General features: G+C 54.9%; 181 protein-coding genes, 4 tRNA genes, 3 rRNA genes and 1 pseudogene (1 of these 189 only partly in view). 90 read left to right on the top strand and 99 right to left on the bottom strand.

Going from position 1 to position 230,686, the window contains the following annotated elements:
* From AMUC_RS06875 to purN, 3 genes are all read right to left on the bottom strand, one after another.
* Positions 1–6,376 carry the 5' portion of an autotransporter-associated beta strand repeat-containing protein gene (locus tag AMUC_RS06875; protein WP_012420323.1) on the bottom strand. 2,672 nt of this gene lie to the left of the window's left edge, so 6,376 of the gene's 9,048 nt are visible here — the first part of the coding sequence; it begins with the start codon at positions 6,374–6,376; its stop codon lies off the left edge, out of view.
* Between the two features lie 307 nt (positions 6,377–6,683).
* Positions 6,684–7,517, bottom strand: a complete 834-nt coding sequence (locus AMUC_RS06870) for an FKBP-type peptidyl-prolyl cis-trans isomerase N-terminal domain-containing protein (protein ID WP_012420322.1) — start codon at positions 7,515–7,517, stop codon at positions 6,684–6,686.
* Positions 7,518–7,655: 138 nt separating this feature from the next.
* A complete protein-coding gene (gene purN, locus AMUC_RS06865) occupies positions 7,656–8,243 on the bottom strand; it encodes a phosphoribosylglycinamide formyltransferase (RefSeq protein ID WP_012420321.1) in 588 nt (195 codons plus the stop codon).
* A gap of 81 nt (positions 8,244–8,324) precedes the next feature.
* Here purN and AMUC_RS06860 point away from each other — a divergent pair, with 81 nt between their 5' ends.
* The 9 genes from AMUC_RS06860 (at position 8,325) to AMUC_RS06820 (ending at position 18,531) form a co-directional block, all read left to right on the top strand.
* The gene (locus AMUC_RS06860; RefSeq protein WP_012420320.1) at positions 8,325–9,434 is read left to right on the top strand and encodes an aminopeptidase; all 1,110 of its coding nucleotides are present in this window, start codon (positions 8,325–8,327) and stop codon (positions 9,432–9,434) included.
* Positions 9,431–10,282: a phosphodiesterase YaeI gene (gene yaeI, locus AMUC_RS06855; protein ID WP_012420319.1), complete on the top strand. Its 852-nt coding sequence runs from the start codon at positions 9,431–9,433 to the stop codon at positions 10,280–10,282. Before AMUC_RS06860 ends, yaeI begins: the two co-directional genes overlap by 4 nt.
* Positions 10,283–10,300: 18 nt before the next feature.
* A complete protein-coding gene (locus AMUC_RS06850) occupies positions 10,301–12,028 on the top strand; it encodes a cation:proton antiporter (RefSeq protein ID WP_012420318.1) in 1,728 nt (575 codons plus the stop codon).
* Positions 12,029–12,034: 6 nt separating this feature from the next.
* On the top strand, positions 12,035–12,706 hold the full coding sequence (locus tag AMUC_RS06845) for a TatD family hydrolase (protein WP_012420317.1): 672 nt from the start codon (positions 12,035–12,037) through the stop codon (positions 12,704–12,706).
* Positions 12,707–12,887: 181 nt separating this feature from the next.
* Positions 12,888–14,573 carry a hypothetical protein gene (locus AMUC_RS06840; RefSeq protein ID WP_012420316.1) on the top strand — a complete coding sequence of 562 codons (1,686 nt, stop codon included), beginning with the start codon at positions 12,888–12,890 and terminating at the stop codon, positions 14,571–14,573.
* 20 nt (positions 14,574–14,593) lie between these two features.
* Positions 14,594–15,640 carry a hypothetical protein gene (locus AMUC_RS06835; protein ID WP_012420315.1) on the top strand — a complete coding sequence of 349 codons (1,047 nt, stop codon included), beginning with the start codon at positions 14,594–14,596 and terminating at the stop codon, positions 15,638–15,640.
* 236 nt (positions 15,641–15,876) lie between these two features.
* A complete protein-coding gene (locus AMUC_RS06830) occupies positions 15,877–16,566 on the top strand; it encodes a hypothetical protein (RefSeq protein WP_174254460.1) in 690 nt (229 codons plus the stop codon).
* Positions 16,567–16,719: 153 nt separating this feature from the next.
* A complete protein-coding gene (locus AMUC_RS06825) occupies positions 16,720–17,571 on the top strand; it encodes a hypothetical protein (RefSeq protein WP_012420313.1) in 852 nt (283 codons plus the stop codon).
* Between the two features lie 123 nt (positions 17,572–17,694).
* Positions 17,695–18,531 carry a hypothetical protein gene (locus tag AMUC_RS06820; protein ID WP_012420312.1) on the top strand — a complete coding sequence of 279 codons (837 nt, stop codon included), beginning with the start codon at positions 17,695–17,697 and terminating at the stop codon, positions 18,529–18,531.
* A 224-nt stretch (positions 18,532–18,755) separates the two neighbouring features.
* Here AMUC_RS06820 and AMUC_RS06815 read toward each other — a convergent pair whose 3' ends face one another.
* Positions 18,756–19,301, bottom strand: coding sequence for a GNAT family N-acetyltransferase (locus AMUC_RS06815; RefSeq protein ID WP_012420311.1), 546 nt, complete (start codon positions 19,299–19,301; stop codon positions 18,756–18,758).
* Positions 19,302–19,644: 343 nt separating this feature from the next.
* On the opposite strand from AMUC_RS06815, the gene AMUC_RS06810 reads away from it, so the two are divergent.
* The 11 genes from AMUC_RS06810 to AMUC_RS06760 all read left to right on the top strand — a co-directional run bounded on the left by AMUC_RS06810 (position 19,645) and on the right by AMUC_RS06760 (position 29,409).
* Complete coding sequence (locus AMUC_RS06810; RefSeq protein WP_012420310.1) at positions 19,645–20,568, top strand: SGNH/GDSL hydrolase family protein; 924 nt, start codon at positions 19,645–19,647, stop codon at positions 20,566–20,568.
* The gene (gene trxB / locus AMUC_RS06805) at positions 20,565–21,494 is read left to right on the top strand and encodes a thioredoxin-disulfide reductase (protein WP_012420309.1); all 930 of its coding nucleotides are present in this window, start codon (positions 20,565–20,567) and stop codon (positions 21,492–21,494) included. Before AMUC_RS06810 ends, trxB begins: the two co-directional genes overlap by 4 nt.
* Positions 21,495–21,564: 70 nt before the next feature.
* Positions 21,565–22,944, top strand: a complete 1,380-nt coding sequence (locus tag AMUC_RS06800; RefSeq protein ID WP_012420308.1) for an L-serine ammonia-lyase — start codon at positions 21,565–21,567, stop codon at positions 22,942–22,944.
* Positions 22,945–23,045: 101 nt separating this feature from the next.
* The gene (locus AMUC_RS06795; RefSeq protein WP_012420307.1) at positions 23,046–23,735 is read left to right on the top strand and encodes a hypothetical protein; all 690 of its coding nucleotides are present in this window, start codon (positions 23,046–23,048) and stop codon (positions 23,733–23,735) included.
* A gap of 118 nt (positions 23,736–23,853) precedes the next feature.
* Positions 23,854–24,042, top strand: coding sequence for a hypothetical protein (locus AMUC_RS12785; RefSeq protein WP_042447997.1), 189 nt, complete (start codon positions 23,854–23,856; stop codon positions 24,040–24,042).
* Between the two features lie 152 nt (positions 24,043–24,194).
* Positions 24,195–24,911, top strand: a complete 717-nt coding sequence (locus AMUC_RS06785) for a PEP-CTERM sorting domain-containing protein (RefSeq protein ID WP_081429154.1) — start codon at positions 24,195–24,197, stop codon at positions 24,909–24,911.
* 165 nt (positions 24,912–25,076) lie between these two features.
* Complete coding sequence (locus AMUC_RS06780) at positions 25,077–26,087, top strand: aspartate-semialdehyde dehydrogenase (protein ID WP_012420305.1); 1,011 nt, start codon at positions 25,077–25,079, stop codon at positions 26,085–26,087.
* Positions 26,088–26,125: 38 nt separating this feature from the next.
* On the top strand, positions 26,126–27,019 hold the full coding sequence (locus tag AMUC_RS06775) for a polyprenyl synthetase family protein (protein WP_012420304.1): 894 nt from the start codon (positions 26,126–26,128) through the stop codon (positions 27,017–27,019).
* Positions 27,020–27,034: 15 nt separating this feature from the next.
* On the top strand, positions 27,035–27,898 hold the full coding sequence (gene nadC, locus AMUC_RS06770; RefSeq protein ID WP_012420303.1) for a carboxylating nicotinate-nucleotide diphosphorylase: 864 nt from the start codon (positions 27,035–27,037) through the stop codon (positions 27,896–27,898).
* Positions 27,899–27,919: 21 nt separating this feature from the next.
* Complete coding sequence (gene pdxH, locus AMUC_RS06765) at positions 27,920–28,558, top strand: pyridoxamine 5'-phosphate oxidase (protein WP_012420302.1); 639 nt, start codon at positions 27,920–27,922, stop codon at positions 28,556–28,558.
* Entirely contained in the window at positions 28,555–29,409 is an 855-nt protein-coding gene (locus AMUC_RS06760; protein WP_012420301.1) for a D-hexose-6-phosphate mutarotase, read from the top strand. The genes pdxH and AMUC_RS06760 overlap by 4 nt, the downstream gene beginning before the upstream one ends.
* Before the next feature lie 211 nt (positions 29,410–29,620).
* Here AMUC_RS06760 and AMUC_RS06755 read toward each other — a convergent pair whose 3' ends face one another.
* Together AMUC_RS06755 and AMUC_RS12025 are read right to left on the bottom strand one after the other, a co-directional pair.
* On the bottom strand, positions 29,621–30,997 hold the full coding sequence (locus AMUC_RS06755) for an amylo-alpha-1,6-glucosidase (RefSeq protein ID WP_157738258.1): 1,377 nt from the start codon (positions 30,995–30,997) through the stop codon (positions 29,621–29,623).
* A gap of 174 nt (positions 30,998–31,171) precedes the next feature.
* Positions 31,172–33,349, bottom strand: a complete 2,178-nt coding sequence (locus tag AMUC_RS12025; protein WP_012420299.1) for a GDSL-type esterase/lipase family protein — start codon at positions 33,347–33,349, stop codon at positions 31,172–31,174.
* 409 nt (positions 33,350–33,758) lie between these two features.
* Here AMUC_RS12025 and AMUC_RS06745 point away from each other — a divergent pair, with 409 nt between their 5' ends.
* The 5 genes from AMUC_RS06745 to yidC all read left to right on the top strand — a co-directional run bounded on the left by AMUC_RS06745 (position 33,759) and on the right by yidC (position 38,890).
* Positions 33,759–35,870, top strand: a complete 2,112-nt coding sequence (locus AMUC_RS06745; RefSeq protein ID WP_012420298.1) for a glutamine synthetase III family protein — start codon at positions 33,759–33,761, stop codon at positions 35,868–35,870.
* Between the two features lie 210 nt (positions 35,871–36,080).
* On the top strand, positions 36,081–36,266 hold the full coding sequence (gene rpmH, locus AMUC_RS06740; protein ID WP_012420297.1) for a 50S ribosomal protein L34: 186 nt from the start codon (positions 36,081–36,083) through the stop codon (positions 36,264–36,266).
* A gap of 64 nt (positions 36,267–36,330) precedes the next feature.
* Entirely contained in the window at positions 36,331–36,702 is a 372-nt protein-coding gene (gene rnpA, locus AMUC_RS06735; protein ID WP_081429145.1) for a ribonuclease P protein component, read from the top strand.
* Positions 36,699–36,947, top strand: a complete 249-nt coding sequence (gene yidD / locus AMUC_RS06730; protein ID WP_012420295.1) for a membrane protein insertion efficiency factor YidD — start codon at positions 36,699–36,701, stop codon at positions 36,945–36,947. Before rnpA ends, yidD begins: the two co-directional genes overlap by 4 nt.
* Positions 36,948–37,003: 56 nt before the next feature.
* Positions 37,004–38,890 (top strand): membrane protein insertase YidC, encoded by a 1,887-nt coding sequence (yidC, locus tag AMUC_RS12020; protein WP_012420294.1) that lies wholly within the window; start codon positions 37,004–37,006, stop codon positions 38,888–38,890.
* A 332-nt stretch (positions 38,891–39,222) separates the two neighbouring features.
* On the opposite strand, the gene AMUC_RS12625 is transcribed toward yidC, so the two are convergent.
* The 3 genes from AMUC_RS12625 to AMUC_RS06710 form a co-directional block, all read right to left on the bottom strand.
* Positions 39,223–39,540: a hypothetical protein gene (locus AMUC_RS12625; RefSeq protein WP_143245837.1), complete on the bottom strand. Its 318-nt coding sequence runs from the start codon at positions 39,538–39,540 to the stop codon at positions 39,223–39,225.
* A gap of 143 nt (positions 39,541–39,683) precedes the next feature.
* On the bottom strand, positions 39,684–44,123 hold the full coding sequence (gene gltB / locus AMUC_RS06715) for a glutamate synthase large subunit (protein ID WP_012420293.1): 4,440 nt from the start codon (positions 44,121–44,123) through the stop codon (positions 39,684–39,686).
* A gap of 69 nt (positions 44,124–44,192) precedes the next feature.
* The gene (locus tag AMUC_RS06710) at positions 44,193–44,414 is read right to left on the bottom strand and encodes a hypothetical protein (protein ID WP_042447992.1); all 222 of its coding nucleotides are present in this window, start codon (positions 44,412–44,414) and stop codon (positions 44,193–44,195) included.
* 104 nt (positions 44,415–44,518) lie between these two features.
* Here AMUC_RS06710 and AMUC_RS06705 point away from each other — a divergent pair, with 104 nt between their 5' ends.
* The 9 genes from AMUC_RS06705 (at position 44,519) to AMUC_RS12015 (ending at position 58,169) form a co-directional block, all read left to right on the top strand.
* Positions 44,519–46,654: a glutamine synthetase III family protein gene (locus AMUC_RS06705; RefSeq protein WP_012420292.1), complete on the top strand. Its 2,136-nt coding sequence runs from the start codon at positions 44,519–44,521 to the stop codon at positions 46,652–46,654.
* Between the two features lie 242 nt (positions 46,655–46,896).
* Complete coding sequence (carB, locus tag AMUC_RS06700) at positions 46,897–50,100, top strand: carbamoyl-phosphate synthase large subunit (RefSeq protein ID WP_012420291.1); 3,204 nt, start codon at positions 46,897–46,899, stop codon at positions 50,098–50,100.
* Between the two features lie 31 nt (positions 50,101–50,131).
* A complete protein-coding gene (gene carA, locus AMUC_RS06695) occupies positions 50,132–51,250 on the top strand; it encodes a glutamine-hydrolyzing carbamoyl-phosphate synthase small subunit (protein ID WP_012420290.1) in 1,119 nt (372 codons plus the stop codon).
* A 152-nt stretch (positions 51,251–51,402) separates the two neighbouring features.
* The gene (gene gmd / locus AMUC_RS06690) at positions 51,403–52,470 is read left to right on the top strand and encodes a GDP-mannose 4,6-dehydratase (RefSeq protein WP_012420289.1); all 1,068 of its coding nucleotides are present in this window, start codon (positions 51,403–51,405) and stop codon (positions 52,468–52,470) included.
* Position 52,471: 1 nt separating this feature from the next.
* Positions 52,472–53,560, top strand: a complete 1,089-nt coding sequence (locus AMUC_RS06685; protein WP_012420288.1) for a GDP-L-fucose synthase family protein — start codon at positions 52,472–52,474, stop codon at positions 53,558–53,560.
* A gap of 26 nt (positions 53,561–53,586) precedes the next feature.
* The gene (locus AMUC_RS06680) at positions 53,587–54,912 is read left to right on the top strand and encodes a Na+/H+ antiporter NhaC family protein (protein ID WP_012420287.1); all 1,326 of its coding nucleotides are present in this window, start codon (positions 53,587–53,589) and stop codon (positions 54,910–54,912) included.
* A 110-nt stretch (positions 54,913–55,022) separates the two neighbouring features.
* Entirely contained in the window at positions 55,023–56,270 is a 1,248-nt protein-coding gene (locus AMUC_RS06675; RefSeq protein ID WP_012420286.1) for a hypothetical protein, read from the top strand.
* A gap of 99 nt (positions 56,271–56,369) precedes the next feature.
* Positions 56,370–57,290 carry a type I phosphomannose isomerase catalytic subunit gene (locus AMUC_RS06670; RefSeq protein ID WP_012420285.1) on the top strand — a complete coding sequence of 307 codons (921 nt, stop codon included), beginning with the start codon at positions 56,370–56,372 and terminating at the stop codon, positions 57,288–57,290.
* A 147-nt stretch (positions 57,291–57,437) separates the two neighbouring features.
* Positions 57,438–58,169 (top strand): peptidoglycan recognition protein family protein, encoded by a 732-nt coding sequence (locus AMUC_RS12015; protein WP_012420284.1) that lies wholly within the window; start codon positions 57,438–57,440, stop codon positions 58,167–58,169.
* Between the two features lie 249 nt (positions 58,170–58,418).
* Here AMUC_RS12015 and ispF read toward each other — a convergent pair whose 3' ends face one another.
* The 6 genes from ispF to AMUC_RS06635 are packed head-to-tail and all read right to left on the bottom strand — an operon-like array spanning position 58,419 to position 65,272.
* Positions 58,419–58,928 carry a 2-C-methyl-D-erythritol 2,4-cyclodiphosphate synthase gene (ispF, locus tag AMUC_RS06660; protein WP_012420283.1) on the bottom strand — a complete coding sequence of 170 codons (510 nt, stop codon included), beginning with the start codon at positions 58,926–58,928 and terminating at the stop codon, positions 58,419–58,421.
* A gap of 26 nt (positions 58,929–58,954) precedes the next feature.
* Positions 58,955–59,719, bottom strand: coding sequence for an inositol monophosphatase family protein (locus AMUC_RS06655; RefSeq protein WP_012420282.1), 765 nt, complete (start codon positions 59,717–59,719; stop codon positions 58,955–58,957).
* A 28-nt stretch (positions 59,720–59,747) separates the two neighbouring features.
* On the bottom strand, positions 59,748–61,541 hold the full coding sequence (locus tag AMUC_RS06650; protein ID WP_012420281.1) for a transglycosylase domain-containing protein: 1,794 nt from the start codon (positions 61,539–61,541) through the stop codon (positions 59,748–59,750).
* Positions 61,542–61,565: 24 nt separating this feature from the next.
* Positions 61,566–63,998, bottom strand: a complete 2,433-nt coding sequence (locus AMUC_RS06645) for a tetratricopeptide repeat protein (protein WP_031930870.1) — start codon at positions 63,996–63,998, stop codon at positions 61,566–61,568.
* Complete coding sequence (locus AMUC_RS06640) at positions 63,995–64,441, bottom strand: ExbD/TolR family protein (protein WP_012420279.1); 447 nt, start codon at positions 64,439–64,441, stop codon at positions 63,995–63,997. The genes AMUC_RS06645 and AMUC_RS06640 overlap by 4 nt, the downstream gene beginning before the upstream one ends.
* A 39-nt stretch (positions 64,442–64,480) precedes the next feature.
* Positions 64,481–65,272, bottom strand: a complete 792-nt coding sequence (locus AMUC_RS06635; RefSeq protein ID WP_012420278.1) for a MotA/TolQ/ExbB proton channel family protein — start codon at positions 65,270–65,272, stop codon at positions 64,481–64,483.
* Positions 65,273–65,383: 111 nt separating this feature from the next.
* Here AMUC_RS06635 and AMUC_RS06630 point away from each other — a divergent pair, with 111 nt between their 5' ends.
* Complete coding sequence (locus AMUC_RS06630; protein ID WP_233420543.1) at positions 65,384–66,952, top strand: excinuclease ABC subunit UvrC; 1,569 nt, start codon at positions 65,384–65,386, stop codon at positions 66,950–66,952.
* A 6-nt stretch (positions 66,953–66,958) separates the two neighbouring features.
* Positions 66,959–67,396, top strand: coding sequence for a 23S rRNA (pseudouridine(1915)-N(3))-methyltransferase RlmH (locus AMUC_RS06625; RefSeq protein ID WP_012420276.1), 438 nt, complete (start codon positions 66,959–66,961; stop codon positions 67,394–67,396).
* A gap of 229 nt (positions 67,397–67,625) precedes the next feature.
* Here AMUC_RS06625 and rpsI read toward each other — a convergent pair whose 3' ends face one another.
* Together rpsI and rplM are read right to left on the bottom strand one after the other, a co-directional pair.
* Positions 67,626–68,021, bottom strand: a complete 396-nt coding sequence (rpsI, locus tag AMUC_RS06620; RefSeq protein WP_012420275.1) for a 30S ribosomal protein S9 — start codon at positions 68,019–68,021, stop codon at positions 67,626–67,628.
* A gap of 14 nt (positions 68,022–68,035) precedes the next feature.
* On the bottom strand, positions 68,036–68,464 hold the full coding sequence (rplM, locus tag AMUC_RS06615) for a 50S ribosomal protein L13 (protein ID WP_012420274.1): 429 nt from the start codon (positions 68,462–68,464) through the stop codon (positions 68,036–68,038).
* A 550-nt stretch (positions 68,465–69,014) separates the two neighbouring features.
* On the opposite strand from rplM, the gene infA reads away from it, so the two are divergent.
* From infA to radC, 3 genes are all read left to right on the top strand, one after another.
* Positions 69,015–69,215, top strand: a complete 201-nt coding sequence (infA, locus tag AMUC_RS06610) for a translation initiation factor IF-1 (protein ID WP_031930865.1) — start codon at positions 69,015–69,017, stop codon at positions 69,213–69,215.
* A gap of 93 nt (positions 69,216–69,308) precedes the next feature.
* On the top strand, positions 69,309–70,799 hold the full coding sequence (locus AMUC_RS12010) for a bifunctional ADP-dependent NAD(P)H-hydrate dehydratase/NAD(P)H-hydrate epimerase (RefSeq protein WP_012420272.1): 1,491 nt from the start codon (positions 69,309–69,311) through the stop codon (positions 70,797–70,799).
* A 1-nt stretch (position 70,800) separates the two neighbouring features.
* Positions 70,801–71,541 carry a RadC family protein gene (radC, locus tag AMUC_RS06595; protein WP_012420271.1) on the top strand — a complete coding sequence of 247 codons (741 nt, stop codon included), beginning with the start codon at positions 70,801–70,803 and terminating at the stop codon, positions 71,539–71,541.
* 84 nt (positions 71,542–71,625) lie between these two features.
* On the opposite strand, the gene AMUC_RS06590 is transcribed toward radC, so the two are convergent.
* From AMUC_RS06590 to AMUC_RS12950, 4 genes are all read right to left on the bottom strand, one after another.
* Positions 71,626–71,718 (bottom strand) — tRNA-Ser (locus tag AMUC_RS06590).
* Between the two features lie 361 nt (positions 71,719–72,079).
* Complete coding sequence (locus tag AMUC_RS06585; RefSeq protein ID WP_012420270.1) at positions 72,080–72,895, bottom strand: hypothetical protein; 816 nt, start codon at positions 72,893–72,895, stop codon at positions 72,080–72,082.
* Positions 72,896–72,942: 47 nt separating this feature from the next.
* Positions 72,943–73,719 (bottom strand): hypothetical protein, encoded by a 777-nt coding sequence (locus AMUC_RS06580; RefSeq protein ID WP_012420269.1) that lies wholly within the window; start codon positions 73,717–73,719, stop codon positions 72,943–72,945.
* A gap of 108 nt (positions 73,720–73,827) precedes the next feature.
* On the bottom strand, positions 73,828–74,055 hold the full coding sequence (locus AMUC_RS12950) for a hypothetical protein (protein ID WP_233420586.1): 228 nt from the start codon (positions 74,053–74,055) through the stop codon (positions 73,828–73,830).
* On the opposite strand from AMUC_RS12950, the gene dnaX reads away from it, so the two are divergent.
* From dnaX to AMUC_RS06565, 3 genes are read left to right on the top strand one after another with little or no spacing between them, the layout of a single operon-like run.
* Positions 73,975–76,137, top strand: coding sequence for a DNA polymerase III subunit gamma/tau (gene dnaX / locus AMUC_RS12375; RefSeq protein ID WP_233420583.1), 2,163 nt, complete (start codon positions 73,975–73,977; stop codon positions 76,135–76,137). The two genes, AMUC_RS12950 and dnaX, sit on opposite strands and share 81 nt — an antisense overlap.
* Before the next feature lie 43 nt (positions 76,138–76,180).
* Complete coding sequence (locus tag AMUC_RS06570; protein WP_233420542.1) at positions 76,181–76,480, top strand: YbaB/EbfC family nucleoid-associated protein; 300 nt, start codon at positions 76,181–76,183, stop codon at positions 76,478–76,480.
* 12 nt (positions 76,481–76,492) lie between these two features.
* Positions 76,493–77,533: an endonuclease/exonuclease/phosphatase family protein gene (locus AMUC_RS06565; RefSeq protein ID WP_012420266.1), complete on the top strand. Its 1,041-nt coding sequence runs from the start codon at positions 76,493–76,495 to the stop codon at positions 77,531–77,533.
* Between the two features lie 78 nt (positions 77,534–77,611).
* Here AMUC_RS06565 and AMUC_RS06560 read toward each other — a convergent pair whose 3' ends face one another.
* The 3 genes from AMUC_RS06560 to pyrF all read right to left on the bottom strand — a co-directional run bounded on the left by AMUC_RS06560 (position 77,612) and on the right by pyrF (position 81,006).
* Positions 77,612–79,303: a putative manganese-dependent inorganic diphosphatase gene (locus AMUC_RS06560; RefSeq protein ID WP_012420265.1), complete on the bottom strand. Its 1,692-nt coding sequence runs from the start codon at positions 79,301–79,303 to the stop codon at positions 77,612–77,614.
* Between the two features lie 21 nt (positions 79,304–79,324).
* Entirely contained in the window at positions 79,325–79,963 is a 639-nt protein-coding gene (locus tag AMUC_RS06555; protein WP_157738257.1) for an energy transducer TonB, read from the bottom strand.
* Positions 79,964–80,220: 257 nt separating this feature from the next.
* Positions 80,221–81,006 carry an orotidine-5'-phosphate decarboxylase gene (gene pyrF / locus AMUC_RS06550; protein WP_031930856.1) on the bottom strand — a complete coding sequence of 262 codons (786 nt, stop codon included), beginning with the start codon at positions 81,004–81,006 and terminating at the stop codon, positions 80,221–80,223.
* A gap of 120 nt (positions 81,007–81,126) precedes the next feature.
* Between pyrF and AMUC_RS06545 the strand changes: the two genes are divergently transcribed.
* Together AMUC_RS06545 and AMUC_RS12780 are read left to right on the top strand one after the other, a co-directional pair.
* Positions 81,127–82,995: an OPT family oligopeptide transporter gene (locus AMUC_RS06545; RefSeq protein ID WP_012420262.1), complete on the top strand. Its 1,869-nt coding sequence runs from the start codon at positions 81,127–81,129 to the stop codon at positions 82,993–82,995.
* A 594-nt stretch (positions 82,996–83,589) separates the two neighbouring features.
* Positions 83,590–83,835 carry a PEP-CTERM sorting domain-containing protein gene (locus AMUC_RS12780; protein ID WP_128804801.1) on the top strand — a complete coding sequence of 82 codons (246 nt, stop codon included), beginning with the start codon at positions 83,590–83,592 and terminating at the stop codon, positions 83,833–83,835.
* A gap of 157 nt (positions 83,836–83,992) precedes the next feature.
* Here the strand turns inward: AMUC_RS12780 and AMUC_RS06540 are convergent, their stop codons facing one another.
* The 8 genes and pseudogenes from AMUC_RS06540 to AMUC_RS06510 form a co-directional block, all read right to left on the bottom strand.
* Positions 83,993–86,230, bottom strand: coding sequence for an alpha-N-acetylglucosaminidase (locus tag AMUC_RS06540; RefSeq protein WP_233420541.1), 2,238 nt, complete (start codon positions 86,228–86,230; stop codon positions 83,993–83,995).
* A gap of 6 nt (positions 86,231–86,236) precedes the next feature.
* Positions 86,237–86,551: pseudogene (locus AMUC_RS13175) on the bottom strand (alpha-N-acetylglucosaminidase N-terminal domain-containing protein); the annotation flags it as partial.
* A 142-nt stretch (positions 86,552–86,693) separates the two neighbouring features.
* Positions 86,694–86,809: ribosomal RNA gene (rrf, locus tag AMUC_RS06535) — 5S ribosomal RNA — on the bottom strand.
* A gap of 238 nt (positions 86,810–87,047) precedes the next feature.
* A 23S ribosomal RNA gene (locus AMUC_RS06530) occupies positions 87,048–89,883 on the bottom strand.
* Between the two features lie 208 nt (positions 89,884–90,091).
* Positions 90,092–90,168, bottom strand: a tRNA-Ile gene (locus AMUC_RS06525).
* Positions 90,169–90,192: 24 nt separating this feature from the next.
* Positions 90,193–90,268 (bottom strand) — tRNA-Ala (locus AMUC_RS06520).
* A gap of 168 nt (positions 90,269–90,436) precedes the next feature.
* Positions 90,437–91,948 (bottom strand): 16S ribosomal RNA (locus AMUC_RS06515).
* The 16S, 23S and 5S rRNA genes sit together here with 2 tRNA genes alongside, the layout of an rRNA operon.
* Before the next feature lie 42 nt (positions 91,949–91,990).
* Entirely contained in the window at positions 91,991–92,344 is a 354-nt protein-coding gene (locus AMUC_RS06510) for a hypothetical protein (protein WP_042447530.1), read from the bottom strand.
* Positions 92,345–92,803: 459 nt separating this feature from the next.
* On the opposite strand from AMUC_RS06510, the gene AMUC_RS06505 reads away from it, so the two are divergent.
* Both AMUC_RS06505 and aroB read left to right on the top strand, forming a co-directional pair.
* A complete protein-coding gene (locus tag AMUC_RS06505; RefSeq protein WP_128191278.1) occupies positions 92,804–93,274 on the top strand; it encodes a hypothetical protein in 471 nt (156 codons plus the stop codon).
* 75 nt (positions 93,275–93,349) lie between these two features.
* Positions 93,350–94,462, top strand: a complete 1,113-nt coding sequence (aroB, locus tag AMUC_RS06500) for a 3-dehydroquinate synthase (protein WP_012420258.1) — start codon at positions 93,350–93,352, stop codon at positions 94,460–94,462.
* 216 nt (positions 94,463–94,678) lie between these two features.
* On the opposite strand, the gene AMUC_RS06495 is transcribed toward aroB, so the two are convergent.
* Positions 94,679–95,095 (bottom strand): hypothetical protein, encoded by a 417-nt coding sequence (locus tag AMUC_RS06495; RefSeq protein WP_012420257.1) that lies wholly within the window; start codon positions 95,093–95,095, stop codon positions 94,679–94,681.
* Positions 95,096–95,392: 297 nt separating this feature from the next.
* On the opposite strand from AMUC_RS06495, the gene AMUC_RS06490 reads away from it, so the two are divergent.
* From AMUC_RS06490 to AMUC_RS06475, 3 genes are all read left to right on the top strand, one after another.
* Complete coding sequence (locus AMUC_RS06490) at positions 95,393–96,670, top strand: Gfo/Idh/MocA family protein (protein WP_012420256.1); 1,278 nt, start codon at positions 95,393–95,395, stop codon at positions 96,668–96,670.
* A gap of 31 nt (positions 96,671–96,701) precedes the next feature.
* On the top strand, positions 96,702–97,406 hold the full coding sequence (locus AMUC_RS06485; RefSeq protein ID WP_012420255.1) for a cytochrome c3 family protein: 705 nt from the start codon (positions 96,702–96,704) through the stop codon (positions 97,404–97,406).
* Between the two features lie 278 nt (positions 97,407–97,684).
* On the top strand, positions 97,685–100,654 hold the full coding sequence (locus AMUC_RS06475; RefSeq protein ID WP_052294460.1) for a 4Fe-4S dicluster domain-containing protein: 2,970 nt from the start codon (positions 97,685–97,687) through the stop codon (positions 100,652–100,654).
* 107 nt (positions 100,655–100,761) lie between these two features.
* On the opposite strand, the gene AMUC_RS06470 is transcribed toward AMUC_RS06475, so the two are convergent.
* From AMUC_RS06470 to AMUC_RS06460, 3 genes are all read right to left on the bottom strand, one after another.
* Complete coding sequence (locus AMUC_RS06470) at positions 100,762–101,205, bottom strand: hypothetical protein (protein ID WP_012420253.1); 444 nt, start codon at positions 101,203–101,205, stop codon at positions 100,762–100,764.
* Positions 101,206–101,342: 137 nt separating this feature from the next.
* Positions 101,343–103,409, bottom strand: coding sequence for an ATP-dependent DNA helicase RecG (gene recG, locus AMUC_RS06465; RefSeq protein ID WP_042447962.1), 2,067 nt, complete (start codon positions 103,407–103,409; stop codon positions 101,343–101,345).
* A gap of 46 nt (positions 103,410–103,455) precedes the next feature.
* Entirely contained in the window at positions 103,456–104,127 is a 672-nt protein-coding gene (locus AMUC_RS06460; RefSeq protein ID WP_012420251.1) for a peptidoglycan recognition protein family protein, read from the bottom strand.
* Positions 104,128–104,380: 253 nt separating this feature from the next.
* On the opposite strand from AMUC_RS06460, the gene AMUC_RS06455 reads away from it, so the two are divergent.
* Both AMUC_RS06455 and AMUC_RS06450 read left to right on the top strand, forming a co-directional pair.
* Entirely contained in the window at positions 104,381–106,207 is a 1,827-nt protein-coding gene (locus tag AMUC_RS06455) for a phosphoenolpyruvate carboxykinase (GTP) (protein ID WP_012420250.1), read from the top strand.
* A 282-nt stretch (positions 106,208–106,489) separates the two neighbouring features.
* Positions 106,490–107,239, top strand: a complete 750-nt coding sequence (locus AMUC_RS06450; protein WP_012420249.1) for a PEP-CTERM sorting domain-containing protein — start codon at positions 106,490–106,492, stop codon at positions 107,237–107,239.
* A 55-nt stretch (positions 107,240–107,294) separates the two neighbouring features.
* Here the strand turns inward: AMUC_RS06450 and acpS are convergent, their stop codons facing one another.
* The 3 genes from acpS to purH are packed head-to-tail and all read right to left on the bottom strand — an operon-like array spanning position 107,295 to position 110,043.
* Positions 107,295–107,681: a holo-ACP synthase gene (gene acpS / locus AMUC_RS06445; RefSeq protein WP_012420248.1), complete on the bottom strand. Its 387-nt coding sequence runs from the start codon at positions 107,679–107,681 to the stop codon at positions 107,295–107,297.
* Positions 107,682–107,715: 34 nt separating this feature from the next.
* Complete coding sequence (locus AMUC_RS06440) at positions 107,716–108,456, bottom strand: pyridoxine 5'-phosphate synthase (protein WP_012420247.1); 741 nt, start codon at positions 108,454–108,456, stop codon at positions 107,716–107,718.
* Between the two features lie 39 nt (positions 108,457–108,495).
* Entirely contained in the window at positions 108,496–110,043 is a 1,548-nt protein-coding gene (gene purH, locus AMUC_RS06435; RefSeq protein ID WP_012420246.1) for a bifunctional phosphoribosylaminoimidazolecarboxamide formyltransferase/IMP cyclohydrolase, read from the bottom strand.
* Between the two features lie 245 nt (positions 110,044–110,288).
* Between purH and rplI the strand changes: the two genes are divergently transcribed.
* The 4 genes from rplI to AMUC_RS06415 all read left to right on the top strand — a co-directional run bounded on the left by rplI (position 110,289) and on the right by AMUC_RS06415 (position 113,238).
* On the top strand, positions 110,289–110,744 hold the full coding sequence (gene rplI / locus AMUC_RS06430; RefSeq protein WP_012420245.1) for a 50S ribosomal protein L9: 456 nt from the start codon (positions 110,289–110,291) through the stop codon (positions 110,742–110,744).
* A 169-nt stretch (positions 110,745–110,913) separates the two neighbouring features.
* Positions 110,914–111,906, top strand: a complete 993-nt coding sequence (locus tag AMUC_RS06425; protein ID WP_012420244.1) for a magnesium transporter CorA family protein — start codon at positions 110,914–110,916, stop codon at positions 111,904–111,906.
* 62 nt (positions 111,907–111,968) lie between these two features.
* Positions 111,969–112,862: an acetylglutamate kinase gene (gene argB / locus AMUC_RS06420; RefSeq protein ID WP_012420243.1), complete on the top strand. Its 894-nt coding sequence runs from the start codon at positions 111,969–111,971 to the stop codon at positions 112,860–112,862.
* A gap of 10 nt (positions 112,863–112,872) precedes the next feature.
* Positions 112,873–113,238 carry a lipocalin-like domain-containing protein gene (locus AMUC_RS06415; RefSeq protein ID WP_012420242.1) on the top strand — a complete coding sequence of 122 codons (366 nt, stop codon included), beginning with the start codon at positions 112,873–112,875 and terminating at the stop codon, positions 113,236–113,238.
* Positions 113,239–113,253: 15 nt separating this feature from the next.
* Here AMUC_RS06415 and AMUC_RS06410 read toward each other — a convergent pair whose 3' ends face one another.
* The gene (locus AMUC_RS06410) at positions 113,254–113,538 is read right to left on the bottom strand and encodes a hypothetical protein (RefSeq protein ID WP_012420241.1); all 285 of its coding nucleotides are present in this window, start codon (positions 113,536–113,538) and stop codon (positions 113,254–113,256) included.
* Positions 113,539–113,870: 332 nt separating this feature from the next.
* On the opposite strand from AMUC_RS06410, the gene AMUC_RS06405 reads away from it, so the two are divergent.
* From AMUC_RS06405 to AMUC_RS06395, 3 genes are read left to right on the top strand one after another with little or no spacing between them, the layout of a single operon-like run.
* Positions 113,871–114,914: an energy-coupling factor ABC transporter permease gene (locus AMUC_RS06405; RefSeq protein ID WP_012420240.1), complete on the top strand. Its 1,044-nt coding sequence runs from the start codon at positions 113,871–113,873 to the stop codon at positions 114,912–114,914.
* Between the two features lie 8 nt (positions 114,915–114,922).
* Positions 114,923–115,735, top strand: a complete 813-nt coding sequence (gene cbiQ / locus AMUC_RS06400) for a cobalt ECF transporter T component CbiQ (RefSeq protein ID WP_012420239.1) — start codon at positions 114,923–114,925, stop codon at positions 115,733–115,735.
* Entirely contained in the window at positions 115,732–116,502 is a 771-nt protein-coding gene (locus AMUC_RS06395; protein ID WP_012420238.1) for an energy-coupling factor ABC transporter ATP-binding protein, read from the top strand. Before cbiQ ends, AMUC_RS06395 begins: the two co-directional genes overlap by 4 nt.
* 7 nt (positions 116,503–116,509) lie before the next feature.
* On the opposite strand, the gene AMUC_RS06390 is transcribed toward AMUC_RS06395, so the two are convergent.
* The 3 genes from AMUC_RS06390 to ispE all read right to left on the bottom strand — a co-directional run bounded on the left by AMUC_RS06390 (position 116,510) and on the right by ispE (position 119,994).
* On the bottom strand, positions 116,510–118,495 hold the full coding sequence (locus AMUC_RS06390; RefSeq protein WP_012420237.1) for an ATP-dependent DNA helicase: 1,986 nt from the start codon (positions 118,493–118,495) through the stop codon (positions 116,510–116,512).
* Between the two features lie 20 nt (positions 118,496–118,515).
* A complete protein-coding gene (locus AMUC_RS06385; RefSeq protein ID WP_012420236.1) occupies positions 118,516–119,082 on the bottom strand; it encodes a hypothetical protein in 567 nt (188 codons plus the stop codon).
* 63 nt (positions 119,083–119,145) lie between these two features.
* Positions 119,146–119,994 carry a 4-(cytidine 5'-diphospho)-2-C-methyl-D-erythritol kinase gene (ispE, locus tag AMUC_RS06380; protein WP_012420235.1) on the bottom strand — a complete coding sequence of 283 codons (849 nt, stop codon included), beginning with the start codon at positions 119,992–119,994 and terminating at the stop codon, positions 119,146–119,148.
* A 124-nt stretch (positions 119,995–120,118) separates the two neighbouring features.
* Here ispE and AMUC_RS06375 point away from each other — a divergent pair, with 124 nt between their 5' ends.
* Genes AMUC_RS06375 through ruvX form a run of 4 tightly spaced genes read left to right on the top strand, consistent with a single transcriptional unit; the run spans position 120,119 to position 124,212 of the window.
* The gene (locus AMUC_RS06375) at positions 120,119–121,960 is read left to right on the top strand and encodes a DNA topoisomerase IV subunit B (protein WP_012420234.1); all 1,842 of its coding nucleotides are present in this window, start codon (positions 120,119–120,121) and stop codon (positions 121,958–121,960) included.
* Between the two features lie 22 nt (positions 121,961–121,982).
* The gene (uppS, locus tag AMUC_RS06370) at positions 121,983–122,699 is read left to right on the top strand and encodes an undecaprenyl pyrophosphate synthase (RefSeq protein WP_012420233.1); all 717 of its coding nucleotides are present in this window, start codon (positions 121,983–121,985) and stop codon (positions 122,697–122,699) included.
* A gap of 32 nt (positions 122,700–122,731) precedes the next feature.
* Positions 122,732–123,790 carry a mannose-1-phosphate guanylyltransferase gene (locus AMUC_RS06365; RefSeq protein ID WP_012420232.1) on the top strand — a complete coding sequence of 353 codons (1,059 nt, stop codon included), beginning with the start codon at positions 122,732–122,734 and terminating at the stop codon, positions 123,788–123,790.
* On the top strand, positions 123,787–124,212 hold the full coding sequence (gene ruvX, locus AMUC_RS06360; protein ID WP_012420231.1) for a Holliday junction resolvase RuvX: 426 nt from the start codon (positions 123,787–123,789) through the stop codon (positions 124,210–124,212). Before AMUC_RS06365 ends, ruvX begins: the two co-directional genes overlap by 4 nt.
* Before the next feature lie 342 nt (positions 124,213–124,554).
* Here ruvX and AMUC_RS06355 read toward each other — a convergent pair whose 3' ends face one another.
* Positions 124,555–125,556: an MDR family NADPH-dependent oxidoreductase gene (locus AMUC_RS06355; protein WP_012420230.1), complete on the bottom strand. Its 1,002-nt coding sequence runs from the start codon at positions 125,554–125,556 to the stop codon at positions 124,555–124,557.
* Between the two features lie 455 nt (positions 125,557–126,011).
* Here AMUC_RS06355 and rpmB point away from each other — a divergent pair, with 455 nt between their 5' ends.
* Positions 126,012–126,275 (top strand): 50S ribosomal protein L28, encoded by a 264-nt coding sequence (gene rpmB / locus AMUC_RS06345; protein ID WP_012420229.1) that lies wholly within the window; start codon positions 126,012–126,014, stop codon positions 126,273–126,275.
* A 199-nt stretch (positions 126,276–126,474) separates the two neighbouring features.
* The gene (locus AMUC_RS06340; protein ID WP_012420228.1) at positions 126,475–126,699 is read left to right on the top strand and encodes a hypothetical protein; all 225 of its coding nucleotides are present in this window, start codon (positions 126,475–126,477) and stop codon (positions 126,697–126,699) included.
* A gap of 338 nt (positions 126,700–127,037) precedes the next feature.
* Here the strand turns inward: AMUC_RS06340 and AMUC_RS06335 are convergent, their stop codons facing one another.
* The 3 genes from AMUC_RS06335 to AMUC_RS06325 all read right to left on the bottom strand — a co-directional run bounded on the left by AMUC_RS06335 (position 127,038) and on the right by AMUC_RS06325 (position 131,293).
* Positions 127,038–128,639 carry a glycoside hydrolase family 27 protein gene (locus AMUC_RS06335; RefSeq protein WP_012420227.1) on the bottom strand — a complete coding sequence of 534 codons (1,602 nt, stop codon included), beginning with the start codon at positions 128,637–128,639 and terminating at the stop codon, positions 127,038–127,040.
* Between the two features lie 23 nt (positions 128,640–128,662).
* Entirely contained in the window at positions 128,663–129,607 is a 945-nt protein-coding gene (locus AMUC_RS06330) for an FAD:protein FMN transferase (protein WP_012420226.1), read from the bottom strand.
* A 444-nt stretch (positions 129,608–130,051) separates the two neighbouring features.
* Positions 130,052–131,293, bottom strand: a complete 1,242-nt coding sequence (locus AMUC_RS06325) for an LL-diaminopimelate aminotransferase (protein ID WP_031930826.1) — start codon at positions 131,291–131,293, stop codon at positions 130,052–130,054.
* A gap of 431 nt (positions 131,294–131,724) precedes the next feature.
* On the opposite strand from AMUC_RS06325, the gene eno reads away from it, so the two are divergent.
* The gene (gene eno / locus AMUC_RS06320) at positions 131,725–133,005 is read left to right on the top strand and encodes a phosphopyruvate hydratase (protein ID WP_012420224.1); all 1,281 of its coding nucleotides are present in this window, start codon (positions 131,725–131,727) and stop codon (positions 133,003–133,005) included.
* A gap of 28 nt (positions 133,006–133,033) precedes the next feature.
* On the top strand, positions 133,034–133,402 hold the full coding sequence (locus AMUC_RS06315) for an FtsB family cell division protein (RefSeq protein WP_012420223.1): 369 nt from the start codon (positions 133,034–133,036) through the stop codon (positions 133,400–133,402).
* A 118-nt stretch (positions 133,403–133,520) separates the two neighbouring features.
* Here the strand turns inward: AMUC_RS06315 and AMUC_RS06310 are convergent, their stop codons facing one another.
* The 7 genes from AMUC_RS06310 to AMUC_RS06275 form a co-directional block, all read right to left on the bottom strand.
* Entirely contained in the window at positions 133,521–134,828 is a 1,308-nt protein-coding gene (locus AMUC_RS06310; protein WP_157738256.1) for a sulfatase-like hydrolase/transferase, read from the bottom strand.
* Between the two features lie 344 nt (positions 134,829–135,172).
* A complete protein-coding gene (locus AMUC_RS06305; protein WP_042447951.1) occupies positions 135,173–136,039 on the bottom strand; it encodes a hypothetical protein in 867 nt (288 codons plus the stop codon).
* Positions 136,036–136,731: a FadR/GntR family transcriptional regulator gene (locus AMUC_RS06300; protein WP_012420220.1), complete on the bottom strand. Its 696-nt coding sequence runs from the start codon at positions 136,729–136,731 to the stop codon at positions 136,036–136,038. Before AMUC_RS06300 ends, AMUC_RS06305 begins: the two co-directional genes overlap by 4 nt.
* A gap of 6 nt (positions 136,732–136,737) precedes the next feature.
* Entirely contained in the window at positions 136,738–137,535 is a 798-nt protein-coding gene (locus AMUC_RS06295; RefSeq protein ID WP_012420219.1) for an ABC transporter ATP-binding protein, read from the bottom strand.
* 99 nt (positions 137,536–137,634) lie between these two features.
* Positions 137,635–138,615, bottom strand: a complete 981-nt coding sequence (ilvC, locus tag AMUC_RS06290; protein WP_012420218.1) for a ketol-acid reductoisomerase — start codon at positions 138,613–138,615, stop codon at positions 137,635–137,637.
* A 367-nt stretch (positions 138,616–138,982) separates the two neighbouring features.
* Positions 138,983–139,492, bottom strand: coding sequence for a lipocalin family protein (locus tag AMUC_RS06280; protein ID WP_012420217.1), 510 nt, complete (start codon positions 139,490–139,492; stop codon positions 138,983–138,985).
* Complete coding sequence (locus AMUC_RS06275; RefSeq protein WP_012420216.1) at positions 139,489–140,358, bottom strand: TIGR01777 family oxidoreductase; 870 nt, start codon at positions 140,356–140,358, stop codon at positions 139,489–139,491. Before AMUC_RS06275 ends, AMUC_RS06280 begins: the two co-directional genes overlap by 4 nt.
* A gap of 259 nt (positions 140,359–140,617) precedes the next feature.
* On the opposite strand from AMUC_RS06275, the gene AMUC_RS06270 reads away from it, so the two are divergent.
* A complete protein-coding gene (locus AMUC_RS06270) occupies positions 140,618–141,670 on the top strand; it encodes an SPFH domain-containing protein (RefSeq protein ID WP_012420215.1) in 1,053 nt (350 codons plus the stop codon).
* A 37-nt stretch (positions 141,671–141,707) separates the two neighbouring features.
* Here the strand turns inward: AMUC_RS06270 and AMUC_RS06265 are convergent, their stop codons facing one another.
* The 3 genes from AMUC_RS06265 to AMUC_RS06250 all read right to left on the bottom strand — a co-directional run bounded on the left by AMUC_RS06265 (position 141,708) and on the right by AMUC_RS06250 (position 145,026).
* A complete protein-coding gene (locus AMUC_RS06265; RefSeq protein WP_012420214.1) occupies positions 141,708–142,391 on the bottom strand; it encodes a hypothetical protein in 684 nt (227 codons plus the stop codon).
* Between the two features lie 78 nt (positions 142,392–142,469).
* Positions 142,470–143,468 carry a hypothetical protein gene (locus tag AMUC_RS06260; protein ID WP_012420213.1) on the bottom strand — a complete coding sequence of 333 codons (999 nt, stop codon included), beginning with the start codon at positions 143,466–143,468 and terminating at the stop codon, positions 142,470–142,472.
* Positions 143,469–143,841: 373 nt separating this feature from the next.
* Positions 143,842–145,026, bottom strand: coding sequence for a DUF418 domain-containing protein (locus AMUC_RS06250; protein ID WP_012420211.1), 1,185 nt, complete (start codon positions 145,024–145,026; stop codon positions 143,842–143,844).
* A 233-nt stretch (positions 145,027–145,259) separates the two neighbouring features.
* Between AMUC_RS06250 and AMUC_RS06245 the strand changes: the two genes are divergently transcribed.
* Genes AMUC_RS06245 through AMUC_RS06215 form a run of 7 tightly spaced genes read left to right on the top strand, consistent with a single transcriptional unit; the run spans position 145,260 to position 155,584 of the window.
* Positions 145,260–146,285, top strand: a complete 1,026-nt coding sequence (locus AMUC_RS06245; RefSeq protein WP_012420210.1) for an AAA family ATPase — start codon at positions 145,260–145,262, stop codon at positions 146,283–146,285.
* A 24-nt stretch (positions 146,286–146,309) separates the two neighbouring features.
* Positions 146,310–147,893 (top strand): hypothetical protein, encoded by a 1,584-nt coding sequence (locus AMUC_RS06240; protein ID WP_012420209.1) that lies wholly within the window; start codon positions 146,310–146,312, stop codon positions 147,891–147,893.
* 2 nt (positions 147,894–147,895) lie between these two features.
* Complete coding sequence (locus AMUC_RS06235) at positions 147,896–148,903, top strand: ABC transporter ATP-binding protein (RefSeq protein WP_012420208.1); 1,008 nt, start codon at positions 147,896–147,898, stop codon at positions 148,901–148,903.
* Positions 148,900–150,348, top strand: coding sequence for a hypothetical protein (locus AMUC_RS06230; RefSeq protein WP_012420207.1), 1,449 nt, complete (start codon positions 148,900–148,902; stop codon positions 150,346–150,348). Before AMUC_RS06235 ends, AMUC_RS06230 begins: the two co-directional genes overlap by 4 nt.
* 34 nt (positions 150,349–150,382) lie before the next feature.
* The gene (locus AMUC_RS06225) at positions 150,383–151,252 is read left to right on the top strand and encodes a DUF58 domain-containing protein (protein WP_012420206.1); all 870 of its coding nucleotides are present in this window, start codon (positions 150,383–150,385) and stop codon (positions 151,250–151,252) included.
* A gap of 28 nt (positions 151,253–151,280) precedes the next feature.
* Positions 151,281–153,008 carry a vWA domain-containing protein gene (locus AMUC_RS06220; protein ID WP_012420205.1) on the top strand — a complete coding sequence of 576 codons (1,728 nt, stop codon included), beginning with the start codon at positions 151,281–151,283 and terminating at the stop codon, positions 153,006–153,008.
* Positions 153,005–155,584: a VWA domain-containing protein gene (locus tag AMUC_RS06215; protein ID WP_012420204.1), complete on the top strand. Its 2,580-nt coding sequence runs from the start codon at positions 153,005–153,007 to the stop codon at positions 155,582–155,584. The genes AMUC_RS06220 and AMUC_RS06215 overlap by 4 nt, the downstream gene beginning before the upstream one ends.
* Here the strand turns inward: AMUC_RS06215 and AMUC_RS06210 are convergent.
* Together AMUC_RS06210 and AMUC_RS06205 are read right to left on the bottom strand one after the other, a co-directional pair.
* The gene (locus tag AMUC_RS06210) at positions 155,577–156,893 is read right to left on the bottom strand and encodes a hypothetical protein (protein ID WP_143245863.1); all 1,317 of its coding nucleotides are present in this window, start codon (positions 156,891–156,893) and stop codon (positions 155,577–155,579) included. The genes AMUC_RS06215 and AMUC_RS06210 overlap by 8 nt on opposite strands.
* A 108-nt stretch (positions 156,894–157,001) precedes the next feature.
* Entirely contained in the window at positions 157,002–158,039 is a 1,038-nt protein-coding gene (locus AMUC_RS06205; RefSeq protein ID WP_012420202.1) for a threonine aldolase family protein, read from the bottom strand.
* Between the two features lie 234 nt (positions 158,040–158,273).
* Here AMUC_RS06205 and AMUC_RS06195 point away from each other — a divergent pair, with 234 nt between their 5' ends.
* A complete protein-coding gene (locus AMUC_RS06195) occupies positions 158,274–158,738 on the top strand; it encodes a MerR family transcriptional regulator (RefSeq protein WP_052294456.1) in 465 nt (154 codons plus the stop codon).
* Between the two features lie 228 nt (positions 158,739–158,966).
* On the opposite strand, the gene AMUC_RS06190 is transcribed toward AMUC_RS06195, so the two are convergent.
* The 27 genes from AMUC_RS06190 to AMUC_RS06075 form a co-directional block, all read right to left on the bottom strand.
* Entirely contained in the window at positions 158,967–160,109 is a 1,143-nt protein-coding gene (locus AMUC_RS06190) for an aldo/keto reductase (protein ID WP_099421499.1), read from the bottom strand.
* Between the two features lie 275 nt (positions 160,110–160,384).
* Positions 160,385–162,688: a serine/threonine protein kinase gene (locus AMUC_RS06185; RefSeq protein ID WP_012420199.1), complete on the bottom strand. Its 2,304-nt coding sequence runs from the start codon at positions 162,686–162,688 to the stop codon at positions 160,385–160,387.
* Positions 162,685–163,281 (bottom strand): RNA polymerase sigma factor, encoded by a 597-nt coding sequence (locus AMUC_RS06180; protein WP_012420198.1) that lies wholly within the window; start codon positions 163,279–163,281, stop codon positions 162,685–162,687. Before AMUC_RS06180 ends, AMUC_RS06185 begins: the two co-directional genes overlap by 4 nt.
* Before the next feature lie 25 nt (positions 163,282–163,306).
* On the bottom strand, positions 163,307–163,942 hold the full coding sequence (locus AMUC_RS06175) for an MBL fold metallo-hydrolase (RefSeq protein ID WP_157738254.1): 636 nt from the start codon (positions 163,940–163,942) through the stop codon (positions 163,307–163,309).
* A gap of 369 nt (positions 163,943–164,311) precedes the next feature.
* The gene (locus AMUC_RS06170) at positions 164,312–164,578 is read right to left on the bottom strand and encodes a hypothetical protein (protein WP_143245862.1); all 267 of its coding nucleotides are present in this window, start codon (positions 164,576–164,578) and stop codon (positions 164,312–164,314) included.
* A 105-nt stretch (positions 164,579–164,683) separates the two neighbouring features.
* The gene (locus AMUC_RS06165; protein WP_012420195.1) at positions 164,684–165,670 is read right to left on the bottom strand and encodes a formylglycine-generating enzyme family protein; all 987 of its coding nucleotides are present in this window, start codon (positions 165,668–165,670) and stop codon (positions 164,684–164,686) included.
* Between the two features lie 352 nt (positions 165,671–166,022).
* A complete protein-coding gene (locus tag AMUC_RS06155) occupies positions 166,023–167,150 on the bottom strand; it encodes an osmosensitive K channel His kinase sensor (RefSeq protein WP_012420194.1) in 1,128 nt (375 codons plus the stop codon).
* Between the two features lie 180 nt (positions 167,151–167,330).
* Positions 167,331–167,915 (bottom strand): K(+)-transporting ATPase subunit C, encoded by a 585-nt coding sequence (locus AMUC_RS06150; RefSeq protein WP_012420193.1) that lies wholly within the window; start codon positions 167,913–167,915, stop codon positions 167,331–167,333.
* Positions 167,916–167,934: 19 nt separating this feature from the next.
* Positions 167,935–169,968: a potassium-transporting ATPase subunit KdpB gene (gene kdpB, locus AMUC_RS06145; RefSeq protein WP_012420192.1), complete on the bottom strand. Its 2,034-nt coding sequence runs from the start codon at positions 169,966–169,968 to the stop codon at positions 167,935–167,937.
* A gap of 84 nt (positions 169,969–170,052) precedes the next feature.
* A complete protein-coding gene (gene kdpA, locus AMUC_RS06140) occupies positions 170,053–171,759 on the bottom strand; it encodes a potassium-transporting ATPase subunit KdpA (RefSeq protein WP_022196803.1) in 1,707 nt (568 codons plus the stop codon).
* Positions 171,760–171,770: 11 nt separating this feature from the next.
* Positions 171,771–171,851, bottom strand: coding sequence for a K(+)-transporting ATPase subunit F (gene kdpF / locus AMUC_RS13125; protein ID WP_081429137.1), 81 nt, complete (start codon positions 171,849–171,851; stop codon positions 171,771–171,773).
* 1,403 nt (positions 171,852–173,254) lie between these two features.
* Positions 173,255–173,575, bottom strand: a complete 321-nt coding sequence (locus AMUC_RS12610; RefSeq protein ID WP_143245861.1) for a hypothetical protein — start codon at positions 173,573–173,575, stop codon at positions 173,255–173,257.
* Between the two features lie 295 nt (positions 173,576–173,870).
* A complete protein-coding gene (locus AMUC_RS06135) occupies positions 173,871–174,539 on the bottom strand; it encodes a hypothetical protein (RefSeq protein WP_143245860.1) in 669 nt (222 codons plus the stop codon).
* A 905-nt stretch (positions 174,540–175,444) separates the two neighbouring features.
* A complete protein-coding gene (locus tag AMUC_RS12605) occupies positions 175,445–176,323 on the bottom strand; it encodes a hypothetical protein (RefSeq protein ID WP_012420188.1) in 879 nt (292 codons plus the stop codon).
* Positions 176,324–176,464: 141 nt separating this feature from the next.
* Complete coding sequence (locus AMUC_RS12600; protein WP_143245859.1) at positions 176,465–176,662, bottom strand: hypothetical protein; 198 nt, start codon at positions 176,660–176,662, stop codon at positions 176,465–176,467.
* Positions 176,663–176,671: 9 nt separating this feature from the next.
* Positions 176,672–177,001 (bottom strand): hypothetical protein, encoded by a 330-nt coding sequence (locus tag AMUC_RS06125; RefSeq protein WP_012420187.1) that lies wholly within the window; start codon positions 176,999–177,001, stop codon positions 176,672–176,674.
* 347 nt (positions 177,002–177,348) lie between these two features.
* Positions 177,349–177,510: a hypothetical protein gene (locus AMUC_RS12595; protein ID WP_161994181.1), complete on the bottom strand. Its 162-nt coding sequence runs from the start codon at positions 177,508–177,510 to the stop codon at positions 177,349–177,351.
* A gap of 75 nt (positions 177,511–177,585) precedes the next feature.
* The gene (locus tag AMUC_RS06115; protein WP_012420186.1) at positions 177,586–179,193 is read right to left on the bottom strand and encodes an RHS repeat domain-containing protein; all 1,608 of its coding nucleotides are present in this window, start codon (positions 179,191–179,193) and stop codon (positions 177,586–177,588) included.
* Between the two features lie 144 nt (positions 179,194–179,337).
* Entirely contained in the window at positions 179,338–179,916 is a 579-nt protein-coding gene (locus AMUC_RS12590) for a hypothetical protein (protein WP_012420185.1), read from the bottom strand.
* Between the two features lie 12 nt (positions 179,917–179,928).
* Positions 179,929–185,847, bottom strand: coding sequence for an RHS repeat domain-containing protein (locus tag AMUC_RS06110; RefSeq protein WP_157738253.1), 5,919 nt, complete (start codon positions 185,845–185,847; stop codon positions 179,929–179,931).
* Positions 185,848–186,024: 177 nt separating this feature from the next.
* Complete coding sequence (locus AMUC_RS12005) at positions 186,025–187,713, bottom strand: glycosyl transferase family protein (protein ID WP_012420183.1); 1,689 nt, start codon at positions 187,711–187,713, stop codon at positions 186,025–186,027.
* 29 nt (positions 187,714–187,742) lie between these two features.
* Positions 187,743–188,501, bottom strand: a complete 759-nt coding sequence (locus AMUC_RS06100) for an alpha-1,2-fucosyltransferase (RefSeq protein ID WP_157738252.1) — start codon at positions 188,499–188,501, stop codon at positions 187,743–187,745.
* Positions 188,502–188,524: 23 nt separating this feature from the next.
* Positions 188,525–189,568 carry a glycosyltransferase gene (locus tag AMUC_RS06095; RefSeq protein WP_012420181.1) on the bottom strand — a complete coding sequence of 348 codons (1,044 nt, stop codon included), beginning with the start codon at positions 189,566–189,568 and terminating at the stop codon, positions 188,525–188,527.
* A gap of 33 nt (positions 189,569–189,601) precedes the next feature.
* The gene (locus AMUC_RS06090) at positions 189,602–190,330 is read right to left on the bottom strand and encodes a hypothetical protein (protein ID WP_143245858.1); all 729 of its coding nucleotides are present in this window, start codon (positions 190,328–190,330) and stop codon (positions 189,602–189,604) included.
* A 96-nt stretch (positions 190,331–190,426) separates the two neighbouring features.
* A complete protein-coding gene (locus AMUC_RS06085) occupies positions 190,427–190,825 on the bottom strand; it encodes a hypothetical protein (RefSeq protein ID WP_131072215.1) in 399 nt (132 codons plus the stop codon).
* 360 nt (positions 190,826–191,185) lie between these two features.
* On the bottom strand, positions 191,186–192,376 hold the full coding sequence (locus tag AMUC_RS06080) for a hypothetical protein (RefSeq protein ID WP_012420178.1): 1,191 nt from the start codon (positions 192,374–192,376) through the stop codon (positions 191,186–191,188).
* Entirely contained in the window at positions 192,366–193,412 is a 1,047-nt protein-coding gene (locus AMUC_RS06075; protein ID WP_128191284.1) for a hypothetical protein, read from the bottom strand. Before AMUC_RS06075 ends, AMUC_RS06080 begins: the two co-directional genes overlap by 11 nt.
* A gap of 488 nt (positions 193,413–193,900) precedes the next feature.
* Between AMUC_RS06075 and AMUC_RS06070 the strand changes: the two genes are divergently transcribed.
* The 3 genes from AMUC_RS06070 to AMUC_RS06060 are packed head-to-tail and all read left to right on the top strand — an operon-like array spanning position 193,901 to position 195,030.
* Positions 193,901–194,098: a hypothetical protein gene (locus AMUC_RS06070; protein WP_012420176.1), complete on the top strand. Its 198-nt coding sequence runs from the start codon at positions 193,901–193,903 to the stop codon at positions 194,096–194,098.
* The gene (locus tag AMUC_RS06065) at positions 194,091–194,678 is read left to right on the top strand and encodes a M15 family metallopeptidase (RefSeq protein ID WP_012420175.1); all 588 of its coding nucleotides are present in this window, start codon (positions 194,091–194,093) and stop codon (positions 194,676–194,678) included. Before AMUC_RS06070 ends, AMUC_RS06065 begins: the two co-directional genes overlap by 8 nt.
* A gap of 13 nt (positions 194,679–194,691) precedes the next feature.
* Positions 194,692–195,030: a hypothetical protein gene (locus AMUC_RS06060; RefSeq protein WP_012420174.1), complete on the top strand. Its 339-nt coding sequence runs from the start codon at positions 194,692–194,694 to the stop codon at positions 195,028–195,030.
* 109 nt (positions 195,031–195,139) lie between these two features.
* Here the strand turns inward: AMUC_RS06060 and AMUC_RS06055 are convergent.
* Positions 195,140–195,226 (bottom strand) — tRNA-Leu (locus AMUC_RS06055).
* A gap of 200 nt (positions 195,227–195,426) precedes the next feature.
* On the opposite strand from AMUC_RS06055, the gene AMUC_RS06050 reads away from it, so the two are divergent.
* Positions 195,427–197,226, top strand: coding sequence for a TrkH family potassium uptake protein (locus tag AMUC_RS06050; protein WP_143245857.1), 1,800 nt, complete (start codon positions 195,427–195,429; stop codon positions 197,224–197,226).
* 137 nt (positions 197,227–197,363) lie between these two features.
* Positions 197,364–198,701 (top strand): MATE family efflux transporter, encoded by a 1,338-nt coding sequence (locus AMUC_RS06045; protein WP_012420172.1) that lies wholly within the window; start codon positions 197,364–197,366, stop codon positions 198,699–198,701.
* A gap of 255 nt (positions 198,702–198,956) precedes the next feature.
* Here AMUC_RS06045 and AMUC_RS12810 read toward each other — a convergent pair whose 3' ends face one another.
* From AMUC_RS12810 to rsmA, 4 genes are all read right to left on the bottom strand, one after another.
* Positions 198,957–199,778, bottom strand: a complete 822-nt coding sequence (locus AMUC_RS12810) for a hypothetical protein (RefSeq protein ID WP_012420170.1) — start codon at positions 199,776–199,778, stop codon at positions 198,957–198,959.
* Between the two features lie 56 nt (positions 199,779–199,834).
* Positions 199,835–200,098, bottom strand: a complete 264-nt coding sequence (locus tag AMUC_RS06035) for a hypothetical protein (protein WP_012420169.1) — start codon at positions 200,096–200,098, stop codon at positions 199,835–199,837.
* Positions 200,099–200,289: 191 nt separating this feature from the next.
* Positions 200,290–200,751, bottom strand: a complete 462-nt coding sequence (locus AMUC_RS06030; protein WP_012420168.1) for a hypothetical protein — start codon at positions 200,749–200,751, stop codon at positions 200,290–200,292.
* Positions 200,738–202,117, bottom strand: coding sequence for a 16S rRNA (adenine(1518)-N(6)/adenine(1519)-N(6))-dimethyltransferase RsmA (rsmA, locus tag AMUC_RS06025; protein ID WP_012420167.1), 1,380 nt, complete (start codon positions 202,115–202,117; stop codon positions 200,738–200,740). The genes AMUC_RS06030 and rsmA overlap by 14 nt, the downstream gene beginning before the upstream one ends.
* A gap of 282 nt (positions 202,118–202,399) precedes the next feature.
* Here rsmA and galE point away from each other — a divergent pair, with 282 nt between their 5' ends.
* The 5 genes from galE (at position 202,400) to AMUC_RS06000 (ending at position 209,057) form a co-directional block, all read left to right on the top strand.
* A complete protein-coding gene (galE, locus tag AMUC_RS06020) occupies positions 202,400–203,389 on the top strand; it encodes a UDP-glucose 4-epimerase GalE (RefSeq protein ID WP_012420166.1) in 990 nt (329 codons plus the stop codon).
* A gap of 425 nt (positions 203,390–203,814) precedes the next feature.
* Positions 203,815–205,338: a prenyltransferase/squalene oxidase repeat-containing protein gene (locus AMUC_RS06015; protein WP_012420165.1), complete on the top strand. Its 1,524-nt coding sequence runs from the start codon at positions 203,815–203,817 to the stop codon at positions 205,336–205,338.
* A gap of 149 nt (positions 205,339–205,487) precedes the next feature.
* A complete protein-coding gene (locus tag AMUC_RS06010) occupies positions 205,488–206,990 on the top strand; it encodes a prenyltransferase/squalene oxidase repeat-containing protein (RefSeq protein WP_012420164.1) in 1,503 nt (500 codons plus the stop codon).
* A 148-nt stretch (positions 206,991–207,138) separates the two neighbouring features.
* Positions 207,139–207,666, top strand: coding sequence for an STAS domain-containing protein (locus tag AMUC_RS11995; RefSeq protein ID WP_012420163.1), 528 nt, complete (start codon positions 207,139–207,141; stop codon positions 207,664–207,666).
* Positions 207,667–207,683: 17 nt separating this feature from the next.
* Complete coding sequence (locus AMUC_RS06000; protein ID WP_012420162.1) at positions 207,684–209,057, top strand: DUF2851 family protein; 1,374 nt, start codon at positions 207,684–207,686, stop codon at positions 209,055–209,057.
* Positions 209,058–209,304: 247 nt separating this feature from the next.
* Here the strand turns inward: AMUC_RS06000 and AMUC_RS05995 are convergent, their stop codons facing one another.
* On the bottom strand, positions 209,305–211,695 hold the full coding sequence (locus AMUC_RS05995) for a glycoside hydrolase family 95 protein (RefSeq protein ID WP_012420161.1): 2,391 nt from the start codon (positions 211,693–211,695) through the stop codon (positions 209,305–209,307).
* Between the two features lie 192 nt (positions 211,696–211,887).
* Here AMUC_RS05995 and AMUC_RS11990 point away from each other — a divergent pair, with 192 nt between their 5' ends.
* Positions 211,888–213,045 (top strand): metallopeptidase domain-containing protein, encoded by a 1,158-nt coding sequence (locus AMUC_RS11990; protein WP_012420160.1) that lies wholly within the window; start codon positions 211,888–211,890, stop codon positions 213,043–213,045.
* Positions 213,046–213,106: 61 nt separating this feature from the next.
* Here the strand turns inward: AMUC_RS11990 and AMUC_RS05985 are convergent, their stop codons facing one another.
* Positions 213,107–214,993 carry an LTA synthase family protein gene (locus AMUC_RS05985; protein ID WP_012420159.1) on the bottom strand — a complete coding sequence of 629 codons (1,887 nt, stop codon included), beginning with the start codon at positions 214,991–214,993 and terminating at the stop codon, positions 213,107–213,109.
* A 103-nt stretch (positions 214,994–215,096) separates the two neighbouring features.
* Positions 215,097–216,233: a 2-iminoacetate synthase ThiH gene (thiH, locus tag AMUC_RS05980; RefSeq protein WP_012420158.1), complete on the bottom strand. Its 1,137-nt coding sequence runs from the start codon at positions 216,231–216,233 to the stop codon at positions 215,097–215,099.
* Between the two features lie 200 nt (positions 216,234–216,433).
* Between thiH and AMUC_RS05975 the strand changes: the two genes are divergently transcribed.
* The gene (locus AMUC_RS05975) at positions 216,434–217,351 is read left to right on the top strand and encodes a uracil-DNA glycosylase (protein WP_012420157.1); all 918 of its coding nucleotides are present in this window, start codon (positions 216,434–216,436) and stop codon (positions 217,349–217,351) included.
* Positions 217,352–217,409: 58 nt separating this feature from the next.
* Here AMUC_RS05975 and AMUC_RS05970 read toward each other — a convergent pair whose 3' ends face one another.
* Complete coding sequence (locus AMUC_RS05970) at positions 217,410–218,495, bottom strand: tyrosine-type recombinase/integrase (protein ID WP_157738251.1); 1,086 nt, start codon at positions 218,493–218,495, stop codon at positions 217,410–217,412.
* 312 nt (positions 218,496–218,807) lie between these two features.
* On the opposite strand from AMUC_RS05970, the gene AMUC_RS05965 reads away from it, so the two are divergent.
* Positions 218,808–222,884 (top strand): autotransporter family protein, encoded by a 4,077-nt coding sequence (locus tag AMUC_RS05965; RefSeq protein WP_012420155.1) that lies wholly within the window; start codon positions 218,808–218,810, stop codon positions 222,882–222,884.
* A 677-nt stretch (positions 222,885–223,561) separates the two neighbouring features.
* Here AMUC_RS05965 and ilvD read toward each other — a convergent pair.
* A complete protein-coding gene (gene ilvD / locus AMUC_RS05960) occupies positions 223,562–225,238 on the bottom strand; it encodes a dihydroxy-acid dehydratase (protein ID WP_012420152.1) in 1,677 nt (558 codons plus the stop codon).
* A 216-nt stretch (positions 225,239–225,454) separates the two neighbouring features.
* Here ilvD and AMUC_RS05955 point away from each other — a divergent pair, with 216 nt between their 5' ends.
* Both AMUC_RS05955 and AMUC_RS11985 read left to right on the top strand, forming a co-directional pair.
* Positions 225,455–226,159 (top strand): response regulator transcription factor, encoded by a 705-nt coding sequence (locus tag AMUC_RS05955; RefSeq protein ID WP_012420151.1) that lies wholly within the window; start codon positions 225,455–225,457, stop codon positions 226,157–226,159.
* Positions 226,160–226,171: 12 nt separating this feature from the next.
* Entirely contained in the window at positions 226,172–227,401 is a 1,230-nt protein-coding gene (locus AMUC_RS11985) for a sensor histidine kinase (RefSeq protein ID WP_012420150.1), read from the top strand.
* A gap of 582 nt (positions 227,402–227,983) precedes the next feature.
* On the opposite strand, the gene AMUC_RS13120 is transcribed toward AMUC_RS11985, so the two are convergent.
* The 3 genes from AMUC_RS13120 to AMUC_RS05930 all read right to left on the bottom strand — a co-directional run bounded on the left by AMUC_RS13120 (position 227,984) and on the right by AMUC_RS05930 (position 230,355).
* On the bottom strand, positions 227,984–228,088 hold the full coding sequence (locus AMUC_RS13120; RefSeq protein ID WP_012420149.1) for a hypothetical protein: 105 nt from the start codon (positions 228,086–228,088) through the stop codon (positions 227,984–227,986).
* A gap of 42 nt (positions 228,089–228,130) precedes the next feature.
* Positions 228,131–229,006: an ATP phosphoribosyltransferase gene (gene hisG, locus AMUC_RS05935; protein ID WP_012420148.1), complete on the bottom strand. Its 876-nt coding sequence runs from the start codon at positions 229,004–229,006 to the stop codon at positions 228,131–228,133.
* 65 nt (positions 229,007–229,071) lie between these two features.
* On the bottom strand, positions 229,072–230,355 hold the full coding sequence (locus tag AMUC_RS05930; protein WP_012420147.1) for an aminopeptidase P N-terminal domain-containing protein: 1,284 nt from the start codon (positions 230,353–230,355) through the stop codon (positions 229,072–229,074).
* Positions 230,356–230,686: the final 331 nt, after the last annotated feature.

Here is a 230,686-nt window from a genome sequence, read left to right as displayed (position 1 = left end):
TGGCGTCAATGTCCAGATTGACTGTGGCGGGATTGTTGATGACAAGCCTGCCGTCTCCCTGGTCAATGATGGCCGCCCCGGCCGCATCCTGGTTGATGTTATCCGCTCTCAAGGTAAGATTCAATGTTTCCGTGGCTCCCGCCCCCACCGTAATATCTCCGGAAACGTTGGTAAGCCAGCCTCCGGCAGCCAGCGTAATGCCCTTGAGCATGCTGCCGTCAGTCCCCCCCAAATTGACAGAAGCTGCTGAGTCCACGACAATGGCTGCCGTGGCGCCTTCCGCCCGCGTCATGGCGGAGGTCAGCGCGCCATTGACGATTTTCAGCGTTCCCGCTCCATTCAGCACGGTTCCGGCCCACTGGCCGGCCTTGTCTTCCGTACCAAGCTGGACTACGGCTCCGGCATTTGTAATGCCGAGCGCTCCCGTAGCGGTATTGGCCTGATCCAGAATCAGAGTGCCCGTGCCTGCGTGCGTCAGGCTGGAGTTGCCCTGCACCAGAGCGTTCAACACCAGTTCCGTATTGTTGTAGTTGACGTTGTATTGTGCGGCCAGCCCGGTATCCGAGGAACCCGTGTTACCTCCCAGAATAGCGCCGTCTCCAAAAACGGAATTCCCTTCACCCGTGGCGCAAACCCCGCCGGAACCGAAGTTCCAGGCCTGGCGATTGTTGTTGGCGGAAGTCTCATTGGTGGACAGGGTCCCCGAGAAGTCCTTGAGGGATCCCGTGAGGACATTGTTCATCCGAACGTTCGCAGCCATGGCCCACGTACCCGAACCGGAAAGGTTTCCGGAGAAAGTGTATGTGGCGCCGGAGGAGCCGTTCTGCATCGCACCGTGGGTTGCGCCGATTTCAAAATTGGCCGCCGTCGTACCCGCGGAAAAATGGAAGCCCTTGCCGTCGATGAAAACGGTACCGCCTCCCAGCGTATTTCCTGCCCCAAAGGCTACCCAGTTGGCATTGGTATTCATATTCACCCCGTTGCCGACCAGTTCCAGGCGGCCAGTAAAGTTGGTATTGCCCGTATTGGAGATATTGACCAGTCCCGCAGTATCCGCAGTCCCGATAGTGACGGTGCCCGCCCCATTGAGCTGGGCATGCAGGTTGACGGTTCCGCCGGAAAGAGCAAGGGAAGCGCCTTCACTGACGCGAACAATAGTAGCATTGTTCGGATTTACGCCGATAGTCGCACCGCCCGTGAAAGCGAGCGTGCCCTCTTCCACAGTAAGGTGGGCCAGGGTATTCCCTGCGTATCCAAGGGCCAGCGTGCCCGCTCCCGTTTTGGTCAGGGTAGTGCCGGCCCCCATGACATCGGCTGACAAGCCGGCCCAGGAAACGGTATCCCCGGCGCCAAGCACGGAAACGTTCAGGAAACCTCCGTCTCCGACGTTGACACGGCTGGAAATGTCATACCCTGTCGCATCCTCACCGGCAACGGAATCCGCATAGGCCAGCGTCCCCCCGTTGAATATAATATCCCCTTCCGTTCCCAGCGCTCCGTCAGCGCCAATGGTAAGGGTACCGCCATTGAGTATCGTCCCTCCGGTATAGGTATTGGCCAGGTTTAAGGCAACTTCAGCCGTACCGTTCACGGTAAGCGTGGTGGGAGCTGTGGAATCCGCAATAGCCCCCTCGCTGTCAGGATCGCTGACCAACGTGTAAGCGCCGCTGTTGAAAACAACGCTCTTGGGAGTTACAATGCCGGAAACCTTGACTTCACCCGCTTCCGCGGAGGAGAAGTAAATTTCCTGATTATCCAGCGTATCCGCCCCCGTCAGCCTCGTCGTCCAGCCGTCAACACTGGTGTTGATCCACTTCCGGTCCGTTCCTCCGTTCCAGACAAAACCATTGTCCCCGCTGACGTCAGCAACCTTCAGCACAAGCTGGTTATTTTCCACCACCACGGAATATTCGAACCCTTCCCTGGTGATGTCGGGCGTCCATGTGAAGGAATCCGTCGTCAGGCTTCCATCCGCAGCCCACTGGGCCAGGACATAGTTAGATGCCTCCAATTCACCATAATTATTGATAGTCAGCACACAGAACGAATCCGTAAGAGCCAGGGACCCGGCCGTGATATTGATGACAGGCTCATTCGCCACCACGCCCGTCATGTCAAAAGTGAGGGTAGCGCCGCTATTCAGCGTCAGAGCAGAAGCCGTCGTCATTCTGGCGCCCGCACCCATGGAAATGCTGCCCAGGGCCATGGCATTCGTATTCGTAAACGCCAGCGTTCCGGCCTGGACATTAGTCAGGCCCGTATAGGTATTCTGCCCGGAAAGGGTCAAGGTGCCTAAGCCGGTTTTCGTCAGGCCGCCCGCTCCGGAAAAGACGCCTCCGAGGGTGATGCCGGTGGAAGCCTGGTCATGGTAGGACTTGGTTTCCGCATCATACTGGCGGGTATCAACCGTCACATTTCCAGTAAGGGACATATTGTAGGCGGAAGACCAGCCTTCCGCCGCCGTCGTCCCCAGCGTCCCGGAGTTCATGTTCAGGGCAATCGTATTGGTATTTCCGGATGCCGTCATGCCGCCTGAACCGAGAAGCAGGGAACCGCCATTCAGATTAATGGTGGCGCCCTTGGCGCTTACTCCATCCCAGTTCTGCCCCAAATCCAGCGTCTGGGCCAGCACCATGCCGCCCGAACCAATATTCATGACGCCTTTTCCGTCACGGGCAATCCGCAGCGTGCCGGTAATGTTCATCACGGCGTCCCGGCTGATGTTGAGCGTGGTTGTTCCATTGTACTCGTAGCGGCCGATGAAGCTTCCCGCCGTCACGGAAGCGCCGGCCCCCAGCGTCCAGGTACATGCCGTGCCGTTGGTTGCCAGCACCCTGTACTCTCCTGTAATATCAACATTTCCATTAAGGACATTCGTTCCTACCGCGGATATCAGCGTACCGGCCCCGGTAATCGTATTTCCATAGGTTCCGGCGGAAAGGGTCAGCGTGGTATTGGCTCCCAGCTCATACCTGACTCCAGTCAGGGCGGCCGTTGTCGTTCCGGAGGCGTTCCCGCTCAATTTCAGCGTGCCTGAGGAATTGACGTTCAAACGTGTTCCCAACCCGTTCCACGTCCCCGTGGTCAGTTCCAGAACGGAATCTCCCTGCAACAGGACCGTGCTGGTGCCCAGCGCTCCGGCATTGCCGACAACGAGTTTGCTGCCATCGCCAAGAACGGTATCCCCGGCATAGGAGTTGGCGTTGTTCATGGTCAGGGAAGCTCCATCCAGCAGGTTCAGCGTCGTATCCCCGGTAATGGAACCGTCACCCGTAAAAATGAAATCCGTACCGGAAACATTGATTCTGCCTGGAGCGACATTCCCCGCAATCGTCACATTTTTATCCACGCCATCGCCATTGGAGAAATATACGGTCTCCCCGTCGGCATAAGCTGACGGTGTCCCGTCAAGGCTCCAGGAAGTATTCGAGCTTTCCGTATTCCAAGTGCCGCTCTTCCACCTCAACAAACCTTCCTTGTCACTCAAATTGACGTAAAGAGTGCCGTTGCTGACGGAAAACGTTCCATTGTACAACTCCGCAGCAGCTCCGCCCAAAGTAAAGAAAGAACTTTCCGTCAACCCTGCTCCGGAAAGCAAGGCATAACTAATCCCCGTTTCCAGGGAAGACAGCCCCAGCCGTACTTCCGTAGCCTCACTGCCGCTGATGGAGTTGACGGTCAGGGCCGCCGTCTCCGAATCAAGAGAACTGAAGCTCAGGGTGCCGCCGTTTAACGTCAACCCGGCGGATAAAGTAGCCGTTCCTCCGGAAATTCCCGTGGAGCCCAGCGTGGAACCGGCATTCAGCACATACCCGTCCGCGGACGTAACGTTCACAGTAAGACCGCCTCCGATCAGCAAAGCCCCCTGCCCGATAACGCTGGAATCCTTCACCGTCAAACCGCCTTCCCTCAATTCCACTGTTCCGGTAAAGCCGGGGACGGCTGCCGTTTCTCCTTCGGCAGGAACCGGGGCCTGGGCTGTTCCGTTAAGAACCAGAACCCCGTCGCCAACCTTCACGAGCTTACCGTCTCCCTTCAGCCCGTTGGAGAAAGTCACAGTACGCCCCGTGGCATGGTCATTGGCATCCAGCGTGTCAAGGATAGTCCCATTCACCGTGCCCAGAAGTTCTATATAAGATGCCGTGAAATCCGGATTATAGCTTATACCCCAGTTGGACAAAGCCCCCAGAGTGCCTTCTCCCAGTTTGATAACGGCCGCTCCCGCCACATTGGCAATGCCCGAAGAACCTATGTTCACCCTGGCATCCCCGGACGTTGCGCCGCCCAACAGGAAACTGCCCCGGAATGAACCGCTTCCGGAAGCCCAAAAGTCCATTCCCTGCAAATTGGCCGTTCCGGACGCGGCATTGAAAATGCCAGTGCCATCCCAGGACAGATGCATCGAGGACTGCAATGCAGTCAAAGAACCGCCCCTCAAATTAAGTTCCCCTGAATAAGCCCAGTGAGCCAGCAGGAAACTGGCGCTTGTGCTATGGGTATTATTGCTGCCGGTGACAGTCAGAGAGGAACCCTGGTTCACATTAAGCACCCCATGCCCCAGCTCGGCAAGCCGGACCTGGCCTGCCGTAGTCACATTGCCGGAATCAAGATCAAGAGCACCATATAAGGAATTGTCATACCCACCGCCGGCCCCGACCCACAGTTTATTAACTTCCAATTCATTATCGGCCATATGAACCCTGCCGTAATAATGGGCTACCTTGAACGATTCCGCCTGGATATTTCCCGTAAACGTCACCGTGGAACCGGTCTGGGCGCCAGATACGATATTCCCGGCGTATGTGATATTCCCTGCTACGGTCGGATTGCTGGTCCCGTTAAAGGTCAGCGTATCTCCAGTCGAGACGCTCTCGCCGCCCACCAGGTTCCAGAGATACGTGTTGCTGTCGGAAACATTCTGCGCATAGACATTCAAGCTGCCCTCCGCGATTACCGTTTGCCCCGCTCCGATGGATGTCCCCGCATCGGAACCGAACACCATGGTAGAACCCGCCATCATATGCAGGCTGGCTCCGCCAAGCATCCATGATCCCGACTGGGAAGAAGCCCCCAGTCTCAAGGCTCCATAAACGTAAAGATTCTGAAGGGCCGAACCCTCCAGCAAATTGACGCTTCCTGCAGAAGAAGCCTCCGTTTTCATGTAAACCATGAGGGAAGAATTTTCCCCTCCCGTCACCAGGCTTTCAAAACCGGAAAAACGGTGATCCCCGTCACCCAACGTCAGGGACGAGCCGTTGCTTAAAACCGTTTCCTGGGCAAAAAGAGTGGCGCCTTCCCCGGGAAGGAGCGTATAATCCGTCTCAAATGTCATGGAGGAGACATTGAGCCCTCCGGAGAAATTGACTGTTTTGGAGCCTTCTGCCGCTGTGAAGATAACGGCATCCCCATTCAGGAAGGAAGTATCCGTCTTGGTTCCGTCACCCTGCTTGTACCAGCCCGTTCCCGTATTGCTCCATGTCCCGTTGGAATTCCACACCAGAGTTTCTGCATCATACCCTTCCCCCTTGTACTGCACGGACATGCCGGAACCGTTGGAAACAAGCAGGAAATTACCCGCCCCCAGCTGGCCGGCGGAATCAACCCTCGTCAATGCCTCATAAGCATCATCCCCGGTTTGCTTCCAAATACGCAGGGAATCCAGGGATGCCCCCAAATCAGCCCCTGTAGACATGAAATAGCGTGTGATCAGGGCGTCGTCAACCATCTCGCGATTGGTGACCGCAAGCCCTTCCATGGCGCTGGCAACCACTACCTCCACATTCCATGTTTTGGCGTTCTTGGTAATTGTGGTGGTGTTTGACAGGTTGATCATTCCGTCAAGCCCAATGTGCCAGTAATGATTATCGGCACCGGTACCATTGTCAAAATTGAGATTCCCTCCCGGAGTAGTCATGTTCAGAGTGCCGTCCACATAGATATTGGCATGCCCCTCTGGCTCCATATTTTTGAGCTGGGTACCGAAAGAAGTGGTAAGGGAGGAACCCTTTTCCACGTAAACATTGCCGCCCCATTGTCCAAGCCCCACAGACACACTTCCGTTCCCCGTAACGGAAATACCGCCTCCGTCCGAGGTATTGGGAGGCGTTCCCGTAACCGTCACATCCACGCCATTAAAAATCAAATGCGGACCCTTATTGTCCACGCGGGACGGCGCCGAGCCTCCCTCCCAGTTGCCTGCCGTCCCCACAGCGTCGCCTTCCCCAGCCCCCGTCCATGTAAAATCAGGACCGCCAAAATCGGGGATCTGCCAGAAATCCGCCGAGGTTGCAGCATGGGAATAAGAGTAAATGCCGGAGAAGGAAACCAGGGAAGCGAGAAGGGCGGAACGCAAGGACGGAGGGAGATGAAGTCTCATATTGATCAAAGATATTGTGACCAGTAATACCCGGATTTATAATCCGTTGGCAAGTCTATTTTCAGAAATGACTCACATTAAATAAATAATGGAAAATAATAAACTCCACCTGTCCAGCATATCCGCCTACATATCCAGAGAAGCAAAACCATCACTCTTTCATTACAAGTAAAATACATAGATTAAGAAAAGAAGCAGGATTATAAATTCCCAGTCTGCCCATTCGCTTTCCTGATGAAAGCGGTACGGATAGAAACAAAAAGGCCGCTCCCTCCCGGGAACGGCCCTGACTTGAATTATTTTTTCCTTACTGCTGCTGGGCGCCGCTCTGCTTAAGCATCTCCTGAAGTTGTTCCGGAGAAATGCTCATGGGGCCTCCCTGGGGAGCAGGGGCTTCCGAAATGCCGTCCAGTTCCAGATCAAAGATGAGCGGGGAATTGGGTTCAATCGGAGCGCCGGGAGTGTTTTCCCCGTAAGCCAGCTCGGAAGGAATGTAGACAATCCATTTGGAGCCGACGGGCATCGTGGTCAGCGCTTCGGCAAAACCGGGGATGACCTGGAGAGGAAGTTCCACGGACTTGCCCTTGGTGTCGTCAAACACGGTGCCGTCCAGCAGCGTGCCCTTGTACTTCACCTTGAACATGGGGTTCTTGAACTTCTTTTCATCAAATTTTTCTTCGCCGCCCTTGTTCACAACCTTGTACTGGAGGCCGGACTTCGTTGTGGTGACGCCTTCTTTTTTGCCGTTTTCCTCCATGAATTTCCTGCTGGCCTCCAAATTGGCCTTGGCCTTGGCGGAAATGCGTTCGTCAATTTGCTTCTGGAACGCATCCAGGGCGGGTTTCAGCTGTTCCTGGTCCTTGGCGGGCTTGCGGACCATGCCGTCCTTGATGCCCTGCAGGAAGGATTCCTGGTCCAGGTCGTCAAAGGTCAGGGTAGGAATGGAACCAAGTTGCTGACCGCTCTGGAAACCCAGAAAATAGCCCAGGTCCTTTTTCATCTGTTCGGGAGACACAGTAATTTCTTTCTCTTGTTTGGGTTGGTCGGCTGCCGGAGCTTCGGCGGCCTTTTCTTGCGCGCCTGCCACACCCGCCAGAAGAGCGGAAGCGGCAAACAGGGCGATGGAAGGTTTCATCTTCATGGTATTTTTATCCTTTCTTTGAAAAGAGGACTCCTTTTTAACGGATTCCGTTCATATCACAAGACAAGAGAATCGGTCATCCTGTCATCCTCTCCCGGCAGGAGGCCGGATTGCTTTCCGGTCAGAAGGAGAATCAGGTCATGCCAGCGTTTCCAGAACGCGGGCGATCATGGCGGGATAAAGGGTATGCTCCTGCTCCTGAATGCGGGCGTGAAGGCTTTCCGGCGTATCCCCCGGCAGCACGGGCACGCGAGCCTGGCCCAGGATGGGGCCGGTATCCATTCCGTCATCCACATAATGGACGGTGCAGCCGCTCTCCGCAGCTCCGGCGTTCACAGCCTGCTCCCAGGCATGAAGCCCCGGGAAGGCTGGAAGAAGGGAAGGGTGGATATTCAGGATGCGGGAAGGAAATTCCTTCAGCAGCGGAAGTTTCACCAAGCGCATGAATCCCGCCAGGCACACGCAGTCCACGCCGTATTGCTTCAGGCGCGCGGCAACGGATGCCTGGGATTCCTCCGGAAATCTGGTTTTAAATCCCCCGCAGTCAATAACCTCCGCCGGAATGCCCCAGGAACGGGCGCGTTCCAGAATATAGGCGTCCGGATTGTCAGACATCACCACGGCGATTTCCGCCCGGAGAGAACCGGACTGGATGGCATCATAAATGGACTGGCAATTGGAACCGGAACCGGAACCGAGTATTCCTAACTTGGGCAATCTGGACATCCGGGGGATAAAACCACAGTTTTTTGCCCGTGGCAAGTCTCCGGCTTGACAAAAAGGCTGCCGTATTTGCCTAATAAAGGCATGAGAGACCCCCGTTTTCAGGCCCTTGCAGCCCAGCTTGCAGGGTATTCCACAGCCCTGCGCCCCGGAGACAGGGTTCTGCTGGAACTGACGGATATTCCGGAGGAAATGGGAATAGCCCTCATCCGGGAGGCGAGGAATGCGGGAGCAATACCCTTTCTGCGCCTGAACCAGTCCCGCCTGAACCGGGAAATGCTCTCAGGAGCAACGGAAGAACAATACGGCATCATCGGCCGCCACCGCCTGGCGGAAATGGAGGACATGGACGCCTACATTGAAATACGCGGCGGGGGGAACGCCTTTGAACTGTCCTCCGTTCCACAGGAAAATATGGCCGCCGCCATGAAAGCCCTGAACCCCGTCTCCCAGCGGCGCATCCGCCATACGCGCTGGTGCGGGCTTCGCTGGCCGTCCGGGGGAATGGCCCAGCAGGCGGCCATGAGCACGGAAGAGTTTGAGGATTTCTATTTCCGCACCTGCCTGATGGATTACGCCGCCCTGCGTCCCGCCATGCGAAAGCTGGCCGCCATGATGGAAAAGGCTGAATATGTGAAAATTACCGGGCCGGGAACGGACATTTCCTTTTCCATCAAAGGGCTGCCTGCCATCCCGTGCGCAGGGGAATGCAATCTGCCCGACGGAGAAGTATTCACCGCCCCCGTCATCGACAGCGCCAACGGCCACATTTCCTTCAATACGCCCAGCCTGTTCCAGGGAATCCCCTTTGACAACATCCGCCTGACGCTGAAAAACGGACTGGTCGTGCATGCGGAAGCGGGAGATAAAACAGGGGAGCTCAACGCCATTCTTGACACAGACCCCGGCGCGCGGAGGCTGGGAGAATTCGCCTTCGGCGTCAATCCGGCCATCACACGCCCCATGCGCAACATCCTGTTTGACGAAAAAATTTCCGGCTCCTTCCACTTGACGCCGGGGCAGGCCTACCACGTGGCGGACAACGGCAACCAGTCCCGCATCCACTGGGACATGGTATGCATCCAGACGGAAGCGGCCGGGGGCGGAGATATTTACCTGGACGGGAAGCTGGTGCGCCGCAACGGATTATTCACCCTGCCGGAACTGGCCATTCTCAACCCCTCCCTATCATGACCACCCACCCTTTCTCCAAAAAGCGTTCCCAGCTTCGCAAGCTCCTGTATGCGGCCGCGGCTGTCATTCTGCTGGGGTCCCTACTGGCCTCCTACATGCATTGGGAAGCCAATCATCTGGAATTTAATGAAAACACGGCCCCTGCCGGATGTGTACCCGACCTTTCCGGCCTTCGTATCCTGGTATTGTCGGATATCCACACCAATCTGCCTCTGCTGGAAAAAGCGGCAACAATAGCGGAACAGGCCAGACCGGACATGATCGTATTTCTGGGAGATCTGTACACGGATTTTCTGCGGGTCACTCATGCAGGCGACTACATCACCCAGATGAAACGCCTCTCCTCCGTCGCCCCGGCCTACGCATGTCTGGGCAACCATGACATGGCCCTTGCGGACAATGTGGAACGCGTCCTGAAGGAAGGGGGCTTCACACTGCTCAGGAATTCCGCCGCCTTCGTCTCCATCCCCAGGCTGGGAAATGTGGAATTCAAACTGGTGGGGCTGGGAGACCTGCGGGAGGGTGACTTTTTCCCGGACCGGTGCATGAGCCCGCGCGAATTGGAGGAAAACTCGCCCATGCCAACCATCGTCCTGAGCCACAACCCCAAAGGAAGGGAATTGCTGGGAAATTACCGCTGGGACCTGATGCTCTCCGGCCATACGCATGGAGGCCAAATCAAACTGCCTTTCTTTTCCACCCCGCTATTGGCGTCGGAAGGGGAAACCATGTACTCCGGGTTCCATCCTTATGAGGACAAGCAGGTATTCGTCACCCGCGGCATAGGCTATATAGGGCCGGGCCGCTTCAACTGCCCGCCGGAAATCAACCTCATAACCATTCCCTAACTTCCCGACCTGACCGCCATGGTTCTCTCTCTGCTGGCCTCCGGAGGTCCTAATGACGCGCCTCCATTCTTCATTCTGCTTACTGTCGTCTTCATGGGAATCATCGCGATTGCCCTCATTCTGGCCCACTTCCGGCAGTCCCTGCTGGCGGGCTACTTCATCTGCGGGGTAATTTTGGCCAACTGCGGCATTCTGGACCACATCCCCAATTCCGACGTCAGCATCCAGGCTCTTTCCGAGGTAGGAATTATCCTGCTCATGTTCACGCTGGGGCTTGAATTTTCCGTCGATGAACTCAAGCACCTGCGGAAAACCGCTCTGGTCGGCGGAGGTATTCAGATGTTCATCTGCACTGCGGCTTTCGGCCTGGGGCTTCATTACGCCACAGGCATGGACATGAGCCACTCCCTGACGGTCGGGGCCATTATGGGACTATCCTCCACGGCGGTGGCGCTGAAATCCTTCCAGGAATTCGGCCTGAGCGGAACCTCCGGGGCAAAAATGGCGGTGGGAATTGCCCTGTTCCAGGACATCGCCGCCATCATGCTGGTGGCAATCATGCCGCAGATCTTCACCGCCGCGCCCGACTCATGGGAAACAGCGCTCAACATCGGCATGGCCGTGCTGCGGGGGCTTGTCTTTCTGGGAGCCGCCTGGCTGATCGGCCGCTACCTGCTTCCGCGCATCATGCTGGCCGTCGCCCGGACCAAAAGCCGGGAACTCTTCACCCTGATGGTGTTCGCCATCTGTTCGGGAATTGCCATGCTCGCCAGTCTGCTGGGCCTGAGCATCGCCCTGGGCGCTTTCACCGCCGGCCTCTTCGTCAGCAGCTCTTATTACAGCCACCGGGTTCTTAGCGAAGTGCTCCCCTTCAAGGACCTTTTCCTGACCATCTTCTTCGTTTCCGCCGGGCTGTTGATTGACATTGATGGACTGTGGGAACACATCGGCCAGGTGGCAACCTTCGCCTCCTTTGTCCTCGCGATCAAATTCGTAGCCTGCCTTACAGCCGCAAGCTTCCTGAAAATTCCCGGGCGCATGGGCATCATGGCCTCCACCGCACTCACCAATGTGGGGGAATTTTCCCTGGTGCTCATCCCTTTCATGCAGGAAATATCCCCCATCCCGGCGCTGGTGACCACCAACGTTTACGCCATTGCCGCCGTCTCCATGGGCATGACTCCGCTGCTGATGAAGGCGGCACGGAAACTTACCCCGCTGCTGGTGCGCATTCCCGGGTTGAAAACAAAACGGGAACGCCTCAACGTGGAAACCCTGATCACACGCATGGAAGGCATCAGGAACCATGCCATCATTTGCGGCTACGGCCCCGTAGGCAGGAGGCTTCATGAAAGCCTGTCCCAGTACGGCATCCCCTGCATCATTATCGACCTGAATGCGGACACCGTCAAATCCCTGCTCAACGGCGGCCATCTGGCCTTTCTGGGAGACATCCAGCACCAAATCACCATGGACCTGGCGGGCGTCCGTACCGCGCGGCTGATTGCCTTCACATTCCCGGACCCTGCCCCGGCCCTGTCCACCTACATGCAGATCAAGGGAGCCAATGCGGACATCACGGTGATTGCCCGCGCCAAATTCCGTTCGGAAGTGGCTTCCCTGCATCACGCGGGCATCGCCAACGTCATCCATGATGAAATGGAAACGGGCGCCGCCGCCGTGCGCCTGGCGAAACAGAGTTTTGATATCATTGAACCGTCGGACGCGCCATCTCTGTCCCATTAAGCAACGATGAATCTGCCGGACGCCCACACCCATTCCTCTACAGCCGCTTCCGGCACGGCGCCGCAGTTCATCTGCGGCACCTCCCCGGCGGACTGGAAACAGGTGGCCCTTCTGGCGGAACGGGATGAACACGTTACGCCCTTTTTCGGCATTCATCCCTGGTTCCTGAACCCGGCTGAATGGAAAGAGGAAATGCCCAGGCTGGAATCCCTTCTGCAAAAAATCCCCCATGCGGGCGTTGGGGAAACGGGGCTGGACAAATGTCGGCGCGGCATCCCGGGGCTGCCTCTCCAGAAGGAAGCGCTGGAACGGCATCTGGAACTGGCCGCGCGTCTGGACCGCCCCGCTTCCCTGCACTGCTGCCGCGCATGGGGCACGCTGGCGGAAATGCTGACAAAATATCCCCGTTTGAACATTGTCCTGCACGGCTGGACGGGGGCACTGCATCCCGGCACGGAACTTCCTTCGGGAAACTGGCTTCTTTCCGTAGGGCTGCGGGAAATGGAACGTCCGGGACTCCTTGCCTCCATACCGCTCCATCGGCTGGCGTTGGAATCGGACGGGCATCCGGAAACCCTTCCGGAACTTTACCGACGCGCGGCGCAGGAACTGGGCATGACCGTCAACAACCTGGTTGACCTGGTCCAAAGCAATATGGAAAACCTGATCCGCCCTTGACGCCTCCATTCAACGGGCGGACATGGTTTCGCGGCGCCTCTTCATTCACTGGGTTTCTATTTCCATTGATTCTTCGTTCAATCATTTTCCCAGAAAACAAAAATATTTCCGTTGACAGTTCATCATCTTTTTGCCATATGATGGATTATATTAGGTATGGATACAATTCCGCCCACCTCCCATGAATAATATCTTCCGTATTCTCCTTTTAGGAGCGCTCCCCCTGGCAGCCTTTCCCGTTATCCAGGCGTCAGCGCAGGAACCGGATATCCAGACACTACTTTCAGCCGAACGTTCCTCGTTCATCTCCGGAAAAGCCCGGGATATTCTGTGCAGGAAACTGGGAACCGCAAACCTCGACACGGATAAAATCCGGGCCATGGCACACGCCCCGCAAGTCGCCCTGTTATGCCACCTGTACCAATTTTTCAGCACCGCGGAAAACGGAGAACCGTTCACGCAGCATGAACTCAAGGACGGGGCATTCAGGAAATGGCTCTCCACCCACCCGGAAGTCTTCAGAATGCTTGCCCTATCCGGGGCAGCCGGCAAACAAACCCTATCCATATTTTACCGCATCTGGAACGCGAACAATAAAACGCTCCGCCCCGTTGAAACCAGCATGGCTCTGGGGGCAGGGCTTGCCTCAAATGTCATCCCTCCTGAAGAATGCCTGTCCAAATTCAATTTTTACCGGGAATCCTACTTCCAATCCGCATGTCATCCCCAGGCGGACACGATGCAGCCGTGGGAATGGGCCATCGTTTTCCGTGGCAGAGAGAGCCTGGAAGACCTGTCCTGGGCCCAGCAGTTCATAGAGAAAAAACAGATCCCTCCCGAACAGGCTGGAAATAAATTCATGGGTTTCATCCCCTATCGCAGGAAAAACCTTCAGGGAGTCAGCGTTCATGCCGGAGCCGCTTTTTACGACCACAAACCGGTCACATTAAAGCTTTATACGGAATACGGAGGCGTGTGCGGCGCCGTCTCCAAAGGAGCGGCAGGCTTTCTGAGAGCCAAAGGCGTCCCCGCGTGGGCCATCGGGCAGCCGGGACACTGCGCCTTTATCTGGAAACACCCCGGCGGACACTGGAAAATCGGCAACAATATCAGCGGATGGAACTGGTCAACGGGAAAAAGCCAGATACCCTGGAACGGCCCCGTCCAGCTCATCCCGGCTTACAATGCCTTCATTCATCACGGTCTGGCGGAAGAATCCTTCCTGATGACGGTTTTATCTGACTGCTCTCCGCGTCCCGTCCAACGGGAATTGTTGCTGAAAGAAGCCTGCAAGATGAACCCATTTAATTATCCGGCATGGCGTCGTTACCTGAGCATGAAGGCCAAAGGAATCAATGACCGGCAAAAACTCACCCTGCTTAAAGAACTGGCGCAGGCCATGCCCCATGAACACAACCTCCTCCATCATGCAGCGGTAAACATACTCAAAATCCGGGAAAGCAAAGTCAATCCCTATGAACTGTACGCCTGTTTCCTGGACTCCGACTGCTCTCCCGCGGCAGAGGAACTCTTCACGAGGCTGTGCTGGAACAAACTCGTGGCGGATTGCCCTGAAATCGGCAAGATAATCAAATACAGGGAGGGATTCATCGGGAAGCATCTTTCCGTCTGGGCCAGGAAAGGGAACAATGCCTCATGGACGCCTAAAATGAAAAGATACTCCGCCGGCATGATGGAAGGCGCCATCACGGCATTGGAAAAAAGAGAACAGACCCGCACATACTATGTGGCAACCTACCGCCGTCTGCTGGAAATATGGAATGACAAAAAATTAAAGCATCAAGGGGAAATATTGATCAACAAAATCAGCGGCAATAAAGTCTCGCCCCTGCGGCAGAACCGGTAACCAGCACAGAGAATTTTAACATGAACGCGAACGCCATCATCCGGGCATCCGCCCCATTCTTCCAAAAATACGTCTTATCCCCGGGAATGCCGGCAAAATGCCCTCTCGCCATGATGCTGCTGGGCCTCTGCTTCACAGCGCCTTTACTGGCAAATGAGGTATTGCGCATCGAATCGCAGGCGGCAGAGTACTCTGCCCAAATTTATATTCAAGAAGAAGAAAAAGGCTCCGTACCTGAAAAAGAGAAAGAGAACGATCAAAAAAGAAAGAAATTGGGCATAGGTGAAACAGTAATATTAACCCTGGTTTCAGACAAGCCCCAGCTCATTGGGGATCCATCCCAGATCGAATGGACAATCGAAGAAGGAGAAAATCTGGCTTCTTTTCAAGAGGAAGACAACTCTGTCATTCAAACATTGGTTATTAGAAATGACCTCTCCCAAGGAGGCGACATTACTGTTAAAGCAGTCACGGAAGAAGGAAGAGAAGCGAAAATCACGTTATCAGCCATTGTTCCCGAAGGGATCAGCGCAAAACATTTACGGAAATCATATGACAGAAATCATCCGGATTTTAATAAAAGAGGAGTCATTTATTTTGATCTGCCAAAGGATGGTGATCAAGAAATGGCAGGGGCATCAGCTGTCCTGGAATTAACGTTCCTCCCTACAAGCGTGAATTTTCGAAATGTCCATATTATTGAACGGGATAAGGGCTGCGTTCCCTCCCCGGCTGAAGGCAGCCTGGCAGCCCCTCATGATCCCAATCCTGCACCAGTACCCCTTGACAACAAAAACAGGCTATCTGACAATATTGGAAGCAAAAAACTCATTTCGGAATTAAGATTTTACGACTTGCCGCAAACTTATAAATGGCTTTGCGACTGGAACATCAATGTCGACGGGAAAGATGTAAAAACCATTCAGACTGTTGAACAGCATTTTTTTTACGACTGGATTGACGTCGTCAACGAAATAGCTACGACGACGGTTTCCAAATTCAATTGTTCCGTCAGCAGATCCACAGAAAAAAATAACAAGCACGTATTTATCAACCAGTCAAAATAAATGAACCTAAAAAAATGATGAAATATTTTATTTATGCGATTGCCGCCATACATCTTGGCTGTTCAACTTCCCTTGGGGAAGAGACCGGATTTGATCGCCAACTCCCGGCTCCTGATTCCATCCATATTCGCGGACAAATGGGAGAAAAATCAAAAAAATTAAAAGAATTTTTTAAATCAGGAAATTTTAAACAATTCTATGGATATTCAAACACAGTTCTGTCAGAACTGAACGCCATGCGGCGCCATGGAACGATGACGCGGGAAGAGGCCTGCGACATGCTCTGGAGCCTTTATCTGATCAGCGGAGCCCCCATGTATGAAGCTCCGGATTACGACAGCGTTCAGCCATGGCCTTATAAAGACGAGCGGAACAACGACATTGCCGCCAAATCAAGAGTCATTTCCGCGCTCTCCATCATGGATACGAAACAGATGTCGCACAACCTGGGCATCCACGAACAACGGCTGAAACATCTCCATGCCGCTTACGCCGCCGCCATCATTAAAAGGCTGAAATCTCTGCACCTCCCTGATTTCGGGAAAAAAGAGACAGCGCTGAAAGATGAAATAATACGTTCCCATCCTGCCAATCCGGACGGGAATGTCATCGGAACGCACCCGAGTGACTATAGCAACCTTCTTCGCATAGGCAATTTAAATTATTTTTCCATGAGAAACAGCATGTACCATAGCTATGTCTCTAAAATCATGGAGAAAAGATTTATCCCCATGCTGGTGAAGTACTTCCCCGACCAGGCCGGAGAAGTCGTCAAATACATCAGGAAGGCGGGATACGGAGACGGCGAGGTTCTCGACCTCATCGACCGAACGGCAGGATACAACTCCAAAACCGCCTACCTCTACCAGGGGAAAAGCGGAGAGGAACACAGGAAAAAGCTTCAGCGGAAACAGAGCGGAGAGTGACGCCGAACGTTCATTCATTGCGCCATCTGCCTCCTCCCAACCAGGAAAAACAACCCGGACAAGACGGTGAACCACGTTCTCCATATAATCATCTTCATCTGCCTCGGATGGAGCCTTTCCTCCGCAGAGGGACATTCATTCGATCATGAACTCATGCCGCCCGATTCCATCCATATCCGGAGAAGTACAGAAGGGCATGCTCCGCTCCTGAAAAGCCTGCTGGAACAAAATAATCTGAAAGCATTTTATCACCACGCCAAAACGGCTCTGTCAGAACTGAACGCCATGCGGCGCCATGGAACGATGACGCGGGAAGGGGCCTGCGACATGCTCTGGAGCCTTTATCTGATCAGCGGAGCCCCCATGTATGAAGCTCCGGATTACGACAGCGTTCAGCCATGGCCTTATAAAGATGAGCGGGACAACGACATTGCCGCCAAATCAGGAGTCATTTCCGCGCTCTCCATCGTGGATACGAAACAGATGTCGCGCAACCTGGGCATCCACGAACAACGGCTGAAACATCTCCATGCCGCTTACGCCGCCGCCATCATTAAAAGGCTGAAATCTCTGCACCTCCCTGATTTCGGAAAAAAAGAGACAGCGCTGAAAGATGCAATAATACGTTTCCATCCTGCCAATCCGGACGGGAATGTCATCGGCTCTGACGTTAAAGATTACGAATGGACTCACCGATGGAACAATCTGGTCACATTTTCGTCAAGAAACAGCATGTATCATAGCTATGTCTCTAAAATCATGGAGAAAAGATTCATCCCAATGCTGGTGAAGTACTTCCCCGACCAGGCCGGGGAAGTCGTCAAATACATCAGGAAGGCGGGATACGGAGACGGCGAGGTTCTCGACCTCATCGACCGAACGGCAGGATACAACTCCAAAACCGCCTACCTCTACCAGGGGAAAAGCGGGGAAGAACACAGGAAAAAATTTCATCAAAAAATACGGAACTCCTGTCCGGACGTGAGCCGGAATGCCAATAAATAAAGGATAAAACGCCGGTCACACTCAACAACATGCCTCAACAGCGTTCACCGGAAAACTCCGGGTTCCTGTAAGCAGTCCACGGTTTTTCCTTGGCAGGTTTCCGCCTCCGGCTATCATGCGGGCATGGGCCTTTTTCAGGATCAAACCAGCTCTTTGTCGGAAATCAAGCGGCTTGCCGCCCTCGTCACGGATCCCTCCCGCAGGGAGGAAATCGGTTCGGATCAATGGCCTCTGGCCATGATTGCCTACGGGCTGGTCACCTGCAATGAAACGGGAAGAGAAGAAGAAGGCGTCACCATTTACAATATGTTCCAATCCCGCTGCGCTCCGGACGCCCGCCGCAAATGCGCTCTGCAACTGGCAGCTTTTATCCGGCAGCGCAAAGGGGACGGATGGAGGGCCCTGCTGCCTTTTGCCATGGCGGATGAGGCGCCGGATATTCGCAGGCAATCCGCTTTCCTTATTTATACGCTGGCCGCGCCCCAGCCGGAGGAGCGGTTTCCCGGAATTGCCGGATTGGCGAATGTCATCTGCGCCTCTCCCTGTCCCGGACAGGCGTCCATGACTCCGGCGCTGGACGCCCTGATGAGCCTGGGAGACATGCGGTTTGCCCCTTATTTGTCTTTCATTTCCAAAAATCTCCCTCCCGGGCGCCTCGCGGACCTGCTGGCCGAAACGGAGGCCATTCCCACGGACCTGGGCTGCGGATGGCTGCTGGATATTCTGGATGAACATCCGGAGCTTACCTCCACCATTGCGGCGGTACTGGCCGGGATGCCCTCCAGAGCCGGAGAAGTGCTGGACGTGGTCGTTCCCGTCCCCTCCTGGCAATTCACCAATTCCGCCGTCCAGCCGCTCCATTCCTGGAGTATTCCCGAATACAGGCTGCGCATGGGAGAACGGCTCTCCAGATATCTTGCCCCGGAAGAGAGGGAAGCCGTGGACCGGGCATGGAGCTGAGTCTTCCGGTGTATCCCAACCCGCTGCATTTTTCAAAAAGCCGTCTCCCCAAAATGCGGAACGGCTCTTCTGATTCGGAAAATACAGACTCAGGGGCGTTCCACAAACAGGCAAAACCGCAACATGAGCCTGATGTCCTACAGGCTCATATCGGCCCCCCCAAGGATAAATTGCTTCAAGAGGGGCAAATCCCCCCATGGCGCGGATTTTCCCCGGCCATTCATTCACCTCGCCACTACGTGGCGATGGTGGAAATCCACAAAGCTCCGGTATGTCTCCTCATCCAGCAAATCTCCATGCGTCATCAGCAGGAGCGGGAAAGGTTCACCCTCATCCGTATAAGGAGGATGGATATAATCAAACTGCGGATTGGGGACAAAGCCGTGCCTCTGATAAAACCCCAGCCGCCGACGTGAGATCCCGTCCTCCGGAGGATCAATTTCCAAAATAACCTTGTGCGGAAACGCATCCCTCAATTCTTCCAGAATCCTTTGCCCGGCACCCTGGCCGCGCAGGGAGGCATCCACGGCAAAATACTCCAGATACACGAATTTTTCCCGACGCCACGTCACCAGCATCGCAACCACCCGGCCTTCCCCATTTAAAAATACTTCATAACAAAAACCGGGGTCTTGAAACGCCAACGGGAAATCCTGTATCCGCCGCTGTTCATGCACCGGAAAGCTTGTCCGGTAAATATCCAGAGAATCCAGGAACAGCGGATCATCCACACCCGCCACACGGCGCTTGGTCAGCGGCTCAGACTTCATGAACCATATCCAACCACACCCGTCTCCTTTCGGCAAGTCCCCCGGAAAGTCTTCCCCAGTCATACAACCAGTCGTTCAGGCTTAAATTGATGCAGTGCTTCCCAATCAAGGAGAAGGAAGAAAAATACCTTCGCGCGGCGATACGGAGACAAGGAAATCCCCGTCTGCCTGCCGGGACTGACGGCAGCCCCGGCACCCGTACAAGGGATGCCGAAACAAAGGCATTCCATGTTCTCTTTTATCTCTATGAATTTACTTTTACCTGATGTATAGAAAGAGCCTGCTCACGTCATGAATTCCATTTGAAATTTTATTCCGGAAACATGGGAACCCGTCTAAAGCCATGATGCCGCCCGCCAAGATATTCCTGCTGCTGATTTTTTCCTGGGCAGTTTTCCCCCGCCCTCTCCAGGCCCGGGAAGAGCCGCCCGCATCCCCCTCCTGGCCGCGCTGTGTTCCTGCACGCCCCGGCAGCCGTATTCTCTTTCTGGGAAACAGCTATACGTTTTTCAACCGCATGCCCGCCATGGTTAAAGCCATGGCAGACACCAAAGGATTGCGGCCGGACGTGCACATGCACGCGGCTCCGGCAGCATCCCTCCAGTCCCATTGGAATGACAGGCGTGCCCGCAGCAACATGGAGGGAACGGCATGGGACTTCGTTATTCTCCAGGACCAAAGCGCCACACCTATCCGGGCTCCGGAACGAACCATGGAGTTCGGAGAAAAATGGTGCTCTCTGATACGAGCCGCCAAAGGAACGCCCATCCTGATGCTGACGTGGGGGAAAAGAGGAGCTTCCGGAACTCCGGACCCGCAGGAGCAAAAGGATCTTCTTGAAACGTATTTGAAACTTGCCCGGAGGGAAAAAGCAGCGCTCGCCCCCGTGGGCATTGCCTGGGAGAATTGCCTCAAACGCCATACTGACATCCAGCTGTACCAGACTGACGGCCGGCACCCGACGGAGGAAGGGAGCTACCTGACGGCATGCGTAATCTACTTCACGTTATTCGGAAAGTCTCCGCTGGGCCTGCCGGGCCGCTTGTCCTTGAAAGGGACGCGGCTGAGCAATCTTCCCGCAGACAGGGCCAGAATATTGCAGACCGTCGCCAGGGATACATGCAGGCAGCTCTTTTCCGCCACTGCCGGAACCCGTCCCGCAACCGCCGGATTGCAGGCCGCTGCATTGTCTCCGCATAGCGCAAAATCTACTCGCAAAACGGGCACGGGCCCTTTACCATGGCAACGGACATATATACTATTATGAGCGAACAAGTCATTATCATCGGTGCCGGCTGCGCTGGTTACACGGCGGCCATTTACACCGCCCGCGCCAATCTCTCTCCGCTTCTGATCACGGGTTCCCAAATCGGCGGACAACTGACCACCACGACGGAAGTGGAAAACTTCCCCGGCTTTCCGGACGGCGTGATGGGGCCGGACCTGATGTTCCTGATGCAGCAGCAGGCGGAAAAGTTCGGCACCCGGTTTGCATATGAGGACGTCAAGAGCGTCGTCAGGGATGAAGCCACCGGGCTGTTCACCGTGAAGACCAGCGGCCAGAATTACGAAACCCGGAGTATCATTGTGGCTACGGGAGCATCCGCCCGCTATCTGGGAATACCGGGAGAGGAAGGGCTGGTTGGCCACGGACTCACCGCCTGCGCCACCTGTGACGGAGCTTTTTACCGGGACGTGCCTGTGTGCGTGGTAGGCGGAGGAGACAGCGCCTGTGAAGAAGCCATGTTCCTGACGCGCTTCGCTTCCCGGGTGTACCTGATCCACCGCCGCGACACGCTCCGCGCTTCCAAAATCATGGCGGAACGAACGCTGTCCAATGAAAAGATTTTCCCCATGTGGAATTCCACCATCGTAAGCTATAAGACGGACGACAAGGGAGAACTGGAAGCCGTCATGCTGAAGGACGTAGTAGAAGGGGATGAAACGGAACTTCCCGTCAAATGCGTCTTTATGGCGATCGGGCACACGCCGAACACTTCTTTCCTGGGGGATCTGGTGGACCGGGACGATGCCGGCTACATTATCCGGGAAACAGGGATGATGGCGACCAGGACGCCGGGATTGTTCGCCGCCGGAGATGTGGCGGATCCTCACTACCGCCAGGCCATTTCTTCCGCCGGAATGGGCTGCAGCGCCGCGATTGAAGCGGAACGCTACCTGCTGGGGCTGTAAACCCATCTTTCGGAACGGGCCGGAATTCCCAGCGGGATTTCCGGCCCTTCCCCGCTACAGGAAAACGGACATGCACCATTACAGCATTTTTGAGCTTTTCAGCATCGGCATAGGTCCTTCATCATCCCATACCGTAGGGCCCATGCGGGCGGCGCACCGCTTTCTTGAACAGATGCGCCACTCCCCGCGCTTGGCGGAAATCTCAGGCATCCGCTGCGAATGCTACGGCTCCCTGGCCGCCACCGGACATGGGCACGGCACAGACACAGCCATCATGCTGGGGCTTCTGGGGGAAGAACCCCATACGGTGGAGCCGCGCAGCATTCCCGGAAAAATCGCCCGCCTGCACCAGCAGGAAACGTTGTCCGTCACGGAAGAAAAAAACGTCCGCTTCTCTCCTTCCCGCGACCTGGATCTTTCCCACTACCAGCCCCTGCGCCTGCATCCGAACGGGATGCAGTTTACTGCCGTCAACCAGGACGGAGACCCGGTGGAAGACGCGGTATTTTATTCCACGGGGGGCGGGTTCGTCTCTTCCGAACAGGAACTTCTGCATCCGGAAGAAAGGGATCGGGAAACCTTCCCTTTTCCTTATGAATCCGCGGAGGAACTGCTGCACATGGCTGATGAGCGTGGATGCCCTCTTTCCTCCATTGTCATGGCAAACGAATGCGCCATGCTCCCGGAACGGGAAGTCCGTGAAAAACTGGACCTGATCTGGGCGACGATGAAGCAGTCCATCTCCAACGGCATGAGCGCGCGCGGCAACCTGCCGGGCGTTCTGCAGGTTCCGCGCCGGGCCAAAACTTTGCGCAAGAATCTTCTGGTGCACGGAGAATCGGCCTTGAAAGACCCTCTCTCCATTATGGACTGGATCAATCTGTACGCCATTGCCGTAAGTGAGGAAAACGCGGCCGGCGGCCGCATCGTCACCGCTCCGACCAATGGAGCGGCGGGAATCGTTCCGGCCGTTCTTAACTACGCCACCAAATTCTGCGTTTCCCCGTATCCGGATGCCGTGCATCGCTTCCTGCTCACCGCCGGGGGAATCGCCATCCTGTACAAGAAAAACGCCTCCATTTCCGGCGCGGACGTAGGCTGCCAGGGAGAAGTGGGAGTAGCCTGCTCCATGGCCGCCGCCGCTCTTGCGGAGTACCTGGGGGGAACACCCCACCAGGTGGAAAACGCCGCGGAAATAGGCATGGAGCACAATCTGGGCCTCACCTGCGATCCTATTGCGGGCCTCGTCCAGATACCCTGCATTGAGCGCAACGCCATCGCCGCCATCAAGGCCATCAACGCCGCCCGCATGGCCCTGGGCGGCACGGGCGCTCATTTTGTCCCGCTGGACAAGGTCATCCGCACCATGCTGGACACCGGAAGGGACATGCAATCCAAATACAAGGAGACCGCCCAGGGCGGCTTGGCCGTCAACGTGGTGAATTGCTGAGGGGACATGAAAACCCTCCCTTGTCTTTTCACGCGCGTCTGTTCCCGCAAAAAACGCTCCGCCGGATTGACAGATACGGGGAGCAAAGGTAGGGTGCGGGCATGCTTTCACGCCTTTTTCTCGCTCTGGCCCTGTTGCTGGGCGGCACGGGACTGTCCCGGGCCGTTCACGTCGTCATGTGCGGCGGCCCCGCACTCAGGCAATGGGAAGGGCTGAGAATACAGCCTGACAGGCATGACAACTGGTGGGCCAACTTTGTAAGGGCCTCCACCATCCGCATCGCCCAGATCCAGCAGCAAGATCCTGCCGCCAGAATCACCTGGATTGTTTACCGCCCCGGTTACGCAACCCGGGGGAAGGAAGACGGCAAACCTTACACCCGCTGGATTGCGGACCTGGCTTCCAAGTATAAAATCAGGCTCGTCTGGGTAAACAGCGCCGACCAGGCCATCCGGGCGCTGAATTCCTCCCCGCGCTTCCACGGCGACAAGGTGGAATCCTTTTACTACTTCGGTCATTCCAACTGCTATGCGTGGATGCTGGACTACGGCAACAATATCATGGCCGTTTCCACGGAATGGATCCATGAGACGGACCTGAACAGGATACGGCGGGATATTTTCACGCCGCAGTCCGACTGCTGGAGCTTCGGCTGCTATACGGGAGCCAGCATGTCCCGCTGGTGGAAACGCATCGTAGGCGTCCCCCTCTGGGGCAACACGGAATCCACCCGCTACGGCCCCGTCTCTGACGGCAGGCTGCCGGAAGGCGCGGGAAAATGGGTTAAATAGCAGGCTTGCACCGCTCTTTCCTTTAAAGACAGGCTCCCTAAAATCGGGAGCCTGTTTTGTTGCCTTTCATGGAAAGTGAGGATATGCCGGATTTTCAATCCGATATGCCCTGAAAACAGTGCATGAGTTTCTCTTTCTGCAGGGTGCGGGACTGTTTCCTGCGGCTGTTGAAACGGACATTCGCGGCAGATGTACCAGCTTTCAGGGAAAAGAGTTCTCCGGTTTTCAGACTTATCTTGAGCAGTCTCAAAAGCTGGCGGCGGTTTCTGCATGGGTGGATATTTCGGCAGGCTTTCCGTATGCATAAAAAGGTTTTCAATGATGCAATAAAGTTCGGCACAAATTCTTGGTTATCAGAATTTACGCTTGACTTCCGGATTGAAAATCCGCTTTATTCATCATGAGCGGGTTCAAGACAGCCCGGCAAATTACAGCAATAAAAAAGAGCAACGAACAACCATGAAGAACACATTATTTCTTTCCGGTCTTATGGCTTTGTGTTGCGGCGCAGGGATGGCCGCCACCGTAGCAATCGACCTAAATGGGGAGGCAGCCGAAGGGACATCTCTGCCTGCAAACCTTAAATTGTCTGGATTCGGAGACGTCAACAGCGGAAGTGTCATCACTGCACAAAAAGTCGTCACATGGTTGCAAGGCACCACCGGCTGGCAAGGCACCACTGCAAACGGCAATTCCGGCTCCGGTATTTACGGCAGCGTCACCGCATCCGGGGATACTGATGTATCCGTGTCTTTCATCAACAGAAATGCTTACGGCGGCTCTATCGTAGGAACAGCGGTAACGCTTACCAGTGATTACGCCAGTTATACCGGATTGACTCTTTCCGTGGACTGCGCCGGGCTGCAATCCGGAGCAAACTTCACGACGCTCAATATCGTTTATCAGACGGCAGAAGGCTGGCAGATCAGCCAGTTGACCGGTCAGGCCTCTTCCCTGATTCAAACAGGCATGACCCTGTCCGTGGACTTGAGCGGTACTCCCCTTACCAGCGACACGGCTTACATTGTGATGTCCACCCGCAATGGCGGCGGAAACACGAACTCCAACCTGCTTTTTTCCATGTCAGCCACTGCTGAGGATGTCGTTCCGGAACCGGCTACGGCGTCCCTGAGCCTTTTGGGCCTGTCCCTGCTGATGCTGCGCCGCAAGCGCTGAAATAAAAAACGCGATCTTTCCCGTTTTTCAACAACTGTCCGGGGTGTAAAATCTCGGACAGTTTTTCATTTTTAAGCCTGAAGGCTTGCAATCGTATTGCCATATGACCGGGCTGCCGTATAATGGGGGCGAACGGAAAATATCCGTCATTTTCTGACAACAATCATGAACCAAGCACCCCATGTTGCCATCGTCGGCGCCACCGGAGCGGTGGGCGTTGAAATCCTGTCCTGCCTGGAAACACGCAATTTTCCCGTAGGTTCCCTGAAGCTTCTGGCCTCCGCCCGGTCCGCCGGAAAACAGGTCGCTTTCCGTGGGAAAATGCTGACTGTAGAAGAATTGACGGAAAAATCCTTTGATGGGGTGGATATCGCCCTGTTCAGCGCAGGCGGAGGAATTTCCCTGAAATTCGCTCCTATCGCAGCGGCTGCGGGCTGTGTGGTCATTGACAATTCCTCTGCCTTCCGGCAGGAGCCGGACGTGCCCCTGGTGGTGCCGGAAATCAATCCGGAAGCGGCCTTCAACCACCCCCGCAATATTATCGCCAACCCGAACTGCACCACCATCATTACGCTGATGGCCCTCTTCCCTCTGCATCAGCGTTTCGGGTTGAAAACCGTCATCGCCTCCAGTTATCAGGCGGTTTCCGGCAGCGGCCAGCACGGCATTGCGGAACTGGAAACCCAGGTGCGCGCCGTAGTGGACGGCCACCCCGTAGTGAAAAATGTTTATCCCCACCAGATAGCCTTCAATCTTCTTCCCCAGATCGATTCCTTTACGGAAAACGGCTATACCAAGGAAGAGCTTAAGATGCTTAATGAAGGCCGTAAAATTCTTTCCCTGCCCGAACTCAAGGTAACATGCACCTGCGTGCGCGTGCCCGTTTACCGTTCCCATTCCATCTCCGTTACCGCCCAGTTTGAAAAACCTGTGGACTTGGAAACTGCCCGCAGCGCCTATGAAGGCAAACCCGGAGTCGCCCTGATGGACAACCCAGCGGAGGGCGTGTGGCCCACCCCGCTGGACAGCACCAACGGAGATACCTGCTACGTAGGGCGCATGCGCATGGACATGGCGATTGACAATGCCCTGACTCTCTGGGTCGTGGGCGATCAGGTCCGAAAAGGGGCCGCACTCAACGCCGTACAAATCGCGGAATTGCTGGTCAACCGCTGACCTGTTTCCTCCACACCCCGCACCTATTCCATAACGCCATGTGTGAACAATCACTGAACGACTACATCACAGAACAATGCGCCCTGATTGACGCAGCGCTGGACAGACTGCTGCCAGCAGAGGACGAAAGCCCCGAAACCATCCACAAAGCCATGCGCTACAGCATATTTGCGGGTGGGAAAAGAATGCGCCCCGTCCTTTGCCTGGCGGCGGCGGAGGCCTGCGGAGGACTGGCAGTGGACGCCCTGGTTCCCGCCTGCGCCGTGGAAATGATGCATACGTATTCCCTCATCCATGACGACCTGCCAGCCATGGACAACGACGATCTGCGCCGTGGGAAACCCACCAGCCACAAGGCTTTCGGAGAAGGCGTCGCCATCCTGGCGGGAGACGCGCTGCTGACGGAGGCTTTTGCCGTAATCGCCCAGGTGGACGATACGGAACGCTATACCGTCAGGGATTACGTGAGGGAGCTGGCAGCCACCGGCGGCAGCACCATGCTCATCGGAGGCCAGATTCTGGATTTGGAGGGAGAACACAAGCAGCTCTCCGAACCGGAAGTCCGCACCGTGTACGAAGGGAAGACGGCCGCCCTGCTAACCACGGCCCTTCGCTTCGGCGGCATGTCCGCAAACGCCACAGAGTCCCAGCTGGAAGCTCTGACGGACTTCGGTTACAACCTGGGGCTGGCTTTCCAGGTGATTGACGACATTCTGGACCTGACGGCTTCCACGGAAAAACTCGGCAAGACCGCCGGCAAGGACGTCAATTCCCAGAAATCCACCTGTCCGGCCCTGATTGGCCTGGACGGCGCCCGTTCCGAAGCCAAATGCCGCACTCAGGCGGCTCTGGATGCCCTGATGATCTTCCCGGAAGAACGCCGCGCCCGCCTGGTGGAACTGGCCAACTATCTTCTTAACCGCGAATATTAAGCCGCTTTTTCTTTCATGCCCGCAGAAACCGTATCCGACAACGTGGAAACCCTGATCAATCTGGCGCTGGCCGAAGACTTCGGCTCCGGCGACGTGACTTCCACATACTTCGTCCCGGAACATCTGACCGCCAGAGCTATTTTGACCCCCCGGAAAAAAGGCGTTCTTTCCGGCGTCAATGTCGCGGCGGAAGTTTTCCGCAAGGTGGATCCCACCCTGAAGGTGGAAGTTTACCTGCATGACGGGGAAGCCGTGGCGCCCGGCGCCGTGGTGATGCTTATTGAAGGGTCCGCCCGCTCCATTCTTGGGGCGGAACGCACCGCCCTCAACTTCATCCAGCGTCTTTCCGGAGTAGCTACGCTCACCAGACAATATGTGAAAGCCATTTCCCACACCAGCGCCCGCATTCTGGATACCCGCAAAACCACTCCCGGCTACCGTCTGCTGGAAAAAGCGGCCGTGCTCCATGGCGGAGGCACCAACCACCGCATGGGCCTTTATGACCGCGCCATGGTGAAAGACAACCACCTGATGACGGATGGAAATACGGAACACCTTCAGGAATGCATCAACAGGCTGCGTCAGGAAAAGCCCGGCGTGGAAATCCAGCTGGAAGCGGACACCCTGGAACAGGTGGGCAACTTCCTTAAACTGGAAGGCGTGGACCATATCCTTCTGGACAACATGACGCCGGAAATGCTGAAACAAGCCGTCGCCATGCGCGGAGGATGCACCACCCCCCTGCTGGAAGCCAGCGGAGGCGTTCACCTGGACACGGTAGCCGCCATTGCGGAATCCGGCGTGGACTTCGTCTCCGTAGGCTACGTGACCCACTCGGCCCCCTCCCTGGACCTGGGGCTGGATTTCAGCGTAGAATAACCACTCATCGTTCAACACGCCATGGACTTGTCCAATTTCAGAGAAGAATACCTCAAAGGCCAGCTGCACAGAAAGGACCTGGCGGAAAATCCCTTTGAACAATTCCAAACCTGGTTTGAACAGGCCCTGAAAGCGGATATTCCGGAACCCAACGCTTTTTCCCTGGCCACGGCGGACGCCCAGGGCAGGCCCTCCCTGCGCACCGTGCTGCTCAAATATTTTGACCGGACGGGCTTTGTTTTCTTCACCAACTACGGCAGCCACAAGGCCCGCGATATTGAAGAAAATCCGCAGGTCTGCATGATGCTTCCGTGGGTAATGCTGGAACGCCAGATCATCATTTACGGAAAAGCCGTCAAAGTCTCCCGCGCGGAATCCCTGAAATATTTCCTCACCCGCCCCAAGGAATCCCAGCTTGGAGCTTGGGTTTCACACCAAAGCTCCGTCATTTCCGGAAGAAAACTGTTGGAAATGAAGTTGATGGAACTGAAAAACAAATTCTCCAAAGGAGAAATACCCCTTCCCTCCTTCTGGGGCGGCTACCGAATTATCCCGGATACCTTTGAATTCTGGCAGGGCGGCCCCGGCCGCGTGCATGACCGTTTCATGTACAAACTTCAGGAAAACGGCTCCTGGACAATTGAACGCCTTCAGCCATGACCGTCCGGCGCACAACAAACCAGGGGCTTTCTTTCCTGGACGTAACAACACCGCTCTGCACGGCATCCCTGTGCCTTCAGGGAGCGCACCTCACCTCATGGAAGCCGGCAGGGCATGAGGAATGCCTTTTTCTTTCTCCTAACGCAGCCTTTGTCCCCGGCAAAGCCATCCGCGGAGGCATCCCCGTCTGCTGGCCCTGGTTCGGCCCCCGGGAAGGAGCACCGTCCCACGGCATAGCGCGCACCTCGGAATGGCGCCTCCACCACCAGGAAATGGACAAGTGCGGCAACGTCCTGCTCTCCCTGGCTTTCTATCCGGAAGATGAATCCTATCCCGCCGCCATCCTGCGCCTTACCCTGGGCCGCACGCTGGCCATGAGGCTGGAAACCACGGCGCGCACGCAGCCCTGCAAGCTCACGGAAGCATTCCATAACTACTTTGCCGTCGGCAACCTGACCAAATGCCGCGTTCATGGGCTGGAGGACATCCCGTTCCGGGAAGAAGCCGCCCAGCCCATGAAGCACGGAGAACGCCCGCTGACGCCGCTGGGGTGCTTGGACCGCGTTTACAACTTCCCCTCCTGTTCGGGAAAAACAATGCTGGAAGACCTCATGCTGAACCGCGCCATCACGGTGGAGCGGAACCATGCCTCTTCCGTCATCGTCTGGAATCCTGGACAACAGGGCGCCAAAAACATGGCGGACCTGGGTGCGGAGTCCTGGAATAAATTCCTGTGCATTGAAACGGGAAACGCGGAGCCCCGTTCCATTTCCCTCGCTCCCGGACAAACCCATACCCTTTACCAAAAAATTTCCGTAAGGCATATGGAGGAAGCCTGCTCTCCCCGTTAAAACGGCAGACAGCATTACCTCTCAAGTAATGTTCCGGAACATTGCCTTGCCGCCCTTCCGGAATTTCCTTTGTCACCCTTGCCTCTCAGGCCGCCTCCAAAAGAAAAAAAATTGGCGCAGGCACGGGAAAAACCCGCATCTTGCCCCGGCAAAAGGAAAAACCCCGCGGAAGAACATCAATGACGCCCTTCCGTGGATAAACAGAAGGTCCTTACAGCTTAATTTCAGTATCCCCCTTCCTTACTGAATAAGTATTGCCATTAATGATTAAAGAGTAAGAAGCATTCGACGTGACCGACACCGTGCCTTTACCATCAAAAACAATATCGGTTACAATATCGCCAAACCTCAAATTCCTGATTCCATGGCGGCCCTTGTTTTTTTTCAACCTCCACCGGACTTCCTTTCCGGCGGCAGACACTTTCTTAAATCCCAGCACATTTTCAATAAACAACGCAATCGGCCCCAGGGCTGACCAGCCGCAAAATTCCGGTCTTACACGGCGTCCGTGTTCTGTGGAGGGGGCATCTCCGCTTGGGCTATAGCACTCCCAGACAGTATGCGGTTCCATATTCCTGTAAGCGGCAAGCTGCTGGTTGATAACCTTCTCGGCAATAGCATCGGCCTCCTCATGGTAGCCATACTTTTCAATGGCCTTAATCGCCATATATGTCGTCGGCAGCCAAATTCCTCCCCGCCAGTAATCCCCGGTTTGATGATGATAATCCTTATCCGAGCGGGCCAGGGAAGGAGTAGGATAACTGCCTCCGAATTCCCCGGGATTCATCAGATGATTTACCATGCTCCGCGCCTGTTCCCTGGACGCAATCCGGGCCAGAAGGGGCCAATAGGAAGCAATGGTTTTAACGCGGCAGGGCTGTTTGTCCGCAATGGTGACATCGTAATAAAATCCATCCCGCTCATCCCAGTAAAGATGGTTGATCTTTTTCTTAAGCGCTTCATATTCAGCGTTCCATTTTCTTGCTTCATTCTCATTTCCCAAAGCCTGTTCCATGGTAGCAATGCAGTGGGCGCTAAGAGCCTGCTGGGAAATGGCATCCACCCATAGCACCTTATGGTATCCTCCGGCATCACGCCCGCGGGGAGTATTGTCCATACCGCTCGCTCTCCCCGTCCAGGTAAAGCCATCATCCCCAATGGAATTCAAGTAAATACGCTGGGGGGAACATTCAAACCGTTCACCAGCCTTAGCCCGGGCAAACCATTTGAAATGCTTCTGCAAATACCGCTTTTCATTAAGAAGATGATTAAGCCGCCTCTTATCTCCTGTGAAATCAAAATATTCCTTTTCCACCCAAGCAAACAGCGGGGGATTATCCACTAAATGGATTCTAAGGGGCGTAGCGGCTTTTTCATGGATAGGTTTGTAAAGATTATCCAGACTTTCTATTCCGGGAAACGCCCTGGGCGCATACTTGGCAAAAAGCACCATGAAACAGGTGTCCCATATCCAGATTTGATCTTCGTAGCAATTTTCATCCATATAGGGAGACGCGGGGAGCCCTTCCGGCCCTTTCCTGACGCGCCCAGCCGCAATTTCCCATGTTTGATGATAAAGTTCCGTCATTTCCCGGTTTGGATATACTGGCAGGGGAATCTCTTTTTTCCAATCCCGGTTCATGCAGGAATCCGGATGAGTTGTTGCGGAAAATCCCTGCAGCGGGGACGACAGCAGGAGAATCGAACCTGTGATTGCCGATAGTCTGGCGTTCATTTATTCCGTATTGATTAAATTAAAAAACTACTTCTTCAGAAGTTCCTTGAGCGCAGCATCAGCCATAATCACCTGCCCATCGGCATTGGGATGAACGCCATCGGGAAAAAGTTCCGGTTTATCTTGAAAAGGGGTGAAAAAGTCGATGGTTTTACAATTATTGTCCTTCGCAACCTGCTTCACAAGAGGGACAATTTTATTTTTCACCGTTTCCTTGTCAATTTGGCTGGAAGACTGCCACGAGGGAAGCGGAATTGCGCAATAGATTTGAATACCGGGCATGTTTTCCCGCAGTTCGGCGATGATGGCGGCATAATTCTGCTTAAACTCGGACAGGAATTTCCTGTTCTGCGGTTTGGCGTCATTGGTGCCTAACGCGATAATGGCAATCTGTGCATGGGAATTGAGCGCATTCCGGTACTCGCCCGTTTTAATATAGGGAAGGTCTCCCTTGGCCAGAAGGGTACGCCCGTTAACGCCGCAGTTCAGCACTTCTATTTCTTTCCGTTTGAATTTTTCCCTCAATTCCTGACCAAGAAGATGGCTCCAGCGCAAAACATCCTTATTGGCTCCGGCTACTCCTGCTCCAAAAGTATTACTGTCTCCCAGGCACGCAACGCGCAAGGGGACGGGCTGTCCGGTAACGGAAAGAACAAAATCTACGATATGGGCAGGATTGTCAAAACCGTGCGGATGATGCCCTCCGGACCGGCGGATGACTCTTACAGGCCCCCCCATCCCGGCGTAACGCTTAGCGAAAACATCCGTATTCTCTTCAATAGGGACTACGTCATCTTCCGTCCGGGAAATAAACAACAAAGGAATTCCGGCTTTAGCCATGCCGCGCATATTGTCCACGGGGTTACCCTTATAGGACAAAGCCTGCTGTTCATTAAAGCCGTAGGCGCGCAGGCATTTGTTCCAGTCATCCGGCGAACCTTTGCCCTTGCCCCTGCCCGCCGGCCAGCTTTTGAAATCACAGACGGGGGCATCCACATAAACGCCAGCCACGCACAAAGGATTCTTCTCCGCCCAGTTAAGCGCATAAAGGCCTCCACGGCTCAGTCCAAACAACACCGTTTTTCTGGAAAAACCGCGTTCATCCACCAGATACCTGTAAAATTGATCCATCACATCCATGGCCTTGGGAGAACCGTAAAGGTCTTCCATGCTGATAAATACCGCCGCATAACCGCGCTTTACCAGTTCGAGATCTGCTATAGGCTTATAATCAAAAAATTGCGGCCGCCATATCCACAACTGTTCTTTTCCAGAAACAACAGCCTTGTCGGGAAAGACGATGAATGCCCTGCGGCCGCCCACGGCAAACTCCTCCCGTAAAAAACCATTCCAGACAGAAACCGTCCTAGGGAACTGACGCTTGGCCATTTCCGGATCATACCCCGGAATTTCCGGCCGTGCATGTCCTGTTTTTACCAGCCATTCATTGCGGACTTTCTCATGTTTTTTCATCGTATCCGGCGTCGGCCGATGGTCTTTTTCCGCAACCTCAGGAGCAAGGCCTATTTCCGGGACCAGCCCGGCAAGAACTTCCCGGGCTATCATATGGTGCCCTTCCGGGCCGGGGTGCACGCCGTCACCGGAATACCTGAAACCGGGATTCCCTGCCTTCTCTCTGGCAATGAGTTTCCGAAGCCCGGGACGGATATCTATGACTTTCCAGCCGTCTTTTCTTTTAGAAACCAGCCATTCCGCGTACTTGTCCAATACAGCGTCGTACTCAGCCTGTTCAGCGGAATCCCCCCGGAACAATGGAGGAGTAATGAAGACAATCTCCGCTTTTACCGCATCGGCAGCCTTTTTAAGGCGGATATTCCCTTCCTGGTACGCTTGAAAACGCGCTTTGTCAAACGCCTGCATGAGGCCGTCATTCATCCCGTAGCAGGCCAGAATCAATTGAGGCTGGTACATCTTGAGAATCCGGCTGAGGCGCTCATGCAGGCATGGACGGGGGAATCTGCCGCCCGCATGGCCATATTCGCTCAACCCGGCTACCGTCTCGCTGGGAACGGCAAAGTTGACAATCTCGCAGGCTGCAAATTTTTTATCATCCCTCAAGGTGTTTTCCACTTCATTGGCCCAATGGCCCGCGTAAGCAATACTATCACCCAGAATGGCAATCCGGCCCTTATTCAAAGGCTGGGCATGAAGCCGCATCCCCGCTCCCGCACAACACAGCATCATCAACAATAAACATCTTGCTATTAACAGAAAACGCATTTCACAATAATATGGTTGTACTTATTACTACTGAAAACGAAATAAATTTCTTGCAAGATACGGGAAAATACCGATCGGCAGGCACCCGCGCTGTTTCATGAAACAAAAAACCCGGCGCTTCACCAACTCCCGTCCGGCCCTCTTCCCGACAATCACGGTCCATCCCTTCCTTTAAAGCGTTTCCCTCCTTCCCCAATTTCGCCATTGCCGCCGGAGAACCATAGAAACCGGAAAACCGTTTACGCTTCTTCCCGAAAACGGATGGGGGCGGAAGAAGTCCTTTTCCTGAAGAAATAGGGCAGGATTCGGCTTGCCAAAAAGTCTCTTTTAAGGTTTGGTATGTTCCGAGCCTTTTGGCGCGTTCCCTATCAAGATGCATACAAACCCACCTTCCGATGTTGGCAACGCCGCAACCTTTATTGCGGAAATTTACGGTCAGGATGTCTTCAACATGGAGACCATGCGCAATTACCTGCCCCGCCCCGTTTACAAAAAACTGCTGGCTACCATCCGCAAGGACGAAAAACTGGACCCCGACATCGCCAATGAAGTGGCTCAGGCCATGATGACGTGGGCTCTGGAAAAGGGAGCCAGCCACTACACGCACTGGTTCCAGCCTCTCAATGGGAGCACGGCGGAAAAGCACGACTCCTTTGTGGACGTGGATCCGGAGGGAAATCTGGAACTCAAATTTTCCGGCAAGAGCCTGGTGCAGGGCGAGCCGGACGCCTCCAGCTTCCCTTCCGGCGGTCTCCGCGCCACCTTTGAAGCACGCGGCTACACCGCATGGGACCCCACCAGCCCCGCCTTCATCAAACGGACGGAAAACGGCGCCACGCTTTGCATCCCAACCGCTTTCTGCTCTTACAAGGGACAGGCGCTGGACAAAAAGACGCCTCTCCTGAGATCCATGACTGCCGTCACCCGGCAGGCCAAGCGGCTGTTGTCCTGCTTTGGCGGTCCGGACAACATTCATGTCAGCGCCGATCTGGGGGCGGAACAGGAATACTTCCTGGTGGACAAGCAGCTTTATGCCCTGCGCCCGGACCTGATGATGTGCGGACGCACCCTTTTCGGCAATGTGCCCCCCAAACACCAGCAGATGGAAGACCACTACTTCGGCTCCATCAAGGACCGCGTGCTGGAATTCATGGTGGACGTGGACGAAGCCCTCTGGAAACTCGGCATCCCGGCCAAAACGCGCCACAATGAAGTCGCTCCCGGCCAGTTTGAGATCGCGCCCATTTTTGAAAGCCAGAACCTGGCCGTGGACCATAATATGCTGGTCATGGAGGTGCTCCGGAAAACCGCCAACAAGCATGACATGGTCTGCCTGCTGCATGAAAAGCCCTTCTCCGGCATGAACGGCTCCGGCAAGCACAACAACTGGTCCCTCTCCGCCCCCGGTTACGGCAGCCTGCTCAATCCCGGTTCCAGCCCGCAGGAAAACGCCATCTTCCTCACTCTGCTCTGCGCCACCATCAAGGCCGTGGACGAACATGCGGATCTGCTGCGCGCCTCCGTCGCCAAATCCGGCAATGAACACCGCCTGGGTGCCCATGAAGCCCCCCCGGCCATCATTTCCATCTTCCTGGGAGATCTGCTGGATGAAATCATTGAGCAAATCGAGAAAGGAGGCACTAAAAAAGCGCGCACCCAAAAGACCATCAACATCGGCGTGGACACCCTGCCCATGTTCCCTCTGGACGCCTCCGACCGGAACCGCACCAGCCCCTTTGCCTTCACAGGCAATAAATTCGAATTCCGCGCCGTAGGTTCCTCCCAAACCTGTGCATGGCCCATGACGGTGCTCAATACCATTGTGGCGGAAAGCCTGGATGAAATCTGCACCATCCTGGAACCTGTCAAGGACAAGCCCGAGGAGTTCCACGCCACCCTCAACAAGCTCCTTCAAAACATCATCAAGAAGCATAAGCGCATTCTATTCAGCGGGGACGGTTACGGAGAAGCCTGGGTAGAGGAAGCGGAACGCCGCAATCTCCCCAACATCCCCGGCACCATTGAAGCCCTGGCCGCTCTGGAAACGCCCAAGGCCAAGGCGCTTTTTGAAAAGTACAAAGTGGTCAGCCCCGTAGAACTCCACGCCCGCCATGAAATCCAGACGGAAATATTCCACAAGGAAATCAACATTGAAGCGGAAACGGCCCTCCTGATGGTGGAAACCCTTTACATCCCCGCCGTAACGGAACAGCTCACGCAGCTTACCACCGCCATTGCCCAGATGAAGGCATCCGGAATCAAGGCGGGAATGAAAGCTACTACGGATCGCGCCAACCAAATCGGCACGCTGCTGGATATTCTCCCCGGACAGGTGCGGGAACTGCGCCGCGCCGTGGATGAAGCCGATACCAGGGCCATCCAGACGGGCATGGACAATTTGAGAAGCACCATTGATATGCTGGAAAGCCTGACGGACGCAGACCTGTGGCCCGTCCCCACATACGCGGAACTGCTCTTTCTGTAAAGCAGGCGGGCTTTTCTGAAATAGAAAAACACTGTCTATCAATCATAAAGACTACTTATCCCAGTGCTTTCCGCAAGAAAAACGGCAAATTAATCGCCTGACGGATTGACAAAACAATCAAAATAGTTATCCTTTCCGTCCGGTTGTGCATAGGCCGCTTAGACGGACGGCACTGAATCTAGTAATTCACAAGAAGCATCTTTCAACATCATGAGCAAGAGGACTTATCAACCATCCAAGCGTTGCCGCAAGCGTCAGTTCGGATTCCGTGCACGCATGGCCACCAAGAACGGAGCGGACATCATCCGCCGCCGCCGCGCTAAAGGCCGCAAGCGCCTGCTTCCCAAGGGAGCCGAAATCCAGTACAAGCGCCACACCATCCAGCACGGCCGTTAATCCAGCCGCCAGGATCCGGTTAACGCCTCCTTGGAACTTCTTTTCACGGGCCGACCCGCGGGAGATGCGTCTTACTCGTCAACAAAGCATGACCAGGGCATTCCAATTTGCCCGGGTACGCAACGAGGGGCCATCCGTAGCAGGTCGGCTTATTGTTTTAAGCGCAGCCCCTTTGGAACATCCGGAGGAACCCTCCAAATTCGGTATCATCTGTACGAAAAAAATCGGCTGTGCCGTTGTCCGCAACAAACTGCGGAGACGCGTGAGGGAAATACTGAGGGCGCACGGGGCTCCTTTTGAAAACGGCGTACACCTGGTGTGCGTCCTCCGCTGGAGGGCCGTGGAAGCCAGCTACGCCGACCTGGAACGGGACTGGCGGAAAGCCGCCCGAAAACTTAAATTGCAACTTCTTTCCCGGGAACAAGACAAGACATGATGAAATGGCTGCTCATCACCCTTGTGAAGGGATACCAAACCTTCATCAGCGCTCCCCTGCATGCCCTGGGAGGGCCCGGGAGCGGCTGCCGCTATACACCCACTTGTTCCCAGTACTTCATCCAGGCCGTTCACATCCACGGAGCCTGGCGCGGCTTTCTTCTTGGCACATGGCGTATTTTAAGATGCAACCCGTGGGGCGGATCAGGTTATGATCCCGTGCCCCCGGCGCGCCACCCACGCTGAACAATTACCTTTCTTTCCCTTTCCTTTCACCAACTCCAATCAAGCTATATCACATTATGGATCGCACAGCATGGATCATCATAGGCATCTGCGCCGCCCTTCTGGGCCTGAATATTTACATGGGCAACAATAAAAAGGCTGAAACCGCCCCCATTCCCGCACCGCAGGCGGCTGCCGCCGCAGCCAATGCCCCGGTTGCCGGCGTCCGCCCCGGAGCCGGAACCTCCGCCCCGGAACAGGCCTCCGTCAACAAAGCCCTTGAAGAAGACAAAACCGCCCCGATCACTCTGGTAGCCACGCAGGAAGTGAACGGGAGGCAGGAACCCTTCATCACTTACACGTTCAACCGCATAGGGGGTTCCATCGGTACGGTTACCCTGCACAACGATATTGTGGACTCCCAAAAAGTCGCGGACCATAATATCACGATTAACGAAGCCCAGCAACGGGGCATCGGAGAACTCGTTTTCAACATGGACGCCACCCAGGATCCTTCCTATGACAACACCGTGTATAAGGAAGCGAAACGCACGGCGGACTCCGTAACCCTGGAAGGCTATGACCCCGCACGGCAGCTTTTCATCTCAAAAACGTACACCCTGCACCCCGTCAAAAATCTGGAAGGGGAAGTATTGCCCGGCAGCAAATATCTCATTCGCCTGACCGTCTCCCTGCTCAATAAATCTCCCAATGTCCAGGATCTGCGCTACATGGGCATCTTCGGCGGGAGCGCCTATCCTATCGCCAAAAGCGAACCAAAAGATACCTACACCCATTTCTTTTACCATGCAGACGGCTCCCTGGAACAGGAAGTGCCTTCCTATTTCACAGGCGGCTTTTTCAGCAGTGCCAAGGCCCGCGTCCTGGAAGGCCCTCTCCAGGACCTGACTTATGCCGGCGTCATGAGCCAGTATTACGCCACCATCCTTCTTCCCCAGGACCAGTCCAGGGGGTCCACCGTGTACGCCACCCGCCAGGAATTTCCTTTGACGCATGAAGGCAACACCCTGGTGCCCGGCGTCACCGTGGCCATGGGAATCCCCAATCTGACCATGGCCCCCAATGAAATCAAGACGCTCACCTACGATATTTACACCGGCCCCAAATTCAACGCCTACCTGCGTGACCTGAATCTTTCCTATCCCGCCATCAGCGATATCATGGCATACGGCTGGCTCGTATTTCTGAGCGTTCCGATGAACTGGCTGCTCAACCTCTTCCACGGATGGTTCGGCAACTGGGGCGTGGCCATCATCTGCATGACCATCGTTGTCCGTGCTCTCATCTGGCCGCTGCACAAAAAATCCTATATGGCCATGAAACGCATGTCCCTGGTTCAGCCGGAGATGGTCAAACTCAAGGAGAAATATCCGGACGACCCTCAGAAGGTGAACATGGAAATGATGAAGCTGTACCAGAAATACGGCATCAACCCGGCCAGCGGCTGCGTCCCCATGCTTATCCAGATTCCCATTTTCTTTGCCTTTTACCGTGTGCTCCAGTATTCCGCAGAACTGAGGGGGCAGCCCTTCTGCCTGTGGATGACGGACCTTTCCCTGCCTGATACCGTGGGCCACCTGTTCGGCGTTCCAATCAATATTCTGCCTCTCATCATGGCCGTAACCATGATTATCCAGATGAGGATGACGCCTCAGGCGGGGGAACGCTCCCAGCGCATTATTATGAACCTGATGCCTGTGATGTTCTTCCTGTTCTGTTACAATTTCGCTTCCGCCCTGGCCCTGTACTGGACCACGCAGAATTTGATCTCCATAGGACAAACGGCCCTTATCCGCCGCTTGCCCATGCCCGTGCTTTCCCCCGCCAAAAAGAAAAAGTCGGGCTTTTTCCAAAAGATGATGGAGCAGCAGCGTGCGGCCCTGGAAGAACAGCAGCGCAAAGCTAAAGGCCGCAACATGCGCAATATAACGCCTAAAAAGTAGGAATCCCTGCTCTGCCTTCCGTCTCCGCAAGTGCGTCCGCCCCCGCGGCCGCACTTTTTCATGGAAAGGCGCAGGAAAAAATATTCTGCCGGCGCAAGCCTCAAAAAGGGAAAGGAACTCCCTTACAGAATTTCCTCAAAAAACCGGCCCTCTCCACCTGGAGAGGGCCGGTTTTCCTCGTCATATATTCATTGCGTAGTTAATTGGAGCAGCTTGGCAGAAAATGCCAAACACCCACTGGAGCAAACCTAACGGATTATGAATTCGCGGCAATTCCCTGAATAACTAAACAACAAGAATACCAATCAGTTACCTTTCAATTCACTTTTTTATCAATTGCCATCCAGCCGAATTTCCAAAACCCAAACTCCACTAACACATTTCCATTCAAACTTTCCTGTTGACTTCGAATTCATAATCCGCTCAGAACCGGGCATTGCCGGAACATTTGACCTTCCTCCTGACATCAACCGCAACCACCATCCCCATCCATGCAGCCGCATTTCTTTATCAACTGACAGCACGGTCATAAAAACCTCCTTATCTGGAACATTCTTCTCCAAATGCCCGGCAGCCGGAACGGCCGTTACCCGACAAACGAACGGAACAGCCTCCGAAATGCCGCCGGACAGGCAAATTGCCAGCTTCAAATGCGGAATGGCTCAAGGAGGAAAAGCGGCGCCAAAATGCCCGGCCATGAAACAGCAGGCAGGCCTCTGAAAAAATGGGGGCCTCCGCACCCGCGGAGGCCCCTGCCTTACCCCAAACAACAGAAAACTGCTGCATGCTTCTTTCAGGAATGCATGGCCAGGGCATGCCGGTATTCCACCGGGAATACCTTGATGAATTTGCCGCGTTCTTCCGGCCAGTTGTTTAACAGGTCGTAAGCCCTGCGGCTCCTGGTAGCCATATAATGCTCGTAAATGAGCTGAAGCAATTCCGCTTCATCGGCGGAATGCGGCATGACCGTTTCCAGGTCCACGCTGCCCAGGTTGCATTTCTGATCGAAGTTGTTGTCCGCATCATACACGTAGGCCAGGCCGCCGGTCATCCCCGCGGCGAAATTGACGCCCACCTTGCCGAGAACCGCCACACGGCCCCCGGTCATGTATTCACAGCCGTGGTCGCCAATGCCTTCCACCACCATTTTGGCGCCGCTGTTGCGGATGGCGAAACGTTCCCCGGCCTGCCCGTGAAGGAAGATGCTGCCGGAAGTGGCCCCATAGCCGATGACGTTTCCGGCGATGACGTTGTCCGACGGTACGTAGGAGATATGATCCGGGGGACGCACGATGATTTTGCCGCCGGACAGGCCCTTCCCAACAAAGTCATTCGCATCCCCGACAAGTTCAAAGGTAACGCCGGGAGCCAGAAAAGCCCCGAAGCTTTGCCCCGCACATCCGGTGAAGTGCACCGTAAGCGTATCTTCCGCCAGGCCGCGCGGCCCGAATTTCATCACCAGCTCACCGGAAAGTTCCGTCCCTACCGTCCGGTCCACATTGCGGACGTCGCGGCAGAGTTCCGTCTTTTCCCCCTTTTCCAGCAGGGGCTTTAATGCCGGCAGCAGATGGCGGCGGTCGTAGTTGTCCAGCGGTTCCTTTTCAAAAGAGGGGTCAAACCTGCGTTCGTCCCCCTCTGCCGCATGCAGGATGGAGGAAAAGTCCAAATGCCGGGCCTTGTAAAAATCTATGGCGCGGTTTACGGAAAGCAGATCCGCCCTGCCTACGGCTTCATCCAGGGAACGAAGCCCCAGGGAAGCCAGGATTTCCCGCGTTTCCTGGGCCACGAAGCGGAGGTAGTTGATGACGTATTCCGGCTTGCCGCTGAATTTGGCCCTCAGGGCCGGATCCTGCGTGGCGACGCCTACCGGGCACGTATTTTCGTGGCACCTGCGGAGCATGGCGCAGCCGATGGAGACCAGGATGGCGGTTCCGAAACCGAATTCCTCCGCCCCCAGCAGGGCGGCCATCACGACGTCCCTCCCGGTGCGCAGCTGGCCGTCCACCTGGAGCCGGACGCGGGAACGGAGTTTGTTGAGCACCAGCGTCTGCTGCGTTTCCGCCAGCCCCAGCTCCCACGGCAGCCCGGCGTGCTTCACGCTGGTGAGCGGAGAGGCGCCCGTGCCGCCGTCGTGGCCGCTGACCACAACCACATCCGCATGGGCCTTCACCACTCCCGCGGCAACCGCGCCGATGCCCACCTCGGAAACAAGCTTGACGGAAACACGGGCATCCGGATTGGAGTTGCGCAGATCATAAATTAACTGGGCCAGGTCTTCAATGGAGTAAATGTCATGATGCGGAGGAGGAGAGATGAGGCTGACGTTCGGCATGGAATGGCGCAGCCGGGCGATGTATGGATCCACCTTGTGCGCCGGGAGCTGGCCCCCCTCCCCGGGCTTGGCTCCCTGGGCCATCTTAATCTGGAGCTCGGAAGCATGGCGCAGATAATTAATGGTCACGCCAAAACGCCCGCTCGCCACCTGCTTGATGGCGCTGTAGCGGACTTCGCCCCGGGCGTTGGGTTCATAGCGGGCTTCATCTTCCCCCCCTTCCCCGGAATTGCTTTTGGCTCCGATTTTATTCATCGCAATGGCGATGGTTTCATGGGCTTCCGGGCTGAGGGAACCCAAAGACATGGCTCCGGAAACGAAACGGCGCAAGATGGAATCCACGCTTTCCACTTCTTCCAGAGGGATAGCGTCCGCCGGAGCAAATTCAAACAGGCCGCGCAAAGTGCAGAGATGCTGCGCCTGACGGTTGCTGTAATCCGCGAATTCCCGGTATTTCCGTTCGTCATTGTCACGCACGGCAACGCGGAAAGCCTGAAGTGTCTGCGGATTCCAGAGATGGTTCTCCCCTCCTTTCTTATACTTGTACTGCCCTCCCGCATCCAGCTTGTCCCCGTGTTCCGCGTTTTGCGCGGCGCGCTGGTTGCATTCCGCGGCTATTTCATCCAAACCTATGCCTCCTACGCGGCTGACGGTGCCGGGAAAGAATTCGTCAATCAGTTCCCGGTTCAGACCCACCGCCTCGAACAGTTGGGAGGAGCGGTAGCTGCGCAACGTGGAAATGCCCATCTTGGACATGATTTTAAGCAGTCCCTTGTCTATGGCATTGATGTAGTTTCCGGAGGCTTTCACTACATCCAGAGGGCAGTCCTGCGGTGCGGCCAGGGAAGTAACCGTCGCCAGAGCCAGGTACGGATTGACCGCCGTGGCCCCGAAGCCCAGAAGCAGCGCAAAGTGCATTGTTTCCCTCGCCTCCCCGGTTTCCAGAATCAACCCTACGTCGGAACGCAGCCCGGCGGCCGCCAGCGCGCGGTTCACCACGGAACAGGCCAAAAGACTGGGAACGGGAAGATAGCCGTGCCCTATGTTGCGGTCCGTCAGCACCAGAATGCGCACGCCGGACCTGACCAGGCCCACGGCGGATTCCGCCAGGCTTTCCAGCGTCTCCCGCAGGGCTTTCCCGTCCCCGCCTTCCGGGAACTGGATGGAAAGCCTGGCGGAAGGGAAGCCGGCCTCCCGAATATTGCAGAGGCGGTTGAGTTCTTCATCCGTAATGACGGGGCGCGCCATCTTGATCAGCCGGGCGTGCTCCGGCGTTTCTTCCAGAATGTTGGGATGGTTGCCTATGTATGTAGTCAGGCTCATGACCAGTTCCTCCCGGATGGGGTCGATGGGCGGATTGGTCACCTGGGCAAACAGCTGCTTGAAATAATTGAACAGGAGAGGCGCCTTTCCGGAGAGGACGGCCAGCGGCGCGTCATTTCCCATGGAGCCGAGAGGCTCCGCGCCTTTCAGCATCATGGGGCGGATAATCAGCTCCACATCCTCCTGAGTGAATCCGAACTGGCGCTGGCGGCCCACAAGGTCCGGCATTTCCGCAGAGGCGGAAATGGAATCAAACAGGGAACGGACGGAAATTTTGTTTTTCTCCACCCAGCGGCGGTAGGGCATGCGCCTGGCCATTTCATTCTTGGTTTCAGCATCGGATACCAGCCGGTGGTTCACCAGGTCGCAGTAAATCATTTCCCCGGGACGGAGGCGGCCTTTGCGGGCTACTTTTTCCGCGGGAATATCAGCTACGCCCGTTTCCGAAGCCAGAATGAAAATATCATCCGTGGTCAGCGTATAGCGCGCAGGGCGCAGGCCGTTGCGGTCCAGCATGGCGCCCGCATTGATACCATCGGAAAAAACGACGGCGGTCGGGCCGTCCCAGGGCTCCATCATGGCGGAGTGGTATTCAAAGAAGCCGCGTACATCCGGCCCTAAATGGTAGTTGACGCCCCAGGCCTGCGGCATGAGCATGAGCATGACATGGCGCAAGTCCCGCCCGGCGGCGGCCAGCAGCTCAACCATGTTGTCCAGGCAGGCGGAATCGCTCTGCCCGGGGGGAATAAGAGGCAGCAGCTTTTGCAGGTCATCCCCCAACAGGGTGGAAGACAAATGCGGCTCACGCACGCTCAGGTGGTTCAGGTTCCCGCGCAGGGTGTTGATTTCCCCGTTGTGGGCCAGATACCTGAAGGGATGGGCCAAGCTCCAGGTTGGGAAAGTATTCGTGCTGTAGCGCTGGTGGACGAGGGCCAGGGGAGATTTGAAATGCTCGCTGGCCAGGTCTCCATAAAATCCTTCAATCTGCGTGCCGAGAAACAGCCCCTTGTACACAATGCTTCGGCTGGAACAGCTGCACACATAACAGCCTTCCACGCGCCGTTCCATTTCCCGGCGCATCACGAACAGTTTGCGTTCAAATTCCGCCTGGTCCGCAAAACCGCTGCCGTCAATGAACAGCTGACGGATCAGGGGGCACGTGCGCTGGGCATTTTTGCCGATGCTGTCCCGGTCCACGGGAACCTGCCTCCACGCAATCACGCTGCCGCCGTTTTCCGTAACGGCGGCTTCCAATTCCTCTTCATGGCCGCATCCGCCAAACATCATGGCCACTCCGTATTTGCCTCTGGCGGGAAGCTTGTTGGGAAGAACCAGGCGGAAGAATTCATCCGGAAGGGCCAGCAGAATGCCTGCGCCGTCCCCGGTATCCGGATCGCTACCCACGGCGCCGCGGTGCATGAGCCTCTTGAGGACAGTAATCCCCATTTCAATGATTTTGTGGCTTGGTTCATTCTTCAGGTCAGCCACCAGGCCCACGCCGCAGGCGTCCCTCTCCTGTTCAAAGTCATACAATCCCTGCGGCGCAGGAATGCCTGTCTCGAATTGATCGCTATTCATCAGTTTGCTGTTTTGTTTGGGTTAAGCTGACTTATTTGCAGCAAAAACCGTGCCAATATTGTCCACACTTCATATTTTCCCGCTTTCAAACTGCTTTGTCCCTGTTTTACAGAGCCTGACGCGGCGTCCGGCACAACAGGACATTTTGCAGGAATAAAAAATATTTTTCTTCCAAGAAGAATTTTTTACATTTTCGTAATCATCCTTTTGTTGCGGTTTTACATTTTTGTAATCCACTCTTGTTCGCCGTTTTGTTTTCCTTTTTTGCAACTCTTCCGTCAAAATATTCATATTTAACTAATAATCAATATATTAAAATGAACAACACATTCATGCGAAAGTTTACCTGAAAAGTTGGCACGCTTCTTGCTGGAGAAAAGGCACAACAGTTAACCATGATGAGTGACTCGACACGAACACAAGCCATCAGCGCCATCGCTTCCCTGCCCGTGGGCGGAGCAAGCGAGAGCGCTCCGGTCAGCATTGATTATTACGGAGCGGATGTCTTCAGCACGGAAGTGATGAAGAAGTACCTGCCAAAAGACACGGCAAAAACCCTCCTGGCCACTATCCAGGACGGGCTTCCGCTGAACGCGGATATTGCCGCGGATGTAGCCCACGCCATGAAGCAGTGGGCTCTGGAACGGGGAGCCACTCACTATACGCACTGGTTCCAGCCCATGACGGGCTCCACGGCGGAGAAGCACGATTCCTTCCTGGATCCCAAGGGAATGGAACCCATCATGAGCTTTTCCGGCAAAAACCTGATTGTGAGCGAACCGGACGCCTCCAGCTTCCCCTCCGGCGGCTTGCGCTGCACCTTTGAGGCCCGCGGCTACACCGCATGGGACCCCACCAGCCCCGCCTTTATCAAGAGGCACGGGAACGGAGCCACGCTCTGCATCCCTACCGCCTACTGTTCTTATACGGGAGACGCTCTGGATAAGAAGACTCCGCTGCTGCGCTCCCGCCAGGCATTGGGCAATGCCGTCAAGAAGCTGATGAAGAGTTTCGGCCTTCCGGATGAACACGTGACCATTACGCTGGGGCCTGAACAGGAATACTTCCTCATTGACAAGAACTTCTACCTGAACCGCCCGGACCTGGTCCAGACGGGTCGCACCCTTTTCGGCGCCCCTCCCGCCAAGCACCAGCAGCTGGAAGACCATTATTTCGGCTCCATCAAGCCCCGTATCCTTAATTTCATGAGCGACGTGGAACAGGAACTCTGGAGACTGGGAATCCCGGCCAAGACCCGCCACAACGAAGTGGCGCCCGCGCAGTTTGAACTGGCTCCTTTGTTTGAGGACGTGAACCTGGCGATTGACCACAACATGCTGGTGATGGAAGTTTTGCGCCAGCAGGCCAGCAAGCACGGCCTGGTATGCCTGCTTCATGAAAAGCCCTTCGCAGGCGTCAACGGTTCCGGCAAGCATAACAACTGGTCCATTTCCTACGGGAACAAAAACCTGCTGGACCCCGGTTCGGACCCGCAGCAGAACGCCATTTTCCTGACCGTCCTGACCGCCATCATCGAGGCCGTTGACAAGCACAGCGACCTGCTGCGCAATTCCGTGGCCAGCGCCGGGAACGACCACCGCCTGGGAGCAAACGAAGCGCCTCCCGCCATTATCTCCATCTTCCTGGGCGCCCAGCTCAATGAAGTGATTGAGAATATGATCAACGGCTCTTCCGGCTGCGGCAAGCGCAACGATACGCTCAAGATCGGCGTAGACACGCTTCCCGTTCTTCCCCGGGATGCGACGGACCGCAACCGCACCAGCCCGTTTGCCTTCACCGGCAACAAGTTTGAATTCCGTGCTCCGGGCTCCTCCCAATCCTGCGCGGGCCCCATGATGACCCTGAACACCATTGTGGCGGAATCCCTTGATTCCCTGGCGGAAGAACTTTCCTCCTTCGCTCCGGAAACATTCCTGCCGCAGCTCCAGGAAACGCTCAAGCGCAGGATTTCCGAACACAAGAGAATCATCTTCAACGGGGACAATTATTCGGAAGAATGGGTGAAAGAAGCGGAACGCCGCGGCCTCCCCAATCTGAAAAATACGATGACGGCTCTTCACACCCTGGTGAATGAAAAGAATGTGGCCCTGTTTGAAAAGTACGGCGTCTTTTCCAGGCGGGAGCTGGAATCCAGGTTTGAGATTTTCCTGGAAGAATACCACAGACGCATCCGCATTGAAGGGCGCCTGTCCTGGGAAATGGCGGCCACCATCATCCTCCCCGCCCTGCGCAACGAATACGGGCAAACCGTTGCCGCGCTCTCCAGGGCGCTGGAAGCCAGGCGGACCAACGGTACCGCCGCCCTGCAGAAGCTGGCGGACAAGCTGGGCGACGCCCTGGATTCCATCGTATCCGACCTGGATACCCTGGAGACGGCGCTTACGAGCTGCCATGAGGACATCCTTGCCGCGATGTCCCGATTGAGAACCAGCGTCGATGCCGCAGAAACCCTGGTGAACGACCGGTCCTGGCCTCTCCCCAAGTACCGGGAAATGCTGTTCATCTATTAGTGGGTGCACCGACGAGCTCCGGAGTTGTGCCGCCCCCTCGCGGGTCAAGCCTCTGCCCGCAGGGAAGGCACGGCTCCGGAGCCTTGGCGCGCCTTGTTCCGGCCTCCTTCCTCCTCCGTTCCCCACGCTCCAAAAATCCGCGTCATTGACCGTAAAAAAACTTTCCTCCGGAGCCCGGCGGGCACTTAATTCCCCCGGCGGAAATCCGCGGTCCAGGACTACAGGATTCTTCCATCGCCATTATGCCTAAAGACACCTCCATCAAAAAGATTCTCGTGATCGGGTCCGGCCCGATCGTCATCGGCCAGGGCTGCGAATTCGACTACTCCGGCACCCAGGCCTGCAAAGCCCTCCGGGAAGAGGGTTATGAAGTAGTGCTGGTCAATTCCAATCCCGCCACCATCATGACGGATCCGGAGACAGCTCCACGCACTTATATTGAACCGATTACTCCGGAGTTCGTGGAGAAAATCATCATCCGGGAAAAACCGGATGCCCTCCTCCCGACCCTGGGCGGGCAGACAGCCCTGAACTGCGCCATGGAACTGCACCGCAGCGGCGTGCTGGAAAGGGAAAAGGTGCGTATGATCGGCGCCAACGCAAACGCCATTGACCGCGGGGAGGACCGCAACCTGTTCAAGGAAGCCATGCTCCGCATTGGCCTGGACGTGCCGCGTTCCGGCATTGCGCATACCATGGAGGAAGCGCGCCGGGTGGCCGGGGATATTGGCACCTTTCCCCTGATTGTCCGCCCCGCCTTTACGCTGGGCGGCATGGGAGGCGGCGTGGCGTACAACAAAACGGAATTTGAAGAGATATGCGCCCGGGGGCTGGATCTTTCCCCCGTTTCCGAAATCCTGATTGAAGAGTCCCTGATCGGCTGGAAAGAGTTTGAAATGGAGGTAATGAGGGACCGCGCGGACAATTGCGTCGTCATTTGCTCCATTGAGAACATCGACCCCATGGGCGTGCATACCGGGGATTCCATCACCGTAGCCCCCATCCAGACACTCACGGACCGAGAATACCAGGCCATGAGGGACGCTTCTTTTGCCGTCATCCGGGAGATCGGGGTGGAAACGGGCGGTTCCAACATCCAGTTCGCCATTAATCCGGCCAACGGCCGCATGATTGTCATTGAAATGAACCCCCGCGTTTCCCGCTCTTCCGCGCTGGCTTCCAAGGCCACAGGGTTCCCCATTGCCAAACTGGCCGCCAAACTGGCCATAGGCTATACGCTGGACGAATTGCGGAATGACATCACGCGGGAAACGCCCGCCTGCTTTGAGCCCACCATCGACTATGTGGTTACCAAGGTTCCCCGCTTCACGTTTGAAAAGTTCAAGCAGGCGGACGAACACCTGACCACGTCCATGAAATCCGTAGGGGAGGCCATGGCCATCGGTCGTACTTTCAAGGAATCCCTGCAAAAGGCCTTGCGTTCCCTGGAAACGGGACGCTGGGGCTGGGGATTTGACGCGAAGGCCCCGCAGGCTCCTTCCGCAGAAGAAATCACGCGGAAACTGGCTGTTCCCACGGCAGAACGCATTTTCTGGATTCAAACGGCGTTCAGCAACGGATTTTCCCTGGATGAAGTGCAGCAGCTTACCCAGATTGATCCCTGGTTCCTGGCACAAATGCAGGACCTGGCCAAGGCGGGAGACAGCCTGGACAAGCTGGATCTGCGGGAAGCCAAGAAGCTGGGCTTTTCCGACAGGCAGATCGCCCTGGCCCGGGGAACCACGGAAGAAAACATCCGGAAGGAACGCCTGGAACAGGGCATTGTGCCCGGATACCGGCTGGTGGATACCTGCGCCGCGGAATTCGAAGCCTACACCCCCTACTTTTATTCCACCTATGGAGATGAAAATGAAGCCCGCGAAACAGGCAGAAAAAAAATCCTCATCCTGGGCGGCGGCCCAAACCGCATTGGCCAGGGGATTGAGTTCGACTACTGCTGCGTGCACGCCTCCATGGCTCTGCGGGAAATGGGCTACGAAACCATCATCGTGAACTCCAACCCGGAAACCGTCTCCACGGACTATGATTCCTCCGACAAGCTTTTCTTCGAACCCCTGACGCTGGAAGACGTGCTCCATATCTGTGAACAGGAGAAGCCGGACGGCGTCATCGTCCAGTTCGGAGGACAGACGCCGCTGAACCTGGCCAATGCGCTGGAAGCCCACGGCGTGCCTATTATCGGCACCAGCCCCAGGGCCATTGACCTGGCGGAAGACCGCGAACATTTTTCCGCCCTGTTGAAGGAACTGGGGCTGAAACAGGCGGAGGCAGGAACAGCCACCAATGTGGAGGACGCCGCCGCCATTGCCGCGCGCATCGGTTACCCGGTGCTGCTGCGCCCCTCCTTCGTGCTGGGCGGACGCGGCATGATCATCGTATATGAGGAAAAAGAACTGCGCCGGTACATGAATGAAGCCGTGGAAGCTTCCGAGGAACGCCCCGTTCTGATTGATCGCTTCCTGGAAAATGCCGTAGAGATTGACGTGGATGTCATCGCGGACAGGGAGCGCGCCGTCATCGGAGCCATCATGCAGCATGTGGAACCGGCAGGCATCCATTCAGGGGATTCCGCCAGCATGATTCCCGCCATGGGAATTTCCATGAAAATGCACAAGGAAATCACGCGGGCTTCCAAGGAACTGGCAAGCAAACTGAACGTCTGCGGGCTGATGAACATCCAGTTTGCCGTAAAAGACGAACAGCTTTACGTCATTGAGGTGAATCCCCGCGCCTCCCGCACCGTTCCGTTCGTCTCCAAATCCATCGGCAAGCCCCTCGCCAAGCTGGCCGCACAGGTCATGGCCGGCAAAACGCTGGCGGAACTGGGCTTTACCCGGGAAATCACTCCGGAATACTATTGCGTGAAGGAAGCCGTTTTCCCATGGGGCCGCTTCCCGGGCATCGACGTGGTGCTGGGGCCGGAAATGAAATCCACCGGAGAGGTGATGGGCATTGATCCGGACCCGGATATCGCTTTCGCAAAATCCCAGGTCAGTGCATTCAATCCCCTGCCGACGGAAGGCAAAGTCTTCATCTCCGTGAATGACCGGGACAAGGAACGGGTGCTTCACATGGCCCGGCAGCTGGCGGACATGGGATTCACGCTGTGCGCCACGCGCGGCACGATGATTCACCTGCTCCAGCACGACATTGAATGCGAACGCGCCTACAAAGTCAACGAGGCGCGCCGCCCCAACATCGTGGACCATATTAAAAACGGGGATATTGATTTCATCATCAACACCCCCGGCTCCCACGACGCGCGGGCGGACGACATCATCATCCGTTCCTCCGCCATTGCCGCCAAAACCTCCTATTGCACCAACCTGGCTTCCGCGCAGGCCTGCGTGAATGCCATTGAGGCGCTGAAGAACAAAAATCTTCAGGTGTGCACTATTCAGGAGTACCACGCCCAAAACCTTTAATCCCGCACCACCTAAGCATACTTACATCACCATGAGAGCCATTCTCGCACTGGAAGACGGAAGCGTCTTCATCGGTTCGCACTTCGGGGCCACGGGCACGGAAGTGGGGGAAGCCTGCTTCAACACGTCCATGACCGGCTATCAGGAAGTATTGACGGATCCGTCCTACAGCGGCCAGATCGTCACCATGACTTATCCTCTGATCGGCAATTACGGCGTCAACCCGGAAGACGGGGAATCAGGCAAAGCGCAGGTCAGCGGCTTTGTGGTGGCGGAACTGGCGAAAGTCCACTCCAACTGGCGTGCCACGGAATCCCTGGGCCCGTGGCTGGAAAAACAGGGCGTCATCGGCATTGAAGGGGTGGATACCCGCAAAATCGCCAAGCATCTGCGCTCCGCCGGAGCCATGCGCGCCTGCCTCACCACGGAGCTGACTCCGGAGGAAGCCGTGGAAGCAGCCAGAAACGCCCCCTCCATGGAAGGCTGCAATATCGTGGACAAAATCGGTTCCCACCCCATGACACCGGAGGAAGTGGACGCGCTGGTTACGGGAAAAACTCTGCCCCCTGCGGAATACGACATCGTCGCCTTTGACTTCGGCATTAAATACAACATCCTGCGCCAGTTGAGGGAAAACGGCTTCCGCGTAACCGTAGTTCCCGCCCACACGACGGCGGAGGAAGTGCTTGCCATGAACCCGGACGGCGTCTTTCTTTCCAATGGTCCGGGAGATCCCGCCACGCTGACGGACATTCACCGGGAAGTAGCTGCATTGATTGGGAAAGTGCCCATGTTCGGCATCTGCCTGGGCCACCAGATTATTTCCCACGCGCTGGGAGCGAAAACCTTCAAGCTGAAGTTCGGGCACCGTGGAGCGAACCATCCGGTCAAAGATTTGAAAACGGGTAAAATCAGCATTACGTCCCAGAACCACGGTTTTGCCGTGGATCCGGACACCGTGCCGGACGACGTGGAAATAACGCTGATCAATCTGAATGACAATACCGTGGAAGGCATCGCCCACAGGACGCTTCCCGTATTCAGCGTGCAATACCACCCGGAAGCGGCGCCCGGCCCCAGAGACCCCCAGTATCTGTTCCGAGATTTCAGGAAAATGATTGCGGCCAGCAAGCGGCAACATGCCCGCTGACGAATCCGCCCCCTTCCTACGGACCAGAGCATTTTCCTCGCCTCGCTGGGAAAAATGCGTTATTTATGCCCGGAGCCCATGAATTGCGGCTCCGGGAGAGGTTTCTTTTATTTCATCAACCTCTCCCGCCAGCAAACAACCTGACACACCATATGAGCAAAATCGCATTAATCTCCGGCATCACGGGACAGGACGGTTCCTTTCTCGCAGAGTTCCTGATTGACAAAGGGTATGAAGTACACGGCATCCTGCGCCGGTCCTCCTCCTTCAACACGGGCCGCATCGAACACCTTTACCTGGACGAATGGGTGCGGGACATGAAGAAAAACCGCCTGATTAACCTCCACTACGGGGACATGACGGATTCCAGTTCACTCATCCGCATCATCCAGACCGTGCAGCCGGATGAAATCTACAATCTGGCAGCCCAGAGCCATGTGAAAGTCAGCTTTGACGTACCGGAATACACGGCGGAAACGGATGCCGTGGGAACCCTCCGCATGCTGGAAGCCGTCCGCATTCTGGGCATGGAAAAGAAATGCCGCATCTACCAGGCTTCCACGTCCGAGCTTTTCGGGCTGGTGCAGGAAGTCCCCCAGAAGGAAACCACGCCGTTTTATCCCCGTTCACCCTACGGCGTAGCCAAGCAATACGGATTCTGGATTACCAAGAATTACCGGGAATCTTACAATATGTTTGCCGTTAACGGCATCCTGTTCAACCACGAAAGCGAACGCCGCGGAGAAAACTTCGTTACCCGCAAAATCACGCTGGCGGCGGCACGCATTGCCCAGGGCATGCAGGACAAGCTCTACCTGGGCAACCTGAACGCCCTGCGCGACTGGGGTTACGCCAAGGATTACGTGGAATGCATGTGGCTGATTCTCCAGCATGACACACCGGAGGATTTCGTCATCGCCACCGGGGAAATGCACACGGTCAGGGAATTCTGCACGCTGGCCTTCCGTGAGGCCGGAATAGAGCTGGAATGGGAGGGAGAAGGCGTGGAAGAACGCGGACGCGACAGGAAGACGGGCAATATTCTGGTGGAAGTGGACCCCAAATATTTCCGCCCTGCCGAAGTTGAACAACTGTTGGGAGACCCAACCAAGGCCAAAACCCTTCTTGGCTGGAACCCCACCTCCACTCCGTTTGAGGAACTCGTGCGCATCATGGTGCGCCACGACATGAAATACGTAAAAACTCCCGTTCATTTCTGAGATGAAAAAAAACAGCAGAATCTTTGTGGCCGGACACCACGGCCTCGTCGGTTCCGCCATCTGGAAATCCCTGGAAGACAAAGGCTATTCCCACCTGATTGGCCGGCCGCACAAAGAACTGGATCTGGAAGACCCTGCGGCCGTCCGGGAGTTTTTTGACCGGGAAAAGCCGGAATACGTCTTTCTGGCAGCGGCGTTTGTGGGCGGCATCATCGCCAACTCCCGCTACCGGGCGGACTTCATCTTCCGCAACCTTCAGATTCAGCAGAACGTCATCGGGGAAAGCTTCCGGCATGGCGTATCCAAGCTCCTCTTCCTGGGGAGCACCTGCATCTACCCGCGCGAAGCTCCCCAGCCCATGAAGGAAAACGCCCTGCTCACCTCCCCGCTGGAATACACCAACGAACCCTATGCCATTGCCAAAATAGCAGGGCTGAAAATGTGCGAAAGCTTCAACCTGCAATACGGCACCAACTACATCGCCGTCATGCCTACAAATCTGTACGGCCCCAATGACAATTTCCACCTGGAAAACAGCCACGTGCTGCCCGCCATGGTACGCAAGATACACCTGGCCAAGTGCCTGATGGAGGGAGACTGGAACGCCGTGCGGAAAGATCTGAACGCGCGCCCAGTGGAACAGGTGGACGGCACGGCTGAAGAAAAGGAAATCCTGGCCGTGCTGGCCAAATACGGCATTACCCCCGGTTCCGTGGAACTGTGGGGTACGGGAACTCCCCTGCGAGAGTTCCTGTGGAGCGAAGACATGGCGGACGCCTGCGTCCATGTGATGGAGCAAGTGGATTTCAGCCAGCTGCAAGAAGGAGGAAGGGAAGTGCGGAACTGCCACATCAATATCGGAACCGGGAAAGAAATCTCCATCGGCGGACTGGCCCGCCTGATTGCCGCTACGGCAGGGTACCGGGGAAATCTGGCGTTCAACGCAGACAAGCCGGACGGCACCATGCGCAAGCTGACGGACGTCTCCAAGCTGCACTCCCTGGGCTGGAAACACCGGGTGGAGCTGGAAGAGGGAGTGGAACGCATTTACCGGTGGTATCTGAGCCGGATGGAAGCCGACGGCAACTGACTTTTCGGCCAGCTCCCCTCACTCCAATGACCAGCCCCCCGGACAACCAGGATACGCCCCCCGCCAAAGCCAGCCTGTGGGCGCTGAGCCCCCTGCTGGTTTTCTTCCTGCTTTACCTGGTCATCTCCATAGCCGTACAGGATTTTTACGCCGTGCCGGTCACGGTAGCCTTTATGGCGGCAGCTGTCTGGGCCGTTTTCATCACCCGCGGAAAAAGCATGGCGGAACGGGTGGATCTGTTTTCCTCCGGAGTAGCCAACCGGAACATCCTGATGATGGTCTGGATTTTCGTGCTGGCAGGAGCCTTCGCCCAGTCTGCTAGGGATATGGGAGCCATTGACGCCACCGTGCAGCTTACGCTGCGGCTTCTTCCGGACAATCTGCTGCTTGCCAGCGTGTTCATCGCCTCCTGTTTCATCTCCCTCTCCGTAGGAACATCCGTAGGCACCATTGTCGCTCTGGCTCCCGTAGCCACAGGGCTGGCACAAGCCACGCAGGTCAGTGCCGGCATGATGACGGCCATTGTGGTGGGGGGAGCATTCTTCGGAGACAATCTTTCCTTCATTTCAGACACCACGATCGCCGCCACCCGTACGCAGGGCTGCGCCATGCGGGACAAATTCCGGGCCAACATAAAGGTGGCGCTCCCCGCCGCCCTGCTGGCCCTGGCCTGCTACATCCTGCTCGGATGGAACGTGCAGTCCCCCTCCACAGCGGATATCTCCATTGAATGGATGAAGGTATTCCCCTATCTGCTCGTACTGGTGACGGCCCTGGCCGGAATCCATGTCATGGCCGTTCTGACCATGGGGCTCCTTGCAACGGGACTGATTGGCATCGGCATGGGGTATTTCTCCTTCATGGCCTGGTTCCAAGCCATGGGCAGCGGCATGACCGGCATGGGAGAACTGATCATCGTCACTCTGCTGGCCGGCGGCGTGCTGTCCATCATCCGTTTCAACGGAGGCATCGCGTATATTATCGGAAAAATTACGGCCCATATCCACAGCAGGCGCGGCGCGGAATTCAGCATTGCCGGGCTGGTTTCCCTGGCCAACCTCTGCACGGCCAACAATACGATCGCCATCATCACGGCAGGCCCCATCGCCAAGGAAATAAGCGACAAATTCCATATCCCACCCAAACGCAGCGCCAGCATTCTGGACACCTTTTCCTGCCTGGTTCAGGGAGTCATCCCCTACGGCGCTCAAATGCTCATGGCCACCGGAATCTCCCAGGTTTCTCCCCTGCTGGTCATGAAATACCTGTATTATCCCCTGATTCTGGGCATCTGCTCCACCCTTGCCATTGCGCTGGCACCGGGAGGGACGGAAAGACGGAGGAAACGCTGAAAAGCCCATACGGAGAAAGGACGGCAAGGCCGCCTTTTTTGTTACCGACATGTTATCCCTGTTATCTTCATGTTACTCAACATATGGGATTCTTGTGCTATCATACATGCATGAGCCTTCATATAGAACCCACGGAAGACGCAGTGGAAACCCTGCGCAAGGAAAGGCGGAAAAATTATATTGCCGCATTAGCGACATCCATTCTCTCCGTCGTTTTGGCAGGAGCCATTCTCTACTCCCTGACCATCATCATCGCCCCTCCGGAAGAACCCAAAGTCGTCGGCTACATCACGCCGGACGATGCGCCGCCGTCGGATACGCCTCCGCCGCCGGAAGTACAGAGGGAAACTTCCTCTTCCTCCCATGCGGAGACGCCCGTCAAGGTCGTGGTGGCAGCGGCCGCCGCTCCGGTGAGCCTCCCCAAGATCGACATTGACCCGCCCGATGAACCTGTCATGCTGGAGGAGGGAACCGCCCTCGGCATGGGGGACGGCTTCGGCCCCGACCTGGGAGACGCTACCTCCGCCTTTGGTACGTCCAAACCCTCCGGAAGCACGCTGGTAGGTACCTTTTACGACACCAAGCAGACTCCTGGCGGACGTCCTACCAACATGAACATGAACCAGTACAGGGAGTTCCTTTCCCGCTTCGTGAACAAAGGCTGGAACGAATCGGAACTGAACCGTTTTTACAAGGCTCCGCAACAATTATACGCAGCCCAGTTCTACATACCTAGGACTCCCGCCAAAGACGCTCCCAAGGCCTACGGTTGCGATGACAAAGTAAAGCCTAGCCAGTGGCTCGCCATTTACCGGGGAAAAGTACGCGCCCCCAAGTCCGGCACGTTCCGATTCGTGGGGTTGGGAGACGACTACTTAGTAGTACGGTTCAATAAACAGAATGTCTTCGACTACGGCTGGGAATCCGCTTCTCTGGGGAAAATGACGGCAAACAACGCCAAATGGCTTGATGCCATGGAAGGCAAACCCGGCAATGACGACTTGAAAAAGGAACTCCGGGAAGTGGGCATCAATGTCCCCCCCGTTACGTTCTACAAATACAGTTCTTCCGGGCACTGGAACAACACTATGCGCGGTGTGGCAGCCGGCAAGCAGTTCACGGTGGAACAGGGCAAGGTTTACCCCATTGAAATCCTAGTTAGTGAAGGTCCTGGTGGCGAATTCGGCATGACTCTTCTGCTTGAAGAAGTTGGAATGGCCCCCATGAGCAAGGATCCTAAAACGGGAGCTCCCATCCTGCCCCTGTTCCGAACCAACTACGGCGTTCCGAAACCGGACAAGAACAAGGAACACGTGCCATTTGACGAAATCGGCATTGTCTGGGAATCCATCAAATAACAGGCAATTCTCCGTCTTCCTCTCTCCATGCCCACAGGAAACCCTGTGGGCATTTTGCTTGCCCGTCCATAAAAGATATCCTACGCTTCCGCTACAACCATGCAGCCTTTTCGATTCCATTCCATCTACCAGCCGCGCATCTGGGGCGGCCAGAGCATGAGAACCATGCTGGGACGGGAACTGCCCGACCGGGAAACAGCTTATGGGGAAGCGTGGGAAATCAGCGACCGTCCTGAAGCCATGAGTATCGTCAAGGACGGCGAATGGGAAGGAATGCCCCTGCACCGGCTGTGGGAAGAACATCGGCAGGAAATTTTCGGTCCCGGCTACGAGCGTTTCCCCCGCTTTCCCCTGCTCTGCAAAATTCTGGATGCCCGCGAAAATCTTTCCGTTCAGGTGCATCCCCCGGAACGCACGGCGGCAGCCCGGCAGGGAGAAGTAAAAAATGAAATCTGGTATGTGCTGCACGCATCCCCGGACGCCCTGATTTACGGGGGAATGGAGGAAAACGCCACACTCCCGGACATCCGTCATGCGGCGGAAACAGGACAGATGGAGCAGCTGATACGCTCCACCCATCTGGAACCGGGGGAACACCTTTACATTCCGGCGGGGCTGGTTCATGCCATTGGCGCCGGGCACCTCATTGCGGAAATCCAGCAGAATAGCGATACCACCTACCGCCTTTATGACTGGAACCGCACGGATGACTCCGGACGAGGACGGGAACTGCACCTGGAACAGGCATTGGATTCCATCGGGGAATTCCGGGAACTCAGCCAGCGCCCCGGATACCTGACGGAAATGCCGTATTTCACCACAAAGGAATACCGCCTGGATAAGGGAGAACGGTTTACCCAGCCGGACTCCTCCCGCTTTGCCGTCTTCACGGTCCTCTGCGGTTCCGTGCTCTGGGACGGGAAAACGGCCCGGAAGGGAGAATTCATTCTGTCCCCGGCAGGCGCGGATGCCGTCACCGCCGCAGAAGCAGAGACTGTTCTGCTCTCAACAACGGTTTAAGCAAACCAATATGACAAAAAGAGCGAAGAATTCGGCACAATGCTGAAGCTTTCACACTTTTTCGTTGCAAAGAAGAAGAGCGAATCTTAGCGTGAACTTAACTTTTCCCGCATCCGTGCTGAAAATTCCCCATCTCCCGGCCTCCGTATGAGCAATATTTCCACCATCGCCACTTATCTTGCCCGCTTTTCCGGTCAGCTCCAGCCCATGCTGGAGAAAGTCCAGGGCATGGACCGCAGAACTTTTCTGCTGGAAACCGCCGCCCTGCTTGCCCTGACCAGTTGTTCGGAACCTTCCGGAAAAGCAGGAATGGCTCCCATGATCTCCTTTAAGCCCTCCGGGGTCCCCGTGGTGAAACGTTCTCCGCGCCAATTGCTGGCGGAATGTAACGTCCGGCCGATGTTCATGCCTAAATCTTCTCCGCTCCGCCGCCGTTCTTCCCGAATGAAGCCGCGCTTCATCACCATGCACAACACGGAAAACCCGTCCGCAGACGCCATGCAGCATGCGCGCGCCCTGAATAACGGAGCTTTGCGCTGCAACTGGCATTATACGGTAGACCCATACGTGACCATGCAGCATATCCCCCTGAATGAAACGGGACGCCATGCAGACCGGGGCGGCCCCGGAGACATGTACTCCATCGGAATTGAAATGTGTGAGAAGCGAGGACAGAGCATCGTCAAAACCTTTGACCGCGCTGCCAAGCTGGCGGCCTACAACATGTATGCCCACGATATTCCCCTGAGGAATGTCGTGCCCCATTACTACTGGACCGGCAAGCGTTGCCCCCACCTTCTGCTGGACAATGGCAAACCCGGCTTCAAATGGTCTTGGTTCATCTCCCGCGTGGATTATTATTACCGCTGCATCAGCTGAGATATCAGGCAACACCTCTTCCCTGTGCAGGGAAACGGGTAATATTATTATGCAGCCAAAAACGGCTTTGCCGCCAGGGAACGGTTAACAATTTCCTGCCATTTCATTAAAACTGCCTGGGAAAGGGCCTCCCCCAAAAAACGCCATTTCCACCTGCCCGTTATTCCTGAAGCATATTCCTTGTTTAAAGCCCCATATCGGCTTCTTTTTTGAAAAAAGGCTTCCAGAAACGGAACCGGAGCGTTCTTCTTACGGCATGGTCAAATCCTCCGGCATCAGAATAGCCGCTACGGCAAAAGCGGCAATGCCTTCCCTGCGGCCCAGCGCGCCAAGCTGTTCATTAGTAGTGGCCTTGATGCCCACACGGACCGGAGAGATTCCCAGAGCGGCGCCCAAAGCTCCCTTCATCTGCTCCAAATAAGGGGAAATACGGGGAGATTCTGCAATAAGGGACGAGTCCACATTCACGATGCGGCCGCCGCGCTCCCGAATCAGAGAAACGGCTTTCGCCACAATATCCAGGGAAGGGATGTCCTTGCAGGAAGGATCGCCCGGCGGAAACCAGTAGCCGATGTCCGGCAACCCGGCAGCGCCCAGCAGGGCATCCGCAATGGCGTGGCATAAAACATCCGCGTCGGAATGGCCGTCCAGGCCGCGGGAGGAAGGAATATGAACACCGCCCAGCATCAAGGGGCGCGGAACTTCCGCAAAACGGTGGATATCATACCCGATCCCGGTCAAAGCGATCATGTTTTTCATACGGTACTGCGGCAATAATGTTCGGGTTACTCCCCCAGCGCCTCCATGATAGGGATGCGGCCGTTCCACGCGACAATGGCGAATTGTTCCGGATTATCTTCCTTCGGTTCCAAAACAACCTTGCCGCCGGCTGCTTCCACCAGCAAAACCCCAGCGGCGACATCCCAGATGGATATGACGCTTTCCACATAGGCGTCAAATCTGCCGCAGGCAATATAAGCCAGGGCCAGAGCCGCAGAACCGTTATTGCGCACCTTGCGTACCTGCCAGGCGATCCTGGCGAAACGTTCAATCCCCTTTTCCTTGGACCCGTCCGTCTTGCCGTGCCCCACGAATACCACGGCTTCCGCCATGCGTTCCCGCCGGCTGCAATGCATGGGATGATCATTCATGTACGGAATCCCGCCCTTTTCCACATGCCAGCATTCATCCATCATGGGATCGTAAATCACGCCCAGCACCACTTCCCCGCGGCGACGCAAAGCTATGGAGACGCAGAACCAGGGAATCGTGTAAAAATAATTCACCGTCCCGTCAATGGGGTCTACAATCCATTCATACTCGCTGTTCCTGTCCCCGGTGTATCCTTCTTCTCCCAAAACAGCGTGGTTGGGAAACACGGAAAGAATTTCCTCCGTAATCAGTTTCTGGGAAAGCTTGTCCAGCTCCAGCTTGATATCATTCTGGCTGGCTTCATCCACCTTCTTTTGCTCATAAAAATGCTTCTTCAGGAAAGCTCCGGCGGATTTGGCGGCCTGGATGGCCGTGGTCATTTCAAGTGAGTGTCTCATGATGCTTCTACTAATGGAAAATTGAACTTCATTGGGAGCCCTGTTCTGCAGCATTTTCCCGCTCCCGGCGTTCCCGGACAGCTTTTCTGCGACCTTCCTCCGCACGGTCATACACCTCCCCGGCCAGAGAGGAACAGGTTTTTGCCAACGCCGCGGAAACCCCTTTTTTTTCATAGACGGCGGCCTCCGGAGAATCAAAGCCCACCCAGGCAAAAACCGTGAAATAACGCCCCATGACGGCGGAAAAATGCCCCGTATTTCCAGGAAGCCTGACATTGACGAAGGTTTTCCTGGTCCGTTCGTCGTAGCGGAAGGGAGGAAGGGAAGCCACCAGGTGGGCGGATTCCCTAGGCAGGATTTCCCGGCGGCTTTCTTCCGGAGAGGGGGCATTCACCATCACCAGGTTCTTTTTGGTGGTACCCACCTGCCTGACGGAGGAAATACTCACATTGAGCCCGTCATTGCCGATGAGATACAGGGCATTGACGGCATGCGAAAGAGGCACGGAAAACCTGCCGGTATACAAGTCCGAAGAACGGGGAAGTTCCCCTTTGTAACCGGCCTTTTGTGCCGTTTCTATTACTGTATTGAAACCTACCCCGCGGCCAGTGACTTCCGGATTGCTGCGAATAACGGTTCTACGCTGGTCGACAGCGCATAAATTGACAATGGGAGTGAACAGATCGCCGGGCATTACCTTGGACTGCCATCGGTCCAGACCGTCCTGGGCGGAACGCCCCCCTGTTACGGCCAGCAGATCCCCTTTACGGGAATCCACACACAATATGGCCGCTTGCACACAACGATTCAACTGGTTGTCCACCCTTTTGGGCAACCCTGCCCACACGGAAGAAGATTCCAGAGCGACCAGCATAGGCTCGCTTACATCTTCAACCATCCGCTGAAATTCCAAATCCAGCGTGGTCATTACAAAAATGCTGGAGGTTCCCTCCTGCTCGTCACAGCAATCCAGGTCTCCCAACTCACGGGAAACGACCAGAACGGGATAAGAACCGGGCCGAGCTTCCCGTTTACCAGCCACCGCCATCGGTTCGCGGAGCGCCTGCCATAATTGTTCCTGGGTAATGAATTCACACTCAAACATCCTTTCCAGCGTCGCATTGCGGACCTTGGCAGCAGCCTCCGGGCTGTAAACGGGATTGTAGATGGAAGGTCCGCGCACCAGCCCGGCCAGGGTAGCGCACTCCGCCAGTGTCAGATCCGCCACTTTTTTGCCGAAATACAAATCCGCCGCCTGCGCAATCCCATAGCATTGCTGGCCAAAGTAAATGCGGTTCAGGTAAGCCGTCAGAATTTCATCCTTGGAATACTTGCCCTCAATGCGGCGGGCCACGGCCATTTCCAAAACCTTGCGATCCAGGGTCTTCCCTCCCAGCTCATAACAATTCCGCGCCAGCTGCATCGTAATCGTGGAAGCACCCTGGGCATAGGACAATGTAGTCAAATTCCGGCAAATGGAGCGGATAATGGAAGAGTACACAATGCCGCCATGTTCGAAAAAGTCTTCATCTTCCCGCGCAACGAAAGCATTCACCAGATTATCGGGCAGTTCATTGCGCGCTACATACACCCGGTCATGATCTGTCAAGGTGCCTATCCACTGGCCGTTGCGATCATATGCGGCGCAATTTTCCAACGGCGCCAAAACCTCGTCCAGCTCATACTGGTCCGCCCTCCATGCATAAACGAGAAGAACGATGATGAAAGCGATAGGAATGAGGCTGAACCACAGCAACAGACGGCCCAGATTGCGAGGCAGCAATCCAAACAGATCATACCATCTTTTACGCCTGTTCTCCATTTCCGGTTTCAATCTTTAAAACGCTTATCGTGCGTCCGGAGGCAAAGACTCTCCATCCTGTTTCCAATCCGGGAATTCCTTTTGCAGGCGGGCCCGGTATTGGGAAGCCTCCGATTTGCGCCCGGCCTTGTCCAAAGCTTCCGCCGCCTTGAAGAGAGCCTTGGGTTTCAGTTCGGCGTCATTGACAAACAGCTCGGCCGTAACACCGTAATGCTTGGCCGCTTCATCAAACTTTTTCTCCGCATAGGAAATATCCCCCAGAACAATTTTCAAGGAAGCCATCAGAGGACCTTCCACGCCCAGAGCCAGCGCATCTTCCGCCGTCTTCCTGGCATCCGCATACTTGCCCAGCCCCAGCAAAATGGAAGCCTTGTCCAGCATGCCGTCCGCACGGCGGTAAGGCTGGTCCTCATCCTTCAGAAAATTGTTGGAAGCCACCAAGGCGCGGTCATACTTTCTGAGCGCCAGGCGCACCTTCGCCAAATTACGCCAAATCACCTTCTTCACATTCTGAAGCTGGTCGTTCTGCGTAGCCCAGGTCATATACTTGTCCGCCGTTTCCAGATCCTTCATCCCATAGGCCTGAAGGCCCAGCCATGCGGGGATGACATCCGGCACACGAGCCACGGCGGAAGGATTTTCCTTTTGCAGGGTTTCCAGGGCCTCCTTCAGTTTATTCACGTCCTGGAGCTTGTGATAGGACAGAACGGAAAGCACATTAACCTGTTCTCCGTATTTCTGGGGATCCAGAGTCTTGGCCTCAGCCATATGGCTGATAGAAGACTTGAAATCTCCCTGGTCAAACGCCGCACGCCCCAGCAGGAAATGGGCTTCAGCCAAAGCGGCAGGAGACGCCTTCGGAAAATTCTGAATCAGGCCTTCATAATACTTCGCCATGTTCGCCATATCCTGGCGTCCCGCATAAATCTGAGCGGCTCTCTGCCATGCGGCGGCAGCTGATTCAGCTTTCGGCCAGCGGGCAATCACACGGTCAAAATCCATCAGCGCCTCAGCTTCCTTCTTGGTCTTGGCATACATGTCCCCACGCAACGTCAATGCCTCGCAAATGCGGGGATCTTTCGGAAAATCATTGATAAAATCAGTCAGCAGCTTGGCGGCCACACCTCTGTTCCCGGCCTGGGCAATCGCCCATGCGCTCTTATATAAAATATCCGCACGCATCTTCGGGGGCACTTTGTCAAAATCAATGCTGGCATAAAACCGGGCGGCATCCGCCGGATTGGAGCTGAACAGGTTCTCTGCAGCCATCAGGCGCACCATATCATGCAGCTCACTGGTAGGAAAAGCCTTGGCATAATGGTTCAGGAAGCTCTGGGCCCGCTGGGGGAGATCTTTCTGCTTAAGTTCATTATAACACAATAACCGGTAAAAGGAGGCTTGCATGGCCTCCTGCGTATAAGGAACGGACTTTTCCGCTTCCAGAAAGAAATCTGCCGCTTTCCGGTACTCCTTCAATTTATAGGCGGACTGCCCCAGCAGCATCAACAGACGCACCTGGCCGTCCTTTGTCGGCATCTTTATTCCCTTCTGCTGCTCATACTGGGAAAGTATCTCCCTGTACTTGCCCATATTGTACAGCCCCAGAAGAAGCCCCATTCGGGCCTCCGGCGCCATCTCCTTCAGGGACTCGTCCTTCAAAAGCCGTTCATAAAGGCCCTGGGCTTCCGCAGTCTTTTTCAGTTTGGTGGCCAGCATGGCGGCCTGAAGAGTGGCGATTCCCCTGTTCCTGTTATCCACACCGGGCGTTTCCAGCACCTTGCGATATTCGGAATAAGCTTCTCCCAAGCGTCCCGTATCCGCACACAGGGCGGCATATCCCATCCGGGACACCAGAACAAACTTGGCATCCGCTTCCGGATTGCCCATCACCGCACAAAACATGGTGGCGGCTGCCTCCGGATTACCGCTGGAAAGAAACAGGCGTCCCAGACGGTACTGGGCGTCCACCTTCAAATCATTCTGTTCCGCATTGCGAATCACGAGCTGGTAATACTGGATGGCCTTATCTATCTCCCCGGCAGAAGAAGCATCCGTCGCCAGACGGTAGGCGGAGGCGGCAACCAGGGCGGGGCTGCCCGTCTGAATCAATCTGAGGAACAGGCCATGTGCCTCATCTTTCCTGCCCAGCTCCTCCAAACACATGGCAGCACGATACTCCGCCAGAGGAGCCTGGGCGGACTGGGGAAAACGTTGGGTAAATTCCAGATATTTACGCAAGCTTAAATCAAGAAGGCGTCCATATTCCTGCCGGTTCTCCTTCGTAGCCGGAGCCTGGGCCTGCTTGTACAGCATGTCCGCCATATCCAGCGTATCCTGCTCCGGATTAGCGACCAGCGGACCATCCGCGATGGGAGCGGCATCCGGAATATTTTCCTGGGCGGCGGAAAACATCGCCAAAGTTATTAAACCTGCATTAATGGAAAAAAACGCTTTCATGAAGCCTGGGAATTGGAAACATTGATTGAAGATGGAACCGGAGGACGCGTGGAAAAAGAAACGTTATTCAGCCCGGCCTTCAGACATGCGTCCATCACATGCACCACCACGCCGGATTCCGCCTTCTCATCCACGCGGATACGGACGAGCATGGTTTTGTCCAACCGGGCGACGGAAAAAAGTTTGTCTTCCAGCTGCGGCATTGTGTACTGCTGGCGGTTGATTACCACGGTACCATCTTTACGGATATTCACGATAATTTCATTGGACACGTTTTCACCGGGCTTGGGAGTCTCTGCTGAAGGAAGATTGATGGAAAGATCCGGTTCATCATCCTCAAATGTCTGGGTTACGATGAAAAACACCAGCAGCAGAAATACGATGTCCAGCATGGGGGCCAATTGAAACCCGATGGGACTGGGCATTTTATAATGAAATTTCATACATTCTTCCGGTGAGGTGGAGAAGTGGATGCGTTCCGGCTAGAGCCCACGCACATCGCGCAGGGAAGTGGGATCTACGGGGACTTTGGGAAGTTCCTCTTCATGAAAAGCCCCAGCTGCACCGACTCGTGGCTTCTGAAGCTGGGTGGCAACTACGGAAACACTGTGCGTGACGGCTGCCTCCAGGTCTCCCACCCGTTTGTGTACACGGCTGCGGAAATATACATAGGCCAGGATGGCGGGAATGCCAAGCATCAGGCCGCCCGCCGTCGTAATCAAGGCTTCCGCCACGCCGCCCGCCATGTCGATGCGCTGCTTGCCCCCGGAAAAATCACCGTTGGCAATCTCAAAAAAGGTTTTCATCATCCCGACCACGGTTCCCAACAGACCCAGCATGGGGGCTACGGCGCCAATATCCGACAGCCAGGAAATCTGGCGGCTTAGGAACCCCGCCTGCCGTCCTCCTTCCGCAGAGGCTATCTCCCTTACCTCCTCAAACTGGGCGGAGGGATTGCGCAACATGAAGTTGGCTACAGTCAACATCACGCGAGCGTAGCAGGAATCTCCATTCTTGCAGAGGATGGAAAGTCCCGTGTAATCCCGTTTGCGAATGAAAGATTCCGCCTGTTCCACCAGTTTGGTAGGCAGGACGGCGGAAGCTCGGGTAGAAAAACAGCACATGACCAGCACCACTACTCCGGCGATGGATAACAAAAGCAGCGGCCACATGATGAAACCGCCTTTCATGAACAGTTCGGAAAGGGGATAATTTCTATCTCCCACTACAAAATCCATGGCGGCAGCCAGCGTGGTAAACGGTACAGGATTCATACAAAAGACATAGGGGATTATACAGAAGAAGTTTTCCTAGGCAAGCCAAGTAGCCGTAATACAGTACGTTTCCACAGTTCCATTTCTTGCCTCATATGGCATAATGCCTGCGTGGCAGACCGCGAGAAACCAACCCTGAAAGAACTCTGGAGGGAAACTCCGCACAAACCAGGCGTTTATATCATGAAAGACGCCCGGGGAAATACCATCTACGTGGGCAAAGCCAAGGACCTTCACCGCCGCCTGGGCAACTATTTTTCTCCCACGGGAGCCACACTCTCCAATCATAAGACAAGAGCGCTCATTAACGCTATTGCGTCATTTGATTATTTTGAAACCAGAAATGACCAGGAGGCTTTTCTGCTGGAAAGCAAACTGATTAAACAATATCGTCCGCATTACAATATCCAGATGAAGGACGACAAGCGCTACCCCCTGCTGAAAATTCCGAAGGGGGAAAAACTGCCTCGTTTCCAGCTGGCGCGAGTGCGCAAAGATGACGGAGCGCGCTACTTCGGCCCCTTTGTCCACTCCCAGGCTCTTTACGCCACGCAGGAATGGCTTAACCGGCATTTCCGGCTGCGAACCTGCAAGACAAAAAATCCGGGAATTCATGACTTCAGGCACTGCCATGCGGATGTGATTCGCAACTGCTCCGCTCCGTGCATTGGCCGCATTTCCATCAATGATTACAACCGGAACTTTGACCAGGCGGTGCGTCTGCTGGAAGGAACGGGAAGAAAAAGCACTCTGGACGAACTTACCGGGGAAATGATGGAAGCCGCCGATAAACTGGACTTTGAACGTGCGGCATACCTGCGGGACATCCGGGACAATCTGGTCAAGGTACTGGAACCCGCCCGGCGGTTCCGAAAAAGAACTCCCGATCTTCCCGGCACCGTTCATCCGGAAGAAGACATGAAGGAACTGGGGGTGGCCCTGGGATTAGAATCTCCCCCAACCATCATGGAATGCTTTGACATTTCCAATGTCTCTTCCAACCATATCGTAGCCTCCATGGTGCGCTTTACCAACGGCAGGCCGGATAACAAAGCCTACCGTCGGTACCGTATACGTACTGTGGACGGACAAAATGACTTCGCCTCCATGTCGGAAGTCATCCGGAGGCGTTACTCCCGCATTCTGGCGGAGAGCGACGCCGTAGCCTCACGGCAGGCGGACATGACCCTGTACCAGTGGCTTAAGAAACTCAGCGCGGAAGGAAAAGCCCCCATCAAAGTTCCAGATCTGGTAGTCGTGGACGGAGGTAAAGGACAGCTTTCCTCCGCTCTGGCCGATTTGGAAGCCATCGGCCTGGGAGACATGCCCATCGTAGGCCTGGCCAAGCAGAGGGAAGAAATATTTTTTCCCCACCAGTCCCAGCCCCTTTGCCTGCCTCACAGCACGGGAGCCCTCAAACTCATGCAGCGCATCCGCGACGAAGCCCACCGTTTCGCCAACGGCTATAACGAACTGCTCTACCGCAAACGCATGCGGGAAAGCGCCTTGGACGACGCCCCGGGCATGAGCGCCTCAAAAAAAAGACTGTTGCTGGAAAAATTCAAATCCGTAACTGCCATTAAAAAGGCGGACCCGGCTTCTATCGCCGCCATCCGCGGCATTTCGGAAACTTGGGCCCGCACCCTGCTGAACTACCTTAACTCATCTTCCAACTCCTGACTTCTCATGCAATTCCTGATTCTGGCCGCCGGAAAGCCTTCCCTAGGCTACGCCAAGGAAGGCGTGGAACTCTATCTCAACCGCCTCAGGCCCTTCGGCAAGACGGAACTCAAGCTTGTCAGGGACGGAAGCTCCCAAGACGTTTCTAAACGTCTGCTGGCCGCCAGCGAGGGTTGCCTGCGCATCGCCATGGACGAACGCGGAGAACTTTGGACCACAAGAAAGCTAGTCGACCTGGCAAAGGACTGGCAAATGCATTCCGTACGCCGCATCGCGTTTCTCATCGGAGCCTCAGACGGTCATACGGAAGAACTGCGGTCCCGGTGCAACCATATCCTGTCCTTGAGCAAATTCACCCTTCAACATGAACTGGCGCTTGTTGTCCTGCTGGAACAGCTTTACCGCTGCCACACTATCCTGGCAGGAACACCATACCATCGGTAACCCCCGTCAACCAACCATTCCTGCACTGGGAAACCTCCCCCCCTTCACAGCAAATGCAGGAAAATCATTGAAAGCTGCCGTAAGCAACCTAACCAGAAAAAGCTTTTTAAAGACGCGTGAAGCAGTAAAAAACAAAGTTCTTCCTGCAACAAAAAAGGAGTACTCCACAGGGAGTACTCCTTTTCCGAGAAAGAAATGGTAAAGCCAGTTCCTTCGCAACCAGCCAAGCTTAACGCTTGGAGAACTGATAACGCTTGCGGGCTCCAGGACGACCGGGCTTTTTACGTTCCTTCATGCGGGAATCACGGGTCAGAAGACCGAATTCACGAAGCTGGGAACGGGAAGCTTCATCAACCTGAACGAGAGCACGGGCGATCGCCATGCGAATGGCTCCCACCTGTCCGTGAATACCGCCGCCCTTGGTAACGACGTTCACATCAAACTTGTTCATGGTATTGGTAACCTGAAAGGGCTGAAGAACAGCATTCTGCAACTGAACGGTAGGAAGATATTCCTCAAAACCGCGGCGGTTGATCGTGATGCGGCCGGAACCTTCAGTAAGCCAAGCGTGTGCAATGGCGGTCTTACGACGGCCGGTGGCGTTGTATGGGGTTGTCTGACTCATGTCTGAAAAATCAATTAGAGAGTAATGGCAGTGGGCTGCTGGGCTTCATGCGGATGGCTGGCACCGGCATAAACCTTCAGCTTGGTCATTTGCTGACGGCCCAGGCGGGTGTGAGGAACCATGCCTTTAACAGCCAGTTCCAGAAGAAGTTCAGGGCGGCGAGCACGAATCTTACGGGGGGTGTCCACCTGCTTACCGCCAACGTAACCAGAGAAACGGGTATAAATTTTGGCATTTTCCTTGTTACCGGTCAACACCACCTTGTCCGCGTTCACGATAATGACAAAATCGCCACAATCAACGTGGGGGGTGAAAATTGTCTTGTTCTTGCCACGCAAAATGTTAGCCGCTTCAACGGCAACACGGCCGAGCACCTTGTCGGCAGCGTCTATAACATACCATTTGCGCTCTACTTCTTGCGGTTTGGCTGAGAAGGTCTTCATGGTTCAATTCTTCGTTCTCGTTTTTCGGCATCCTGCCGTTATCTTCCAATTCGGGGGCGCATTCCTAATGATTATTCACGTAAATGTCAAATACTTTTTCTCTTTTACAGCCTTTTTCCCGTCCCTCTCCATAGAATTGTGTTTTATTTGCACAACTTCCGCATTCAGGACTTGCCCTTGCAAAAATATGGTCTATCATTCGCCTGCGCGGGATTTGCACACGCGTTCATTTTAACTTTACAAGGAGAGTCCTATCAGCCCGAATCCAAGATCCAGCAGCCGCCCCAGCGGCGGACAAAATTCCCGCCCCGGTTCCAGACCGACCGGCACCAGTAACCGTCCCGGACAATCCAGGCCTTCCGGCAATGGCACAGGAGCGGCACGGTCGGCCGGACAGTCTGCAGGACCGGGAAATTCCAGAACAGGGGGAGGAAGCCGCCCCGGAGGTAACGCCAACAGGCAACGCCCGCAAGGAGGCGGAGGACGCCACACCAAGGGCAGAAAGAATTTCAATAAATCAGAGTCCAAGGAAGAAAACTCCGAAAGTGAAATTGAAGTGGAAGGCACCATCTGCGCCGTACTGGCAGGAACCATGTTCAAGGTGCGCCTTCCCAACGGGCACGAAGTGCTGGCCCATATTTCCGGCAAAATGCGCAAACGCTTTATCAAAATCGTGGTAGGGGACAAAGTGCGTATGGAAATGTCTCCTTATGACATGACCAAAGCGCGCATCACGTTCCGCATCGGTTAGCTGCTCCCTGATCCGCTTCTTTTTAAAAACCTTCTCCGGCTTGCAGGAGAAGGTTTTTTAGCTTACAGTAAAGGCTGCCTCTATCAGTATGCCATGAAAGTTTGCTCCACGGAAAATATGCAGATCGCGGAACGCGAGCTCATCGTTAGCGGAACACCAGCCAGAACCCTGATGAAACTGGCCTCTTCCGGTATTGCGGAATCTCTCATGCAGTTCTTCCCCGACCCGGGATTGTGCGTAGCCTATGTGGGCAAAGGGAATAACGGGGGAGATGCTCTCACCGTCCTTAACATACTGAAACAACATGGCTGGGAAATAGGCTTCCGAACCGCTTACCCGCGCAACGAATGGAGCGAACTTTCCGTGCGGCAGTTGGCGGAAATATCTCCTCCCCCTCAGGAATACCAGGCCCCTCCCCTTCCCCGTACGGGAAAACCTATGATCCTGCTGGACGGCCTGCTAGGAATAGGGGCAAAGGGAATGCTCCGCAGGGAAATCTCCGCTCTCTGTGCGGAAATGAACTATATAAGAAACCGTTGCGGGGCTATACGTACCGTGGCTATTGATATCCCCACCGGAGTGGATCCAGATACGGGAATGCCTCAGCAAAATGCAGTGGAAGCAGATTTCACCATGTGCATAGGAGCCGTTAAGCAGGGCCTGCTGGACGATGACGCCACCCTGTTTGCCGGACGCTTAGTCTGCATTGACCTTCCCGGTCTTCACGTACAGGCGCTCCCCGCCACGGAACTTATTACCTCCTCACGGCTTACCAAATTCCTCTCTGCAAGACCCTATACGGATTATAAGAACAAACGCGGGCACATTGGCGTCATAGCTGGCTCTGAAGGAATGCTGGGTGCGGCCCGGCTCTGCTGTGAAGCAGCTCTCCGGGCAGGAGCCGGTCTGGTTACACTGCACGTTCACAAAAACGTCTATCCCTTAATCGCTCCATCCATGCCTCCGGAAATCATGGTCAGACCCGTGGACAGTTACGCAGATATCTCCATTCGCACATTCAGTGCTTTCCTCATTGGCCCAGGTATCGGTTCCGTATCGGAGGAAGATGCGGAAGCCATCCGCCTCATTCTGGAAACAGGTACCCCCACTGTTCTGGATGCGGACGGGCTGAATCTGGCCGCGGCCATGCAGTGGAACTTGGGAGAACACGTTCTGGCTACTCCCCACCATGGAGAAATTCGCAGACTTCTGCCAGATGCAGACAACTATGCCATCCGGGCAGACATTGCCGACTGCTTTCTGGCAGAACATGAAGCCGCCCTGGTTTACAAGGGAGCACGCACCATCGTCACCCAACGGGGAAAACCTCTTTTTTATAACATCACTGGGGATCCCGGCATGGCAACTGCCGGTCAGGGAGACGTGCTGGCAGGTATTTGCGGAGGCTTTATAAGCCAGGGGGAATCCCTGCTGGTTTCCGCCGTTCTGGGCGTCTACCTGTGTGGCCGAGCTTCCGAAATGGCAATCTCCGCCGGAGAAGCCACCCAGCAAACATTGACGGCAGGGGATACGCTGCGACATCTGCCTTCCGCCATTCTTTCTACCGCACGCCTCTGTTATTGAAATGACCTACCGCAAACTTCAGGAACTGCCCTCTCAGTCTCTGCCCAGAGAAAAATTGCTCCGCCAAGGAAGGCACAGCCTCAGCAACGCGGAACTGCTTGCTATCTTTCTCCGAATGGGGATCAAGGGGAAAAATGTGTTGGACATGTCCTCGGATCTGATTCAGTCTGCTGGCTCTCTAGATGCCCTAGCTCATATGGAAGCTGCTGAAATAGCGAACATTTGCAAGGGAATAGGCATGGCTAAAGCCGCTACGCTGAGCGCTGCCTTTGAACTGGGAGCGAGGGCTCTCCGTGAAACTCTGTCACGTCAACCCATTCAAACACCGGAAGATGTCTATGATTATCTGACTACAGCCATGCGCTGGAAGGAAAAGGAGACGGTGCTCGTTCTGCTGCTGGATACCAAGTGCCGCCTCATCAAACCCGTGGAAATATCCAGCGGGACCTTGAACGAATCCATTGCTCATCCACGTGACATATTACGCCCCACTGTCATTCATAACGCCTATGGCTTCATCCTTGCCCACAATCATCCCAGTGGAAATCCAGCCCCCAGCCGTACGGACGACCTCCTGACCGAACGCGTGCGGGAATGCTCCAAATTATTAGGCGTTCGTTTTCTGGATCATGTAATCATTGGTAAACCGACCGAAACAACCAACAAAAATTATTATAGTTACAACCATCCTGGCGGAGACCGCCTTAAAGACCCCGGTCAAGAACGCACCCTCTATCACTGAACAGCCGCCTATCTGAATTCCCGCCTGTTCCCTTCCTATCGAAAATAAGAGCCTCGTCTTCCGACGGGGCTCTTACTGAAAAACTGGCGGAGAGAGTGGGATTCGAACCCACGGTGGGTTTTAAAGCCCACGTTCGATTTCGAGTCGAGTGCCTTAGACCAGCTCAGCCATCTCTCCACTTGGAAACCGGAGGCGGTTGTATCCGGTTTGTCGGATACTGTAAAGAACAGAATCACCGTCCAGCGTCATTCGGATGCCGTTAACGTCTCGGCGAGGCCAACGGGCCGAGCGTTGCTTCCGCCTCAAATCTTTGGGTCTTATTATGAGGAAGCGCACTCTTTTCCGGACCGGGAGGCGGCTGCGGTACACGCTCCCTCTCCTGCGGTTCCATCAACCAAGAACAGGAAGAGACCAGAAGAATAGAAAAAGACACAAACAAAAAGGAGATTGCAAATCGTTTCATCATTTCCTTTTAAAAAGTTGAACCCCATTATGCCGGACGACACAACGGGGTTCAAGGAAAATACGTGGCAAACCTTTATTTGGCGGACTGACGGGGACGCAGGAGTTGTACTCTATCGCCGGGTTGAATACTCATACCAGACGGTACGCTGTCTTTAATAATGTCAGCTACCGTCTGATTTTTCTCCAGGGAAGTTACCTTTAATTTACCAATGCTGCGACCTTCACGGGTAACAAGAAGAACCGTATTTGGATCAATACTACTGCCCTGTCCGGCCCCAATCACAACAAAACCCCACTGCGGATCCACGGATAGAACGGGATACTCTTCCCCATTTTTGGCAAGAGCAGCTCGGTATTCAGCTTGCTCCTTCTGGCGGCTAGCCAGCTCAGAAGCTTGTTCTGCCCGTCTCTTGGAAGCCACTTCCGTAGCACTTTTAATCTGGTCAATATCTTCCTGGAGCTTCTTATTGGAAGCTTCCAAAGATTCCATCTTCTCCTGGATTTCCTGTACGCTGGAAACACCGAAATCTTGCAACTTGCTCTTTAATTCCTCAATCTGTTTATTGATTTTGGACAAGTCCGCATTCAACTGCACTTCTTCTTCCTTCAACTCCGCTTCCTTGGAAAGCTGTTCATCACGCTGCTGCGTCACGGAAGCCTTGTTGGAAATCAGACTAAGATTTTCTTCCGCTGCCAAGCCACGATTCTTAATCATGTCGTTGCGCAAGCTTGTCCAAGTACGTATTTCCTTGTCCAAAGTCTTACGATACGAAATCATTTCTTTAAAATCCTGATACTGGCCATTAATACCGAAAAGGCCGCTAAGACCGGAGAACCAGGCGCCCGCCCCTGCTGCAAGAATCAATAAAACTACTAAGACAGTTTTCATTGTGTATGTATGTGAGAGTGTATGGAGTGTATTGAACCGGAAAAATGCTAGGGACGAACAGATACAACGACGTCTCCGGCTTCAACACGTTCGCCGGCGGTTACCGTACTTGGTAGAATAGTGGCCGTGGAAACACGGGATTCAACAGCGTTTACGTCAAGCTCGGCAATTTTGTTGCCGTCCCTCATGACGGCCAACTTGGAACCGGGCACCACGCCCAGATCGGCGGCTCCTCCGTCAATCACAACTACATTAAAATCATGAATCACCTGGGAAACCCTCGTTTTCAGGTTGGGCGGAGAAAGGCGGGCATCCTGGTCGGCCTTGAGCTGACGAAGAGCGGCATTATTCACAACAAGCTGTTCAGTTTCAGCGACGATGGCATCATGTTTTCCCTGTTCCGCCTGCTTAACCACTTCCAACTGCTTGGACTCTTCTTCCAGCCCCTTGATTCTGTCAGCAATGGCTTGGATACTTTCCATATCCTTACTCTTGGATTGCAATTCCGCCAAAGCGGTTTGCTGCGTTTGAAGGTCAGATTTCTTGGCCTCATTGGCTGAGGCCAATTCCTGATTCTTTACTTCCAGTTCATCCTTCTCCTTGGTTAAAGCATTGATGTCATTCGTCAGAGCCTCATTCTTCACCAGGAAATCGACATATTTCGTCTTTTCTTCCGTAAATTCGCCACGAAGGCCGTTCAGGTTCTTGTAGCGGGAAGCACATTCCCTACGCTCCTTGGTTAGAGCTTCCTCGTTATCAAGATAATACATGGCTCCTCCGAGAAGAGCAATGACCAAGGCTGCTATTGATACTTTGACCCACATAGGAAATTATAGAGATGAGAAGGTTCCTGTTACTTTTGTGAGATTGGCATGAACATTTTCAGATTTCAATATCAAAATGACATCCTCATTGTTTTCTTGATATTTTTTTCAGGCAAGCTCCGTAACGGGAGTGCGCAAGAACCGTTTTATCAACATTTTAAAACAATTACTCTCTATTTTCTTTTCAAACGGGAACTCATCTTCTAGTCTTTCTGAACCGTGAGTTACCAGGTCTTTGCCAGAAAATACCGTCCTCTGACATTCGATGACGTCCTTGGACAGGATCATGTTGTCCGGACGTTGAAAAACGCCATTGAGCACAACCGTCTCGCCCATGCCTATCTCTTTGTAGGTCCCCGTGGAACGGGAAAGACATCAACCGCAAGAATTTTTGCGAAAGCTCTAAACTGCAGCGGTGGGCCCAAAGTGGATTTTGACCCGCATGAAGATATATGTGAAGAAATTGCAGAAGGGCGGAGCCTGGATGTTCTTGAAATAGACGGAGCATCCAACCGCGGCATTGATCACATCCGGGATCTCAGGGACAACGTACGGTTCGCTCCGAGCAGAGGAAATTTCCGTATCGTCTATATAGATGAAGTGCACATGCTCACTAAGGAATCCTTCAACGCCCTGCTCAAAACGCTGGAAGAACCGCCACCTCATGTCAAATTTATTTTCGCAACCACGGAACCCCATAAAATACTGCCAACCATTCTATCGCGATGCCAGCGCTTCGACCTGCGCCCCATCCCTTCTGAAATCATTGCAGAACACCTGCTCCATATCGCTTCTGCAGAGGGAGTAAGTTTGAGCAGGGAAGCAGCCTTTGCTGTCGCCAAAGTGGCGGATGGAGGTATGCGGGATGCACAATCCATGCTGGACCAGCTTGTTTCCTTCTGTGGAGATCATATTGAAGAACAGCAGGTACTCCACATTTTCGGCATTACTTCCCGGGAGACCGTGGCCCATGCTCTGGCGCTTATTTTGAACAAGGAACTTCCCTCTCTCCTGCATCTTCTGCATGAACAGGCGGAAGCAGGAAGAGACATGAGCCAGTTCCTTTCCGAAATTATCTCCGCCGTGCGTGAAATCCTGGTCTCTAAAGTAGATCCAGAAGCCAGCTTTGATTCTCTCCCGGAATCCTCCAAGGAGGAACTCGCCGAATTGGTCAAACGCACCCATACGGACAAAATCCTGCGTTTGGTGGAAGTTCTGGCGGAAACGGAAGATAAAATGCGCTGGTCCACCAATAAAAGGCTTCATCTGGAAATGGGCCTGATTAAAGCCGTTCATACTCTGGCTGAGGCCAGCATCAGCGATATTATCATGGCGTTGGAAGGTGCTCCGCTAGCCACCGCGGCACCGGCCTCTTCTTCAGATCTTGCTTCACAGCAGGAACCAAGTACATTTATTTCCTCCGCCACGGCACCCACTCCGGCCCCCCGGCAAAACATCCAGTCTCCTGTTGCTGCAACAAACCCAACCCCAGCTACGGAAGAACATTTGATGGATCCGATTCCAGATTTTTCTTTGTCTTCCCCTGCTTCATCTCCCGCAGTACAGAAAATTCAGAGCACTGACGCTCAAGCTTCTCCCCATCCTACGCAGGAAGCCGAACCACAACAGGAAACTCTTACACCCGCTGCCCCCCCCACCTCTCTTGCCGTTGCAGAGGAAGAATTTCCCTACTCCGCCACTAAATTGCGGACAAAAACCGTACCTGCCTCCGAAGAAATCACCCGGCATCCAGACTCCGATGCCTCCGATGTGTCGAAATTTCCTACGGATTCTCCAGAGCCTACTTTTATGGATCCAGAGGAAAATCTTCCTCTGGAAAGACGAACTAACAGTTTCTTTGACAATCTATTCGATACTCCAAGCACATCATCCCAAACCCAGGCACCCGTAGAAAAAGAGGAACCGGCAGTTCTGTCCCAACAATCAGGAAGAACAATCACGGAAGAAGACTGGAAAACGGTGTTGGAACAAATGTCCGCCAAATTCCCTCTTCAAGCGGACTTTCTAGCCAACAGCGTTTTTTCCGGTTATGATGGTGTAGCAGTCGCCATTTCTTTTCATCCTTCTGACCGTCAGGGGATGGACAGTCTTGGAACCGGCCCTCTGCGAACAGCTTTGGAAGCTGCTCTTTCCCAATATATTGGAACCTCTGTTACTATTTCTATCCGTCAGGATTTCTCCATTCCCGAACCCGTGCAGGAAGAACTGGCTCCTCTGCCTGCACCACCTCCTTCCGCATCCACCATTCCTGCACCTAAACCTCATACCCCGCAGAAAAAAACCGCAGAGCCTGTCCAGGAAGCTTCCAAAGAGGAAAATGAAGATAACTCTTACTACACGGATCCGCTGATTGATGCTGCTATGGAGATTTTCCGGGCTCGTATCATTTCCCAATAGTCAACTCATCCACCCAGACACAACGACCATGAACATAATGAAAATGATGAAACAGGTCCAGCAAATGCAGGCAGGGCTTGCGGCCGCTCAAGAAAAACTCGCCTCCCAAACCGTTACAACGGAAGGAGCTGGAGGAAAATTGAAAGTTACCGCCACCTGTGACGGCAACCTCACGGAACTGGTCATTGATCCTTCCATCATTGACCCGTCCGATTCAGAATTTCTCCAGGAGCTTCTCCTTCAAACCATCAATGCAGCTATTGCCAAGGGTAAGGAAACAGCCGCGGCGGAAATGAAAAAGCTGACAGGAGGCCTGGATCTCCCTCCAGGCATGGGCTTCTAATCTGTCACCACAGTGCATCGGCTCAGAAGACGCAAACATCTGGCAGAACCTCTGCCAACGCTATCCGGAGTCAACCACTTGGGAATAGCGCTGGGTGGCGTCTCTCTGTGCCTGTGGGTCATCGTCGTCACTATTTTCTGGACCGGTTCAGACACGATGGCTTTTGCAACGTCACTGCCCATATGGGCTTGCTGTCTCATTTTCTCCTTTCCGGCGCTCATTGCATGGCTGGTCTTCGGTTCCCGGATCGGTCTGCTTGGCATTATCGTCTGGGTTGCGTACGGCATCGTCATTACAGACTTTCTCCCGCCCATTGCCAGAACTGGAATGGAATACTACAAAATGCCGCCATCTCCGGATGCCAGGCAAATAAGGGTTCTTACCTTGTACGAGGGCTGCGAGGCCCCCCCTCCCATTGAACAAATATCCAAACTCCGTGCAGATGTCATTTTCGTCCAAGGCTGCAGCAACTATAACCGAACACTCAAATTTGCCTACAGTATTTTCGGTAGAACCTCTTATATCAAGCAAATAGGAAGTTGCGCGATCATTGTAAGGCACGGTCAGATTGGTCCAGCCCAGAGCATCACGGACACAGCCGGTTTGATTGTAGACTGGATACCGGAAAATTCCTCCTTGGCGATTCGGCTCATCAACATCAGTCTGGAACCTTTTGAACATCGCTTCGACCTGTACTCCCCCGCCTGCTGGAAATATTTCCATACACTCCGCTTCATCCACCGTAAACAACTTCAATACCTGTTTGATACCCTGAGGGAAGTAGGAACCCAGCATGGAGAACTTCCCATTATCATGGCCGGGAACTTCAGCGCCGCCCCTCAATCCCCCATTTTCTCCAAACTCAGTTCCGACTTTCAGGATTGCTTCAAACTGAAAGGTGCCGGTTACGGAGCTACGCAACCTGTCAATTTCCCTCTATTACGCCTAGACCGAGTTTTTTGCACGCCGCCGCTCAAACCTGAAAGAGCCAGTACTGTGCTGATACCGGATACTATCCGCCGTTCTATCGTAGCAGACATTGCAATTCCCTGATCTATACCCCTTACAGCACGGCAACGCCGTTCCTCCTCAGGAAAAATCTTGCCTGTAAAAAGCAAAGATTTCCGGCATCTACAACGTCTTTAATGCACGGGAAATAGCAGGAAAAAGCTGTTTCTTTCGGCTTACCACATCAGTAGCGGAAAACAAATTAGGGCCAAGCCGCTCGTACTCGATATTTTCCAGAGCTTCTTCATCCCCGACGGCCAGCAACATGGAATCGTGAGTAACGATATCCGTAACCAAAAGGCAAGCAAGCTTCAGCCCCTCTTTCTCCACCAGCTTCCGAAGTTCCCTCACTAAACCTTCCTGGACATCTTCCAAGCCAAACATACCAATTTCCTCAATCTGGGAAATACTGATCTTATGCCCGTACTCAGTAAAAGTCTTCCTGTCCGCCTGAATAATAACGGAAGGTTCAGTTTTGGAACGCAACAGAGAACCGGTAGCAAAAAACTCCTCTGTAAACTTCTTGGCATCTATTTTGGCAATCCCTGTCAGCCATTCCAACATTTCCCTATCTGCCCGAGCCGCCGTAGGAGATGTCAAATTCAGGGTATCTGAAAGAATCCCCGCGCACAGGCAGACCGCTACAGCCTGGGAGGGTTCCACATTACGATGGTAAAATCTGCGTGCCACCAAGGTGGATGTGGATCCTACGGGTTCATTCAAAAAACGGATTGGATCCCGTGTAGAAAGCTGGGTACCCAAACGGTGGTGATCCATCACCTCCACAATCTCCGCCTCCTCCACCCCCTTGACGGCCTGAGAAAATTCATTGTGATCCACTAAAGCCACACGTGTACGGGGCGGATCCACCAAATCCGTCTTACTCAGTACACCAATTATTTTGTTCGTCTTGATACTCATCACAGGGAACAATGCCTGCTTGCGCTTTACGGCAGCCTGCCTCAACTCGGGCAGCGGCATATTCTCCGGAAAAACGGTGTAATCCTTCTGAACCTGCTCCCTCACCTTCCGGGAACAACGGATCAACTGGCCAACACTGGCCGTATCCCAGGGAGTACTCAAAATACATGTTCCCGTCGTCTGGGCCGTCTCAATAATGTCCAAGGAAGGGAAAGCACCGGACGTGGTCACCAAAGCGCGTACGCCATGTTCCACTGCATATAGCTGCACATTCGGACGGTCCCCACAAATAACAATCAGATCCCGGATAATCCCTTTTCTCCTGTAATTTGCGAGCCTTGTTCGAACGCTGGGTTCACTGGAAGCACCCACCAGCAGAATATTCTGCGTTTCTTCCTCACTTAAGGATTCCCCGGTCAGACATTTTCCGTCAATGGTGGTGGCGATATTGCTCAGGCTGGAAAAGACGGAGCGCACATTCATCTCCGTCATATTCAGAGGCATGAGCAGGCTCAACAAATCAAAATAACGCAATAGGCCATGAAGGTTGTAATCAGCGTCAATAACCGGTATGGTTTGAAGGGAATTTTCCGTCATCCTTCGATACGCCGTCAGGAATGTATCGTCCGGACTTACGCTAATCACATCACGACGACAGATTGTCCCGGCGGTGGGCGTCACGTCATGAATCAGTATCGGCTCCGGCACTCCTGCCTTTTCCAATACCCAGGATGTTCTCAGCGTCATTTCCCCACATCTGGCGGCAACCGCACCAGGTTCGCCATGAGTTCTTAAAAACTCCGCATTCCCTATGGCTGAACAAATAGCATCCGTATCCGGATTCTGGTGGCCGATCACATAAACGGGCCTATTCTCTGTCTTCTCCGGAAGCATCTTTATATTTCCTTGTACAGGTTAATCTATATTCAGCCTGACGGGCACCACCACCTTGGAAGCAATGGGCACACCGTCCTTTTCCGCCGGATAAAAAGTCCAATTCTCTCTCACCCAACGCATAAAAAGGCGGTCCAATTCCGCATTTCCCGTTGACTGAAGAAGATTGACGGATGAAGGTTCCCCATGGGAATTTACTCCAACCACTACTTTCACCACGGCATTCACCTTCCCGACTTTAGAAGAATTGACGGAATTGGGCAAGGACGGAGCATGTTTATAACGCACCTTTTTATCAGGAGAAATATTCTGATCCGGTTCCGGACGCCCCGGCAGGGATACCGCCGGGCGCTTCACAGGCTGCCTTCGCTTTACTTCATTCATGGAAATCCGCATGGCGGCGAGCTCCTCCGGCAAGAGTTCGGAAGGAGCTTCATCCAAAAGAAAATCCTTCATTTCGGAACAATCTTCATTTTCCGGCAGCTTCATCGCCAATAAGTCTTCATCTGACGCAATCTCCGGAACAGGGCTGACTGTGGAAGGAGCTGCAACCGGAACAACAGATGTAGGCTGAACTTCTTCCATCTCCTGAGAAACTTCTTCGGACGGGGACACAAACGTCATTTCCACTTCCCCACCCTGGACGGAGGGAAACCACATATCCTGCAAATGTATGGCTACAAGCACAGCACACAAAGCCACCTGAACACCCACTGTCACTGCCACCGCAATCAACATTGCGGATCTGGAAGTGGAATGGGGAGTGAATTTTACAATTCCAGGCTTTTCATCCATAAAAAACGGGCAGGGAATGGGGATGCACCTGTTCAATATATCAGCCCCTTCCCTTTGACAAGCTCATGCACAGCCATAAGCAGGCCGTTATCATTTTGTTATTTGCAAAAAATACATGAACATCAATAATTCAATGCCTCTCGAATGCGCTGAGCAAATCCGGCGGCCTTCTCAGCAAAACCCAATTCCGGATTCTGGTACATGATTCCTCGAGAGACATTAATCAGGGGAGGCGCCACGTGACCGGAACCACTCAGGCAGGAAAGATCACCGCCTTGAGCACCCAGGCCGGGAATGAGCAAAGGAGCATCCGGAATACGCTCCAGAATACTGGAATCTGCATTGGTCAAACCAACCACCATGCCTACGGAAGTTTTACAGCCTTCCCGGACAGAGCGGAGCACCATGTCTCCCACCAGTTCAAAAACCCTGCGGCCCCCTGCCAGTTCCTGCCGTTCCACATCCGCAGAACCGGGATTGGAAGTAACTGCCAGCAGATAAACACCTTTACCTTCATAATTCAGAAAAGGCTCCAGCGTATCATATCCCATAAAAGGACTCAACGTCACAGCGTCCACACCCAGGCGTTCAAAGTAAGCATGAGCGTAATACTTCTGAGTCTCTCCAATATCTCCACGCTTAGCATCCAGCACCACCGGAACATCCTTAGGCATATCCGGAAGCAAATCCTCAAGTATTTCCAGACCGCGCAACCCCATGGCTTCAAAATAGGCAATATTCGGCTTAAACGCTGCCGCATATGGAGCGGTTTCCTCCACAACCTTCCGCAACAGCGCAGGAATCGCCTCCAAATCATCCATGCCGGGGCGCGGATCCAACCCGACACACAAGGCGGAACCGGTCTCTTTAATGCGGGCGGCAAGTTTATCCGTAAAAGATTGGCTCATGCCGCCCATTAAACCACGGCCGTCACAAGCACGCAAGTCTCAAGCAGAAGGAACGCCGAAAGCAGAGAAAAACAGATACGACTTTTCCACCACTCCCGCAAATGCTATATTATGAACTGTATGGCATCTACGTCCCCCCAATCTTCCAGCCCTCTCCCCTCCTGCTTGGAAAAACCGCTGCCTCTGGATGGATTCCAAGGTACTCCGGATGAAGTAGAACAGCAATGGTACGATCAAGTTTATCTGGGTTCCGGAGACAGAATGAAGCAGCTTACCTGGAGAGCCGTCATCGTAGGCATGCTTCTAGGCTCCATCCTTTCCCTCACTAATCTGTACGCCAACCTCAAAATGGGATGGTCCTTTGGGGTGGCTCTGACGGCAGGAATTATCTCTTTTGCCCTCTGGAACGCCTTTGTGCGCCTGGGCATTTCCAAATCCCCCATGACTATTCTGGAAAATACATGCATGCAGTCCGCTGCCAGTTCTGCAGGCTATTCTACAGGGGGAACCCTCACCTCTGCCGTAGCCGCCCTGCTCCTGCTGACAGGACAGCACATGCCTCTTGGCACTACCTTCGCCTGGATATTTTTCATTGCCGTACTGGGTGTCACCATGGCCATTCCGATGAAACGCCAGATGATCAACATTGAACAAATAAGGTTCCCAGACAGTATTGCTACGGCGGAAACCCTCAAAGTTCTCTATTCTGAAGGCAAAAAGGCGGCGGGACAGGCCAAAGCCCTTCTTTATTCTGCCCTTTTCGCCGCCGCTAATGCCATCGCCATGGCTGCAGGAGGAGAACGATGGCTTGGAACGGTCCAGCAACATATCCTCGGCAACTGGTACCAGCGTACTATCTTCTTCAAATGGGATCTCATGTTCGTGGGTGCGGGAGCTCTGGTAGGCATGAAAACATCCCTCAGCCTCTTCATCGGAGGAACCGTTTGCTGGGCTCTTTACGTTCCGTGGCTGGAAAGCCAGAAATTGCTTCCCGCGGGAGCAGGTTATCGGGAGAGCGTAAGCTGGACCCTGTGGGGAGGAACCGCCTGCATGGTCGTCGCCAGCATTGTGGCTTTCCTATTCCAATGGAAAAGCATTGTTCGTTCCTTTTCTTCCCTGGGTGCCATGTTTTCCCTGAGTAAAAAACGAAAACTGACAGATGTGGAAAAAATAGAAACGCCCATGAGCTGGTTTCTAACAGGCCAGCTTATCTCTCTGGGAGCTCTCGGCTATCTGGCTCATACATCATTTAACGTTCCGTACTGGATGAGCTGCATCGCGGTAGTCATATCCTTTTTCCTGGCGCTGGTCGTCTGCCGAATCACCGGAGAAGCCAATATTACACCCACCGGAGCCATGGGAAAAGTTACACAGCTCATCTTCGGAGGGATTGCACCCGGGCACGTAACAGCCAACCTGATGGCGGCCAATATCACTTCAGGAGCGTCCAGTTCCTCGGCAGACCTGCTCGTAGACCTCAAAGTAGGCTACCTGCTGGGAGCTAACCCCCGCAAACAATTCATCGCCCAGTTTTCCGGAATTTTTCTGGGAACCCTCGTCTCCGTGCTGGCCTTCCGCTCCATGGTTCCGGATGCGAACGCTCTCCAGGCTTTCAATGCTCCGGGAGCCAGAACATGGGCGGCCACAGCGGAAGCACTGGGCATGGGGTTCAGCCATTTGCACAGCATCAAGGTGCTTTCCATCATTGCAGGCGGTATTCTCGGACTCATTCTGGTGCTTATTCCCCGCTATATTCCCCGGACAGGAAAATGGCTCCCCACCCCCATCGGCTTCGGCCTGGCCTGGGCCATCCAGTGGAACGACTCCTTCCTTTTCTTTACAGGAGCTGTGCTCGGCTGGGCTGCGGACCATCTTTTCAAGGCCAAATCACGAGAATATAAAGTCCCCACCGCCTCCGGCATCATTGCAGGCGCAGCCCTCACGGGAATGGCCATTCTGATGTTCAGCATTTACCAGGCAGCCCTCTGAACGAAAAGGCTATATTCAAAAAAAAATCCATCTCTACAAAAGATCCTGTACAGCTCATCTTTTGGAACCGGAGCATAAATCGGGGCAGTACAATAAGAATATCGACAAACGGATTGCGAATCCGAGGTCAATATTTACTTCTAAAAGAGAATAGCTTGTGTAGGCTGACCATTCCGCTTCGGGAAACAGGAGTTTTCTGAGGACGGAATTTTGGCTATGTGCCGGAGTAAAGAAAATCTAGAACCGGTATTTACCATTGGGTCATGATTTTTTTCTCGGATAATACCGATAATGAGATAAAAAAGACTATTACTAATCGTTTTCCATCTAAAATTTTAAATAAATTGAATATTTCTTTATAACATCAATATATTTCATGTTTTTCAAAAAACGATTCTAAATTCGATAGATTTTTTCCCAGTGCATATCAATTGTATCAAGTTATATTTCCAGCCCAAAGATGAAACCCATTATTTCTGTTATCTCCATTTTTTATCGTTGGGAACCGCCCAAGCAGCCACCATATTCTCCACCACGAACACTAACACCGCCAACAACTACTTTGGCTCTGCGACCCAATCGTCTTCTTCCGTTATGTCCGCCGCCACGAATAGAAAGGAAGCAACACTTCCCGAAACCGTCTATTTAAACAGCCTTTCTCTGGACATGCATAGCGGCTGCGGAACCGGCACCTATAAAAACAATATCCTGAACTCTTGGGAGGGCATGTATTTGTCGGCAGTAAACTTCTCCACAAGTAATGAAGTGGTTCCGGAACCGGCAACCGCTACGCTGGGTCTGTTCGGTCTTAGCGCTCTATTGTTACGCCACCGCCGATAAATTTTATCACCATGCCATCTTTCAAGGAAGAAAGGGGGGAAATCCCCCCCTTCTTCCTTTTTTCGGCGAGGGAAACAAACTGATTCCGGAACAAATGGAAAAGCCTGCACGTATAACCGCCTTTTCTCCCATCCCTGCACAACTTCCTGTCCACTTCTCAATCCACCAGTTTTTTCAACACCATTTCTCCTTTGGAAGCGCCCTGAGAAACACCGCTTACTTCTGCCTTCAGGATATAGGAATCAAGGTTGGTTCTGTACTTCTTCAATTCCAGTCTGTAAATATTATCCTTATTTTCCACGCCAGTTCTGCCCTCATGAACATCGGAAGCCACCTCCCTGTTACCCTCGTATAATCTGACAGAATGGATTTTCAAGGCGCTGGGGCCATTCTTCCACTGGAAAGTAGCAGTATATGTGCCAGAAGCAGTCACCTGATCCGTCACATCAAACTGCAACGGAGAACCTTGCTGGAGTTCCCATGGACTGCCCGAGGAATGCTTTTCTTCCGCACTCAGGGCGTCCAACATTTCCCGGTGGGTATTCATCACACGATTAGCAACGGCCAAAGTATCCCCCGCTGGTTTGACAGAATATATTTTCCCATTTCCGGCAAAGGCCAGTTCATCCCGAACCATCTTATCCATAAATGCGGCATGGGCGGCATCACGCGTCTTCTTTCCGGTCAGGACATCCATCTGAAATTCAAAAAAATTCTTCCACCGAGGCAAATAAAAATCGGAAACAAGCCCGGCCCACTGACGATTGGAATAATCATTCAGAGACCGGGGAACCTGATCAATCCACGTAGTGATAAGCATCTTCGCAGACTTGTCCATCAAGGCTTTTTCCTGCCGGGAATCACCCCAATCCAAAGCCCTTTTCTGCCAAGTTCCTAATAGGAACTGGCTATCCGTCGCCAAAAGGGCATCCATATCTGAAATCAGAGACAGGAAACGCTTTACCTGCTTCCTGTACGCAGCCAAATCTCCGGAATCAAAAGCACTCCTGACCTGTTGAAGCTGGTAAAAAGCAGCGTCCGCAAGAGCCTGACGCACAACATCCACCAAATCATAACGAAACGTCTCCTTTTTCACCAAATTCGGCTGATCATTCGCGGCCTTCAGATAACCGCGCGCCGCCTTTACAATATCGCCCAGGTGATAATATCGCTCCCCGCTGGACCATGTGGATGCCTTTCGAACATTCCAGGACGGGCGGGCGCAAATAATAGACTCCGTACACCCTTCCTGAGAACGAACGGGGTTATAGATGGAGAAAGACAGAACTTCCAACGCCTTCACGACAGCCTTTGGTGCGAAACCGTAACGCTGGCGCGCGTACTTTCCAAGCCACTCCCGGACAGAAATATCCTCCCTAGTCCACAAACGGTCGCTGAACAGGGCGTAATGCAGGGGGTTCGTCTCAAGCCCTTCGGACAAAGTTCCCATGCCCACCAGCCCCTTATCCTTATAGCCGGACAACTCACTTCCAAGCCGGGACAGAAGGGGAACCCCCCCGTACATTCCCGTATTGCCTCCAAAGTTCGCCAGTTCGCACCAGACCCACGGAATACCATTAAAAGTCCTTAAATTCTTTCCCCCGTTAGCCATATCCTTGGTAAGCTGCAATACAAGCGCACGCTCCGGATCCAACCCGGACAACAACTCTCGGGTAGGATTTCCACCCCAGGCCTGAATCACCCAGAAAGCCCCCGGAGAAGCCTTTTGCATGGCTTTCTGCACTTCCTGTGCCGCCTGCGTTACGTCAATATCCCCCTTCCGCCCCCCCTCATGAAACAAATCCCCGCCAAACATCTTTCCGGGAATGCCGTATACCTTGCGGAGAGCCTTGTACCAGTCTGCGGCCAGTTTGGGAAAAGCCTCACAAGTGGGATCCACCACCCACGGCCTCCTGAAATTAACCCATTCCCCCTGAGGAATAAGCTTCAATCCGTCTATCCGGACATTTTCCTGAAAGTCAGAAGGAACAAATCCCACATATCCCTGAAGTACAGGTGTCATCCCCAACTGTTCCATACGGGAGACAATGCGCCTTCCCATCTGGGCCATTTTATTTATCTGTTGCTGGCTCAGCGGACCACCGTGGCCTTCCAGATTTCCCATATTCCACCACGCGGCAAATGCCGGATTAGGGATAAAACGAAGAGCTTTTTCCCGGGGATACCCCAAGCCTGTCAGAAAATCTTCCCATGTCTTTTCCAAACCCGCCGTTACCAGCGCATGCGTAAACCCATTCAACGCCAGAAAATCAATCTCCCGCTGCCATCTGTTCCAATCCCAAAAAGCCGCCGTATAAGAAAGGGTGCAGTAATTATAGGCAAAAACGATATTCCACGGGCTTTCTACCGTAACCGGACTGGCGGGAACCGGCAAAGGGGAAGGAAGCGTTATCCGATTTCCGTTCCACGAAAAATGGACCTTGGCTATATTCTTTAAATACCATCCATAACCCGCCACCAAGCGGCGTACATCTGACGCCTCCACCCGGATACCTCCGGCAATACCGGAAATAGTGATCTTGTTGCCCTGATCCGGATTTAAGTGGAACAAGACAGAACCCTTTGCCGAGGGAGTTACACGCGCCACTACATCTTCAGCCGCCGCCACAGGCGATCTTTCTGCGGCAGATACACAAACAAGCGGAGAAATGGCAGTTCCAAGAAGCGCCCCGGCGGCAAAAGCATGAGAAAACATAGTAACACTAATACATACAAAAAATACGACATCTTACAAGAAGGAAACTAACTAAGAGAATGTAGGGGGAGAAGAACGGGACCGAGCAAGAAAAGAACAGGCCCCGCGAGTCAAGTGACTGGCGGGGCCTGATGGAAAAAAATCCCGGCGGCGACCTACTCTTGCGGGACCTGTCGTCCGACTACCATTGGCGCGGCAGCGTTTCACTTCCGGGTTCGGAACGGGACCGGGTGGGACCACTGCGCTCTGGCCACCGGGCTTCAGGGGGAAGAGGTGATTTTTTCTTCATCCTGCCTGCCCGGGAGCCCTGCTTTTTTGGGGGCTTCTGAGTGAGGGATTTTTTTCAGGGTATGTGTGTGGCGGCTAAGAAGATTTCCGTCCTTTGTGTGGGAAGGGATTCAGCGTAAACTGACATCTGCGTGGCTGGTGGTTGATGAACATGCACAGGTAAATGAGACAAGAGCAAGTTGTCATTCACGACGGGGAGTGATGTAATATGATGAAGTCAATTGGTAATTAGTATCGCTCGGCTCAATACATTGCTGCACTTACACCTGCGACCTATCAACGTGGTGGTCTTCCACGAACCTGTAGGGAAAACTCATCTTGGGAAGGGCTTGGCGCTTAGATGCTTTCAGCGCTTATCCCGTCCGCACTTAGCTACTCGGCCATGCACTTGACAGTACAACCGATGCACCAGTGGTGCGTCAGACCCGGTCCTCTCGTACTAAGGTCTGAACCCCTCAATTTTCCAACGCCCACAGAGGATAGAGGACCGAACTGTCTCGCGACGTTCTGAACCCAGCTCGCGTGCCGCTTTAACCGGCGAACAGCCGGACCCTTGGGACCTTCTCCAGCCCCAGGATGCGACGAGCCGACATCGAGGTGCCAAACCACGCCGTCGATATGAACTCTTGGGCGTGATCAGCCTGTTATCCCTAAGGTACCTTTTATCCGTTGAGCGACGGCAATTCCACTTTCTACCGCCGGATCACTTGGGCCTGCTTTCGCATCTGCTCGACTTGTTGGTCTCACAGTTAGGCGGGCTTATGCCCATGCACTCGACACCCGGTTGCCAACCGGGCTGAGCCCACCTTCGCGCTCCTCCGTTACTCTTTGGGAGGATACCGCCCCAGTAAAACTGACCGGCTGACACGGTCCTCTGGCCGGATTCACGGCTCAGGGTTAGATCCTCCAGTTTCAAAGGGTGGTGTCTCATTGATGACTCGGACGCCCCCTAAAGGGCGTCTTCAGCGTCTCCCACTTACTCTGAGCATTAAAACCGAAGAAACAATGACAGCTTACAGTTAAGGTCTATAGGGTCTTTCCGTCCTTCTGCGGGTAGGCGGCATCTTCACCGCCACTACAATTTCACTGAGCGCCTGGTTGAGACAGTGCCCAACTCGTTTCACGATTCGTGCAGGTCGGAACTTACCCGACAAGGAATTTCGCTACCTTAGGACCGTTATAGTTACGGCCGACATTCACCGGGACTTGGGTTTAGAGCTTCGCCTTGCGGCTAACCCCTTGCCTTAATCTTTCGGCATTGGTCACGTGTCACACCCTATACTTCGACTTGCGTCTTTGCAGAGTGCTGTGTTTTTGATAAACAGTCGGTTGGGCCATTTCTCTGCGGCCTGCATCGCTGCAGGCACCCCTTCTTCCGAAGTTACGGGGCTAATTTGCCGAGTTCCTTAACCAGGTTTCACTCTTACGCCTTGGTATATTCTACCCACCCACCTGTGTCGGTTTGCGGTACGGGTCGCTTAGCATACGCTGGGGCTTTTCTTGGCACTCGATCCAATGATGCGCTGAGTCCGTGGACTCAACTCGGAATTCAATAACCTAGTCATCTTTTCTCATGCGTCCCCCCAGTTTAAGGGTTGCGAGCTCAGGATTATTAACCTGATGTCCATCGCCTACGCCTCTCGGCCTCGGCTTAGGTCCCGGCTAACCCAGGGACGAAACACGTTGCCCTGGAAACCTCGGGTTTACGGCGGCCGGGGATTTCACCCGGCTTAACGTTACTCATGTCTGCATACTCACTTGCATGTGCTCCAGGGTCAGTCGCCATCGCCCTTCGACGCGCATGCAACGCTCTTCTACCACTCTGCCTTGCGGCAAAGTCCAGAGCTTCGGTATAACGCTTGATCGCCAATCATTTTCGGCGCAGGATCACTCGATGAGTAAGCTATTACGCATTTTTTAAATGGTGGCTGCTTCTAAGCCAACATCCTCACTGTCTGTGTAATCCCACATCCTTTCCACTGAGCGTTATTTAGGCACCTTAGCTGCTGATCTGGGTTGTTTCCCTCTCGACAATGAAGCTTATCCCCCACTGTCTCACTGCCACGTTCCATTGCACGGTATTCGGAGTTTGATAAGGTTTGGTAAGCGGGTGTGCCCCCTAGCCTTGTCAGTGCTCTACCCCCGCGCATCAGCACGTGACGCTGCACCTAAATGCATTTCGAAGAGAACCAGCTATCACGGGGTTTGATTAGCCTTTCACTCCTACCCTCAGCTCATCAGAGAACTTTTCAACGTTCACCTGTTCGGTCCTCCACATGGTTTTACCCATGCTTCAACCTGGCCAAGGGTAGGTCACCTCCGCTTCGGGTCCAGTACCTGCGACTTATTGCGCCCTGTTCGGACTTGCTTTCGCTGCGACTCCGGGCCGGAAGCCCTTAGTCTTGCCACAAACACTGACTCGCAGACTCATTAAACAAAAGGCACGCCATCGCAGATTGCTCTGCTCTGACACTTTGTAGACATACGGTTTCAGGTTCTATTTCACTCCGCTCACAGCGGTTCTTTTCACCTTTCCCTCGCGGTACTTGTTCACTATCGGTCGCCAACTAGTATTTAGCCTTGCGCGGTGGTCCGCGCGGGTTCATACATCGTTCCACGTGTGATGTATTACTCAGGATACCACTAATTCCCACTCTGGATTTCGTCTACAGGGCTTTCACCTTCTCCGGCCAGCCTTTCCAGGCTGTTCTACTATCCAGTATGGTCGAATATGACGTGGTCCTACAACCCCGAAGGAATACCTTCGGTTTGGGCTCCATCCGCTTTCGCTCGCCACTACTTACGGAATCGATTTCTCTTTCTTTTCCTCCGCTTACTGAGATGTTTCACTTCAGCGGGTTTCGCGTTTCATACCCTATGTATTCAGGTATGAACGATCGAGTATTGCCTCGATCAGGTTACCCCATTCGGATATCCCCGGATCATCGCTTGCTTGCAGCTTCCCGAGGCTTTTCGCAGCTTGCCGCGTCCTTCTTCGCCTGTTGGCACCAAGGCATTCACCGTACGCCCTTACTTACTTCATCATATTGCAAAAGCTGTTACCACTTCCACAATACCACAAAGCCCTTTCGTGACTTACTGTATTGTCTCATTGCTTGGTATGCATGTTTATCTTGTGTTTTGTAGTTGTTGTTCAACTACCCACTTTGTTGGAAAGCGATTGCTTCTCAGCAATCGTTTTCTTTGCCACGCAGATGTCAATTTTCGCTTTCCCTCAATAATCGATTTTGCTGGTGGGCCTGACAGGACTTGAACCTGTGACCCCGCGCTTATCAAGCGCGTGCTCTAACCAACTGAGCTACAGGCCCGGCTTTGGGTCTCTTTCCCGAAACTGGTGGAGGCACGGGGACTCGAACCCCGGACATCCAGCTTGCAAAGCTGGCGCTCTACCAACTGAGCTATACCCCCAGTTGCGGTTCTCGGTGAAAAAAGGTCGTCACGCACGTCGTGCCAGGTTTCGCTCCAGGCGTCTGGCTGTTTACACATCTTTGGTTCGTTGCGGGCCCTCGCGGGTTCCGCTTTCTCTCCCCTCGGGAAGAGATCCGACCTGTGCACTTCCGTGCACTTGCTCCATAGAAAGGAGGTGATCCAGCCGCAGGTTCCCCTACGGCTACCTTGTTACGACTTCATCCCAGTTACCAGTCTCACCTTAGGACCCTGCCTCCTTGCGGTTGGCTTCAGATACTTCGGGTGCGACCGGCTTCCATGATGTGACGGGCGGTGTGTACAAGACCCGGGAACGTATTCACGGCGCCGTAGCTGATGCGCCATTACTAGCGATTCCGGCTTCGTGTAGGCGGGTTGCAGCCTACAGTCCGAACTGGGCCCAGTTTTTAGGATTTCCTCCGCCTCGCGGCTTCGGCCCCCTCTGTACTGGGCATTGTAGTACGTGTGCAGCCCTGGGCATAAGGGCCATACTGACCTGACGTCGTCCCCACCTTCCTCCCAGTTGATCTGGGCAGTCTCGCCAGAGTCCCCACCTTCACGTGCTGGTAACTGGCAACAGGGGTTGCGCTCGTTGCTGGACTTAACCAAACATCTCACGACACGAGCTGACGACGGCCATGCAGCACCTGTGTAACGCCTCCGAAGAGTCGCATGCTTTCACATGTTGTTCATTACATGTCAAGCCCAGGTAAGGTTCTTCGCGTTGCATCGAATTAAGCCACATACTCCACCGCTTGTGCGGGTCCCCGTCAATTTCTTTGAGTTTTAATCTTGCGACCGTACTCCCCAGGCGGCACGCTTAACGCGTTAGCTCCGGCACGCAGGGGGTCGATTCCCCGCACACCAAGCGTGCACCGTTTACTGCCAGGACTACAGGGGTATCTAATCCCTTTCGCTCCCCTGGCCTTCGTGCCTCAGCGTCAGTTAATGTCCAGGAACCCGCCTTCGCCACGAGTGTTCCTCTCGATATCTACGCATTTCACTGCTACACCGAGAATTCCGGTTCCCCCTCCATTACTCTAGTCTCGCAGTATCATGTGCCGTCCGCGGGTTGAGCCCGCGCCTTTCACACACGACTTACGAAACAGCCTACGCACGCTTTACGCCCAGTGATTCCGAACAACGCTTGAGACCTCTGTATTACCGCGGCTGCTGGCACAGAGTTAGCCGTCTCTTCCTCTTGTGGTACTATCTTTTTAATTTGCTCCCACATGACAGGGGTTTACAATCCGAAGACCTTCATTCCCCCACGCGGCGTCGCACCATCAGGGTTTCCCCCATTGTGAATGATTCTCGACTGCTGCCACCCGTAGGTGTCTGGACCGTGTCTCAGTTCCAGTGTGGCCGGACATCCTCTCAGACCGGCTACCCGTCATCGCCTTGGTGAGCCGTTACCTCACCAACTAACTAATAGGCCGCGAGCCCATCCCCAAGCGCATTGCTGCTTTAATCTTTCGATACTATGCGGTATTAATCCCAGTTTCCCAGGGCTATCCCGCTCTCGGGGGCAGGTTACTCACGTGTTACTCACCCGTGCGCCACTAGAGAATTATTAGCAAGCTAGCAATTCTCTCGTTCGACTTGCATGTCTTATCCACGCCGCCAGCGTTCGTTCTGAGCCAGAATCAAACTCTCCATCAAATTAATTTTTGAAATTGCTGGACCAAATGGAATCTTGCGATTTCATTTGCGCCATGCTTCAGCCAGCTCTTCCTCCAAGTTGTGTCTCTTGAAGGCCTCTTCGCTCTGCCTCGCACGGCGCGCGTCACGACCTTTTTTCTTTCCCCTTGCTTCTACCAAACCACCCCTCTCAGAGCTAGGTCGCTCCTTCGGGCTTTTACCCCTCAGACACCTCTCGGCACCCTCGGAAAACCCTCGGCGGTTTCGGTAGTCATTCCCTTGAAATCTTCTTATCGCAACCCCTTCCGGGGTTTTCTCCGGGTGGCCGGCTCCAGCCGCTTCCAGCGCTCTTCCGAGCCCTTCAGCCGCCGGGCTTTTCATCCCGTCGCCGTGTTGGCGTGCCGAGAAATCTATCATACCACACCTTTTTGTCAATTTTTTTCGTGCTCTTTTTTGCGTCCGCTTATTCCCGCCACCCCCTCAATACCCACATAACCTACATATCATGAACAGTATATGCTTTTGTCATACTGCCTCTTTCCACCGCATCTTTTTTTGAACGTCCCTCTCTTCCCTGCTCTTGTACCCTACCTTTCTTCGAGAAAAACCTATAACAGGCCTATATATTCCCCTTTCCATGAATACCGATTTTCTAATCGGCCGGAATTTTCAGAGAAAGAGAGCCTTCCAACATAAAAAAGGCCCTTCCCCGCACCAATGAACATACCCTGTTCGGCAACCATCGACATGAACATTATTTCTTCGAATTTTGTCTAACAGAGCATGAAGAATCAGGAAATACACTTGCCAACGCCCAATCCCGAGCATCCTTATGGAGGAGGAAACGGACGTTACCGTTTTCCGGATATCAACGGCATGAATTTACTGGGAGACAATATTTCCCTGCCTCCTATCGTTCCAAAAAGTTTCCATATCATGCTGACTGTTTTTCACCCGGAAACTTTGTACGGAATGAAAAAGTGGCTTCCCTTCTGCGAGGACCTCCGCAAACAGTACAAACATACGCCAACCCCGGTGGAATATAGCATTTTGCTGGTTCTGCAGCCACCCCCCATTGAAGGTGATGTCCCCGCCTTTACACAGGCTCTGGGGGATTTTCCGGATTTTTACATGAAGACCAATTCCCTGATTTCCTATTATGACCAGTCTTTTGTACGCCGCAGACTTTCCCTTCACAAGAAGGCGGAAACAGCGATTGTCCTTCTGGACGGCAACGGCAATATCATCTGGAAGGATGACGGCGGGTTCACGGCCTCACGCGCGGAGCATTTGAAAGTTATCCTGGAAACTCTTTCTCCGCTGGCACCCAGGACAAGAACGCATTAAAAGGAGAATGCGTCTTCTTCGCCTCATCCGCACTTTCCGTTTGAGGTTCCCTCCGGAATATCCCATACTGGCCTCATGCCTACCATTTCTCTTGCTCTCGGTGAACGTTCCTACGACATCCACGTGGAAAACGGAGCACTGGACCGTACCGGAGAGTTTGCCTACCGCGCCGGTCTGGACGGCAAGATTGCGGTTATCACGGACAGCTGCGTCGCCCCACTTTATGCAGAGCGCGTAATGAAGTCCCTGGAGAGCGCGGGATTCATGCCCAGCCTGCACGTAGTGAATGCCGGGGAAGCTTCCAAAAATATGCTTCAGGCCCAGGAGCTGTGTTCCGAACTGGTCCGGGCCGGGCTTGACCGCACCGGATGCATCGCCGCTCTGGGCGGCGGCGTAGTAGGGGATCTGGCCGGCTTCATCGCTTCCATTTATTACCGGGGCATCCCCTTCATGCAAATTCCAACAACGGTGGTCGCCCAGGTGGACAGTTCCGTAGGAGGAAAGACTGCCGTCAATATTCCAGAAGGGAAAAATCTTGTAGGAGCCTTTCATCAGCCGTCCGTCGTGGTAATCGACCCTACCACGCTGGTGACTTTGGATCGACGTACGCTGGCGGAAGGTTTGGCGGAAGCCGTCAAGCACGCAGCTATCAAAGACGCTTCCATGCTTCATGAATTGAAAGGGCTGGGGCCGGAACTCTCCATCGGCTTCTCCCTGAATACTATTGCCAGGCTTCCTGACCTAATCTCCCGGAACGTGGCCATTAAGGCCCGCATTGTAGAAAATGATGAATTGGAAACTCTGGATATCCGGGCTCTGCTCAATTTCGGCCACACCATCGGCCACGGCATTGAAGCTGCCGTCCCTTACGGAACCATCCTTCACGGGGAAGCAGTGGCGCTCGGCATGCGCGCCGCCCTGTTTCTGAGTGAACGGAAAGCCGGTTTAAGTTCTTCCGATGCCAACAAGATCCTTCGCACGCTTCAGGCGCTGGAACTTCCCTTGGTTCTTCCGGACGGCATTGATACGGCAACTGTTCTTCAAAAAACGGCATCAGACAAAAAGTTCCGGGCCGGAACCATCCGCTTTGTTCTGCTTTCCAAAGCAGGGGAGGCAGGCATTTCTACGAAAATTACTCGGGAAGATATGGCGGAAGCCATTGAAGAATTGCGCCGCCCCCTGGATTGAGTTTACCACCCGTGGCCCTTTGTTCTCCAGCAAGAAAACTCCGGGAGTCGGGCTGTACAGATATTTTCCCCTTCTCTTCGCGCATTTTCCCATCAGGAAGAGGAAAGGATTTACCGGGGGACCTGATACCATATCAAACCACCCTTCATTCCGGCAAAACGGAATGGAGAGGAACATTGGAGTAATTACCCAATTCCCGGCACGGGGAATTTATTTTTACGGCTCTTCCGCGGTAGGTTCAAATCCATCCACATCCAGAGGCACACTGCCCGTGTATTCCCCGGTATCGAAATGAATTCCTTTCAAAGCATCTTCCAGAGACGAAGAACCATAACATTCCCGGCTGGCCAGACGCATCAATTCATTTGCAATATTTACGGCTTCTTCATTGGGAATATCCCCGGGCAGGGAGGCAGCCAGCTCTTTCACCTCCGCCGCGTGGGCGTTTGCCGTAGCCTGATCCTGAATAAGCAGCAGAACGGCCAGAATTTTTTCTCCCGGAGTTTTAGGAACGGCCTGTTCGCTGGGAACCGAAACATCCCGGGGATGATCCTGCTTCTTGCCGCCGTCACAGGCAACAAACACTAACGCCGCCAAAAAAGCCGTAGAAGGAATGAGATTTCGCTTCATCATGATGATTGGTTGAAAAGCCGGAGGCCTCATTGAATTCATCATGAACACTGAAGATTCCGGAGTCAAATCAGTTTTTATCCTTAAAAACTGTTTTTCAGGCAACATATCTCTTTAACCTCTGCCTCTCGTTCTGAACGCAGGAAACAGCCCTTCCCATTTAATAGGCAAAATATAGGGAGTTCATTGACTCCCTCCGCAAGGCACCATTTCCGAGAATGACGGTTGCGCCTATTTTTTGTGTCACCATTTCAATACGACGTTTGATTTCACAGGACGTCACCGTATAATTCCCCTGAGATGGGTTACCCTATTTGGAACAGACGCCGTTTTTTGAAAACCGCCGCAGGAACAGCCGGATTCCTGGCCTTCATGCCCTGCCTGAACGCAGAAGAGGCCCTGACGAACGCAAAACCGCTCAAGGTGGGCCTGGTAGGCTGCGGAGGCCGAGGCCTGGGCGCCATGAAAAACGCTCTGGACGCCGATCCCGGAACAATTGCCTGGGCATTGGCAGACGTGTTTCAGGAACGTATCGATTTCGGTGCCAAATTGCTGGCGGAACAGTACGGCAACCGAGCCCAGCTGGACAGGAGCCGCCTGTTCAGCGGCCTGGACAGTTACAAGAGACTGCTGCAAACGGATATTGACGTAGTTCTGCTCTGCACTCCCCCCGCTTTCCGTCCGGAACATTTAGCGGCGGCCGTTGACGCCAGCAAACATATTTATGCGGAAAAACCTGTGGCAGTGGACGTTCCCGGCGTGCTTTCCGTACTGGAATCCGCACGGCTGGCAAAACTCAAAAATCTGGTGATTCTGGACGGCTTCTGCTGGCGCTACGACAAGGCGAATGAGGAAGCCCACCGCAAGCTTTCCTCCGGGCAGCTGGGCCGTGTCCTCTCCTTTGACGGGTTATATTACACCACTCCTCCCAAGTCTCCGCTGGCCCTGGATTCCCGACCTTCCTCCGATACGGACGTGGCATGGGCGCTACGCAACTGGACCGCATGGAACTGGCTGAGCGGAGGCCAGTTTGTGGAACAAATCGTCCATACGATTGACGGCATGGTCTGGTCCATGAACGAGCAGCTTCCTCTGGCGGCTTTCGGCTCCGGAGGACGCGCCCAGCGCCGGGATGACGGCGACGTATGGGATCATTACGACGTTTATTTTGAGTACGGCCACAACGTAACGGCCCACATTTCATGCAGACAGTGGGTTGGCTGCCACGGGGAAATCGTGGACCGCACCATCTGCGAAAAAGGAATGCTGGTTACTCCCTACCGTCCCTACATTCAGGCGAATAACCGCTGGCGTTTCCGCGGGGAACGCGGCAATATGTACGCAGACACGCATGTGGCCTTTTACCGTTTCCTGCGCTCCGGCACCTGGACCCAGACACTGGAAAGCGCAGCCAATAAGACCCTGGCTGCCATCATGGGGCGTGAAGCGGCCCACACAGGCCAGCGCATTACCTGGGAACAGATTAAGAAAAGCACCGCACGGCTGGTGCCTGAAGACCTGACGATGGATACGCCCCTGCCGCCCGCCCGCATCCCGCGCCCGGGCAGAACGGCCTGACGGAGGCTCCATCCCTTTCTCTCTACGGTTCATGGCCAACATCTTTCCACCCAATACCAACAAGCGCTTTTACGGGATTGCCGCCCTGGTTGCGCTCGCTGCCGCGTTCGTACTGGGGGGAATATATTATGTTAATTTCAGCATTCCGGAGTATGAACCCGTGCAGCCCGTCCGCTTTTCCCACAAACTTCACGCCGGAGATCTGAAGATGAGCTGCACGGCTTGCCACAGCGCCGCACAGCGCTCATCCAGAGCCGGCATTCCGGATACGAAGTCCTGTCTGGGCTGCCACCAGCATATTCTTCCGGACAGCCCGCTCATCGCCCCCCTGAGGGAGGCGGCGGACCCGCAATACCCCGGTTACACAGGAGAACCGGTCCGCTGGGTGATGGTCAACCGCCTGTCCGGTCACGCCTATTTTAACCACATGGCCCACCTGAACCGGGGCATCGGCTGCACGTCCTGCCATGGAGACGTGGCGGGCATGGAACGCATCAGGGCTCCACGCGATGCCCGCATGCAATGGTGTCTGGACTGCCACCGCAATCCGGCTCCCCATCTGCGCCCGCTGGAGGAAACGGCCAGTTCCCGTTATTCCGCCGCAGACTACCTCCGCACGCATTCCATCCGGGATGGAGAAGGGAAAAGCATCCAAACCCCGCTTCAACTGGGAAATTTTCTGAAACGCCAATGGAAAATTCAACCGAAGACGGATTGCACCGCATGCCATCACTGACCTCCATGGCCTGTTTGACATCCGCGGCGCCAAAGTTATTCCTCCCTGCGTTCCCGGATACTGCGTAATAAAAAGACCAAAGGACTTTTCATTAAATGATTCCTTCCTTGAATCCGTAATCAATGACATTGAATTCCACAAGAAAGATTTCCTCCTGTTCCCTGTTTATCCGTTATTGGCCCGGAGATAAAGACCGCCGTCAATCACCACTTGATTTCATCCTTCGGATTTCCTAAAAAAAGCCATCCCTGTTTCATCAATCCCCATCATTACCCGGTTTGACTCCCCTCCCTCCATTTTCCCAGAATGAAGTTCCCCAGAACCACCCCGCTTTTCTTCCGGAAGAAGAACGGGGGATGACGCGGCGTTCCTTCATGAAATGGATGGGTGCAGGGGCAGCCCTGGCAGGGATAGGGCTGCCGGCCTGCCGCCGTGTGGAAAAATACCTGGTTCCCTATAACGAAGGGCCTGAATGGTCTGTTCCCGGCGTGGAAACGGCTTACGCTACCTGCCTGACCATGGGAGGAAACGCGCAACCTGTACTGGCCGCCTGTTATGAAGGACGCCCCGTCAAATTGATTCCCTCCCTGCAATACCCGGAAGGTCCGGGGTTGCCGGCTGCGGCTCAGGCCTCCATTCTGGACCTTTACGACCCCGGCCGCAGCAAGCATATCCTGTTCAACGGCAATCCGGCCTCCGAAGACGAATTCCGGGGAGCCTTTTCTTCCTGGTCCCGCAATCTTCGGGATGGTGGCGGCATCGGCCTTCTCCTTCCCCCTTCGGCTTCCCCTCTGCTCCATTCCATGCTGGAGGAAATCACCCGGAAAAATTCACTCGTGCGCATCTACCGGTATTCCCCCGTGCCTGAACCGGGTTCCGGCATGCAGGCGGGGCTGCCGGAAGAAGTACGGTTCCGCGTGCGTTTTGCGCGCGCCAGGCGCATCCTCTCCCTGGATTGCGATTTTCTTCATCAAAACCCCTATGGAAACACGCGCGACTTCATTGCGTCCCGCTCCCCGGAAGGGCTTTATTACAAAGAAGAAAACAGGAACCGAACACGCCTTTACGCCGTGGAGGGACGCGTTTCCCTGACCGGGGCCCATGCCGACCACAGGCTACCCGTTCCTCCCGCACGCCTGGCGTTTTTCCTGGAGGAATTGTTCCGCTATCTTTCCAGCAAAAAAAACTCCGGACAAACGCTTCCCCCTCCCCGGCGAACGGACCATCCCCTGACGGAAAGGGAACTCAACTGGCTTCGCCACTGTGCGGATGACTTATTCAGCCACTCCGGAGAAAGCGTGATCCTCCTGGGGGACAATCATCCGGAATTATCCGGCATCGTCTGGAAGCTCAACTGTCTTCTCGGCTCCATGGGGACATGCATCCAGTTGCTAAAGGCACCGCGCCCAACTCCCTATGGCACGCTGGACGATCTTGTTCGGGACATCCGGGGGAAAAAGGTGGAAATCGTTTTTTTACTGGATGCGGGAAATCCCGTGCTGGATTCCGGGCACAGTTCCGGACTGTCGGAAGCCCTGAACAGGGTGGAAAGCATCCACCTTGGAATGTATGAAGATGAAACCTCCCGCGTCTGCCGCTGGCACCTGCCGGCAGCCCACTTTCTGGAATCATGGGGGGTGGAGCGGGATTACCGGGGCAGATTTTGCTATCGCCAGCCCGTCATTCTTCCCCTGTACGGGGGCATTTCTCCGGAAGAAGTGCTGTCCGGCCTGCTTTCCTCCAAAGGCCATCTCTCCACGGCGGACAATTCCCCCACCCACCTCTCTCCCGTTTACCACAGAGCGCGCAAATGCTTTGAACGCGCCGTGAATCCGGAAAATAAAACTGCGGCCTGGGCTCAGGCGCTTCAGCGCGGCTATTCGGAAGAAACGGCCTATGCTCCCCTGTCCCCGCAGGAAGAAACGGCTCTTGGAACAGCCATGATGCAAACGCCCGCAGCGCCTTTTGGCGGCCACGGGAAAAAATTGGGAACCGGGATGCTGGAATTGCAATTCCGCGCGGACTATTCCATTGGGGACGGACGCTGGAAACGCAATGCATGGATGCAGGAATGCCCGGACCCAATAACAGGCGTCAGCTGGGCGGCGTCCGCACAGGTTTCCCCCGCCACCTTTCTGCGGCTGGGAGGTTCGGATTCCGGGCCCATGCACTGCACGCTTACCGCCCCCGCCACGCAAATGGAAGTCATCCTGTGCCCCATTCCGGGAGTGGCGGATAATCTCATTATTCTTCCTCTGGGTTATGGCGGGATCAACCACGTAGCGGAAAGGCAGGAAAATTCCGGCGGATATGAACTCCGCAGACAGGTGGAAAAAACGGAAGCATACGGCATTGCCCCGGAACAGATTGCCTTGGCTGCCCTCCGGGAGCGGACGGAAGCCATTCAAAGCCCCGTTGTGCAGCCTGCCCCGTTCTCCCTGCATCCCGGTCCGTCCCGCGTCCCGCCTCCCCCTCCCGGCGCGGATGCCGTTTACCAGTGGAAAATGGCCATTGACACGTCCCGTTGCATCGGCTGTAACGCCTGCATGATTGCTTGCCGCGCGGAAAATAACATTCCCGTAGTGGGGCGTGACCAGATGGCCAGGGGCCGCGCCCTGGACTGGATACGCATCGACAGGTACTTCACGGAGGAAGGGACGCTCACCTCCATCCCCGTGGCCTGCCAGCAGTGCGGCAAGGCCCCATGCGAATCCGTATGCCCCGTCAATGCCACCGTGCATACTGCGGAAGGCCTGAACGCCATGGTGTACGCCCGGTGCTGGGGTACCCGGTACTGCGCCACCAACTGCCCGTACAAGGCTCGGCGCTTCAATTTTTTTGATTACGCCAAAGCATCGGAACAGGCCACGCGCCTTCAGCGCAATCCCAATGTAACCGTTCGCTCCCGCGGCGTCATGGAAAAATGCACCTACTGCGTCCAAATGGTGGAACGTGCCAAAATCCGGCACAAATCCCGGTTGATGAAGGAGCATCCGGGCCAGCCATCCACCTCCATCCATGTGACGGCCCAGGACATGCTGCTTCCGGACGGGGCGGCTCAAACGGCCTGCCAGCTCGCATGCCCGATGGGAGCCATCACCTTCGGCAATGTGCTGGACCCCGCCGCAGCCGTTTTCCGCGCCAAGTCCCTGCCGCGCCACCAGGATCTCCTCTCCTGCCTGGGCACGTCTCCCGGAACGGGCTACCTGGTTCCGGCAAGAAACCCCAATCCGGCCATGGAGAAATAAAATGCCCTGCCCGGAAATTGATAAAAAACGGCCCTTCCTTAAAAAATAAGGCCGCCTTCTTCAGGAGGCGGCCTTACCAGTCAAAGGTCTTTTGATAAGCTGGTCACTCAATCTTCCACAATTTGCTCCACGGTCGTAATCGTTTCCACCACGTCGATGTTGGCGGCGTCGGCAAAATCATTCACCGCCTTGAGCAAAGCCGGAGTCATCAGCTTGTCCTTTTGAATGCGCTCGCAATTTTCCAGCATATCCACGATGGTGTCCTGGGCGTCTCCGTTCAATTTGGTGATGCGGATAGCCTGCTCGGAAGTAAGCCTCATCTTTTCCATGGACTTGTCCAGCTGCTTGGCCTGCTGGGTCAACGCATTGAGCTGCTTAATGGCGATTTCAACCGCAGCGTTGTCCTTCACGTCGTCCAAAACCTTGTTGGCGGAAGAAATCAGGTCGATATTCTGCTTGACCATCTGCACGGGATCGGCAGCGTTCTGGGCAAAGGCGGAAGCGGAGCATACGATGGCCACCACAGGGAGTACTTGATACGTTTGAATCATTGTTTTATCGGTGTTCGGGTTGAAGAAGAAACATCTTCTTTGCCTCTTTAGATTCATTCCGGCGGATAAATCGTTGCCCTCTTATCTGTCATGCGCCTCTTACAAGCTGACCGTCAGCAAACGGTAGAAAAACAATCTTACCCGGCCACACGCCTCCCCGCCCCGTCTTCCAGCAAAAAACGGAGAGGGCGGTATTTGGCGGATTCCAGATTGGGATCTTCCGCCAGAATAGCCTCCGCCAGCTGCCGCCCGCGGTGAATCAGGCGCGCATCCAGCAGCCATTCCTCAAAACGTACGCCCTTCAGGCCGCTCTGGGACGTACCCAGCACGTCTCCAGGGCCGCGTAACCTCAAATCCTGTTCCGCCAGGTCAAATCCATTCGCCGTAGTTTCCACGATGCGCAACTTCTCCCATTGCTCATCCTCCGGACGGGCGTCCGTCATCAAAATGCAGTAGGACTTGTGCGACCCGCGGCCGATGCGCCCCCGGAGCTGATGAAGCTGGGAAAGCCCGAAACTTTCCGCATTATTGATGATCATCACCGTGGCATTCGGAACATCCACCCCCACCTCCACCACCGTGGTGGACACCAGCACGCTGATGCGGTTGGAGCGGAAATCCTTCATCACCGCCTCTTTTTCCTCTGAAGACATCCTGCCGTGCAGCAGCCCCACATCCACATGAGGCAGCAGAGCCTTCCACTCGTCCCATTCCTTCGTCACGGCTTTCCCCTTCCGGGAATCCTCTCCGTCAATCAGGGGGGAAACCACGTAAATCTGCCTCCCTTCCTCCAGCTGGTTCCGAACGAAAGCCAGCACTTTTCCCTTATCCTTCTCCGTCCGGATGGCTGTTACGACCGCCCCGCGCCCCCTGGGCACGCCGTCCAGGATGGAAACGTCAAGCTCCCCGTAAAAAGTCAGCGTCAGCGTGCGGGGGATAGGGGTAGCGGTCATCACCAGCACGTCGGGGCGCTCTTCCCGGTCAATCAGCTTCTCCCGCTGATTCACGCCGAATTTGTGCTGTTCGTCAATCACGACCAGCCCCACACGCTCCGGCACATTTTTCCCGTACAGCAGGGCATGCGTGCCAACCACAATCCCGCCCTGCTTCCCGAACGACACATGGGATTCTTCCTTCCTGTCCGCCGTCACCAGGGAAACAGGCACATCCAGCTTGTCCAGCATCTGCCGGAACTTCAAATAATGCTGTTCCGCCAGAATCTGCGTGGGCGCCATCATCACGGCGGAATAACCGTGTTCCACAGCCAGCAGCATGGCGCACAGAGCCACCAGCGTCTTTCCGGACCCGACATCCCCCTGAAGCAGGCGGTTCATGGAACGGGGGGCTTTCATATCCCGGTAAATCTCCCTCACGCAGCGCTTCTGAGCCTCCGTCAGCTCAAACGGCAGGGAATCCGCCAGATCCTTCACCAAATGGCTGGAACCTGCGGTCCTCATGCCGGGCACTTCATCCGCCCGCCTTCTTCTGTAGGCCACGTTCAACTGCTGAGCAAGGCATTCCTCCAACGCAAAACGGCGCCGCGCCCGGTCCCGGGCCTCTGCGGTCTCAGGAAAATGAAGATCCCTCAATGCCGTTTTGCACGGAGTGTCCGGCACAAACTCATACACCTCCGGTTCCGGAGCCGGGGAAAGCCTGGACAGCGTCTCCCATACGATTTCTCGCAGCCTGCGGACCGCAATCCCCATGCGGCCGCCATACACGGGAACAATGCGGTTCAAATGAATGGACTGCTCATCTCCTTCCCGGATAATTTCAAAATCCGGATGCACCATGCTGAGCTTTTTCCCATACGGTTTCATGCGCCCGTATACAATCATCTCCTGCCCGGCGCACAACATCCTGGCTACGCCCGGCATGCTGAACCACAGGCAGGAAAAACGGGTCTGCCCCAAAGACTGCTCATCCGCCAGCACGGCTTCCACATACCGGCCGCGGCCCTTGCCGCCCCGTCCGCCCCAGCCTTTCCAGCCCACATCCACCACCCTTCCTCTCAGGCAGACGGGCACACCGGAAGACAGGGAATCATAGCGGTCAAACATGCGGCGGTCTTCATACCTGCGCGGAAGCATGAACAACAAATCCCGTACGGAGGCCATTCCCGCCGCCTGCATGGCCGCCAACTCTCTGGGGCGGATAAAAACGCATTCCTCCAGAGAAGACGTTAAAAGCAATTCTCCAGCCATGAACCCAAGAACGTATCCCTTATCATGCACCATGTGCGCGTACCCGTCAGAACGCTGCGGCGGGCCGTGTCTCCAGACAGCGCCTGTAATAATCCACGCGGGAAATGAACCAGCTCCATTTATGTCCCGGACGGCCGTTGGTCAGCAGCGGGGCCGGGCAATTCTTCCCCGTCCAATAATAATGGGGTACCACATTACGGAGCGGAATATGGTACTGCTTCATCAGCACTGCCGTCAGCTTGGCGGAGCGGTTCCAGGTAACAATGGGGTTATGGCTCCTTACCTCCCCCATCTCAATGCCGATGGAGTACATGTCTCCGGGGCCGCCCCGGTCTGCGTGGCGGCCCGTCTCATTCAGCGGAATATGCTGGACGGCACGGTACTGGTCCACCGTAAAATGCCAGTTCAGGGACCCCATGGCCCCCCTTTTCAATGCCCGGGCATGCGCCGCGGCGTCACCCTTGGGATTGGCTGTGCTGTGAATCGTGATAAACCGCGGATGCATGGAATGGGCGGCCCGGCGAGCACGGGAGCGCGGGGACATGAAATCACGGTTAATGTGCACCTCTCTGGACATCTGGGCCATCGTGCGCGGCACGGGAGGCACATTCTGAATCCTGAAGCTGACGGCGGGCGGGCGCGGGGCGTCCGAACACGCCGCCAGCAAAGCCGGCAGCATCAGAAACACCGCATTTGCCGACAACATTCTGACATTCATGATTCTTCCCTAGACTATCGCAGACGAGCTGGCAAGCAGATTTCCAGTCAAAACAGTCTTTTTCACCCTTTCCGAAACACGGCAGCAGGAAAAAGGGATATCCTGAAGAAAGCCCCCGCGCACAGCCATCCGGCAATCAGGGCAACGCCTTTCCCCGCATGCGGTTTCCATGCCCGGAGAAACAAAACCGCCCCATAAAAAGCCGCACGGGAAGCTTGCCAACGGCTATTTCCGTGCATACACTATCTTCACCATGAGTACCACTCACGAAGCAGCTAAGAAGTGGGTCGAAGAAATCGCCCAGCTTTGCCAACCCGACTCCATCTACTGGTGCAACGGCTCTCAGGAAGAAAATGACGAGCTTTGCAACATGATGGTAGAAAAGGGCACCTTTATCAAACTGAACCCCGAGAAGCGCCCCGGGTGCTTCCTCGCCCGTTCCACCCCCTCCGATGTAGCCCGTGTGGAAGACCGCACGTTCATCTGCAGCGAGAAGGAAGAAGACGCCGGCCCGACCAACCACTGGGCTGATCCCGTTGAAATGAAGGCCAAACTGAAGGGCCTCTTCAATGGCTGCATGAAGGGCCGTACCATGTACGTGATTCCCTTCTGCATGGGTCCCCTGGACTCCCCCCTGGCCAAAATCGGCATTGAAATCACGGACTCTCCCTATGTCGTGACCAACATGCGCATCATGACCAAGATGGGTGAACAGGTTCTCAAGCGCCTGGAAGACGAAGTCAAGGGCGGCGGCAACCCGAAGCGTGACGGTTACGGGACATTCGTTCCCTGCCTCCACACCGTGGGCGCTCCGCTTGCGGACGGCCAGGTTGACGTGCCGTGGCCCTGCAACGAAGAAAAGTACATCTGCCACTTCCCGGAAACGGAAGAAATCTGGTCCTTCGGTTCCGGTTACGGCGGCAACGCCCTGCTCGGCAAAAAGTGCCTGGCCCTGCGCATCGCCTCCGCCATCGCCCGCAAGAACAAGTGGATGGCTGAACACATGCTCCTTCTGGGCATTGAATCCCCGGACGGCACCAAGGCCTACGTCGGCGGCGCATTCCCGTCCGCCTGCGGCAAGACCAACCTGGCCATGCTCGTCCCCCCCGCCTCCTACCGGGAAGCCGGCTGGAAAACCTCCATCATCGGTGACGACATCGCCTGGATCTGGCCCCATGAAGACGGCACCTTCCATGCCATCAACCCGGAAAACGGCTACTTCGGCGTGGCTCCCGGCACGTCCTACAAGACGAACCCGATCGCCATGGACACCATCAAGGAAAACGTCATCTTCACCAACGTCGGTCTGACCGACGACGGCGACGTCTGGTGGGAAGGCATGGACGGCCCCGCTCCCGCCCACGCCATCGACTGGCAGGGCAATGACTGGACCCCGGATTGCGGACGCAAGTGCGCTCATCCGAACGCCCGTTTCACCGCCCCCGCCTCCCAGTGCCCGACGATTGATCCCGAATGGCAGAACCCGGAAGGCGTTTCCCTTTCCGCGATCCTGTTCGGCGGCCGCCGCGCCACCACCATGCCCCTCGTCTTCCAGTCCCGCGACTGGACGCACGGCGTTTACGTCGGTGCGACGATGGGTTCGGAAATGACCGCCGCCGCCTTCGGCAACATCGGTCAGGTCCGCCGCGACCCGATGGCCATGCTTCCCTTCATCGGCTACCATGTGGGCGACTACTGGCAGCACTGGCTGGACATGGGCAAAACCGTTGCCAATCCTCCGCTGATCTTCAACGTGAACTGGTTCCGCAAGGACAAGAACGGCAACTTCATCTGGCCGGGCTACGGCGACAACATGCGCGTTCTCGACTGGATTCTGCGCCGCGCCAAGGGCAAGGCTGAAGGCCAGAAGACCGTGCTGGGCGTCTCCCCGACCTATGCCGAACTGGATAAGACGGGCCTCGACTACAGCGAAGAACAGTTCAACGCCAACATGGCTCTCAACCCGAGCGAATGGCAGGCTGAACTGGAAAGCCAGACCGAGCTGTTCGACAAGGTGGGCAAAAAGCTCCCGGCCGAACTGGAAGAACAGCGCCAGCTTCTCATCAAGAGCTTTTCTTAAAAGTCCACCTGACTTAAGAAAAAACTCTTAAGGCAGAGGCCGCCCTTTAACAGGGCGGCCTCTTTTATTCCATAGCAACGAATTTCAAATCCGTTTTACAAGAAAAAAATCTATAATTTTCTCGTTTTCTGTATGGAACAGTGAAAATAAACAAACGAAAAAAGAAACCAATCTTGTAATAGGGATATTTTCAAAAACCTATTTATCAATGGGTTAATATAGAAAAACATTCAACGAATTTGAAAATCGTTGAATCTTTTTGCAATTACGTGCTATTGTCATATGGCTATCAATCTATCCATTAAAAAATATTTGCCGCTGGCAGCAGGGCTGCTTTTCTGTGGTGCGGCAAAGGCGGCGGAGACAGCTACCTATACATGGGATTTTTCCTCCGCGGCTGCCGTCATGGGGGGAACTGCTACAGGTAATTTCAATACTGCCCAAGATGCAGAGAAGGGGACGGTTCTTACCGGTTCCACCTTTGACGAACGCGGTACAAATGTATTCCGGGAAATGCTGAACGGAGCCCTTTCCGGGGAGGGGACCATGAGCATCACCATGGACATCTCATGGGGAGGCAACAATTCCCTTGAAAATATCATTCACGTTGCCCGCAGCGGATTCGGCTTCAGCCTGGGACTCAGCAATGGGGCTGTTGCCATCAACTCCGGCAATCTCTCCTCCGGAGGAGCAATCGCAGAAGCCGGACTGACGGCAAATACGTGGACAAACGTAACCGTTGATATCCTGGGACATGACGTAACCGTTACTCTTGATAATGGTACTGCCGCCAGCACCGCAACCGTTTCTATCAGCGATATCGACTGGTACACCGGAACCGCGGACGGAGGAGATACCCAAAACGAGATGTACAGCATTGGACATCGTGCTCCCGGTTGGAATAATGACGGCTTGAACGGCACGAAACTGAGTTCGCTCTCCGTCTCTTATGCCGCTGTTCCGGAACCCTCCACAGCGGCATTGTCTCTGCTTGCGTTCGCGGGATTTGCCGCACGCAGAAGGAGAAAATAACTTCCCTTTCCTCCTTTAATGCCAGCCGTTCCTTTCTTCCCAGGGAACGGCTTTTTTATTGCGCCAAGGCAATAACGGTGGCGGCGGCGCTCAACCTGGAATGGGTCATGGTCAGGAACCAGCCCGTAATGCCCAGCTCCCGGGCGGTCACTCCCGCAGCCCCGTGCAAAAGAATGGAAGGAACTCCCGCATCGCCGCGCACCACCTCCACATCCGTAAAAGCGCACTTCGCCCCGATTCCCGTTCCCAGGGCTTTCGCCACGGCCTCCTTGGCCGCAAAGCGCGCCGCCAGATGCGGCACGGGATCCGCGTGCTTCCGGCAATAAGCCCACTCATCAGGGGTGCAGATGCGCAACGCAAACGCCTCCCCGTTTTTCCGCAGGGCCTGGCGTACGCGTTCCATATCCGCCAAATCCATTCCCAATCCTGCAATGCGGCTCATACTCCGGCAACCGGGATCAATTGAAACGGCGCAATCAGCTCAGGCGGTCGATCGCCTGGCGCATTTCCCTCACGGCCTGCTCCATCCCCACAAAAAGAGCGCGGGATACAATCGTATGGCCGATGTTCAGCTCATGCAGGTAAGGGACGCCAGCCAGCAGCTGTTCCAGATTCTGGTAATTGATGCCATGGCCCGCATTCACCTGGATACCCAGGGAATGGGCCAGTTCCGCGGCGCGTTTCAAACGGGCCAGTTCCTCCGTGCGCTCCCTGCCGGAATGGTTGGCAAAACATCCGGTATGCAACTCAATCATGGGGGCGCCCAGGCGGGCGGCAGCCTCCACCTGGGGCACTTCCGGATCAATGAACAGGCTCACCTGAATGCCGTTGTCGGCCATTCTTGCCATGGTGGGAGCCAGATCCTTTTCATGAAAAACGGCGTCCAGGCCGCCTTCCGTAGTGATTTCCTCGCGCTTCTCCGGAACCATGCAGATATAGTCCGGTTTCAGCCGCAGGGCAAAATCCACCATCTCCGGGGTATTTCCCATTTCCAGGTTCAGGGGAAGGGCCACGCTCTCCCGGACGCTCAGGGCATCCGCATCCTGCATGTGGCGGCGGTCGCCCCGGACATGGAGGGTGATGGAATCCGCCCCGCCCCTTTGCGCCGCATAAGCGGCGTCCAAAACACTCGGCTCCACATTGAAGGAATCCAGCATGGTCGCGTAGCGGGCCTGCCTCAACGTGGCGATGTGGTCTATATTTACACCTAGCAGCATATCGGTTTTAAGACAAAGGGGCGGGGACGAACATTCAAATTAATGGAGGAAATGGCGGTGTCCCGTAAATACCATGGCAATTCCCGCGGCATCAGCGGCGGCAATCACTTCCTCGTCGCGGATGGAACCTCCGGGCTGGATGCAGGCGGTGGCTCCGGCGTCAATCGCCACCTGGAGGCCGTCTGCAAACGGGAACATGGCGTCGGACGCCACAACGCTGCCCTTCAGATCCAGGCCGGCCTGCCCGGCCTTCCAGACGGCAATGCGGGCGGAATCCACACGGCTCATCTGCCCGGCGCCGATGCCAAGCGTGCGGTCCGTACCGCCAAAAACGATGGCGTTGGAATGAACCTGCTTCACGACACGCCAGTTGAAACGCATGGCGGTCAATTCTTCCTCGGTCGGGGGGCGCTTGGTCACCACCTTGGCTTCCAGATTGTCCAGCCCCATCACGTCCGTATCCCGCTTCATGGTCATGAACCCGCCGGGCGCGGAACGGATGATGGGTTCGCGGCGCGCCTTCATCCAGGCTTCCGTGTTCATGCGGATGATGCGGCAATTTTTCTTCTTCTGGAGAATGGCGCGGGCTTCCGCATCATACTCCGGAGCGATGATGACATCCGTGAAAATGGCGCTCAGCACACGGGCCAGGCCTTCCGTCATCGGGCGGTTGACCACGATCACGCCGCCGAAGGGGGCCTGCGTATCCGTTTCAAAAGCCTTCTGCCATGCGTTGCGCAGGTCTTCGTCGTCCTGGCCCACGCCGCAGGGATTCGTGTGCTTCAAAATGCCCACCGTCGGGCGGCGGAACTGGGTAATCAGCTCGGCTGCCCCTTCAATGTCCAGCACGTTCGTATAGGAAAGCTCCTTGCCCTGAAGCTGGTGGAAAATATCCCCGAAGCTGCCGTACAGGCTGGCTTCCTGGTGGGGATTGTCCCCGTAACGCAATTCCTGATACAGGGGAGCGCAGATGCAGAAGCTGCCCTTGGTGCTTTCCGCGCTCTGGTGGCCAAGATAATTAGTGATGGCGTTATCGTAATTGGAGGTGCGCATAAACACCTTCACCGCCAGGTTTTCACGGGTCTTCAGGGTCGTATCCCCCTTGTGGGTCTGCATTTCATCCAGAATGCGCGCGTAATCCGCGGGATCCGAAACCACCGTGACGGAAGCGTAATTCTTGGCGGCGGAACGGAGCATGGACGGCCCGCCGATATCTATTTTTTCAATAGCTTCCTCCAGCGTGACTCCGGGCCTGGCGACGGTTTCTTCAAAAGGATACAGATTCACGCAGACCAGGTCGATGGGCTTGATGCCGTTTTCCTTAGCCTGGCGCACATGCTCCTCATTGTCGCGGCGGTGCAGCAGGCCCCCGTGCACCATGGGATGAAGCGTCTTCAGGCGCCCTTCAAATAACTCCGGTTCTCCGGTATAGTCGGAAATCTCAATCACCGGAAGGCCCAGGCCTTTCAGGAAAGCGGCGGTCCCGCCAGTGGAAATAAGCTCTACTCCAAACTCGTGCAGGCCCTTGGCAAACTCCTCCAGGCCGGTCTTGTCGGAAACGGATATCAATGCGCGCTGAATAGCCATAAGATCAAATATCTGTAATGTACCCGCGGGCGCCCCCCTCCCCTCCGGGAGAGAACGCGATAAATGCGGTTCCTTTCCCTACATACTACTGCCGCGTGAAGCAAGCGCAATGTCACCAATCATGACAACCGGGAGGATTTTTCCTCCCAAAACATAAAAAAACGCCCTTTTTATCGCTCTTGTCTTGACATTCGGGCGAATACTTACTACTTCAACCGCTCACAAATAACCATTTCTTTTTAGCCATGGCAACGATGGAAGTAATTCTCGCAACAAAAATTGAAGGGCTCGGCGCAGAAGCCGACCTGGTGACCGTTAAGGCTGGCTATGGCCGCAACTACCTCATCCCCAAGGGTCTGGCCCACGAAGCAACAGCCTCCAACCGCCGTTTCATCGCCAATCTTCAGGCCGCCCGCGCCAAGCGCGAAGCGGAAGAACTCAGCGCCGCTCAGGAAGTGGCCGCCAAGATCAGCGGACTGACCGTAGACCTCACCCTTGAAGTGGGCCAGGGCGGCAAGGCGTTCGGCGCCATCACCAACCAGAACATTCACGATGCCCTGACCGCTCAGGGCGTGGAAGTGGACCGCCGGGCGATTGAACTCGAAAAGCCGATCAAGAGTGAAGGCGAACACGAAGTCATCATCAAGGTGCATCCCCAGGTGGAAGCCACGCTCAAGGTGGTCGTCAAGGAAAACGCCTAAGAGGCGCGCATCCCTTTTCCGGCAGGCCCGGTTCCCACCTTGGGGACCGGGCCTCTTTTTGTCACCCTTTTTACTTCCCTTCCCTGAACAAACAAGGCATCATGCCTGCGTTGGGTGTCACTCAACCTCATGCACGGCATCGTTCCATCCCCCCACCGAAATCAACGGCATGATCCGGCTCTATCGTCAAACCCCGGAAGGCATTGAGCGCACCACCCAGGTGGATGCGGCGGAACAACACTTGGATTCCGTCTTCTGGATTGACCTCCTTACCCCGGAACCGGCGGAAATCAAGTTTGTGGAACGCCTCTGCGGGCTGGAAATGCCGACCTATGACGAAATGCGGGAGATTGAGGCCACCAGCCGTCTGTACACGGAGGACGGAGCGCGCTTCATGACCACCACGGTTCTCAGCCGCGTGGATACGGAATCCCCCTCCCTGTCGGAAATCACCTTCGTCCTCATGGGGGCGAAAATCATCACCATCCGCCATTCGGACTCCTATTCCTTCCGCGTTTTTTCCCACCAGCTCCTGCGCCAGAAGCAAATCAGCCGGGACCAGGTTTTCACCGGCCTGCTGGAAACCATCGTGGACCGCCAGGCGGACGTGCTGGAACGTTTCGGCGCGGAACTGGACCGCCTTTCCAAAAACATCTTCCGCAGGGACGAACCTGAAGGCAAGACCAGCAAGCGGGTGCCCGTCTCCAGCGCCCTGCGCCTGACGCTCCAGGACCTGGGCCGCGTGGGCGACCTGCTCACCCGCCAGCGGGACTGCCTGGTCAACCTTCTGCGCCTGCTCACGTACGCCAGCAACGAAGAGGCCCTGGACGACACCAACTCCACGCTGTACATCAAGCTGCGTCCTCTAAGCCGGGACGTCACTTCCCTTTCCGAATACGCCAACTTCCTTTCCAGCAACGTCAACTTCATGCTGGACGCCGTTCTGGGACTCATCAACATCGAACAGAACGAAATCGTTAAAATCTTCACCGTGGCGGCCGTGGTCTTCATGCCCCCCACGTTAATTGCCAGCATTTACGGGATGAACTTCGCCCACATGCCCGGCCTGGAAAACGAATACGGCTACTACATCTCCCTGGTAGTCATGCTCGTTTCCATCATCCTGCCCCTGGTTTACTTCAGAAGCAGGCGCCTGCTTTGAACGGGTCCTGCCTCAAAATCTCCCTCTCCTTCCGTTAAAACTCCTACCGTTTCATTACTGACATGGACTCCAAAATCACCCGCCTGATTGAACAGGCCTCCGTCATTGTCGGCGCCCTCCCCTACCTCCAGGCCTACCGGGACAAAACATTCCTCATCAAATTCGGCGGCAGCGCCATGGATGACGCCCGCCTGGTCAAAAAGCTCATGCGGGACATCGTTCTGCTGGAAGTCCTGGGCTTCAACCCCGTGATTGTCCACGGCGGGGGCAAAGCCATTTCCAAGGCGATGGCGGAGGCAGGGCTGGAAGCCCGTTTCGTCAACGGGCTTCGCGTCACGACTCCGGAAGCCATTTCCATTGTGGAACGCACCCTTTCCGGAACCATCAATCCTGGTCTGGTTCAAATGTTCCGCGACTACGGCGGCAAGGGCGTAGGCATTCCCGGCACGGAAATCTTCGTTGGGGAACGCATCCATGAAAAAGATGAACAGGGTAACCCCATAGATATCGGTGAAGTGGGCAACGTCATCGGTTGCCTGACGGAGCGCATCACGGAAGCGCTGGAACTCCAGATCACCCCCATCGTCTCTCCGCTGGCAAAAGAACTGGGCACCCATAAACCGCTCAATGTGAACGCAGACTTGGCAGCCGCCGCCCTTGCCAAGGAACTCAAGCCGGTGAAACTCATCTATATTTCCGATGTCCCCGGAATTATGAAAGACCCTTCGGATCCCTCCACCCTCATCAAATCCGTCACGCGTACGGAAGCCCTCGACCTTATCAAGGACGGCACCGTATCCGGCGGCATGATACCTAAAATCCACTCCGCCATTGACGCCCTGAACGCAGGTGTGCGCAAAGTGCACTTCATTGACGGACGCCTTCCCCACACCCTGCTGCTGGAAATTTTCACTCCGGACGGCATCGGCACGGAAATCATCCGGGAACAACGCTGACTCCCCCGCCGTGAAATTTTCCCTCTTTCTCCCGGCCCTGTTCCTGCTGGCGGCATCCTGCTCCATGCAGCCCACTCCCGCCCGCCTCTCCGGCTCCTGGATCCAGCCCGTCCCCGGGCAGCCCGGGCATGTGCAGGGAATGCAGCTCCTGCCGGACGGCAGGGCCGTTTCCATCAACATGCACACGCTTCTCTACCAAGGTTGGCAGCTGGACGGCAGCCGCCTGATCCTGACGGGGAAAAGCATGGGAAACGGCAACTCCTCCCTCTTCACCGCTACCTCCACCATTGACAGTCTCAGCAGAAACACGCTGATTCTGAACACGGACGGAACCCGGGAGATTTACACCCGCATGACGGACGCTGACGGGAGATAGTCTCCCCGCCTGCCGTCATTCATCATCCAGCAGGGACTTGTTGGCTGCTTTCGCCAGCTCGCAATTCGGGCATTTGTCAATCAGGCGGTCCATCAGGGCTTCAATGCGGGCATCCTTCGCCATCAACTGCTCATCCTTCTTTTTGAGCAGATTCAGCGTGTAATTCACGGCAATCGTCAGAACGCCCAGGCCTCCGATGGCTCCGGCGGAAGACACGGCCGTGTCTGCGGAAATATTGCCCAGGATTGTCGTGCATCCTCCTATGGAAAACAAACACCTGGCTATGGAAAAATTCATCATGGGTCCCGTCTAGCAGACAGTTTTCCCGCCTGCATCACGCCCAACCCGTCCACACCCTTTGTCGGAACGGGACGGCAGATGAATTGCCGCCGGATGCACCCGAAGAAACGCGCCCTCCCTTCCGTCCCCCCTCCGGAAAGGCTCTTTTGCCGGAAACAGGCCTTACCGGCTCCGCACGGGAACCAAAACCGCGAAGCGGAAGGAACATACTTTCCTCCGTTGCCGCATTTCCTTCTTCGGCTTTGCGGCGTTTATGCTAAAGTGGTGCCAATCTGCCCGGTACGGGGCTTTCAGCAATACTTCACACTATTCAATAGAAAGGCATCAACATCATGCATATGGCGGACGGCTTCATCTCACCGGCGGTAGGCTGCACCATGTGGGCGGCTTCCGCTGCAATTACAACGCTCTGCACACGTAAGGTCAGGCAGGAAAAAGAAATGCGGCTCGTCCCGCTCATGGGCGTGCTGGGAGCCTTCATCTTTGCCTGCCAGATGCTGAATTTCACCATTCCGGGCACCGGCTCCAGCGGCCATCTGGGCGGCGGCCTCATCCTGGCGGTCCTTCTGGGGCCGTATGCGGGGTTCCTGGTCATGGCGGCCATCCTGACGGTGCAGGCCCTTTTCTTTGCGGATGGGGGGCTGCTGGCCCTGGGCTGCAATATTTTCAATATGGGGTTTTTCTCCTGCCTGGTAGCTTACCCTTTCATTTACAGGCCCCTGGCCGGAACAAAAACCGGCACGGGCCGCATCACGCTGGCCAGCGTCATCGCCGCCGTCATCGGGCTCCAGATGGGGGCTTTCTCCGTCGTTCTGGAAACAACGGCCTCCGGCATCTCAGCCCTGCCCTTCGCCCAATTTGTTGAATTGATGCTGCCCATTCATCTGGCCATCGGCGCCGTAGAAGGCCTTGCTACGGCAGCCGTCGTCATCTTCATCAGCAAGGCACAGCCGTCCCTGCTGCGCCCGGCCGACTTGGAAACCGGAACCGTCAAAAAAGCATCCTGGACCGTTTTGGGCATCTTTGCGGTAGCGGCCCTGCTCTGCGGAGCCGCCCTCTCCTGGTTCGCCTCCGCCTATCCTGACGGACTGGAATGGTCTGTAGCCGGAGTCACCGGGTCGGAAGAAACCAGGCTGGCGGAACCGTCCCCCCTCCACCGGAACCTGGAAACCGTACAGGAGGCCACCGCCATTATGCCGGACTACGCCTTTCCCGCTGATGACGGGGCAAACACCGCAGAAACGGAAGCTTCCTCCTCCATTGTCAACCCTGAAACGAGCATGGCCGGCGTGCTGGGAAGCGCCATTATTGCAGCCCTTATTTTTGCGGCCGGTTTCCTGTTCGGCAGAAAACCGCACAGCCACTGCCCCCGCTGACCCTCCCCATGCCACTGTTTACGGACGCCTCGCAGCAATTCCGCCAGATGGATCGGTTTTCCTGCGGAAATACCGGCATCCACCGTCTGGACGCCCGCATTAAAATCGGAGCTTTCCTCGTCTATCAAATCTGCGTTCTTTCCTGGCCTCCGCAGGAAATTACGGGACTCCTGCCTTTCTTCCTGTTCCCGGTCTGTGTCATCCGCCTGGCGGGCCTTCCCCTGGGCTACCTTCTGAAACGTACCCTGTGGCTGCTGCCCGTCGCCGTCATGATAGGCCTCTTCAACCCTCTGGTGGACAGAACTCCCATGGGAGAATGGTTCGGCATTCCCGTCACGCAGGGCATGATCTCCTTCATCTCCATCATCCTGAGGTGCATGCTCACCATCCTGGGCGCCTTCACGCTGTTGGCCTCCACAGGCTTTGCGCCTCTCTGCCGCGGCCTGAGGCAGCTCGGCGCTCCGCGCATTCTAATCACGCTGATGACCTTCCTGTACCGGTACGCCTTTATCCTGGTGGATGAATGCCAACATATGCTGATGGCATTCCGCTCCCGGCGGGGAGGCTCCGGGCCCATCCCTCTTTCCACGTGGGGGGCCATGGCCGGACAACTTCTGCTGCGGGCATTCGGGCGGGCGGAACGCATTTACCAGGCCGTCCTGTGCAGAGGCGGGGAAGATCCTGAATTCGTCAATTCCCGCAGCGTCATCACTGGCCGTGGCGCAGCGGGAGGCCTTCTTTTCTGCATTCTCGTCATTCTGTTCCGCTGTTTCAACATCACCATGCTCGCGGGCCAGTACGCCCGCAGCCTCATCCCATGAGCCACCACCTTGTAGAAACTATTGACTTGTGTTTCAGCTACCCGGATTCCCCTCCGGCGCTGAACGGCGTTTCCCTGCGCATCACCCACGGGGAATCCGTCGCCGTCGTAGGCGGAAACGGCGCAGGGAAATCCACGCTGCTGCTCCACCTCAACGGCCTGCTGACCCCCTCTTCCGGCCAGGTACGGGTAGGGGACATTCCCGTGACCCCCAAAACCGTCGCCCGCGTCCGGGAAAGCGTGGGAATGGTCTTCCAGCAGGCGGAAGACCAGCTATTCATGCCTACTGTCCGGGAAGACGTGGCCTTCGGGCCGCTCAACATGGGGCTCCCCCCGGAGGAAATCCGCCGCCGCGTGGAACAGGCCCTGCGGAATGTCCATGCGGAAGCCCTGGCAGACAAAATGACCCACCATCTTTCCGGAGGGGAAAAACGGGCCGTCTCCATCGCCACGGTCCTCTCCATGAGTCCGGACATCCTGGTGCTGGACGAACCGAGCGCCAACCTGGACCCTGCCTCCCGCCGTACCCTCATCAGCCTGTTGCGCCAATTCACCCATACCAAAATCATTGCTACCCATGATCTGGACATGGTCATGGATCTGTGCACGCGCTGCATCGTAATGAAAGACGGTTCCATCCTGGCAGACGCTCCCGTTCCCGACATCTTTGCGGACCGCTCCCTTCTGGAAGAAGCGCGCCTGGAACAACCCCTCAGCTACCTCCTGATGCGGCAGGAGAGGCAACGGAACAATTCCGGGGCATCCTGAAAAAAACTCATACAAACTCCAGCCGGGCCTCCGGCAGGGACTTGAGAAAACGCATTCCATACCTCTTGGTAGCTACGCGCGGATCAAGAATCACCACCATGCCGGAATCGCTCCTGGTGCGGATCAGCCGCCCTACCCCCTGCCGCAGCTTCAGAATGGCTACAGGTACGGAATATTCGTAAAACGGATTCCCCCCGCGTTCCCTGATACTCTCAAAACGGGACTCCACAAGCGGATGATCCGGCACTTCAAACGGCAAGCGCGTGACAATAACGTTGGAAAGAGATTCTCCCGGCACATCCACCCCGGTCCAGAAACTGTCCGTTCCGAAAAGCACGCTGTCCACATCCTTCCGGAACGCCTCCAGCATGGCATGCCGCTGCATATCCTGCCCCTGCACATACAGCGTCCATCCCTGTTCCTCGCAAAAAGGACGCACTTTCTCCGCCGCCTGAACCATCAGACGATAGCTGGTAAACAGCACGAAAGCCCTGCCGCGGGACTCCGCCAGATACCTTTTAATCCATTCCGGCAAAACTTCCGCATACTCCGGCTGGTCCGGCTCCGGCATGGAGCGGGCTACAATCAGCCGCATCTGCTCCCGGTAATTGAACGGGCTTCCGATCTGAAGCTTCCGAATGCGTTCCGCCCCTACGCGCCCCGCAAAATAACTCATGTCCGCATCTCCGGTCCCCAGCGTGGCGGAAGTCAGAATGGCGGAACGTCCGGCGGAAAACAGGCGTTCCCTCAAAATATCTCCCACCTCCACGGGAGCGGAGCAAACGCTCATGTTCCTTCCATCCGGACCGGAACGCTCCGCCCAATATACGTGACCTTCCTCCGTCATGTCCATCAGCACCTTCAGGGAAGCCTGCGCCTCCTCCATCCGGGCGGCCATATCCGCCAGTTCATCCTTCACGGCTGCATTTTCCTCCTGTTTCTCCCTCTCCGTTTTCAATTCCCCGATCAGTTCCATCAAAGGCTGAGAAAGAATATCCTGCGACCACTCCGGCTGAAGAATGCGGACAATCTTTCCGGAACCAGCAAACCCCAGGTCATCCCGCGCATTCTGGAAAAACAGGCCGGAGGCGTCCATCACGTCCTGAACCCGCTGAAACAGGGACGGATTGTTCAGCGGTTTCAGCAACCCCTTGTGCGTGCGCGGATTGTACATCCGCAGCAATTCATAATTCAAATGCGGTTCCGAGAGCTGGACGCCTAGCTGGCGGGCGGCGATGTTCTCAATCATGTGAGCCTCGTCCAGAATCACAAAATCCCCGGGAAACACGAACCCCGCCTCCTCGGAATCCTCCGCCTGGGCCATCAGCCCGAAAAACAGGGTATGGTTAAGCACCACTACTTTGGCCTCCAGAACCCGCTTGCGGGCTGCCTGGTACGGACAGGAAGGGCCGCAATGGCGCATGCTGCACGCATGCGGTTCGCTGCAGACCATGGCCCATACCTTGGAAGACGGCCGGAATGCCATATCGCTCAGGGTGCCGTCCTGCGTTCTCAGGGCCCAGTCCTGGATCCTCTTCAACTCCGCGGCCTCACCCTGCGTAAAGAGGGAATCCATCTGCGCCAGCGCGCGCCGCAGGCGGGTATGGCACAGGTAATTCTGCCTGCCCTTCAGCAGGGCGGCGGAAAAATCAATCCCCAGGGCGGTGCGCAGCAGCGGAATATCCTTGTTGAACAACTGCTCCTGCAAATTGATGGTATGCGTGGAAATCACCGCCTTCCGGTCAAAATCCAAAGCAAACTTCACCGCCGGCAGCAAATACCCCAGGGACTTGCCCACGCCTGTGCCGGCCTCCACCAGCAGCGGCGCATCCACTTGGAGCGCCCTCGCCACAGCCAGGGCCATGCTCTGCTGCTCCGCCCGGTACTCAAAATCCCTGGCACGGGAAAACAATCCGTCCGGGGCAAATGCCCGGTGGACATAAGCCTCAAAAGCGCTGACGCCTTCCATGCCCTCTTCCCCGGCGGCCTTCATATGTGGGAACCTGCCCCCCCTTACTGGCCCACGGGAAGCTGGCGGGAAGAAACCGGCGGAAGATTCACCTTTTCAGGCAGGTCATAGAACATGGAGCGCAAGCCGTTCGCATTCATTCTGGAAGCGTCGATGAACGTCCAGGGCCCCTTATCCTTCAAATCCTTCACCAGCACCAGAACACCGGTATTCTCCACCTTCACGGGCACCCCGTCCGGACGCTTCATGGAAATGACCATCCGCGTGGGAAGCACCACCAGCACCTCCCCGCCGCCCTTCACCAGATGTTCCGCCGCAGGCTGGCCTATTTCATACGTCTCCACCACCATGCCGCGTTCCTTCATCACGGCGGCGGCGGCCTGCATCTTTTCCCTCATGGTCTCCATGAAGGAGGCCTCCCCGCCTGGAAAGGAAGCAACAAGCTGCTTCTTCATGGGCGGGTACATCTTCTCAATCATCCACATCATGTCGCCCGTCTTCACCGCCCCGGAAAGCTCCCGGGCGGCCCGGACGGCGCTGTCCCCATATTCACCGGCCTGGACGGCGCATACAGCCGCCACCATCATGCCTGCCAACAAACTCTTAATCATGGACGGAGTGTAACGGCATGCCTCCCCCTCCGTCAAGGCAAGGCCTCCTGCGGAATCACGTTTTTACCGCGCGTCATCCTGCATCACCAGGCCGGACCACATCCATAAAGTGGGGTCCAGCTCCCGGGCGGCATCCTCCATCAGCGCGCGTCCGGTTCCTTCATCCTCCACCACGGCGAACATGGTGGAACCGGAACCGGACATCATGGCGCCGCGCACCCCGGGCCGCCCCATCAGCCAGCGCTTCACTTCCGCCAGGAATAAATGCTTTTCAAACACAGGCCTTTCCAGATCATTGACTAGCACATGGCCGTCCACATCCTGCTCCCCATAGGGAATGCCGGGCAATTCCCTGGAACCGGACCAGCGGCGGTAAGCGTCCGGCGTGGAGACACCAAACGACGGCTTCAACAAGACAACCCGGGGACGCCACCCCTTCCACTCCGGCAAGGGCTCCACCTTCTCTCCGCGCCCGGTGCAGCGGCTCGCCGCGCCATAAATGAAAAACCCCACGTCGGAACCGATTTCCCCGCCCAGCTCCGCCAGGCGCTCCCGGGACAAACCTCCGCGTTCCAGCTCATTGAGGGTGCACAGCACGCATGCGGCGTCACTGCTGCCGCCGCCCAGCCCCGCGCCATGGGGCACCTTTTTCACCAGGCGGACATGCCACGGCATGGGCCTTCCCAGCTCCCGCTCCATCAGCCGGCCCGCTTTCATGACCAGGTTGCTCTCATCCAGAGGCACGCCCGGGGCGTCGCAGCTCATCTCCAGACAGGCCGCCGGCGAAAACTCCAGCACATCACACAAATCCAAGGGAACCATCACGGTATCCACCTCATGGAAGCCGTCCGGCCTCTTTCCCAGAACGCGGAGGGAAACGTTCACTTTGCACGGAGCCTTGCAACTGATCATACGCCGTGGATTCCACCAAGGGACGGCCTCCGGGTCAAGCTCCATCGAACGCAGACGGACAGCCCCTCATTTTTTCTTCGCAAATTCCGGGGGCGCCGCTATAATAAGCGCGACCCCGTTGCACATGGCCTACGACGAAAACAGCATCAAAACCCTGGATTGGAGGGAACACATCCGCATGCGCCCGGGGATGTACATCGGCAAACTGGGTGACGGAGCCTCCCCGGACGACGGCATTTACGTCCTTCTGAAAGAAGTCATCGACAACTCAATCGACGAATTCGTGATGGGGTTCGGCAAAAAAATCACCATTGACGTGACTCCGGACGGCCTGTGCGAAGTGCGCGACTTCGGCCGCGGCATCCCGCTGGGCAAACTGCTGGACTGCGCCGCAAAAATCAACACCGGGGCCAAATATGACAGCGACGCCTTCAAAAAATCCGTAGGCCTCAATGGAGTGGGCATCAAGGCGGTCAACGCCCTGTCCGACTTCTTTGAAATCCAGGCCTATCGCGACGGGGAAACGCGTTCCTACCAGTTCTGCCGCGGAAAGGAAATCCCCAAGGGACGGAAGGACGGAGCCACGGAGGAACCCAACGGCACCCGCACGGCTTTCCACGCGGACCCGGACATCTTTCCCGCGGCCACGCAATTCCGGCCGGAGTATATCGAAAAAATGTGCAGATACTACTCCTACCTCAACAAAGGGCTGGCCTTGCATTTCAACGGCCGCCGCTACATCTCCAAAAACGGGTTGCTGGACCTGCTTGCGGAAGCGATGAGCGAGGCCCCCCTGTACCCCATCATCCATCTGGAAGGGCATGACATTGAAGTGGCCTTCACCCACGGCGGCCAATACGGGGAGGAGCACTACTCCTTCGTCAACGGGCAGCACACCACCCAGGGAGGCACCCACCAGGCGGCCTTCCGGGAAGCCATCGTCAAAACCCTGAGGGACTTCTTCAAGAAAAACTATGAGGCGGGGGACATCCGTTCCTCCCTCGTAGCCGCCATCTCCATCAAGGTAAAGGAACCCGTCTTCGAATCCCAGACCAAAACCAAGCTGGGGTCCAACACCATCAGCCCGGAAGGGGAAACCATCCGCACCTTTGTGGGCAACTTCATTGCCAGGGAGCTGGACAACTACCTGCACAAAAACCCGGAAACGGCCAAAGCTCTGGAAGCAAAAATCAAGGATTCCGAACGGGACCGCAAGGAACTCTCCGGTATCCAGAAGCTGGCGCGCGAAAACGCCCGCAAGGCCAAAATTCACAACAAGAACCTCCGGGACTGCCGGGTGCATTACAACTCCAAACACTCCCGCGCCGGGGAAACCACCCTCTTCATTACGGAAGGCATCTCCGCCTCCGGCTCCATCACTACGGCGCGCGACGCGGAAACCCAGGCCGTTTTCTCCCTGCGGGGCAAGCCGCTGAACTCCTTCGGCATGAGCCGTAAAGTCGTCTATGAAAATGAGGAATTCAACTTCCTCCAGCATGCCCTGAATATTGAAAACGGACTGGAGGAACTGCGCTATGACAAGGTAGTCATCGCCACGGACGCCGATGACGACGGCATGCACATCCGCATCCTTTTGATGACATTCTTCATCCAGTTCTTTCCGGAATTGATCCGGGAGGGACACCTCTTCATCCTCCAGACCCCCCTCTTCCGCGTGCGCAACAAACAGCAAACCATTTACTGCTACTCGGACGCAGAGAGGGAGGAAGCCATCAGCCTGCTGGGGAAAAACCCGGAAATTACCCGGTTCAAAGGCCTGGGAGAAATCTCCCCCCAGGAATTCAAGGCTTTCATCGGGGAAGGGATGCGCCTGGACCGCGTCCGGCTGGAAGACTCCCACAAGGTAAAAGACCTGCTGTCCTTCTACATGGGCAAAAACACGCGGGAAAGACAGGAATACATCCTGAACAACTTGCGTGTTGAACTGGACCCGGTCATGGACTAGAGTAACGGAGCGACGCTTATCTATGCTTACCATTCCCAAGGAAAAACTGCCGACTCACATCGCCTGCATCATGGACGGCAACGGCCGCTGGGCGAACAGCCGCCATCTGCCGCGGCAGGCAGGCCACCGGGCGGGAGCGGATACGGTGGAACGCTGTGCGGACTTCTGCATGGCCCATGATATCCCCTGGCTCACCCTTTACGCCTTTTCCTCGGAAAACTGGAACCGTCCGAAGACGGAAGTGCGCGCGCTGATGCTCCTTCTGCACGAATTCCTGAAAAAACGCCTCAACCAAATGATGGAAAAAGGCGTGCGCCTCCACGCCATAGGAGATCTCTCCCGCATTCCCGCCCGCACCCGGAAACTGCTTCAGAACAGTCTGGAAGCCACTTCGGGAAACACCAGGCTCAACCTGGTTCTGGCCATTTCCTACGGCAGCCGGGGGGAAATCGCCGCCGCCGCCAGGAAAATAGCGGAAAAAGTCTCCCGCGGAGAACTCCCGCCGGACGCCGTGACGGAAGACCTGTTCGGCGAGTACCTGGACACCGCCGGCATGCCGGAACCGGATCTGCTTATCCGCACCTCTGGAGAAATGCGCGTCTCCAACTTTCTTCTCTGGCAAATCAGCTATGCGGAAATTCATGTGACGGACACGTTGTGGCCGGACTTTTGCGACCGGGACATGGAAGCTGCTCTGCTGGACTACTCCCGTAGAAAACGCCGTTTCGGCGCTCTCTGACCCTCTTGAACCCCCATTCCTGCGAAACAGCCATGAACCAATACGCTCTTATTCTGGCCGGCGGCAGCGGCACCCGTTTCTGGCCTCTTTCCCGCGACCACCGCCCCAAACAACTCCTGAACATGTTCGGAGAAGGAACCCTCCTTCGCCAGGCTATCGACAGGCTGGACGGGCTGGTGCCCAGGCAAAACATCTTTATCCTGACCAACCATCTGCAGGAAGCGGAAGTGCGCCGCCAGGCCCACGATATTCCCGTGGACAACATCATTTCCGAACCCGTGCGCCGGGACACGGCGCCTGCCATCGCCCTGGGCATTGGTCTCATCAAGGCGGCGGACCCGCACGGAGTCATGCTCGTTATCCCCTCCGACCAGCTCATTCAGGACCAGGACTCCTTCCGCACCCTGATGAAAGCCGCCATGGACACGGCTGCCAGGGAAAAAGCGCTTGTCACCGTGGGTATCAAGCCAACCTGGCCCTGCCCCTCCTACGGCTACATTGAACGCGGAAAAGAAATCCACTCCGCTCCGGGCTGTTCCTGCCGCGAAGTCATTCAATTCCGCGAAAAACCGGACACGGCCACGGCTGCAGCCTACCTGAGCCGGGGCAATTTCTGCTGGAACGCCGGCATGTTCGTATGGAGCATTCCTGCCGTGTGCGAACAGCTGGACAAGCACTGCCCGGAACTGGCCTCCTTCGTGGAACACGTTGCGGAATCTCCGGCCCCGCAGGAAACCATCCGGGAAGAATTCCCGGCGCTCACCCCCGTCTCCATAGACTTCGCGCTCATGGAGCATGCGGACAGAGTGCTGAACATGGAAGCAACCTTTGACTGGGACGACGTAGGTTCCTGGATATCCGTAGCCAACTATCTGGAAACCCACAATAAAAACACCACCAACACGGACATCACCGTGCAGGACGCCTCCGGCAACATTGTTTTCTCCCAAAAGGGGGACAAGCACGTGGCCCTGCTGGGAGTGGAAAACCTGATTGTGGTGGAAACGGCGGACGCCATCCTCATTGCGGATAAAAACAAGGCGGACGAAATCAAGAAAATCGTCAACCAGCTTCCGGACGAACTCAGATGACCAGTCCGCACCCCGCCCTGGGCATCGACTACGGAGAAGCCCGCATCGGCATTGCCGCCACGGACCCCGTGGGCATCATGGCCCATCCCGTAGAAACTATCCACAGGCATCAGACGGACGGAATTTCCCGCATTGTCCAGCTCGTCCAGGAACGGGGAATACGCACCCTGGTGCTGGGCCTTCCCGTCCGCATGGACGGCACGGAAGGGACCGCCGCAGCCAAGGTGCGTGCATTCGGCAGGGAACTGGCCGCAGCCCTTCCAGGCCTTCCCCTGATTTTCATGGATGAATGCCTCACCACCGTCATTGCCCAGGAAAAACTGCACGCCGCCGGCAAAAAGGCAAAAAACTTCCGCCCCATCATCGACCAGGTAGCCGCTGTGGAAATACTCAACACCTGGCTTGATTCCACGCTGGGCTGAAACCAAACGGCGCGCACGCGCCGTCCCTCCCGGGTCTGCGGATGGGAACGCACTTCCGGTGCCCAGACATCCAGAGAAAGCCCGGACGGGTTCATGATCCGCGAATGGCGCCACAACCGCACCGTATCCTTCGTGACGCTCCGCACCATTCCCTCCGTACACAGACCTTTCCGGGCAAAACGGCTTTTTTCCAGAACAAATCGCCTGCCTGCCAGATGGAATAAAAGTTCAGCCCCGCCATCATCCAGGCCAGCAGCCAATACTACCCAAACCACGGAACGCTGAAAAAATCCTTCCAGCATTCCGCAGCACGGGAAAGCGCAAAAACTCCCTTTCCACGCATCAGGCGCAATCCATGCTAAGCACCACCTTGCCGCTGCGGAACTCCTCCTGCGCCTTCTCCACAGCCTTCCGCACATCGCTTAGCGGATAAACGGTATCCACAGCCTGCTTCAACCTGCCGTCCGCCATCAGGCGCGCCAGTTTCTCATAGGCGGCCTCAATCTCTGAAACAGGGGCATTCTTAAGCCACTGCGTCACCCACAGGCCCTCCAGTTTAATACCCTTGAAAATCAGAAAACCGTTCGGCACCTTGATGCTCTTCCGGCTCATGGCTCCGTACGTCACCATGCTTCCACCGGGAGCCAGCATATCCATCAGGCGCAGGGCGCTTTCCCCGCCCACGGCATTGGAAGCCAGCACAGGCCTCTTTCCATCCAGGCGGGCCAGCGTATTCTTCACCACATCCCCGTCATCCTCTCCCACCACCAGATCGGCGCCCAGCGCAGTCAATTCATCCCTCAATTCATCCGGCCTTCTCACAAAATTCACTGTCTTCACGCCCATTTCACGGGCCAGTTGAATAATGCACCTTCCCACTCCGGAATTGGCGGCATTCTGCACCAGCCAATCCCCCGGTTCCAGGGAAACGAACCCTTCCAGCATGCGCAGAGCGGTCAGGGGATTCACCTTCAGCATGGCCGCCTGGACGGGATCTACCTTCACCGGGAGCTTCATGACATTCACGGAGGGAACCGCCACATACTCGCTCCAGGAACCCACGCCGCGCAGGAGAATCACTTCATCTCCCTCTCGAAATCCCGCTGCGCGAGATTCCTGTACCACGCCGCAGCCTTCCAGGCCGGCGCGGGAGTGCGGCAGCACGGGCTTCAGGCCATAAACTCCCTGTACAAAATTGATGTCCGCCGGGTTGATCGGAGCCGCCTTCATCCGGACCAGAACTTCTCCCTCCTCCGGAACGGGAATGGGGCCGGAAACATATTCCAGCACCTCCTGGGGCTTCATACTGCATTCGGAAAACTCTGCATAATGATTCTCACTCATGCTTTCAATTTCTCATGGAACGCCCCTCCGTGCAAGCGCCGGATACGTTTTACCCGGAAGCAGGCAGCCATATGCCGCTGCCGTGAAAAAACCAAAGGGGGCCATCTTTCCCGTGTTCTGCACTTTTCCTGCGGTGAAAGGCCTTCATCCGGCCCGGCTATCCGGCCAGCCCCTGCTCCCACGGCGGAAGTCCGGAAAAAATATGGAAGAACGCCTCATTCTCCTCTTTGTCTGCGGTACCGTTCATCTTCCCGGATCAGCCCCCTCCCGCTTTCAGCTCACCGTCTCTGCAACCCCTCTTCATCATGGGAGAAAAAACCGGAGTTCGCGCAAAAGAAAAGGCATGCTTCCGTACAGTCCAGGATAAATTCCAGGGCTTTCGTCCGGTTGTTCTTGACCTTAGGCAAAAATACGCTAGATTATCTCTCTCGCATTAACAAATAACTTCGATTGCCATGTCCCGAATTTGCATCATCAGAGGTACCATGCCTCACAAAGGTCGTCGTATCCATCGCTCCGGTCTTGCCAAGAAAAAGGGCGGTATTGGTCGTCACGTCACTAAGACTGTCAATCGTACCGTTTTCCCCAACCTTCAGGAGAAGCGCATCTGGGTTCCTGAACTCGGTCAATTCGTGAAAATGAAGATTTCCGCCAAGGCCCTGCGTACGATCAACAAGAACGGTGCTTACAACACTCTTAAAAAAGTAGGTCTCCTGTAAAAAAGATTCTTTTTTTGAACGTTGTTCCACCACTTGAACTCTAAGGCTTCAACGAGGTGAGCAACTGGCAGAAAAAGATGTCCAAAAAGACAAGGGATCATCTGCTTAAGTGAGGCACCTCCAAGTTGAAGGTTTTATTGAAACATTAATATGCCAACGGACGTAAACAATACGTCCTCTACTGGAAAAGATCACACAGATGAAAGCCCAAACCAAAATCGCTCTTAGAATTAATGATGACAACCCCAACCACCACCTGTGGAACAACAGGGGGGTTTGGTGGTGCCACGTTACGGTTCACAAGCCGGACTCCACGGCGGAACGCCTGAGATTCTCGCTGAAAACCCGTGACATTGAAAAAGCCCGCGCCCGTCGCGACAAGATTTTCGCCTCCATTCAGCAGCATTTCGGCATTGCCGCCTAGAAAAGCTGTCGGGAGAGATTAAGGCAAGTCACATCAATCTCTTTTATAAGAACCGCTCCGGATCTGCCGGAGCGGTTTTTTATTACACAATAACAAAGGCCTGCCGGAGAAAACTTTCCGGAATTGAAGCGCAAGCTCTGGTGCGGGGGAGGCATTCACTGCCCCTCCTGCCCCTCCTGGAATCCGGCAATCCGCCGACAGGTACTGTAAAAGTGGGATTTTGTGCAGAAGGCTTATTTCTATGGATGCCGGTTCAATGAAAAGCCTCCCCTGCCACAGGCTTCAGGGGCGGCATATCCCCGCCGCCCCTGAATGAATACAGAGCCGTCTCCTTCCCGTTACTTCTTTTTGCTGAACCGGAACATGGATGCTCCATGCCCGTTCAATTCTACCGCCATATCTCCCTGTACGGTCCCCTGGTCAGCGCGTTTCCAGAGGTCCCTTGCCTCATACGCTCCGGAAAGCCCCAGCTCCTTCAGATTCACCTTCAAAATTCCTTTCTCCTTCCCGGTATTGAAAAAGCCAGCCGCCACGGAACCGTCGGACAACTCCTTCATCCACACCTGGAAATTCCCCTGGTGCCACGCTTTGCGGGCGGGACGGGCAGCCGGATCCTGATCCACCGCTATCACCTCATCATTGGTAAGCAGTCCCATCGTAAACGAATCAATATGCTCCAAATCACAGGAGACGATGAGCGGAGCGGACAGCAGGCACCACAGGGTCACATGGGTGTACTGTTCATCCGGAGTCAGCCGCGTCTGGACAAACGTGGTGTTGGGCTGGTTGGGTTTGCCCAGCTTCCCGATCTGGAGGATGTCCGGATCATTCCAATGTCCCGGGCGCATATGCTTCTGCCAGCGTTCCTGGGAAAAACCGATGCCGCTGACGCTGCCCCAGTGATCCTGGATATCCCCCGTCGTCCGCCATAAATTCGCCAGCTTGCCCAGCTCTTCCACATGTTCGTACGGGGCGGCATTGGACAGGCTGAGCACGATATCCCTCCCGGACTCGTCCAGCGCCTTGCGGATGCGCTTTGTCGTAGACACATCGTTGGGATTCCAATCCACTTTCACATAATCGAACCCCCAATCCGCCCATTGTTTAGCGTCACGGTCAAACAGCCAGACGGCTCCCACATGATCCGCCTTTCTGCGATGAACTCCCGGATAACTTCCAAAGATTTGATCCTCCTGCTTGCGCTCCTTTTCCGGAATGGCCATTTCCCCGTAGTCCGGCTTAGCGTTGGGCGCGCTCCCTCCGATAAAACCGGCATACGTTCCCATCCAAGGCGTGGAATAAATGCCCGCTTTCATGCCCATGGCGTGAATAGCGTCGCACATGGCCTTCATGTCAGGAAAACGCTTATTGGGTTGAATGGCGCCATACTTCCCTCCGCGCCTGCCCTGCCAGCAGTCGTCAATGTTGATATAGGCCCAGCCATGATTGACCAGACCCCGTTCCACAAAAAGCCGTGCCGTCTTCAGCACATTATCCTCCCCTACGGCCTCACTGTAGGAATACCAGCTGCTCCAGCCCATGGGCGGAGTCAGGCACAATTCGTCCCCCACCTTCAGAATCAGCTCCTTCATGTCCTTTCCATGCCTGTTGGAAGCCTGGATATTTACCTTGTATTCCCTCTTCCCGGACGGAGCGGTACCCGAAATCAATCCGCGCGAATCCATCTTCAGGCCTGGGGGCAGCCCTGTTGCCTGAATTTTCATGGGCCGCTCCCCGGAGACGGGAACCTGGAACAGCATGCGGGAACCGGGGGTAGCCCCGACGATACGGGCGCCATTAATGGAGGGTGAAAGCGGAATCTCTGGAGTCAGGCGGACACCGGGAGCGGGCGCAGGATAGGGATTAGGGAACTCTGCCCCAAATGACGCAGATACGGCAGCGCTGACAACGGCAGGGAGTAAAAAATGGTACAATCTCATAAACAGGGTTATAAAGGTGTACCTTAAAAACGTAGTTGCTTTGTCATTCCTTTCATTGACCCCATTCCTCCCTCCTTCCGCAGTCCATCCTGTTTCTGCGTTTCCCCCGCAGAACATGGCGGACTTTGAAAAAAGGCCGGAACGGACACTCCCGGCAATCCGGCCGCCAGGGAACGGAACTCCTCCTCACGCATCACACACCCTGCCGTCGCCAGGGCATCCGCCAGCGCAGCGGAAGACGCCCGGACGCTCACCTGCCTCCCTTCCGTAACGCCCAGCCCCGACCGGGGATCAAGCACGTGGGAATACGCTTTCCCGCCAATTTTCACCATCTGACGGGCACTCCCGGAAGTGGAAACGGCCGCATGGCTCAACAGCAACACTTCCCCCTGCCCTCTTCCTGTATCCACCCGCAGCCGCCATCCCGGTTCCCCGGGAGGAGGAGCGCCGGCCAGAACATCGCTGGTACTGTCTATGAAGAAGGAACATATACCCCTTGTTTTCAACATCTCCGCCATTCGGTCCACGGCAAAGCCCTTGCCCATGCCTCCCAAATCCAGCCTCATTCCAGAAACCGCCTTGACCGCCATTCCCTTACGGACGGACAACTTTTCCCATCCGCATGCCCGGAGCGCGCATTCCCGCTCCTCATCGGACGGGAGGACGCCAAGGCGGCGGCTCTTTTTCCACAGGCGAATGCAGGGTCCCAGTGTGGGATCAAAAGCACCGTTTGTCAGCCGGGCATAATTCAGGGACAGAAGAAGCACCCTTTCCAATTCCGGAGAAACAGGCACGGAAATGCCGTATTCCGCAGCATTAAGCCGGGTCAGACCGCTTTCCGCATCCATGGCGGACATCACTTTTTCCCAGTGGACGGCACAGGCCAGAGCCTCCCCGCAAATCCTCTCCGCATCTTTCGCGTCCATGCCACTCCCGGGATAAGCGCGCACCGTGAACACCGTACCCATAACCGACCCCCGAACTGTTACCCTCCCATCTGGGGCATGCGCACAGGAAAGCGGCTCCACAGAAGGAAGCTCCGCTTCCCCTTCCTGCCCCCGGATGGTGCCAGCAACAGACAGCAGGCAGGCGCAACATGCAGGAAAAGCAGCCTGCCGGAAAAAGGAACTCATGCGCACCCACGGGGACATAAGCAACAACCTACTCCGTACAAATGAACGGGGGCAAGGGCCGAATATGCCATAGAAACGCCCCTTTACCGGAATCCCATCACTTGAAAACGGACTCTGCTCTTTCCCGGTCCAAATCCGTAAGAAAGGAAGATGACCTTTTTACAGGAACTCCCCTCCCGGCAGGAAATACAATGCCACGGTCATCAACCCACCCGGAAAGAAATACACAGGCCGCGGTGTTTTGCACCGCGGCCTGGACATCTGTCTGAAAACGCCCTTCTATCTGGCAAACAGGCTGTGGATGCGGCGGCAGACTTCATCCACGTTTTCCCGTGAATTAAACGCGGAAATGCGGAAGAACCCTTCCCCCCTGGAACCAAAACCGGAACCAGGCGTAATAACCACATTCGCCTCATGCAGCATCTTGTCAAACATTTGCCAGCTGTCCAGACCGTCCGGACACTGTACCCATACATAAGGGGCGTTTTCCCCGCCCCACACGCGCATGCCCGCCTGACGGCAGGCATTCAGCAGAAGCGAAGCATTCCCCAGGTAATGGCTGATGAGCGCGGCAGTCTGGGCCATGCCCTCCATGGTGAACAAAGCCGCGGCACCCCGCTGGACAATATAGGAAGCGCCGTTGAATTTCGTGCTGGTGCGGCGGCTCCAGAGTCGGCTGATAGAAACCTTGTTCCCTTCGGAATCATATCCGTGCAATTCCTTGGGAATCACCACATAACCGCAGCGCACCCCTGTAAAGCCTCCTTGCTTGGAGAAGGAACGGAACTCAATGGCGCAATCCCGCGCGCCGGGAATTTCAAAAATGGATCTGGGAATGGAAGAATCCTGTATGAAAGCCTCATAAGCGGAATCATAAAGGATAATGGCACGGTTCGCCCGGGCGTATTCCACCCATTTCAGCAGTTCATTCCGGGAAGCTACGGCCCCGGTAGGATTGTTCGGGAAGCACAGGTAAATCAAATCCACATGCTCATCAGGCAATTGCGGCACAAAATTATTTTCCGGAGTGCACGGCAGATACACCAGCCCTTCATAAGAACCATCCGGGCTGGAACTCCCGGTATTCCCGGCCATGACATTGGTATCCACATACACGGGATAAACCGGATCCGGCACGGCGATTCTGTTGCCGGGCCCGAAAATATCCAGAATGTTTCCCGTGTCGCATTTGGCTCCGTCAGACACGTAAATCTCATCCACTTCCACATGCACGCCGTGGGCCTGATAGGCTTTTTTGGCAATTGCCTCCCTCAGCCAGAAATACCCCTGCTCCGGCCCATAGCCGTGAAAACGTTCATGAGTGGACAAATCATCCACGGCCCGGTGCATGGCTTCAATAGCCGCCATGGGAAGCGGCTCCGTCACATCGCCGATGCCGCAGCGAATCAGCCTTTTGGCCGCCTCCGGATGGGATTCGGCAAACGCATTCACGCGGCGCCCTATTTCCGGGAACAAATATCCCGCCTGCAACTTGAGGAAGTTATCGTTAATGTTAGGCATGGTTTTAATAGTAAGCGCCTCATTCCATACCCGGAACGGGACGGAATCAAGGCCCCGTTCCGGCATGCCGTCCTTCCCTGCGTCACGAAACGGCGCAGCTTCCCCCCCTGCCGCAGTTTCCGCCGTGTAAAAGCGGCTGCTCCTGCCCTTTTGAGGGTCCACGCACCTCGCCGACATCCTGTCCTGCCAGATTCTCCTGAGCTTCTTCCCGGCAAAATTCCTAAGAACGGGCAGGCGGATGCCCAGCAAGGGAACCTCTTCATTCTGCGGGGCATCATGGCCCTGAAGAAGCCGGCAAGCTTCGTCCCCGTTCTGCGTCAGTCCTGCTTTTGAAACCGGAACTTCTAGGGACATGACATGCTTCTCCGGAACGGGAAAGCCTGTTTCCCTGTCTAAAAAGGACAAAAAGAAATCTTATGATCATGAATGAAATGGAAATCATTGACGTCCGCGGCCGTGAAATCATCGACTCACGGGGCAATCCCACCGTGGAAGTGGACGTGGCCCTCGCCGGGGGAGCTATCGGACGCGCATCCGTCCCCAGCGGAGCCTCCACCGGAGAACATGAAGCCTGGGAACTCCGGGATGGAGACGCCAAGCGCTACGGAGGCAAGGGCGTGCTTAAAGCCGTGGAAAACATCAATAAAATCATTGCCCCGGAAATATCAGGGCACGATGCCACCCTGCAGCCGGCCATTGACAAAATCATGATCGACCTGGACGGCACGCCCAATAAATCCCGCCTGGGGGCCAACGCCATCCTGGGCGTCTCCCTGGCCGTGGCAAAAGCCGCCGCCATTCAGCTCAACCTTCCCCTTTTCAAATACCTGGGTGGACCGAACGCCAAGGTTTTGCCCGTCCCCATGATGAACATAATCAATGGTGGAGCCCATTCGGACTCCCCCATCGACTTTCAGGAATTCATGATCATGCCCAAGGGGGCTCCCACTTTCCGGGAATCCCTGCGCTACGGGGCGGAAGTTTTCCATGCGCTCAAGGATGTGCTGCATGACCGCGGCCTTTCCACTGCTGTGGGGGATGAAGGGGGATTCGCCCCGGCCCTGAAATCAGCAGACGACGCCCTGGAATGCATTGCACAGGCCGTAAAACGGGCCGGGTACACCCTGGGCACGGATATCTTCATTGCCCTGGACGTGGCTTCCTCCGAATTCTACGATCCCTCCCGGAACCTGTACGTCTTCAAAAAATCAGACGGCCTGGGCAGAACAGCGGAGGAACTGACGGCTTACTATCAGGAACTCCAGAAAAAATACCCCATCATTTCCATTGAGGACGGCTGTGCGGAAAACGACTGGCTGGGCTGGGAACAGCTAACTAAAGCCATGGGCGGCAATACCCAGCTGGTAGGGGACGACCTGTTCGTGACGAATGTGGAATTCCTGAATCAGGGCATTTCCCGCCATGTAGCGAATGCCGTCCTGGTGAAAGTCAACCAGATAGGTTCCCTGACGGAAACGCTGGATACGGTGGAACTGGCCAAGGATAACAAATACTCCGCCATCATCTCCCACCGCTCCGGGGAAACGGAAGACGCCACGATCGCGGATATTGCCGTAGCGACGAACGCGGGGCAAATCAAAACCGGCTCTCTAAGCCGTTCCGACCGCATGGCCAAATACAATCAATTGCTTAGAATTGAAGAAGAACTGGGAAATGACGCAGTTTATGGTGGTAAAATTCATATTCTATGATCAAAAATATGTTGTTTGACTGCAAGGAATGCTCTGGAGACGCCGCTACTACCACCGTTTTACCCTGGCGGAGCTTGAAATCCGCCGGGAGAAACGTGCCCTGATCGTCCAGAGAGCCCTGCGCCTCTTTGCCATTGTCCTGGCCCTGTGCCTGACGATGCTGCTTTCCCTGGTGTGTTTCAAACCATGGAAGGATCTGCGCTCCCTGGAGCATGAACGTTCCTTCCTTCAGGCTCATCTGGAAAAATCCAGGGAGCAGATGGAACAGGCAAAAAACGAATTCATCTGGATCTCACAGGATCCCCACTACTTTGAAATGATTGCCCGGGACAAAGGCAACCTAGCCCTTCCCGGAGAGCACATTCTCCGCATTACGGAACCCAAGCGCCTGAAATAAAGCGTTTTTCAGCGGGAAAAGAAAACCATGCACGCGGTTTCTCCCCCTCTCCCGCCGTAGTAATAGGTTCCCAAACGCTGGCATGCAGGACGGAATACGGAACAAAGCCAACGCAGCCTTACTCAGGCTGCCTGTCCGGCGCAGTCTTGTCATACTCCCTCATCAATTTGGCGGACCAGCTGATACTGTCGGGAAAACGGCATGCAGGCGTCGTAGTCAGGTATGTTCCCAGCTTTTTAGCGAGGAGATCCGCATCCTGGTGCCTGGAAAAATACAAATCCCTCTGTTCCTGGGGATCGTCCGCCACATTATAAAACTGCGGAGCGCGATCCGGGACCAGCAGGTACTTCATATCACCGGTCAGCACAGCGGACGTGTAATCCGTGCACCAGAAAAAGGTGCGCGGAACGGGAGCTCCCTTGTTCCCCACCAGCTCCAGAATATCCATGCCGTCCAGCTTCCTGGGAATGTGACGGCCATTCGCCTTCAGCAAAGCGGGAAGCAAATCCACGGAGGAAACGGGCTGTCTGCAAACGCTTCCGGGAACCAAACGCTTGTCCGCCGGATATCTGATAATAAAAGGTACGCGAACACCTCCTTCAAAATGCTGCCTCTTGGCACCCCGGAAAGGGGCGTTGCAGGAAGAAGCTTCCGGAGCGCCTCCATTGTCCGACAGGAAGACGACGATGGTATCCTTTTCCAAACCGTCTGCTTTCAAGGCATCCAGAATGCGGCCTATTCCCCTGTCCATCGCATATACCATGGCGCAATAAACCCGTCGTTCCCCGTTCTGCACGTTCCTGAATTTGGCGATATCCTCCGGTTTGGCTTCATTGGGCCAATGGGGGGCGTTGTAGGAAACGAACATGAAAAACGGTTTCTTATCCTTTCCGGCTTCCTGCAGAAATTCAACCGCCCGGTCTGTAATATCGTCCGTCAAATAGGTGATGTCCGTCTTATCCGTAAAATTGGATACAATCATGGAGGGATTCAGGCCTTCAGCCTCTTTCTTCACGGGAAAATAATGCCGGGAACCGCCCAGGAACCCCCACCAATGCGTAAAACCGCGCTCCGGCGGCGTATATCCCTTCGTGTGGCCAAGATGCCACTTGCCGAATACCGCGCTCCGGTACCCACAGGGAGCCAAATACTCCGGAATCAATTTCTCCGTCTGCGGCAGCCCGTAGTGGGACTCCGGAAGATAATCCATCTGGATATTGGGATTCGTCGTGATGCCGTAACGCTTGGGGAAACGCCCCGTCAGCAGTCCCATGCGGGAGGGAGAACACATCGGCGCCGTCACATACGCCCGGGAGCAGAACACCCCCTCCCTTGCCAGCCGGTCAAGGGAAGGCGTTTTTATCTGCTTGGAACCTGTACAGCCCAAATCCCCATAACCCAGGTCATCCGCCAGAATGACAATCATGTTCGGCGGTGAGGAAAGGCGGGGCTGCGCAACTGCCGTTCCGCAAAACAAACCGCACAGAATTAACAAAAGGCGCACTTCCTTCATCATACGTTAATCTACGTACCTTATTCTCCATATCAATCAAAAAACCTCATTCCCGGAATTCCCGCTATCATGCCTCAAATGGAAACCCTGCCCGCTGTCCATGGATTTTGCCAACAAAAAAGGCTTGCGCCCATTCCTTCCCGGAAACGGAAATCCATATCCCCGCTCCCTTCCCTCCAGGACGGATTCCCCTGCCTGCTGAAAAACAGCGGAGCCAGGGCATTCCAAGACCTTCTCCGCATTCAGGCATCACAGCCCTATCCCCTCATTTTCCGCAGCAGAGCCGCTATATACTGCTGGGCCTCCACTTCCTCAATCCCTGTACCAAATTCAAACGTCTTGCCGTCCGGCAGCCCCACTACAACCTTGTCTAAAACTTCATCATTCCGTCGCATACTGCTTGCCTCAATGGAAATACGGGAACCTTTCTCCAGCAAAAAATGCTGTCGGCGGCCCAGGTTCCCTACTCCTCGGAACAATTCCCCCCTGCCTGGCGTCAGGATCAGCGTCATACGGCCAAACAACACATAAAAAGCTCCCGCAAATGTACCAGCCCCAACCAGAACAAAAGGGATTAAAAACAATAGTCCGAACAGATTTTCGCAAGACATTTCCCTCATCACCGCAAACAGGGCAACGCATGTCACAGAATTCCAAAAAACCGAAAACATCAGTAGAAAAAGTCCCGCTCCTTTTGGCTTCTTATACGTTATTTCCAGCCCCCTCGCCGTTTTCGTCACGCTCATGCGGCGGGGAATGGAATCAAGAATTTCCTCATCCCTTTCCTCCTGAACAATCTCTGAAAATTTGCTTATCTTATTGCAGGAGCGGCATAACACCATATCCGCAGCCATATTCACATCTTCCATAGCCAGAAGGGCACCGCATGCCGGGCACTTCCATTCAGTACGGGTAGCCATATTCGAATTGTAGTAAAATTCCATATCCGGAAAAGGATAAAAATCATGAGAATTGCCTCCGGCGCCTTTGTACGGAAAGACTAATTTGGCAGGCAATTCCAGAACGCAGTTATTTGCCGGAAAGCCCGCTGGCAAGAAAAGCACCGGGAAATAAAAAAGAATAACTCTGCCACCGCAACGGCATCTTCCCTGCCGGCAATTCAAGAAATGAATGCCCCGCCTATGCTGACGGTGTCAAATTCCACAATCTTTACAATAATGTTCTCCGCTTCATCCGCCTCCTGCTTCCTGATGGCTGCGAGAAGGTCGTCATGCAGCTTCATGGCGCCGGAGTCGTATTGCTTCTCCTGAAGCAGCTTTTCCAGATTCTCCTGCACATGGCGGATGACCACGTTATACAATTCCGAGAGCACCGGATTATGCGTGGCGCGGGCCACGGCGGCATGAAACAGCATGTCATCCTCAATGCCCTGCCTTACCCTGCCGTGGCAGTCCTTCAGGGCATTTTCCAGCTCCTTCAAATCTTCATCCGTCCTTTTAACGGCGGCCAGCCGCGCAATTTCCTTTTCCAAAGCCAGCCGCGCCTCCAGAATCTGAGGCAGCTCGGATTCCTTGAGGCGGTTGCTCACCGCGACGGCAAAGCGGTCTGACGCCATCACGTACGTGCCGTCTCCGGGGCGCGCTTCCAGCATCCCCATGTGAATCAGGGATTGAAGGGCTTCGCGGATGGTGTTGTGGCTGACGGAAAAGGCACGGGCCAGTTCCGCTTCCGCGGGAATGCGGTCTCCAACCTTCCATTTGCCGGACCGTATCATGGATTCCATGGCGGTAAGCACCTGGCGGGCCAGGGACACCCGCACCGGTTTCTTCAGCTCCATTGTCTTGGACTGCTTCATGAAAAATTATCGGATAACGGTCCAGAGACGCCCCTTCTCCGTCTTGATTAACTGGATATCCAGCCCAAAGGCGTCTTTCAGGTTTTCCTCCGTCAGCACCTCGTCCCGGCTTCCATGCGCCACGATTTCTCCGGACTTTAAAATCATGCCGCGGTTAAATACGGGAAGGATATCTTCAATGCGCTGGGTGATGAACATGATGGTCAGATCAGGCCTCGTTTCAGCCAGTTCTTCAATGGTTTTCAACAAAAATTCCCGCCCTGCCAAATCCAGGTAAACGCTGGGTTCGTCCAGAATCATCAGTTCCGGATTCGTCATCAGAGCCCGGGCAATCAGCACTTTCACCTGTTCCCCGGAAGACATGGCCACCACCGGCCTGTCCATCAAATGCTCCGCTTTCAGGGATTTCATGATTCCTGCGGCTTTTTCCTCCTCTTCCGGCGTCGGCTCCCTCAGGAGGCCGATAGTTCCGTCAGGGCCGGAAAGCACCATGTCGCGCCCGTTCCAGGAGCCATCCTCCAGCCACTTGTGCATGAACGGACTCACCCACGCAATGGACTTGCGCAATTCCAGCAGGTTCACGTGCCCGAAGGTCTTGCCCAGAACCTGCACCCTGGCTCCGAAAAGCGGCCATGCAAACCCCATCAGCACTTTGACCAGCGTTGTCTTTCCGGCGCCGTTGGCCCCCAGAATAAAACAACGTTCTCCGCGCTGCACCTGCCAGGAAATATTGTGCAGGATTTCGTGCCCGCCCAGGTATACCCTAGCGTTTTCTACATTGACGGCCGGTGAGGCATGCTCCATAAACTGAATCAATGGCGGATTTCCGGGAAAAGCCCGGGAATATACGTGCCGCTCCGCCGTATTCCGACGGAACGGCATGTGTTTCAAGTAAAAGAAACCTTAGTTCCTTTCAAACAGACTGCGGATCTTGGCGCCCACGATTTCCACCGGGTGCTGACCCAGGGCTTCGCGCTTGGCTTTGAGGTTGGGAGCGCCCTTGGCTGCCTCTTCCAGCCAGTCCTTGGCGAACTTGCCGGATTCAATGCGCTTGAGGGATTCCTTCATGCGTTCCTTCACCTCTGCGGGCAGGATCTGCGGGCCGTTGTAATATTCGCCGAATTCGGCCGTGTTGGAAATCACGGAGTTCATCTTCTGGATGCCGCCGTTATAAATCAGGTCCACGATGAGCTTGGCTTCATGCACGCACTCAAAGTAGGCCATTTCCGGCGGATAGCCGGCTTCCGTCAGGGTTTCAAAGCCGTACTTCATCAGGTCCACCAGACCACCGCACAGGACGTTCTGTTCACCGAACAGGTCTTCATACGTTTCCTGGGCCATGGTGCATTCCAGCACGCCGCCGCGGGTCAGGCCTTCCGCCTTGGCCATGGCAAGAGCCACGTCACGGGCCTTGCCGGAGGGGTTCTGATGAACGGCAATCAGGCCGGGGCAGCCGAACCCTTCTTCAAATACTCGGCGCACTTCCGTGCCCGGGCCCTTGGGGGCCACCATGATTACATCTACATCCGCAGGGGGGACGATGGTATTGAAAACATACGCGAAGCCATGGGAGCAGCAAAGCGTCTTGCCGGCCTTCAAGTGAGGCTTGATTTCAGCTTCATACACGGCGCCGTGGCTTTCATCCGGCAGCAGAATGTGAATGATGTCCGCTTTTTCGGCGGCTTCCGCGACGCTCATTACCTGGAATCCATCCTGGGCGGCGGCGTCAAAAGACTTGCCGGGGCGAACGCCGATAATCACGTTCACACCGGAATCACGCATGCAAAGTGCCTGAGCGCGCCCCTGGGCGCCATATCCGATCACGGCAACGGTCTTGCCGTTCAATGCGCTGAGATCAGCGGCGTTGTCATGAATAATATCCATTGTTACTCCTTCTTTAAGTAATTCATCCAAACATCCAATGTTTGGATGAATGCCAACATATCCATCCTTCTCATGATTGCAAGCCTATTTTAAGCAGGCGCCTGCGTTTTTCCCTGTTCTTTGCAAAAAAACGGAAAGAACGGGGCAGGAAAAAGCGGAAAAATACGGAACCGGAGCCATGCAGGAAGAAGAATCACACCGGATAACTCAAAAGCATGACATTCCCGCACGGCGGAACACTGGAAAGGAACGCCCGGCCCATGCCCAAAAATTTTTTCCTGGCAGGAGGAAAGCCACCTTTTCCACATTCCCCATTTCAGAAATATCCCATATTCACGGCACGCCGCTTCTTCAAGCCCGCCCCATGTTATTTGTCCGGAGAGGCCTGGACATTGGCGTAAATCAACCGGGAAGTATCATACCCCAGTTTTTCCGCGCAATGAAGCATCGGCTGAAGCTCGTCATCCTTCAACTGCGGCGAGCGGGCAAGCAGCCACAGATAATTCAGGGAACCGCCGGAAACTACGGAGCGGGTGTAATTCTCATCCAGGAAAGCCACTTCATACCGGCCGTATACCAGTGGTACAAAGTACACTTTCAAATGATTGGGGGCATCCCCCGCCACCGCCCGTGCACGCGCCTCCTTCCGTTCCCCGGTACGAACGTCATAACCGCTGTTAACCACGGAAATGGAACCGTCCTCCCTGCGGTCATACCGGGCAAGAACCCTGCTGAGCCCGCGCTCGAACCAGTTTTCCAGACGGGCTATTTCGTGCCATTCCCCCAGATAACGTTCCAGATTGAAATCCGGCATGGGATCGGTTTTGACGGAATGGCCGTGAAACAGGGAAGTAACGATGGTCTGTATCATGCTCATGATTTGACAGAAAATGCTTTGTTAAAAAAAGTGCGGATATCCGGATATTGGAATGTAAACCCTTCCCTCATCAGCGTCTCCGGAACGGCGCACTGGCCGCCGGTAATCACCTGGGAAGCTTCTCCCATCAGCAACCGCAGAACGGCGTCCGGAACACGGATGGACAGACGGGTGTGGAAATGTTCCGCGGCTGCCCTGTAGAATTCCCGGTTGGTGGTGAGCTCCGGCGCCGTTACATTGACCGGGCCGGAAATATCCTGCCGGCCCATAATGAAGACCAGGGCATCCGCCAGATCTTCCAAAGCCACCCAGGAAAAAAGATGATCCGGATTTCCTGCGGTTGCCGTAACGCCGAACCGGGCCGGCCGCATCATCTCGGGGAGCGCCCCTCCATCCGGAGAAAGAACTACGCCAAACCGGGTAAGGACCAGCCGCACGGAGCTGTTCACCAGCCCGGCCTCCTTTTCCCAGGCCACGCACAATTCCGCCAGAAAGGAATCCGCTTCCGGATCGTCCAGTTCCCCATGACAGCCGCCGGACGAGCCATAGTACCCGACAGCAGAGGCGGAAATCATCACTCCCGGCGGTTCATGCAACCTGTTGACCGCTTCCACCAGCTTGCGGGTGGTCATGATGCGGCTCTCCACCAGCTCCCTCTTGTAGGCATCCGTCCAGCGCCGGTCGATGGGCGCTCCGGCCAGATTGATGACGGCATGGCATCCCGCCAGGGCCTGCGCCAGACAATCCACGCCCTCCTGGGCAAACAGATAGCGCCGCAAGGGCGTCACCCGATGCCCGAACATCTCAAGACGCTTGGACAAATGACTCCCTATAAATCCTCCGGATCCCGTAATGGCTACATTCATCACCTTAACCCAAATGGAGGCCCGCCTCCGGGGCGGAGGTCCGGCACCTCGCCGGAATCCCCCCACGGAACAGGCAGCCTTTGCCGGATAAGACATTTCCGGCACTCCCCTGTGTTCAGAAGAGGACAGACTTTGCCGCATTCCCTCTTCCGGAAAGAGTTTCTTCAGTAGAATACTTTTCCCGGCCGCACAGGAAAAGATAACTTGATTTTCACCAGCCTCATCTTATGTTGGATACCGTCACAACCGCTGCCCTGTCATGAATAAATCTCCCAAAACCGCCTTCTCCCTGCTCATTCCCGCCGTCATCTTCGTCGCTGTGGGCGCCGCCATTTTTGCCTTCCAGAATTTCAGCAACAAGCGCGTATTGTCCGGCTTTGCCGGATATGTCTATTCCAAACCCATTTTCGGACAGAACAGGTTTGAAGGCATCCTGATCGGGCCGTCCTCCACGGGATGGGCGTGGAGAAAGGAAGTCAGCAAGGTTTCCATCACGCCGGATACCACGGTGGAAGAATTCGACGCCCGCAATGGAGGGGCTATTCTGGGCAAGGACAAGCTCCCCATCTCCTGCAAAGCTTCTCTGGTTTACCGGCTGGACCCGTCCCGGGTAAAGGAATTCATGGAAGATTACGGAGGCATCGCCCAAAGCTCCGGCCGCAATGATGACGAAGTGGCGGACGAAATCATGCTCTTTGCCTACAAAAATTTCATTCAGCAGCCTTTCCGTACAGCCGTGCGGGCGGAATTAAGCCAGTACAATGCCCTGGACGCCTCCGGCAGCCTGCAAAAAATTTCCGACAACGTTTACACGCAGTTAAGCAAGCGGCTGGACGGCACCCCCTTTATTGTGGATTCCGTAGCCGTGGGGGAAACAAATCCCCCGCAGGCCATCATTGAATCCGTCGTCAGAAAAGTTCAGACGACTCAGGAAAACGAACGCAAGGAAACGGAACTTCAAATCGCCCGGAAAGACATCGCCATCCAGCGTGCACGCGGGGAGGCGGAAGGCGCCATGAAAATGGAAATAGCGCGCCAGGAAGTAAACGCTAACCTGGCCCGGGGAGAAGCGGAGGCCAAAGTCATTGTCATGCGGGGCAAGGCCCAGGCGGAAGCAGCCCTGGAAGCAGCCCGGGCGGAAGCGGAAGGACTGGCATTGAAGGAAAAGGCCATGGGACCGAACATGCTCCGCGCCAAGGCCTTTGAAAACATGCTGAACAATGCGAAGGTCTATCTCCCCTCCGGAAAAGATGCGGAAGGCAACATGTCTGTACTGGGTATCCTGAACCTGGACAAGGAACCCGCCAAATAAACTCACCTGTTCCCGGCCCGCCGGAAAGGCGGCAGCATCACGAGGCCGCAGGCCCGGAAGGGGAAAAGCTGCCGACCTCTTCCTCCCCGGCAAATTCATGCTTGAGCATGAACAGTCCGCACATATTCATCAACACGCAAGCGACATACAGCTTCACGGGCACCATGGCGAAATCCATCAAAGGCCCTGAAGGAAGGTTCAGGATGATCCATCCCCCGGCGCATATGGCGCCAAGTAACCCGGCATAGGAAAAGGGAGCCCTTCTGACCAGCCCCCACCAGCCCACGGGAGAAAGACCGGAAAAACGTTCCCGAACGGAGGTTCTCATGAATACGCCGGGAAAGTAAATCACACCCGCCGCCAGGAACAGCCACGCCAGGGGAGTATCCGCCGCCCAGGCCGCAGTATGCGCATACACGGCGAAAGGAAGGAAGGAAACGATGATGCACACCACCAGCCGGACAAAAGGCAGCATGAGGGAGTCAAGCCATTCATCCAGTTCAGGAAAGGGGCAGATATCCTCTTCTCCCATGGCGGACTGCCTCACCATTTTCATGAAAAAGGCGCACATGAAAGGCAGCAGAAAACAAAAGGCGGCAATCCATCCGATGAGAACATCCCGGGCCGCCAGGAACATGCCCCATACCATCATGACGGAAAAGACAAAAACCATGGGCCTTCCACGGAAAGGATAGCCCAGAGAGGAAAGGCAGTCGGACATACCAAAAATGTTAGAACATTCATTCACGTATCGTCAACGTCTTATCCAACTGTCTAACAAAATAATCCTCCCTTCTCTTCAGGAATAGAATGCCTCCACAATCCGGGCGATGCGTTCCATGTCCTGCGGCCCGCAGCGCTGGTCCACAGGAAGCGGCAGAAGATGCAGCGCCAGTTTCCGTTCCAGGCTGCCGGCAGGGGCCTGTTCCAATACCTCCGGCCACAGGAGAGGCATCAGAACGCGCTTATCAATCAGCACGTTCCTCAGCTCGGGAAAAGCTGTCCAAAACGGATAATAACACGGAGCGGACAAGGAATCCGCCTCCACGGAAAGACGGTTCAAATGGCCCAGCCTTTCATGAAGAAAAAGGAAATGATTCATGCGGAGCAGCCGCGCCTGTTCATAATCAATGCCGCTCATCAGTCGCTCCGTCAGCCGGGAAACCCTTCGCAGCGGGGTATTCCGCAAGCGCCGTTCATTCCGTTCACAGGCGGCGGAAGCCCTTTCCTGCCCATGCTCCAGGCATTCCAGCAAAAAAGCGGCGGCAGGCAGGGATTCGTCCCGCTCCTCCGGTTCCGGCAAGGACCGCTCCGCATCCATCACGGCGATCCCCCCGTCAGGAAGACCGGAAAACTTTCGCGGGCTGTACAGGGAGGCCACTCCGGAACGGGCCGGAGAATACAGGGCCAGCGCATTGTCCACAATCAGGCTGCCGCCATACCGGGAAGCCAGACGGTCCACGCATTTCTCCTTGATTCCGAAGTAATTGGTGTACAAAAGGTATTCCCCCTTTTCCAATTCCGGCAGTTCCTCCGGTTCCAGGCGTTCGTCAATGCGGTAAGTAATCACGGGAATGCCAAGCCGTTCCATCGTTTCCACCACCGTCCGGCATGTATACAGGGGAACACGGACACAGCGCACATCCCCCAGGCGGCGCAGGATATATTCCAAAGCGCGTCTGCCGGAATTCACGGCTACACTCCTGCCGGGATGCCATTGCGGGAAATTGCCGTACTCCGGCAATTCCAGCCCGAAAAAACCGCCTATGCCCGTCCTCCTTTCCATACACCATGCCATACTACATCTCCCCTTTAAAGAAAAGCGCCATCTGGTACGGAATCCCCTCCTGCATCAGTCCGTCGGAAAAGCCGCCGGAACACGGACCGGAGAGGGCGCGGCACGCCATCCCCAGGAAAACAGACCGTTCCCTGTGGAAAAAATCTCCCGGAAAGCCATTCTTCAAAAAATACCGCGCTTTCATGTCTCCCGCCGCCATGAAACGTTCATCCCTTTTCCTCCTGCCTCTGCCCCCTGTTCCATGTCTCCTCTCCAAAATGCCCCTTGCGGAACCGGATGCATCCTCCGTCCGGATAAATCACCGGCTTTGGCAGAAGACGCTAAAAAGCGTCCCGCAAGTATCGGGAAACATCATTGCGCCGGCCCCCGTTTCTTACCGGTGTTCCGGAGCGGAAACCTTCCCGGCGGCCAGCCATGTCGCCCGGTGCCACAATCCTTCCAGCACCCCGTAGCGGTGCCGCTCCAGCCACCAGCGGCAGAACCATATCTGTCCGGTCATGGCGGCAAAGCCGACCACAAAACTGGCCAGATACCCGCAGTAGGGAGCTAGCCCCAGTGCATACGGGAAAAAAATCAGGGAGCCGATCACGGACTGGGAAACATAGTTGGTCAGGCTCATGCGCCCGTAGGTCAGCAACGGAGCCGTCGCTTTCCTGAAATATTCCAGCCGGTACAACAGAACGAACCCGGCCACCCATACGCCGGTAAAGCAAACATTGTGCCACATGCTAAACACGGTATGCACAGGCCCCGGCAGCCCCGGCAGGCACATCACCACGTAAAATGCACAGGCCCCGGCCAGGGAAAATAGCAGTCCGCGGGTCCAGAACACAGCCGTTCCGTCATTCTGCAAAAAGAAATCCTGGCGCCCCAGAACAAACCCCAGCAGGAACAGACCCGGAGCCTGCATCAAACGCCCGGCTTCAATACCCCATGCCAGGCTGGCCCATTGTCCTGTAGTCAGGTTCTCCCAGGCCATCACCCAGAAATTTCCCGTATCCACGGCGGATTTTAAGGAAGCGTACGATTCCGCAACAGACAGGGAGGGAGGAACCCAACCCGGATGCATCCACTGCACCGCCGCATAGGCCCACTCCAGCGGCTGGGCCAGGAAAAACAGGGACAAAGCCACCAGCGAGGATGTCTTCAACCGGCGGCACGGCACCAGCAACAAACCTGCAAGTGAAAAAGTCAGCAGAACATCACCGCCCGGGAAAAACGCTGCATTCATGCAGGCGAACACCGCCAGCAGGCACATGCGCCAGACAAACCTGCCCGCAAAATCCCTTCCCTTCCGGGCCTGGTTACGGTACTGGACCGCAAAAGTGAATCCGAACAGAAGGGCGAAAATGGTGTAGGACTTGCCGGCAAACAGGAAAAAAAAGACCTCCTTGAACTGCTGGTTGGCCGCTTCCATCATTGGGGAAGAAGCCACGGGATAGGAATTATAGATGAAATGTTCAAGAAAATGCAGCAGCATGATCGCCATTACGGCAAAGCCGCGCAGAGCGTCCACCACGTAAATGCGTTCGTTGCCGGGGGGATATACGGAAGGCATGACAATAATACATGCCAGGAAGCCTTCTTTTTTCAACAGATGGAACATATATTGCGGCAATTCCATTTACCACTCAAACCCCGCAGGGTATTTTCTCTTCATATTACTGAAAATTAACAGGTCCCTCTATCTTTCCGCTTGCAGCCCCTCTGGATGCATGGCATAAGTTCATGAAGAAATCTAACAAATGCCCGGTCTTTTTCCCAAAAGCCGCGGAAATCCGGCAGTTTCCCATGAATACCCCCCCTATCCTCTCTCAGGAAGAACTTGGCTGCGCCATGCAAAAGCTCCGTGCTCTGGCTGCCGCCATGAACCAGGTCCTGTTCGGTCAAAAGGATCTCATTGAACTGGTTCTCATTGGCGTACTGGCTCGCGGGCATATCCTGCTGGAGGGCCTGCCCGGCCTGGGCAAGACGGAACTGGTCAAAGGCCTCTCCAGGGCACTGGATATCACAGCGCGCCGCGTCCAATTCACACCCGATCTACTGCCGGGAGACATCACGGGAACCCCGGTTCTTCAGGAAAGGGACGGAACAAAAAACTTCATCTTCCAGGAAGGGCCCGTCTTCGCCAACATCATGCTGGCGGATGAAATCAACCGCGCCTCCCCCAAGACCCAGTCCGCCCTGCTGGAAGCCATGCAGGAACGCCGCGTCACCGTCATGGGAGAGACCCATGCCCTCCCCTCCCCCTTTTTCGTGCTTGCCACCCAGAACCCCATTGAACTGGAAGGAACCTTTCCCCTGCCGGAAGCCCAGCTGGACCGCTTCCTTTTCAAAATCAACGTCAACCGCACACCGGCGGATGTGCTGGCCCGCATTGTCCTCAACCGGGAAATGGGCGTGGAACCTGAAATATCCCCGGTTTTGAACGCGCAGGAATTGCAGGAACTCATGCAAATGGCCCGGAATGTAGCCATTCCCGAAGTGGTGGCGGACTATATAGGCAGGCTGGTCAACGCTACGCATCCCGGAGAATCGGAAGCCTCCGGAGGCGTTAAATACGGGGCCAGTCCCCGGGCGGCCCTGGGCCTGGCGGCTGCCGCTAAAGCCCGAGCTTTGCGCCACGGGCGCGCTTTCTGCTCCTTTGAGGATGTGCAGGCCGTTATTCATCCCGTGCTGGAGCACCGCATCCTGCTCAACCACACGGCCCGTCTGGACGGACAGACACCCGCCGCAGTCATCAACCGCCTGGTCAGGGAAATCCCTGCCCAGAACAAGCCCCTGCCGGATTCCCTGGCCGCCGCAAAAATTCATTGACCACACCTCCTCAGCCCTTCCCCCATGCGCCGCCCTCTCTCCCGTTCATGGCTGTTCTTCAGCCTCTTCCTTCTTTCGGCATTCAATATTCTCCCGCTCCACGCAAAACCGGCCGCCGCTCCCCCCATCGCCGTTTCCGTGGAGAAAGCATTTGACTACAGCGCGAACAACGCCCGCGTCCCTCTCCGGGTGAAGCTGGAAAACACCACCGGCTCGGACAGAAAAGCCACTCTTCAATTCCATGAAGGGTGGAACGGAAACAGGGGAACCAGCCATACTTATCCGTTCTTCATTCCGGCCCGGGAAAGCGTTCATGCAGTCGTTTACCCTCTCCTCTCCTACAATCTCGTCTACGAAGTGAAGGAAAACCATGAAGGAGCTTCCCCCATTCCCACGGATACGGAGCACAGGAAAATGGTCGCGGTTATCCAGGAAGGCGCTCCGGCGGACTGGCACCTGCTTTCCGAATCTTCCTATAACGCGGCCGTTTCCTCCTGCGACCTGATGAAATGGCCAGCCGACTACCGGATGTACGAGGGGCAGACCTGCCTCATCATCCCGGAAAAAACCTACCGTACCCATTTTGACGAAGCCCACCGCAAAGCCATCCGCCAATGGGTGACGGGAGGGGGAAACCTGTGGCTCATCGGTGACAGGGGGCTTTCCGTTTCCACCCGGTTGCTGGGAAACGGGCGCATTCTGCACGTTCCGTCCCTGGACGGCCTGCCGGAAGAAGAAAAAAAGTTGAAACTGAAGGAATTCATCAACCTCCACGAAAAGGGAAACTGTTACCCGGAGATTACCTCCGCCGCTCCCTATTATTTCTCAGCCCCATCCACCACGCTGGGGCTGGGGCTGATCATCTTTGCCGTGCTTGTCGGCCCGCTGAGCCTGTTCCTGTGGGCTCCCGCAGGCAAAAGGCAAAGGCTGTTCCTGCTGATCCCGGCCATTTCCGTGGGATTTTCCCTTCTTCTGCTGCTCCTGATTCTGGCCGGAGACGGCACGGGAGGGACGGGCAGCCGGGAAGTTCTTATCCAGGTTAATCCGCAGGACCACTCCGCCCTGATCTCCCAAAACCAGATTTGCAAGACCTCCGTCCTGCTGAACAATACATTTCAATTGCCGGAAAACGCCGGCATCACCGGAGCACGCATGAGCAAGGCGCGCGGCTCCATTAAGGAAAAACCCATAGAAGGCGCGGCGCGGCAAGGGGAAGAATGCGGGGGAAAATGGTTCACCAGCCGCTCCACGCTCCAGCACCGGATCATCATGCCGGTTTCCACACGGGCGGCGCTCACTCTGCTGGAGACGCGCCCCGGCGGGGCGCCCGTATTCCAAAGCACCTTTCCCGGAACCCTGAACGGACTCACCTACCGGGACGCCTCCGGAAAATACTGGATTCTTGAACAACTGCCTCCCGGCCGTAAAATGCAGGCATCCCCGTTCCTGCCGGAAGAAGAACCGGACGGCCCTCCCCCGCTGCACTTCCGGGCATCCATGGAACCGGCGGGCGGGGAACTGGGCCCCATCCCCACCCTGCCTTCCATTAACTGGGAAAAAACCTCCGTCACCGTCTCCGGCCCCGTCACTCCCCTGCCGCACGAATAACCATGAGTACGCCCCTACTGCTGGAAGTTTCCGGACTGTCCAAATCATTCGGTCCGCTGAAAGCCGTCAACAATGCCTCCTTCGTCATCCGCCAGGGCCAGGTCGTCGGCCTGATTGGCTCCAACGGAGCCGGCAAAACCACCCTCATGCGCATGCTGGCCACGCTGGAAATGCCTGACTCCGGCCACATCAGGCTCAACGGGGCCGATGTTGTGGATCATCCCGAACTGGCACGTTCCCGCATCGGATGGATGCCGGACTATTTCCACCCCTATAAAAACACCAGCGTCCGGGAATATCTGGATTTTTTCGCCAGGGCCTGCGGCATGGGCAGGGAACGTTTACTGGACGCTGTGGACGAAGTGATGGACTTCACGGAACTGGCCGGCCTCCAGAACCAGATGATCGATAAACTTTCAAAAGGGCAGACGCAGCGGCTCTGCCTGGCGCGTACGCTGATCAGCGACGCGCAATTCCTCATTCTGGACGAACCGGCGGCAGGATTGGACCCCAAAGCGCGCCTTGAATTCAAAAATCTGGTGCATCTGCTCAAAGCGCGTGGAAAAACGCTGCTCATCAGCTCCCATATTCTCTCGGAACTGGGGGAAATGTGCGACGCCCTCATCTTCATGAATGCAGGAACCGTCATCCATGACGGCAATATGGAAGACCTGCTGCACCGCCAGACGGAATCCGGATACGCCTTTGAAATCCGCACCGCCGGAGACGACACCGCCTCACTGGAGGAATGGCTGGCCCTCCGCCGGGGATGGAAAGTGCGCCATGTACAGCAACAGAAAGTAGTGGCCGCCTTCGTCTCCTGCGAACCGGAAGCTGTGGCTGCGGAACTCCGCCAGCTCTGCCTCGACCTCCCCGTAATTGATTTCCACCGTAGCGAACGCCGTCTGGAAGAAGCTTTTGTGGACATCCTTATCCACGGCAGCGGGGAACCGGCCCCGCGGCAGAATCCCGCCTCTTCCCAGGAAACCCCATCCATCCCCGCCTCATGAATACCACCCGCTCTCTTGATTTCCCCATATGGATGCCCTCCGCTCTGGTCAAGGAATTGCGCCAGGGTCTCAGAACGCCGTCATTCATCCTCCTGGTCAGCATAGTGCCCTCCCTGCTCTCCTTTTTCTTCCTGTTCAGCTTCATCATCAATCCTCTTGACGGGGAGCCCTTCGTCAGCCCCGACGGATGCCAGATCATCTTCTGGGTTACCATGGTCGTCGCCCTGCTCTTCATCATGCCGCTGAGGGCCTCCACCTCCATCAGGAACGAACTGCTCACCCGAAACAACGAACTGCTGCTGCTCACCAGGCAGAGCGCAGGCCGCATCGTGCTGGGAAAATGGATATCCTTCATGGCCCAATCCCTGCTGATTGCCTTTATCTCCCTGCCCTTCTTTCTCATCCGGTATTACTACGGAGAAATTGACCTGGTACAGGATGTAACCCTGTTTTTCCTCCTTTACCTGGGTTCCGGCATGCTGACTGCATATACCCTGTGGGCGTCCGCCATGCCCTCTCTGATGCGCATCATCGCTTTCTCCCTCATGGGAATCGGTATATTGACCCTGGGAGGCAACCATGCGGAGCTGGATTTTTTCCGGGATGGAGCGGGAGAAGGCGTTCTCCTGATATTCCTCGTCCTGGCGGACGCCTTCCTGGTCATCTCATCCCTGCTTCTGCTGGCAAGGGAATGGTTCTCCCCTGCCGCACAAAACACGGCCGCCCCCCTGCGGAAGCTTCTGCTGGCTTTTTTCGCAGCCTCCATCCTCCCCCTCCCCTTTCTGGAAAACGCAAGCGGCTCCATTCAAAACATCATGACCGGAAATTCCATTTTTGTCATGGTTTACGGAATTTTCCTGATGATTATCAACCTGAACACGCCTGCCCGCCTCCTTCCCATCCACATGGAGCAAATGAAAAACAAAAGATTCTCCAGGCTCCAGCAGCTGCTGTTCCTCCCCGGCATGCCGGGGAGCGTCCTGTTCACCCTGTTGCTCTGCGCCATGGCGGCTATCGCCGTGTATCTGATAGACCGCATGGCATCCGTCCCCGAATTCCAGTCCCCTCAACGGCTCTTTTGCCTCGCAGCAGGCGGCTGGTACGCCATCACCATGCCGGCCATGCTTCTGAAACCGTTCTGGGAAAAACTGAAAAACAATACCCTACTGACGTACACCATGATCTGCCTCATCCTATGCCTGGTGCAAAACGTGCTGTGGGGCGTGAATCTGTCCGTCCCCCTTCTCCCCGGAGGGTATTTATCTGAACTTTTGAGACAAGAAACATTGCCGGCTTTCAGCAAATTTTCCCTGTTCAGCCTGATGGACCTGGCTGCCGGAATAGCGGTGCTGGCTCTCACCAGCAAACACTGGTTTGACATATTCCGGAACGCATCCCCCGAACCTCTCCAGAAACCGGGAAATTCCCGCCGGGAACGGGAATAGTTCTTGCCCGCCGTTTTGCCTCCCCCCCATCCCCATGACCTCTTTCCCCTTCCCCAGCCAGGTGATCCAGCCGGACGCCGAACAGGCGGCGCGCCGTCTCCGGCTGCCCTTTTCCTGCTGCGCCTGGAAAGGAACACAGGGCCATTGGGAGGGAACGGGAGCAGGCAACTCCATCGATTTCCAGGGAAGCCGTTCCTACCAGTGGGGGGATGACCCGCGGGATATCCATTGGGCGGCGTACGCCAGAACCGGCCAGCTCACCATGAAAATCTTCCGGGCGGAACTGTCACCGCAGGTAGACGTGGCGGTAGATGTTTCCGAATCCATGTTTTTTCACGAAGAGCGCGCGGCACGCACGCGGGGCCTGCTTCAATTTTGCCTGCTCTCCGCCATCGGAACGGGAGCCCAGGTGAAGATTCATGCGGTGAAAGGGCGCCGTATCATCCCCCTGGACCAGGAAGATGTTCTCTCCGGCCAATGGGAAGCGCAGATCCAGAGCCTTCCCCCGGATGAATCCATGCCCTCCATTTCCATCTGGCGCCCCAATGGAATGAAAATCTTCATCTCCGACCTGCTCTACCCGGGGGAACCGGACAACCTTCTGGAAACCATGGCCTCCTTAAAAGGGATGTCCGTCATCCTGGCACCCACGCTGCAGGAAGAAGCGGAACTCCCCGCCGGCAACGCCAGACTCAAAAACTGTGAATCCGGCCACCTGCGCCGCCAGCTCATCACCCCTTCCCTGTCCCGGAGGTACGCCCGCGCCTACGCCGCCCATTTTGAACTCTGGATTTCTGCCTGCCTGCGCCGCCAGGCCGTTCTTGCCCGCATCCCCTGCAAGGGGACGCTGACGGAAGCCCTGTCCGGAGAAGCATTACGGCAGGGTGCCGTGGAACTCTCCTGAACCGCACCCTTTACTCTCCCCCCAAGCCATGCTCCCCCACTTCACCAACACGACCGCGTTCTGGGCGCTTCTGGCCATCCCCCTCATCACCGCCATCCATTTCCTCCAGCACAAAACAAAAACACAGGCCACGGCCACGCTCTTCCTGTTGGAAGCTCTGGCTCCGGAGGCCCATGAGGGTAATGCCTGGGACAGGTTACGCATATCACGCTCCTTCTGGATGCAAATTCTGGCCGTCCTCCTGCTTACCTGGGTTCTGGCCGCTCCTGTCTGGCCCGGCAAAGGCTCCGGCCAGACCGTAGTCTTCATTCTGGATGATTCCGCAAATATGGCCCCCTTTCGTCAAGAAGCCGTGAATGCCGTCTCCGAAGACATGGACACCATCCTCCGGTGCGGAATCCCGGTCACATGGGTTCTCATGGGCAGCAGGGCTTCCGGACAGCCGCTCTACCGGGGGCCGTCCGTCCGCCAGGCCCTGCGCGCCCTGGATCTCTGGCAGCCGCGCGAAGGAACACATGACCTGGCCCCTGCCCTGCGCACCGCCACAGCCGTTGCCGGGCCAACGGGAATCACGCGCCTGATTACATCCACTGCCCGGAGGGTTCCCGCCGGCCAATCCGCACGGGGTGTAGGGAAACCTCTGGAAAATGCGGGTTTTGCGGGAATAACCCCGGTGGAGGCCGCCGGCCCCGGCCATTGGAGGATTGCCGTTAAAAACAATAGCCCATCCCCTCTTCGGAGCGAAATCTCCATCCATACGGAAAGCGGGCGTCCTCCTGCCCGGCGTTCCCTGTTCCTGAATCCAGGAACTGTCACGGAATTTGAATACAGCCTCCCTCCTGAAAGCGGAAAGGCCGTGCTCCGGCTCCCGACGGACGCCTTCCCGGCGGACAATGAGCTCCTGCTGGTCCGCTCCGCTCCCGCCCCCGTCGCCGTCAGCATGGAAATTCCAGAAAAATCCGGAAAAATCTTCCGCAATATCATCAATAGCCTGCCGGGATTCTCCCCCGTCCCGGACGGCTCAGATCCCGACCTCCTCCTGCTGGAGGGAAAAACGGAAAATGCCAGTCCCCCCGGAAAAGCGGCCATCATATTTGCAGCCAGCGGCAAACCATCTTACGGCGCTGTCACGGCGGAACGGCATCCGCTGACTGACGGGCTGAACTGGAGCGGCCTGCTCATCCCCTCCATCGGTTCCATGAAGCCGGGGGAAAAAGCCGGAGTCCTGCTCTGGCAGGGGGAATCCCCCCTGGCCTGGGTGGACGGGAAACGCCTTTTCCTCAACTGGCCCTGGGAAAAATCCAATGCGGACCGCGTTCCGGCGCCCTTGCTCATGACCCGCAGATTCATGCAATCCGTACAGGAGAATCTGCCCGGAACACATTACGGCAACCTTCCCGGAGGAACTCTCTTATCCATGCCCGCAGGCGGAAAACTCATTCAAACCATGCCCGGGGGAGAACGCCGTGAAACTGTCTTTAACGGCAGGCTCCCGGAAGAAACCGGATATGTGGAAATCTTCCCCCCCGGAGAAGGGAAAACACCCCTGTTCCAAGGCTCCGTCTGGTTCTCCGACGCCCGGATGGGAGATTTTTCCCACTGCTCCACGTTTGACACAGGACTTCCCCAGCCCCATGAAGAGGCGCTCCGGCACATGAAACGTGACCCTCTGGCCCCCCTCTGGCTGGCGCTGGCGTTCCTGGCCCTGATTCTTTCCTGGCTTCCTCCCGTCCCAGACATCTCCCTGCGCCCATGATTCAATTCAACACCCCGGAATGGTTCTTCCTGATCCCCCTGCTTCTGGCGGCAGGCTGGAAATACAGGCGTCTGCGCCTGGCCTCCCCCCTGCGCCTCCTTCTGCAGGCCTGCCTGCTGCTGGCCCTGGCTCAGCCTGCCCTTGACAGGGGCGGCAAAGGCATGGACTTGTGGGTGCTGGTGGACCGATCAAATTCCACGGCGGGAATTCCGGCAGCCGGGGCAGAGGAAATCCAGGCTATTCTGGAACGGCACAAACATGCCGGGGACCGCGTCCGATTGGTGGATTTCGCGCAATCCGCCGTGCTCCGGGGACGCGGAGACCCCGTCTTTGCCGGGGGAACCGCCGGAACGGACATGGAACAGGCCCTGGCCTATACCATGGCCCTGATGTCCCCGAACCGGACGAACCGCATCCTGATGTTGACGGACGGCTGGCCCACCACGCCGCTGGACCAGGCGGCGGAACAGCTCATCCAGTCCCGGATTCCGGTGGACTACCGCCTGTCCGTCACCTTCCGGGAAGCGGACATCCGCATAGAACAAATCCGAACCCCGGCGCGTATCCGGCCCGGCGAAGCCTTTATTTTAGAAGCAACCCTGGCAGGCCCTCCCGGCCCGGCCATCACCGTTCCGTGGCAAATCAGCAAAAACGGAGGGGCTCCGCTGCGGGGGACGGCTACCCTGCTCAACGGCAAAGCCACGGTGCAGCTGGCGGACAGGCTCTCCACACCCGGCTGTTCCGCTTATGAAATGACCATAACGCCGCAAAACGATCCAATCCCTGAAAACAACCGTGCCGTCAGCTTCCTTGAAGTGACGGGAGGAAACGGCGTCCTGCTGCTCTCCGGCTACGACCGCGACCCCCTGGCGCCTTTCCTGGAAGCGCAGGGATTCCGCGTCCAACAACCGTCCGGCCTGAACCAGCTTGATGCCCGCCACCTCTCCGGCGTGGGGCTGGTCATCATCAACAACCTCTCCGCATCCTCCGTCCCGCCGGACTTTCTGCATGCCCTGGACTATTACGTGAGGGAACAGGGCGGCGGCCTGCTCATGTGCGGGGGCAGGCATAGTTTCGGCTCCGGCGGATACTTCTCCTCCCCCATTGACGAACTGCTCCCCGTTTCCATGGAAATGAAGAAGGACAAGATGAAGCTCATGACGGCCATGAGCATCGTTCTGGACCGTTCCGGATCCATGTCCTGTTCCGTTCCCGGAGGAAAGACGAAAATGGATCTGGCCAATGCCGGAACCTGCCAGACCATTTCCCTGTTGTCCGACCAGGATCTCATCTCCGTCCACGCCGTGGACAGCGAACCGCACCCTATTGTCACGCTAAGCAGTCTGGGCCCTAACCGGAAGAAAATGATATCCAGCGTCTCCAGGATTGCCTCCATGGGCGGAGGAATCTTCATCGGCGCCGGGCTGAAAGCGGGCTGGCAGGAACTGCAACGTTCCGTGGCCGGAACACGGCATCTGCTCCTCTTTGCAGATGCTGACGATTCCGAAGAACCTGCCGACTACCGGGAAACTCTGAAAGAAATGGTTAAGGAAGGGGTTACCGTAAGCGTCATCGCACTGGGAACGGAAAAAAGTGCCGATGCCGGACTGCTCAGGGAAATAGCGGAATTGGGACGGGGGCGCATCTTCTTCTGCGACCGTCCGGGGGATATCCCCAGCATCTTTGCACAGGAAACCGTCAGTGTGGCCCGGGCCGCCTTCATCAGGGAACGTACCCTCCTGCGCGGCACGGCTGGCTGGCTTCAAATTGCAGCCGGCCAGCCGGAATGGCCCCCTGCCGTAGACGGTTATAACCTGTGTTATTTAAGGAATGGAGCAACAGCAGCCTGCGTAACGGAAGACGGAAACGCGGCGCCCCTGGTCTCCTTCTGGAACAGGGGAACGGGACGGACGGCCGCCGTTACGTTCGCCATGGGAGGAGAACTCGGAAAAAACATCCAGCAATGGGATAGCTACGGAGACCTTATCCAAACCCTGGCCCGGTGGCTCAACAGGAAAAATCCCCCACAGGGATACTCCGTGCGGGCGGACACGGCAGGAGACCGGTTACGGATTCGCCTTTACTACAGTGAGGAAAACATCCCGCGCCTGGCGGAACGCATGCCGGAAATATCCCTGGAACTCTCCGGAAAAGAAAGCTCCCGTACACAAAACGGTATCTGGGAACACCTGCAGCCGGGAATATTCCAGTGCAGCTTTCCCCTCCCGCACGGAGTCATGGCGCGGGGCGCGGTCCGCATCGGCGGCAGCGTTATCCCCTTCGGCCCTGTCAGCCAGCAGGTGGACCCGGAATGGGCCATGCCGCCTGAATCCGGCAACGCTTTCCTGGACCTGGTGAACCGGACCGGAGGCAGGGAAAGGATGGACCTTCCCTCCATTTTCCGGGAACCGAGGCCCGGAACAAGCCTCCAACTCCGTCCCATCCTGCTGTGGAGCACCTGCGTCCTCCTTGTTCTGGACGCTCTGTTTACCAGGACCGGCCTGCTTCCCCGGGGACAACCGCGGCAGGGGGGTACGCGCTCCCGGCCTTCAGGAGAAAACAATCAATCTATCTGAAAATTTCCTTCAGGGCTGACTGTTCCTGAGGAGTAAGGCAATCAGACCACACGGCATCTCCACCGCGGGCCGGACGAGCCCCCCGGCCGCCGTGTTCCAGTCCATTTCCAGCCCCTTCCGGGGAGGGAGCCGCCGACTCCACCCCCGCAGCTTCCCCCAGAGCGGCGCGGCTCAAGTCCTCATGAACCGCCCGTCTGGAAACCGTGTCAAGCCGGGGGCGCTCTTCCATCTCAAAGGCAAGGGGAGCGTCCCCGCGTCCACGCCCCGTTCCTCCTCGTCCGGGTTCACTTCCCTCTCCCTGCCCGGCTTCCATCACGGTACGGTCATCCGGAGACGCCATCAGGGATATGCCGCACTGCCCGCACATGCTCCGCAGCTGCTGGGCGGCCCGTTCCAGCTGTTCCCGCAGACGGAGGGCCGTCTCCGGATCAATCTGCCGGGAAGGCAGGGAAGCCTCCAGCTCCTGGAGCTGGCGGCTCATGATGCCGCCCGGCTGCAGGGCGAGGGACTCCATTCCCGTCAACGCCTCCTGAAGGGACTGCATCGCCTCCGGGCTGGACGCTCCATTCAGACTGTCCAGCAGGGAAAGGGCGGAATCCGTCCGATACATCTGATTGGATAATCCGGCAACGGCCGCTGCCGTTTTCCCCTTCAGGGCATCCGCCGCTTCCAGTCCGGCATGGGAATACATCTCATTCCGGTGCATTCTTTTCAAATCCTCCAACTGCTCCCGGAAAGGCTCCAGGCTCTTATTATCCACGCTCTCCATCTCCGCCAGGCGGTCCAGGACTTCCCCCACCCGGGCCAGAACGGGCGGCAAATCCGGAAGCTGCCCTACGGCTTGCGGCGCGGGCAACGGCAAAAAAGCCCCGCAAGCCATAAGAACCGCGCCTCCCGCCAGCCAGGCCAGGCACCAGGCGGAACGTATCCGCAGCACGGAATTCCCCCGTACCGAGCTTTCCCCTGCCTCCACGGCATTGCCCCATTCCTCACCGGCGCTCAACGCCGCATGCAACCCCAGCTGTTCATCCAAAAAGGCCGCCGTATCACGCCTGCTGAAAAAACGGCCCCGGAGCCGCAGCCACCCCCACACCGCCAAAAATAAACCTGCGGCGGCAAGGGCGCCTCCCGCCAGCCAGCCCCAGTCAGCCCCCATCCTGCGTCCTCCGTACCAGACCATCCCAGCTACCGCCCCGGCGGCAAAAAAAGGCATGCTAAGGCACTCCACCGCCAGCACGGCATTCAGCAGCCACTGCATGCGGGAAATTCTCCTCCGCCATTCCTGTCCCACGATTAAGGGCATAACCATATCATGGCTCAACAGGTTCCTCCCGGAAAGACAAAAATGCTTTTCCGCAAACGAATGGGGGAACGTCCCTTTCCGCAGTTTCCCGGCATTGCCGGACGGAGGGAAATTTCAGCACAGGCGGGCGATATCCGCCATCAATTCCCGTACGTCTTCCTCTCGGGTGGCCCAGCTCGTGCAGAAGCGCACCGTGCTGTGGGTTTCATCCTCCCGGCGCAAATAGGCAAAACCGTATTTCCTCCCCAGCTCCTCCAGAACGGAATCGGGCATCGTGACAAACTGTTGGTTCGTTCCGCTGGAAAAGGGAAGCGCCAGCCCTCTGGAACGGCAAAAATCCCGCAGCATCACAGCCAGGCGGTCCGCATGGGCGCCCAGCCGGAAATAAAGGCCGTCGCGGAACAGCTCCAGGAACTGAATGCCCAGAAGCCGCCCTTTCGCAAGACGGCCGCCCTTCTGCTTGGCGATGTAACGGAAATCCTCCTTCAGGGCCTCATGCCGCAGAACCAGGGCTTCACCAAACAGAGCGCCGACCTTCGTGCCGCCGATGTAAAAAGCATCGCAAAGGGAGGCAATCGCCGGCAAATCCAGGTCATTGTCCTCATCGCACAAGCCGTAGCCGAGGCGTGCTCCGTCCATATACAAATACAGCCCCCGCCGGCGGCAGACTCCGGAAATTTCCTGAAGTTCCTTTCTGGAATAAATGGTGCCCAATTCGGTCGGCTGGGAAATATAAACCATCCGGGGCTGAGGCATATGCTCACGGGTCTCGTCATCCCAGTGGGCGTGCCACGCCTCCTCAATTTGCCGGGCCGTCAGCTTCCCATCCGGGGAAGGAATAGCGGAAACCTTGTGTCCGCAAGCCTCAACGGCTCCCGACTCGTGCACATTGATATGGCCCGTGTCCGCGCACAGCACGCATTGATGGGGACGCAGCGCCGCCGCAATTACCGTGAAATTGGTCTGGGTCCCGCCGATAAGGAAATGGATATCCAGATCCGTTCTGCCGCACAAGCCGGCAATCAGCTTCCGGGCCTGGTCGCAATAGGGGTCCTCCCCGTAACCGGCAGTCTGCTCCATATTCGTTTCCGCCATTCTGCGGAGAATATCCGCATGGGCGCCTTCACTGTAATCACAGTTGAAAAGAATCATTGCCTTGCTGAAAAACGCGGGGACCATATCCCCCGGAACCTTTGATGTAAAGGAATATGAAAAATACACCGGAACCGGAACAGCGCTGCTGGAAACTCCAGAAAAAACGGAAGGCCGCATGCAGTTGGAGAAAATGAATGCCATGTACCTTAAAAAGGCAATAATAACCGGCTTCCCCGCCCATACACGGAAATTGTCGTTTCCCGCAGCCTAAGAAAAAGCCATAGTGTCTTCATGCAAGACGCATCAGAACTTGGAGAACAGAAAGACATGTGCCTTTCCATTTCGGAAGTCTCGGAATTGACAGGCATCACGCCGTCCAATCTGCGTTTTTTTGAAGAAGAAGGAATCCTGGACATCCCGAGAAACGGGGCGGGATGCCGTGTCTTCCACCGCAAGGAAATGGAAGAACTTCTGGGGCTGGTTTGCCTTAAGCATTCTGGATTGGAACTCAAGGAGATCAAACGCTTTTTTCACCTGGTTCGCCAAGGTAATTCGACATTGCGCGAACGTTACCGCATGTTGCAGGAAGGGCATCAGGCCATGAAAACGCGCATTCGGGAACTGAAAAAATGCCTGAAATACTCCAAAATCAAAATGGAGTATATCGGCCAGTGCTGCGAGGCATATGACAAAGGCGAACCTCTGCCACAGGTGAACCCGGAATGGATGGATTCCTTCCTGAAACAAAAAATTTGAAGAAGGTGCTGACGCCTGGGCCTGCTGCCGGGAGGGGCAAATGGAGGCTACTCGCTTCACGCAACAACACATCCCCTTCTTCCGGCAGAATGCTTTCAGAAGGAAATGTTTTTCAGACAATCCGTAAAAACGGAATCAACAAGGAATTCCGGATAGTATGGAACGCCTGACGAACGTTCTGCGGAGGCCGCCGTTGCGATTGCCGTTTATCCCGGCAAACAAATCGGGTCAATGCCCTACTTGCCTTTGCTGTTCCGCGTTGTAGCGTGCTCCGGTCACGGGTGTGGCGGCTACGGCGTTCTCCAGTTCCGCCCACTCCTGCGGAGAGCAGGTAAAATCAAGCGTGTGCAGGTTTTCTTCCAGATGGGACAGTTTAGTGGTGCCGGGAATGGGTACGATATAAGGAGCCTTTTGCAGCAGCCATCCCAGGGCAACCTGGGAGGAAGTCATGCCGCGCGTCCTCCCAAACTGTTGCAGAATATTGACAATACGCATATTGGCTCTCATGGCCTCCGGCGTGAAACGCGGCAGGGTCTGGCGGTTGTCGTTGTTCGGGTCAAATTGCGTGTATTCATTGATGCAGCCCCCCAGGAATCCCCTGTTGAGCGGGCTGTAGGGGACAAAGCCTATACCCAGTTCACGGCAGACATCCAGAACGCCATTGTTTTCAACATCCCGGTGCATGAGATGGTACTCACTCTGAATGGCTGTCAGGGGATGGACGGCGTGGGCCCTGCGAATTGTACCGGGAGTGACTTCGCACATGCCCCAGCGCCGCACCTTGCCTTCCTTGACCAGTTCGGAGATGGTTCCCGCTACATCTTCAACGGGAATCCTGGGATCAAAGCGGTGCTGGTAGAATAATTCAATAGCGTCCACCTTCAAACGGCGCAGCGACTCGTCGCAGTAGCGCCGGATGGTTTCCGGGCGGCTGTCCTGGCGGCCCGTCCCCTTTCCGTTAATAACTTCGTGCCCGAACTTGGTAGTGACGCTGATCTTCCCCCTGAAGGGGGAAAGAGCTTCCCCGGCCAGAAGTTCATTGCTCAGGGGGCCGTAGATGATGGCCGTATCAAAAAGAGTCACTCCGCGCTCCACGGCCTCATGAAGAAGCCGGATGCACTGCTCACGCGAGGGAGACTGGCTGCGGTTGTAGGTCATTCCCATGACTCCGAAGCCAAGGGGAGAAGCTTCCAAGGCACAGGAGCCCTTGCCAAGCGTCCGGCTCCGGGAGGCGGCAAAGCCGCCGTTTTCCGGAGAATCGGCACCCCCGCCCTCTGCCCGGGCAATGGCCGGAGAAATCAGCGCAGACGTACCGAACAAGGCGGACATTTTGAGAAAGCGGCGGCGGCCGTCAGAATAGTGTTTATACATGCTCATTAAACGTTGATGGTTGAAATTTTGATATATCATCCGAGCATATGGGTTCCACCAACTGGAAGTCAACAAGGGAATACAACAATTTATCTCAGGAAGCGCCTTGGAACAAAAAGCTGGCTCGGAAAACAAAAATGCATCAGGAACGCATCTGACACTCCGCCTGCAACGGAGGCAAATACCCGCCTTCTTCTGCACCAGCGCCGCTCGGAACGGGACGCTTTCCTTTTCCCCTCACACAACAAATTGCTGAGTGCCGGTAAGCGGACAATTTACAAACCTTGCTTGGTGCGTTCAAAAATAATGGAATCTTCACTCTTCCCGACGGAGGATTCATCATCCGGCCCGGCTTTATCCAACTCCTCCCGGAACACCCGGAGCATCGGTCCGTGGTAAAAGCCCAGCTCCCGGCTGATTTTTTTCCGCAGATCCTCTCCTTCATAACTCCGGCCGTCATGCCGTAACAGTTTCAAACGTTGAAGCTGGAGGCGGATCAGGCTTTCTTTCACGGCATCGGAAATCTCGGGATTGTAAAAAAGAACTTCCAGGATGCCCTGCAGGCGGTCGCTTTCCCTTCGGGCCCAGGCATCTTTTCCTTCGCGTCGCAGGGCCCCAATATACCGTGCATGCAGCCGGACCATGCCGGAAATAATCTGCGGATCATTCGGCCAACGCCCGAGAAGCCTTTCGGAAAGATTCACCGTATCGGCAAGTTCCCTCTGGTTATGTTCCCGGAAATTCCTGGCATACCGGAGTTTCTTCAGCATCAGCTCTACCAGCGCCAGGCCGTATTCCGGCCGTTCCGGATAGGCGCCGGCAAGCTGGAGGAGCAGCACGGCTGCATTCGGTTCAATGCCGGGAATGCGCCTCTCCCGGAAAAGGCGGGGATTTCCGGCCAAAAGCTGTGCGTATTGAAAACGGTATTCAGGATGGTCAGGATCATCCTCCAACAATGTTTCCAACATTCCGAACGCCCGGGAACGCTCAACACTCTCCGGAGAACCGGACAAAGCCAGCAACGCGCGGACCGTTTCAAACCGATCCTCCGCCCGCTCCGACATCGCAAAGCGGTCGGCCACCTGCCGGAAAAGTTCCGTTGCCTCTTTATCTTTACCCTGTTTTTTCAAAGCCGTCGCCAACTGGTTGACGGGAAAAGCGTCTTTCCTGAATTTCATCATGTTGCGGAACGCTTCTTCCGCAAGAGCATAACTCCCGGTGCGCAGTGCGCATTCCCCGATGACGGCATTGGCCTCGCAAACCTTTGACTCCGGCAGATTTTTTCCTCTGGCGATCATCCTGTAATAGGGCAGCAAAGCTGAAAGCAGCTGCGTATTTTTCTGTGAAGGGGGCTGCTCCGCAATACGGGTGAACACTTGTGACAAAGCCGCATCGGCAACTGCGGCATTGTTTTCCGCCAGTTTCAGCGCAGACGCCGTCTGCAGATAACCGGCGCCCAACGCGACAACGAAAGCGGCCGCACACAGGGCCGCAGCCAAAGACAATACGGCAACAGCCGGTTTACGTTTCATCCACAGCTGCAACCGCCTGGCCGGAGACGGGGAGGAGGCCCCGACCGGTTCATGATTCAAAAAATGCAGCAAATCTTCAGAAAGTTCGTCCATGCTTCGATAGCGCGACTCCGGACGGAAACTGACGCACTTGTTAATAATCGCGGCCAAGTCGGGTTCGCTGCACTTCAACGGCGGAACCGGTTCCCTGCAAATCCGTTCCATCAATTCTTCAGGAGCTAGCCCCGGAAACGGCGGGGATTTTGCAACAAGCTCATAAAGCGTCACCCCAAACGCATACTGATCGCTGGAAAAGGTATTGACTCCATGCACCAGCCGCTCCGGGGACATATACCGCAGTGTTCCGCTCTGAGCTCCTTCCTTCTCAATAACTTCATTTCTCCCCTGAAGCAGAAAAGCAAGTCCAAAATCGCTGACGTGTACTTCCCCCGCTTCATCCAGCAACAGGTTCGCCGGTTTGATATCGCGGTGCAGAATGCCGCAGCGGTGGGCGTACGCAATCGCCCTGGCGGCCTGGAGGCCAATGCGGGCTATCTCATACGGATTACTGAATTCACATCCGTCCAGACTCTTGCCTTCTATCAACTCCATCGCATAATAACAACATCCCGGACGGCACGCGGCACTGAAAATTCTGACAATATTGGGATGATGAAGCCTGGCAATCACATGCGCCTCATGCTCAAACAGGCTGCGTTGGGCGGCATCCTGCAGCAGCAACGGAGACAACAGCTTGAGGGCCACTTTCCGGTTGAGGGACAATTGCAGCGCTTCAAATACCACCCCCATACCGCCGCTGCCTAGTCTCCGAATCAGCCGGTAATCGTCCCCCTCCAAATCGGGAAAATCGTGAACCGGAGGCATAATTCCCTGTTTTTTTTCAACGCTCCAATCTTCCATCTCCATCACAAGCGGAAGAAGAGCCAGCAACTCGGCAGCAAACTCCGGATGCGCCCCGGCAAAATCCTGAATATCGGGAACATTGCCGGAACGGCACTGATCCAGGAATTGTTCAACCAGATCTTCCAGAGAAATCTTCCCCTTCATGGCTGAAACTCGGTTAACTCCATCAGCTGCTTCCGAAGCCGCTGCAGCGCCCGCACATAGCGGATGCTTGCGGCTTTCGGCCCAATATGCAGGACTTCGGCACAATCCGCATTGGACATGTCGTCAAAATGGCGGAGTTCAAGAATCTGCCGATCGTTTTCGGGCAGCGCCTCGACCGCTTTCCGGAGCAATGTATAACGATCCGCCCTGACGGCACGGGTAAGAGGCCCGGTCACGGTATCTGCAAACCGGTTCCAATCCAACCGGGCAGCGGGCCCCACGCCGTCATCCGTCACATTCACTTCCCTGCAGGCGTCTCTCTTGAGGCATTGCAGATGCTTCCTTTCCATAGCCGTAAGGGTCTGGAACAGAATCGTCCGCAGTTTGAAATAGACAGGAATCTCCGGATTGTTTTCAAAAAAAGCCATTTTCCCGCAGGCTGCCAGCAGAGCCTCCTGAACCACATCTTCCGCCGAAACGCGCCGGGCAAGAACCGGATTCAAATTCCTCCGGGCCAGGGCAAGAAGCCTTCCCCGGTATTCAAGGAAATGGCTTCCCCAGGCATCCGGGCATGCTGTTTCTGCTTGCGTCATTGTACCGTGTCTTTTTTATCCTTTCTCATTTTCCGGGCAGATAGACATATCCCGCCGCACTCCTTCCTATCCGGCCGATTCCGGGATACGGCAGGTGCATTCCGGCGACCGGCTTCGAGGAAGAAGCCGCAAACTCATAAAAGCGCCGCCGGGCCTGAACCGCTCCGAACGGATTCATATCGTAAATCGTGCAAACCTCCGGACGCGGAATCTGGAGCGCGGCAGCATGAAGCAAATCTCCGACAATCAGCAGGGAATCAGTCTCAAAAACGGTATGCCCGGGTGTATGCCCGGAAGCGTCAAGAGCCTTGATGCCGGGCAGAACTTCTTCTCCAAACCGGAATGTTCTCACCCGGCTGCCGTAAGCATGCAACACCTTCCGAACCTGTTTTCCCTGTAGTCCGACCGTACCATTTTGCCAAAATTCCCATTCCGGCATGGAAACATAGACGAGGGCTCTGGAAAAAACGGCTTCGCCATGTTTCCCAAGCAATCCTCCGATGTGGTCGCCGTGCATATGGGTGAGTAAAATGAAATCGACGCTCTCCGGAAAAACGCCGCTCTGTTCAAGTTTACGAAGCATCCCGCCCCGTTTTCCTCCGTTCCCTGCGTCCACCAGAATGATTTTTCCGTCGCCGCGTTTCAACAGGAAAACATTCACGGAAGAAGGAACCCTCCCGCCTCCGGTTAAGCGGAGGAACTCCTCTTCCGACATACCCGGGAATAATTCGACCCACATCGCTGAAAGAGCATCCTGAACAGCAATCACCTCAAAATTTCCAAATTGGAATGAACGATTTTCCGACTCAGCCGCGATCACGATGCCGGAAATCATGGCGGCTCCGCACAACAACCATTTTACCATAAAACGCCTTTCTTCTCAATATGTTGACTTTTTAAGACATGATGGGCAATGTATCAAAGCTGTACGGAAGTCAGATATGTTTCCGCACTACAGGTGATAAAACGTCCTTATTGATGGGAAAACGCTGCCGGGCTGCAGGCCCGGCAGCAGATAAGATGACGGCGACTATTTTTTACCGCCGTTTATCCTGCCTTTTTTCAGACCGTGTTTCAAACCTTTCTTGAGGCCGTGTTTCAGGCCGTACTTCAACGCCTCCGGTTTCTTTTTCAGTATTTGAACAGAAAAGGAGGCTGTTGTTGATTCCGCCGCGTTGGCAGTAACCGTACCGGGAGCCAGACCGAATATTCCAATAATTGCAGGAATAATGAGCTTGTTCATGATAATCAATGAGGGTTGATATTTTTTCTGAAACGGTATCGTTTCACTTTTCAAGAATGCAGTTCCTTAGGGAAATCTACCAATTCGGCCGGAATTTCCATCAGGTCTGCCAGCCAGATTCTATTGCCTGTAAGAAACTGAAACGCATGGAATCCCCCCTCAACCTTCGCGGACGACCCGGAAACCGACATCACTGAAAGCGAAAGAAGATTCCCTTCCTTCTCCTTTCCGCTCAGTTCGGCAGCTCGTCCGCGGCGAACGCCAGGAACCTCCCTTCACCGCCATGACCGTTTTACCGTGTGCCACGGCCTTGGAAACTTCAACTGAAGAAGAAGTCCATTCCCAGCAATTGCCCCACATATCAATCGCTCCGCAGGCGCCGGATGTCGCGGCATGGGCGTCCACGGGAGATGTCCCGTTTCTCTCGCCGCAATTAAAATCCGCATCCTTGGGCATATGCCCGGCGGCAAACTCCCACTCCTCTTCAGTCGGCAGGCGATAAACGGCTTTCCTATCCTGGAGCGACAACCATTGGCAATAGGCAGAAGCGTCGTCATAGGAAACATTCACCACGGGATGCCTCCCTTTGCCGGCAGGCATGGCGCCATTATCCCAATCCTTAGGAGCCTTCCTTCCCGTTGCCTTCAGGAATTGGGCATAATCCTCATTGGTAACCGGAGTATATGCAATTGATACATTCCAGGAAGCTCCGAGCACCGGCAAATACCCGCCATCTGCATAGCGGGCACCTGGTCTGAATCGCGGATCACTGAAACGCCGCATGCTTTGGTCGATGCGCGCTTCCCTGTTTTGAACCATTTCATCCACGATCTCCTGCATTTCCTGTATCTTGGACGCATGCCGGGCCGTTCGTTTCAATTCTTCAAGCTTCGCCTTTTTTCGGTCAAGGACCTTGTCGTAATTAATCCCGACCTGTTTCCTCAAAGCCGACCGATTAGCCTCGGACGGGTCCCGGCGATAGGAAGCAATCAACCGTTTCGTTTCTTCATTCAACTGCGGCCTCTCTTTTTCGATAGTAGTGCTGAATCGGTGCAGTTTGGCCCCCTCGGTGCGGGCTGCGAATCCCGCACTGACCGTTGCGGCCGCACATACGGCTATAATGACTTTTTGCAAATTGATGCTCATAACTGTTCCTTCTGTTTATGATAACCGCCGCTCCTCTATGGAAGACGGAACGTTATCGTTTCACTTTTAAGAATGCTGCTCCTCCGGGAATTCTACATTCTTTTTCAACAAAGGTGCTGCCGGAGATGCGGCGGACCGGAACATTGGACTGTTTTTCAGACAACCAGACGGAAAAAAATAAAAGGGGCCGCCCCGCCCGGGAATGGTAACGGAAAACGCCCCCGGGGAGGCTATAATGGAAACTGCCGGCAACAATCCGTTCCGCTCAGGGAAGACAAGCATGATAATCTCATCGCCTGCTTCCTGTGAAAAGAACCGGCTCCGGCCTTATTTTCAAATTTACCTCTGTTTTTTATGCAATGATGATTAAATCTATCTTCATCTCCGACAAGACACGCAGAAATTGTTTATATCCCAGTATCTTGAACATGGCTCCGGGCATTTTGAATGCGGGATGCCCCATGCAAATAGCCGTAATATGATATTCCCTGCACGTTGCGATGATCGCCTGGGGTATGTCTTCCGCACTCACCTGCTTCACCGTCCCTCCCAGTTCGGCCACCAGCTTGAAATGATTAAGCAAATGGCGCTGGGACGCCAGATTGATGCGGTCGGGGGACTCCCTTGGCGTCTGGACGTAAAGGGCGATAAACGACGTACTGTAACGCGAGGAAATCCGGTATGCTTTTCGGATGATGTGCCGGGGCGTCTGTTCATTGCTGCTGATGCAGGCCAGAATCTTTTCCCTTCTGGCGGAAGAAACTGCCGGGAATACTTCCGTTTCCACTTTTTTCTCCACTCGGAAAGCAACTTCCTTCAATGCCAGTTCACGCAGCTGAAGAATATTTTCCGTTCTGAAAAAATTATCCAGGGCAATCTGGATTTTTTCAGGCCGGTAAATCTTGCCGGCCTTGAGGCGGCCGATCAATTCCTCGGACGTCAGGTCGATATTCACCACTTCGTCCGCCTCCTGCAAAATCCTGTCGGGAACCCGTTCCTTCATCTCAATCCCCGTAATCTCCTTCACTTCGCCGCTCAGGCTTTCGATATGCTGGATATTAATCGCGGAAATCACATTAATATTGGCGTCAAGCAGCTCCATCACGTCTTCCCATCTCTTGCGATGGCGGCTCCCTTCCACATTGGTATGAGCCAGTTCGTCAACAATAACCAACTCGGGCCGGGCTTGAAGAATCGCGTCCAGGTCCATTTCTTCAATCTCCCTGCCTTTGTAAAAAACCACTTTACGCGGGATGACGGGCACCCCCCGGAGCATGGCTTCAGTCCCGGGCCGCCCGTGGGTTTCAACGTAACCGATTCTGACATCAATGCCGTTATTCAGCAATTCATGGGCTTCCTGCAGCATGCGGTACGTCTTGCCTACTCCGGCCATCATACCAATGTAAATCTTGAACTTTCCCCTTCGAGAACGCCGTATCAGGTCAAGAAAGTGCTCTGCTCCGTTACTTCCGTCAATCATATTAAATTCACCCGGCTCCTGCGGTTAAAAACATCTTGTTGATTTTACAGAATCTTTTGAAAATGAAAATCAATTGCGGGCGTTACCATGACATGAAGCCCGCAATTGATTTCATTTTTTCAAGGCGGCAATTTATCACCAAATCCGGAATCGCCATTGCCGCCCTAAACAATCAGGAAATTAATGCTTCCCTGAAGGATCAGCCTTCTCAAGAGCAATATTCAACTTAAGCACATTGACCTTCTCCGTGCCAAACATGCCCAGCAGCGGTTTTTCCACGACCTGATCGACAAGAGACCTCACCGCCCCCTCCTCCATGCCGCGGGCCTTGGCAACGCGCTTCACCTGCACATAGGCGCTCTCCGGAGTGATATGCGGATCCAGGCCGGAAGCGCTGGCCGTAACCATTTCGGAAGGGACATCCTTCCGTTCCAAATAAGGATGTTTCTTCAAGAACGAATCTATCCGAATATTCACGTCGGCCAGGTATTCTTCGTTGGTCGGCCCCTTATTGCTGCCGGATGAACTGGACGCGTCATAACCGTCGCCCGCATGGGACGGACGGCCCCAGAAATAAATATCCTTCGTGAATTGCTGCCCGACATTGGCGGCGCCTACCACGCGCCCGTTCAAAACCAGGGTTTCCGCATTTCCTCCGCCAGGGCCGACAATCAATCCGAATATCCACAGCACCAGGATGTAGCATATGGAGAAAAAGACGCAAAAGACAAGTGTAAGACGCAATGATTTCACTAAATTTCTCATAACAATATATTTATTTCAGTTAAAAAAACAGGCCGACAGCCATATCAATCAGTTTGATTCCGATGAAGGGAGCAATCAGACCGCCCACTCCGTAAATCAGGATGTTGCGAAGCAGCAGAGCGCTGGCTCCAATGGGCTTGTACGCCACGCCCCTCAAGGCCAGAGGAATCAGGATGGGGATAATGATTGCATTGAAAATAATCGCAGACAGGATGGCACTTTCCGGACTATGCAGATGCATGATATTCAGCGCAGCAAGTTCTGGAATCGCAATCATGAACAGCGCAGGCACAATCGCGAAGTACTTGGCGACGTCATTGGCAATGGAAAACGTCGTCAACGTGCCGCGCGTCATCAGCAGCTGCTTGCCTATTTCTACAACCTCAATCAATTTGGTGGGGTCATTATCAAGGTCAACCATATTGCCGGCCTCCTTGGCGGCCTGGGTTCCGCTGTTCATGGCTACGCCGACATCGGCCTGCGCCAGAGCCGGAGCGTCATTCGTCCCGTCCCCCATCATGGCAACCAGTTTGCCGGAAGCCTGCTCCTTCCTGATATAACTCAACTTATCTTCGGGCTTGGCTTCCGCGATGAAATCATCAACGCCTGCTTTTTCAGCGATATACCTGGCCGTACTCGGATTATCCCCCGTCACCATTACCGTCTTTACTCCCATCTTGCGCAGGCGTTCGAAGCGCTCTTCTATGCCCGGCTTGATGATATCCTGCAATTCAATAACGCCGACAACCTTCCTGTTGATGCAGACGACAAGAGGAGTGCCGCCATTGCCCGCCACTCTTTCAATGATTTCCTCGGCTTCTTTGGGGAATGGATTTCCCGCTTCCTCGGCAATCTTGCGGATGGTGTCAAAAGCCCCTTTCCGGATTTCGGTTCCATCGCTCAGATTAATGCCCGAACACTTCGTCTCCGCCGTGAACTGAATCATGCGGGCCCCCTCCGTATGAAGGTTGCGCATATGGACGCCGTATTCATGTCCAAGCTCGATAATCGATTTCCCTTCCGGAGTATCGTCTGAAACGGAAGACATCAGACAGGCTTCAACAAAAGCCTGCTTGTCAAAACCCTGGACAGGGAAAAATCCCGTCGCTTTCCGATTGCCAATCGTAATCGTACCCGTTTTATCAAGCAGGAGGGTGCTGATGTCCCCGGCCGTCTCCACAGCCTTCCCTGACTTCGTAATAACATTGGCCCTCAAGGCACGATTCATTCCGGCAATGCCGATCGCAGAAAGCAATCCGCCGATAGTCGTAGGAATGAGACATACGAACAGGGAAATCAGGGCGGCAATGCTGATTTCCGTTCCGGAATAATCGGCTGCCGGCTTCAAGGTAATGCAGACGACAAGGAAAACCAGGGTAAAGACAGCCAACAAAATGGTTAACGCTATCTCGTTAGGGGTTTTCTGCCGGGAAGCGCCTTCAACCAGAGCAATCATCTTATCAAGGAAACTCTCTCCGGGACGCGCGGTGACAAGCACCTTGATACGGTCTGACAGAACTTTGGTGCCGCCCGTCACGGAACTCTTATCCCCGCCGGACTCACGGATAACCGGAGCGGATTCCCCCGTAATAGCGCTTTCGTCAATGGAAGCCAGCCCTTCGACAACCTCCCCGTCGGCGGGAATGATATCTCCCGCGACACATTCGAAATAATCCCCTTTTTTCAACTGGGAACTATTGATGACGGTAACCGTGCCATCGACAATCAACTTGGCCGGCGTTTCCTCACGCGTCCTGCGCAGGCTGTCGGCCTGCGCCTTTCCCCGGGCCTCCGCAATCGCTTCGGCAAAATTGGCGAACAGAAGGGTGAGGAACAAAATGACGAAAACGAGGAAATTATAAAGGAAATCCCCTTGTCCGTCGCTGAAGAGGGAATAAACGGTTACCAGAAGCATGATCATCGTGGCGATTTCCACGGTAAACATGATCGGGTTCCTCATCATCATTCCCGGATGAAGCTTGATCAATGACTGCTTCAAGCTTTCCCGTACCTGTTCCCTTTGGAACAGGGAAGTATTATTGGAATTTTTCATATCGTAGATTTCTTTTTCAATTCCAGAAACTGGAACGGAAATATGTAAATATGTTATTGGTGGTAAACGTATTCTACCCTAAATTTACAAACTCAGATGTTCGGCAATGGTGCTTAAGGCATGGACAGGGAAGAAGGACAAAGCCGCAACAATGAAAATCACGGCAAAAGTCATGGCGCTGAACGTTACGGAATCCGTCTTCAACGTTCCGGACGTCTCGGGAATATACTTCTTGCCCGCCAGAAGCCCGGCGATGGCAACCTGGCCGATGATCGGGATGAAACGGCTCAGAATGAGGACAATGCCGCATGAGTAATTCCAGAACCAGGTATTATCGGCCAGCCCTTCAAACCCGGAACCGTTATTGGCAGCGCTTGAAGTATACTCGTAAAGGAATTCACTCAATCCATGAAAGCCGGGATTATTGACCCACCCTCCTTCGCCTTCCACAAACGACGGCGCGTAAACAAACAGATAACAAGCCAGAGCCGTTCCGACGAGAATCACAAACGGGTGGAGCAACGCCACAATGGAAGCGATTTTCATTTCACGGGCTTCTACTTTCTTGCACAGGAATTCGGGGGTTCTTCCCACCATCAGACCGCTGATGAACACGGCTATAATCATGAAGGCGAAATAATTCATCCACCCTACCCCGACGCCGCCAAACCACGTATTAATCTGCATGTTCAACATCTGAATCATGCCTGAAAGAGGCATGGTGGAATCATGCATCCCGTTGACGGACCCATTTGACGTAACTGTCGTAACGACGCTCCACAAAGCTGTAGCCGCGGATCCGAGCCGGATTTCCTTACCTTCCATAGCCCCGCTTTCCTGGACGATGCCCATCTCTTCTATGCGGGGATTGCCGTTCATCTCCTGATACACGTTAATGCAAACGCCAATTAAAAAGGCAAGCAACATCACGCCGTAAATACTGTATCCCAGTTTCTTGCGCTTGAGATAAAAACCAAAGGCCAAAACCATCGCCATCGGAATAATCAGGATGGACCAGCATTCGACCATGTTGGAAAGGTAAGTCGGATTTTCCAGCGGATGGGATGAATTAACGCCGAAATAACCGCCGCCATTCGTTCCCAGCTGTTTAATGGGCACAACAGCCGCGGCAGGCCCTTGGGAAATGGTTTGTTCCACTCCCTCAAGGGTTGTCACTTCCATCTTACCGTCAAACCCCATCGGCGTACCCTGAGTAATCAGGATGAATCCGACCACCAGAGAAAGAGGCAGCAAAATGCGGGTAGAACTCAACACGAGGTAATCCCAGAAGTTTCCAATCGTTTTAGTTGTCTTCTTACTGAGAGCGTTCATGATCCCTGCCATTGCGGCCATGCCGGTAGCTGCCGTAATAAATTGGAACAGCATAATCACGAACAACTGCGTAAAATAGGTCAAACCGCTCTCTCCGCTGTAATGCTGGAGGTTGCAATTCACCATGAATGAAATGCATGTATTGAACGCCTGGTGGCACGTCTGTCCGACGTTGCCGTCCGGATTGAGGGGCAGGTACCCCTGGCTGACCAGAAGAACCATCCCCCATACGAACCAGAACAGATTTACGGTCAATAAAGCCCGCAGGAACTGCTTCCAGTTCATTTCTTCCTCCGGATTAATCCCGGACAGGCGGAACATCAGCCTTTCAACAGGCTTCATGAAATCAAGCCATGTTTTCTCCTTCTTGTAAACCTTGGCAATATATTTCCCCAGAGGATAGCTCAAAGCCACCATAAGAACGATTTGCGCAATAACACCTAGAATTTCTGTTTTCATCATCTTGCTGGTTAAAATTTTTCCGGTTTGATCAAGACATACATCAAATAACCGAACACAATTAAGCTAATCACAAATAATAATGTATACATAGACAGGCACAGTTTTAGATTTTTTCAAACCAGTCGACGCATTTGAAAAAGAGCCAAAAACAGAATATTCCGCTCAATAGACAAAAGATAAAACCCAACAATGATTCCATCATGATATTTTATGAAATTTAAATTCAAACCATTCCAACATATATGGAAACAAAAATATTATTCTATGCCGTTTTTCTTTTTTATCTGAAAAAATTTCACGGAAAAACCGCTATGGCAGATACGGAGTCCCGGAACGGACCGGCGATGTTTAATATAATGTAAAAACATTGCCTCAATATATCCGGAAATTCCATTCTGGGTAGTTAACTTCCTTCTTCTTCTTGTTAAGAAAAAATTAATTCTTCCGGCTGCGCTCCCGCTTTCCGTTCTTCCCGGAAGGCGGATAACGGCAAGTCTTTCTCAACCCGTTTACACAAAAACTGCACCCGGAACATACCGGATGCAGCTTGAATCCCATACAGAATTCCAAAAGACTTCCTCAACAAAATTTACAGAACTAACTCTGCATGAATACCTATCTCTTTCCAATCCCCGTTGACAGATTTCCAACAGGAATGAGGCCGCTCCAAAGATATCAAACGAATTGATACCGATGAACACTGTGATAGACCAGCCCCAGTTCGCCATCCATGTATTCGCTCGAGAAGTGGAACCCGTTTTCTTCCCCCATATTGCCTTCCGACGTGTCAGACCTCCATACGGCTGGTATTCGTACAGGGCACGGCGACCATATACTCTTCCCCGAAGAGGGAGGTAACGTTTTTCATCGTCTCGTGCACGCAGTAGAAACGCTCCTTCACTTAGCATCCCGTTCGCTTCCCGGCCCGTCACTGTCAGGATGCGCACAGCCGCCGGTTTCGAGGGGTCCCAGATGTAACTGCGCACGAATCCGGCATTTCCTCGGTCAATCCGCACTCTGCTATATGCAAATACCCTTGATGAAAAACTGTTAAAAACGATCCTTTTGGCTAATTGTTTTTTACTCTATTTAAATAATCCCTTCAACATTTTATATATAAATGAAAAAAACGTGTGGACAAAAAGAGGAATGCATCCATAATCCAATAATAAGGGAATAGATTCGTATTCTTCCATATCTATTCCAGGAAGATTCATAGCTAAAACAATTGCTCCACCGCCCAATAGAGGAATACAAGATGAATTTTTGGATTTTATTACACAGTTAAAAACTATTATCCAATTATATAAGCTGATAATAACTCCAAAAACAACTAATATCCAGAAAAAAATTATATTAATCACCATCTTTTATCCGTTTCAACTGAGATTTATAACTTTTTTGCTTGCCGGGAATGATCAATTTTATTGTTCAGCAGCTCCTTTTTTCTTTCCAGTCACTCGTCAGAATTTTTAGAAAACAAATAGTGAAATCAAAAATCAATGCTTAACAGAGGACCAAATAAAACACTCTCTAAAATTGCCAAAGCAATTAATACCGCCACGGTAGCACGAATATAATCTTTTGTCTTCCAATAGCGTATTGCTGAAATAATCATCCACACTGGACATACAAAAAAGAGAAATATGAACAATGCTCCAAGTAAAACTCTAATGATATTTTCCCAAGGTTCTCTAGGATAATTGTTAGGAAGCATCCACATCAAGGCACACATAGTCACTACTCCTACTATCCAATAGTAGAATGGGGACCAAGATCCTGTATCTTTTATTTTAGTATTCTCATTGTCCATAATTATTTCTGTTATTGAAAATTTAAACTATCTGGAGAACCTGCGGAGAAATAACAATTAATGATTTAATATATTTAGCTGTCTTGTATATTTCGTTGAAATGAAATTTCTTTTTGCTATCAAAGTATTTTATAATAAATTTCATTCATTATTCAGAATAAATTTTCTTCATCAACTCCTGATTTATCAATAAATTTGCGGTTCAGTTGAGAAAATTTGCAAACTCAGCCCATATCCTGAACTATTCTTCCCTGCTTCAGACCAAAGTTTGTTGTCTGTCAGCCCCTCTATAGAACTAAAGGCAACGTCCATCATTCTTTCTGATAGAGGAATCGCCTATCATATCCAATATTTTCTTCCCATAGGAGAATCGATCGAGATTCCTCTTTATAATCATTTCTTTAATTATACTGCAAAAAGGTATTTCGTCTACGTCCTCACCCATAAAAAACCATAAAAAATCCCATCCTTTCTTATCATCAGGATAATGTTCTATATAATTTTCCGCTACCAATTCAAAAAGATTCGCTCTGCTCAAAATAACTTCTCCGTCTTCATTGTTTTGAAGAAGGGATAAAATATCTTCATCCTTACTCGACGAACGGATATAGGGAACAGTCATCCTGTTAAAATAACTATCGGAACTCCAGTGATCCATAGACAAACCTTCCTGGCCCCGTCCGCTGCGGATCAGTTCAAATTCTTTCCTGGTCATTTGTTCCCAATTTGCAGAATGAACGATATAGCCCGCCAACTGCTGCCTCTGCTGTTGTGACAAGTCCCTTATCTTTTCTCTTGACTGGGGAGATTCCGGATTGAGAGGATCTGCTACGCGTACAAATACCGGTTTCAGAGGCTGCGCCACCGTAGTCATCCCCTGGCGACAGGATGGAAACAATACAGCCGGAAACAAGAAAAAGTATAATATTTTACTAAAAACCATATTCTTTATATCTGGAAACATGAACATCCAGTTCCTGCTTGAGCATTTCAATATTGCTGCTACTTCGTCAAGGATTTTCTCAAAACTATTAGCAGATTCATAGCATTTTTACAATGGTCAATATCTTTGACAGGAAACATAATTTTATAAAAATCAACAAAAAAATCACTATCAAAACAAAGTAATTATCATTTCTGTAAAAAAAGCTCCTTCCGATAAACAGAAAGAGCTTTTATAAAATTAAACAGTTTTCATGTATTAATTATATAAAATCAAAAATATTAAGTTTTATTTAATTTATTCCATATCCTGTTTATACCACAAGCTGTCTTGCCATTCACAAATTAGTTTCCACAGTTTTTCTCTATCTGCACAAGAAAAATCAGCATCATAATCATAAAGGATTATTACGGTCAGGGTACATTCTTTTCCACAGTATGAGGCATAGACATGATGATCGGGAAACTAATCAGCAAGTGTTTGATTAAATTTAGATAATTCCTGAATCTTTACATTTTCTATTATTAAAGGAGGATCATAGCTAAAGACATATGTATTGCCGATCTCTCCCAGAAGAGTAGATTTCTTATAATATTTATCAAAAAACAGAAAAGAAGCAAATACTGAAACAACAACAATAATACAGTATATAATATATTTTTTCATCATGTCATTTTAATAAAATCGATAATTATTAAAAAACAAAACTTCTGCTCTTCTGAGATTAGTCTCAATTATGATAATATCATAAAAATTCAAATTGTCATTCTAAATTTTTATAAGACATTTCACTTTTAGAGTACCCTGAAATAGCTGCTTTCCTCCGCTGCATAAGATTTCTATCTCTTTTTGGCATCAGGACAGCTTTCAGTATTTCGCATCATCTTCTGATGATTAAAAATAGTTTTCAAAATTAGACAAAATCATCATATAATTTCTTTATTTTCTATTAATCTGATACTGGGAAATTTTTCCAATACAAGGTCAACAAGTTGGATAACACAAGATTCTACTGATGGAGAGTAGCGTAACAAAAGTACATATGAATCTTGATAGGGATAATAAGAAGTTCCCCATATTAAATTAACAATTACCAATTCAGCTATACATATGTCATTCTTATAAAACGGATGAACACAGTTGTGTTCCAGAGGAATGGATTCCGATGTCATAGCCATCTCCCATGATTCATAGTCAAATGAGGAATCTGCCAGTTCACAGAAATACGAAGGAAGCTCTCTAAATGCACGACTTTCTTCCGGATATTTTGCCAGACTAAAAGCTCCTTGCACAAAATCGATACTGCGTGAATTTTCAATATGATTAAGTTCATAAGCTTTCATATCGCAAAGCTTTCCGCTGGAACAAAAACTTGGTGTGACAATAAATCCTCCTTCAAGAGGATAAAGACCACCTGTCCCTTCCCAATAAATAGGAATATTTTGATAAGAGGAATTATGTAGATAATTCTGAATGCGAATTCCATTTCTATCAGCCTGCTGACTTGTATAAAAACGAATTTCCTCTATCTCTTTTTTCCCTTTTTTCTTTGAGAAAAAGTGAATTACCGCCCCATTATTCATGAAATAAAGGGTATCCATACTGGACTGAAAACCAATATATAAATGAGAATAGTGCTCATACGAAGGAACGCAGTTATTATCTTCACAGAAAAAAACACGCCATAAAAAAGAAATCCATTTTTTACCACATTTATTCCATTTCTGCGAATTCCACTTGTTTGGATATTCACGGGCATTCGGTGGCAACTCCGGAATATATGAACATATTGAATTGGACAGCATATAATGCAAACCATTTTTGCATTCAAAAAAATATACTTTGCTTCACTATTAATATCAAAATAGTACTTATTTATTTTTCGATTCATTTTTATAAAATTTTACAAATAAATATAACTAATATACCACTACAAATAATAAAAACTAATTTTTTGCACATACAACTTCATACTCTTCTTTTTCTAATTCTGTGAATATCCAATCATATACACGTTCTGCAATTGACGTACCAAACCACCAACCAGTGACATCTCCTATTAACGCACCTATCCTTGCGCCAACTACAGATCCAAGAGCAGCACCAACACCGGCACCAGCACTACCAATTGCACCACTTGTCATAGCTCCAACTCAGGTGCCGTCTTTGCGGATGGCCAGCGGGCGTGTAGCCTCAGGCTGCGTCGGGTCCCAGAACAGGAACCATCGGACGCTCACTTTGCGGGTGTGCTGCCTGCCCATGTAGTCGTAGGTGCATTCCACCACGGTTTTGGCGCTTTCATTGACGAAGCGCACCGGGCGGTTTTCCGCGTTGTAGGCGACTTGCCAGATGCCGGTGGATGTCCTGATCAATGTCTGATTGCCGTCCGCGTCGTAAACCGGTTCAAAGGCGGCTTCTTCTCCGCGCTCGATGGCGGTGTATTGGTTGAGCGGGCCGGTTGTGTAGACGGTCGCTTCTAGCATCCTCAACCTGTGTCAATTGACTGAGATGGTTGTATGTAAAGCTCTGACAGGCGTGGCGTCAGAATAGCCGATTCCCACAGCAACCCACGGACTTGTTTTTATAAATGCATAAAAATGTTATTAAAAAAATAATTGTCCCATAAAAAATAAAACTATCATACATAAGGATACTATAGGATATCTCTCCATCAATAATTATTTCTGGATAAAAATTGTTCATAATCATCCTCATTATATGAACAGGAACACAAGCCTCCATGACATCTGCTCCTATAATTTTACATGCTAATGTAAAAATAAGAAATGTTATTATACTACAAAAAATAATACAAAAAACAATTCTTTTTCTATTCTTTTTTAACTTCCAAAATTCCATAATATATATATTCTGTTCCATCTGCTCCTTTTACTGTTCTAGATTCAGTTTCAAGGATAAATTCACGCGCTTTTTCAAATACTTCTTTATCTAAAAAAGTAATACACCTCAAAGATCTTGTTCCATAATGCATTCGAAAAGAAGACCTAAAAACTCCATTAATTTCTTTTTGATCGTCTAATGCATCATCTATTGCAATGAAAGCGAGCTATTGATTCTTATCATTATCATTCCATAATTTGTAGGTCCAATCTTTAATTTGGCTCCGAATTCCTCCAGATTGTCTTTTTATCACATAGTATTTCCCTGGTGGTATAGGACCGTTATCTTTATTTCCAACATTGTCCGGATTATTTTTCCCATCACCATTTCCAGAAAAAACTCTACTCGTCGTTAAACGAAGTATATTACTATCTTTATCTACCTTCCTTATTAATATTGTATGTAATTTTATACTATATTCTATTGTACATATCAACCCTAAAATATCAGATTGATTAAAAATTTTATTTCCTACAAACGCGAACAAATTCCAACCACCTTCTTCCTCGATGGGATCGCGGCTGATCCACCTTCCGTCGTGCGGATTGAGATGCCGGTAGTTGTAGTAGACCAACCCCAGTTCTTCGTCACTGTATTCGCTGCTCCACTGGATGGGCTGGGTGACATCCCCTTCGGCGGTGACTTCTCCGTAAGGCGTGTAGGTGTAGACCGTCCGCAGGTAACCGGCTTTCCCGAAGATTCCCGTGACGTTCCCGGTCAGATCCCACCCGTAGGCGTACCAGGCGCCGTCTTTGCGGATGGCCAGCGGACGCGCAGCCTCAGGCTGCGTCGGGTCCCAGAACAGGAACCATCGAAAGACTCCGCTGACGGCATCTATGGCGGCTATTTGCAGGTAGCCACGGTACATGTAGCGCAGGTAGCTGCTCACCGTCCCGTTGACGCTCACTTTGCGGGTGTGCCGCCTGCCCATGTAGTCGTAGGTGCATTCCACCACGGTTTTGGCGCTTTCATTGACGAAGCGCACCGGGCGGTTTTCCGCGTTGTAGGCGACTTGCCAGATGCCGGTGGATGTCCTGATCAATGTCTGATTGCCGTCCGCGTCGTGAACCGGCTCAAAGGCGGCTTCTTCTCCGCGCTCGATGGCGGTGTATTGGTTGAGCGGGCCGGTTGTGTAGGCGGTCGCTTCTTCCGCGTCTTCCCGCGCGGTTTTCCGGTTGCCTATGTTGTCGTAACTGTAGCCGTATGTCTTGCCGCTGACGGTGGCGGCGGTCAGTTCGCTCCGGCTGTTGCAGGCAAAGCTGTCGTTGACGGTATTCCCCTGGCGGGCCGTGCGCCGCGTAACGGGCCTTGCCAGGCTGTCGTAAACGTATTCCCTTTCCACAACTCTTGTGGCGCCGCGTTTGTAGACCATGGTAGAGACCAGATTCCGCTTTTCCTCATAGCCCCATTCCAGCGTCATGCCGTTGGGCATGGCCATCACGGAGGGCAGGCCGCTTCCTTCCATGTATTGCCAGGTGAAGGTCTGGGGCGCGCTGCCCTGCAGGAACCCGGCCGTGGCGATGCGGCCGTCTTCCCCGTAGCCGATGCTTACGGTGTGCTGCGCCGCGCCGCTCCGCGCGTAGATGTAGCCTGTGCTGCGCCCGAAGGCGTCTTTTTTCTCGGTGATGAGGTGGGTGTGGTTGCCCACTCGCAGGTTGTCGGTTTCCAGTTCTCCGTAGGGATTGTAGGCGAAGCTCTGGCCGGGCGTGGCGTCCGAATAGCTAATTCCCACCAGAAAATTCCGGTGGATAAGGCAGGATGAATATTTGCTCATCCTCATATAGCAAATGTTCCTTCCAGCTTATGCCGGAAGGAACATGGTATAAATAACAAGGAATTTTTACTCTATGATAATTAATAAAGTTTTTTATTAATTATCAACCCAGGAAATTCAAATTATTACCAAATATAGAAAGAGTTAATTTATAGGCCCTTCTATACTTTTCAATTCCAATATATTTTTTTTGAAATCAAAATCAAATATTCCTTTAAATTCTAAATAAATAATATCAGAAGGATCGGGAAATTCTTTAGAAGAACACTCTATCGAATAATCAGATACTAGTTGCCCATTTTTCAATTTAAGCAATGTTCCATTTACAAAACGAATAGGATAATATTTCATATTTCGACATTTATCCATGAACAATTCATAATTATTTTTTTCAGTTACAGGAATAAACTCCAATTGATTATTTTTTCTTGTAACAACAAAAACAACCGACTCTCTTTTAATAGAACATACTAGAATAAGTCTATTTTTGTATTCAATAATGTATGGAGAATCTATATATTCTCCTGGAATATCTTTTTCTAGGCCATGAATTTTAACATAATATTTTTTCCATATTGAACTACTAGATGATTTTTCCAATATTTGAACATCATCAACAATGGCACTATCATGATTTTTATTAGGTTCTACAACCGTTTTAAGATTATATTGACAGTTTGATGTACTAAAAAATAGTATTAAAGATACTATGTATAATTTCATATAATTATTGTATTATTTGTTATGCTGCTTATCCCAAATTTCTTTACCTTTTTTTTGAATAGTTTCATGAGAAACTTTATCGCTATCAAATTTTTCTGCAGTCCCAGGATACACGTAAATAGTAAAACCTTCCTTACATTTTACCCCTCCTCTTCTAGGATCCGGATTTCCTCCTAATTCCTTTACTAATTTTATAGAACCTTCCCCTTTAGAATAAGGGTTATAATCTGCAACAATAGCGTGAACAATTAAAAGATCACCATTTGGCATCTTTTTAGTAACTGTTGCATAATCACCGGCCTTAGCACCTTTTTTTCTATCCTCTTTATTAAAAACAAGATATGGAATTACTTCTGAATTTACATATCTACGAGGGTCTGTTTTCTTTTTCCGGGGATCGAATAATGCTGTAACTGATACATAATAACCTGGAGCAGGATCATTTTTCCCTTGAATAACATCAGGACTAACAATACCGTAATTATCTTTTCCTATTCCTCCATTTCTATTATCATCTAACCCTATGTTTTTTGGATGATACGCACGAGGAGAACCGTCTGCATCCACCGTAATTTCGTTACTTCTACGCACAACTACGCTTATCGTATTTTTATCTGGACATTTTTTTGTTTCTGTTGTAAAGGTTGGAGGATCTGGTTGTTTCTGGGACCATGGCCACAACCCTAAAATATCAGCTTGATTAAAAATTCTATTTCCTACAAACGCGAACAAATTCCAACCACCTTCTTCCTCAATGGGATCGCGGCTGATCCACCTGCCGTCAAGCGGATTGAGATGCCGGTAGTTGTAGTAGACCAGCCCAAGTTCGTCGTCCATGTATTCGCTGGAGAAGCGGAATTTGTTCTCTTCCGCCATGTTGCCTTCCGACGTGATCAGACCTCCGTACGGCCGGTATTCATACAGGGCGCGGCGTCCGCGCGCTTCCCCGAAGAGGGAGGTGACGTTTTTCATCGCGTCGTGCATGCAGTAGAGATGCTCTTTCTCCTGCGTCCCGTTCGCTTCCCAGCGCGTCATGGACAGGACGCGCGTGGCCTCAGGTTCCGAGGGGTCCCAGATGTAACTGCGCACAACCTCCGGCGTTTCCCCGGTCAAGTCGCACTCCGCCACCTGCAGGTAGTCACGGTAGAGGTAGCGCGCGTGGAAGCCCGTTGTCCCTCCAACCGTCACTTTTTTCTCGAATCTCCTGCCCATGGAGTCGTAGGCGCATTCCACGGTTGTCCCTCCGTCTTCGCTTTCGAATTTCACGGGCCGGTTTTCCGCGTTGTAGGTGACTTCCCAGATGCCCGTGGATGTTTTTACCAGCGTCTGGTTGCCGTCCGCGTCGTATTGGGGTGTAAAGGCTTCCCCTCTATTTCTGACGATGCCCGCATACCGGTTGAGTTCATCGGTTTCATAGTCCGTGGTGCTGCCGAATTCGAAGGCTTCTTTCCGGTTGCCGATGTTGTCGTACTGATAGCCAAAGCGGCCGCCGGGCCTGAGCTGATCTCCGACCAGTTCGCCACGGCTGTTGTAGGTGAACAAACGCGTCGTTTTGGGCGCCGCCGTGTTCCACGTGTCCCTGCGCCGTGCAGGACGGCCCAGCGCGTCGTAGTCGTATTCGTGCCTTGCCGGCGGGTTGGCGCTTCCGGGCCTCTGGTAGTCGATGACGGAGAGGAGGTCGCGGCTGTCTTCATAGGTGTTGACCCGGGTCATGCCGTTGGGGTAGGCGAGTTGTTCCACAAGCCCTCCATGTTCGGAGTAAGTCCAGGAGAAGGGCGTTTCCATGCCTTCCGCCGTGAGGGTGGAGAGGCGGCCTTTCCCGTCATAGGACAGGTGCGTCTGCTGGACGCGGCGGCCGTCCGCGCTTAATTCGTACCCCGCCTGACGGCCAAGCCCGTCATAGCGCTCGGAGACCTGCCAGGCGATGCCGTTTGCCGCAAGGCTGTCGGTTTCCGGTTCTCCGTAGAGATTGTAGGCGAAGGTTCGCGTTCCGGCAACATCAGTGATTTGCGTCAATTGACCGAGGTGATCGTAGGCGAAGCTCTGGCCGGGCGTGGCGTCTGAGTAGCTGATTCCCACCAGCAGCCCGCGTGGCTGTTCGTAAGTGCAGGTCTTGACGATGCCGCGGGCGTTTGTTTCCGTAGCAAGCCTGTTGAAGGCGTCCCAGGTTTTGTCCACGTGCGTTCCGTCGGCATAGGTTTTGCGCGTTTCCAGCCCCGTGGCTTCGTCATAGTTCCAGGTGGTGGTGTCGCCGTCCGCGCGCTCGGAGGGGTCCTCCGCGATGTCGCCTTCCTGCGCCGCGCGGAAGGTGGTCAGGCTCACCAGGCGGTCGGCCTCGTCATAGCCCATGAGCAGGGGCTGCGTCCCCGTCCCCCATTCGGCCGTTTTCCGGCCTCTGGCGTCGTATCTGGCGCATTTCGTATTGCCCAGCGCGTCCGTCACTACGGCAGCCAGGTCGTGGCAGGAGTCGTATTGCGTCACGGTTTCATTCCCCGCGGCGTCCGTCACGCTGACGGCCCGACCGGCCAGGTCGGTCCGGGTCGTGACCGTGTTGCCGCGGCCGTCCGTGCGGGTCAGAGTCATGCCCGAGGCCGTATAGGCGCGGGCGGCCGTCTCCGTGATGCCCGCGTGGTTCTGCTGCGAGAGCACCCAACCATCCATCGCCACCGTTTGAGCCGTGACGCTGGAAGAGGGGATAACGCTCTTTTGGATTCTTTTCGTATTTCCAGCATACTCCGTCCATTCCGCCGAAGTCAAGCCGCGTTCGTTAACGATGACCGTTTTTGTTTCCAGAACTCCGGAGAGTTCGGACAGGAGCTGCTTCCGTACGGAGACAAGCGGCTGTCCCTCAGCATTGTAGCGGATTTGCGCCGTCACCATATAGACGCCGTCCTCCGCGTTTTCCACGCTGAAGGCATATTCCCGGATGGGGCTGTTGTCCGGAGCGGGCTGCTCCGCCAGGGCGAGCGTTTCCCTGGTCATGTTGCCAAAGGCATCGTATTCATAGAGCGCAGGCGCCATGGCGACGGCCCCCTCCTGCGTTCCCGCATCCCTCCATGAGCGGATGAGACTCCCCTGTTCATCGTATTCGGAACGGTCATACAGGAACCCGGCAGTCGTGGGCGTCACTTGCACGACGCTTTGTCCGAAGCCGTTGACCAGGGTCCGGGAAAGGATGATGGTCTGGCCGGCCAGGGTAACGGTTTCCCTCAAACAGTTATTGTCAATGTCATAGACATGGCAGCGTTCGCGCTGTCCCGTGCCGTATTCATGAAGTACGGAGCCGTCGGCATGATATTCCGTGACGAGGGTAGCGCCGGAGGGCGTCGTGACGGTTTCCGTAAGGCCGTCTTCGCTGTAGGCTGTCGCCGTCACCCGACCCAGCACATCCGTTTGCCTGACGATACGGCCGAGCCTGTCGTATTCCACGCTTTCCGTCGTGGTCATGGCTCCCCTGTCCCGGCGCGTCTGCAGGGCGCGCCCGGAGGCGTCCCGGGTGTAGGTGGTGATGGTTTCCGGGGTAACGACCGTGTCTCCGTCGCTGATTTCCGAACGGATGGTTTCCACCAGCTGGTGGGCGCTGTTGTAACCGTACGACGTCAGGACACCATCTTCGTCCGTTTCCGAGAGCTTGCCGCAGCACATCCAGGACGTGACGCTGACGCGGCCGTTGCCCCGCGTGGTTTTCGTGCGGCGGCCTTCTTCATCGTATTCATGGGCGCCGCTTGAGAGCAGCAGCCAGTTTTCACCATCCCAGATGCTTTCCTGCTCAAAAAGCACCGTATCATTGGCGGCAATGAACGATTCCGTCTTGCGGCTCTGTCCGGCCACCAGTCCGCCGCCGGCTTTGGTGATGGCCGTCTTTTTATGCGCGGCGCCGTGTTCCGCGGCCGCCTCATAGTCATAGGAGGTTTCCACTCCGGCAATGTCCCGGGTGAATTTCATTTGCCCGGCGGCATAGGGATAGGCGGCGGCTTCTCCATACGTTTCTTCCACGCTTGTCTGTTCCTGGCTGGAACCGGCGGCAGTCACGGTTTTGACAACCCGTTCCATGAGGGGAGACTGCTCATAGGCGTAAGCGACGGCCGTCAGTTCGATTTCCGTGCCGTCGGACAGCACCCGGGATTCGGCGACACGCACCGGACGGTTGTCGTAGAAGCGCAGGCCGGCGTATTCGGTCCGGGTTACCTGTTCTCCGCCGCCGGCCCAGGGCGCCGCCTCAAGCGTGACCCGTCCTTCGCCGTCGTATTCATAGCGCGTGTAGCCTCCGTCCGGGCGGTTGATCCGGGAGACGCGGTACTGGCTGTTGTATTCGTAGGAGGTCGTCCGCGCCAGCGGCGTGTTGAAGGCTTCCGTTTCGCTTACCAGCAGCCAGCCGCCGTCCGTGTATTGCCTGACGCTGCGGCTGCAGGAAACAGGCTCGGCATCGTTGATGCCCCTGACGGTCTCAATGCGTTCCGAGAGGCCTCCGTAGAGGCGGTTGGTTTCAATGGTACGGATGATGGTGTCGTCCCCCTGGCCTTTGGCGATGCTGACTCTGCCGGGTTCTTCCGTACGGGTGATGGTGTGGGCCGGCAGTCCGCGCTGCTGGCGCGTGATGACGGTGGTCCGCACGCCGTTTTCTTCCGAGGACAGGAAGGAGGAGGTTTTATAAGGTTCCCCCGTTACCTCGTATGTTCCGTCGGCCAGGACCGTGACGGCGGCGGGAGCGTACCATTCCATGACGAGTTCTCCGTCCGCTCCGGTCCGGGTGCGCATCAGCCCCTCCGCGGCGCTGTAGCTGCTTACCAGGCTGCCCTCATGGTCATACGTATTGCTCACATTCCGGAAGTAGTCTTCCGCCAGAAGAACCCTGCCGGAGGCGGAGGTCATGCCGACCACAGCGCCGGTTTCCGCGGAGAAGCGGATTTTCTGCCCGTCCGCGTCCACCAGGGAAAGGTAGGCGGGGGCGCCGGAAGCGGCAGGAGCCAGAGTTTCATCCAGCAGCTGCACCCTGAAGTCGCGCTTGCGGGAGATGCCCGCAGGCAGGGCCGTATCGGAACCGGCCTGCACGTTGAAGTAAAGCGCGGCGCCCGCCGGCGGCACCATGGTGATGAGGCCGGACGTTTCGTCCAGATGGGCGCGCCAGGCCCACGGGCTCACGTATTTCAGGCCGCCGCAGGCTTCCGCCGTTTCACGGGCGTTTTCCGCGGAGCGGAGGCTGAAGGCCGCGGGAGACGGAGCCGAAGCCCCTCCCCTGGCCAGGAATTCGGCCTGGGACATGCAGATTTCCACGCCGGGGTCACCCGGCAGTTTTTCCGCCGCAATGGTGTATTCATTGCCTTCCGCGTCTGTACAACAACCGCAACGGCAGCAGATTTCCTTTTCCTCCGGCGGCACGTCCGAAGAGGAGCTGCTCGACAGGGAAGAAGGAGGGGTGTCCGAACTGCTTGAACTGCTGCTGGAGCCCCCATGCGCGGTCACCGTCACGGAGTACCTGCACACGGACTGGTTGTATTCGTTGTGCGGCATGTCGATGTTCTGGTGCGTGATGGAGAGAGTGTACGTGCCTTCGGATAACTCAAAGGAGCCTGATTTGGACCATTCCTGGTGGCCTCCCAGTTCTCCGGGTTCATCGGCGGCGGAGGTCAGGTCCAGCTCAAACGTGCCGCCCGGGCCGGAAATGGTCAGCTTGCCCCAGTCATCCACCGTCAGGCTGGCCACAGCCGTGGCCCCGCCTTCCGGGACGGTAAAGGTGTCGTTGACTGGAGACATGAAGACATCGGCTCCGGCAGACGTCTGAACGAAGTTGTCGGATTTCTCATAAATAACGGAATCCGCGCCGTATGGCTGAATGGGTGTGGACATGGCATTGAGGGGCGCTGCGGCGCTCGGCGCGCCGGGCTGGCTGGCCGCATCGGGAAGCCCGGCGGCGGGGTTGGAGTTAATCATGTTTGCGGAACCCCTGTTCAAAGAGGGGGCGTCATTTTGTTGATCGTTGGTAAACATTGTGTGATGATTGTTGTTTTATTGCGGCGCGAAAGGCGCCGATTGGATTGGTTCATCTTCCTTTCCCGTGCCGCACCACGGCGGACGGATGGGAAGAACAGGGAATGGAGGCCATGCCCGTCAGGACACGGACTCCGGAAAAGGAAGCTGCCGGCTGCCGGCGGCAGGGGTCAGGGAGAACGGACCGCGGGAAAATCCGCTGCCGTTTTTTTCCAGAGCTTCCGGCGCCCAGTCATCCCAGAACAGCGTGAGAAGCCCGTCCTGCAGGACGTAGCGCCCGGTGCAGCCGCCGGCGCCGCGCATGAAACGGCCCCGGGCAAAAAACAGGAGTTCGTCCCTCCAATGGGGATGCACGGCGTCATAAACGGCCACCGGTTCATCATGGAAAAGGGCCTCAATGCCGTGCATCCTGCCCGGAGAGCACCAATGGGCGCTCACCTGGTCATTCAGGCGGTGGGGCGCCGGAGCATGGCTGAGGAAGAGGCGCGGCGTGGCATGGACGCGCGCGCCCAGTTCCCGCGCCAGCCGGCCGAAGATGACGTCCTCCGCCCCGACGGCGGGAACCCGGCCGCCGTGCGCCACAATACCCTCCACAAGCGCCCGGCTCATCAGGTAGCCCGCTCCGCCGCTGGGGAACCCCCTGTCCGCCAGGGACATGTCGCCCACAAGGTCATAGCGGCCGTCGCAGAGGCTTTCCAGGCGGTCAAGCGCCAGCCAGGTATCGTCGTCGCACTTGAAAAGCCAGTCAAAGTCATAATGTTCCAGGGCATATTGATAAAAGGCAAGCCCCTTGGCGGGCAGGTGCCTGTAATCGTCCTCCACCCAAAGGGCCACTACATCGGGCTCATTGGGCAAAGGAGTGCGCCGCCCCAGGAAAAATCTGCATTCCACACCCTCCTGAGGATGGGAAAGCCAGGTCTCCCGGCACGCCTTGCGGCGGTTCGCCGCGCCTGTGCAGCTGCAGATGCCCACCAGGATATTCACTTTTTTACGCGGCCCGGGGGCAGGCTTCCAGGCGTGGCCCGGCAGATGCCTGTCCAGCAGCTCGCCTGCCATGCTGCTGCGGCTCATATTTTCCCAGGCGTCCGGCTCCCGCCTGGCCATCTCTCCCCAGAGGTGGACGCACCAGGCATTGGACAATTCCGGCCCGGCAAGGCGTATGCTGCCGTTGTAGCAGTCGCGCCATCTCGTCCAGGGGACCGGATACATGTGGGAAGACGGAGCGGCCCGGTCAAACAGGCCGCAGTGGCGCAACGCGCGCGTCATCCCGGTGGGGCCGCAAAATCCCCATGGAACCTGGCGCCGGCGATCGGCGATATCCGGCACACGGCGTAGCAGTTCCTCCTTGGCCCGGACTTCTTCCGGAGAGTCCCAGGGGACGCGGAGCGCCGGATCCTCAGCAAGGCGGCACAGGGTTGCGGGAACGGAATGACCGGGAGGAAAGGCCATGGCGCCTACGGCCACCACCTCCGCCCACTCCCTGCAGAACCAGAGAGGAGAGGCAGGAAGTTCATCACCCAGGCAGATGACGTCCATATCCACCCAGAAGCCGCCTTCCTGTGAAAGGAATTTCATGCGGAACCAATCGGAAAACGGCGCCAGGCTATTGTGGGAATCATGGAAAATCGCCTCCTCCGGGAGAATATCCCGCGCATCGCGCACAAGCGTTCCCGCGGGAATATTGTCGTAATTCCGGTAGGTGAAAAGCTGGAAAGCATGGCCATGGTCCAGGAACGATTTGATGCACAGAACGGACATCAGGGGAAGTTCCCCGCCCACCCAGAGGCTTGTAACGGTTCTCGTATTCATTGTTTTACGGGTATGGGTTCGTGGCGGAATTACAGTGTTACCCAATGGGGCAGGTAAATATCCCGGTAGTCTTCCACACCGCCGACAAACCAGTCGCGCGGAACGATGACCTTCCGGGTATTTCCCAGCCACGCGCCCCACCAGGAAAAGGAAGAACACGACATGACGAGTTCCTCCATCGCCGTCATGCGGCGGAGGGATTCGCACGGAGCGCCGCGGTCGATTTCCAGCGCAAAGCGTCCGAATGCCGGCACGCGCGCAAGCATCTCCGCCGCCTCGTCCGGCTCATCGCTGAACAGCACCAGACGGTTCTTCCCGGATGATAAATGCCCTGCGGCCCTCCGCAGGAAACCAGGGTCCAGAATGCGGTGCTTGTCACGGAGGCGCCTGTAGTCCCCAAGCCGGATGTGAATGCCAACGGCGCCGGGCTCCTTCTCCGCGGTGAGAGGCGCGAAAAGCGCCCGGATGAACGCTTCCTGCCCTTCAAAATACCGTGCGCTCTGGAAGTAGCCGCGAAGCCCGCCCGTCCGGATGCGGGAGGGAACCGGACAATAGGCAAAGGAAGGTTCCTGCCAGGATGGAGGTTCATTGGTGCCGCACGGCGTAGAAGGGAGCACCCAGCCGCCGAGCCGGGAGCGCAGCATCAGGGAAGCGTCATTGTAAGCCCAGGGCACCCGGCACTCCACCCCTACGGTACGGGCGTGGGCACAGGCGGCCGCCAGCGTGAACATGATGTTGCCCAGCCGCATGCCGGGCAGGAAACACGGGGAAACATATTTTTTATTCATAAGGCCGGTTTTCCGTTCCATGTTCATTCCGGGAGTCTTGCCATCGCCTCCAGCACTTCCTTCCAGCTCTCCAGGGAAACATCCAGCCCGCCCAGCTCCAGGCCGCGCGCCCGGGCCGCCTCCGCCATGTCATCGCGAAGATTCGGTTCACAGGCCATTTTGGAAGCGTAGTAGATGAAATCCCTTTCGTTGCTGCACAGCCATCCTGTTTTGCCGTGCTCCACCATCTGCCGCCACCCGCCCCGGTTGTCCACAATGAGCACGCTTCCGCTGGCCATCGCCTCAAAGCCGATGCGGGGCCAGTTCTCCGTCGTATCCGTCGGCTGGAGGATGATCCGGCTGTGCCTATAAAAATCCTGCTGGGAAACTTCCCTTTGATTGCGGGCAATCCGAATCCAGTCGAAGGGCCGGCCTATCTTGGCTTCGCTCCTCTTGTCAAAACCGAGGAAAAGGCCGCGCTTCTGCACGGGGGATACGAATGCGCCGTAGATATGCAGGGTGTTGGCCGCGAATTTGTCGGCATCCTGGCGGGAGATGCGCCCGCAACCGAAGAAATCCTCATCGCGTTCCCGGATAAAGGGAAAGGATTCCGCATGGAAATAGGGCCTGAAGGTCAGGAACTGCACTTGCGGGTCGCCGTTGAGCTTGCGCAGCACGGGCATGGCTTCCTGGCGGACGGCTTCATTCTGATAGAGGAACATGGCGATTTCCCCCTTTTGCATGGCCTCCTTTTCCCTGGGGAAAAGCCACGTCATGCAGTTGATGAAAACTGTGCGTTTCGTATGCCTTCGTATTTCCGGCAAGGCGTTGAGGAAGCCGGCATTGCAGAAACCGAGCACGGGGTCGCCGGGTTGGACAGCCGACCAGTCCGCTGGGGCGTGCATGATAACGCCCAGGGAAACCATCTCGTTGTAAAGAGGCTCCCCGTGGTAATCCCAGGACGGGATGAGATGGACTTCCACGCCCATCTTGCGCCAGACAATGATCTGGTGGTGAAGTTCCGTTCCCGCTCCTCCGTAGAGGCTCGGGAACCCGTTGACGAATAATCTCCTGATTGGACTGCTCATGAGCGCTGCTCTTCGTTGCGGAGGGTAAGAAATTTAACCAATGCTCCTGATGAAGGAGGAGAACTCCGGTGTACTGCGGCCCGCACTGCGCAGCGCGGGAATGAAAATGCCATTATGTTCCAGCCTCCTGAGCCTGGTCGTAAGCTTCCACTTGCCGGCGAATACTTCATTCCTCAGGGCAAATCTGGAAGCCGTGAGGATGTCGCGCCCCGCAAGGTAATAAGCCATGCCGCGCAGGGACCAGGCAGCCAGCCCGAAAGCCTCTCCTTCGTACTCCAGGGGAAAGGGATAATCCACGCCCTCCGGAGCCTTGAAAAGCGCCTGCACATGCAGAACGGGAGCGAAAGAAGGCCGGTTTCCCGGCTCTCTGCCGACCGTGCCTCCGGAGGCTATTACTTCTTCCAGAGAATTGAAGACGGCCGGCTTCTCCACGGAATCAAAGGGGAGTTTTTCAATAAACTGCTTGCGTGCGGAAAGCACGGAAAGCTCCAGAGGAACGCTTCCGTCGGAAAGAACAACCTCCCTGTTGAGGATGATACTGCCGGGGGGAAATATCCCGGAAAGGGCGCCTACGCTTTGAACAATGTTCAGGCGGGGAAGGACAATGTCGTTGTTCCTGATATCTCCGGTAACCGTGCCTACGGGAAGCAGGGGTTCATGAGAGGGGCCTGCCGCGGCATCCGCCACGGGACAGGAAAGGGAATTTTCCGAACGCTGAGGCCGGGAACTGGAATTCCCGCATGTTTTTGTTGTATTCATCATTTTGTTTTTCAAATACTTATGGTTCTTGATAAAGTGAATAAACGGCTCTTCACGAAGCTGTCCCGGACAGGGCATGCGCCAGAAAAGAAAGAACGTTCATCTGCCTTCACTATGATTGCTTGCCGCGTTTCCGGAAATTCGCCGCCCATTTCTTAAAAAAGTGAATTTTTCCTCCCGGAGGCGCTTCCTGATTCGGCGCGCTCTGCTTTCCTCCAGACGAATGCTTCTGGCAGCCCGTGACAAATTCCCTTCAGCGTCAATCAATGCCTCAACCAGCGCCCTTTCCAGCGGCTCCAGAGATTCCATTTCCCGCGCGAATTCTTCCCGGAACATCAGCCCGGAAAGGAATTCCGAATGCTCATCAGCATCAATTTCCCGGCCATTCTCATATTCAAGAGGACGGGCTTCCCGCAGCAGCAGCCTCTTCTTCCGGTTCCTCTCGCGCAAATAGCGTTCCGGCTCAAAAACGGTTGCATTGCCCAGGTATGTTTTCATGCCGGCGGCGCCGCCTTTCCGGTAACGGCGGCAAATTTCCCAACATCGGATTCTGAACCGTTGAAGGACATCCAGATACTCTTCCTCAGGTATCTGAAATCCGATGGATTTTGCTTTTGAACGGAGGCGCTGAGCGAGATATAAGGCGTGGTTTTCCACGGTTTCCAACAAGGATGGTGATTGCTTTTCGTGCATATTCACCAACCCTGTGCGGACTTATCCAGCTAGCGAAAAACACCCCACTTTCACATCATCATTATTATTTGAAATTCATATATTTACCAAAAGAAAGCGGCTAGCTGGACGAATAAGCTCATCCAGCTAGCCGCTCATGGGGAGGGTCTATAACCGCCTGCCCTCCTACCTGTGCCTTTCCGGCTTCCTTTCAAGCGAAAGCATCAGTTCCAAAGGACGGATATAAGATTTACAGGGCACTACCTGGAACCGGCGGTACATGCCCTGCCTTGACTTCTCCCTTTTCTTGGCAAACGGGTCTCTTTCCGCTAGCTGGGGCAGCCTTTCCACAAGAACTTTTCTCAAATCCGACCTGGCTTCCGCCTCATTCCCTATCCCGGCCCTTTTCAGAAGCTCCTTGTCCAAACAGGCTTTATCCGGATTCATTACGTACAAAAACAGCATCTTATAAGCCGGCTTCGTGGAATCCTGACCCGCCGCCGCCCGTTGCCTGCTGAAAAAACGTTTTTCCTCCCGATAGGAAAACCTCATGAATTCCTTCACTTCTCCACCGCCCCGTGAACAGGAAAAGACTATTTCCCGCTCATCGGTCACGGAAATCCACAGATCCTCCCACATGGTGCCGGTTGGAAGGCTTTCCCCCGTGCGCGCATGCACAGGCATGCCCTGCCTGAGCCACTCCCAGGAATAGCCGTATGCCCAGGCAAATCCATCTTTCGTCGTCACCATGACGTCGGGAATGGAAACAACGATGCCTTTGTACTTCTCAACAATTGCAGCCTCCATGGCGGCAGTCCGCCAACGCTTCCCCATCACCAAGAGAAGAAAGGGCTTTTCCGGCTGTGCCTGCCGGATGACGCGCAGGCATCTGGAAACCAGCCGCTCATCAAAAGCAAAAGCAAAATAGGCGGTTACAGGAAAATCAAAAAGCCTGATCAGGCACTCCGGAATCAGCTCCGTTCCGCTGATTTCCCTCTCCGTCTTTCCGCAGGAACGGGCAATATTCAAAGCAATTTTCCCGAACACCAGGGCATGCACGAAAAGCTCGCTCCTCTCAACAGGCTCCCGGCAGCAGGGTTCCTTCAATACATAAAAACGCCTGCGGTCTTCTTCCCCGGGGTTCCCTCCGTACTCGTAAAAAGGCTCTTCTTCCGGAGGCAGAGCCACCACTTTCAAAGGATTGCCGATATCGTCGGGGTTGTAATAGTCACCGGATATTCCGGCAAGTTTACAGCCGCATACCCAGTGCCCCGGATAAAAATCCCCGCCCACCCTGGCCTTCCATATCCAATCGGGAGACTCCAGGCTCTCACTTTCAATAATGATATTGAGGATATTGCCGTAATTAAGCTCCATGAATCCTATTGTACAACTGGTCAAAACCAGCCTGTTCAAAATACATATCAATGAGCCTGTATTGCTCGCTTTCCAATTCCAGGCCATTGGAATCGGGAGTCAAAGAAACGGTTTTCGGGTCTCCTTCTTCAAACTCAAAATAAAAAAACGCCTTGTCCACATGGAACCCGCTGGGGACGACAATCAGGGGGCCGTCTTCATCGCCAAGCTCGGAAAGGCTTTTGTAAGTGCCTGTAAATCCCCTCATCAACACCTCTTTCTCCGTCCTCTTCCTTGCATGGAGAGGCCTGGACATGACAAGCTTATAAACAGCAACCCTTCGCAGACCCGGAATATTATTGAACACCTCAATATCGGCGATGGGCTTCTTATTAAACACGCTCAGGGTGTAGCGGTTCCTTAATTCCCAAATATCCGAGCCGAACAGCATGCGGCCAGCAATGACGGCATAGGCCCGCATCATCCATTGGATTCTGGCGCTGACCTGTAAATTGATGTACAGGCATTTCGAACTCCCCCTGTAGATGACAATGTCCGTATTCCCGGGAGTACGTATGCTGCTGACTATCTCTTTGGCCGACGTGTCAACCTCATCAACGGTTTCCTGATAATGCCCCCGTTTGATGGTAAACCAGTAATCAGAGGAAATCCGGTCACAGCTGATAACGCATACGTCAGTCATCCCCTTCTGCGACAAAATTCGGGACAGATATTGACGGCAGCCTTCTTTTTCCTTCTCCCTTTCTTTCTCCGTAATCATGGGGAAAGGAAGCGCATCTTTCATGGGGGGAAGAATACGATACGATTTCCTCTTTTTAATGGAATGCAATTCCTCAATCTGCCTGAGCAAGCTGATATTGCCGTCCAGAAAATGCAGAACGGCGAGTTCAATTCCATTGGAAAAATCTCTGTTGACGGAAACGCCCAACGATTCGGCGTATTCCCGCAAATCCGCAGTAGCTTCACCGGAACTGCACGTTTGCAAAAGGTGGAAAATACGGTAAATCCTGTCCGTCTCCTTTTTAAGGCCGTACATCCGGTAACAAATGCCGGAAATAATAGTTTGCCCGAGAGCCCTGCGGTATGCCTCCAGCTGTTGGCGGTCGGAAAAAGGTTCAGGAGGAATTACAGTAGGAAAACCGGTTACCTCTTTTCTGAGGTACGCTTCCAATTCCCTGAGATATTCATATCGGAGAAATGGTAGAAATCTGCGGATAATAAACGATGTTAAACGGTTATTCATAATGGCGTTGGTTGGCGCATTATGGTATCTTCATGAATAAAAGACAAGTATCGTTTCCTGTGACGGATTTTGCCGATTAGGGCAAGCAATAAAAGTATCCGCGGAATCTTTGCAAATCGCGGCAGCAACCTCAGAGCAACTTGTGCGGAGAACCGATAGCACCCTTTCCTCATTGGCGGAGAGGATTCGGAAAAACCTTTTCCCCATCCTTTGGCATTCCCGGAAAGGCGGGTTTCCCCCTTCTCCCACAGAGGGACTTTTCAATACCAACCGACCATCACATGTTCAAATACATTCTCAATCGACTGACGGAACGTTCCACATGGCTGGGCCTCCTTGCCCTGGCCACAGCCTGCGGAGCCACTATCGAACAAGCTCTTGCCGACCAGATTATCGCCGCAGGCATGGCGGCGGCAGGCCTCATCGGCATTGTCACCAAAGACCGGAAAAAGGAACAGGAAAACCACGACAATGGCTGACAGCATTTCCGACCTGCAGAAAGATACCTTCTACTGGCAAAGGCTCTTGCGCCTGGCCGGGTACTATCACGGAGCCATTGACGGCATTCCCGGCAACGGCACGCGGAACGGAACGGAACGCTGGAGCACGGACGCCGACCGGTACAAAATGGAGACCGGATGCTTTGACGAACGCACCGAACGGAACATCTCCACCCTTCTTCCGGAAGCGCAAAAAGCCGCCCGGCAGTGGTTCAAACTGGCCCGGAATGAAGCCGCCAACCAGGGATATGAAGCAAAAATTATCTGCGGAACGCGCACGTATGCCGAACAGAATGACCTCTACAGGCAACGCCCTAAAGTAACGAATGCCCGCGGCGGCCAGAGCTGGCACAACTTCGGCCTGGCCTGGGATTTTGGAATTTTCCAGGACCGCAACTACCTGCCCAATCACCCTCTTTACACCACTCTTGGCAAACTTTACGCAAAAATTGACGGCCTGGAGTGGGGAGGAACATGGAAATCCTTTACAGATCCGCCGCATTTGCAGCTCCATCAATTCGGAAGCATTTCCGAAGCGCGCAGAAGTTTCGAAACATGACCTTTCCAGCCCCATGACCCAGACTGCCGTTACTACAAGTGTCGTTTTAGCCAACACCCTTGCGGTTGTTTGCATGGCGACTTCAGAACTCAATCCCCTGCTTGAATACGTTCAAAACGGCGCCTCCGTGGCAGCCGTGATGGGCATCTTCCTCTGGAGGGAAATGAAACGCGCCGAACGCTACGAGAAACTTTACGACCAGGAGCGCAGACAACGCATTACCGCTGAAAGGAAATGTTCCTCCTGTATGTTCATGAAGCTGGCGCATGAACAATTCGCAGGCATCCACTCCCAAAAAGGCAACGCCCCCTCCCCTGAAAACCACAGGCGTTCCTTAACAACGGAGCAATAATCCTTATCCAGCCCCTTCACCAATCTTCCGGCGTTGCGTCAAAGCCAATGCACGAATACATCATAAAACCAGTAAGGCCCTGCAAGCAGTTAACTTGCAGGGCCTTGTTTGGTGCGCCCGAAAGGACTCGAACCTTCACGGGGGAACCCCCACTAGAACCTGAATCTAGCGCGTCTACCAATTCCGCCACGAGCGCACATGGTTTGGTAAGAACGGGGCTTATTATGCACGGCGGCGGCGGATTGGCAACTATTTTCCTTCACATGAAAAAAATTTTTCCCAAAGGCGCCTTCCTGCCTCCAGCCGGGGCCGCCTGGAAACGATATAAGGGCTTCTCAAATCTTTCCGTATGCAGTAGTCTCCCCCCAGCATCAGAGGCATCACCATTGCAGGCTTGTGAATGAGACGAATGAAAAACCGCTATTGAACCGTTTTGAGGTCATGGAAATGGGGTTCGGCCTGTGCACACTGGCCGCATTGATGTGGCTGCTGTGGTGGAACGGCTTCGGGGAAATTCATGAAGACCAGCTTTCCCTGCGCTATTTCCGCGAAATTCTCTCCTTCCTGGTGCTGGGCCAGCTCACGGGCGTCATCGGCATTTTGCGGGAAAAATGGCTTGCCAGGGCCATCCGCAACCCCCGGTGGGTAGAACTGGGGCTGGGGCTGGTGATTCTGGTCATGCTGGCAGGCGACTTTTTCCATTCCACCTTTATCTCCAAAATAGAGCTTCAGAACATTTTCCGCGCGCTCTGCCTCTGCTACGGAGCCGCCCCTCTGCTGAACCTCAAGGAATATTTTTTCCGCATCGCCCGCCGGAACAGGGGCTTCCACCTCCCGCGCATTCGTCCCGCCCTTCTTTTCCTGCTTACCCTGATTGCCTTCATTGCGCTGGGAGGAACTCTTCTCATGTCGCCGGGAGCTACCAAGGACGGCATCGTCCTTTCCGCCACGGACGCCTATTTCATCAGCACCAGCGCCGTCTGCGTCACGGGGCTGGTCCCCCTGAATGTTCATGAACACTTCACCAATTACGGACAGACCATTTTGCTGGTGCTTTTCCAAGTGGGAGCTTTCGGCATCATGACGTTCACTTATTTCGTCTCCCTGATGGTTGGCCAGGGGTTGAGCCTGCGTTCCAAGGTAACCATCAGCAACCTGCTGGATGAAGAAGGCATTGCCCAGGTAGACCGGTTCATCAAGAATATTATTGCCGTCACGTTCGGAGTGGAAGCGCTGGGCGCCATAGGCCTCTATTTTTCCTGGAGACATGTTCCGGGGCTGGAGGGAGACACGCTCTGGTGGTACGCCGTCTTCCATTCCGTTTCCGGTTTCTGCAATGCGGGATTCAGCCTGTTTGCGGATAACCTGGCCACACCGGGCGTAGCCTACAATATGGGCGGCCAGATTACCATCATGGTCATGGTGCTTTGCGGCAGCCTGGGATTCGCCATGTATCTGGAAATCGTCCGCCGGGCCAGAGTCGCACTGGGCTGGGATGCCCGGAACACCGTCAGCCGCCACTGGTCCACATACAGCTGGCTGGTCGTACGCATGACCGCCGCTCTGGTGCTTGGCGGCGGGCTGATCCTGTTCCTGATTAAAATAATTGACGGCAGCCTGTTTACGTCTGCCGATCCGTGGTACTGGATTTTGTGGGAGAGCCTGTTCAATGCAACGGCCCGCACAGCAGGATTCAACATTTCGAACATGGCGCTCAACAGCGCTCCATACGCCCTGTTTCTGGGAGCTCTCATGTTCATCGGAGGCAATCCCGGTTCCACCACGGGAGGGGTCCATACCACCGCATTTGCCGTTTCCTGCGGGGAGGTGGCGCGCATTTTACAGGGCAAGAAAGACGTGGTCATGCACAAGCGCCGGATTGCCCGCAATGTGGTGGAACGGGCCGTCATCACCGTCATCCTGGCCGGAGCCTGGGTAGGCATGATGACTACGGTCATGTGTTTTGCAGAACCGCGGTTGAGTCTGGAACGCCTGTTTTTCGAGGTAGTCAGCTCTTTCGCCACGGTAGGCTTTTCATGGAACGTCACTCCGGAACTCAGTGATGCCGGCAAATGGATCATCGTGTTCAACATGATTGTGGGCCGTGTGGGCATGGTGGCTTTCGTGCTGGCCTTCATGAAACAACCAACCAAATCCCCCCTGCGGTATCCGGAAACCAGACTGCCGCTCAGCTGACCCGGGGCATTACCCCCATTTTCATGACATGTGCGGAAGCAAACGCATTTCTTTCTTGCAAGAAAACATTTTAATTCAAAAATATTTGGCCTTTAGCGCCTGCCCTTGGCGGACCATGCCCGCAGGCTGCCCCCGCTATGAATAATCCTTCTTTTACTTCCTATCAAAAGATATGGCTCATGTCATACCCCCTCATGATCAGCCTGATCATTGAGCATATGATCGGCCTGACGGATGCCGTCTTCCTGGGGCGCGTGGGGGACGTGGCGCTGGGAGCATGCGCTCTGGGCGGCGTGTATTACATGGCCATGTTCATGCTGGCATTCGGCTTCGGCTTTGGCGCACAAATCATCATTGCGCGCCGCAACGGGGAACGCCGTTACAACAGGATTGCCCCCACCATGGTTCAGGGCTGTTATTTCATGCTGGTCCTGGCGGTAGCCCTTTTCGCCGCATCCCAATATTTTTCCCCCATCATCCTGCGGGACATCATTGAATCTCCACAGGTGTACGGGGCCACGGCGGATTACCTGCACTGGCGCACCTACGGTATTTTTTTCTCTTTCCTCTGCGTCATGTTCCGAGCCTATTACGTGGGGATTACCCAGACGAAAATTCTGACGGTCAATTCCATTGTCATGCTCCTGAGCAATGTCGCGTTAAATTACTGCCTCATTTTCGGGAAAGGCGGCTTTCCCGCCGCAGGCATAGCAGGGGCGGCCATTGCCTCCAGCGTATCGGAAGCAGTCTCCCTTCTCTTTTTCATCATCTACACAAGCATGACGGCGGATAAACGGAAGTACGGCTTCCGCCGGGCATTCACACTCCGCCCCCATCTGCTGAAGGGAATGCTGTCCATTTCCGGATGGACCATGGTGCAATCTTTTATTTCCGTCTCCATCTGGTTTATTTTTTTCCTGGCGATTGAACATTTGGGGGAACGCCCGCTGGCCGTTACCAACATCGTCCGCAATATTTCCGCCCTGCTGATCATGGTGATCAGCGCTTTTGCCACCACGGCAGGAGCTCTCATCAGCAACCAGATTGGAGCGGGAGAACAGCGCTGCCTGTTCAAAACCTGCGGCATGACTCTCAAACTGACATACGCCATCCTGATCCCCCTGCTCATCATACTGTGCCTGTTTCCGGAGTCCGTCCTCCGTGCCTTCACGGATAGTCCGTCCCTGATTGCCGCCAGCGTCAATTCCGTGTATGTGATGGCTTCTTCCACACTGATCATGGCTCCGTCATTCATCCTGTTCAATGCCGTATCCGGCACAGGCAATACCAAGGCGGGATTCATCATGGAAATGATTTCCCTGGCCGTTTACACGGCCGTCATTTATTACGGCATCATCAGGCTCAAGCCGGATGTGGCTCTCTGCTGGTTTTCCGAACACGTTTACGGCGTTACCCTGATCTTCCTGGCATGGTGGTACCTCAAGAGCGGGAAATGGAGAGGCAAAAAGGTTTAGGAGGAACAAGAACGGGGAACGGCACGAAATAAAGTCCGCTTTCATCCAGGCGTCTCCAACGCTCTCCCATTCTCAAAAAATGCCCTGGTTGGAGAAAAGGCTGCTTTTTGCCCCCAGGTGGCAAAGGGCGGCGCATGCTGCTTCCCAATGCACCGGATAAAACACGGCCATTCAAACTGCGGAAAATAAGCCCGGAAGATACAAAAACGCCCTGCGGCATCCGCCGCAGGGCAAAAACATCAACACAGACAGGAATTATTCTTCGCCGGAATCCTCTTCGGAATCCCGTTCCTCTTCCGGAGAAGAAGTTTTCTCCTGCTGCTGGAGAGCTGCTTTTTGGGCATGCTTGCGGCGCGCTTCCTCCATCATGAAGAATTCCGCACAGCGGAAAGCGCGGCGGGCCGCCTCACGCGCCGTCTGGTCGTCCATCAGGGCAAGGCCTTCTTCAGACACCTCCGCCAGGAACATTTTCCAGGCACGGGAAGCCACCTTCTTACAATCCAACTGCTTGAGAGAAGCGGCATCCTGCATGGGCTGGCGGTCTTCGGAACCGCCGCCTTTCTTATTGCGGCGGCGGCGCTTGCGCTTGTTAAAGGGCCCTTCGGAGGCGCCGCCCACCGTTTCCGGCTGGGCAAAGACATCTCCGCCATGCTGTTCATGGCGCTCCTGCTGTTCCGCATTGCGATTGGGGCGGAACGATTCCCGCTTGACCTTGACCGGAGCGGCAGCCTGGGGCTTCTGGGGAGCTTCGGGCATCATCTCCTTTTCCACGGGAGCGGAAGGAGCCGGGGCCTCGGAAGGGGCAACAACCGTTTCAGAGACAGGGGCCTTTTCATCAGCCGCCTTTTTGGCTGTTTTCGCGGTTTTTGTCTTCACCGCGGTTTTCGGGGCGGACTTGACCGTTTTGATTTTGGTTTTGGGTGCTTCTACGGAAGCGGCGTCAGCAGCAGCTTTTTTTTCAGCTGCGGCGGCCTTTTTGGTAGTAGAGGCCGTCTTTTTGGCCGTCGTCTTGCGAGCAGCCGTTTTTTTAGCTGCGGACGCTTCCGGAGCACCTGTTTCTAATGGTTTTTTTGCCATAAAATTTCAAGTGAAAGAAAGGATTATGAATCAATTCCGGAGATTGTCGAGATTTATCACGGAGCCTCATCCGGAAGAGCCGGGAGATCTTTCAACAGCGCCTTGTACTTTCCCGAATCAAAAGAGCGGCCCCCCACCACCATCGCATTAATAGTAATGGCCAGAGCCTGCGCCATCAGTTCCAGAGCTTCCTGTTCTCCCAGTTTTTCCCGCCCCGTCAGGCGTTCCAGACAGTTTTTGACATAAGCGGTGTCCGGCGACTCCAGCTGCTCCCGAACGGCAGGCACCAGCGTTTCAATCATTTCCTCCGGTATTTCCATGATAGTCCTTTTGTTGCTTTTATTTTACTATGGAACCAAATGAACGCGCATTTTTTCCGGGCAGACATTCTCTCCCGAATGGCATGCGGACGCGGCATTTCCCATTCCAGCCAGGGCTTTTATTGGAAATAACCGCCACCCGGCAAGTTCCTGCTTCCAGTCCATTTCAAGCGGAATATTTTCCGTTTCCCTCACATGGCTCCCATGCGGCTGCGAATGACGGATTGCAGTTCCGTTTCAAATTCCCTCAGGTCGTCTGCCGTAGGTTCTCCAAGCGTAGCGTCCCAGTTGATACGGCCGGTACGGTCAATATCCCATGCGCCCTGGGCGCCGCTCTTGAATAAAACCTTGCCGGCCATCAGGGCGTGGGGAGGCGTTATTTCATCCACAGTTACCTGGGTTTTTCCCAGCAGGGAGGCAGGGGGAGGCATTGTTCCGGGAAGCTCTCCGGGCTGCTCGGCTTCGGGTTCCGGCTCCGGCTGGCTGATGCGGATATCCAGATCCTGAAGAAGGAATCTTGTATCCATGAACGTCAGCTTGATGTTCAAGTCCTCATGCAGCCTTTTCTGGATGGCGTTTAAATCCAGTCCTTCTTCCGCCCAGGTTCGGATGGACTGGATCTGTTCCGGAGATAATTGATCAGGGTTTATCATGATATGTATTTGAGTTAGAATGATTTTTTCTATTCGCGGCCAGCCATGCATTCCAGCAGGGAATGAACGCAGGCGAGAAATCCTGCGGACGGCGTTCCACCCACGCCTGGATTTGCTCCGGCGTAAACCACTGCACGCTGTCCACCTCCGCCGCCGGAAAACGAACTTTCCCGGAATACCGCCCTTCATAGAGGGAGATGAATTCCCAGCCGTTATTTTCTCCGGCGTCAAAATCCGCGATTTTCTGCAGCCCGCAGCCGGACACCCCCAGTTCTTCCTTCAGCTCCCGCACCGCAGCTTCCTCATAACTTTCCCCGGCATCCAGATGCCCGGCTGCGGAGGAATCCCATTTGCCCGGCTGCCTGTCTTTCCACAGGGACCTTTTCTGGAGAAGCACAGCTCCATGCTTATTGACCAGGAACATATGTACGGCGCGATGACGAAGGCTGCCTTCATGTATTTCCCGGCGCGTGCCCTGCCCCGTCACCTGATTGAGTTCGTCCACGATGTCAAACAATTCATCTCCGCTCTGCGCCACATCCTTGAGAGGATTGGTATCATAAACGCGCGCCAATTCCACCCACTGGGACAAATTCAATTCCTCAGCCCTGGCGGAAGGGGAAAGCCCCAGGGAAGCAGCCACGCCCTCCCACGGAGGAGAAGCGGGGAGCTGTTTTTTCAATTGTTTGCGCCGCTGGGAAAAAGCCTTGCGCATCAGTTCATCCATCAGGCGGTCGTCATATGGAGGCAACTCGCGGGCAGGACGGGGAGTGAGCAGCATCACGGTGGAATCAATACGCGGACGGGGATGAAACGCTTCCGGCGGAATGGTTTTGAGGGCACGGGGAATCCAGTTTTTCTGGATGCGCAGGGACAACAGCCCGAAGGCATCATCATCCGGCGTCGCCAGAATGCGGTCGATAAACTCCTTCTGAAGCATCACCACGGCACGTTCCACAGCACTGGGCCTGGACAGGAAATTCTGGAGGATGGCTCCCCCCGCGGAATAGGGAAGATTGCCAAGGAATTTGACAGGGGCCTCCGCAAACAGCCCCCGCGGATCCCAGGAAGCGCCGTCTGCATGGTGAACCTCCACATGGGGATCACCGGCCCAGCGCTCTTTCTGGTACTCCGCCAGACGGGAATCAAATTCCACCAGAACCAGTTTGCGGCAAAGGGGTGCGGCATGTTCCGTCAGGGAGCCGGTTCCAGGCCCTACCTCCACCACGCAATCCTGCGGCCGGATTTCGAGCTGCTCCACAATCCAGCGGGCCACATTTTCATCCGTCAGGAAATTCTGCCCCAGGGACTTGCTGGGGCGCACTTCATGGTCTTCCAGAACATTCCTGATCTCGGACGGTTTCATAATGAAGTGATGTTCGCAAAAATGCCTGTCAGGAGCCAGTAAAAAGCGGGGCAGTTTCCGGCATGAAAACGGAGAAGCTCCAACCGCCGCAGGCAAAGAACGGAGAGACGGCGGCAAGATATATCGCAAATTGACAAAAAGGGGAAAACATGTCACTTTTACAGGCGTCTGGAACAGGGATTCAGCCTGCAGTGAACCGGAAGGTTCCGCAGACTCCAAAATGTCCGGACGCCTTTGCCGGAGAAAAAGTTAAACCGGCTCAACAGCAAATTTGATAAAATCATGAAAGTACTTGTAACCGGCGGAGCCGGATATATTGGTTCCCACACGGTACGCCAGCTCGTCAAAACCGGCGCAGACGTGACCGTGCTGGACAACATGGTGTACGGCCACGCGGGAGCCCTCGTGGACCCGGAAGTGAAACTGGTCAAAGGGGATTTGGGAGATGCCTCCGTGGTATATCCTCTCCTGATGAAGGGCAACTTTGACGCCGTGATTCACTTTGCCGCCTTCATCAATGTGGGGGAATCCGTCCAGAACCCCCTCAAGTACTACATGAACAACATCGCCAGGCCCCTCGTCCTTCTGGGCGCCATGCAAGCCGCCGGCGTCAAGCGCTTTGTTTTCTCCTCCACCTGCGCCACGTATGGCGTTCCCACCCAGATCCCTATCCCGGAAACGGAAAAGCAGGATCCTATCAATCCTTACGGGAGTTCCAAGTACATGCTGGAAAAAGTTTGCAGGGACTGCGACCGCGCCTGGGGTCTCAAAAGCGTTTTTCTGCGCTATTTTAATGCCTCAGGCTGCAGCGAGGACGGCTTGATTGGTGAAGACCACGAACCAGAAACCCACCTTATCCCCAACATCCTGCTCACGCTGACTGGGGAAAAGGAATACATCGAAGTCTTCGGAACGGATTACGACACGCCGGACGGCACCTGCATCCGCGACTACATCCACGTCAACGACCTGGCGGACGCCCACTTAAAAGCGGTGGACTACCTGATGAAAGGCGGGGCCACAGAATGCTTCAACCTCGGAACCGGCCTGGGACTTTCCGTCCGGGAAATCCTGGAAACGGCTGAAAAAGTCACCGGCAAAAAAATTCCCGTCCGCTACGGCCCGCGCCGTGAAGGCGACCCGCCCCGCCTGATTGCCAACCCGAAGAAAGCCAAGGAAATCCTCGGCTGGGAAGCCAGGTGCAAGGATGCCGGGGCCATTGTGGAAACCGCATGGAAGTGGATGACCGGCCCGCGCCGCGGCCACTATTAATGCCTCTACCCGCAAAAGGCCACCCTCTTTTCCGCCCTGCCATGCCCTCCATGGCAGGGCTTGTTTTTTCAAATTTCTTCGTACACTCCTCTCCCGGAACCGCCCTCTCTTCCTCTGCCGGCCACAGCTAAAAAACACTCAAAGGCAAACTGTTCCCGGCGTGTTGTTTCTCCTTCCCGGCTTCAAAAAGCCTTTTTCATTCCCCTCCGACAAACCAGGAACACAGCCCGTGTCCCGGCAGGCGCTCCCGCTACGGAAATGTCTGGACTCCCATCGGATATATGACGCAATCAATATAAGCCGTTCATTATAAAATTCCATTTTGTTCATATCTGGTCATTTACCACCCTATAAACCATCAAAATTTTTGGACTCGCCTCAACCGGGAAAACATTCTACTATCCTCAGGAAGCTTCACATATTGTATGAGTCTGCATATTGAAAGTACTGAAAATGCCCTTGCGGAATTGAAGAAGCAGCGGACCAAGACACTAACCGCCGCCATTTCCGTCTCCTTCCTCGGCATCGCCCTCATGGGCCTCCTCCTCTACCTGGTGCACATCATCGTGGCCGTTCCGGAAGATCCCCCCATGGTCGCCTACGCCACCCAGGAAGGCGACAACCCGGACATCGACACGCCGGAAGTTACCCAGACCACCCAGCGCCCCAGCAGTTCCTCCACCTCCGCGCAGGTGAAGGTCATCGCCGCTGTCGCCACGGCGGACGTCGCGGTGGTCAACCCGGATATTGAGGTGGACGTCCCCTCGGAAGAACTCTCCATGGGCATCGATATCGGCGACGGCTTCGGCACCGGCACGGGCGACGGAGACGGGGGAGGCATTCCCGGCATCATCTCCAAGCGCTGCGATTTGAACGACCGCATGAAGCGCATTACGGAAAACGGGGGCACCCCGCAGTGTGAGGAAGCTGTAGTCAAATCCCTCCGCTGGCTGAAAAAACAGCAGAATAAAGACGGTTCCTGGGGCGGGGCTCCCCATAATTACAAATGCGCCATGACAGGGATGGCTCTCCTCTCCTACCTGGCCCACTGCGAAACGCCTCTTTCCGAAGAATTCGGGGAAACTGTCCTGAAGGGCATCTCTTTCCTGGTGGATCAGGGCATGAAAAATCCCGTTCTCTCCCTGGTTCCCCAGAGGAACGAAGTCAGCTATGACCACGCGGTAGCCACCTATGCCCTGTGCGAAGCCTACACCTTCTGCAAGCAGATGGACATCCCCTCTATCTCCAATCTGGAAAAAGTCGTCATAAAGGCCGTTGATAAGATTGTGGACAATCAAAATACCGACGGCGGCTGGGCCTACAATTACAACACGAAGGCGGGCGCTCATACGGACCTTTCCGTCACCGGATGGAACGTACAGGCCCTCAAGGCCGCCGAACATGGCGGCATCCGCCCCTCCAAAGGCGAAATACGCACGGCCCTGCGCAAAGCCGCGGCCTATTGCCGGAAATGCGGCAAGCCCGACGGCCTCTTCACCTACATGCAGGAAGGCAGGGAAGACGCCGCAGCACGTCCCTCCCTGGTGGGCGTAGGCGTTCTTTCCCTTCAAATGTGCGGCAACGGTTCGGACAGCGCCGCCCGCAAGGGTCTGGACTGGATGCTTAAGAACACCAACCAGCCGTTTAACTGGAAGGCGAACAATACTTCCTCCAACCTCTACCAGCACTATTACGGGGTACAGGCCGCCATGAACCGCGGAGGAGATGTATGGAAAGCGTACAACAAGGCCTTCCGTGATTCCACCCTCGGAGCCCAGGCCACCGATGGAAGCTTCACCCCGAACGGATTCCCGGGACCGGGGGGTCTCGTGAACAGCAATGGAGGTTCCATCAATGACAAAATTTACCGCCAGTGCCTCGCTACGCTGATGCTGGAGGTGTATTACCGCTTCCTTCCCGGCACGGGGGAAGGCACCAGGAATTCCTAATCTGATTGACAGACAGGCGTGTCTGGCTTTAGTATGCTGCCAGCCTTGTAAACAGGCAGGCCAGCAATACATACCTGTACAGGGCAATTCTCCCCATTTTTCAGAAATGCGGGAGTTTTTGCCTTGATGCTAACCAGACACCTCCCTCTATGAGTCTCCACATTGAAAGTACTGAAAATGCCCTTGCGGAATTGAAGAAGCAGCGGACCAAGACACTGACCGCCGCCATTTCCGTCTCCTTCCTCGGCATCGCCCTCATGGGCCTCCTCCTCTACCTGGTGCACATCATCGTGGCCGTTCCGGAAGATCCCCCCATGGTCGCCTATGCCACCCAGGAAGGCGACAACCCGGACATCGACACGCCGGAAGTTACCCAGACCACCCAGCGCCCCAGCAGTTCCTCCACCTCCGCGCAGGTGAAGGTCATCGCCGCCGTCGCCACGGCGGACGTCGCGGTGGTCAACCCGGATATTGAGGTGGACGTCCCCTCGGAAGAACTTTCCATGGGCATCGACATCGGCGACGGCTTCGGCACCGGCACGGGCGACGGAGACGGGGGAGGCATTCCCGGCATCATCTCCAAGCGCTGCGATTTGAACGACCGCATGAAGCGCATCACGGAAAACGGAGGCACTCCGCAGTGCGAGGAAGCCGTAGTCAAATCCCTCCGCTGGCTGAAAAAACAGCAGAACGGCAACGGCTCCTGGGGTGAAGGACAATTCCGCGCTTCCATGACCGGCATTTCCCTGCTGGCCTACCTGGCCCACTGTGAAACCCCTCTTTCCGAGGAATTCGGAGAAAACGTCCTGAAAGGCATTTCCTTCCTGGTGGACTTAGGCATGAAAAACCCCGTCCTTTCGGAACAGCCCGCCCTGAAGGAAATCTGTTATGACCACGCGGTAGCCACCTATGCCCTGTGCGAAGCCTACACCTTCTGCAAGCAGATGGACATCCCCTCCATCTCCAATCTGGAAAAGGTCGTCGTAAAAGCCGTGGACAGGATTATTGACGCCCAGTGCCCCAACGGGGGTTGGGGCTACAGCTACAACAACAAGATTAATCCGGACATCGACCTTTCCGTCACCGGATGGAACGTACAGGCCCTCAAGGCTGCCGAACACGGCGGCGTCAAGCCTACCAAAGGGGAAATCCGCTCCACGCTGCGCAAGGCCTCAAGCTACGTGCGCAAGAACGTCATGCCGGACGGTAAGTTTTCCTATAAGGAAAACGGCAATATGCCCCGTTCCTCCCTGGTAGGCGTGGGCGTGCTTTCTCTGCAAATGACGGGCAACGGCTCGGACAGCGCCGCCCGCAAGGGTCTGGACTGGATCAAAAACAATGTCAAAAACCTCCAGTGGGGCCAGGGAAGCGGCACGGAAAACGTCAAGAGCAATCTCTACATGCATTACTACTGCGTGCAGGCTGCCATGAACCGCGGAGGAGACGTATGGACCTCTTACAACAAAGCATTCCGGGACGCCGTGCTCAGCGGCCAGAATGCGGACGGCAGTTTCCGGAAAAATGACGTAGGATACGTTTCCGGCATGAGCAATAAATCTGAAAACATCTACCGCCAGTGCCTGGCAACGCTGATGCTGGAAACCTATTACCGTTTCCTGCCTGGTACGGGGGAAGGCACCAAGAACTCCTGAGGCATCCCTCCGAATAACGAAAAGAGCGCCGCGGGAAAAGGTTCTGCATGCGAGAAAACGAACCTTCTTCCGGCGGCGCGCAAATTAAATCCTGACTTGACCGCAGAGGTTTCTCTTGTTATTCATATGGTTTCCATTTTCTAACGACGTGAATAACAATTCTTCCATCCTTTTCGGCCTTTTTGATGAATTTCTTTGGATCCGGTGTTCCGGACGCGGAAGTTTTGCCAATAGTCCGACTGTCAAATCCCTGGGGGACGATTACATCGCTTCCGGAGGGCGTCTGATCGTCATTGATCTGGAAACTTGCTCCGGCATTGACTCCACCTTCATGGGCACTCTTGCGGGCCTGTCCCGACGGCTGCTTCCCATCGGGGGATCCGTCCAAATCGCTTCCCCGAGCGAACGCTGCCTGAGCGCCCTGGAAAGCCTGGGGCTGGACGCCCTGCTCAGCATTGAACCGCCCACAGCCCCCTGGAGGGGAAAAGTAGAGCAGATACGTGCCGCCCTGGGTACTGAAAATGCCCCTTCCGTTCACTTGGATGCCAAGGAGCAAACTCTCCACGTTCTCAACTCCCATTTGACCCTGAGCGAAATGAGCGAAGAGAACGAAGAAAAATTCCGCAACGTAACCGACTGCCTGAAAGAAGAATTGGAACGGCAGAAAGATCAATAAAAATACCTCCCCTCCACATGGACCTGCGCTCCATGGCCTCCCTGTATGAGGAAGCCCTTTCCGCAGCAAGGGAAGAAGGGCCGGCCGCCGTCAGGGAACATTCCGTTTCCAATCATTCCGCCCTTCCGGACGAGCGGACTCTTCAGCTTCTTCTTCTGGAAGGAGTATTCGGAACCTCTTTTACGGATGATTCAGGCAGGGACGTTCACATTCTGGATTTCGGGAACTGGAATAAATCCGCCGGACCGGACTTTCTAAACGCCAGGATATGCATTAATGGCGTCCCGCAATCGGGAGATATCGAACTGGATCCCGCGCCGGAAGACTGGGAACGCCACGGGCACGGTTCCAACCCGGGGTTTAACGGCGTTATCCTGCACCTCGCCTGTGCGCCCAGCCGCAGGAAATGGTTCACCCGCAATGCCAGGCATGAACGCGTTCCTCTGGCTGTCATTCCCCCCGCTACGCTGGCGCGGTCAGGAACATCCCCTTCCGGCAACGCCCCGGTACGCCACTGCCGCCACTCCGGACTGCTGGCATCCATGGCTCCGGAGTTTCTGGAAACACTCCTCCAATCAGCGGCAGCCTACAGGTTCCGGAACAAGCACCGCCGCCATGCGGAACGCGCCAAATACGCAGGAGAGGAACAGGCCCTTTTTGAAAACCTGGCGGAAACGCTGGGCTATCACGCCAACAAAACCGCCATGCGCCACCTGGCCCTGCGGGCGCCCCTGCGTTCCATCCGGAACTGTCCGGAAGCCCTGCTTTTCGGTACGGCGGGCTTCCTCCTTCCCGTTCTTCCGGCCTCCTGCACACCGGAAGCCGTAGAACTCCACAAAAAACTCTGGGCTCAATGGTGGCCCCTGCGGGCGCAATTTGAACTGGCACCGGACCGCTCCTTTCCCTGGACGTATTCCGGCAACAGGCCGGCCAACCATCCGCAGAGGCGCGTAGGGGCGCTGGCCGTCATCACAGCAGATTTTGATGCGTTTAAGCGTCTTTGCCTTGCCGGACATACGGAAGAGCTGACGAAGTACCTCTCCTCCCTTACACACCCCTACTGGAGTACCCATGTAACGCTTCCTTCCCCACCGTCTCCCCGCCCCATGGCCCTGATGGGCCGGGATAGAATTCTGGACTTCATCATCAATCACCTTCTCCCGATGAAAGATGACGAACATGCATGGAAGCATTATCTTTCCCTCCGGGCCGGACAGGCGGGAACAAAAGTCCTCTCCGTCCACCAATCCCTGCTGGGCGGCAGGCCGGATGCACACGCCTTTCTTGCGAAAGCCTGGCACCACCAAGCATTGCTTCAAATTCACGAAGACCTGTGTTCCCTCCATTCCTGCGCCATTTGCTCCCTGCTCAGGCAGATGGAAAAGAAATGAGAGCGCAGCCCTTCTTTCCTTAAGACGGGGTGAAGAACCGCCCCCTGCGAAAACCCTTCCCAATCTTTACATCCCGAGAGGAATTCCTTCTTTCGGAACGCGCCATTCAGCAAGCTCCTCCTTTGAAACAAATAACGTCCCTTCCGCAAAGGTCCGGGATAAAAAAGGCTCCCAGCCCTAACGAAAGGACTGGAAGCCATGACTATTTTTAGTTCCCGAACTAAAACTGGATTATGGATTTCCTTTTTTACCTGGCCGCGGGCTGCGAAGATCCCGCTCCCGATTTCAGCGGCAGGGTTTTCATGCGGGTCATCTTCCCGTTAACGCGCACGGGCAACACCTTGGGTTGGGCGGAATACAACTTCACGTTGCTTACCTTGCCGTCCTTCCAGGAAAAATCCACCGTGACGTTGCCCCGGGCTTTCAGCCCTTTCACGGAACCTTCAGGCCACGCTTCCACGGGAGAGGGCATGATGTCCAGGCCCCCGGCATGGGATTGCACCAACATTTCACAAATGCCGCCTACAATGCCGAAGTTGCCGTCCATCTGCATAGGGGGATGAGTAGTCAGCATATTCGGCAAAGTGTTGAATTTCAAGAGTCCCTGAACCATTTCATGAGCCTTGTTCCCCTCGCCCAGGCGGGCCCACAGAGCCGTGCGCCACGGCCACGTCCAGGAACGGCGGCTGTCTCCGGTCGTGCCGCGCCATTCCAAGGAAAGGCGGGCGGCTTCCGCCAGCTTGGGCGTCTTGAGCTTGCTGATCTGGTTGCCGGGGAAAACGGCAAAAAGGTGGGACGTATGGCGGTGGTCCGTCTTGGGAATGCGGTCAATCATCCATTCCTGAAGATTCCCTTCCTTGCCTATCTTGTTGCCGGCCAGCCTTTTCAGCTTGCCCTCCAGGCTCTTGGCCCAGGCGGCGTCCTTGCCCAGAATGCGGGCGGCTTTGATGGTATTGGAGAAAAGCTCCGCAATGAGCTGCTGGTCATGCATCACACCGTCTTCACGCGGCCCATGTTCGGGAGACCAGCCATTGGGAGCCACCAGAGTTCCGGCTTTCACATCGGCCAGATCCTTCTTCTCCTCTTCGCTCGGATCCTTGCCGTTTGTCTTGAACCCTTCGCCCCCGGCTCCCAGTTCCTTCAAATGGTCTTCCCAGAAATGACAGATTTCCTTCATCAGGGGATACGCCTGTTTTTCCAGATACTTTCTATCACCGGTAAATGCATAATGTTCCCATATATGCAGCGCATACCAGGCCGCACCGGGAATGTTCCACTGCCAGCCGTTGCCACCGAAGATATTCTGGGAGGTGCGCACCGTCCAGCCGCGCACGGGTTTACCGTCCTTGGTATTGAACCCCTTGTTCGCCTGGGAAGCGTCCCGGCAGCCGGGGGCCATTGCCTCCACATAATTGACCAGGGCCTCATGGCATTCGGAAAGATTGGCGGGTTCCGCCCCCCAATACGCCATCTGGACGTTGATGTTGTTATGGTAGTCGCAGGCCCACGGCGGTTTGACATAATCGTTCCACAACCCTTGCAGGTTGGCCGGTAGCGTGCCGGGCCGGGAACTGGACAACAGCAGATATCGGCCAAACTGGAACATGGTTTCCTCCAAATCGGGGTCTGCCGGATTTTTCTTATAGGCCTCCAGACGTTTTGGCGTAGGCAGCTTGGCTACATCCTCCTCCGTTTTTCCGAAGTTGACCTTCACCCGGTCAAACATGGACTTGTACTGGGAAATGTGGGCCTGTTTCAGGGCGGCATAATCCGCAGAAGCGGCTTTGGCCGCATAACGGTCCAGCTTCCTGGAGGGAGATTCACCCTTCCAGTCCTTTTTATAATCCATCAGGTAATCCGTCTCCATGGCGATGACGACCATGCAGGAATCCGCATTTTTCACGGAAATTTTATCTCCCGAGGCAGAAAGCGTACCGCCTTTGGGACGGATCAAAACGCGGCCTTCATAATTCATGCCGTTTTTCAACATCCCCTTCCAGGTGATGACGGATCCCTTGGCGGAAATATCTGCTCCAAGCTGGCTGTTAACGGAAAAATCCGCGCTGAATTGGCCGGGTTTGCTGGCTTTATAATTCAGCACCAGGACGTTGGCAGGCGTGCTGGAGAATGCCTCCCGGTCATACGTTACGCCGTCCGCCTTGTAATTCACTTTATGAATGCCGTCCCGGAGATCCAGGGAGCGCGTAAAATCTTCCACAGACAGGGAAGCCGGTTGGTCGCCTTTTTTAAAGTCCACAAACAAATCCCCAAAGGGAAGATAGTTGCCGAACTGGTTCGTTCCGGCATCAGGCCCGTAACCGTACCCTCCCCCCGGATTGGCACCTCCGGACCAAAGGCTGATTTCATTCAGGGCCAGCCGCTCGCGGCCGGGAGCGCTGAAAATCATGGCTCCAACGCGACCATTGCCAATGGGATACCCCTCCGCTTCCCAGACGGAGGCAGGCTTTCTGTACTTGCCAAAACTGCCCTCGGAATTTTTGTCTTCCTGCGGATAAACAACTACGGCCGGTTCATCAGACCAGATCAAATTGGAGGCGGAAGGCTTATCCAGAGCCCCCCACCCGAAAGAAACGGCACTTACCGCCACGGCAGATAAATATAGAGATTGGAAATGCATGCTTTAATAAACAATGTCACATATTTACTGCCTTCGCAACCTCTATCTTTCAGCCATTCCGAACTTATCGGCCGCCACATGACGGATTCTTTCCCCCATTATTTCCCTCCCGGCCCAGGGACGCTTCCTCCAATGGCGGCGAGAACAGTAAATTTCCTTGTCTTTAAAAATGACGCTCCTACTTTGGCATGTATGTTGAAACGACTTCTCTCCGCATTTTTTTCTCTGTTCTTTCTGGGAGCGGCCTCCGGGACATCCTTTGCGGAAGTCACCGTTCCGGACGCCCTGAAAGACCGGATTGCTCTGAAAAAAACGGCCCGTCAGCTCAATATCGTTTATTTTCTGGGCAGTGATACGGAACCCGTTCCGGATTATGAACGGCGCCTCAGCGAACTGCTCCTTTACCTCCAGCAGTTTTACGGCAAGGAAATGCAGCGGCATGGCTATGGCGCGCGTTCCTTCGGCCTGGACATCAAATCCCCAGGCCGCGTGAACATCATTGAATACAAGGCCAAAAATCCGGCGGCCCATTATCCTTATGAAAACGGAGGCGGCTGGAAAGCGGCCCAGGAACTTGACGAATTTTTCAAAGCCCATCCGGACAGGAAAAAAAGCCAGCACACGCTCATCATCATGCCCACCTGGAATGACGAAAAGAACGGCCCCGACAATCCCGGCGGAGTTCCCTTTTACGGCATGGGGCGCAACTGTTTCGCCCTGGATTATCCGGCCTTCGATATCAAACACCTGGGGCAGAAAACAAGGGAAGGAAGGCTGCTGACCAAATGGTACGGAGGCATGGCCCACGAATTGGGGCACGGCCTTAATCTGCCGCACAACCACCAAACCGCCTCGGACGGTAAAAAATACGGCACGGCCCTGATGGGTTCGGGCAATTACACGTTCGGGACCAGTCCCACGTTCCTGACCCCGGCCAGCTGCGCCCTGCTGGATGCCTGTGAAGTGTTTTCCGTCACCCCGTCCCAGCAATTCTACGAAGGCAAGCCGGAAGTGGAGGTCGGGGACGTAGCCATTTCTTTTAAAGGAGACCAGATTCTGGTTTCCGGCAATTATAAAAGCCCCCAGACCGTCAAAGCTCTGAATGTTTACATCCAGGATCCTCCTTATGCGGTCAACCAGGACTATGACGCCGTTTCCTTCTCCCGGCGCCTTGGAAAAAAGAGCGGGAAATTCTCCATGAAAATTGACAAAAAAGAGCTGGAAGGATTGAACAATAACGAATTCCGCATTTCCCTCATGTTCATTCTCGCCAACGGGCTGCACATGCAGAAGCATTTCACGTTCCATTGGGACGCTCTCCAGGATTACAGGGACGGAAGCAAATCCTGAACGCATTTTCCATGCGCGGGCGGAGGCCGCCACAATCACGGCCTCCGCACCTTGCGGAGCCTTATTCTTTCAAACTGGTGCGCCAGCCGGAAGCGTGCTGATAGTAATAAACCGCTTCCCTTTCCAGCTCTTTCATCCGCCCGTCCGGCTCAACGGCCTCTCCGTCCCGGAAAAATTCCACTCCGCGCTGGGGTTTGAGCACCACCATGTCTTTCCCCTTCAAATAGCCGATATATTGGTAATTGCTCACAAAATACCGGGATTGATAGGAAGGCTTCAAGGCATCCTTCCCATAAAAGGCCGCATCATACGGCCAGTTCAACAGCCCCAGCAGGGTGGGCAGCACGTCAATCTGGCTCACGGGAGTGTCCCGCCGTTCCGGTTTCAGCAGAGCCGGAGCGTAGAAAATGGAAAAAATGCGGTGCGTTTCCGGATTGAGGGCCTGCTTTCCCGCGCTCCCGGCGCCGTGGTCTCCTACGAACACGAACAGCGTGTTGTCAAACCAGGGTTTGGTTCTGGCCTCCTCCACAAAGGCGCCTACCGCATAATCCGCGTATTTCACGGCCCCCATGCGCCCCGTGTGGGAAGGAATGTCAATGCGCCCTTCCGGATACGTGTAGGGGCGGTGGTTGGACGTGGTAAACACCACCTGCAAAAACGGCTTGCCGCGTCCGCAGGATTCATCCGCCTCCCGTACGGCGCGGCGGAACAAATCTTCATCGCAAACGCCCCAAATGGTGGAATGGGTCACCTCGGAATCAGCCATGGAATTACGGTCCAGAACCTGAAACCCGTTGTTCCCGAAAAAATAATTCATGTTGTCAAAATACCCGTAGCCGCCGTAAATCCATTTGAGATCATATCCCTTGTCCCTGAATATGGAACCTATGGTCTGCAAATGCTCGTTTCCTTCCTGGCGAAGGATGGACATGCCGGGAAGCGGCGGCAGGGATGTGCTGATTGCTTCCAGACCGCGTACGGAACGGGTGCCCGTGGCATAAGTATTCGGGAAAAAAATGCCTTCCTTTCCCAGACGGCTCAGGCACGGAGTGACGTCAGCCCCGTCTTCCCGGCACTCGTTCAAAAATTCCGCTCCCATGCTCTCCATGACCACAACCACGACATTCGGGCGGATAGCCCCCTCGGAAGGACGCACCTGCCTCTTTACGCTGCCGGACGAAGCCTCCGGCACGGACGTGTCATCCGCCGTGAACTCCCGGGCCAGAAACGCCGCCGCTTCCGCATCCGGCAGCGTCCGGTAATAAGCGCGGTAATCCAGTTCATTCTTGAGAAAGGCGCTGAACAGGCTGTAAAGGCCATCCTTGGCCATTTCCGAATTATAACGGTTGTTCACGGCATCCGCATCCTTGATATCCACCAGCCAATATCCCCCCGTGACGCAGGCCAGCAGGAACAGCACCACACAGCCCCGTTTCCATCCGGCGGGAACCGCCCCGTTCCTGGGAAGCAGGAACCTCTTCATTCCCCAGGCGGCCAGAACGGACGCCGCCAGAATGCCGCCCAGAATAGGAATGATGGGATAGGACTCGTAAATATTCCCGATAACCTCCTTGGTGTAAACCAGGTAATCCACCGCAATGAAATTGAAGCTGGCTTCAAACTCGTTCCAGAAAAAGGCTTCCGCCACATCTTCAAACAGATTGGCGAGCACAAACAGGAAAAACCATGCGGAGGTGAGCCACCTGTCCGCCTTCCCTCCTGCTTTCCCGCGCGGCAGAATCCACAAATAAACGGCATAGGGAATAAGCCAGTAGCACATGGTGACGGCAAACTCCGTCACAAAAACGTACGCCGTTTTCAGGAGGGGAAGCAACCCGAAATCCATGTTGCGGTATTCGAAAAATACCGTAAACAGATTTTCCACCGCCTCAATGCCGAACGCAAACAGGAGGAACGGCCAAAACCTCCCCCAATAATAACGAATCATCGCTACCGGAAATATGACAGCCGGAGCATGCCGTCAATGCTCCATCACAACATCACGGTGATATGGATGTCATTCCAAGGAAATGAGACGGGAGAAGGTTCTCCTACACCACATCCAGAGCGGCATCCCAGTCTTTCCAGACAGGCTCCAGCCCGGCATTCCGTATGGCTCCGACCACCTGCTCCGGTGTGCGCTGGTCGGAAATCTCAAACTGCTCCGTCGCCTTGCAATTCCCTTTCCGGCCATCGGGAAGATCCACCCGGTTGCCCCGCACCGTCAAATGGGCGGCAGCCGTTCCCACGCCCGTGTAGCCCCCCGGTTCCGTGCGCGCAATGGCGGACATGTGGGTCATGCCCAAATGCATCAGGGCATTCCTCATCGGCGCGGGCTCACGGGTGCTGATGGACATGCCTATCTTGGGGAAACAGATGCGCAGGGCGGCCATAAGCTGGACAAAATGGCGGTCATCCAGCATCAAGTCCGGATCAGGTTCATACTCGTAATTCCCGGCGTAGGGACGCATGCGCGGAAACGCCACGGAAAGCGCGGATTTCCAGCAATGCTTCTGCAGGTAATCCAGATGGACGGCAAGTGCCATGGCCTCCCGCCGCCACGGAGAAAGCCCGAACAAGGCTCCTATCTGAATGCGGCGGAAACCGCCCTGGTAGGCGCGTTCCGGGCAGTCCAGCCTCCAGTTGAAATTTTTCTTCATCCCTGCCGTATGCAGGGTTTCATACACTTCCCGGTTATAGGTTTCCTGATACACGGCCAATTGTTCCGCCCCGTGGCGGACGATCTCCGCATAACGGTCGTCCGGCAACGGTCCTATCTCCAGCCCCAGGGATGGAATAAAGGAATGCAGGGCGTCCAGGCATTCCTGCATATACCCGTCGGAAACGAACTTGGGATGCTCCCCGGCCACCAGCAGGATGCTGCGCAGCCCCAGGCCGTGCAGGTAGCGGGCCTCCTGCACCACTTCATCCACCGTAAGCGTGGTGCGGATAATGGGATTATCCCGGGAAAAACCGCAGTACTTGCAATTATTGATGCATTCGTTGGACAGGTAAATGGGGGCGAACAGGCGGATGGTCCGGCCGAAATGCAGCCGCGTCAGACGCCGGCTCTCCTGCGCCATCTCCTCCAGGCGGGCGTCGTCAACCGGTTCCAGCAACGCCATGAAACGGCGTACCAGGGGAGTGGGGCAATCCATCAAACCGTTTAATTCTTCAGAAAAAGACATACGTAAACTAAGTAAAATTTTGAGAGAGCCGGCTGCATTTCCATTCCTGAACCGGAAAACCCCAATTTGCTACCTCCCTTGCAAAAGATACCATCTTTTACCGTGTCATTTCCCGGAGAGGAGCGTTCCATGAAGGCCGGGGAGCCTGCGAATCGTCGTGACAGACGGCCTCTTATGGACTAATCTGGCTTTATCCTCCCATGAGCGCTACACCGAACAGCCTTTTCCGCCATTATCTTGATTCCCTGATCCAGCAGGGAACAACGCGAACGAGCCTGACGGATGAAGCCAGAAACGTTCTCAGAACATGGTACGTGGCTTCCAGGCAGGGAGGCCGTCCCGCCGCATCAGCACCCGCTTCTCCGGAACCGCCGCCCCTGCAGGCAGCCGCTCCTGCCTCCGCTCCTGCCTCCGCTCCTGCCGGAAAGCCGGAACCGCCGGAGCTGTTTCCGCAAAACAGGGAACCGGCCTCTGCCATTACCCTCCCGGAAGGGACAATGGAAGACAAGCTGCAATACCTCCGTAATCTGGCGCAGAACTGGAAACCGGCGCGGGAACTCAACTCCCTGCGGGACACCATGGTCTTTGCCACGGGCAATCCCCATACGAAACTCATGCTCATCGGGGAAGCTCCCGGATATTATGAAGAAGTGCAGCAGGAGCCCTTTGTGGGCCGTGCCGGGGAAAAACTCAACCAGATATTAAGGGCCATGGGGCTCTCCAGAGACATGGTCTATATTTCCAATATCGTCAAATTCCGCCCGGCCCTCCCCAACCAGCGGACCAATAACCGTGCACCCACGCCGGAAGAAATTGAAGCATGCCTGCCCATCATCATGCATGAAATCCGGGTCATCCAGCCGAAAATGATTGTAGCCTTGGGCGGTACCGCCGCCGTAGGCCTATTGGGGGAACAGGGATCCGTCAGTTCCATGCGCGGCAGGTTCCACGACCTTAACGGCATTCCCGTACGCGTCACTTACCATCCCAGTTATCTGCTCAGATCGGACAGCCCGCGGGAAAAACGCAAGGTATGGGAAGACATGCTGGCCGTTATGGAACGCCTGGACATGCCCATCTCAGAAAAACAGCGCGGCTACTTCCTGCCCAGGGCATAACCATGGGGACTCCCTCATGCCGCCCTTTTCCGGCTGCGGCAGTCAAACAGCCGTCCCTTCATAGAAAGTCCGTTCCTGCAATGCCGGTTTTGTTGTTCCAGCCATGTTCCGGCGCTTCCCAGAAAAGGCGTGCCCTGTCGCGGCTCACCCCTTCCATGTTCAGGTACCGCTCCCGCAACAGGGAGGAGGAACGATGCCCCATCTCCAGCTGAAGCAGGGAAAAATCCCTGAACCATTTGGCGTGATAGGAAGCATAAGTATGCCTCAGCGCGTCCGCACTCCATTCTCCAAAGCGGTTGTGCAGCCCCCATCCGGCTTTTTTCCGGAGCAGCCTCCAGCGCACCGGCCAATTGGGAGGACATAACAGTCCGGCCGGCCCCCCTGCTCCGTATCCCGCCAGAAGCCGCCAGAGCACAGCATGAATGGTGACATGCCTGATTCCCCCCGTTTTACTGGTTCGGGACCTTACGGAAATGACCCTCTCCTCCAAATCCACATCACGCCAATGGAGGCGCACCACCTCCCCCGGCCTGATTCCGGCGTACAACATTACCCAAACAGCCGGAGCGCAGTCACGAAATTCCGGAGCTTCCACCACCGTCCGAAGGCTTCCTATCTCTTCCGGAGCCAAAATGGCAATCGTCCGTTCACGAAACGAAGGAGAGTCCACACGGGCGACAGGATTTTCCCCGCACCATCCGCGCCGCAGGGAAAAGGACAAAACGCCGCTCATCACCGCCCGGCCCTTGTAACGCTGCCTGTGGGATGTAAAAGCAGCCTCCAGAAAATGGGCGCAATGCTCCGGCGTCAGCTTCCGGACCGGAAAACCTTTCAATTCCGGACACCTCCGCATCAAAGCTCCGGTGAAATACCTGATATCGCGCAACGTCGTAGGGCGAAGATTACGCTTCGCCTTCAGCATTTCTTCCACGGCGGCGGAAAAGGAAACCGTCCTTTCCCCTTTCCTCAATTCCTCAGCACCCAGAAAAATTGCCTTTCTGGCCCGGCGCATGCTGCGGCTGCCTCCGCACAGGCTCAGCAGCTCTACTGCGAGGCTGGCAGCATCCAGCATATTCAATCCGCTACCTTTCAATAACATTTCCGCAGCCAGATATTCCTTCTGGTTTTTTCCATGTCTCGCCATTCCGAATATCATGTTTTTTATATTAATACCTGATACATCACAGGATTGTTAATCCTGTTATCAAGAAAAAATTACAATATTTTTATCCATTAATCTCTTTTTACGGACAATTCTTTATGTACAACCACAATTCTATTTGTTAGATAAACCGTTGATTCAATCTTCCGAGGCACCATGAGCATTTATGTGCCCAAAGCGGAAAAAACGAATGGGATATATTCAGAAACACAGGATTAACAATCCTGTACATAAACAGCAGGGAAAAGTCATTCATCTCCACTTTTCCCTGAATTAATCTGAATATAACAAACCATGAACCTTCGTTTACCCCTCCCGTTGCGCCGGGCCCTTCTGGCAGCCATGTGCGTCCTTGGAAGCCAAACCTTCGCCGCCGAATATACAGCTTCCACCCTGGAAGAATTTCAAACAGCCTGGAACCAGATGGCTGATGGAGACACGTTGACCATTACCGGCTCCATCGACTTTGAAGGAGTAGAATTGGGCTCCCTGCCCGCAGACGCCTCCATTGTCCTCAAATCAGACGGGAAAGGAAGCATCTCCAACTTCAACTACAAGGACATGTCTGCCGTGAACATGCAGCATCTTAACGTGAGCGGCCGTGGAACCGTTCACGTGGGCAACATGACGGAAGGCATGCTCAGCGGATGGGACGAAGAAGGAAACACCCTTTCCATAGAAAACGCTTCCACGCTGGAAGGAACCTGGCTTGTGCTGGAAAACAACAAGCTGGTGGCCGGAGACGGAGCCGTTCTCAGCCGGAATGAGGTCACTACCGGGCATTCCGCCTCCATAGAAACCAGAATTGATCCCGAAACAGGAGCCTTCATCTCCACGGTAGTCACCTCTACACCGGGAGAAATTGCCATGGATCTGGGAAAAAACGTCCGTATCCATGAAATGGATTTATCCATGAATGATGGAGTCCGCGGCCAAATTGTCTCCCATGGAGATATTTCCTTATCTGATTCCACGCTCATCTCTACAGGCGCCGTCAATACGACATCCGTTTATGAAAATGAAGATTCCGGCGTCCTGATCGGTCAGTCGGAAACCGTCGGCGCTCACGGAGGGATCGACTTCAGCGCGGGAGCCGTGACGATGCAGGATACGAACCTGAGCACCGTGGGCGGCGACAGCCAATCCACTGGGGGTGAAATACTGCTGGGAGATAACAGTACGCTGACAGCCAAGGAGAGGGCGGAAATCACGACAGAAGCCCTTGTCCTTTCCCAGGGCATTGCCAGACAAGATGAAGACGGAACCTACCTTCCCGGAACCAGCATGGAGGAAACCATGGGGCTGTTCGGAGACATCACCGTCGGCAACGGCAGTTCCATTGAAAACTATGACATGGATGCGCAAGGTTCCATCTTCATCGGCGAAGGGGCAAAACTGACATCCGTCACACTGGATGCCGTATCCGTGGAACTGGATTCCCTGTCCATAACCGAAGGAGAAGACGGAATCCGCACCGTGCGCATGACCACCGGAGCGGGAGACCAGGCCACCGTCTCCATTGGAGCAAACTCTACGCTGGACGATGTTGATATTTACGCGGAAGGAGGGAATATCTATATCGGAAGCAATACTGAAATTACAGGCGACAACGATCTTTCCGGCAGCCAGATGGCCGATATCTGGGCAGGGGACACAGTTGGCTCCATTGGAGACGACGGCGCTTCCACCCGTGGAACCGTCTCCTTTGAAGGGACGATCAAGCAAAACGCGGAAGGAGACTATGTGCTGGCCTCCGGAGAATATGCGGAAGGGACTTATGGCGGGAACGTAGTCATTGGAGACAATGTTACGCTGACCATGACCACCGTAGCTGCGGAAAATACCATCACGCTGGGGGACAATGTAACTTATCAGGGAACGGAAGATGCTCCCGTTTACCACATGAGCGCCTTCAGCGATGCGGACAACAGCCTTATCCGCGCCAGCATCATTGATACGGATGAAAACGGGAATATTCTCAACGGAACAGTTACCGTCACGGAACGCGAAAACAAAATCACCACGGGCCGCGGCAATACATTCATGAACAGCAAGGCCCCGGGCAGGTCCGCTGCCATGGATATCTCCAGGGGAGGCGCCCTCTATGCACATGGAGACATCGTTATTGGAGAAAACAACAGCTTCATCAGCAATACGGCAGCGGGATCCGGCGGAGCCGTCTTCGCCCAGAACAATATTGCCGAATCCATAACCTATACGGACGGGGAACGCACCTCCAAACTGACCACGGAAGTGCTGGATATCACGGTAGGAAACGGAACTGTCTTCTCCGGCAACACGGCTGGAGCCAATGGCGGGGCCATCGCTTCCGAACTGACGAGCAACCTCGCGCAGCAGGATGGCGACAATGTGGAGGACCTCTTTGAAAATGAAGGGGCCAATATCTGGCTCGGCAGGGACGTCACCTTCACGGATAATGCCGCCTCCGGGCTGGGAGGCGCCATCCACCTGATGGAGAACCGCATTCTTCTGATTGGCTCCGGAGCCTTCTTTGACGGCAACACGGCCGGGGAAGAAGCTAACGACATCTTTGCGGAAGACGGCTCCGTCATTCTGGCGGACACGGACGCGAACGATATCACCATCATCAACAGCGGCATTTCCGACGCAGACTATTACTCCCTTGACGACGGTCCGTGGACGCGTGGCGCCGCCACGCTGATTCAGGCAGGCGGCGGCGACCTGCTTTACGGAGGCTCGGACACGGAGGATAACGGATTCGGCGGAACATTGATCCAGCAATCCGGAGCCGGCTCCCTGATCGTGGGCCACCTGGCCGAAGTGGATGACATCATGGTCATGGAAGGAGCTCAATTGGGAGTTGAAGACCTGACGGACTACGAAATGAATGGCGCAGGCGTCATTCTGACGGAAGATTCCGTACTGGCTGGAGACACGTTGGAAATTAACGGAAACGCCGTGATTGAAATGGGGGAAGGTTCCTCCCTGCTCCTCAATGACATCGCGTTCAACGGCCACTCCTCCATCAAACTCTGGAATATCGATGAAGCGGGCAACGGCCGCGACCTCACACACACCGCCGCCGGAACTTCTTCCGTGGACAACGTCACCATCACCGGAGCCGAAGTAAGCGAACTGCCTCTGTTCAACACCGCTTTCGTCTCCACAAGCGCAACGCCCCATGAAAACGGAACTATCCGCCTGACACAAAATATGCACGGAGTCGCCGCCCCCATGCAGGGATATTCCGGGAACATATCCGGCGCAGCAGCCGGCATGGAACAGGTCCGGACGGGCGTCCGGGACGGTTCAGCCGCACACAGGTTCTTCGAAACCCTTCTGGGAACCTCCAGCGCAGACGCGGCGGCAGCCATGATTCAATCCGTCAGCGGGGAAACCGTGATCAATGCGGCCTGGGCTTCCAACGATGCTCTCAAGGGTTTTGCCGCCCTGGGCAGGACGCAGGGAGGCATTTCCGCCGCACAGGGACTGAATATTACGGCAGCGAAGCCCGTCCAGTCTGCAGACGCCAAGGGTTCCCCCATCGCCATGGCGCCGGTGGCTTCAGGCCGCGGCTCCGTATGGGTGGGCGGCCTGGGTTCCTGGACGGACCAACATTCGCGCAGCGGCATTGACGGCTACAAATACGACGCAGGCGGCTATGCCGTAGGCGCGGATTGCAAGCTCTCCTCCTCCGTCCTGGCAGGAGTGGCCATCGGCCAATCTTACGGAACTTTCCAGGACAAGGGAGGACTGTCCAGCTATGATGCGGATTCTTTCATGGCCATGCTCTACGGCCGCTACACGCCCGCCGGAACCTCCAAATTGTCTCTGGACGGGTATGCAGCCTTCGGAACCACATCCTTTGACGGGAAAGCCCGCCTGGCGGACACCTCCGCTGCCGGGAAATTTGACTCTGACTCTTTCGGAGCCGCCATCTACGCCACCTGGACGGAACAATTCCGCAACAAACTGGTCATCGCACCATTTGCCGGGCTGGAATTCATGACCGGGAAAACGGACAGCTTCTCCGAACACGGAGACTTGGCCCGGACCTTCAGCGGAGCGCGCGCCCAGAACTGGACGCTGCCCGTAGGCATCACCCTCTCCCGCACCTACGCGGCAGGAACCAATGCCACGCTGACGCCCAGCGTGACAGTTGCCGTGACTCAGGATCTCAGCCGCCTCAATCCCAAAGGGACTGTCAGCAGTGACCTGGGCGCCTGGACGGCGCGCGGCGTCAACGTAGGCCGCACCGCTCTGCGCGTCAACGCAGGGATAAGCGCCGCCTTCGGCAACAGGTGGGGGGCCCGCATCGGATACTCTCTGGAAAGCAGGGCCGGACTGACGGCCCAGGGAATCAACGGCTCCGTCAGTTACTCATTCTAACGGATGTCCATTCCGGCCTTCCCGGTTCCGCAGGGAACCGGGAAGGCAATCTCCAACGCTTCCTTCAACAAGGAACGCCATGTCCTGGTCCCGGCCTGCGTCATTCCGCAGCCTTCCTGCAACATCAGTTCCGGTAAACCAGGCTTATCAAGATCGCCCTCCTGCGAATACTGAAAACGGGTTACATCATCAGCATAACGGACAGCAACGGAATTTTTTACAAAATCATTTCCCTCTCTGCACAGGAAGAGGCTATTTTCCCGAAATGTACGTGCCGCTCAAACCCGTTTCCACCCTATTATCCATAATTCCGGCAAACGGGACGAGACGGAAGGGACGCTCCCTTTCCATCACCAACTCCGGGAAAACGACTTTCACCATCGGAAATAAAGAAACGCTATCCATCCACTCAAAATGAACTAATTGTCCTTTCCCTGAAAAAAATGAGCGACCGCCTCAGAATTTCCAAATAAAACATTTCTTGGAAAAACATGAATTGTTGATTAGGAACCGCTTCCCTTCACAGGAAGCGGTTCCGCTTTACCCAGGCAGTTTTTTCAATGCCGGATGCGGGCAATCCGACCATGCAGCCTGCCAGACTACAGAGCAAGGAAAACAGGCATAAAAAACCGCTTCCCGGCTATCACGGGAAGCGGCTGCTGTTAAAAGGGAAACTATTATTCCCCGCGCCGGAGGACTGCCCCCTTGCTGGCATTCGTGGCAAGCTGGCGGTAACGGCTCAGCCAGGAGGAGGAAACCCTGTTATAGGTAGGTTTCCAATCCGCACGGCGGCGTGCGATCTCCTCCTCGCTCAAACAGACGTTCAGCGTGCGGTCCGGAATGGAATACTCAATAATATCCCCGTTCCTCAGCAGGCCGATCAGGCCGCCTTCCGCCGCTTCCGGGGAAATATGGCCAATACAGGCTCCGTGCGTGGCTCCGGAAAAACGGCCGTCCGTAATAAGCGCCACTTCCGCGCCAAGGCCCTGCCCCATAATATAGGAAGTGGGAGCCAGCATTTCCTGCATGCCGGGGCCGCCCTTGGGGCCTTCATTGCGTATGACAACCACATCGCCTGATTTCACCTTCCCGGCAAGGATGCCTTCGCAGGCCTCTTCCTGAGACTCGAAAATCACGGCGGGCCCGCGGAAACTCATCATATTCGGATGCACACCCGCCTTTTTCACCACAGCGCCCTCCTCAGCCAGATTGCCGAACAGAATCGCCAGGCCGCCATCACGGGAATAGGCATTTTCCAACGGATGAATCACGGTTTCATCCGCAATGCCGCATCCCTCCACTGTTTCACCCAGCGTTTTCCCGCTGACGGTCATGGCGTCCAGATGAAGGGCTCCGGGAATTCTGGCAATTTCATGAATGATGGCACTCACCCCGCCTGCACGCAGAACATCCTGCATGTGGAAGCGGGAGGAAGGAGCCACCTTGCAAATATTCGGGGTTCGCCTAGAAATATCATTGATGCGCTGGAGGTCATACTCCACGCCGGCTTCCCTGGCGATAGCCAGCGTATGGAGCACGGTATTGGAACTGCCGCCCATGGCCATATCAATTGTGAAAGCATTGTCGATAGCGTCACGGGTTACGATGTCTCGCGGCAGGGGGCCGTCCGCCTTCGCCATCTCCACGGCGCGGCGGGCAGTCTGCTTCCAGAACTCCTTTCGTTCCTCTGAAGTAGCCAGCAGGGAACCGTTGCCGGGAAGGGCCAGGCCGATCACCTCGCTCAGGCAATTCATGGAATTGGCTGTAAACATGCCGGAGCAGGAACCGGCGCCGGGGCAGGCGCGGCATTCCAGGGAATGAAGTTCCTCCTCATTAATCTTGCCTGCCTTAAAGCGGGCGACAGCCTCAAACACGCTGTTCAGGTCCAGCACCGTGCCGTCCTCCGCCATGCCGGCGGCCATCGGACCGCCGCTGCAGAAAATAGTGGGAATATTGCAGCGCAGGGCGCCCATAATCATGCCGGGAACAATCTTGTCGCAATTAGGGATGCAGATCATAGCATCAAACGCATGGGCGCTCAGCATCGTCTCTACGCTGTCCGCGATCAGCTCACGGCTGGCCAGGGAAAACTTCATGCCGCCGTGGCCCATGGCAATGCCGTCACAAACGCCGGGAAGGTTGAATTCCACGGGAGTTCCTCCGGCCTTGCGTACCTCCTCCTTGATGAGGGCGGCCACCCTGTTCAGGTGGACATGGCCCGGAATCACTTCATTAAAAGAATTGCAAATGGCAATGAAAGGACGGCTTAAATCCTCATCCGTCATTCCGGTGGCACGCATCAAACTGCGGTGCGGCGCACGCTCGAACCCTGCTTTAACTCTATCGCTTCGCATAACAATACAACTGTTGCGGGGCAAGTGTATCACATGACGCAGGGAAGAGAAGTTGAATCTGGGCCAGCCTTGCAAAACGGAAACGCTTCCGTTACAGTATGTTTGCATAAGAAGAGGCTTTAACTGTCCGGAACCGCCTCCCGGGCGGGGAAATGTGAACGAATCGTCACATCTAATATCGGGACACCGCCCTTTCTTTCATCGTAAAAAACAGACATGGCAACCATTCTTATCGCTGAAGACGACCACGCCATTTCAGATCTTGTGGCTTATAATCTGGAACGTGCGGGCCATACGCCCCTGGCGGCCTATGACGGCCTGACCGCGCTGGAAGTGGCGCGCCGGGACAAGCCGGAACTGATCCTGCTGGACCAGATGATGCCGGGCATGGACGGACACGGCGTACTGAGGGAACTGCGCCGGGACAGCCGCACCCAGAACATTCCCGTCATCTTCCTGACAGCCAAGGCCCAGGCGGAAGACCGCATCCAGGGGCTGGAACTGGGAGCGGACGACTATGTGACCAAACCGTTCAGCCCCAAGGAACTTGTCCTGCGCGTGGCCAGCGTGCTGAAACGGTGCGAGCACACGCCGGGCAGCGTCATTGCGGAATACGGCCCCTTCACTTTTGACAAAAACGCCCTCAAATTCTATATCGACAAGGAGGAAGTAGACCTGACGGCCACGGAATTCAAGCTCATGATCCATATGGTTGAACGGGAGGGCCAGACCCTGAACCGCAACGACCTGCTCAGTTGCGTATGGGGGTACAGCCACCAGGCCCAGAGCCGTACGCTGGACACGCACATGAAGCGGCTGCGCCAGAAACTGGCTCCCTACGCGGACTGCATTGAAACCGTCCGCAGCATCGGCTACCGCTTTACCCTGCCGGGACGCCGCATCCCGGAGGAAAAGGCTTAACACTCCGGTTCCATGTCGGCCATCGACTACATCCTAACCATCCTTATTCTGGCCTCCCTGTACCTGAACTGGCATCTGGTCCAGGTATGTCGGTCCGCCATGAAAGCCCGGAAAAAAGCCTTGCGGGACGCTCAGCGCCTGCTGAAGCGCGGGGAAGAAGCGCAGGAACAGGCCATCGCGGACAAACGGCGCTTCCTGGAAGCTCTGGGAGAGGCCTTCCTGCTCATCGGTCCATCCGGACACATCGTGCTGGCTAATACGCTGGCCAAAGAACTCTTTCAGGAAGAAAAGCTGGAAGGGCGCAAAGTGGGGGCCCTGGTCTGCAACCAGGAATTGCTGGGGCATGTTCAGGAAGCATTCGATACGGACGGCCCCGTCACCAAGGAATTCACGCTGAGCGCCGCCAATTCCCCCGGCGGCGTGCAAAACGGCATCACGGCGTGGCATCTGGACAGCGCCATCACGGACGCCCCAATCAGAGAAAAGCGCATCCTGCTGCGCAACATCACGCAGAACTACCTCACCAACCAGATGCGCCGGGACTTCGTGGCAAACGCCTCCCACGAGCTGCGTACGCCCCTCACCATCATCGTGGGATATCTGGAAAACCTGATGGAGGACGATCTGGTGGAGGAAAGTCCCGGACTGGCCCGCAAATTCATCGGAGTCATGCACCAGAACAGCCAGAGGCTGATGAACATTATTGAAGACATGCTCATGATCTCCAAACTCGAATCAGGCCACAAGGCGATTCTGAAGGAGCAGTGGTTCCGCCTCACCTCCTGCGCGGACGACGTCTTCTCCCGTCTGGATTCCATCCGGGAGAAAAAACAGGCCGTCCTGCACATGGACATTCCCACGGATTGGGAACTTTATGGAGATCCCTTTTACTGGACGCAAATTCTGTTCAATTTGGTGGAAAACGCCCTCAAGCAAAACACGGAGCCGGGACTTTCCATTACTGTGGCCGCCGCCAAAACACAGGACGCCTGCGTCATCACCGTCACGGATACGGGCGTGGGCATTCCTGTGGAAAGCATCCCCTTCCTCTTCAACCGCTTTTACCGGGTGGAAACCCACCACTCCTCGGAAATCAAGGGAACGGGCCTAGGCCTCTCCATTGTGAAACGCGCCGTGGAAGCCCACGACGGAGCCATCACCGTCTCCAGCATCCCCCACCGGGAAACTGTTTTTACCATCACCATTCCCCTGAAAAGGTTCCGGGAAGAAAAGGCGGCGTAAAACGCCGATGCGGAACAGTCTGACATGGCCTGCCGTTAAAACCGGAAAAAAGGCATCCTTTCAACCCGGAGGGATGGCCCACGAGACATCCGCCTGTTTTTTCATCCCCTGCGTTATGGAATATGCGCAGGCTCCATTCCGCTCATCAGCATTATTCCGGTTTTCCTTAAAAGGGAACAGAAATGGAAGACAGACGTTGTTTTAAGCAACCGTCTCCATAGATATAACCTGTTCGATTCCCGTGACGCACAAATCCATGCACGAGTTTATATCAGGTAATCAAAAACTAAAAACATGGCCGTCTTTTTCCATGCGGAAAATTGATATGATTCCAGCCAGTCCAAATTCCTCCAGTCCCTCCCTCTCATCGACTACTTTTTTATTTCAGGAAATCATGAAACAATTTTTACAAATCATCGTCATGAGGCGGTGAAAAATAAAAAAAGTTTTATCAATGAATTCATGAGAATGATGCAAAAGCTGTGTCCATATAAAAAACGGCGTCCTTCCGTGATAAGGAGGACGCCGGAATTTTCCGGAAATCGGACAGACTGCCAGTTTGAGCAGCGAAGCGCACAAACCTTAGGACTTGTAACGCAAACGCTTCTTGTGACGGTTCTGACGCATGCGCTTGCTGCGCTTATGCTTGTTGATTTTTGCTTTACGGCGTTTTTTGAGCGATCCCATGATTGTGGTTCGTTTGTTGTTTTACTGTGGTGAGAAAAAAATCTAGTAAACCAGCTTGTTAAGCGGGTATTCAATGATGCCTTCCGCTCCCAGGGCCTTGAGCTGGGGAATGATATCCCTCACAACGGATTCGTCAATGACCGTTTCCACGGCCAGCCAGCCTTCTTCCGCCAAATGGGAAATAGTGGGACGGCGCAGAGACGGAAGGGCCTCTACCAGGCCGTTCAGGGAAGCAGCAGGAAGGTTCATTTTCAGACCCACTTTCCGGCGCGCTTCCAGAGCGCCCTTGAGCATCATGACCAGGCGTTCCAGCTTCTGTTTTTTCCACTCGTCCTGCATGGTTTCCCGGTTCGCGATAAACTGGGGATAGGAGGTCATCAGGGTGTCCACGATACGGAGCTTGTTGGCCTTGATGGAGCTTCCCGTTTCCGTGATGTCCACAATGGCGTCCACCAGTTCCGGCACCTTCACTTCCGTAGCTCCCCAGGAGAATTCCACGTGGGCTTCAATACCCTTTTCCTGAAGCCAGCGTTCCGTGATGCCCACGCCTTCCGTGGCGATGCGCTTGCCCTGAAGGTCTTCCGCACAGGTAATGGGGGAATTTTCCGGGACTACCAGCACCCAGCGGGTAGGCTTGGAGGTAGCCTTGGAGTATTGAAGATCCGTCAGCACTTCCACGTCCGCCCTGTTTTCATAAATCCAGTCGCGCCCGGTAATGCCGCAGTCGATGAAACCGTCATTGACATAACGGCCTATTTCCTGGGCACGGATCAGGAAGAGCTCCAGATCGTCGTCGTCGCAGGTCGGGCGGTATCCGCGGCTGGACACATACACATTGTAGCCGGCCTTGCGGAACAATTCCACGGTGGAATCCTGCAAACTGCCTTTGGGAAGAGCTATTTTGAGTTTCTTCGACATGATGGGACGGGAATGAAAACCCACACGGGCCCCATTGTCAAGTTCAGAACCGTATCCGGCCCATTTTACCGGGCCATGAGCCGTTCAATGTCATCAGGCAGCAAAGGCACGTCTCCCAACAGGTCGATGTTTTCTGTTTCCCCGATCAGGACGTCGTTTTCCAAACGGATGCCTATGCCTTCTTCCGCAATATAGATGCCCGGTTCCACGGTGAAAACCATGCCCGGCAACACAACGGGGTTGGCTTCGCCCACATCGTGCACATCCAGCCCCAGGAAGTGGGAACACCCGTGCATGTAATATTTCCGGACAATGGGAGGATCGGACGGTTTTTCCGCCACCTGCGCGGGTGTGATCAGCCCCAGCTTGACGAGTTCCCCGGCGGCAAAAACGCGCACCAGGCGTTCGTACTCCGATTTCAGGATTCCGGGTTTCAGAATCTTTTTGGCGTAGGTCATCATATTCAGCACGCTTTCATACACAGCGCGCTGGCGGGGAGTGAATTTTCCGTTCACGGGAACGGTGCGGGTCATGTCGGAGTTGTAATTCCCGTATTCCGTGCCTATGTCCATAAGCACCAGATCGCCGTCTTCGCACCGTTTGTCGTTTTGGATATAATGCAGCACACAGGTATCCTTTCCGGAAGCGATGATGGGTAGGAAGGAGAATTTGCGCGGACCGCGGCTGATGAATTCGTTGGCCAGGAATCCCTCAATCTGCCATTCGCCCACCCCCGGCCTGATGAACCGGAGCAATTCCCGGAAGCCTTCATTGGTGATGTCGCAGGCTTTTTTGAGAGCCTTGATTTCTTCCGGCTTTTTGATTTGCCGCATGTCCGCCAAGATTTCATAGACATTCTTCAAAACAGCGTCCGGGAATTTTTCCTTCAGCTCCTTGGTCATGCGGGCATTGCGCGTTTCCACCGGGCATGTGCATCGCGGATGCTGGTTGGCTTCCACAAAGACCATGGATGCGGACGGCACCAGGGCCTCCAGCAGCGCATCATATTCATCGGTCCAGCGCACGTCCTGGATGCCGCTCAGCTCTCTCGCCTGTTCCTGCGAGAGCCGGGCGCCTTCCCAGATGGCAATCTGTTCATTTGTCTCACGCAACAGCAGGATCTCATCCCAGCCGTCCTCCCGGATGGTCATGACCAGGACGGTTTCTTCCTGGTCAACTCCCGTAAGATAAAAGAGGTTGGCATTCTGATGCAGGGCAAAAGTGCCGTCCGCATTCGTAGGAAATACGTCGTTGGCGTGCAGAATCAGCATACTGCCGGCAGGCAGGCGGGAAGCAAGTTCTTCACGGTTGCCGGCAAAAAAGGAAGAAGGAAGCGGCTCGTATCTCATATCAACAGCATGCCCCGCTTTTCCGGCTTGTCAATCATGCATCCGGACACGGGGCAACCTTGCGCGTTTCCTTGTCGTCCGGAGTTCTTCTGACCGTGCCGTTTCCCCGCTCCGGCTATTCTTATGCCATTCGCCCATTCCCTGCCGGCCCGCCACCCGTCCGTTAGGAGGCACAAAACCGCCCCGGAATTTCCGGAGCCACCCCCTCCGGCCCCCCCCTGGCGCCAATCGGGTCATGACTCGAACACCACCCGGGCGGATACCGTCTTATTCTGCATGCACGGCGCTATTCCACGGCTATTCCTGGCGCTGGGAACAGGTTTGGTTTTTT

The sequence above is a fragment of the Akkermansia muciniphila ATCC BAA-835 genome, from assembly GCF_000020225.1.
Lineage (GTDB): Bacteria > Verrucomicrobiota > Verrucomicrobiia > Verrucomicrobiales > Akkermansiaceae > Akkermansia > Akkermansia muciniphila.
The sequence above is the reverse complement of the archived record's forward strand: the minus strand, read 5'-3'. Positions and strand labels throughout refer to the sequence as shown.

What these genes read in the sequence shown, in the direction of transcription:
- AMUC_RS12950 (WP_233420586.1), bottom strand. Translation starts at nt 74,055, where the DNA reads ATGGGCGAGACGGTTGTGCTCAATGGCGTTTTTCAACGTCCGGACAAC.
- AMUC_RS06850 (WP_012420318.1), top strand. Translation starts at nt 10,301, where the DNA reads ATGGTTCTCTCTCTGCTGGCCTCCGGAGGTCCTAATGACGCGCCTCCA.
- AMUC_RS06455 (WP_012420250.1), top strand. Translation starts at nt 104,381, where the DNA reads ATGAGTACCACTCACGAAGCAGCTAAGAAGTGGGTCGAAGAAATCGCC.
- rpmH (WP_012420297.1), top strand. Translation starts at nt 36,081, where the DNA reads ATGAGCAAGAGGACTTATCAACCATCCAAGCGTTGCCGCAAGCGTCAG.
- ruvX (WP_012420231.1), top strand. Translation starts at nt 123,787, where the DNA reads ATGACCAGTCCGCACCCCGCCCTGGGCATCGACTACGGAGAAGCCCGC.
- AMUC_RS06675 (WP_012420286.1), top strand. Translation starts at nt 55,023, where the DNA reads ATGAGCCTTCATATAGAACCCACGGAAGACGCAGTGGAAACCCTGCGC.
- AMUC_RS06190 (WP_099421499.1), bottom strand. Translation starts at nt 160,109, where the DNA reads ATGTATAAACACTATTCTGACGGCCGCCGCCGCTTTCTCAAAATGTCC.
- AMUC_RS06545 (WP_012420262.1), top strand. Translation starts at nt 81,127, where the DNA reads ATGGCATCTACGTCCCCCCAATCTTCCAGCCCTCTCCCCTCCTGCTTG.
- AMUC_RS12605 (WP_012420188.1), bottom strand. Translation starts at nt 176,323, where the DNA reads ATGCTGTCCAATTCAATATGTTCATATATTCCGGAGTTGCCACCGAAT.
- kdpF (WP_081429137.1), bottom strand. Translation starts at nt 171,851, where the DNA reads ATGTATACATTATTATTTGTGATTAGCTTAATTGTGTTCGGTTATTTG.
- pdxH (WP_012420302.1), top strand. Translation starts at nt 27,920, where the DNA reads ATGGACTTGTCCAATTTCAGAGAAGAATACCTCAAAGGCCAGCTGCAC.
- gmd (WP_012420289.1), top strand. Translation starts at nt 51,403, where the DNA reads ATGAGCAAAATCGCATTAATCTCCGGCATCACGGGACAGGACGGTTCC.
- argB (WP_012420243.1), top strand. Translation starts at nt 111,969, where the DNA reads ATGGACTCCAAAATCACCCGCCTGATTGAACAGGCCTCCGTCATTGTC.
- AMUC_RS06095 (WP_012420181.1), bottom strand. Translation starts at nt 189,568, where the DNA reads ATGAGCAGTCCAATCAGGAGATTATTCGTCAACGGGTTCCCGAGCCTC.
- AMUC_RS06010 (WP_012420164.1), top strand. Translation starts at nt 205,488, where the DNA reads ATGAGTCTCCACATTGAAAGTACTGAAAATGCCCTTGCGGAATTGAAG.
- AMUC_RS06015 (WP_012420165.1), top strand. Translation starts at nt 203,815, where the DNA reads ATGAGTCTGCATATTGAAAGTACTGAAAATGCCCTTGCGGAATTGAAG.
- AMUC_RS06800 (WP_012420308.1), top strand. Translation starts at nt 21,565, where the DNA reads ATGCACCATTACAGCATTTTTGAGCTTTTCAGCATCGGCATAGGTCCT.
- AMUC_RS05985 (WP_012420159.1), bottom strand. Translation starts at nt 214,993, where the DNA reads ATGATTCGTTATTATTGGGGGAGGTTTTGGCCGTTCCTCCTGTTTGCG.
- AMUC_RS06450 (WP_012420249.1), top strand. Translation starts at nt 106,490, where the DNA reads ATGGCTATCAATCTATCCATTAAAAAATATTTGCCGCTGGCAGCAGGG.
- AMUC_RS12010 (WP_012420272.1), top strand. Translation starts at nt 69,309, where the DNA reads ATGAAAGTTTGCTCCACGGAAAATATGCAGATCGCGGAACGCGAGCTC.
- AMUC_RS06395 (WP_012420238.1), top strand. Translation starts at nt 115,732, where the DNA reads ATGAGCCACCACCTTGTAGAAACTATTGACTTGTGTTTCAGCTACCCG.
- AMUC_RS06245 (WP_012420210.1), top strand. Translation starts at nt 145,260, where the DNA reads ATGAATACCCCCCCTATCCTCTCTCAGGAAGAACTTGGCTGCGCCATG.
- AMUC_RS05930 (WP_012420147.1), bottom strand. Translation starts at nt 230,355, where the DNA reads ATGAGATACGAGCCGCTTCCTTCTTCCTTTTTTGCCGGCAACCGTGAA.
- AMUC_RS06260 (WP_012420213.1), bottom strand. Translation starts at nt 143,468, where the DNA reads ATGGCATGGTGTATGGAAAGGAGGACGGGCATAGGCGGTTTTTTCGGG.
- AMUC_RS06655 (WP_012420282.1), bottom strand. Translation starts at nt 59,719, where the DNA reads ATGAGACACTCACTTGAAATGACCACGGCCATCCAGGCCGCCAAATCC.
- AMUC_RS06065 (WP_012420175.1), top strand. Translation starts at nt 194,091, where the DNA reads ATGGCTGACAGCATTTCCGACCTGCAGAAAGATACCTTCTACTGGCAA.
- AMUC_RS05995 (WP_012420161.1), bottom strand. Translation starts at nt 211,695, where the DNA reads ATGCATTTCCAATCTCTATATTTATCTGCCGTGGCGGTAAGTGCCGTT.
- acpS (WP_012420248.1), bottom strand. Translation starts at nt 107,681, where the DNA reads ATGAGCCGCATTGCAGGATTGGGAATGGATTTGGCGGATATGGAACGC.
- thiH (WP_012420158.1), bottom strand. Translation starts at nt 216,233, where the DNA reads ATGTCTTTTTCTGAAGAATTAAACGGTTTGATGGATTGCCCCACTCCC.
- AMUC_RS13120 (WP_012420149.1), bottom strand. Translation starts at nt 228,088, where the DNA reads ATGGGATCGCTCAAAAAACGCCGTAAAGCAAAAATCAACAAGCATAAG.
- AMUC_RS06310 (WP_157738256.1), bottom strand. Translation starts at nt 134,828, where the DNA reads ATGATTGTCATTCTGGCGGATGACCTGGGTTATGGGGATTTGGGCTGT.
- AMUC_RS06755 (WP_157738258.1), bottom strand. Translation starts at nt 30,997, where the DNA reads ATGACGGAACTTTATCATCAAACATGGGAAATTGCGGCTGGGCGCGTC.
- AMUC_RS06365 (WP_012420232.1), top strand. Translation starts at nt 122,732, where the DNA reads ATGAACCAATACGCTCTTATTCTGGCCGGCGGCAGCGGCACCCGTTTC.
- AMUC_RS06135 (WP_143245860.1), bottom strand. Translation starts at nt 174,539, where the DNA reads ATGTTTCCAGATATAAAGAATATGGTTTTTAGTAAAATATTATACTTT.
- AMUC_RS06490 (WP_012420256.1), top strand. Translation starts at nt 95,393, where the DNA reads ATGGGTTACCCTATTTGGAACAGACGCCGTTTTTTGAAAACCGCCGCA.
- AMUC_RS06080 (WP_012420178.1), bottom strand. Translation starts at nt 192,376, where the DNA reads ATGGAGCTTAATTACGGCAATATCCTCAATATCATTATTGAAAGTGAG.
- yidD (WP_012420295.1), top strand. Translation starts at nt 36,699, where the DNA reads ATGATGAAATGGCTGCTCATCACCCTTGTGAAGGGATACCAAACCTTC.
- AMUC_RS06685 (WP_012420288.1), top strand. Translation starts at nt 52,472, where the DNA reads ATGAAAAAAAACAGCAGAATCTTTGTGGCCGGACACCACGGCCTCGTC.
- AMUC_RS06220 (WP_012420205.1), top strand. Translation starts at nt 151,281, where the DNA reads ATGCTCCCCCACTTCACCAACACGACCGCGTTCTGGGCGCTTCTGGCC.
- AMUC_RS06075 (WP_128191284.1), bottom strand. Translation starts at nt 193,412, where the DNA reads ATGTACGGCCTTAAAAAGGAGACGGACAGGATTTACCGTATTTTCCAC.
- AMUC_RS06155 (WP_012420194.1), bottom strand. Translation starts at nt 167,150, where the DNA reads ATGATTGACGGAAGTAACGGAGCAGAGCACTTTCTTGACCTGATACGG.
- AMUC_RS06195 (WP_052294456.1), top strand. Translation starts at nt 158,274, where the DNA reads ATGCAAGACGCATCAGAACTTGGAGAACAGAAAGACATGTGCCTTTCC.
- AMUC_RS06035 (WP_012420169.1), bottom strand. Translation starts at nt 200,098, where the DNA reads ATGGAAATACCGGAGGAAATGATTGAAACGCTGGTGCCTGCCGTTCGG.
- AMUC_RS06165 (WP_012420195.1), bottom strand. Translation starts at nt 165,670, where the DNA reads ATGAGCATCAATTTGCAAAAAGTCATTATAGCCGTATGTGCGGCCGCA.
- AMUC_RS06100 (WP_157738252.1), bottom strand. Translation starts at nt 188,501, where the DNA reads ATGAATAAAAAATATGTTTCCCCGTGTTTCCTGCCCGGCATGCGGCTG.
- AMUC_RS06825 (WP_012420313.1), top strand. Translation starts at nt 16,720, where the DNA reads ATGCCGCCCGATTCCATCCATATCCGGAGAAGTACAGAAGGGCATGCT.
- AMUC_RS06215 (WP_012420204.1), top strand. Translation starts at nt 153,005, where the DNA reads ATGATTCAATTCAACACCCCGGAATGGTTCTTCCTGATCCCCCTGCTT.
- rpsI (WP_012420275.1), bottom strand. Translation starts at nt 68,021, where the DNA reads ATGAGTCAGACAACCCCATACAACGCCACCGGCCGTCGTAAGACCGCC.
- AMUC_RS06325 (WP_031930826.1), bottom strand. Translation starts at nt 131,293, where the DNA reads ATGCCTAACATTAACGATAACTTCCTCAAGTTGCAGGCGGGATATTTG.
- AMUC_RS12025 (WP_012420299.1), bottom strand. Translation starts at nt 33,349, where the DNA reads ATGATGCTGTGTTGTGCGGGAGCGGGGATGCGGCTTCATGCCCAGCCT.
- nadC (WP_012420303.1), top strand. Translation starts at nt 27,035, where the DNA reads ATGCCCGCAGAAACCGTATCCGACAACGTGGAAACCCTGATCAATCTG.
- gltB (WP_012420293.1), bottom strand. Translation starts at nt 44,123, where the DNA reads ATGAATAGCGATCAATTCGAGACAGGCATTCCTGCGCCGCAGGGATTG.
- AMUC_RS06555 (WP_157738257.1), bottom strand. Translation starts at nt 79,963, where the DNA reads ATGTGGTTTCCCTCCGTCCAGGGTGGGGAAGTGGAAATGACGTTTGTG.
- AMUC_RS06760 (WP_012420301.1), top strand. Translation starts at nt 28,555, where the DNA reads ATGACCGTCCGGCGCACAACAAACCAGGGGCTTTCTTTCCTGGACGTA.
- AMUC_RS05975 (WP_012420157.1), top strand. Translation starts at nt 216,434, where the DNA reads ATGAGCGCTACACCGAACAGCCTTTTCCGCCATTATCTTGATTCCCTG.
- AMUC_RS06405 (WP_012420240.1), top strand. Translation starts at nt 113,871, where the DNA reads ATGCATATGGCGGACGGCTTCATCTCACCGGCGGTAGGCTGCACCATG.
- AMUC_RS06795 (WP_012420307.1), top strand. Translation starts at nt 23,046, where the DNA reads ATGCTTTCACGCCTTTTTCTCGCTCTGGCCCTGTTGCTGGGCGGCACG.
- AMUC_RS06275 (WP_012420216.1), bottom strand. Translation starts at nt 140,358, where the DNA reads ATGAATGTAGCCATTACGGGATCCGGAGGATTTATAGGGAGTCATTTG.
- ilvC (WP_012420218.1), bottom strand. Translation starts at nt 138,615, where the DNA reads ATGGATATTATTCATGACAACGCCGCTGATCTCAGCGCATTGAACGGC.
- AMUC_RS06785 (WP_081429154.1), top strand. Translation starts at nt 24,195, where the DNA reads ATGAAGAACACATTATTTCTTTCCGGTCTTATGGCTTTGTGTTGCGGC.
- rpmB (WP_012420229.1), top strand. Translation starts at nt 126,012, where the DNA reads ATGTCCCGAATTTGCATCATCAGAGGTACCATGCCTCACAAAGGTCGT.
- eno (WP_012420224.1), top strand. Translation starts at nt 131,725, where the DNA reads ATGGAAATCATTGACGTCCGCGGCCGTGAAATCATCGACTCACGGGGC.
- AMUC_RS06845 (WP_012420317.1), top strand. Translation starts at nt 12,035, where the DNA reads ATGAATCTGCCGGACGCCCACACCCATTCCTCTACAGCCGCTTCCGGC.
- AMUC_RS06180 (WP_012420198.1), bottom strand. Translation starts at nt 163,281, where the DNA reads ATGACGCAAGCAGAAACAGCATGCCCGGATGCCTGGGGAAGCCATTTC.
- AMUC_RS11990 (WP_012420160.1), top strand. Translation starts at nt 211,888, where the DNA reads ATGTTGAAACGACTTCTCTCCGCATTTTTTTCTCTGTTCTTTCTGGGA.
- AMUC_RS06330 (WP_012420226.1), bottom strand. Translation starts at nt 129,607, where the DNA reads ATGGGTACGGTGTTCACGGTGCGCGCTTATCCCGGGAGTGGCATGGAC.
- AMUC_RS12600 (WP_143245859.1), bottom strand. Translation starts at nt 176,662, where the DNA reads ATGACAAGTGGTGCAATTGGTAGTGCTGGTGCCGGTGTTGGTGCTGCT.
- AMUC_RS06225 (WP_012420206.1), top strand. Translation starts at nt 150,383, where the DNA reads ATGACCTCTTTCCCCTTCCCCAGCCAGGTGATCCAGCCGGACGCCGAA.
- AMUC_RS06185 (WP_012420199.1), bottom strand. Translation starts at nt 162,688, where the DNA reads ATGAAGGGGAAGATTTCTCTGGAAGATCTGGTTGAACAATTCCTGGAT.
- AMUC_RS06030 (WP_012420168.1), bottom strand. Translation starts at nt 200,751, where the DNA reads ATGATAAACCCTGATCAATTATCTCCGGAACAGATCCAGTCCATCCGA.
- AMUC_RS06270 (WP_012420215.1), top strand. Translation starts at nt 140,618, where the DNA reads ATGAATAAATCTCCCAAAACCGCCTTCTCCCTGCTCATTCCCGCCGTC.
- AMUC_RS06110 (WP_157738253.1), bottom strand. Translation starts at nt 185,847, where the DNA reads ATGATTAACTCCAACCCCGCCGCCGGGCTTCCCGATGCGGCCAGCCAG.
- AMUC_RS06335 (WP_012420227.1), bottom strand. Translation starts at nt 128,639, where the DNA reads ATGAGATTGTACCATTTTTTACTCCCTGCCGTTGTCAGCGCTGCCGTA.
- AMUC_RS06460 (WP_012420251.1), bottom strand. Translation starts at nt 104,127, where the DNA reads ATGAATGTCAGAATGTTGTCGGCAAATGCGGTGTTTCTGATGCTGCCG.
- AMUC_RS06240 (WP_012420209.1), top strand. Translation starts at nt 146,310, where the DNA reads ATGCGCCGCCCTCTCTCCCGTTCATGGCTGTTCTTCAGCCTCTTCCTT.
- AMUC_RS06235 (WP_012420208.1), top strand. Translation starts at nt 147,896, where the DNA reads ATGAGTACGCCCCTACTGCTGGAAGTTTCCGGACTGTCCAAATCATTC.
- AMUC_RS06410 (WP_012420241.1), bottom strand. Translation starts at nt 113,538, where the DNA reads ATGATGAATTTTTCCATAGCCAGGTGTTTGTTTTCCATAGGAGGATGC.
- kdpB (WP_012420192.1), bottom strand. Translation starts at nt 169,968, where the DNA reads ATGAAAAATTCCAATAATACTTCCCTGTTCCAAAGGGAACAGGTACGG.
- AMUC_RS06635 (WP_012420278.1), bottom strand. Translation starts at nt 65,272, where the DNA reads ATGAATCCTGTACCGTTTACCACGCTGGCTGCCGCCATGGATTTTGTA.
- AMUC_RS06705 (WP_012420292.1), top strand. Translation starts at nt 44,519, where the DNA reads ATGATGAGTGACTCGACACGAACACAAGCCATCAGCGCCATCGCTTCC.
- AMUC_RS06440 (WP_012420247.1), bottom strand. Translation starts at nt 108,456, where the DNA reads ATGCTGCTAGGTGTAAATATAGACCACATCGCCACGTTGAGGCAGGCC.
- AMUC_RS12015 (WP_012420284.1), top strand. Translation starts at nt 57,438, where the DNA reads ATGAGCAATATTTCCACCATCGCCACTTATCTTGCCCGCTTTTCCGGT.
- AMUC_RS06115 (WP_012420186.1), bottom strand. Translation starts at nt 179,193, where the DNA reads ATGAGCAAATATTCATCCTGCCTTATCCACCGGAATTTTCTGGTGGGA.
- hisG (WP_012420148.1), bottom strand. Translation starts at nt 229,006, where the DNA reads ATGTCGAAGAAACTCAAAATAGCTCTTCCCAAAGGCAGTTTGCAGGAT.
- AMUC_RS06780 (WP_012420305.1), top strand. Translation starts at nt 25,077, where the DNA reads ATGAACCAAGCACCCCATGTTGCCATCGTCGGCGCCACCGGAGCGGTG.
- AMUC_RS05965 (WP_012420155.1), top strand. Translation starts at nt 218,808, where the DNA reads ATGAACCTTCGTTTACCCCTCCCGTTGCGCCGGGCCCTTCTGGCAGCC.
- AMUC_RS06580 (WP_012420269.1), bottom strand. Translation starts at nt 73,719, where the DNA reads ATGTGGGTCAAAGTATCAATAGCAGCCTTGGTCATTGCTCTTCTCGGA.
- AMUC_RS06585 (WP_012420270.1), bottom strand. Translation starts at nt 72,895, where the DNA reads ATGAAAACTGTCTTAGTAGTTTTATTGATTCTTGCAGCAGGGGCGGGC.
- trxB (WP_012420309.1), top strand. Translation starts at nt 20,565, where the DNA reads ATGAGCGAACAAGTCATTATCATCGGTGCCGGCTGCGCTGGTTACACG.
- rplM (WP_012420274.1), bottom strand. Translation starts at nt 68,464, where the DNA reads ATGAAGACCTTCTCAGCCAAACCGCAAGAAGTAGAGCGCAAATGGTAT.
- AMUC_RS06425 (WP_012420244.1), top strand. Translation starts at nt 110,914, where the DNA reads ATGATCCGGCTCTATCGTCAAACCCCGGAAGGCATTGAGCGCACCACC.
- AMUC_RS12595 (WP_161994181.1), bottom strand. Translation starts at nt 177,510, where the DNA reads ATGCATTATGGAACAAGATCTTTGAGGTGTATTACTTTTTTAGATAAA.
- kdpA (WP_022196803.1), bottom strand. Translation starts at nt 171,759, where the DNA reads ATGAAAACAGAAATTCTAGGTGTTATTGCGCAAATCGTTCTTATGGTG.
- AMUC_RS06870 (WP_012420322.1), bottom strand. Translation starts at nt 7,517, where the DNA reads ATGAAGATGAAACCTTCCATCGCCCTGTTTGCCGCTTCCGCTCTTCTG.
- purH (WP_012420246.1), bottom strand. Translation starts at nt 110,043, where the DNA reads ATGGCTATTCAGCGCGCATTGATATCCGTTTCCGACAAGACCGGCCTG.
- AMUC_RS06820 (WP_012420312.1), top strand. Translation starts at nt 17,695, where the DNA reads ATGGGCCTTTTTCAGGATCAAACCAGCTCTTTGTCGGAAATCAAGCGG.
- AMUC_RS06710 (WP_042447992.1), bottom strand. Translation starts at nt 44,414, where the DNA reads ATGAATATTTTGACGGAAGAGTTGCAAAAAAGGAAAACAAAACGGCGA.
- AMUC_RS06355 (WP_012420230.1), bottom strand. Translation starts at nt 125,556, where the DNA reads ATGAGTGAGAATCATTATGCAGAGTTTTCCGAATGCAGTATGAAGCCC.
- AMUC_RS06230 (WP_012420207.1), top strand. Translation starts at nt 148,900, where the DNA reads ATGAATACCACCCGCTCTCTTGATTTCCCCATATGGATGCCCTCCGCT.
- AMUC_RS06625 (WP_012420276.1), top strand. Translation starts at nt 66,959, where the DNA reads ATGCAATTCCTGATTCTGGCCGCCGGAAAGCCTTCCCTAGGCTACGCC.
- AMUC_RS12810 (WP_012420170.1), bottom strand. Translation starts at nt 199,778, where the DNA reads ATGGCAAAAAAACCATTAGAAACAGGTGCTCCGGAAGCGTCCGCAGCT.
- recG (WP_042447962.1), bottom strand. Translation starts at nt 103,409, where the DNA reads ATGGCTGGAGAATTGCTTTTAACGTCTTCTCTGGAGGAATGCGTTTTT.
- AMUC_RS06090 (WP_143245858.1), bottom strand. Translation starts at nt 190,330, where the DNA reads ATGATGAATACAACAAAAACATGCGGGAATTCCAGTTCCCGGCCTCAG.
- AMUC_RS06485 (WP_012420255.1), top strand. Translation starts at nt 96,702, where the DNA reads ATGGCCAACATCTTTCCACCCAATACCAACAAGCGCTTTTACGGGATT.
- carA (WP_012420290.1), top strand. Translation starts at nt 50,132, where the DNA reads ATGAGAGCCATTCTCGCACTGGAAGACGGAAGCGTCTTCATCGGTTCG.
- AMUC_RS06810 (WP_012420310.1), top strand. Translation starts at nt 19,645, where the DNA reads ATGATGCCGCCCGCCAAGATATTCCTGCTGCTGATTTTTTCCTGGGCA.
- AMUC_RS06830 (WP_174254460.1), top strand. Translation starts at nt 15,877, where the DNA reads ATGCGGCGCCATGGAACGATGACGCGGGAAGAGGCCTGCGACATGCTC.
- AMUC_RS12780 (WP_128804801.1), top strand. Translation starts at nt 83,590, where the DNA reads ATGTCCGCCGCCACGAATAGAAAGGAAGCAACACTTCCCGAAACCGTC.
- pyrF (WP_031930856.1), bottom strand. Translation starts at nt 81,006, where the DNA reads ATGAGCCAATCTTTTACGGATAAACTTGCCGCCCGCATTAAAGAGACC.
- AMUC_RS06070 (WP_012420176.1), top strand. Translation starts at nt 193,901, where the DNA reads ATGTTCAAATACATTCTCAATCGACTGACGGAACGTTCCACATGGCTG.
- AMUC_RS06835 (WP_012420315.1), top strand. Translation starts at nt 14,594, where the DNA reads ATGAACGCGAACGCCATCATCCGGGCATCCGCCCCATTCTTCCAAAAA.
- cbiQ (WP_012420239.1), top strand. Translation starts at nt 114,923, where the DNA reads ATGCCACTGTTTACGGACGCCTCGCAGCAATTCCGCCAGATGGATCGG.
- AMUC_RS06680 (WP_012420287.1), top strand. Translation starts at nt 53,587, where the DNA reads ATGACCAGCCCCCCGGACAACCAGGATACGCCCCCCGCCAAAGCCAGC.
- AMUC_RS06340 (WP_012420228.1), top strand. Translation starts at nt 126,475, where the DNA reads ATGAAAGCCCAAACCAAAATCGCTCTTAGAATTAATGATGACAACCCC.
- AMUC_RS06860 (WP_012420320.1), top strand. Translation starts at nt 8,325, where the DNA reads ATGAGAGACCCCCGTTTTCAGGCCCTTGCAGCCCAGCTTGCAGGGTAT.
- AMUC_RS12610 (WP_143245861.1), bottom strand. Translation starts at nt 173,575, where the DNA reads ATGGACAATGAGAATACTAAAATAAAAGATACAGGATCTTGGTCCCCA.
- AMUC_RS06295 (WP_012420219.1), bottom strand. Translation starts at nt 137,535, where the DNA reads ATGGAGCATGCCTCACCGGCCGTCAATGTAGAAAACGCTAGGGTATAC.
- yaeI (WP_012420319.1), top strand. Translation starts at nt 9,431, where the DNA reads ATGACCACCCACCCTTTCTCCAAAAAGCGTTCCCAGCTTCGCAAGCTC.
- uppS (WP_012420233.1), top strand. Translation starts at nt 121,983, where the DNA reads ATGCTTACCATTCCCAAGGAAAAACTGCCGACTCACATCGCCTGCATC.
- AMUC_RS05955 (WP_012420151.1), top strand. Translation starts at nt 225,455, where the DNA reads ATGGCAACCATTCTTATCGCTGAAGACGACCACGCCATTTCAGATCTT.
- AMUC_RS06300 (WP_012420220.1), bottom strand. Translation starts at nt 136,731, where the DNA reads ATGAAGCAGTCCAAGACAATGGAGCTGAAGAAACCGGTGCGGGTGTCC.
- AMUC_RS06745 (WP_012420298.1), top strand. Translation starts at nt 33,759, where the DNA reads ATGCATACAAACCCACCTTCCGATGTTGGCAACGCCGCAACCTTTATT.
- AMUC_RS06650 (WP_012420281.1), bottom strand. Translation starts at nt 61,541, where the DNA reads ATGGAGAACAGGCGTAAAAGATGGTATGATCTGTTTGGATTGCTGCCT.
- AMUC_RS06315 (WP_012420223.1), top strand. Translation starts at nt 133,034, where the DNA reads ATGCTCTGGAGACGCCGCTACTACCACCGTTTTACCCTGGCGGAGCTT.
- AMUC_RS06775 (WP_012420304.1), top strand. Translation starts at nt 26,126, where the DNA reads ATGTGTGAACAATCACTGAACGACTACATCACAGAACAATGCGCCCTG.
- AMUC_RS06150 (WP_012420193.1), bottom strand. Translation starts at nt 167,915, where the DNA reads ATGAGAAATTTAGTGAAATCATTGCGTCTTACACTTGTCTTTTGCGTC.
- rnpA (WP_081429145.1), top strand. Translation starts at nt 36,331, where the DNA reads ATGCGTCTTACTCGTCAACAAAGCATGACCAGGGCATTCCAATTTGCC.
- AMUC_RS06045 (WP_012420172.1), top strand. Translation starts at nt 197,364, where the DNA reads ATGAATAATCCTTCTTTTACTTCCTATCAAAAGATATGGCTCATGTCA.
- AMUC_RS06000 (WP_012420162.1), top strand. Translation starts at nt 207,684, where the DNA reads ATGGACCTGCGCTCCATGGCCTCCCTGTATGAGGAAGCCCTTTCCGCA.
- AMUC_RS06390 (WP_012420237.1), bottom strand. Translation starts at nt 118,495, where the DNA reads ATGAAGGCCGCCGGGGAAGAGGGCATGGAAGGCGTCAGCGCTTTTGAG.
- AMUC_RS06375 (WP_012420234.1), top strand. Translation starts at nt 120,119, where the DNA reads ATGGCCTACGACGAAAACAGCATCAAAACCCTGGATTGGAGGGAACAC.
- AMUC_RS06815 (WP_012420311.1), bottom strand. Translation starts at nt 19,301, where the DNA reads ATGAAGTCTGAGCCGCTGACCAAGCGCCGTGTGGCGGGTGTGGATGAT.
- AMUC_RS06210 (WP_143245863.1), bottom strand. Translation starts at nt 156,893, where the DNA reads ATGGTTATGCCCTTAATCGTGGGACAGGAATGGCGGAGGAGAATTTCC.
- AMUC_RS06470 (WP_012420253.1), bottom strand. Translation starts at nt 101,205, where the DNA reads ATGATTCAAACGTATCAAGTACTCCCTGTGGTGGCCATCGTATGCTCC.
- yidC (WP_012420294.1), top strand. Translation starts at nt 37,004, where the DNA reads ATGGATCGCACAGCATGGATCATCATAGGCATCTGCGCCGCCCTTCTG.
- AMUC_RS06505 (WP_128191278.1), top strand. Translation starts at nt 92,804, where the DNA reads ATGAATTTACTGGGAGACAATATTTCCCTGCCTCCTATCGTTCCAAAA.
- AMUC_RS06250 (WP_012420211.1), bottom strand. Translation starts at nt 145,026, where the DNA reads ATGCCTTCCGTATATCCCCCCGGCAACGAACGCATTTACGTGGTGGAC.
- AMUC_RS06670 (WP_012420285.1), top strand. Translation starts at nt 56,370, where the DNA reads ATGCAGCCTTTTCGATTCCATTCCATCTACCAGCCGCGCATCTGGGGC.
- ispE (WP_012420235.1), bottom strand. Translation starts at nt 119,994, where the DNA reads ATGATCAGTTGCAAGGCTCCGTGCAAAGTGAACGTTTCCCTCCGCGTT.
- ispF (WP_012420283.1), bottom strand. Translation starts at nt 58,928, where the DNA reads ATGAAAAACATGATCGCTTTGACCGGGATCGGGTATGATATCCACCGT.
- AMUC_RS06060 (WP_012420174.1), top strand. Translation starts at nt 194,692, where the DNA reads ATGACCCAGACTGCCGTTACTACAAGTGTCGTTTTAGCCAACACCCTT.
- rplI (WP_012420245.1), top strand. Translation starts at nt 110,289, where the DNA reads ATGGCAACGATGGAAGTAATTCTCGCAACAAAAATTGAAGGGCTCGGC.
- galE (WP_012420166.1), top strand. Translation starts at nt 202,400, where the DNA reads ATGAAAGTACTTGTAACCGGCGGAGCCGGATATATTGGTTCCCACACG.
- AMUC_RS06125 (WP_012420187.1), bottom strand. Translation starts at nt 177,001, where the DNA reads ATGCTAGAAGCGACCGTCTACACAACCGGCCCGCTCAACCAATACACC.
- AMUC_RS06560 (WP_012420265.1), bottom strand. Translation starts at nt 79,303, where the DNA reads ATGCTTCCGGAGAAGACAGAGAATAGGCCCGTTTATGTGATCGGCCAC.
- rsmA (WP_012420167.1), bottom strand. Translation starts at nt 202,117, where the DNA reads ATGAAACCGTCCGAGATCAGGAATGTTCTGGAAGACCATGAAGTGCGC.
- AMUC_RS06570 (WP_233420542.1), top strand. Translation starts at nt 76,181, where the DNA reads ATGATGAAACAGGTCCAGCAAATGCAGGCAGGGCTTGCGGCCGCTCAA.
- AMUC_RS06645 (WP_031930870.1), bottom strand. Translation starts at nt 63,998, where the DNA reads ATGAAAGCGTTTTTTTCCATTAATGCAGGTTTAATAACTTTGGCGATG.
- AMUC_RS12590 (WP_012420185.1), bottom strand. Translation starts at nt 179,916, where the DNA reads ATGAAATTATACATAGTATCTTTAATACTATTTTTTAGTACATCAAAC.
- AMUC_RS06265 (WP_012420214.1), bottom strand. Translation starts at nt 142,391, where the DNA reads ATGTCCGACTGCCTTTCCTCTCTGGGCTATCCTTTCCGTGGAAGGCCC.
- purN (WP_012420321.1), bottom strand. Translation starts at nt 8,243, where the DNA reads ATGTCCAGATTGCCCAAGTTAGGAATACTCGGTTCCGGTTCCGGTTCC.
- AMUC_RS12005 (WP_012420183.1), bottom strand. Translation starts at nt 187,713, where the DNA reads ATGAATACGAGAACCGTTACAAGCCTCTGGGTGGGCGGGGAACTTCCC.
- AMUC_RS06280 (WP_012420217.1), bottom strand. Translation starts at nt 139,492, where the DNA reads ATGAGCATGATACAGACCATCGTTACTTCCCTGTTTCACGGCCATTCC.
- carB (WP_012420291.1), top strand. Translation starts at nt 46,897, where the DNA reads ATGCCTAAAGACACCTCCATCAAAAAGATTCTCGTGATCGGGTCCGGC.
- AMUC_RS06510 (WP_042447530.1), bottom strand. Translation starts at nt 92,344, where the DNA reads ATGATAGATTTCTCGGCACGCCAACACGGCGACGGGATGAAAAGCCCG.
- AMUC_RS05970 (WP_157738251.1), bottom strand. Translation starts at nt 218,495, where the DNA reads ATGGCGAGACATGGAAAAAACCAGAAGGAATATCTGGCTGCGGAAATG.
- ilvD (WP_012420152.1), bottom strand. Translation starts at nt 225,238, where the DNA reads ATGCGAAGCGATAGAGTTAAAGCAGGGTTCGAGCGTGCGCCGCACCGC.
- radC (WP_012420271.1), top strand. Translation starts at nt 70,801, where the DNA reads ATGACCTACCGCAAACTTCAGGAACTGCCCTCTCAGTCTCTGCCCAGA.
- AMUC_RS06840 (WP_012420316.1), top strand. Translation starts at nt 12,888, where the DNA reads ATGAATAATATCTTCCGTATTCTCCTTTTAGGAGCGCTCCCCCTGGCA.
- AMUC_RS06205 (WP_012420202.1), bottom strand. Translation starts at nt 158,039, where the DNA reads ATGATTCTTTTCAACTGTGATTACAGTGAAGGCGCCCATGCGGATATT.
- AMUC_RS11985 (WP_012420150.1), top strand. Translation starts at nt 226,172, where the DNA reads ATGTCGGCCATCGACTACATCCTAACCATCCTTATTCTGGCCTCCCTG.
- AMUC_RS06085 (WP_131072215.1), bottom strand. Translation starts at nt 190,825, where the DNA reads ATGAAAACATACCTGGGCAATGCAACCGTTTTTGAGCCGGAACGCTAT.
- aroB (WP_012420258.1), top strand. Translation starts at nt 93,350, where the DNA reads ATGCCTACCATTTCTCTTGCTCTCGGTGAACGTTCCTACGACATCCAC.
- AMUC_RS06495 (WP_012420257.1), bottom strand. Translation starts at nt 95,095, where the DNA reads ATGATGAAGCGAAATCTCATTCCTTCTACGGCTTTTTTGGCGGCGTTA.
- AMUC_RS06385 (WP_012420236.1), bottom strand. Translation starts at nt 119,082, where the DNA reads ATGATTAAGAGTTTGTTGGCAGGCATGATGGTGGCGGCTGTATGCGCC.
- AMUC_RS06640 (WP_012420279.1), bottom strand. Translation starts at nt 64,441, where the DNA reads ATGAAATTTCATTATAAAATGCCCAGTCCCATCGGGTTTCAATTGGCC.